Annotated in this window: 202 protein-coding genes, 2 pseudogenes and 1 riboswitch (2 of these 205 cut by a window edge); of the genes and pseudogenes, 74 read left to right on the forward strand and 130 right to left on the reverse strand. The window is 68.6% G+C overall.

The genetic code is table 11. The features are described from left to right. Window positions 1-329, forward strand: partial view of a CPBP family intramembrane glutamic endopeptidase gene (locus tag CGUA_RS07800; RefSeq protein WP_290194407.1) — the 3' portion only. It extends 211 nt beyond the left edge of the window; only the last 329 of its 540 coding nucleotides appear in the window; the start codon falls outside the window, past its left edge; the stop codon is at window positions 327-329. Window positions 330-415: 86 nt separating this feature from the next. Here the strand turns inward: CGUA_RS07800 and rpsO are convergent, their stop codons facing one another. From rpsO to CGUA_RS07815, 3 genes are all read right to left on the reverse strand, one after another. Beyond that, entirely contained in the window at window positions 416-697 is a 282-nt protein-coding gene (gene rpsO, locus CGUA_RS07805) for a 30S ribosomal protein S15 (protein WP_290194409.1), read from the reverse strand. A gap of 97 nt (window positions 698-794) precedes the next feature. Further along, complete coding sequence (locus CGUA_RS07810) at window positions 795-1,787, reverse strand: nucleoside hydrolase (RefSeq protein ID WP_290194412.1); 993 nt, start codon at window positions 1,785-1,787, stop codon at window positions 795-797. A 36-nt stretch (window positions 1,788-1,823) separates the two neighbouring features. Further along, window positions 1,824-2,813: a bifunctional riboflavin kinase/FAD synthetase gene (locus CGUA_RS07815; RefSeq protein ID WP_290194413.1), complete on the reverse strand. Its 990-nt coding sequence runs from the start codon at window positions 2,811-2,813 to the stop codon at window positions 1,824-1,826. 29 nt (window positions 2,814-2,842) lie between these two features. Here CGUA_RS07815 and truB point away from each other — a divergent pair, with 29 nt between their 5' ends. Further along, window positions 2,843-3,739 carry a tRNA pseudouridine(55) synthase TruB gene (truB, locus tag CGUA_RS07820; protein ID WP_290194415.1) on the forward strand — a complete coding sequence of 299 codons (897 nt, stop codon included), beginning with the start codon at window positions 2,843-2,845 and terminating at the stop codon, window positions 3,737-3,739. Here truB and CGUA_RS07825 read toward each other — a convergent pair. From CGUA_RS07825 to rimP, 10 genes are all read right to left on the reverse strand, one after another. After that, entirely contained in the window at window positions 3,736-4,437 is a 702-nt protein-coding gene (locus tag CGUA_RS07825) for a 4'-phosphopantetheinyl transferase family protein (protein WP_290194418.1), read from the reverse strand. The two genes, truB and CGUA_RS07825, sit on opposite strands and share 4 nt — an antisense overlap. After that, complete coding sequence (locus CGUA_RS07830) at window positions 4,434-5,273, reverse strand: metallophosphoesterase family protein (protein ID WP_290194420.1); 840 nt, start codon at window positions 5,271-5,273, stop codon at window positions 4,434-4,436. Before CGUA_RS07830 ends, CGUA_RS07825 begins: the two co-directional genes overlap by 4 nt. 4 nt (window positions 5,274-5,277) lie before the next feature. After that, window positions 5,278-6,636, reverse strand: coding sequence for an MATE family efflux transporter (locus CGUA_RS07835; RefSeq protein ID WP_290194422.1), 1,359 nt, complete (start codon window positions 6,634-6,636; stop codon window positions 5,278-5,280). After that, complete coding sequence (locus CGUA_RS07840) at window positions 6,636-7,631, reverse strand: DHH family phosphoesterase (RefSeq protein ID WP_310169200.1); 996 nt, start codon at window positions 7,629-7,631, stop codon at window positions 6,636-6,638. The genes CGUA_RS07835 and CGUA_RS07840 overlap by 1 nt, the downstream gene beginning before the upstream one ends. Beyond that, complete coding sequence (gene rbfA, locus CGUA_RS07845) at window positions 7,628-8,065, reverse strand: 30S ribosome-binding factor RbfA (RefSeq protein ID WP_290194425.1); 438 nt, start codon at window positions 8,063-8,065, stop codon at window positions 7,628-7,630. The genes CGUA_RS07840 and rbfA overlap by 4 nt, the downstream gene beginning before the upstream one ends. Window positions 8,066-8,110: 45 nt before the next feature. Beyond that, on the reverse strand, window positions 8,111-8,896 hold the full coding sequence (locus CGUA_RS07850) for a metallophosphoesterase family protein (RefSeq protein WP_290194427.1): 786 nt from the start codon (window positions 8,894-8,896) through the stop codon (window positions 8,111-8,113). Window positions 8,897-8,965: 69 nt separating this feature from the next. Continuing rightward, window positions 8,966-11,878, reverse strand: coding sequence for a translation initiation factor IF-2 (gene infB / locus CGUA_RS07855; protein WP_290194429.1), 2,913 nt, complete (start codon window positions 11,876-11,878; stop codon window positions 8,966-8,968). Between the two features lie 104 nt (window positions 11,879-11,982). Further along, the gene (locus CGUA_RS07860; protein ID WP_290194431.1) at window positions 11,983-12,342 is read right to left on the reverse strand and encodes a YlxR family protein; all 360 of its coding nucleotides are present in this window, start codon (window positions 12,340-12,342) and stop codon (window positions 11,983-11,985) included. Window positions 12,343-12,511: 169 nt separating this feature from the next. Continuing rightward, window positions 12,512-13,531, reverse strand: a complete 1,020-nt coding sequence (nusA, locus tag CGUA_RS07865; RefSeq protein ID WP_290194433.1) for a transcription termination factor NusA — start codon at window positions 13,529-13,531, stop codon at window positions 12,512-12,514. After that, window positions 13,528-14,082, reverse strand: a complete 555-nt coding sequence (rimP, locus tag CGUA_RS07870) for a ribosome maturation factor RimP (RefSeq protein WP_290194437.1) — start codon at window positions 14,080-14,082, stop codon at window positions 13,528-13,530. Before rimP ends, nusA begins: the two co-directional genes overlap by 4 nt. Before the next feature lie 38 nt (window positions 14,083-14,120). Between rimP and CGUA_RS07875 the strand changes: the two genes are divergently transcribed. Further along, window positions 14,121-14,933, forward strand: coding sequence for a DUF4439 domain-containing protein (locus tag CGUA_RS07875; protein ID WP_290194459.1), 813 nt, complete (start codon window positions 14,121-14,123; stop codon window positions 14,931-14,933). On the opposite strand, the gene CGUA_RS07880 is transcribed toward CGUA_RS07875, so the two are convergent. Next, window positions 14,922-15,983, reverse strand: a complete 1,062-nt coding sequence (locus CGUA_RS07880) for a tellurite resistance/C4-dicarboxylate transporter family protein (RefSeq protein WP_290194461.1) — start codon at window positions 15,981-15,983, stop codon at window positions 14,922-14,924. The genes CGUA_RS07875 and CGUA_RS07880 overlap by 12 nt on opposite strands. Window positions 15,984-16,128: 145 nt before the next feature. Here CGUA_RS07880 and CGUA_RS07885 point away from each other — a divergent pair, with 145 nt between their 5' ends. Next, window positions 16,129-18,108 carry an MMPL family transporter gene (locus CGUA_RS07885; RefSeq protein ID WP_290194463.1) on the forward strand — a complete coding sequence of 660 codons (1,980 nt, stop codon included), beginning with the start codon at window positions 16,129-16,131 and terminating at the stop codon, window positions 18,106-18,108. On the opposite strand, the gene CGUA_RS07890 is transcribed toward CGUA_RS07885, so the two are convergent. Further along, window positions 18,086-18,688 (reverse strand): GNAT family N-acetyltransferase, encoded by a 603-nt coding sequence (locus CGUA_RS07890; protein ID WP_290194465.1) that lies wholly within the window; start codon window positions 18,686-18,688, stop codon window positions 18,086-18,088. The two genes, CGUA_RS07885 and CGUA_RS07890, sit on opposite strands and share 23 nt — an antisense overlap. Then, window positions 18,681-20,447: a proline--tRNA ligase gene (locus tag CGUA_RS07895; RefSeq protein WP_290194471.1), complete on the reverse strand. Its 1,767-nt coding sequence runs from the start codon at window positions 20,445-20,447 to the stop codon at window positions 18,681-18,683. The genes CGUA_RS07890 and CGUA_RS07895 overlap by 8 nt, the downstream gene beginning before the upstream one ends. Before the next feature lie 31 nt (window positions 20,448-20,478). Between CGUA_RS07895 and yaaA the strand changes: the two genes are divergently transcribed. The 3 genes from yaaA to CGUA_RS07910 all read left to right on the forward strand — a co-directional run bounded on the left by yaaA (window position 20,479) and on the right by CGUA_RS07910 (window position 23,536). Further along, on the forward strand, window positions 20,479-21,201 hold the full coding sequence (yaaA, locus tag CGUA_RS07900) for a peroxide stress protein YaaA (RefSeq protein ID WP_290194474.1): 723 nt from the start codon (window positions 20,479-20,481) through the stop codon (window positions 21,199-21,201). A 378-nt stretch (window positions 21,202-21,579) separates the two neighbouring features. Next, complete coding sequence (locus CGUA_RS07905; protein WP_290194476.1) at window positions 21,580-22,344, forward strand: hypothetical protein; 765 nt, start codon at window positions 21,580-21,582, stop codon at window positions 22,342-22,344. 49 nt (window positions 22,345-22,393) lie between these two features. Then, the gene (locus CGUA_RS07910) at window positions 22,394-23,536 is read left to right on the forward strand and encodes an ATP-binding protein (RefSeq protein WP_290194478.1); all 1,143 of its coding nucleotides are present in this window, start codon (window positions 22,394-22,396) and stop codon (window positions 23,534-23,536) included. A gap of 60 nt (window positions 23,537-23,596) precedes the next feature. On the opposite strand, the gene CGUA_RS07915 is transcribed toward CGUA_RS07910, so the two are convergent. The 4 genes from CGUA_RS07915 to cobA all read right to left on the reverse strand — a co-directional run bounded on the left by CGUA_RS07915 (window position 23,597) and on the right by cobA (window position 27,781). Further along, on the reverse strand, window positions 23,597-24,922 hold the full coding sequence (locus CGUA_RS07915; RefSeq protein WP_290194481.1) for a TRAP transporter large permease: 1,326 nt from the start codon (window positions 24,920-24,922) through the stop codon (window positions 23,597-23,599). Continuing rightward, a complete protein-coding gene (locus CGUA_RS07920; RefSeq protein ID WP_290194483.1) occupies window positions 24,922-25,584 on the reverse strand; it encodes a TRAP transporter small permease in 663 nt (220 codons plus the stop codon). The genes CGUA_RS07915 and CGUA_RS07920 overlap by 1 nt, the downstream gene beginning before the upstream one ends. A 3-nt stretch (window positions 25,585-25,587) precedes the next feature. Beyond that, on the reverse strand, window positions 25,588-26,679 hold the full coding sequence (locus CGUA_RS07925) for a TRAP transporter substrate-binding protein (RefSeq protein ID WP_290194484.1): 1,092 nt from the start codon (window positions 26,677-26,679) through the stop codon (window positions 25,588-25,590). Between the two features lie 346 nt (window positions 26,680-27,025). After that, window positions 27,026-27,781 (reverse strand): uroporphyrinogen-III C-methyltransferase, encoded by a 756-nt coding sequence (gene cobA / locus CGUA_RS07930; protein ID WP_290194486.1) that lies wholly within the window; start codon window positions 27,779-27,781, stop codon window positions 27,026-27,028. Between the two features lie 34 nt (window positions 27,782-27,815). Between cobA and CGUA_RS07935 the strand changes: the two genes are divergently transcribed. Further along, entirely contained in the window at window positions 27,816-29,225 is a 1,410-nt protein-coding gene (locus tag CGUA_RS07935; protein ID WP_290194488.1) for a protein adenylyltransferase SelO, read from the forward strand. An 11-nt stretch (window positions 29,226-29,236) separates the two neighbouring features. Here CGUA_RS07935 and CGUA_RS07940 read toward each other — a convergent pair whose 3' ends face one another. Then, window positions 29,237-30,133 carry a VOC family protein gene (locus CGUA_RS07940; protein WP_290194490.1) on the reverse strand — a complete coding sequence of 299 codons (897 nt, stop codon included), beginning with the start codon at window positions 30,131-30,133 and terminating at the stop codon, window positions 29,237-29,239. 99 nt (window positions 30,134-30,232) lie between these two features. Further along, window positions 30,233-31,729, reverse strand: a complete 1,497-nt coding sequence (mqo, locus tag CGUA_RS07945; RefSeq protein ID WP_290194493.1) for a malate dehydrogenase (quinone) — start codon at window positions 31,727-31,729, stop codon at window positions 30,233-30,235. 318 nt (window positions 31,730-32,047) lie between these two features. On the opposite strand from mqo, the gene CGUA_RS07950 reads away from it, so the two are divergent. From CGUA_RS07950 to CGUA_RS07965, 4 genes are all read left to right on the forward strand, one after another. Continuing rightward, the gene (locus tag CGUA_RS07950; protein ID WP_290194496.1) at window positions 32,048-33,082 is read left to right on the forward strand and encodes an alpha/beta hydrolase; all 1,035 of its coding nucleotides are present in this window, start codon (window positions 32,048-32,050) and stop codon (window positions 33,080-33,082) included. Window positions 33,083-33,185: 103 nt separating this feature from the next. After that, window positions 33,186-34,595 carry a mycothione reductase gene (mtr, locus tag CGUA_RS07955; protein WP_290194498.1) on the forward strand — a complete coding sequence of 470 codons (1,410 nt, stop codon included), beginning with the start codon at window positions 33,186-33,188 and terminating at the stop codon, window positions 34,593-34,595. Between the two features lie 492 nt (window positions 34,596-35,087). Then, window positions 35,088-35,513 carry a hypothetical protein gene (locus CGUA_RS07960; RefSeq protein WP_290194501.1) on the forward strand — a complete coding sequence of 142 codons (426 nt, stop codon included), beginning with the start codon at window positions 35,088-35,090 and terminating at the stop codon, window positions 35,511-35,513. Between the two features lie 48 nt (window positions 35,514-35,561). Beyond that, the gene (locus CGUA_RS07965; protein ID WP_290194503.1) at window positions 35,562-35,954 is read left to right on the forward strand and encodes a hypothetical protein; all 393 of its coding nucleotides are present in this window, start codon (window positions 35,562-35,564) and stop codon (window positions 35,952-35,954) included. Between the two features lie 126 nt (window positions 35,955-36,080). Here the strand turns inward: CGUA_RS07965 and map are convergent, their stop codons facing one another. Next, a complete protein-coding gene (gene map, locus CGUA_RS07970) occupies window positions 36,081-36,959 on the reverse strand; it encodes a type I methionyl aminopeptidase (protein WP_290194505.1) in 879 nt (292 codons plus the stop codon). Between the two features lie 205 nt (window positions 36,960-37,164). On the opposite strand from map, the gene CGUA_RS07975 reads away from it, so the two are divergent. Together CGUA_RS07975 and CGUA_RS07980 are read left to right on the forward strand one after the other, a co-directional pair. Continuing rightward, on the forward strand, window positions 37,165-39,291 hold the full coding sequence (locus CGUA_RS07975) for a LamG-like jellyroll fold domain-containing protein (protein WP_290194507.1): 2,127 nt from the start codon (window positions 37,165-37,167) through the stop codon (window positions 39,289-39,291). Between the two features lie 63 nt (window positions 39,292-39,354). Next, the gene (locus CGUA_RS07980) at window positions 39,355-40,887 is read left to right on the forward strand and encodes a DUF5129 domain-containing protein (protein WP_290194509.1); all 1,533 of its coding nucleotides are present in this window, start codon (window positions 39,355-39,357) and stop codon (window positions 40,885-40,887) included. On the opposite strand, the gene CGUA_RS07985 is transcribed toward CGUA_RS07980, so the two are convergent. The 4 genes from CGUA_RS07985 to dxr form a co-directional block, all read right to left on the reverse strand. Beyond that, on the reverse strand, window positions 40,884-42,749 hold the full coding sequence (locus CGUA_RS07985) for a penicillin-binding transpeptidase domain-containing protein (protein WP_290194511.1): 1,866 nt from the start codon (window positions 42,747-42,749) through the stop codon (window positions 40,884-40,886). The genes CGUA_RS07980 and CGUA_RS07985 overlap by 4 nt on opposite strands. 121 nt (window positions 42,750-42,870) lie before the next feature. Further along, a complete protein-coding gene (ispG, locus tag CGUA_RS07990; RefSeq protein ID WP_290194513.1) occupies window positions 42,871-44,034 on the reverse strand; it encodes a flavodoxin-dependent (E)-4-hydroxy-3-methylbut-2-enyl-diphosphate synthase in 1,164 nt (387 codons plus the stop codon). Between the two features lie 245 nt (window positions 44,035-44,279). Continuing rightward, entirely contained in the window at window positions 44,280-45,479 is a 1,200-nt protein-coding gene (locus CGUA_RS07995) for a M50 family metallopeptidase (protein WP_290194515.1), read from the reverse strand. 39 nt (window positions 45,480-45,518) lie between these two features. Continuing rightward, on the reverse strand, window positions 45,519-46,676 hold the full coding sequence (dxr, locus tag CGUA_RS08000) for a 1-deoxy-D-xylulose-5-phosphate reductoisomerase (protein WP_290198347.1): 1,158 nt from the start codon (window positions 46,674-46,676) through the stop codon (window positions 45,519-45,521). Window positions 46,677-46,917: 241 nt separating this feature from the next. Between dxr and CGUA_RS08005 the strand changes: the two genes are divergently transcribed. Beyond that, on the forward strand, window positions 46,918-47,394 hold the full coding sequence (locus CGUA_RS08005) for a DUF2631 domain-containing protein (protein WP_290194518.1): 477 nt from the start codon (window positions 46,918-46,920) through the stop codon (window positions 47,392-47,394). Between the two features lie 143 nt (window positions 47,395-47,537). On the opposite strand, the gene rlmN is transcribed toward CGUA_RS08005, so the two are convergent. Continuing rightward, a complete protein-coding gene (rlmN, locus tag CGUA_RS08010) occupies window positions 47,538-48,644 on the reverse strand; it encodes a dual-specificity RNA methyltransferase RlmN (RefSeq protein ID WP_290194520.1) in 1,107 nt (368 codons plus the stop codon). A gap of 223 nt (window positions 48,645-48,867) precedes the next feature. On the opposite strand from rlmN, the gene CGUA_RS08015 reads away from it, so the two are divergent. Next, the gene (locus CGUA_RS08015) at window positions 48,868-49,230 is read left to right on the forward strand and encodes a LapA family protein (RefSeq protein ID WP_374725072.1); all 363 of its coding nucleotides are present in this window, start codon (window positions 48,868-48,870) and stop codon (window positions 49,228-49,230) included. A gap of 72 nt (window positions 49,231-49,302) precedes the next feature. Here CGUA_RS08015 and CGUA_RS08020 read toward each other — a convergent pair whose 3' ends face one another. The 5 genes from CGUA_RS08020 to rpsB all read right to left on the reverse strand — a co-directional run bounded on the left by CGUA_RS08020 (window position 49,303) and on the right by rpsB (window position 54,289). After that, window positions 49,303-50,193: a phosphatidate cytidylyltransferase gene (locus tag CGUA_RS08020; protein ID WP_290198349.1), complete on the reverse strand. Its 891-nt coding sequence runs from the start codon at window positions 50,191-50,193 to the stop codon at window positions 49,303-49,305. Window positions 50,194-50,357: 164 nt separating this feature from the next. Further along, a complete protein-coding gene (gene frr, locus CGUA_RS08025; RefSeq protein ID WP_290194522.1) occupies window positions 50,358-50,915 on the reverse strand; it encodes a ribosome recycling factor in 558 nt (185 codons plus the stop codon). A 141-nt stretch (window positions 50,916-51,056) separates the two neighbouring features. Then, on the reverse strand, window positions 51,057-51,755 hold the full coding sequence (gene pyrH, locus CGUA_RS08030) for a UMP kinase (protein WP_290198350.1): 699 nt from the start codon (window positions 51,753-51,755) through the stop codon (window positions 51,057-51,059). A 289-nt stretch (window positions 51,756-52,044) separates the two neighbouring features. Then, window positions 52,045-52,872, reverse strand: a complete 828-nt coding sequence (gene tsf / locus CGUA_RS08035; RefSeq protein WP_290194525.1) for a translation elongation factor Ts — start codon at window positions 52,870-52,872, stop codon at window positions 52,045-52,047. A 568-nt stretch (window positions 52,873-53,440) separates the two neighbouring features. Further along, a complete protein-coding gene (rpsB, locus tag CGUA_RS08040; protein ID WP_290194526.1) occupies window positions 53,441-54,289 on the reverse strand; it encodes a 30S ribosomal protein S2 in 849 nt (282 codons plus the stop codon). 394 nt (window positions 54,290-54,683) lie between these two features. On the opposite strand from rpsB, the gene CGUA_RS08045 reads away from it, so the two are divergent. Further along, window positions 54,684-55,160: a M23 family metallopeptidase gene (locus CGUA_RS08045; RefSeq protein WP_290194528.1), complete on the forward strand. Its 477-nt coding sequence runs from the start codon at window positions 54,684-54,686 to the stop codon at window positions 55,158-55,160. Between the two features lie 20 nt (window positions 55,161-55,180). After that, a complete protein-coding gene (locus CGUA_RS08050) occupies window positions 55,181-55,537 on the forward strand; it encodes a hypothetical protein (protein ID WP_290194530.1) in 357 nt (118 codons plus the stop codon). Here CGUA_RS08050 and CGUA_RS08055 read toward each other — a convergent pair. The 12 genes from CGUA_RS08055 to CGUA_RS08110 form a co-directional block, all read right to left on the reverse strand. Next, window positions 55,500-56,417, reverse strand: coding sequence for a tyrosine recombinase XerC (locus tag CGUA_RS08055; RefSeq protein WP_290194532.1), 918 nt, complete (start codon window positions 56,415-56,417; stop codon window positions 55,500-55,502). The two genes, CGUA_RS08050 and CGUA_RS08055, sit on opposite strands and share 38 nt — an antisense overlap. Before the next feature lie 51 nt (window positions 56,418-56,468). Continuing rightward, window positions 56,469-57,632 carry a DNA-processing protein DprA gene (dprA, locus tag CGUA_RS08060; protein ID WP_290194533.1) on the reverse strand — a complete coding sequence of 388 codons (1,164 nt, stop codon included), beginning with the start codon at window positions 57,630-57,632 and terminating at the stop codon, window positions 56,469-56,471. Next, a complete protein-coding gene (locus CGUA_RS08065) occupies window positions 57,629-59,146 on the reverse strand; it encodes a YifB family Mg chelatase-like AAA ATPase (protein ID WP_290194535.1) in 1,518 nt (505 codons plus the stop codon). The genes dprA and CGUA_RS08065 overlap by 4 nt, the downstream gene beginning before the upstream one ends. Continuing rightward, on the reverse strand, window positions 59,133-59,510 hold the full coding sequence (locus CGUA_RS08070) for a YraN family protein (protein WP_290194537.1): 378 nt from the start codon (window positions 59,508-59,510) through the stop codon (window positions 59,133-59,135). Before CGUA_RS08070 ends, CGUA_RS08065 begins: the two co-directional genes overlap by 14 nt. 157 nt (window positions 59,511-59,667) lie before the next feature. Beyond that, window positions 59,668-60,126, reverse strand: coding sequence for an SRPBCC family protein (locus CGUA_RS08075; RefSeq protein ID WP_290194539.1), 459 nt, complete (start codon window positions 60,124-60,126; stop codon window positions 59,668-59,670). A 37-nt stretch (window positions 60,127-60,163) separates the two neighbouring features. Continuing rightward, window positions 60,164-60,469, reverse strand: a complete 306-nt coding sequence (locus tag CGUA_RS08080) for a DUF2469 domain-containing protein (protein WP_290194541.1) — start codon at window positions 60,467-60,469, stop codon at window positions 60,164-60,166. Then, window positions 60,466-61,134, reverse strand: coding sequence for a ribonuclease HII (locus CGUA_RS08085; RefSeq protein WP_290194543.1), 669 nt, complete (start codon window positions 61,132-61,134; stop codon window positions 60,466-60,468). The genes CGUA_RS08080 and CGUA_RS08085 overlap by 4 nt, the downstream gene beginning before the upstream one ends. After that, complete coding sequence (lepB, locus tag CGUA_RS08090; protein WP_290194544.1) at window positions 61,134-61,907, reverse strand: signal peptidase I; 774 nt, start codon at window positions 61,905-61,907, stop codon at window positions 61,134-61,136. The genes CGUA_RS08085 and lepB (CGUA_RS08090) overlap by 1 nt, the downstream gene beginning before the upstream one ends. Before the next feature lie 17 nt (window positions 61,908-61,924). Beyond that, window positions 61,925-62,674 carry a signal peptidase I gene (gene lepB, locus CGUA_RS08095; protein ID WP_290194546.1) on the reverse strand — a complete coding sequence of 250 codons (750 nt, stop codon included), beginning with the start codon at window positions 62,672-62,674 and terminating at the stop codon, window positions 61,925-61,927. A 92-nt stretch (window positions 62,675-62,766) separates the two neighbouring features. Beyond that, window positions 62,767-64,146, reverse strand: a complete 1,380-nt coding sequence (locus CGUA_RS08100) for a GntP family permease (protein WP_290198351.1) — start codon at window positions 64,144-64,146, stop codon at window positions 62,767-62,769. Window positions 64,147-64,406: 260 nt separating this feature from the next. Continuing rightward, window positions 64,407-64,757 (reverse strand): 50S ribosomal protein L19, encoded by a 351-nt coding sequence (rplS, locus tag CGUA_RS08105; protein WP_290194548.1) that lies wholly within the window; start codon window positions 64,755-64,757, stop codon window positions 64,407-64,409. A 203-nt stretch (window positions 64,758-64,960) separates the two neighbouring features. Continuing rightward, window positions 64,961-66,490, reverse strand: coding sequence for an SDR family oxidoreductase (locus CGUA_RS08110; protein WP_290194549.1), 1,530 nt, complete (start codon window positions 66,488-66,490; stop codon window positions 64,961-64,963). A 170-nt stretch (window positions 66,491-66,660) separates the two neighbouring features. Further along, window positions 66,661-66,773, forward strand: a riboswitch (TPP riboswitch). On the opposite strand from CGUA_RS08110, the gene thiC reads away from it, so the two are divergent. The 7 genes from thiC (at window position 66,771) to CGUA_RS08145 (ending at window position 73,221) form a co-directional block, all read left to right on the forward strand. Beyond that, window positions 66,771-68,552 carry a phosphomethylpyrimidine synthase ThiC gene (gene thiC / locus CGUA_RS08115; protein ID WP_290194550.1) on the forward strand — a complete coding sequence of 594 codons (1,782 nt, stop codon included), beginning with the start codon at window positions 66,771-66,773 and terminating at the stop codon, window positions 68,550-68,552. (Overlaps the previous riboswitch by 3 nt.) 3 nt (window positions 68,553-68,555) lie before the next feature. Continuing rightward, entirely contained in the window at window positions 68,556-69,203 is a 648-nt protein-coding gene (locus tag CGUA_RS08120; protein WP_290194551.1) for a thiamine phosphate synthase, read from the forward strand. Continuing rightward, window positions 69,200-70,300, forward strand: a complete 1,101-nt coding sequence (gene thiO, locus CGUA_RS08125; RefSeq protein ID WP_290194552.1) for a glycine oxidase ThiO — start codon at window positions 69,200-69,202, stop codon at window positions 70,298-70,300. The genes CGUA_RS08120 and thiO overlap by 4 nt, the downstream gene beginning before the upstream one ends. 8 nt (window positions 70,301-70,308) lie before the next feature. Next, on the forward strand, window positions 70,309-70,509 hold the full coding sequence (thiS, locus tag CGUA_RS08130; protein WP_290194554.1) for a sulfur carrier protein ThiS: 201 nt from the start codon (window positions 70,309-70,311) through the stop codon (window positions 70,507-70,509). Continuing rightward, window positions 70,510-71,295: a thiazole synthase gene (locus CGUA_RS08135; RefSeq protein ID WP_290194556.1), complete on the forward strand. Its 786-nt coding sequence runs from the start codon at window positions 70,510-70,512 to the stop codon at window positions 71,293-71,295. Then, window positions 71,295-72,398, forward strand: a complete 1,104-nt coding sequence (locus tag CGUA_RS08140) for a ThiF family adenylyltransferase (RefSeq protein ID WP_290194558.1) — start codon at window positions 71,295-71,297, stop codon at window positions 72,396-72,398. Before CGUA_RS08135 ends, CGUA_RS08140 begins: the two co-directional genes overlap by 1 nt. A gap of 28 nt (window positions 72,399-72,426) precedes the next feature. Continuing rightward, window positions 72,427-73,221 (forward strand): YoaK family protein, encoded by a 795-nt coding sequence (locus CGUA_RS08145; protein ID WP_290194560.1) that lies wholly within the window; start codon window positions 72,427-72,429, stop codon window positions 73,219-73,221. Here the strand turns inward: CGUA_RS08145 and CGUA_RS08150 are convergent. After that, window positions 73,193-73,552 carry a putative quinol monooxygenase gene (locus CGUA_RS08150; protein WP_290194562.1) on the reverse strand — a complete coding sequence of 120 codons (360 nt, stop codon included), beginning with the start codon at window positions 73,550-73,552 and terminating at the stop codon, window positions 73,193-73,195. The two genes, CGUA_RS08145 and CGUA_RS08150, sit on opposite strands and share 29 nt — an antisense overlap. Before the next feature lie 42 nt (window positions 73,553-73,594). Here CGUA_RS08150 and CGUA_RS08155 point away from each other — a divergent pair, with 42 nt between their 5' ends. Beyond that, window positions 73,595-74,002, forward strand: a complete 408-nt coding sequence (locus tag CGUA_RS08155) for a DoxX family membrane protein (RefSeq protein ID WP_290194564.1) — start codon at window positions 73,595-73,597, stop codon at window positions 74,000-74,002. Here the strand turns inward: CGUA_RS08155 and CGUA_RS08160 are convergent. After that, on the reverse strand, window positions 73,977-76,280 hold the full coding sequence (locus tag CGUA_RS08160) for a Tex family protein (protein ID WP_374725036.1): 2,304 nt from the start codon (window positions 76,278-76,280) through the stop codon (window positions 73,977-73,979). The two genes, CGUA_RS08155 and CGUA_RS08160, sit on opposite strands and share 26 nt — an antisense overlap. Before the next feature lie 61 nt (window positions 76,281-76,341). Between CGUA_RS08160 and CGUA_RS08165 the strand changes: the two genes are divergently transcribed. Both CGUA_RS08165 and CGUA_RS08170 read left to right on the forward strand, forming a co-directional pair. Continuing rightward, window positions 76,342-77,946 carry an aspartate:alanine exchanger family transporter gene (locus tag CGUA_RS08165; RefSeq protein WP_290194566.1) on the forward strand — a complete coding sequence of 535 codons (1,605 nt, stop codon included), beginning with the start codon at window positions 76,342-76,344 and terminating at the stop codon, window positions 77,944-77,946. 67 nt (window positions 77,947-78,013) lie between these two features. Next, window positions 78,014-78,541, forward strand: a complete 528-nt coding sequence (locus CGUA_RS08170) for a hypothetical protein (protein ID WP_290194568.1) — start codon at window positions 78,014-78,016, stop codon at window positions 78,539-78,541. On the opposite strand, the gene pepN is transcribed toward CGUA_RS08170, so the two are convergent. From pepN to rimM, 3 genes and pseudogenes are all read right to left on the reverse strand, one after another. Further along, window positions 78,538-80,979 carry an aminopeptidase N gene (gene pepN, locus CGUA_RS08175; protein ID WP_290194571.1) on the reverse strand — a complete coding sequence of 814 codons (2,442 nt, stop codon included), beginning with the start codon at window positions 80,977-80,979 and terminating at the stop codon, window positions 78,538-78,540. The genes CGUA_RS08170 and pepN overlap by 4 nt on opposite strands. A gap of 391 nt (window positions 80,980-81,370) precedes the next feature. Beyond that, window positions 81,371-82,189: pseudogene (gene trmD, locus CGUA_RS08180) on the reverse strand (tRNA (guanosine(37)-N1)-methyltransferase TrmD); the annotation flags it as partial. Further along, entirely contained in the window at window positions 82,189-82,689 is a 501-nt protein-coding gene (rimM, locus tag CGUA_RS08185; protein WP_290194573.1) for a ribosome maturation factor RimM, read from the reverse strand. The pseudogene trmD and the gene rimM, both read right to left, overlap by 1 nt. A 128-nt stretch (window positions 82,690-82,817) precedes the next feature. Here rimM and CGUA_RS08190 point away from each other — a divergent pair, with 128 nt between their 5' ends. Further along, window positions 82,818-83,606, forward strand: a complete 789-nt coding sequence (locus tag CGUA_RS08190; RefSeq protein ID WP_290194575.1) for a class I SAM-dependent methyltransferase — start codon at window positions 82,818-82,820, stop codon at window positions 83,604-83,606. Between the two features lie 107 nt (window positions 83,607-83,713). Further along, the gene (locus CGUA_RS08195) at window positions 83,714-84,052 is read left to right on the forward strand and encodes a cupin domain-containing protein (RefSeq protein WP_290198353.1); all 339 of its coding nucleotides are present in this window, start codon (window positions 83,714-83,716) and stop codon (window positions 84,050-84,052) included. On the opposite strand, the gene CGUA_RS08200 is transcribed toward CGUA_RS08195, so the two are convergent. Beyond that, window positions 84,030-85,175: a TIGR04053 family radical SAM/SPASM domain-containing protein gene (locus CGUA_RS08200; protein ID WP_290194578.1), complete on the reverse strand. Its 1,146-nt coding sequence runs from the start codon at window positions 85,173-85,175 to the stop codon at window positions 84,030-84,032. The two genes, CGUA_RS08195 and CGUA_RS08200, sit on opposite strands and share 23 nt — an antisense overlap. Before the next feature lie 89 nt (window positions 85,176-85,264). After that, entirely contained in the window at window positions 85,265-85,861 is a 597-nt protein-coding gene (locus CGUA_RS08205) for a TetR/AcrR family transcriptional regulator (protein ID WP_290194579.1), read from the reverse strand. Between the two features lie 60 nt (window positions 85,862-85,921). Here CGUA_RS08205 and CGUA_RS08210 point away from each other — a divergent pair, with 60 nt between their 5' ends. From CGUA_RS08210 to CGUA_RS08220, 3 genes are read left to right on the forward strand one after another with little or no spacing between them, the layout of a single operon-like run. Further along, window positions 85,922-86,347, forward strand: a complete 426-nt coding sequence (locus CGUA_RS08210) for a hypothetical protein (protein ID WP_290194581.1) — start codon at window positions 85,922-85,924, stop codon at window positions 86,345-86,347. 33 nt (window positions 86,348-86,380) lie between these two features. Further along, window positions 86,381-87,103, forward strand: coding sequence for a purine-nucleoside phosphorylase (gene deoD, locus CGUA_RS08215; protein ID WP_290194583.1), 723 nt, complete (start codon window positions 86,381-86,383; stop codon window positions 87,101-87,103). Then, on the forward strand, window positions 87,100-87,495 hold the full coding sequence (locus tag CGUA_RS08220) for a cytidine deaminase (protein WP_290194585.1): 396 nt from the start codon (window positions 87,100-87,102) through the stop codon (window positions 87,493-87,495). The genes deoD and CGUA_RS08220 overlap by 4 nt, the downstream gene beginning before the upstream one ends. 63 nt (window positions 87,496-87,558) lie before the next feature. Here CGUA_RS08220 and rpsP read toward each other — a convergent pair whose 3' ends face one another. Continuing rightward, window positions 87,559-88,080, reverse strand: coding sequence for a 30S ribosomal protein S16 (gene rpsP / locus CGUA_RS08225; RefSeq protein ID WP_290194586.1), 522 nt, complete (start codon window positions 88,078-88,080; stop codon window positions 87,559-87,561). A gap of 341 nt (window positions 88,081-88,421) precedes the next feature. On the opposite strand from rpsP, the gene CGUA_RS08230 reads away from it, so the two are divergent. Both CGUA_RS08230 and CGUA_RS08235 read left to right on the forward strand, forming a co-directional pair. Further along, window positions 88,422-90,569: an acyltransferase family protein gene (locus CGUA_RS08230; RefSeq protein WP_290194588.1), complete on the forward strand. Its 2,148-nt coding sequence runs from the start codon at window positions 88,422-88,424 to the stop codon at window positions 90,567-90,569. A gap of 63 nt (window positions 90,570-90,632) precedes the next feature. Further along, the gene (locus CGUA_RS08235; protein WP_290194590.1) at window positions 90,633-92,774 is read left to right on the forward strand and encodes an acyltransferase family protein; all 2,142 of its coding nucleotides are present in this window, start codon (window positions 90,633-90,635) and stop codon (window positions 92,772-92,774) included. Between the two features lie 55 nt (window positions 92,775-92,829). Here the strand turns inward: CGUA_RS08235 and ffh are convergent, their stop codons facing one another. From ffh to CGUA_RS08290, 11 genes are all read right to left on the reverse strand, one after another. Next, complete coding sequence (gene ffh / locus CGUA_RS08240; protein WP_290194592.1) at window positions 92,830-94,449, reverse strand: signal recognition particle protein; 1,620 nt, start codon at window positions 94,447-94,449, stop codon at window positions 92,830-92,832. A gap of 151 nt (window positions 94,450-94,600) precedes the next feature. Next, window positions 94,601-96,067, reverse strand: a complete 1,467-nt coding sequence (locus CGUA_RS08245) for an HNH endonuclease signature motif containing protein (protein WP_290194594.1) — start codon at window positions 96,065-96,067, stop codon at window positions 94,601-94,603. An 87-nt stretch (window positions 96,068-96,154) separates the two neighbouring features. Continuing rightward, window positions 96,155-96,493 (reverse strand): P-II family nitrogen regulator, encoded by a 339-nt coding sequence (locus tag CGUA_RS08250; RefSeq protein WP_290194596.1) that lies wholly within the window; start codon window positions 96,491-96,493, stop codon window positions 96,155-96,157. Continuing rightward, window positions 96,490-97,902, reverse strand: a complete 1,413-nt coding sequence (locus CGUA_RS08255; RefSeq protein WP_290194598.1) for an ammonium transporter — start codon at window positions 97,900-97,902, stop codon at window positions 96,490-96,492. The genes CGUA_RS08250 and CGUA_RS08255 overlap by 4 nt, the downstream gene beginning before the upstream one ends. Before the next feature lie 192 nt (window positions 97,903-98,094). Continuing rightward, window positions 98,095-100,167 carry a signal recognition particle-docking protein FtsY gene (ftsY, locus tag CGUA_RS08260; RefSeq protein ID WP_290194600.1) on the reverse strand — a complete coding sequence of 691 codons (2,073 nt, stop codon included), beginning with the start codon at window positions 100,165-100,167 and terminating at the stop codon, window positions 98,095-98,097. A gap of 76 nt (window positions 100,168-100,243) precedes the next feature. Next, on the reverse strand, window positions 100,244-103,786 hold the full coding sequence (gene smc, locus CGUA_RS08265) for a chromosome segregation protein SMC (protein ID WP_290194603.1): 3,543 nt from the start codon (window positions 103,784-103,786) through the stop codon (window positions 100,244-100,246). Between the two features lie 57 nt (window positions 103,787-103,843). Further along, window positions 103,844-105,733, reverse strand: coding sequence for an alpha/beta hydrolase family protein (locus CGUA_RS08270; RefSeq protein ID WP_290194605.1), 1,890 nt, complete (start codon window positions 105,731-105,733; stop codon window positions 103,844-103,846). Between the two features lie 28 nt (window positions 105,734-105,761). After that, window positions 105,762-106,046 carry an acylphosphatase gene (locus tag CGUA_RS08275; protein ID WP_290194606.1) on the reverse strand — a complete coding sequence of 95 codons (285 nt, stop codon included), beginning with the start codon at window positions 106,044-106,046 and terminating at the stop codon, window positions 105,762-105,764. Window position 106,047: 1 nt separating this feature from the next. Further along, window positions 106,048-106,230: a hypothetical protein gene (locus tag CGUA_RS08280; protein WP_290194608.1), complete on the reverse strand. Its 183-nt coding sequence runs from the start codon at window positions 106,228-106,230 to the stop codon at window positions 106,048-106,050. Window positions 106,231-106,284: 54 nt separating this feature from the next. Then, complete coding sequence (locus CGUA_RS08285; protein ID WP_290194610.1) at window positions 106,285-107,799, reverse strand: alanine/glycine:cation symporter family protein; 1,515 nt, start codon at window positions 107,797-107,799, stop codon at window positions 106,285-106,287. Between the two features lie 156 nt (window positions 107,800-107,955). Beyond that, the gene (locus tag CGUA_RS08290) at window positions 107,956-110,604 is read right to left on the reverse strand and encodes an acyl-CoA dehydrogenase family protein (protein WP_290194612.1); all 2,649 of its coding nucleotides are present in this window, start codon (window positions 110,602-110,604) and stop codon (window positions 107,956-107,958) included. Window positions 110,605-110,679: 75 nt separating this feature from the next. Between CGUA_RS08290 and CGUA_RS08295 the strand changes: the two genes are divergently transcribed. The 3 genes from CGUA_RS08295 to CGUA_RS08305 are packed head-to-tail and all read left to right on the forward strand — an operon-like array spanning window position 110,680 to window position 114,203. Continuing rightward, window positions 110,680-111,927, forward strand: a complete 1,248-nt coding sequence (locus CGUA_RS08295) for an acetyl-CoA C-acetyltransferase (protein ID WP_290194615.1) — start codon at window positions 110,680-110,682, stop codon at window positions 111,925-111,927. Between the two features lie 2 nt (window positions 111,928-111,929). After that, complete coding sequence (locus tag CGUA_RS08300; protein WP_290194617.1) at window positions 111,930-113,318, forward strand: 3-oxoacyl-ACP reductase; 1,389 nt, start codon at window positions 111,930-111,932, stop codon at window positions 113,316-113,318. Window positions 113,319-113,324: 6 nt separating this feature from the next. After that, window positions 113,325-114,203: a MaoC family dehydratase gene (locus tag CGUA_RS08305; RefSeq protein ID WP_290194620.1), complete on the forward strand. Its 879-nt coding sequence runs from the start codon at window positions 113,325-113,327 to the stop codon at window positions 114,201-114,203. Here the strand turns inward: CGUA_RS08305 and mutM are convergent. From mutM to CGUA_RS08325, 4 genes are read right to left on the reverse strand one after another with little or no spacing between them, the layout of a single operon-like run. Beyond that, entirely contained in the window at window positions 114,200-115,051 is an 852-nt protein-coding gene (mutM, locus tag CGUA_RS08310; protein ID WP_290194622.1) for a bifunctional DNA-formamidopyrimidine glycosylase/DNA-(apurinic or apyrimidinic site) lyase, read from the reverse strand. The genes CGUA_RS08305 and mutM overlap by 4 nt on opposite strands. Beyond that, window positions 115,044-115,745 carry a ribonuclease III gene (gene rnc / locus CGUA_RS08315; RefSeq protein ID WP_374725073.1) on the reverse strand — a complete coding sequence of 234 codons (702 nt, stop codon included), beginning with the start codon at window positions 115,743-115,745 and terminating at the stop codon, window positions 115,044-115,046. Before rnc ends, mutM begins: the two co-directional genes overlap by 8 nt. Before the next feature lie 59 nt (window positions 115,746-115,804). After that, window positions 115,805-116,359, reverse strand: coding sequence for a YceD family protein (locus CGUA_RS08320; RefSeq protein ID WP_290194627.1), 555 nt, complete (start codon window positions 116,357-116,359; stop codon window positions 115,805-115,807). Between the two features lie 35 nt (window positions 116,360-116,394). Next, a complete protein-coding gene (locus tag CGUA_RS08325) occupies window positions 116,395-117,153 on the reverse strand; it encodes a DivIVA domain-containing protein (protein ID WP_290198354.1) in 759 nt (252 codons plus the stop codon). Window positions 117,154-117,363: 210 nt separating this feature from the next. Here CGUA_RS08325 and CGUA_RS08330 point away from each other — a divergent pair, with 210 nt between their 5' ends. The 4 genes from CGUA_RS08330 to CGUA_RS08345 are packed head-to-tail and all read left to right on the forward strand — an operon-like array spanning window position 117,364 to window position 121,240. After that, window positions 117,364-118,518 carry a PP2C family protein-serine/threonine phosphatase gene (locus CGUA_RS08330; protein WP_290194629.1) on the forward strand — a complete coding sequence of 385 codons (1,155 nt, stop codon included), beginning with the start codon at window positions 117,364-117,366 and terminating at the stop codon, window positions 118,516-118,518. Next, on the forward strand, window positions 118,515-120,506 hold the full coding sequence (locus tag CGUA_RS08335) for a glycosyltransferase (protein WP_290194630.1): 1,992 nt from the start codon (window positions 118,515-118,517) through the stop codon (window positions 120,504-120,506). The genes CGUA_RS08330 and CGUA_RS08335 overlap by 4 nt, the downstream gene beginning before the upstream one ends. Continuing rightward, on the forward strand, window positions 120,481-120,816 hold the full coding sequence (locus CGUA_RS08340; RefSeq protein WP_290194632.1) for an STAS domain-containing protein: 336 nt from the start codon (window positions 120,481-120,483) through the stop codon (window positions 120,814-120,816). The genes CGUA_RS08335 and CGUA_RS08340 overlap by 26 nt, the downstream gene beginning before the upstream one ends. After that, on the forward strand, window positions 120,806-121,240 hold the full coding sequence (locus tag CGUA_RS08345; protein ID WP_290194634.1) for an ATP-binding protein: 435 nt from the start codon (window positions 120,806-120,808) through the stop codon (window positions 121,238-121,240). The genes CGUA_RS08340 and CGUA_RS08345 overlap by 11 nt, the downstream gene beginning before the upstream one ends. A 256-nt stretch (window positions 121,241-121,496) precedes the next feature. On the opposite strand, the gene CGUA_RS08350 is transcribed toward CGUA_RS08345, so the two are convergent. From CGUA_RS08350 to gdhA, 3 genes are all read right to left on the reverse strand, one after another. Further along, the gene (locus tag CGUA_RS08350) at window positions 121,497-122,552 is read right to left on the reverse strand and encodes a zinc-dependent alcohol dehydrogenase family protein (RefSeq protein ID WP_290194636.1); all 1,056 of its coding nucleotides are present in this window, start codon (window positions 122,550-122,552) and stop codon (window positions 121,497-121,499) included. 402 nt (window positions 122,553-122,954) lie between these two features. Next, a complete protein-coding gene (locus CGUA_RS08355; protein ID WP_290194638.1) occupies window positions 122,955-123,476 on the reverse strand; it encodes a hypothetical protein in 522 nt (173 codons plus the stop codon). Between the two features lie 174 nt (window positions 123,477-123,650). Further along, window positions 123,651-124,997 carry an NADP-specific glutamate dehydrogenase gene (gdhA, locus tag CGUA_RS08360; RefSeq protein ID WP_290194640.1) on the reverse strand — a complete coding sequence of 449 codons (1,347 nt, stop codon included), beginning with the start codon at window positions 124,995-124,997 and terminating at the stop codon, window positions 123,651-123,653. A 329-nt stretch (window positions 124,998-125,326) separates the two neighbouring features. Here gdhA and CGUA_RS08365 point away from each other — a divergent pair, with 329 nt between their 5' ends. Further along, window positions 125,327-126,364, forward strand: a complete 1,038-nt coding sequence (locus CGUA_RS08365; protein WP_290194642.1) for a glycerate kinase — start codon at window positions 125,327-125,329, stop codon at window positions 126,362-126,364. Here CGUA_RS08365 and CGUA_RS08370 read toward each other — a convergent pair. After that, complete coding sequence (locus CGUA_RS08370; RefSeq protein ID WP_290194644.1) at window positions 126,334-126,729, reverse strand: hypothetical protein; 396 nt, start codon at window positions 126,727-126,729, stop codon at window positions 126,334-126,336. The genes CGUA_RS08365 and CGUA_RS08370 overlap by 31 nt on opposite strands. Window positions 126,730-126,781: 52 nt before the next feature. Between CGUA_RS08370 and CGUA_RS08375 the strand changes: the two genes are divergently transcribed. After that, complete coding sequence (locus tag CGUA_RS08375) at window positions 126,782-128,131, forward strand: DUF4921 family protein (RefSeq protein ID WP_290194646.1); 1,350 nt, start codon at window positions 126,782-126,784, stop codon at window positions 128,129-128,131. 138 nt (window positions 128,132-128,269) lie between these two features. Beyond that, window positions 128,270-130,633, forward strand: a pseudogene (locus CGUA_RS08380) (glycogen/starch/alpha-glucan phosphorylase); the annotation flags it as partial. Window positions 130,634-131,404: 771 nt separating this feature from the next. Here CGUA_RS08380 and nadC read toward each other — a convergent pair. The 3 genes from nadC to nadA are packed head-to-tail and all read right to left on the reverse strand — an operon-like array spanning window position 131,405 to window position 134,793. Then, window positions 131,405-132,286 carry a carboxylating nicotinate-nucleotide diphosphorylase gene (nadC, locus tag CGUA_RS08385; RefSeq protein ID WP_290194648.1) on the reverse strand — a complete coding sequence of 294 codons (882 nt, stop codon included), beginning with the start codon at window positions 132,284-132,286 and terminating at the stop codon, window positions 131,405-131,407. Between the two features lies 1 nt (window position 132,287). Continuing rightward, window positions 132,288-133,811 carry an L-aspartate oxidase gene (locus CGUA_RS08390; protein ID WP_290194650.1) on the reverse strand — a complete coding sequence of 508 codons (1,524 nt, stop codon included), beginning with the start codon at window positions 133,809-133,811 and terminating at the stop codon, window positions 132,288-132,290. Beyond that, entirely contained in the window at window positions 133,804-134,793 is a 990-nt protein-coding gene (gene nadA, locus CGUA_RS08395) for a quinolinate synthase NadA (protein WP_290194652.1), read from the reverse strand. The genes CGUA_RS08390 and nadA overlap by 8 nt, the downstream gene beginning before the upstream one ends. A gap of 78 nt (window positions 134,794-134,871) precedes the next feature. Here nadA and CGUA_RS08400 point away from each other — a divergent pair, with 78 nt between their 5' ends. Beyond that, on the forward strand, window positions 134,872-135,579 hold the full coding sequence (locus CGUA_RS08400) for an NUDIX hydrolase (RefSeq protein ID WP_290194654.1): 708 nt from the start codon (window positions 134,872-134,874) through the stop codon (window positions 135,577-135,579). 75 nt (window positions 135,580-135,654) lie between these two features. Here CGUA_RS08400 and pyk read toward each other — a convergent pair whose 3' ends face one another. From pyk to CGUA_RS08415, 3 genes are all read right to left on the reverse strand, one after another. Then, entirely contained in the window at window positions 135,655-137,094 is a 1,440-nt protein-coding gene (pyk, locus tag CGUA_RS08405) for a pyruvate kinase (protein ID WP_290194657.1), read from the reverse strand. A 96-nt stretch (window positions 137,095-137,190) separates the two neighbouring features. Further along, on the reverse strand, window positions 137,191-138,195 hold the full coding sequence (lgt, locus tag CGUA_RS08410) for a prolipoprotein diacylglyceryl transferase (protein WP_374725037.1): 1,005 nt from the start codon (window positions 138,193-138,195) through the stop codon (window positions 137,191-137,193). Between the two features lie 26 nt (window positions 138,196-138,221). Continuing rightward, complete coding sequence (locus CGUA_RS08415) at window positions 138,222-139,034, reverse strand: indole-3-glycerol phosphate synthase TrpC (protein ID WP_290194661.1); 813 nt, start codon at window positions 139,032-139,034, stop codon at window positions 138,222-138,224. 1,478 nt (window positions 139,035-140,512) lie between these two features. Between CGUA_RS08415 and CGUA_RS08420 the strand changes: the two genes are divergently transcribed. Continuing rightward, on the forward strand, window positions 140,513-141,622 hold the full coding sequence (locus CGUA_RS08420) for a hypothetical protein (protein ID WP_290194664.1): 1,110 nt from the start codon (window positions 140,513-140,515) through the stop codon (window positions 141,620-141,622). Here the strand turns inward: CGUA_RS08420 and CGUA_RS08425 are convergent, their stop codons facing one another. From CGUA_RS08425 to priA, 5 genes are all read right to left on the reverse strand, one after another. Beyond that, window positions 141,623-142,258 (reverse strand): TIGR02234 family membrane protein, encoded by a 636-nt coding sequence (locus tag CGUA_RS08425; RefSeq protein WP_290198355.1) that lies wholly within the window; start codon window positions 142,256-142,258, stop codon window positions 141,623-141,625. 62 nt (window positions 142,259-142,320) lie between these two features. After that, window positions 142,321-142,674, reverse strand: a complete 354-nt coding sequence (gene hisI, locus CGUA_RS08430; RefSeq protein ID WP_290194666.1) for a phosphoribosyl-AMP cyclohydrolase — start codon at window positions 142,672-142,674, stop codon at window positions 142,321-142,323. Beyond that, window positions 142,671-143,447, reverse strand: a complete 777-nt coding sequence (gene hisF, locus CGUA_RS08435) for an imidazole glycerol phosphate synthase subunit HisF (protein ID WP_290194668.1) — start codon at window positions 143,445-143,447, stop codon at window positions 142,671-142,673. Before hisF ends, hisI begins: the two co-directional genes overlap by 4 nt. A gap of 10 nt (window positions 143,448-143,457) precedes the next feature. Further along, window positions 143,458-144,249, reverse strand: a complete 792-nt coding sequence (locus tag CGUA_RS08440; protein WP_290198356.1) for an inositol monophosphatase family protein — start codon at window positions 144,247-144,249, stop codon at window positions 143,458-143,460. Window positions 144,250-144,310: 61 nt separating this feature from the next. Beyond that, window positions 144,311-145,048, reverse strand: a complete 738-nt coding sequence (priA, locus tag CGUA_RS08445; RefSeq protein WP_290194670.1) for a bifunctional 1-(5-phosphoribosyl)-5-((5-phosphoribosylamino)methylideneamino)imidazole-4-carboxamide isomerase/phosphoribosylanthranilate isomerase PriA — start codon at window positions 145,046-145,048, stop codon at window positions 144,311-144,313. A 184-nt stretch (window positions 145,049-145,232) separates the two neighbouring features. On the opposite strand from priA, the gene CGUA_RS08450 reads away from it, so the two are divergent. From CGUA_RS08450 to CGUA_RS08475, 6 genes are read left to right on the forward strand one after another with little or no spacing between them, the layout of a single operon-like run. Further along, a complete protein-coding gene (locus tag CGUA_RS08450; protein ID WP_290194672.1) occupies window positions 145,233-146,042 on the forward strand; it encodes an ABC transporter ATP-binding protein in 810 nt (269 codons plus the stop codon). Then, window positions 146,032-146,682 carry an ABC transporter permease gene (locus CGUA_RS08455; protein WP_290194674.1) on the forward strand — a complete coding sequence of 217 codons (651 nt, stop codon included), beginning with the start codon at window positions 146,032-146,034 and terminating at the stop codon, window positions 146,680-146,682. The genes CGUA_RS08450 and CGUA_RS08455 overlap by 11 nt, the downstream gene beginning before the upstream one ends. After that, window positions 146,679-147,362 (forward strand): ABC transporter permease, encoded by a 684-nt coding sequence (locus CGUA_RS08460; protein ID WP_290194676.1) that lies wholly within the window; start codon window positions 146,679-146,681, stop codon window positions 147,360-147,362. The genes CGUA_RS08455 and CGUA_RS08460 overlap by 4 nt, the downstream gene beginning before the upstream one ends. A gap of 50 nt (window positions 147,363-147,412) precedes the next feature. After that, on the forward strand, window positions 147,413-148,342 hold the full coding sequence (locus CGUA_RS08465; protein WP_290194678.1) for an ABC transporter substrate-binding protein: 930 nt from the start codon (window positions 147,413-147,415) through the stop codon (window positions 148,340-148,342). Window positions 148,343-148,347: 5 nt separating this feature from the next. Beyond that, window positions 148,348-148,869 carry a DinB family protein gene (locus tag CGUA_RS08470; RefSeq protein ID WP_290194681.1) on the forward strand — a complete coding sequence of 174 codons (522 nt, stop codon included), beginning with the start codon at window positions 148,348-148,350 and terminating at the stop codon, window positions 148,867-148,869. An 11-nt stretch (window positions 148,870-148,880) separates the two neighbouring features. Next, window positions 148,881-149,270 (forward strand): rhodanese-like domain-containing protein, encoded by a 390-nt coding sequence (locus CGUA_RS08475; protein ID WP_290194683.1) that lies wholly within the window; start codon window positions 148,881-148,883, stop codon window positions 149,268-149,270. Between the two features lie 41 nt (window positions 149,271-149,311). Here the strand turns inward: CGUA_RS08475 and hisH are convergent, their stop codons facing one another. The 5 genes from hisH to hisD all read right to left on the reverse strand — a co-directional run bounded on the left by hisH (window position 149,312) and on the right by hisD (window position 154,605). Beyond that, window positions 149,312-149,956: an imidazole glycerol phosphate synthase subunit HisH gene (gene hisH, locus CGUA_RS08480; RefSeq protein ID WP_290194685.1), complete on the reverse strand. Its 645-nt coding sequence runs from the start codon at window positions 149,954-149,956 to the stop codon at window positions 149,312-149,314. A gap of 42 nt (window positions 149,957-149,998) precedes the next feature. Then, entirely contained in the window at window positions 149,999-151,228 is a 1,230-nt protein-coding gene (locus tag CGUA_RS08485) for an MFS transporter (RefSeq protein ID WP_310169421.1), read from the reverse strand. A 288-nt stretch (window positions 151,229-151,516) separates the two neighbouring features. Then, the gene (gene hisB / locus CGUA_RS08490; RefSeq protein ID WP_290194689.1) at window positions 151,517-152,119 is read right to left on the reverse strand and encodes an imidazoleglycerol-phosphate dehydratase HisB; all 603 of its coding nucleotides are present in this window, start codon (window positions 152,117-152,119) and stop codon (window positions 151,517-151,519) included. Window positions 152,120-152,140: 21 nt separating this feature from the next. Continuing rightward, window positions 152,141-153,274, reverse strand: a complete 1,134-nt coding sequence (locus tag CGUA_RS08495) for a histidinol-phosphate transaminase (RefSeq protein WP_290194692.1) — start codon at window positions 153,272-153,274, stop codon at window positions 152,141-152,143. A gap of 2 nt (window positions 153,275-153,276) precedes the next feature. Further along, window positions 153,277-154,605, reverse strand: coding sequence for a histidinol dehydrogenase (hisD, locus tag CGUA_RS08500; RefSeq protein WP_290194694.1), 1,329 nt, complete (start codon window positions 154,603-154,605; stop codon window positions 153,277-153,279). 157 nt (window positions 154,606-154,762) lie between these two features. Between hisD and CGUA_RS08505 the strand changes: the two genes are divergently transcribed. Further along, window positions 154,763-155,893, forward strand: coding sequence for a YbjN domain-containing protein (locus tag CGUA_RS08505; protein ID WP_290194696.1), 1,131 nt, complete (start codon window positions 154,763-154,765; stop codon window positions 155,891-155,893). Here CGUA_RS08505 and CGUA_RS08510 read toward each other — a convergent pair. The 5 genes from CGUA_RS08510 to CGUA_RS08530 all read right to left on the reverse strand — a co-directional run bounded on the left by CGUA_RS08510 (window position 155,890) and on the right by CGUA_RS08530 (window position 160,145). Further along, window positions 155,890-156,669, reverse strand: a complete 780-nt coding sequence (locus CGUA_RS08510; RefSeq protein ID WP_290194698.1) for a hypothetical protein — start codon at window positions 156,667-156,669, stop codon at window positions 155,890-155,892. The two genes, CGUA_RS08505 and CGUA_RS08510, sit on opposite strands and share 4 nt — an antisense overlap. A gap of 142 nt (window positions 156,670-156,811) precedes the next feature. Beyond that, window positions 156,812-157,051 (reverse strand): hypothetical protein, encoded by a 240-nt coding sequence (locus CGUA_RS08515; protein WP_290194700.1) that lies wholly within the window; start codon window positions 157,049-157,051, stop codon window positions 156,812-156,814. 19 nt (window positions 157,052-157,070) lie between these two features. After that, the gene (locus tag CGUA_RS08520; RefSeq protein WP_290194701.1) at window positions 157,071-158,603 is read right to left on the reverse strand and encodes a molybdopterin-dependent oxidoreductase; all 1,533 of its coding nucleotides are present in this window, start codon (window positions 158,601-158,603) and stop codon (window positions 157,071-157,073) included. Window positions 158,604-158,805: 202 nt separating this feature from the next. Further along, a complete protein-coding gene (locus CGUA_RS08525) occupies window positions 158,806-159,354 on the reverse strand; it encodes a hypothetical protein (protein WP_290194703.1) in 549 nt (182 codons plus the stop codon). A gap of 44 nt (window positions 159,355-159,398) precedes the next feature. Next, window positions 159,399-160,145 carry an Rv0361 family membrane protein gene (locus CGUA_RS08530; protein ID WP_290194706.1) on the reverse strand — a complete coding sequence of 249 codons (747 nt, stop codon included), beginning with the start codon at window positions 160,143-160,145 and terminating at the stop codon, window positions 159,399-159,401. Window positions 160,146-160,361: 216 nt separating this feature from the next. On the opposite strand from CGUA_RS08530, the gene CGUA_RS08535 reads away from it, so the two are divergent. The 8 genes from CGUA_RS08535 (at window position 160,362) to CGUA_RS08570 (ending at window position 171,466) form a co-directional block, all read left to right on the forward strand. Continuing rightward, window positions 160,362-160,940 carry a TetR family transcriptional regulator gene (locus tag CGUA_RS08535; RefSeq protein ID WP_290194708.1) on the forward strand — a complete coding sequence of 193 codons (579 nt, stop codon included), beginning with the start codon at window positions 160,362-160,364 and terminating at the stop codon, window positions 160,938-160,940. Between the two features lie 40 nt (window positions 160,941-160,980). Next, window positions 160,981-163,587 carry a glycogen debranching protein GlgX gene (gene glgX / locus CGUA_RS08540; RefSeq protein WP_290194710.1) on the forward strand — a complete coding sequence of 869 codons (2,607 nt, stop codon included), beginning with the start codon at window positions 160,981-160,983 and terminating at the stop codon, window positions 163,585-163,587. 14 nt (window positions 163,588-163,601) lie between these two features. After that, window positions 163,602-164,990, forward strand: a complete 1,389-nt coding sequence (locus CGUA_RS08545; RefSeq protein ID WP_290194712.1) for an exonuclease domain-containing protein — start codon at window positions 163,602-163,604, stop codon at window positions 164,988-164,990. Window positions 164,991-165,067: 77 nt separating this feature from the next. After that, window positions 165,068-165,553: a hypothetical protein gene (locus tag CGUA_RS08550; RefSeq protein WP_290194714.1), complete on the forward strand. Its 486-nt coding sequence runs from the start codon at window positions 165,068-165,070 to the stop codon at window positions 165,551-165,553. 90 nt (window positions 165,554-165,643) lie between these two features. Continuing rightward, window positions 165,644-168,175, forward strand: a complete 2,532-nt coding sequence (treY, locus tag CGUA_RS08555) for a malto-oligosyltrehalose synthase (RefSeq protein ID WP_290194716.1) — start codon at window positions 165,644-165,646, stop codon at window positions 168,173-168,175. Window positions 168,176-168,212: 37 nt separating this feature from the next. Beyond that, window positions 168,213-169,247, forward strand: coding sequence for a GTP pyrophosphokinase (locus tag CGUA_RS08560; protein WP_290194718.1), 1,035 nt, complete (start codon window positions 168,213-168,215; stop codon window positions 169,245-169,247). A 67-nt stretch (window positions 169,248-169,314) separates the two neighbouring features. Then, complete coding sequence (locus CGUA_RS08565) at window positions 169,315-170,367, forward strand: LLM class flavin-dependent oxidoreductase (protein WP_290194720.1); 1,053 nt, start codon at window positions 169,315-169,317, stop codon at window positions 170,365-170,367. A gap of 34 nt (window positions 170,368-170,401) precedes the next feature. Continuing rightward, the gene (locus CGUA_RS08570) at window positions 170,402-171,466 is read left to right on the forward strand and encodes an LLM class flavin-dependent oxidoreductase (RefSeq protein WP_290194723.1); all 1,065 of its coding nucleotides are present in this window, start codon (window positions 170,402-170,404) and stop codon (window positions 171,464-171,466) included. A gap of 34 nt (window positions 171,467-171,500) precedes the next feature. Here CGUA_RS08570 and CGUA_RS08575 read toward each other — a convergent pair whose 3' ends face one another. From CGUA_RS08575 to CGUA_RS08590, 4 genes are all read right to left on the reverse strand, one after another. Further along, window positions 171,501-172,898 (reverse strand): HNH endonuclease signature motif containing protein, encoded by a 1,398-nt coding sequence (locus CGUA_RS08575; RefSeq protein ID WP_290194725.1) that lies wholly within the window; start codon window positions 172,896-172,898, stop codon window positions 171,501-171,503. 86 nt (window positions 172,899-172,984) lie between these two features. Then, complete coding sequence (locus CGUA_RS08580) at window positions 172,985-173,362, reverse strand: RNA-binding S4 domain-containing protein (RefSeq protein WP_290194727.1); 378 nt, start codon at window positions 173,360-173,362, stop codon at window positions 172,985-172,987. Further along, window positions 173,363-173,599, reverse strand: coding sequence for a hypothetical protein (locus CGUA_RS08585; RefSeq protein WP_290194729.1), 237 nt, complete (start codon window positions 173,597-173,599; stop codon window positions 173,363-173,365). Window positions 173,600-173,620: 21 nt separating this feature from the next. Then, the gene (locus CGUA_RS08590; RefSeq protein WP_290194730.1) at window positions 173,621-174,265 is read right to left on the reverse strand and encodes an IMPACT family protein; all 645 of its coding nucleotides are present in this window, start codon (window positions 174,263-174,265) and stop codon (window positions 173,621-173,623) included. Between the two features lie 50 nt (window positions 174,266-174,315). Between CGUA_RS08590 and treZ the strand changes: the two genes are divergently transcribed. Beyond that, window positions 174,316-176,073 (forward strand): malto-oligosyltrehalose trehalohydrolase, encoded by a 1,758-nt coding sequence (gene treZ, locus CGUA_RS08595; protein ID WP_290194733.1) that lies wholly within the window; start codon window positions 174,316-174,318, stop codon window positions 176,071-176,073. A gap of 6 nt (window positions 176,074-176,079) precedes the next feature. Here treZ and ilvA read toward each other — a convergent pair whose 3' ends face one another. After that, on the reverse strand, window positions 176,080-177,372 hold the full coding sequence (gene ilvA / locus CGUA_RS08600; RefSeq protein WP_290194735.1) for a threonine ammonia-lyase IlvA: 1,293 nt from the start codon (window positions 177,370-177,372) through the stop codon (window positions 176,080-176,082). Window positions 177,373-177,473: 101 nt separating this feature from the next. On the opposite strand from ilvA, the gene CGUA_RS08605 reads away from it, so the two are divergent. The 3 genes from CGUA_RS08605 (at window position 177,474) to CGUA_RS08615 (ending at window position 180,923) form a co-directional block, all read left to right on the forward strand. Further along, window positions 177,474-178,190, forward strand: a complete 717-nt coding sequence (locus CGUA_RS08605; protein ID WP_290194737.1) for a metallophosphoesterase family protein — start codon at window positions 177,474-177,476, stop codon at window positions 178,188-178,190. Between the two features lie 60 nt (window positions 178,191-178,250). Next, window positions 178,251-180,134, forward strand: a complete 1,884-nt coding sequence (locus CGUA_RS08610; protein WP_290194740.1) for a choice-of-anchor I family protein — start codon at window positions 178,251-178,253, stop codon at window positions 180,132-180,134. Between the two features lie 150 nt (window positions 180,135-180,284). After that, window positions 180,285-180,923 (forward strand): hypothetical protein, encoded by a 639-nt coding sequence (locus CGUA_RS08615; protein WP_290194742.1) that lies wholly within the window; start codon window positions 180,285-180,287, stop codon window positions 180,921-180,923. A gap of 71 nt (window positions 180,924-180,994) precedes the next feature. Here CGUA_RS08615 and CGUA_RS08620 read toward each other — a convergent pair whose 3' ends face one another. From CGUA_RS08620 to dnaE, 3 genes are all read right to left on the reverse strand, one after another. Next, entirely contained in the window at window positions 180,995-182,197 is a 1,203-nt protein-coding gene (locus CGUA_RS08620) for a cobalamin-independent methionine synthase II family protein (RefSeq protein WP_290194743.1), read from the reverse strand. A gap of 263 nt (window positions 182,198-182,460) precedes the next feature. Continuing rightward, window positions 182,461-182,970, reverse strand: coding sequence for a GNAT family N-acetyltransferase (locus CGUA_RS08625; RefSeq protein WP_290194745.1), 510 nt, complete (start codon window positions 182,968-182,970; stop codon window positions 182,461-182,463). Continuing rightward, complete coding sequence (gene dnaE / locus CGUA_RS08630) at window positions 182,970-186,533, reverse strand: DNA polymerase III subunit alpha (RefSeq protein ID WP_290194748.1); 3,564 nt, start codon at window positions 186,531-186,533, stop codon at window positions 182,970-182,972. Before dnaE ends, CGUA_RS08625 begins: the two co-directional genes overlap by 1 nt. Before the next feature lie 108 nt (window positions 186,534-186,641). On the opposite strand from dnaE, the gene rarD reads away from it, so the two are divergent. Beyond that, window positions 186,642-187,556: an EamA family transporter RarD gene (rarD, locus tag CGUA_RS08635; protein ID WP_290194749.1), complete on the forward strand. Its 915-nt coding sequence runs from the start codon at window positions 186,642-186,644 to the stop codon at window positions 187,554-187,556. Here the strand turns inward: rarD and CGUA_RS08640 are convergent. The 3 genes from CGUA_RS08640 to lspA are packed head-to-tail and all read right to left on the reverse strand — an operon-like array spanning window position 187,477 to window position 189,738. Continuing rightward, the gene (locus CGUA_RS08640; RefSeq protein WP_290194751.1) at window positions 187,477-188,232 is read right to left on the reverse strand and encodes a hypothetical protein; all 756 of its coding nucleotides are present in this window, start codon (window positions 188,230-188,232) and stop codon (window positions 187,477-187,479) included. The two genes, rarD and CGUA_RS08640, sit on opposite strands and share 80 nt — an antisense overlap. Beyond that, window positions 188,229-189,158 (reverse strand): RluA family pseudouridine synthase, encoded by a 930-nt coding sequence (locus CGUA_RS08645; protein WP_290194753.1) that lies wholly within the window; start codon window positions 189,156-189,158, stop codon window positions 188,229-188,231. Before CGUA_RS08645 ends, CGUA_RS08640 begins: the two co-directional genes overlap by 4 nt. After that, a complete protein-coding gene (gene lspA, locus CGUA_RS08650; protein WP_374725038.1) occupies window positions 189,151-189,738 on the reverse strand; it encodes a signal peptidase II in 588 nt (195 codons plus the stop codon). Before lspA ends, CGUA_RS08645 begins: the two co-directional genes overlap by 8 nt. A 48-nt stretch (window positions 189,739-189,786) precedes the next feature. Here lspA and CGUA_RS08655 point away from each other — a divergent pair, with 48 nt between their 5' ends. Continuing rightward, entirely contained in the window at window positions 189,787-190,815 is a 1,029-nt protein-coding gene (locus CGUA_RS08655; RefSeq protein ID WP_290194755.1) for a hypothetical protein, read from the forward strand. A 93-nt stretch (window positions 190,816-190,908) separates the two neighbouring features. Here CGUA_RS08655 and CGUA_RS08660 read toward each other — a convergent pair whose 3' ends face one another. Continuing rightward, window positions 190,909-191,550: a WKL family lipoprotein gene (locus CGUA_RS08660; RefSeq protein ID WP_290194756.1), complete on the reverse strand. Its 642-nt coding sequence runs from the start codon at window positions 191,548-191,550 to the stop codon at window positions 190,909-190,911. Between the two features lie 195 nt (window positions 191,551-191,745). Between CGUA_RS08660 and CGUA_RS08665 the strand changes: the two genes are divergently transcribed. Further along, a complete protein-coding gene (locus CGUA_RS08665) occupies window positions 191,746-192,675 on the forward strand; it encodes an asparaginase (protein WP_290194758.1) in 930 nt (309 codons plus the stop codon). Here CGUA_RS08665 and CGUA_RS08670 read toward each other — a convergent pair. After that, window positions 192,672-194,075 (reverse strand): DNA polymerase IV, encoded by a 1,404-nt coding sequence (locus CGUA_RS08670; RefSeq protein ID WP_290194760.1) that lies wholly within the window; start codon window positions 194,073-194,075, stop codon window positions 192,672-192,674. The genes CGUA_RS08665 and CGUA_RS08670 overlap by 4 nt on opposite strands. 62 nt (window positions 194,076-194,137) lie before the next feature. Beyond that, a complete protein-coding gene (locus CGUA_RS08675) occupies window positions 194,138-194,998 on the reverse strand; it encodes an EamA family transporter (protein ID WP_290198358.1) in 861 nt (286 codons plus the stop codon). Window positions 194,999-195,041: 43 nt separating this feature from the next. Between CGUA_RS08675 and CGUA_RS08680 the strand changes: the two genes are divergently transcribed. After that, on the forward strand, window positions 195,042-195,410 hold the full coding sequence (locus tag CGUA_RS08680) for a hypothetical protein (protein WP_290194762.1): 369 nt from the start codon (window positions 195,042-195,044) through the stop codon (window positions 195,408-195,410). A gap of 105 nt (window positions 195,411-195,515) precedes the next feature. Here the strand turns inward: CGUA_RS08680 and ileS are convergent, their stop codons facing one another. The 22 genes from ileS to CGUA_RS08790 form a co-directional block, all read right to left on the reverse strand. Next, a complete protein-coding gene (gene ileS / locus CGUA_RS08685; RefSeq protein WP_290194764.1) occupies window positions 195,516-198,716 on the reverse strand; it encodes an isoleucine--tRNA ligase in 3,201 nt (1,066 codons plus the stop codon). A gap of 339 nt (window positions 198,717-199,055) precedes the next feature. Then, the gene (locus CGUA_RS08690; protein WP_290194766.1) at window positions 199,056-200,069 is read right to left on the reverse strand and encodes a DivIVA domain-containing protein; all 1,014 of its coding nucleotides are present in this window, start codon (window positions 200,067-200,069) and stop codon (window positions 199,056-199,058) included. Between the two features lie 243 nt (window positions 200,070-200,312). Further along, entirely contained in the window at window positions 200,313-202,478 is a 2,166-nt protein-coding gene (locus tag CGUA_RS08695; protein ID WP_290194768.1) for a copper-translocating P-type ATPase, read from the reverse strand. 107 nt (window positions 202,479-202,585) lie between these two features. Beyond that, entirely contained in the window at window positions 202,586-202,876 is a 291-nt protein-coding gene (locus tag CGUA_RS08700) for a YggT family protein (RefSeq protein WP_290194771.1), read from the reverse strand. Between the two features lie 141 nt (window positions 202,877-203,017). Beyond that, on the reverse strand, window positions 203,018-203,497 hold the full coding sequence (locus tag CGUA_RS08705) for a cell division protein SepF (protein WP_290194773.1): 480 nt from the start codon (window positions 203,495-203,497) through the stop codon (window positions 203,018-203,020). Window positions 203,498-203,582: 85 nt separating this feature from the next. Beyond that, on the reverse strand, window positions 203,583-204,293 hold the full coding sequence (locus tag CGUA_RS08710; protein ID WP_290194775.1) for a YggS family pyridoxal phosphate-dependent enzyme: 711 nt from the start codon (window positions 204,291-204,293) through the stop codon (window positions 203,583-203,585). A gap of 2 nt (window positions 204,294-204,295) precedes the next feature. Continuing rightward, window positions 204,296-205,039, reverse strand: a complete 744-nt coding sequence (gene pgeF / locus CGUA_RS08715; RefSeq protein ID WP_290194776.1) for a peptidoglycan editing factor PgeF — start codon at window positions 205,037-205,039, stop codon at window positions 204,296-204,298. Window positions 205,040-205,049: 10 nt separating this feature from the next. Beyond that, a complete protein-coding gene (gene ftsZ, locus CGUA_RS08720) occupies window positions 205,050-206,339 on the reverse strand; it encodes a cell division protein FtsZ (protein ID WP_290194778.1) in 1,290 nt (429 codons plus the stop codon). A 196-nt stretch (window positions 206,340-206,535) separates the two neighbouring features. Continuing rightward, the gene (locus CGUA_RS08725; RefSeq protein WP_290194780.1) at window positions 206,536-207,294 is read right to left on the reverse strand and encodes a cell division protein FtsQ/DivIB; all 759 of its coding nucleotides are present in this window, start codon (window positions 207,292-207,294) and stop codon (window positions 206,536-206,538) included. A 9-nt stretch (window positions 207,295-207,303) separates the two neighbouring features. Next, window positions 207,304-208,830, reverse strand: coding sequence for a UDP-N-acetylmuramate--L-alanine ligase (murC, locus tag CGUA_RS08730; protein WP_290194781.1), 1,527 nt, complete (start codon window positions 208,828-208,830; stop codon window positions 207,304-207,306). Between the two features lie 7 nt (window positions 208,831-208,837). After that, a complete protein-coding gene (locus CGUA_RS08735; RefSeq protein ID WP_290194785.1) occupies window positions 208,838-209,968 on the reverse strand; it encodes a UDP-N-acetylglucosamine--N-acetylmuramyl-(pentapeptide) pyrophosphoryl-undecaprenol N-acetylglucosamine transferase in 1,131 nt (376 codons plus the stop codon). Window positions 209,969-209,975: 7 nt separating this feature from the next. After that, complete coding sequence (locus CGUA_RS08740; protein WP_374725039.1) at window positions 209,976-211,628, reverse strand: peptidoglycan glycosyltransferase FtsW; 1,653 nt, start codon at window positions 211,626-211,628, stop codon at window positions 209,976-209,978. Beyond that, window positions 211,612-213,111 (reverse strand): UDP-N-acetylmuramoyl-L-alanine--D-glutamate ligase, encoded by a 1,500-nt coding sequence (gene murD / locus CGUA_RS08745; protein WP_290194787.1) that lies wholly within the window; start codon window positions 213,109-213,111, stop codon window positions 211,612-211,614. Before murD ends, CGUA_RS08740 begins: the two co-directional genes overlap by 17 nt. A gap of 20 nt (window positions 213,112-213,131) precedes the next feature. Then, window positions 213,132-214,238 carry a phospho-N-acetylmuramoyl-pentapeptide-transferase gene (mraY, locus tag CGUA_RS08750; RefSeq protein ID WP_290194789.1) on the reverse strand — a complete coding sequence of 369 codons (1,107 nt, stop codon included), beginning with the start codon at window positions 214,236-214,238 and terminating at the stop codon, window positions 213,132-213,134. A gap of 94 nt (window positions 214,239-214,332) precedes the next feature. Further along, on the reverse strand, window positions 214,333-215,838 hold the full coding sequence (locus tag CGUA_RS08755; RefSeq protein WP_290194791.1) for a UDP-N-acetylmuramoyl-tripeptide--D-alanyl-D-alanine ligase: 1,506 nt from the start codon (window positions 215,836-215,838) through the stop codon (window positions 214,333-214,335). Window positions 215,839-215,840: 2 nt separating this feature from the next. Further along, the gene (locus CGUA_RS08760) at window positions 215,841-217,379 is read right to left on the reverse strand and encodes a UDP-N-acetylmuramoyl-L-alanyl-D-glutamate--2,6-diaminopimelate ligase (protein ID WP_290194794.1); all 1,539 of its coding nucleotides are present in this window, start codon (window positions 217,377-217,379) and stop codon (window positions 215,841-215,843) included. Window positions 217,380-217,407: 28 nt separating this feature from the next. Beyond that, the gene (locus CGUA_RS08765) at window positions 217,408-219,315 is read right to left on the reverse strand and encodes a peptidoglycan D,D-transpeptidase FtsI family protein (protein WP_290198360.1); all 1,908 of its coding nucleotides are present in this window, start codon (window positions 219,313-219,315) and stop codon (window positions 217,408-217,410) included. Window positions 219,316-219,524: 209 nt separating this feature from the next. Beyond that, window positions 219,525-220,397 carry a cell division protein FtsL gene (gene ftsL, locus CGUA_RS08770; RefSeq protein ID WP_290194796.1) on the reverse strand — a complete coding sequence of 291 codons (873 nt, stop codon included), beginning with the start codon at window positions 220,395-220,397 and terminating at the stop codon, window positions 219,525-219,527. Between the two features lie 53 nt (window positions 220,398-220,450). Further along, window positions 220,451-221,497 carry a 16S rRNA (cytosine(1402)-N(4))-methyltransferase RsmH gene (gene rsmH / locus CGUA_RS08775; protein ID WP_290194797.1) on the reverse strand — a complete coding sequence of 349 codons (1,047 nt, stop codon included), beginning with the start codon at window positions 221,495-221,497 and terminating at the stop codon, window positions 220,451-220,453. Window positions 221,498-221,703: 206 nt separating this feature from the next. Continuing rightward, complete coding sequence (gene mraZ, locus CGUA_RS08780) at window positions 221,704-222,138, reverse strand: division/cell wall cluster transcriptional repressor MraZ (protein WP_290194799.1); 435 nt, start codon at window positions 222,136-222,138, stop codon at window positions 221,704-221,706. Window positions 222,139-222,793: 655 nt separating this feature from the next. Next, a complete protein-coding gene (locus CGUA_RS08785) occupies window positions 222,794-223,189 on the reverse strand; it encodes a DUF3040 domain-containing protein (RefSeq protein ID WP_290194802.1) in 396 nt (131 codons plus the stop codon). 191 nt (window positions 223,190-223,380) lie between these two features. Continuing rightward, a complete protein-coding gene (locus CGUA_RS08790; RefSeq protein ID WP_290194803.1) occupies window positions 223,381-223,815 on the reverse strand; it encodes an SAV_6107 family HEPN domain-containing protein in 435 nt (144 codons plus the stop codon). 174 nt (window positions 223,816-223,989) lie between these two features. Here CGUA_RS08790 and CGUA_RS08795 point away from each other — a divergent pair, with 174 nt between their 5' ends. The 3 genes from CGUA_RS08795 (at window position 223,990) to CGUA_RS08805 (ending at window position 227,256) form a co-directional block, all read left to right on the forward strand. Then, on the forward strand, window positions 223,990-224,559 hold the full coding sequence (locus CGUA_RS08795) for a GNAT family N-acetyltransferase (protein WP_290194805.1): 570 nt from the start codon (window positions 223,990-223,992) through the stop codon (window positions 224,557-224,559). Between the two features lie 69 nt (window positions 224,560-224,628). Beyond that, complete coding sequence (locus tag CGUA_RS08800) at window positions 224,629-225,726, forward strand: polyprenyl synthetase family protein (RefSeq protein ID WP_374725040.1); 1,098 nt, start codon at window positions 224,629-224,631, stop codon at window positions 225,724-225,726. Window positions 225,727-225,735: 9 nt separating this feature from the next. Continuing rightward, entirely contained in the window at window positions 225,736-227,256 is a 1,521-nt protein-coding gene (locus CGUA_RS08805; protein ID WP_290194807.1) for an alpha-(1->6)-mannopyranosyltransferase A, read from the forward strand. Here the strand turns inward: CGUA_RS08805 and CGUA_RS08810 are convergent. After that, entirely contained in the window at window positions 227,225-227,602 is a 378-nt protein-coding gene (locus CGUA_RS08810; RefSeq protein WP_290194809.1) for an Rv2175c family DNA-binding protein, read from the reverse strand. The two genes, CGUA_RS08805 and CGUA_RS08810, sit on opposite strands and share 32 nt — an antisense overlap. Window positions 227,603-227,710: 108 nt before the next feature. Between CGUA_RS08810 and pknB the strand changes: the two genes are divergently transcribed. Next, window positions 227,711-229,782, forward strand: the 5' portion of a protein-coding gene (gene pknB, locus CGUA_RS08815; protein ID WP_290194811.1) for a Stk1 family PASTA domain-containing Ser/Thr kinase. The gene runs 100 nt beyond the window's last position; 2,072 of the gene's 2,172 nt are visible here — the first part of the coding sequence; the start codon lies at window positions 227,711-227,713; the stop codon falls past the right edge of the window.

Raw genomic sequence — 229,782 nt, forward strand, 5'->3', positions numbered from 1 at the left:
GCGGAACCAGCTCTCTGACGACGATCCTCATCATGTTGCCCGCCGCAGCCATCTGGGCCGTCGGCGAGGAGCTCTTCTTCCGCGGCTGGCTGCAGGGGCTCCTCCAGCGCCGGCTGAGCGGAACCTGGCCGGTGCTCCTGCAGGCGGCCGCCTATGCGCTGATGTACGCGCTGACCCTGCTGGTGGATCCGGGCATGTGGGTGCTGGTCCCCTACCAGTTCGTCTCCGCGCTGCTCTACGGCGAACTGCGCCGGCGCAGCGGCTCCGTCTGGGTGGCGGTCATAGCGCATGCGGTCGCCATGGTCGTCACCGTCGCCACCCTGCTCTAATCCGCGCAGCTTCAGAATGCGGAAACTCCCGCCGGCCACGTGACGTGGCGGGCGGGAGTGTCCGTGCTGAGTTCAGCGCGCTGAAATTAGCGACGCAGGCCCAGGCGGGCGATCAGGGAGCGGTAGCGCTCGATGTCCTGCTGGGCCAGGTACTTCAGCAGACCGCGACGACGACCGACGAGCAGCAGCAGACCACGACGGGAGTGGTGGTCGTGCTTGTGGGACTTCAGGTGCTCGGTCAGGTTGGTGATGCGGTGGGTCAGCAGAGCGACCTGGGCCTCCGGGGAGCCGGTGTCGTTCTCGTGAACGCCGTACTCGGCCAGGATTTCCTTCTTCTTCTCTGCCGGGAAGCTGTTGGACGTAGACATGTTGTCTCCTCGTAGTTATTTCAGTCCACATGAAGAATCCGCGACACGGGCCGCGTGGAGCGACTGTTGTGGACCACAGTCGCTGAACCTCGGTGAACTATACCCCGGCCGAGGAGCGGGACCCTAATTCCGAGGTGGCGGTCTGCCGGGCCGCGCGGGTCAGGCGCTCCATGAATTCCCCGAGGAAGCGCTCCACGTCGACGGTCAGCGCGACGTGGGCGGTCTTCTCGGGGTCGTTGAGGCGGGTCTCGTCGGCCATGACGCGGCCGCGCAGTTCACCTTCGGTGAGCACCTTGAGATTGGTGTGGAGCAGGCCGACCAGGGAGGGGTCCACGGCGACGCCGACGGCCAGCGGATCGTGCAGGCCGCAGCCACCCAGGTGCGGGGAGTTCGTCTCGTAGGTCTTGATGTAGTAATCGGTGGAGTCGGCCAGGAAATCGCCGCCCACGGTGCCCAGCTCGCGCCAGGTGGCGGTCTCGGCGTAGGTCAGCAGCGTCTGCAGGGTGACGTCCAGGCCGATCATGGTGACGTCCTTGGCGTGGCGGAACAGGAGATCCGTGGCCTCCGGGTCCTGGGAGACGTTGGCCTCGGCGACCGGGGAGACGTTGCCCGGGATGACGAGCGCGCCGCCCATCATGATGATGTGGGCGTTCTCTGCGAAGCCCGGGTCAGCCTCGATGGCGGCGGCGACGGTGGTCGACGGGCCGGTCGGAATGATGAGGAGCTCGTCGCCGTGCTCGCGGACGGACTCGACGAGGAAGTCCACCGCGGACTTCTCCTCCACCCGCCGGGCCGCATCCGGGATTTCGATCTCGCCGACGCCGTTCTGGCCGTGGATGAACGCCGAGACCTCGGTCACCTCGAAGGAATCCTTGGTGGACGCGTGCGTGGGCCCGGCGAAGACGGGGACGTCGGGGCGACCGAACATCTCCAGCACCGCGAGCGCGTTACGCACACCGGTGTCGACGAGGACGTTGCCATAGGTGCCGGTGACGCCGATCAGCTCCAGCTCGGGCGACGCGATCGCGTACACCAGGGCAAGCGTGTCGTCGATTCCGGTGTCGAGGTCGAGGATGACTTTCTTGGCCATGTGTTCTCCTGTGTGTGGGGTATTTCCGGGGACAGCCTAGTAGGTCTGCCGCTGGGGACGCGGGGCGTCGACGAGCACTTCCCGCGTGCGGGTGACGTCCCGGGCCATGTTGTCGAGCAGCTCCTCGACGGAGTTGAACTTGAGCATGTCGCGGATCTTCTCGACGAAGGACACCGTCGCGAGGCGGCCGTAGAGATTGGCGGACCTGTCGATGATGAAGGATTCGACCGAGCGCTCGTTGTCGCCGAAGGTGGGGTTGGTGCCCACGGAGATGGCCGCCGGGTAGGACAGGCCGGGCTCCATGTCACCGGTGATGGGGTCCTCCCCCTGCACCGTGAACCAGCCGGCGTAGACGCCGTCGGCGGGCACGGCCACCGATTCCGGGAAGTACATGTTCGCCGTCGGGTAGCCCAGCTCCGCGCCGCCGCGGCCCGCTCCGTGCTCCACCTCCGCAGTGAGCTGATAGGTGCGGCCGAGCATGTCGTTGGCCTGGTGGATCTCGCCGTCCGCGAGGTGCCGGCGCACGTTCGAGGAGCAGATGCGCTCGGAGCCGTCGTGGAGCAGCTCGACAATGGTCACGCCGACCCCGTGCTTCTGGCCGAGCTCGACCATGGTCTCGGCGGTGCCGGCCGCGTTGTGCCCGAAGGTGAAGTTCTCGCCGACAACGACGTGACGGGCCTTGAGCCTGTCCATGAGCACCTGAACGAAGTACTCCTCCGGAGTCAGTCCCGCCAGTTCGCGGTTGAAGTCGATGACGAGGATTGCGTCCACGCCCAGCTCCGCGCAGAGCAGGGTGCGCTCGCGCATCGTCGTCAGCAGCGTCGGGGTGCGCTCGGGGGCGAAGACGGCGGTCGGGTGCGGGTCGAACGTCATGAGGATGCTCGGCACGTCCAGTTCACCGGCGGTTCCGACGGCGGTGTTGATGAGCCGGCGATGGCCACGATGCACGCCGTCGAAGACGCCGATGGTCACCACGCTGCCCTCGAGCTCCTCGTGGATGTCGTCGAGTCCCTGCCAAATAATCACCCCGCCAGATTACGGCATAAGCTTTGAGCATGACTGATCCCCTCTCCGATTCCGGACTCGTCGTCGTCGATAAGCCGGCGGGCATGACCTCACACGACGTGGTCGCCCGCCTGCGCCGCTACTTCGGGACCCGCAAGGTCGGCCACGCCGGCACGCTCGATCCGATGGCCACCGGAGTGCTCGTGGCCGGCATCAACCGCGGCACGAAGTTCCTCGCCCACCTGGTCGCCGCGACGAAGAGCTACGACGCGACCATCCGCCTCGGCGCCGCGACCACCACCGACGACATGGAGGGCGAAGTCATCTCCACCGCGCCCGTCGGGGCCACCGAGGCCGTGACCGAGGAGGACATCCGCGCGGGCGTCGCCGCCCTGACCGGCGAGATCATGCAGCGCCCCGCCAGCGTCTCCGCCATCAAGATTGACGGCAGGCGCGCCCACGAGCGCGTCCGCGAGGGCGAGGAGGTCGAGATCCCGGCCCGCCCGGTGACGGTGACGCGCTTCGAGATCCACGAGATCCGCCGCGAACCGCTCGAGATCGACGTCAGCGTCGACTGCTCCTCCGGCACCTACATCCGTTCCCTGGCGCGCGACCTGGGCGAGAGCCTCGGCGTCGGCGGGCACCTGACGGCGCTGCGCCGCACCGCCGTGGGCAACTACCTGCTTGCCGACGCCCGCAGCCTCGCGGACCTCGAGAAGGACCCCGCGCTGTCCCTGACGATCGACGAGGCGATGATCCGCTCCTACCCCACCCTTGAGGTCACGGCGGAAGAGTACGAGGCGCTGGCCATGGGCAAGTGGCTGGAACCCCGGGGACTGGCGGACACCCACGCGGCGATCGGCCCCGACGGGCGGGTCGTGGCGCTGGTGGCGGAGAAGGGCACGCGCCTGTCGACGGTCTTCGTCGCCCGCCCGTCCACCCTCTAGGTCTGCCGTCGCCGCTCATCCAGTGCGCGCACGCAGGTGGAGGCGACGAGGTAACCGTCCGTCGCCGCCCACCGGCCGTTGATGAACGGCACCGGCGTCGGGCGCACCAGCAGATAGGAAATGAAGGTGCCGTCGGGGCGGATGTCGATCTCCGCCTGTTCGAAACCGAGCCAGCGCTTGGTCAGCGGGAACCAGGCCTTGTAGGTGGCCTCCTTCGCGCAGAAGAGCAACCGGTCAGGGTACGGCACCCCGGCCGCCTCCAGGCTGGTCATCTGCGCCATCTCCCCCGGTCGGGCGATGGCACCGAGGATGCCCTCGGGCAGCTCCTCCGCCGGTTCCACGTCCACGCCCACCGAGCGGATCGCGCCCTCCGGGGCCACCAGCGCGGCCCGGTAGCCGTCGGTGTGGGTCAAGGAGCCGCAGTACCCCGTCGGCCACAGCGGCATCCCCCGCTCCCCGCGGTAGATCGGGGCCTCGGCGATGTGGGTGGCCGCGCCCAGCTCCTTGAGCGCCTGGTGGGCGCACCAGCGGGCGTCACCGAACTCTGCCTGCCGGTTCGGGACCGCGTGCGAGACCATCGTCCGCTCCAGCGGATGGAGAGCGTTGTAGTTGGTGAGGTCCGGTTCGCCGCTGACGGTGAACATGTACACGAAGCGGGCCTCCACCGGGAACAGGTGGGCCAGGACGTCAGGGGTCATCGCAGCGCCCCAAACCGGATCGTTTCGGTGTTCTCAATCCTCATCACCTCGTAGGGCCACGGGCGTCGTTCCTCCCTTTCGGGCCAGCGCTGCCACTCCCGGGGATAGCCCAGGGAGACCTCGACGTGCGGCACCCCGTCGACGATGAGCTCCGAAGGGGTGTGCAGGTGCCCGTAGATGACCTGCTGCGCGTTGTAGCGGGTCGGCCAGGAGCGGGTGTGCCGGGTGCCGGACCACAGGCCGATCTCGGGATGGAGCAGGCGCAGCGTGGGCTCCTGGACCAGCGGCCAGTGGTTGATGAGAATCGTCGGGCCCGTAATCCTCGATAACCGCTTCACCGAGTAGGCCAACCGGTCCCAACACCAGGCCCGGATGTCGACGAAGGGCGCGATGGCGAATTCGTCGGTCATGACGACCTGGTTCCGGTGCGCCGCGGCGACCGCCTCGTCCACGCTCGTCCCCGGGGTGCGGAAGGAGTAGTCGTAGAGGGTGAACAGCGGGCAGACGGTCACGCCCCCGAACACCGGGAAAGCGTCCTCGGGCGTGGTGACGCCGATGTCGCGGCACCCCTCCACCAGCTGGGTGTACTTGTCCCGGCCCTTGAAACGGTCCCCTGAGCGGGAGAAGAGTTCATGGTTGCCCGGCACCCAGATGACCCGCTGGTAGCGGCGGCGGAGGATGTCGAGCTGGTAGAGCACCGTGTCGGTGCGCTCGGCGACGTCTCCGGCGACGATCAGCCAGTCAGAGGGATCCCGCGGTCGAAGGGAGTTGATGTGCTCCGCGTTCGCCTTCACGGCGGCGTGCAGGTCGGAGACCGCCCACAGGGTGGTGCTCACGGGCTCACTCCTTCCGGTCTTCGCCTGATTCCGGTGCCGAATCAAGGTCCTGGTCGGTGACCGCCCACTTCATGGAACGGAAGCGGTGGACGACGGCCACCAGCCTAATCGTGATGAAGGCCAGCAGCCCGATCCAGATGCCGACAAGCCCGCCATCGAGGGCGTAGGAGAGCCAGATCGCAGGCAGGAAGCCGAGAACCACCGAGGCGATGGAAATGGTGCGCAGGAACGCCGCGTCGCCCGCGCCGAGCAGGACGCCGTCGATGGCGAAGACCACGCCGCCGAGGACGATCATCACCAGCAGCAGCCACCACGGGCCCCGCATCGCGGCCAGAACCGCCTCGTCCGTGGTGAAGATCCGTGGAATGAGGGTTGACCCGATCCCGAAGACAGCGGCCAGGATGAGGGCGAAGATCGTCGAGAAGAGCGTGACCTGACGCCCGAGGCGCCGGGCGACCTTGACGCTGCCCCGGCCCAGCGCCGCACCGGTCAGGGTCTGTGCTGCGATGGCCAGCGAGTCGAGCACCAGCGTGATGAAGTTCCACAGCTGCAGCATGATCTGGTGGGCCGCCAGCGGCGCGGTGCCGAACCGGGCCGCCACCGCCGCGGCCGAGAGGAACGCCACCTGGAAGGACAACGAGCGCAGGATCAGGTCCCGGCCCAGGATGAGCTGACGCCACATGACCTTCGGCTTGGGCGCCCAGCCGCCGGCGTGTTCCCTGGCCAGGCAGACCAGGAAGAGCAGGGCGGTGACGCCCATGCCCAGCACGTTGGCGAGCGCGGAGCCGTTGAGCCCGAAGGCGTTGACCAGCAGGGGCAGGCTGATCCCGCCGGGGATCAGTCCAGCCAGCACGAAGATCAGGGGCCGGCGCGTGTCCTGGACGCCGCGCAGCCAGCCGTTGCCGGCCATGATCACCAGCGTCAGCGGGATGGAGACGGCGTTGACCGACAGCCAGGAGCTGGTGGCCGCGGCGGTGCGCTCCTCCCCCGTCATGAACATCGCGATCTGGTCGCCGAAAAGCCAGATGACGCTGGCCAGCAGTAGCCCGACGGCGAGTCCGATCCAGGTCGCCTGCACGCCTTCCGCCACCGCCTCGGGGCGTCGTCCGGCGCCGAAGAGCCGGGATGACCGGGCGGTGGTCCCGTAGGACAGGAACGTCAGTTGGGTGGTGACTGCGGAGTGCACCGCGGCGCCGGCGGCCAGGGCCGCGAGATCGAAGGCGCCCAGGCTGCGCCCGACCACCGCGGTGTCGAGCATGAGGTAGAGCGGCATGGCCGCCAGCACGCCCAGCGCCGGGAAGGCCAGCGCGAAGATCTGCCGAGCCGACACGCCGCCGCCAGCGGAGGGAGTGGCCTCGGCCATCAGGACTCGCCTGCCTCCCCGCGGATCTCGGCGACGGACTCCAGCAGCTGGTTGACCACGTCCTCGGCCTCCCCGTAGACGGTGTACCCGGCGGCTTCGGCGTGACCGCCGCCGCCAAGGCTCCGGGCCAGGTCAGCGACGTTGATGGCGGTCGAGCGCAACGAAGTGGCCCAGCCGCCGTCGTACTGCTCCTTGAACACCACGCCAACGTCGCAGCCGTCCAGGGAGCGGACGAAGTCGATGAGTCGCTCCACGGCGGCCCCGGAATGGGTGCGGATGTCCTTGTGGGAGGCCATGATCACGGCGACGGTGCGCTCACCGGCGGGCAGCAGCCGGATGTTGGCCAGGGCCCGTCCGATCATCGACAGATCCGCCGGGCTCGTCTTGTCCAGCAACTCCTCGGCGATCTCCCGGATGTCGATGCCGTAGTCCATCAGCTCCGCCGCCAGCGTGTGCATGGCGGGCGATCCCCAGCGGAAGCTGCCGGTGTCGGTCACCAGTCCCGCGTAGAGGGCGTGCGCGATGGACTCGTCCAGCTCGACGCCGAGGTAATGGAACAGCTCACGCAACACCGAGGTGGTCGACTCCCGGACATCGACGAGGTTGTGCGCGCCGTAGCCCGGGTTGGAGACGTGGTGGTCGATGACCAGCAGGCGGTCCCGGTAGGCGGCGACCTCGTCCGTGAGCACGCCGGTACGGTCGATGGAGCCGCAGTCGACGGTGACCACGAGGTCGACGTCCGGGATCTCCTCACCCAGCAGGATTTCCCCGGCTCCGGGGATCGTCAGCAGGTTCGGCGCGACCGGGTAGGGCTGACCGATCATCGGCGTGACCGTCTTACCCAGCTGTCGCATCGCCAGGGTCAGCGCCATGACGGATCCGATGGCGTCGGCGTCGGGGCGCAGGTGCCCGACCACGGCGATGGCATCGGCCGCGGTGAGCATCTCGGCCGCCCTGCGGTAGGCGGCCTCATCGGAGGCGGGGGAAACCGTCACTCCTCGTCACGCTTCTTGTACGGGTCCGTGTCACCGGCGTAGGTGGCGTTCTTCTTCAACTCCGCCAGCTCCTCGTCACGGGCGCGGGCCCTGGCCAGCAGCTCCTCCATGTGGGCGGAGGACTGCGGCATGGTGTCGAGTTCGAAGGAGAGCGTCGGGGTGAAACGCACCCCGAGCTGGTCGCCGACCTGCTTGCGCATCTGGCCGCGGACCCGGGCCAGCGCGTCGGCGGCGGCCTCATAGTCCGGCTCCTCGTCGATGGTCGCTCCGCGGACGGTGTAGTACACCGTGGCGTCGTGCAGATCGCCGGTGACCCGGGTATCGGTGACCGTGACCAGGCCCAGTCGGTAGTCGCTCTTGTCCATCTCCAGAGCGGTTGCGACGATCTGCTGGATGCGTTTGGCCATTCGGCCTGCGCGGGCGTTGTCCGCCATGATCTCATCTCCTCTACGTCGGCCAGCTATTACTTCGGTGACATTCTACCCTGTCCGCATCACGGGGAATGGCCACGGCCTCCCTGCGGGTCGACGTCCGCGCTCGAAGGGGTAGCCCAGCGACACGTCCACATGGGTGACGCCGTCCACCACGGTTTTCTCCGGAATGTGGAGGTGACCGTGGATGACCGTCCGGGCCCGGTACTTGAGCGGCCAGTCCCGGGTGTGTGCCGACCCGCACCACAGGGCGATGTCCTGCTCGTGCAGCCGCTCGGTGGGTTCGCGCACCAGCGGCCAGTGGTTGACCAGGACGGTCTCCCCCGCCACCCTGTCAAGCCGGTCGGCGGTGTAGTCCAACCGCTCGGCGCACCATTGCTCGACGTCGACGTAGGGGGCGATCGCGATCTCGTCGTCCAGCTTCACCTTCGCCCGTGCCACGGCCTGCTTCGCCGTCAGCCCGAGGGGGCGGAAGGTGTAGTCGTAGAGGGTGAACAACGGGCACACCGTCACCCCGCCGAAGACGGGGTACGGGTCCTCCGGCGTGACCACGCCCAGCGCCCGTAGCTCCCCCACCAGCGCGCGGTATCGTGCCTTACCCGCGACCCGCTCGCTGCGCCGGTTGAAGAGCTCGTGATTGCCGGGCACCCAGAGCACCCTGCCAAAGCGCCGGGTCAGGGGCCCGAGGGTGGCCACGACGTCGGGGATCTTCTCCGCGACGTCCCCGGCGACGATGAGCCAGTCCCCCGGATCCGTCGGCGCGAGCTTGTCGACGGCCGTCTGGTTCTCCCGGAAGGAGACGTGCAGGTCGCTGACCGCCCAGAGAGTCTTCATGCATCAATAATGACACGCCCGCCAGCCGGGATGGCTGACGGGCGTGTTCAGGTGAGGGTCCGGACCTGACTAGGTGCGCGGAACCTCCACCATCTCGTAGGCCTCGATCTGGTCGTCGACCTGGAAGTCCTGGAAGGACAGGACCATGCCGCACTCGTAACCGGCGGAGATCTCGTTGACGTCGTTCTTCTCGTGACGCAGCGACTTGACCTCGACGTCGTTGGCGATGACGGAGCCGTCGCGAACGATGCGCACCTTGGTGTTGCGCTTCATCTTGCCGTCGGTGACCATGCAACCGGCGATGTTGCCGATGGCGGAGGCCTTGAAGATCGCACGGATTTCGGCCTTGCCGACCTCGCGCTCCTCGTAGACCGGCTTGAGCATGCCGGTCAGGGCCTGCTCGACCTCTTCGATCGCCTTGTAGATGACCGTGTAGTAACGGATCTCCACGCCCTCCTGGTTGGCTTCCTCGGTGGCCTTGCCCTCAGCGCGGACGTTGAAGGCGATGATGACCGCGTCGGATGCTGCGGCGAGGGAGACGTTGGTCTGGGTGACTGCACCGACGCCGCGGTCGATGATGTTCAGCTCCACCTCGTCGTCGATCTCGATCTCGAGCAGCGAGGACTCCAGCGCCTCGACCGAACCCGCGTTGTCACCCTTGAGGATGATGTTGAGGGTGCTGGTCTCCTTGAGGACGGAATCCAGGTCAGCCAGGGAGACGCGCTTCTTACGGCGGGCCTGCTCGGCGGAACGCTTGCGGGCGTCACGCTGGGCGGCGATCTGACGCGCGACGCGGTCGTCCTCGACCACCAGCAGGTTGTCGCCCGCCCCCGGCACCGCGTTCAGACCCTGCACCTGGACCGGACGGGACGGACCCGCCTCCTCGACGTCCTCGCCCCACTCGTCGACCATGCGGCGGACACGACCGTAGGCGCCGCCGACGACGATGGATTCGCCGACGCGGAGGGTACCGCGCTGGACGATGACCGTCGCGACCGGGCCGCGGCCACGGTCGAGGTGAGCCTCGATGGCCAGGCCCTGGGCGTCCATCTCCGGGTTCGCCTGCAGATCGAGCTCTGCGTCGGCGGTCAGGACGATGGCCTCGAGCAACCCGTCGATGTTGATGTTCTCACGGGCGGAGATGTCGACGAACTGGGTGTCGCCGCCGTACTCCTCCGGGATGATGCCGTACTCGGTGAGCTGGCCGCGGATCTTCTCCGGCTGTGCCTCCGGCTTATCGATCTTGTTGACCGCGACGACGATCGGGATGCCCGCGGCCTTGGCGTGGTTGATCGCCTCGACCGTCTGCGGCATGACGCCGTCATCGGCGGCCACGACCAGCACAGCCAGGTCGGTGGACTGCGCGCCACGGGCACGCATGGCGGTGAATGCCTCGTGACCCGGGGTGTCCAGGAAGGTCAGCGTGCGCAGCTCGCCGTCGACCTCCGACTGGACCTGGTAGGCGCCGATGCCCTGGGTGATGCCGCCTGCCTCGCCCTTGCCGACGTTCGCCTTACGGATGGTGTCCAGCAGGCGGGTCTTGCCGTGGTCGACGTGACCCATGACCGAGACCACCGGCGGACGCTGCTCGAGAGCAGCCTCGCCGCCCTCGTCCTCGCCGAACTGCAGGTCGAAGGACTCGAGCAACTCGCGGTCCTCATCCTCCGGAGAGACGACCTGGACGTTGTAGTTGATTTCGGCGCCGAGCAGCTGCAGGGTCTCCTCAGAGACCGAGGCGGTCGCGGTGACCATCTCGCCCAAGTTGAACAGGGCCTGGACCAGGGCTGCCGGATCCGCACCGATCTTGTCGGCGAAGTCGGCCAGGGACGCGCCCTGGCGCAGGCGGATGGTCTCGCCACGGCCGTCGGGCAGGCGAATGCCGCCGACGACGTTGGGCTGCCGCATCTCCTCGTACTCGTTGCGCTTCTGACGCTTCGACTTACGTCCGCGACGCGGTGCGCCACCCGGACGGCCGAAGGCGCCGGCGGTGCCGCCACGACGGCCGCCGCGGCCGCCGACCGGCCCACCCGTGCCGCCCGGACGACCCGGTGCGCCACCACGGCCACCACGGCCGGAACCGGCTCCGCCGCGGCCACCGGCCGCGCCGGACTTGGCGGGCATCTGGCCCGGGGACGGGTGCGAGGGCATCATGGCCGGGGACGGTCGCTTGCCGCCGCCCTGGCCACCACCCGGACGCGGCGCCGGACGCTCGCCGGAGCCCGGCTTGCCGCCCGCGGCCGGACGGCCCTGGCCCTTGGCGCCCGGGCCACCCTGGCCCGGACGACCCGGCTTGCCGCCGTCCTTGCGGCCGCCGCCCGGACGCGGTGCCGGACGCTCAGCCGTGCCTGCGGAGAACGGGTTGTTGGCGACGCGGGGCTTTCCGCCCGGCTTCGGCATCGGACGCGGCATCGGGCGGGCAGCGCCTGCTGCGTCCCCCGGGGTTGCGGCCGGCTTTGCTGCCGCCGAGTCCTGGGCCGGTGCGGCGGCGCCCGGCTTCGGGGTGGTGCCGCCCGGACGCGGGGTCGGACGGGTGGCCGACTTGGGCGCCGCTGCCGCGGACTCCTGCTGCGTGGCCTCCGGCCGTGCTGCGGCGGCCTTGGCCTGCGGGGCCGCGTCACCCGGGGTGGGTGCTGCCGCGGTCGGCTTCGGTGCAGCCGTGGCCGGCTTCGGAGTGGCTGCCGCCGGCTTCGGCGTGGTCGCCGCCGGCTTCGGGGCGCCCGGCTTGGCGGCGCCCGGCTTGGGTGCGCCCGGCTTGGGTGCGCCCGGCTTGGGTGCGCCCGGCTTCGGGGCGCCGGCCGACTGGCCGGTGTTCGTGTCTGCGGAATCTCCGTAGAACGTGCGCATCTTACGAATCACCGGGGATTCGATGGTCGACGATGCGGTCTTGACAAATTCGCCCTGCTCCTTGAGCGTGGCGAGAAGTTCCTTGCTTGTTACGCCGAGCTCCTTGGCGAGCTCATGAACGCGTAGCTTTCCGGGCACTTTTCTCCTCTGAGTTTAGCTAGAGGACGGTGCGCCGGAAGGCTGCCCGACCTCTAGGTATTGCTGTGGACTTTCATCGCTGATGCTTCATCGCTGTGTGCTCATCAGTGTTCGGTCTTCCTTATAATGTCGGGTCGTTCTGCAAGTTCTGCGAGATACGTGCGTACATGACCTGTCTCCACCGGGGTGGACGTACGGAGAGCGCGCCCGAAGGCCCGACGCTGCTCCGCAAGCTCGAGTGCGGCAATCGTCGGCGTGAGCCAGGCTCCGCGTCCGGGCAGGTTCCGGTCGGGATCCGCGAGGACGCGGCCGGATTCTGGCTGGGCGGGATCCAGGACAACCCGGAGAAGATCCACATCGGGGTGACGCGCTCGCGTCGCGATGCAGGTACGAATGCGGCGGGAACGCGGTGGCACGTCCTGCGCGGGTGCGCTTGACGCGATGATGGCGCTCGACTGGGGCATTCGTCTCCTTCTCGTGTCTGTCCTACGGCTCCGTGATACGGCGATCGGCACATGGGCCGAGAGCCAGTTTACGACAAAGACACCGAAAACTGAACTTTCGGTGTCTCTGAGGTTTGTGAGATTGCGCCCGGGTCGGCGGGGGCGGGGCCGGTTTCCGGGTGTGGCCCGCCTATGCCTGGTCGGAATGAATGTCGATCTTCCAGCCGGTGAGGCGGGCGGCCAGGCGGGCGTTCTGCCCCTCCTTGCCGATGGCCAGCGAGAGCTGGTAGTCCGGCACGGTGACCTTGGCCTCCTGCGCCTCGGCGTCGAGAATCTCGACACGCACGACCTTGGAGGGCGCCAGGGCGTTGCCGACGAAGACCGCCGGGTCCTCGTCGTAGTCGATGATGTCGATCTTCTCGCCGCCGAGCGCGGCCATGATGTTGTTGACGCGCTGTCCCTTCGGCCCGATGCAGGCACCCTTGGCGTTGATGCCCTTGGCGCGCCCGACCACCGCCACCTTGGATCGGTGGCCCGCCTCGCGGGCGATGGCGACGATCTCGACGGCTCCGTCGGCGACCTCGGGAACCTCCAGCTCGAAGATGCCGCGGACCAGCTCCGGGTGCGTGCGCGAGAGGTTGACCTGGACGTTGGCGTTGGACTGGTTGACGTCCACGATGTAGGCCTTGACCCGGTCGCCGTGGACGAGCTTCTCGCCCGGAATCTGCTCGGCAGGCAGGAGGATGCCGTCCTGGGCGTCGAGTTCGGTGCCGAGCTGGACGACGACGATGCCACGCTCGTTGGCCCGGACGTCGCGCTGGACGACGCCGGAGACCACGCGACCCGCATAGCCGGAGTACTCCTCGTAGGTGCGGCCGGCCTCGGCCTCGCGCAGGCGTCGGACGATGGCGTCGCGGACGGTCTTGGCGCCGACACGCGCGAAGTTCGCGGGGGTGTCCTCATACTCGGAGGTGACGGCGCCCTCGTCGTCAAGCTCGGAGACGATGACGGTGACGTCGCCGGTGTCGGCATCGATCTCGACGCGGGTCTTGCTGTGCGGGTCCTCGATCGCGGCCTGCACGCCGTCCTCGCCGAAGCGGTACTCGCGGTAGGCGTACAGCAGCGCGCCCGCGATGGTGGTCATCATGTCCTCGGCGGGGATTCCCTGGGAGGATTCAATGGCCCGGATCGCGTCGATGTCGATATTCACTTGTTGTCCTCTCGCCACTTCGTGGCTTCTGCGTAGCTCAAACCCGACAGCTCTAATTCCGCTGCCGGGGGATTGTTGAACTCAATTTCTACCACTGCGGAGTCCACATCTGAAAGTCGCTTCTCGACGACGTCCTCACCTCCCGGCTTCTTCCTGCCGTGGGCGATGAGGATGACGGAGGTCTCGTCGTCGTTGAGCGCGCCGATGCGCCAGACGTGCGCACCGTCGACCTTGACCAGCCGGTGGCGGTTGCGGCGCCAGTGGCGCGAGGCGGTCAGGGGCAGGTCAACGCCCGGAGTGGAGACTTCCAGGGTGTAGCCGGCGCCGAAGTTGGCGCTGCCGGAGGCCTCGGCGGCGTCGAAAAGCTCGGAAACGTCGGTGGCCACCTCCTCGATCTCATCGAGCGTCGGCCGGGCGTCCGAATCCAGCCGGATCGCGACGACGGACTTCTTTCCGGCGCGGGTGACCTTGATCTCCTCGACGTCGAGCCCGCGGGGGTCGACGGCGGGCGCGATCAGCTGGGCGAGTTCTTCAACAGTCGGGAATGCCATGCCGGACAGCTTATCCCCTGTCGGTACAGTGGCTGACCATGAACCGTGGTCTCCGCCTGCTCGCCGCCGCCGCCCTGGCCTCCACGCTGGCCGGCTGTTCCGTCGTCGACGCTCTGGGTCCCTCGGCGAACAGCCAGGTCCTCACCCTCGGCCAGCTCGCCGAGTCGGACGCCGAGGCCTGGTCAGGCGAGGCCGCGGACCTGCGCGCGCACCACGCCCGGGACCTGTTCGCCGAAGTCGAGCGCCTCTGCGGCACCGACGAGGAGGGCCGGATCCCCGAGTCCTGCGACTACGAGCGAGCCAATCCGGAGGTCACGGCCCACGAGGACGCCGCCGGTTCCCTGGCCGAGTACGTCGACCTCATCCCGGCGGCGCCGGCGGAGTCGCGCGAACTGCTCACCGCGCAGGCCGTCGATCTCGCGGCGCTGGCCGACCAACCCCCCGCGGCTCCGGAGCTGAGCCCGGCGGACGCCGAGCTCGCCAGGGATCTTCTGCGCCGCGAATTCGCCGCCGTCTACGCGCTGGATCTGGCCCAGGCGTACACGGACCCGGCCGACACGGCCGCCCTGGATACGCTCATCGACGCCCACGACACCCGGGTCAGACTTCTGGAAGACGCCCTGGGCCCCACCGGTGACGTGCCGGTCGCCGAGGCCGGTTACGCCGTCCCCGAGACGGAGGCCCCCTCGGATCCGGCCGGTGCACGTTCCTTCGCCGTCGACGTCGAGCACTCCCTGGTGCAGTCGTGGGCGCAGGCGGCCGCCCAGGTCGACGGGGCGTCGCTGGGCTGGTTTCTCGCCCTGGCCGGTGACGCCGCCCGCGCCCTCGAGGATTCTGCCCTAGCGCGGTAGCGCGGGCAGCTGGTTGCGGCGGCCCTTGCTCAGGGACACGACCATCGTGCCCAGCGTCAGCGACCAGGCCAGCACCCCCACCCAGACCCAGGCGCCGCCGACGGTCGCCGTCAGCGGCAGACTGTCCGCCTCCCCGAGCTGGATGCCGGCCACCGCGTACATCCCCAGCGGGAAGACCATGCTCCACTGCGCGGTGCTGTAGTGCAGCGGGATGCGGTGCACGATGTGGCGCCAGTACCCGATCGCCAGCAGCGCCGGGATGAGCGCCGAGGCGAAGGACCACATGATGACCCCGACGCCGGCGATGAGGCCCTGCGTGGCCGTGACCATCGGCGAACTCTCCGGGGGCAGGGACACGATCTGCGAACCGCCGACCACGGTGATCGCCATCGCCCCCATCGTCACCCAGTAGGACTGGTTCATGTCCGCCGGCCCCACCGGCTGGCTGGCGAGGCGGACCACGACGAGGGCGGCGACGACAAAGTAGAGCACCGTTCCGGAGGACCAGCCGAGGACCGCGATCGTCGACAGGCCCCGGGCCCACTCCGGGAACACCGGGGCCAATGTCGTGGCGAGGACGGCGATGGACTGCGCCGCCACCACCCACACGAACCAGGAACCGTCGACGTGCTTCAGCGGCGGGGTCGGCCCGCCGAGAACAGCCAGCCACGGCACGACGTAACCGAGGGCCACCCCGGCCACCACCGAGACGATCAGCAGGATCAACGCGGGGAGTCCGTGACCGTGCTCCGCGAGGGCGACGCCCAGGACGTTGGTGCCGGCGATGAAGGTGAAGGAGCCGAAGGACCGCCCCGGGTTGCGCAGGTCCAGGGCGACCAGGCGGGGCCAGCGCAGCAGCCGTGTCGCGTTGGCCACGACCAGGAGCACATAGGCGACGGCGGCCACGGCCGTCATCGTCCACGAGACCGCGCCCAGGCCGATGTGATGCAGCCCGACAGCGACGATTCCGGTGGCCATGACGAAGCCGTAGGAACCCAGTGGCAGCGCCCTGAGATAGCCGCCCAGTCGTGCCCGCAGCCGTCCAGCCATGTCCTTCTCCCGTTCCTCACCGATTCAGGGGTTTATTCAATCACGGGTCATTGAAAGGTCCCGATCCAGGCGTCGGCCCATCACGCGGAACTGCCCGCGTACTGTGGGAAACCTGTAGAAGCACCTGACCAGAAAGGCAACCGTCATGTCAGTCCGCTCCGCCCACACATCCCGCTGGGTGGCCCTCCTCATCCTGGTCCTCGGGTTCGGCGCGCTATTCGCCGGCGCCGCGACGAAACCGGTGAATCCCACCGCGTCTCTCCCGGACGGGGCCGATTCCAGCCGCGTCGCCGAGATCGTCGACGCCCAGCCGGGTGACAACGGCAACACCGCACTCATCTTCCTCGAGGGCCCGATCAACCCCGCGCAGCTGGCGCCCCTGGGCGAACAGTTCGGCGGCCCCGCCATCCCGAACGAGGACCTCACGGCGGCGCTCATCCCCGTACAGGTCGAGGCCGAGGGGTTGACCGGTAACGCCGAGGCGGTCAACGAGCTGCGCGATCAGGTCGCGGCGGCCGTTCCCGAGGGAGTGACCGGGCGGGTCACCGGCCCCGCCGCCATCCAGGCCGACCTGTCCAACGTGTTCTCCGGAGCGTCCTTCCTGCTCCTGGGCGTCACCGCGGCCATCGTGGCCGTCCTGCTGGTGGTCACCTACCGCTCGCCCATCCTGTGGATCGTGCCACTGCTGGTCATCGGCGTCGCCGACCGGGTCGCGGCCACCGTCGTGACCTGGGTGCTCGCGGCCGTGGGGGCCAGCTGGGACGAGTCCACCCTCGGCATCCTTTCCGTGCTGGTCTTCGGCGCCGGCACCAACTACGCCCTGCTGCTGATCTCCCGCTACCGCGACGAGCTGACCAGACACGAGGACCGCTTTGCCGCCATGGCCGCGGCCTGGGGGCCGACGGCGAAGACCGTGACCTTGTCCGCGGTCACCGTCGCCATCGGCGTCGGCTGCCTGCTTCTCTCGCTGACCCCGTCCACCCGTGGCCTGGGTCTGGCCTCCGCCGTGGGCGTGCTCATCGCCCTCTTCTTCGCGGTGTTCTGCCTACCCGGAATGCTCGTCCTCTTTGGTCGCTGGATCTTCTGGCCCAAGCGGCCGGACTACGGAACCGAGGTCAACCACCGGTTCTGGGACCGCATCGGTGGCCGGGTGCGCCGACGTCCGGGCGTGATCGCCGGCGCCTCCCTGGCGCTGCTGGCGGTCGCCTCGCTCGGCGCCTTGCAGATCTCGACCGGCCTGAGCCAGGCCGAGCAGTTCCTCGACACCCCGGAGTCGATCACCGCCGCCGAGGACCTCGGCCAAGCTTTCCCGAACCAGTCCGCCACCCCGGCCCAGGTCGCCACGACACAGCCTGAGGACGTCACCGCGGTGCTGGAGGAGACCGGGGCCACGGTCACCCCGTCCGGACAACCGGTCGACGGCTGGACGGCGCTCCAGGTCTCCACCGAGGCCGACACCGGGCAGCTGCGGGAGACGCTGACTGGCACTGACGCTCTCGTCGGTGGCCAGGACGCGCAGCTCTACGACACGGAACAGGCCGCCGAACGTGACCGCGGCATCATCTTCCCGCTCGTTCTCGCGCTGATCTTCCTGGCCCTGGTGCTCGTGCTGCGCTCACTGGTCGCCCCGCTCATCATGGTCGCCTCCGTGCTCCTGACGAACCTCGCGGCGCTCGGCCTGGGCTGGTGGATCTCCACCGGTGTCCTGGGTTTCACCACCTTCGACTCCACCACCCCGCTCTACTCCTTCGTGTTCTTGGTGGCGCTGGGCATCGACTACACGATCTTCCTCATCACCCGGGCCCGTGACGACGCCCGCCGGGTCGGCACCAAGGAAGGTGTGCTCACCGCGCTGTCCGCGACCGGCGGCGTCATCACCTCGGCCGGCATCCTGCTGGCCGCGGTGTTCGCCGCCCTGGGTGTGCTGCCGTTGGTGGTCCTCGCCCAGATCGGCATCGTCATCTGCATCGGCGTCCTGCTGGACACCCTGGTCGTGCGCACCCTGCTGGTGCCGTCGATCGTCCAGCTTCTCGGGGAAAAGTTCTGGTGGCCGTCCCGGGTCGACTCGAAGGTCGATCCCCGGACGGCCACCACTGAGGCGGTTACAGGTCGCGCAGACGCGTGATCGGGCCCGCCTCCGGGTCCTCGAGAGCCGCGAGGATCCGGCGGTGCCGCTCGGCCCGCTCCCCGAGCGCCTTCGGCACGTGCACCCCCGGGTTGTCCGGGGCCAGCACCTTCTCGAACCCCAGGTAGGGAAGTTCCGTTGAATCAACCGTGGTGTCGTAGAGCGGCGTGAAACCGAGGTGGAGGTACATCGCCTTGGCCTCCGGCTGCAACGGGCCGGTGGTCAGGTAGGCGTTGCGATAACCGCGGGCCACGATCTCCGACTCGAGCAGCGTGATGATGCGCCTCGACAGCCCCCGGCGCCGGTGCGCGGCCGAGGTCCAGACCCGCTTGATCTCGGCGGTCTCGTCGTCGAGATACATGAAACCGCCGCCGGCGACGATCTCGCCGTCCAACTCGAGCAGGTAGAAGCCGCCGTACGGCGAGGTCATCAGTTCGGCCGGATAGCGCGCGAGCTCCTCGGCCGGATCGATGTCCTCCCGCTCGCCGTAGCGCTCGAGGTAGTCCGCGGAGATGGCGTCGACCAGCACCTTCGCCTCCGGCGAGTCGATGGTGGTGCGGATCAGCCGGGGCTCAGCCACGGACCAGCTCGAGCAGGCGCTCGACGACGCCCTCGTAGGGGACCTCGGAGGTCTCGCCGCCGCGCACGCGCAACTCGACGTTGCCCTCAGCGAAGGCGCGGCCCAGGATGACGGCGAAAGGCATGCCGAGCAGCTCGGCGTCCTTGAACTTCACGCCCGGGGAGACCTTCGGGCGATCATCGAAGAGAACCTCGACGCCGGCGGCGTCGAGGGCGGCGACCAGCTCGTCACCGGCCGACACGGCGGCGGCGTCCTTGTTGGCGACGGCGACGTGGACCTGGTACGGGGCGATCTGCTTCGGCCACACCAGCCCCTTCTCGTCGTGGCGCTGCTCGGCGATCGCGGCCATCAGGCGGGAGACGCCGACGCCGTAGGAACCCATGGTGGGGACCGAGCGCTTGCCGTTCTCGTCGAGGATCTGGACGTCGAAGGCCTCGGTGTACTTGCGGCCCAGCTGGAAGATGTGGCCCAGCTCGATGCCGCGAGCCAGGCTCAGCGTGCCGTGTCCCTCCGGGGCCCGATCACCCTCCTTGATCTCGGCGGCCTCGACGTAGCCGTCGACGGTGAAGTCCCGGCCGTTGACGAGGTTGACGTAGTGGCGCTGGTCCTCGTCGGCGCCGGTGATCCAGGCAGAACCTTCCGCGATGCGCGGATCGGCCAGGACGGGCACACCGTTCCGGTTCAGGCCCTCTGGCCCGATGTAGCCTTTGACCAGGAACGGATGCTTCCTGAAGTCCTCCTCCTCGGCCAGGCGGAAGGTGGCCGGCTCGAGGGCCGCCTCCAGGCGCTTCTCATCGAGCGCGCGGTCGCCCGGGACCAGCACGCCGGTCAGTTCCTCGACCTCGTTGCCCTCCTCGTCCAGGCGGGTGACCACGACGGTCATGCACTTGAGGGTGTCGGCGGCCGTGACGGCGCGGCCCTCGACCTGGATTCCGGCCCCGTTGGCCCACTCGACCAGGGTCTCGATGGTCTCGGAGACCGGGGTCTCGTGCTTGACCGCGGCCGGGGTCGCCGAGTAGTCGACCGGCTCCGGGCGCGGGGTGACCACGGCCTCGACGTTGGCCGCGTACTCACCGTCGGAGGAGCGCACGAAGGTGTCCTCACCCGTCGGGGAGACGGCGAGGAACTCCTCGGAGGCCGATCCACCCATGGCCCCGGAGGTGGCCTGACAGATCACGTAGTCGACGCCGAGGCCGTCAAAGATGCGCTGGTAGGCGGTGCGGTGCTTCGCGTAGGATTCCGCCAGCCCCTCGTCCGACATGTCGAAGGAGTAGGAGTCCTTCATCACGAACTCGCGACCGCGCAGGATCCCCGCGCGCGGACGCGCCTCATCGCGGTACTTGGTCTGGATCTGGTACAGCGTGACCGGGAAGTCCTTGTACGACGCGTACAGATCCTTGACGGTCGCGGTGAACATCTCCTCGTGGGTCGGACCGAGCAGCATGTCGGCGCCCTTGCGGTCCTTGAGACGGAAGAGCTCGTCACCGTACTCGTCCCAGCGACCGGTGGTCTGGTAAGGCTCGCGCGGGAGCAGTCCCGGGAACAGCATCTCCTGGGCGCCGATGGCGTCCATCTCGCTGCGGACGTGGTCCTCGATCTTGCGCAGGGTGCGCAGGCCCAGCGGCAGCCAGGAGTAGATGCCCGGGGCGGCGCGGCGAATGTAGCCGGCGCGGACAAGCAGCTTGTGGGAGGGGACTTCAGCGTCAGCGGGGTCATCGCGCAGCGTGCACAAGAAAAGCTGAGACATGCGGGTGATCATGGGAGGCACTCTACCCGGTAGCCTGTGGCGCATGCTGATTGTCCTGCCTCCTTCCGAAACCAAGGCTCACGGCGGTGACGGTGCCCCAATGGATCCGGCCGCGCTCTCCTTCCCCACCCTCAATCCCATCCGCCGCGAGATCGCCACCGAGCTGGCCGCGCTGCCCGTGGACGAGGCGCTCGGGGTCCTCGGGATCTCCGAGAAACTGCGCCGGGAGGCCGAGTCCAACCAGCGGCTGTTCACCTCCCCGACGATGCCCGCGATCCTGCGCTACACCGGTGTGCTCTACGACGCCCTCGAGCCCGCCACTCTGCCGACCTGGGATCGGTTGGCCATCGGCTCCGCGCTCTTCGGCGTCGTCGGCGCCGGGGACCCGATTCCCCACTACCGCCTCTCCGGCGGCACGAAGCTGGGTGGCCGGACCCTGAAGTCGCGCTTCGGCAGCTCGATCACGGAGGCGCTTGACGACGCCGACGGCGCCGGCCTGGTCCTGGATCTGCGTTCCGGGGCCTACCAGGCGCTGGGCCGGCTCAAGCGCGCCGTCACCGTGCGGGTGGAGACCCCGGACGGCAAGGTGGTCAGCCACTTCAACAAATTCCACAAGGGCCTGCTGGCCCGGCACCTGGCGGACAAGGACGCCGCCTCCGCAGAGGAGGTCGTGGAACTGGCCCGGGCAGCCGGGATGGACATGACCTTGTCCGCTCCGGCACAGCTGACGCTGGTCGTCGAATCAGCGACCTCGTCCACCAACTAAGGTACGCCGCGCGCTGGGGCACCGACGGCAGGCCGGATCCGGGCGCCGGGAAGAGCTTGCTGAACGTGACGGTGCCGCCGCGCATGACGCTGGTCGTGGTGTCCCTGCCGTCGGCGACGAGTTGGTGCCCCGCCTCGGCGCCCTGCCCCACTCGAACCCCACTCGAACCCCGCGGACCCCGTGCTCCCGGCCCCGTCCCGACACCAGGACGGCAAAAGCAACGTCAATTCCGTGCACGGCCCGGCGCGCCGCTTCTGGGCGCTCCTGTTCGGCGCCGTGGCTGCTGCTGGTGATCATCCCGCTGTCGGCCGCGCTGGCGGGGCCCGGCGTCGGGAGAAACGCGGATTTAACCCGGGCACGGTGGTAAATTCAGGGTTCATGCAGCACGTTTCCGACCGGACCCTTCGCCTGGGCTCCCTCGCCATCACGGCGATCACGATCATCCTGCTCGTGCTGACCTACCCCTTCCTTCCGGATCCGCTGCCGGTCCACTACTCCGGCGCCGAGCCCACGGTGGTTCACGACAAGAACCTGTGGACGCCGATCGCCACGCCGATACTGGCGCTGCTGGCCTGGCTGGCGGCGACGCTGCTGTCGCCGAATTCTGCGAAGCGTCTGATCGCGGTGGACACCTCTCAGGCGAGCGAGGGAGTGGCGTTGCCCTACTCCCATTCCCTGGCCACGCGCATCCGGAACCGGATTGACGCCCGTTCGAGGGGCCTGGCCTGGGTCCTGCTCGGTTTCAGCGTCGGCGTCGCCTATGCCTCGCTGTGTGCGGTCGTCCCCGCTTTCACCGCGGGGTCCAGGCTGACGATGTTCGTGCTGGCGGCGACGACTTTCCTCGGCATGCTGGCGATGGTGCGGGTGATGGCGGCGGAGCGGAGGCAAACCCTCGAGGAGGTCCATCCCGATGAGGATGAGTTCGCCCGGGCGGAGGGCCTGGTCGGCAACCAGCAGCTCTACCGGCCGGGCGGGTCCTACGTGAACCCCCGGGATCCGATGCCCATGCTGACTTCGCGTCGGGACCCGATGAGTTTCGACTTCAACTATGCCCATCCGGCGGGTCGGCGCTTCCGGCTGCAGCTGGTCGGCACTTTCGTCCTCATCGCCGCGGCCATCGTCGCGTGGACCATCCCCATGTAATTTATCAATTTATCAAACCGTGTCCGGCCAAGTCGCTACACTCATCGGCATGAGCCCGCGCAACCCCTTCCGTCCGACCTTCGGCGCCTCCCCGCACCATTGGGCGGGCCGCCAGACCATCCTCGACGATTTCCGTGAAGGCATCGCCGACGGACCCGGCGATCCGCACCGTTCGCTGATCATCTCGGGCGCCCGCGGCATCGGCAAGACGGTGTTGCTCACCGAGCTGGAGGACATCGCCGCCGAGGCCGGCTGGATCGTGCTGCGGGCCACCGGCCGGGAGGACACCGTCGACGTGCTCGTCGACTCCACCATCCCGGAGAAGATCCGGCAGCTCGATCCCCCGGCGACGCGTGCCCTGACCGGTGTGGGCGTCACGGGGCTGGGCCGCATCGAGGTGGACCGGATCGCCGAGGACAAGCCGGCCCCGACGCTGACGTCGAGGATGCGCGAACTGCTGTCGCTGTTGCGTGGGGCGGGCGTGCTCATCACCGTCGATGAGGTCCAGGACGCCGACCCGGACGCCCTCTCCGCCCTGGCCAACGGCTACCAGGACCTCGTGCGCGACGACGAGGAGGTCGCCCTGGTCATGGCTGGTCTGAGCCATGGCGTCGGCCAGCTGCTCGACCTGCCCGGCACGACCTTCCTGAGGCGGGCGCGGCGCTATGAGCTCGGTCCGCTGACCGACACCGACGCAGCCGTCACGCTGCGGGAAACCGCCGAGTCGGGTGGTCTGCCCTTCGTGGAGCGGGCCGTACCCGCCGCCGTCGATATCGCGCGCGGCTACCCCTACCTGGTGCAGCTGGTGGGCTACCTCGCGTTCCGGACGGCGGCGCGGGATGGGTCGTCGGCGATCTCCCGCTCCGCCGTTGAGGCGATCCGCGAGGAGGCCGTCGAGACGATGGGAGTCCAGGTCCACCACCCCTCCCTCAAGGGGCTGCCACCCGCGCAGCTGAACTACCTGCAGGCGATGAGCGACCTAGTCTTCGACGTCGGTGACGACGCGGCCGCGGTGTCCACCTCGGAGATCGCTGCGGAGCTGGGCAAGACCCCGAACGCCACCACCGACACCCGGGGCAAGCTGCTCGAGCGCGGGCTCATCGACGCCGCCGGCTGGGGCCGGGTCGCCTTCACGCTCCCCTACATGGCGAATTTTCTGCGCGGGGGCGGGCGCATCAACCGCATCAGCTAGGTGGAAAACGCGGGCGCCACCGCAGGATCCTGCGGTGGCGCCCGGGCGTCGGCCAGCGGGTTAAGCGGCCCCCAGCGGGGTCATCAGTCCCAACTGGGTCGGCAACCAGATCGAGAGCGCCGGCACGAAAGCGACCACCAGCAACGCGACGACCAGCGCGACGAGGTATGGCCAGAGCCTGGCGATCACCGGCTCGATGCGCAGGCCCGCGACCTGGGCGCCGACGAAGAGGACGTTGCCCACCGGCGGCGTGATCACGCCCAGCGAGAGGTTCATGACGACCATCGCGCCGAAGTGGACCGGATCCACGCCGAGCTCGGTGACGATCGGCAGGAAGATCGGCACGAAGATGAGGATGGCCGGGGTCGGATCCATGAAGGTGCCGATGACCAGCAGGATGGCCATGATGATCAGCAGGATGACGATCTTGTTCTCCGAGATGCCCAGCAGACCGGAGGCGATGAGATCGGGGATGCCGGCGAAGGCCATGACCCAGGACAGCGCGGAGGACGCCGCCACCAGCAGCATGACGATCGAGGTCGTGCGCGTGGCCGAAAGGAGAATCGCCGGCAGATCCCGCACCCTGATGTTGCGGTAGGCGAAGCCCAGGACCAGGCAGTAAAGCACCGCGATGGCCGCGGACTCGGTCGGGGTGAACCAGCCGAGCAGGATGCCGCCGATGACGATGAAGATCATCGCGACGCTGGGCACCGCCCGCCACAGCGTGAGCAGGATCAGGCCCAGTGAGGGGTGCTCGACCTCACGGCGGTAATTCTCGCGCCGGGACAGGTACAGCGCCATCAGCAGGACCGCGAGCAGCCACAGCATGCCCGGTCCGACACCGGCCATGAACAGCGCGGCGATCGAGGTCGAGGACACCAGCGAGTAGACGATGAAGGTGTTCGACGGCGGCAGCAGCATGCCAGCGGGCGCGCTGGCGACGTTGACCGCGGCCGAGTAGGCGCGGCCGTAGCCCTCCTCGCGCATGCGCGGGCTCATGATCGTGCCGATCGCGGAGGCCGAGGCCACCGCCGCACCGGAGACCGACCCGAAGAGTCCGTTGGCCACGACGTTGGTCATCGCCAGGTTGGCGGGCATGCGCCCGACCAGGACCTTGGCGGCGTCAATGAGGCGGGTGGCGATGCCGCCGGAATTCATCAGCGCGCCGGCCAGGACGAAGAAGGGGATCGCGAGCAGGGAGAAGGAGTTCGTGCCCGTGAACATGCGCTGGGCGACGGCCTGCATGGCGTTCTCCGGCCCCAGGACGGCCATCGCGGCCAGCAGCGACGGCAGGCCGATGGCGATGGCGATGGGGACGGACGCGGCGATCAGCGCGATGACGCCGACCAGCAGAATCAGTGCCGCAACGGCGGATGGAGTCAGCATTATCGGTCATCCTCCTTCTTCTCGGACGCGCCCGGACCCGAGGGGTCCGCGGGACGCTCGGGATCCTGCTGGGACACGGGGACGGCGCCGTGCCCGGTCACCGCGTGGGCGGCGGCGTGGGCCTCGGCCACGCCCTCGCCCGACGGGAGATCAGTGACCGTGCCCTCGGCGTCCTCGATCTCCGGATAGGGTTCGGTGCGCCCGGTGGCCACGCCGATGATGTCGAGGACGGCGAAGACCGCGATGAAGGCGCCCGCGAGCGGAATGACGGTGTAGACCCAGCCGATGGTGAAGGGCAGGGCGGTGAGGTTCTGGTTCCAGGCGATCTGCGCGGCGAGTACGCCGCCCCAGACCAGGCCCATCAGGGCGAAGACGAGGATCATCAGCTGCACGAAGATCTGCGCCACCCGCTGCCCCATCGGGGAGAGTTGGCGGGCGAGGAAGTCGACGGCGATGTGTCCGCGCTCCCCGAAGAGGAAGGCGGAACCCAGGAAGGAGAGCCAGACGAAGAGAATCTTGGCCAATTCCTCGGACCAGGTGGAGGGTTCGTGGATGACCTGGCGGGAGAAGACCTGCCAGGACACGGTGGCCACCAGCAGTGCGAAAAGCGTGACGGAGACGACCGCCAGCACCGTGTTGAGGGTTGTGCGAAGTGTGCTCATGGCCTACCTCCCCTCCCCGACCGGCTCGACCTCGGCGCGGATGCGCTCGTAGAGGTCGCGCTGCTGATCGCTGACGAGGAACTCGTCGGCGATCGGCTCGAGCGCCGTGCGGAACGCCTCCTGGTCCGGAGTGACGAACTCCGCGCCTGCGGCTTCGCCCTGCTCGATGGCGCGCCGGGTCTCCTCGTCCCAGAGTGCGGTGTGCTCGGTCATCGCGGCGTCCCACTCCTCGTCGAAGACGGCGCGGTCCGCCGGGCTCATCGCCTCGCGCAGGTCGGTACGCATGATCATGTAGTCCAGGCCCACCAGGTGATTGGTGTAGGACCAGAACGGGGCGACCTCGTTGTGCTTCTGCGTGACGTAGGAGACCTCATTGTTCTCCGCCCCGTCGAGGACGCCCGACTGGATGGCGGTGTAGACCTCGCCGTAGGACAGCGGGGTGGCCGAGCCGCCCATGAGCTGGATCATGCGGATGTGCATGTCCGACTCCTGGACGCGGATCTTGCGGCCGTGGAGGTCCTCCGGTGTCAGCACCGGACTTCCGGAGGTGTAGATCGAACGCGAACCCTGGGTGAAACCGCCGATGACGGAGATGTTGTTGCTGGCCGCGAGCGAGTCGAAGAGATCGCCGACGATCTCGTCCTGGCGGATGACGCGCATCTGGTGCTCGACGTCGCTGAAGGTTGTGGGCATGTTGAGGACCTGGAAGTCCTTGTTGAGGTTCTCCAGCTGCGTCCCCGAGACGATGGCCATCTCGATGGCGCCCGAGGAGACGAACTGCAGCACCTCCTGTTGGGAACCCAGCTGTTCGTTCGGGAAGATGTCGATGTCCCAGCGGCCGTCGGTGCGCTCGGAGAAGCGCTCGGCGAAGTTGTCCAGGGCGATGTAGCTGGGGTGCGTCTCGGTCTGGTTGAGGGCGAGCTTGACATAGGTGGTCTGGTCCGGGGCACCGACGGTGTCCAGGTTCAGGCCACCCAGGTTGGCGCACGCGCTCAGGGCCGCGGTGGCGGCGACGGTGACCGTCGCCAGTGCCGCACGCAGCCCCGACGGCCAGCGCGACCTCCCCGCGCGTGCCGTGAGTTGTGGTTGGCTCATCAGCCGGCTCCTTCAGTGGTGTGGCGGAAGACTGCGTCTCCCCCCGGGGGCGCGGGCCCGCGGGGGCGACGTCTGGAGGCCACCCGCCGGCCCGAATGGACCAGGACGGTGGCTCGTGTTATCTGGATTACAATCCCCAAAGATTGTTGGAGATAACGTGTCACAAAATCCGCAATCTTCGTAATCATTTCGGATGACCCCAGCGAAAACCGCAGGCCAGTCGCCCACAATGGGATTATGATACCCCCATTCAGGGTAGGGTAGACCTGTCAAACGGCTGCGAGCCCGCACCCCGGGCGTGGGATACGGGCTCGCGGGCCGGGCCGGCGACGGTGCCTGGCGGTCGTCAGCCGAGCCCCGCCACCTCACCGATGACGTAGACGGCCGGGCTGGCGATCTCGGCGCGCTCCATCTCGTCGGCAAGCGTGGCGACCGTGGCGCGGACCGAGACCTGCCCCGAGAGGGTGCCCTCCTGGATGGCGATGGCCGGTGTCGCGGGGTCGAGCCCGGCGGCGACGAGCGCGGCGGCGATCGCCCGGGCATGACGCACCCCCATGATGACGACTATGGTGCCGCCGACGCGTGCCAGCGCGGACCAGTCGACGAGGCTGCGCTCATCACCCGGCGCGACATGCCCGGAGACGACCGTGAAGGAGTGGACGACCCCTCGGTGGGTCACCGGCACCCCGGCGGCGGCGGGGACCGAAACAGCGCTGGTCACCCCCGGGACCGAGTGGCACTCGACGCCCGCGGCGGCACAGTGCTGGAGCTCCTCGAAACCTCGCCCAAAGACATAGGGATCCCCGCCCTTGAGGCGGACCACGGTCTTCCCGGCGCGGGCGTGCTCGACCAGCAGCCGGTTGGTCTCCTCCTGCGCGACCTGTCGCCCGTAGGGAAGCTTCGCGACGTCGATGATTTCGCGCTCCTTTTCCGGAGCGCCCACCTCGGCCAGGATACGGTCGATCTCCTCCCCCGGTCCGAGGTGGTCGGCGAGGATGACGTCGGCGTCGGCGAGCGCGCGTGCGCCACGCAGGGTGATCAGGTCCCAGGCGCCGGGACCTCCGCCGACCAGGGTGACGGTGCCGGTGGTAGTTCTAGTCATGGTCAATCATCCTAGGGGCCGCTAGCCTGGGAACATGTCTCCTGGATTCACGCTGCACTCGGACTTCGCCACCGCCTTCCCGGAACTGGTCGTCGACTCGCGCGCCGAGCGCCAGCCCGACCCGCAGCTGGTGGTGCTCAACGACCCGTTGGCCGAGGAGCTCGGCCTGGACACCGACTGGCTGCGTACCGCGGAGGGCCTGGCCTTCCTCACCGGCCAGGAAACCGTCCCCGGATCGCGGCCGGTGGCGATGGGCTACGCGGGCCACCAGTTCGGGCAGCTCTCCCCCAGACTCGGCGACGGGCGCGCGCTGCTGCTCGGCGAACTCGAGCTCGCTGACAGCCACCGCCTCGTCGACATCCACCTCAAGGGCTCGGGCCCCACGGTCTTCTCCCGCGGCGGCGACGGGCGTGGCGCACTCGGACCCATGCTGCGCGAATTCCTCATGAGCGAGGCGATGCACGCCCTCGGCGTGCCCACCACCCGCGCGCTCGCGGTCGTCTCCACCGGACGCCGAATCATGCGCGAGGGTGCGGTGCCGGGCGCCCTGCTGGTGCGCGTGGCTTCCTCCCACCTGCGCGTCGGCACGGTGCAGTTCGCCCGCCTCAGCGACCGCAGCGAAGAGCTTGACCTGGTGGCCCGCCTGCTCGACTACGCCCGCGACCGCCACCACCCGCACGTCGCCCGGGGCGACCACGCCGGCTTCTTCCGCGCCGTGAGGGACGCGCAACTGGCCACCGTCGCGCAGTGGATGCGCCTGGGCTTCGTCCACGGCGTGATGAACACCGACAACACCACCCTGTCCGGCGAGACCATCGACTACGGGCCGTGTGCCTTCACCGACGCCTACGACCACCGCGCGTACTACTCCTCCATCGACACCGGCGGGCGCTACGCCTTCGGCAACCAGCCCGGCATCCTCGGCTGGAATCTCGCCCGCCTGGCCGAGGCGATGATCCCGCTGCTCGAGCTCGACCGGGCCCAGGAACTGATGGCGGAGTTCCCCGACCGCTGGGAAGCCGCGCGGCGGACCGAAGCGGCCCGCACGCTCGGCGTCGACGCCGGGGACCCCGTCGTTGCGGGCTTCCTCGACTGGCTGCCGGAGGCCCGGCCCGACATCCAGACCCTCGGACGCGCGCTTGTCGACGCCGCCGACAATGCCCCGGCCGGCCTCGCCGGGCTGGTCGGCGACGCCGCCTGGGCGCAGGAGTGGCACACCCGGGCCGTGGACGTCGAGGCGCTGGCGGCGGTCAACCCCGTCTACATCCCCCGCAACCACCTCGTCGACGCGGCGCTGCGCGACGCCGTCGACGGGGACTTCGGCGCCTACGAGCGCCTCCTCCAGGCCGTGACCAACCCCTTCGAGGCGGGCCCGGTGATGCCGGAGCTCATCGGCCCGGCGCCCGGCGACTTCGGCCCCTTCGTCACCTACTGCGGCACGTAGGTGCTTGGCGTCTAAGCCGCGGGCGGGAAATCCCCGATGACGATCCTCGTCATTCCCATGAACGTCTCGAAGGCTCCGGGGCGGCGCAAAAGCTCGCCGAGGTTGTCGGGCACGATCTGCCAACTGACGCCGAACTCGTCGCGGCACCAGCCGCAGGGCTGCTCCTCGTGGGCGAGCACCGCCCACAGTCGGTCGATCTCCTCCTGTCCGGGGACCTCCACCATGAGGGAGACCCCCTCGGTGAAGGTGAAGTTCTGCTCGACGCCGGAATCCATCGCCGCCAGCCACTCCCCCTGGACGGTGAACTCGGAGAAGATCACCGACTCGGTGGTCACGGGGCCCTGCGGCGCGGGATAGTGGACGCGAGTGCCCAGCCGGGCGTCCCGGAAGAGCCCGACGTAGGTGTCCACCGCCTCCGTGGCCCGGTTCTGGTTCGGACCGCAGAACATGAGGTCCGGGACGATGAATGGGCGGGGCTCGCCGGCGGGGTCGGTGAGCATGAGCTGCCAGCTCACGCCGAACCTGTCCGCCACCCAGCCGTAGTACTCGGAGTGCGGGTAGTCGCCCAGGGGCATCAGGACGTGACCGCCGTCCGTCAGCTTCGCCCACAGTTCGTCGATGAGGCGGCGGGGATTGTCGAATACTCCGGGATCGACGTTGATGAAGAAGCTGATGGAGGGATTCGGCGCGAATTCATCACCGGCGTTGATGAGCATCATGCGGTAGCCGTTGAGGTCGAGCAGCTGGGTCAGGGTCTGGCCGGCCAGGGGCTGTTGGAAGTCGAGGAGTCCCTCGGTGGGATAACGATCGGTCTGGATGATGGAGGAGTCGGGGAAGACGCCGGCGTAGAACTCCGCGGCCTCGTCGGCGGTGCCGTTGCACCAGATACAGGGTGTGACGGTTTGCATAGTGCCTACGCTACGCGGGGCGGACGCACTCCGACAGGGGCCTGCCCGGCAACGCGAAACGCCCCCTGCGCCGTGGGCGGGGGGCGTGCGGGCCGGTGTCTAGCGCTCCAGCTTGAGAGCCTTCTGGGTGTGCTCCCACTGCTCGTCGTAGAGAGCCTCGTCATCAGCCAGGAGACGGCCGTAGGACGGGAACATCTCCTCGATCTTGGGGCCCCACTCGATCATGCGGTGGCCGAAGCAGCGTTCCAGGACCTCCAGCATCGCGGCCGGCGCGATGGAGGCGCCCGGGGAGGCGCCGAGCAGGCCGGCGATGGTGCCCTCGGAGTTGTTGATCAGGGTGGTGCCGAACTCCAGGGTGCCGCCCTTCGGGAAGCCGGCGGGCTTGATGACCTGGACTCGCTGACCGGCGATGACGGTCTCCCAGTCGTCACCCTCAGCGGACGGGACGTACTCGCGCAGGGCGTCGACGCGGGCGTCGAAGTTCTTCAGGACCTCCTCGATCAGGTACTTGGTCAGGCCGAACTCCTTGACGGCCACACCCAGGTAGGAGGGGATGTTGTCCGGACGGATGGACTTGAACAGATCCAGGTAGGAGCCGGACTTGAGGAACTTCGGGGTCCAGCCGCCGTAGGGACCGAAGAGCAGGCCCTTCTGGCCGTCGATGACGCGGGTGTCCAGGTGCGGGACGGACATGGGCGGGGCGCCGACCTTGGCCTTGCCGTAGACCTTGGCGTCGTGCTGCTCGATGAGCTCCGGGTTCTTGGCGCGCAGCCACAGACCGGAGACTGGGAAGCCCGCGAAGCCCTTGACCTGCGGAACGCCCGCGGAACGCAGCAGGTCGAGGGCGTAGCCTCCGGCGCCGACGAAGACGAACTTCGCCCGGACGGTCTGGATGTCGCCGGTGTGGACGTTCTTGGTGCGTACCCGCCAGGCGTTGCCGTCACGGGTGATGTCGATGACGTCGTGGCCGTAGCGGATCTCGGTGCCGGAGGCCTTGGCGCCGGTGACGAACTGATCGGTCAGGGCCCCGAAGTTGATGTCGGTGCCGACCGGGGTCCAGGAGATGGCGACCTTCTCGGAGAAGTCGCGGTCCTTGGCCATCAGCGGCAACTTCTCGGCGAAGACCTGCTCGTCGTCGGTGTACTCCATCTGCGGGAAGAGATGGGACTTGCTCAGCAGCTCGTAGCGGCGACGGATGTAGCCGACCTGATCAAGGCCCTGCCCCAGGGAGACGTGGTCGATCGGGTTGATCCACTCGCGCGGATCGCCCAGGACACCGGTGTCGGTCTGGTGCGCCCAGAACTGACGGGAGATCTGGAACTTCTCGTTGATGCTGAAGGCCTTCGACGGGTTGATGACGTCGTTGGTCTCCGGGGTGTAGTTCAGCTCGCACAGAGCGGAGTGGCCGGTGCCTGCGTTATTCCACGGCGAAGAGGACTCCTGGGCGGGCCCGTCGAGGCGCTCGAACATGATCTGGGTCCAGCTGGGCTCCAGCTCGCGCAGAAGCGCGCCGAGCGTGGCGCTCATGACGCCGGCACCTACCAGCGCGACGTCAACTTCATCCACGAATTTGTCAGGGTTCTGGTGTGGTGCCACTGTTTCTACCTCAATGTCGTCTCAACGGTCGCCAGTTCCGGGCACACCGATGCACACGCGGCCGTGGGTGGCATGACCGCTGTGCCCTTCGATGCCCGGTGTCCTTGCATGTCCACATCCCGCGGGCCGACGACGTCGGCTGCGGGGCACGGACGATGTGTCCTCAGCCTACGCCGACAGCCCCGGGGGGTGACATTTGATCCCGTCGACCGCCAGGAAGATGTGGGAATATTCCCCCCATTCGGGCCATCTGAGACCTATTGGTACGACAAATAGCCCTCTGCGTGAACATTCAGGTCGCCATTAGACTGCTAAACCATGACGACAGACCCCGCAGCCCCCCGACAGCCCGACCCCCTGCCCTGGCGACCGGACATCCTCGGCGCGGGATTCGAGGCCGCCGACCTCCAGCTGGGGCCCGACCTTGACGGCGAGGGGCAGGCCGTGGCCACCCTGGTGCGCTACCGACCCGCCGGCGCTGGTGCCCAGTGGTCGCGCCGGCCCGCGCTGCTGTGGGTCCCCGGCATGACCGACTACTTCTTCCAGGAGCATGTCGCCCGGCACTTCCACGACCAGGGCTTCGCCTTCTACGGTCTTGACCTGCGCAAATGCGGCCGCGCCCGGCAGGAGGGCCAACGCTGGCACTACGCCCCCGACCTGACCCACTACTTCCCCGACCTCACCACGGCCACGCGCATGCTGGGGCGCGAAGGCCACCCCGGCGTCATCCCCATCGCCCACTCCACGGGGGGCCTCATCGTCGCCCTCTGGCTCGACCATCTGCGCCGCAGCGACCCGGAGCTGCACCGCCTGATTCCCGGCGCGATCCTGAACTCCCCGTGGCTCGACATGCAGTATCCCCGGTGGCTGGTGCGGCTGCTCCGCCCTGCCGCCAACCTGCTCGGCCCGCGGTTGCCCGGCGTCCGTCTTCCGGGTGGCAACCTGGGCACCTACGGCTCCTCCATCCATGTCAGCACGCACGGCGAGTGGGATTTCGACACGAGGATGAAGCCGCTCGGCGGCCACCCGAAGTACCTGGCCTGGCTGGCGGCCGTGCTTTCGGGGCACCGGGAGGTGCACACCGGCGGCCTCGACGTGGGGGTCCCGGTGCTGACGCTGTGTTCAGCCAATTCCCACCTGGGCCGCAAGACCTACTCCCCGGCCTTCGACACCGCGGACACCGTCCTGGATGTGGAACAGATCAGACGCTGGGCCCCCAACCTGGGCTCGCAGGTGACGGTCGCCTCCATCGCCGGCGCCCGCCACGACGTCTTCCTCTCCCTGCCCCGCGCCCGCGACGAGGCCTTCAACGTCACCCGGGACTGGCTCACCGCGGTCCTGCCCACCCCCTGAGCAGCCGACGCCGGCCCGTGAGGAATACTTGTCATGTCCCCAATGTTGCCCATGGTGACAGTTGTCCCCCGATTGATCCCCTACAACTAGGAGCACCGCAGCCGTGACCGACCCCCAGCAGGCCCCCGCCGTAGACGCCCACTACGAATACATCATCATCGGTTCCGGTTCCGGCAACTCCATCCCCTCTCCCGAACTCGACGAGGCCTCCATCGCCCTCGTGGAGAAGGGCGTGTTCGGGGGCACCTGCCTCAACGTCGGCTGCATCCCGACCAAGATGTACGTCTACGCCGCCGACCGGGCGCTGGCCGCCCGCGACTCCTCGCACCTGAACATCGAAACCGATTACCGCGGCGCCGACTGGCCGGCCATCGTCGACCGGGTCTTCACCCACCGCATCGATCCCATCGCCGCCGGTGGCGAGGCCTATCGACGTGGCTCCGAGACCCCCAACATCGACGTTTACGACCAGCACGCCACCTTCGTCGGCCCGAAGACGATCAGGACCGGCCAGGGCCCGACGGAGAAGATCATCTCCGGCGACACCATCATCATCGCCACCGGCTCCCGGCCATATATCCCCAGCACCATCGCAAAGTCCGGCGTCCCGTACCGCACCAACGAGGACATCATGCGCCTGGCGAAACAGCCGGAGAGCATCGTCATCGTCGGCGGCGGCTACATCGCCATGGAGTTTGCCCATGTCTTCGAGGCACTCGGCACCAAGGTCACCGTCGTCAACCGATCCCCGCTGATGCGCACCCTCGATCCAGACCTCTCCGTACGTTTCAACGAGCTGGTCAGCGAGCGTTTCGACGCCCGCATCGGCCATCTCGTCACCGGCGCCACCGGCGACGCGAACGGCGTGCGACTCACCCTGGATGACGGCACCGTCGTCGAGGCGGAGACCCTGCTGGTGGCCACCGGCCGTATCCCCAATGGCGACCAGATGAACCTCGAGGCGGCCGGGATCGAGACCCACGGCGACGGCCGAATCCGTGTCGACGAGTACGGCCGCACCAGCGTGGAGGGCGTCTGGGCCCTGGGCGACGTCTCCTCCCCCTACATGCTCAAGCATGTCGCCAACGCGGAGAACCGCGTCGTCCACCACAACATCGCCCACCCGGAGGACCTTCGGCCGCTGCCGCACGAGCATGTCCCCAGCGCCGTGTTCACCCATCCGCAGATCGCCACCGTCGGAATGACCGAGGAGGAGGCCCGCACCGCCGGCCACGACGTGACGGTCAAGGTCCAGAACTACGGCGACGTCGCCTACGGCTGGGCCATGGAGGACACCACCGGGATCGTCAAACTCATCGCGGACAGGGACACCGGCAAGCTGCTCGGCGCCCACTACATGGGTCCGCAGGCCGCCACCCTGATTCAGCAGATGATCACGGTCATGGCGTTCGACCTGGACGTTCGTGATGTGGCGACCAAGCAGTACTGGATTCACCCGGCACTGCCGGAGGTCACGGAGAACGCCCTGCTGGGCCTCGAGTTCAACGACTAGCCCCACCGGATGACGCCCCGGTCCCGGACACCTGTAAAGGTCCGGTACCGGGGCGTCGCCGATCCCGGGTGAGCGCTGCGCAGCCCCGCCGCGCCGCCGGGCTCGTGGGGCGTTACCGGCGGGTGCGCCTGGCCGGGCGCCCGGGCTGGACGACGGGGACGCGCCCCTGGGAAAGCTGGCAAATAAATTTATTCTCTATGCCACTTTCACCGGACAAGGCTGTGCCGCGCACCCAGTCTGCCAGCAAAACCTCAGGTCCTACCGTGGTGCGGGTCAGCGGGGACTCCGTCGACCGGGCCCCTTCCATGCGCCGGATCTAATGCCGCGGGCTGCGGGCCGCCTCTGGGGGCGCTATTATTCGTGGCGACACTGGCCTAGCCCCTATTTTTGGGGGCTGAGTGTCCGCGCAGGTGGCGGAACCCGCCCCCGCCTGCGAACGCACAAGGGCGTTCCCCGAACGCTTAGTCTCGACTAATCACAAAGGACTCTCACATGCGCTCCATCCGAAACTCCGCCATCGCCGGCGCAACCGCCCTGGCCGTCGCCTTCGGTGGCACCACCATCGCCTCCGCCCAGGATCCGACGCTCGACGCCGAGGCCGGCGCTGAGGTGACCCTCAGCGGGGACGCCCCCGCGTCTGGAGACGCTGAACTTGCGGGCGAGGTTGAGGGCCCCCAGGCTGAGGCTCCGGAAGAGGGCTACACCCCGTCCCTGTCCTCCGACATCAACACCGGTTCCTCCCTCGAGGGCGAGGAGCCGGCCAACGGCACCGCCATCTTCGGCTCCTCCAAGGAGGGCTTCGGCGATCAGCCGCGCTGGGCACAGCTGCTCTACGCCGGTTCCATCCTGGGCTCCATCGCCTCGCTCATCGGCCTGGTCGTCGGCCCGATCCACAACTACATCGTCCACGGCCAGTAGTTCCCGGTCCCGTCTCAAGCACCCACAGCTCTGAAAGAAGGATTTCCCATGCGCAACGTCCGCACCGCTACAGTCGCCGCAGCCACCGCCCTCACCGTCGGACTGGCCGGCACCTCCGTGGCCACGGCCCAGGACACCGACGTCGAGACCGGCACCCAGGAGACGACCAGCTCCAACCTCAGCTCCTCCGCCGGCGGCTCCTCCCTCTCCGCCATCGGCCACGACCAGGATGCCTGGCAGTACGACGACGAGGGTAACCCGGTCGTCGAGAATGAGAACCTGGCCTACGGCACCGACATGTTCGGCGAGACCCAGGCCGAGGGCCCGGCATGGGCGGAGAACTGGAAGGACGGCACCATCGTCGCCATCATCGGTTCGATCCTCGGCGCCATCATCGGCGCCGTCAACCTGGGCAAGTACACCGGCCTCCTCCCCCGCTAGAACCGGAGTTCCCGGCGGCGCAGTCACAGCACGTGGCACCGCCGGGTGACACTCTCATCTCTGCCGCCCCGGCCGTCCACGATACGGCCGGGGCGGCAGAGACTTTCCCGCGCCGGGGGGCGTCGACTAGACGATGTTCTCGTCCGGCAGGGTGAGAATTTCCGGGGCGCCGTCCTCGGTGATGACCAGCGTGTGCTCGAACTGCGCGGTGAACTTGCCGTCCAGGTTCTGGACGGTCCAGCCGTCGTCCCAGACGCGGTACGGCAGCTCCCCCAGGTTGATCATCGGCTCGACGGTCAGGGTCATGCCGGGCTCGAGGACGTCGGTGTAGGCGTCGGAGTCGTAGTGCAGGACGACCAGCCCGTTGTGGAAGGTCGGGCCGACGCCGTGACCGGTGAAGTCGCGGACGGTGTTGTAACCGAAGCGTTTCGCGTACGCCTCAATGACGCGGCCGATGACATTGATCCGGCGACCGGCCTTGGCGACCTTGATGCCGCGCATCATCGCCTCGTGGGTGCGTTCGACCAGCAGACGGTGCTCCTCGGAGACGTTTCCCGCCAGGAAGGTCGCGTTGGTGTCGCCGTGGACGCCGTTCTTGAAGGCGGTGACGTCGATGTTGACGATGTCACCGTCCTGGATCACCGTCGAGTCCGGGATGCCATGGCACACGATTTCGTTGAGGGAAATACAGGAGGAACGGGTGTAGCCGCGGTAACCGAGCGTCGAGGGGTAGGCGCCGTGGTCACACATGTACTCGTGGGCGATGCGGTCAATCTCGTCGGTGGTCTTGCCCGGCTCGACCGCCGCCCCGGCCAGCGCCAGCGCATTGGCGGCGATCTTGGAGGCCTCGCGCATCTTCTCGATGGTCTCCGGCGTCTGAATCACCGGCTCGCCGACGTTTTCCCGGACCGAATCCTTCCACACGTATTCCGGCCGCTCGATGTGGTCGGGTACGGCGGGAGCGGGGATCGGGGTGCCAGGGGTAAGCATTGCGCGTTCAGTCATGCCAGCCATGGTAGTCCGAGGGCTGCGGCGCAACTCAACGCCCGGGTTGAGATGAGGGCGTCGCTCCGACGCGATACAGAGTGCTACCAAGGTTTACCCAGAGTTTATCCAGGGTTATCCCTCCGTTCCCCTGCCCCGTTTAGCATCCCGGAAGTTGACTTATTGGTCACATGTTTCATTCGTCTTCACCCTGAAAGTGGCTCCCATGACCTCCTTCCGCCCCTGGCTCACCCTGTCCGTGGCCGCGGCCGCCCTCACCGGCATCATCACGGTCCCCGCGACCGCCCAGACCGCCCCGAGCACGGAGCCGGCCTCCCGTTTCACCGTGGGCGTCCTCCCGGACACGCAGTTCTACTCACGCTACGGCACCGCCGAGACCGGGGACCTGTTCCAGGCCCGTTACGGCTCCGAGCCCTTCCTCGCCCAGACCCGCTGGCTCGCCGCCCACGACGAGTCCCTCAACATGCCTTTCGTCACCCACCTCGGTGACGTCGTCGACCAGCCCGGCATTGACGGGGAGTGGGCCGTCGCCGACGAGGCGATGGCGGTACTCGAGGAGAACGGTCTGAACTACTCGATTCTCCCGGGCAACCACGACAAGGCCGTCACCGAAGCGGGCACGCAGTTCTCCCGTCACTTCCCCGCGTCCCGGGCGGCCGGCAACGAGACCTTCGGGGCGCGTTACGACGCGGAAAACAACGAGTCGGAGTACCACATCTTCGAGGCCGAGGGCCAGGAGTACCTGGTCCTGGCGCTGGCGTGGCGAGCCGACGCCGACGCGCTGACCTGGGCACAGTCCGTCATCGACGCCCACCCGGAGCTGCCGGTCATCCTCACCAGCCACGAGATCCTCGACATCGACGGCAACGGCGACGTCTTCCTGTCCACCGCCTACGGCCAGGACCTGTGGGAGAACTTCATCTCGGCCAACGACCAGATCTTCCTGACCATGGGCGGCCACCACCACGGCGCCGGCCACACGGTGATGAAGAACGACGCGGGCAACGACGTCGTCCTCGTGCTGCAGGACTACCAGATGGCCTACCAGGGCGGCAACGGCCTGCTGGGCCTGCTCGAGTTCGACCTGAGCAACAACACCCTCGGCATGACCGCGCTGTCGCCGTGGGTGGCCGAGAAGCCGGCGGAGACCCTCAACCAGTTCGACGACCTGATTCTTCCGGACGCGCCGGACGACTGGTCCGTCGACCTCAACTTCACCGAGCGATTCTCCGGATTCGCCCCGGACTTCACCGCCGGCGAGGCCGACGATCCGGACTACTCCGAGCTGGCCAAGGCCATCGTGTCCGAAGGCTACGTCGCACCGGTCATCGCCGAGAGCGACCGTCCCTCCGGCACCGCGGATTTCCCGCGGGTCGACGAGACCGTCGCCCACTGGCGCCCGGGCGCCACGAGCGTCGACGGCGTCCAGCTGCTCGACGGTCAGGCCGCCCCGGTCGGTTCGCTCATCCCGGACATCTCCGGCAACGGCAACGACATGACGCGCGCCGAGCTCAACACCCGGGGCGCCTCCGGCTCCCTGGAGAGCGACGTGACCTACTCCTCCGACACCCATGAGCTCTCCTCGGACACGGGCTCGCTGGTGTGGGCCAACCAGGACGGCGACTCCTCCTCCCTCAACTGGTTCGAGACCGCCGCCGACGCGGCCGCCAACACCGAGACCTTCGAGGAGGGCTACACCTTCGAGACCTTCGTCAAAATCGGCGCGGAGTTCGACGGGGACAACAACTGGATGGGTGCGGTCTCCCGCCAGGGCCAGCGCGGCGAGATCGCCGCCGACATGCCGGAGGGTGAGGAGCCGCCGGCCGCGCTCGCCGTCTCCAGCCTCCGCGAACTGCAGTGGACCGCCGTGGCCACGGAAGGCCGGACCACCGGCACCTCCAACTGGTCCCACGAGGTTCCCCGCGACGAATGGCTGCACGTCGCCATCGTCAACGATCCGGCCAGCGACACCGTCGAGATGTTCGTCAACGGCGCGCCGATCCTGCGGGACGTCATCGACGCCGAGGGCCTGGCCACAGCCAACGATCCGTGGCTGATCGGCGCCAACATGTGGGAGGGCGACCCCGCTAACCCGTGGTACGGCTCCATCGGAGAAACCCGCATCGTGCACGGCGCACTGGCCCCCGAGCAGTGGCTGACCGTCCGGGCCGAGACCCCAGCCGACGTCGCCGGGAACGGGCTGTCTGCCGAGGCGGGTTCCTCCGCCGGCACGGGCCTGGTGGCCGTCCTGGCCAGCGCCATCGCCGGTGTCCTCGCCGTCCTCGCCCTCCCCGGGTTCCAGCAGGGCCTCCGGGACTTCCTGAAGTTCTAGGCTCCGGAACCGCTCTTCCCGTTTCCCGCGACCGCGCCCGCGTGCCGACGTAAGATCGCGGTCATGAGCGAGGACACGAAGAACACCGCCCTGACCGAGGACGAGTCCGCCGAGGTCACCAGGTCCGCCCGCCCGCGTCCGGCCAGCATCGTCCTCGCCTCCATCGGGGCGGCCGCCCTGGCCGGGGCCGGCGTCGGCCTCGGCGTCGCAGCCAGCACCCCGGTCCCCCAGCCGGCGGACTACGCCCTCAGCCGGACCGGGGCGCTCGCGCCCTCCGAGCAGCTGCTCGTGGAGGTCCACAACCCGCACGGCGTCCTGAGCCCGGAGGACGAGGCGCGGGTCCTGCGCGACGCCGAGCGGATCGACGCCCCGGCCGTCGTCGAACAGCTGCACTACATCGTGTTCGCCGACAATGACGAGAACGTCAACGACACCGTCGAGAACTACCTTCGCGACAACCGACCCGAGCTCATCGGGGACGACTACTTCGCCGACGGCGTGCTCATCGTCGGCGTCGGCCTCGACCCGCGCCAGTCCTTCGTCTTCGCCGGCAATGACGTCGCCGACGCCCTGCAGCTGTGGTCGGGCCGCCACCTCGATGAGGCGGTCACCGCCATCCAGCCGGGCGTGCGCGACGGCAACATCCCGGGCGGGCTCTTCGCAGGGGCGGACGCCGCCACCGACGTCGACAAGCTCGGTCAGTCCGCCTACGAAAGCGCTCAGGCCTCCCGGGCCGGCGGCATCGTCGGCGGCGGCGTCGGCGCCGCCGCCCTCGCCCTGGCCGGGGTGGGCGGCGCGGGCGCTTATCGACGCCACCGCAGCCGCAGACTCGCCCAGGCCCGGGCGGAGATGGACATCGTCAGCAAGGAATACGGCCAGTTGGCCGGCCGCCTCGACCAGATCGACGTGCGGGCGCACTCCCTGACCAGCCCTTTCGCGAACGCCACCATGCGCAAGCAGTGGGAGGAGGTCCGGGGCCGCTTCCTCGAGATCCATGCGGGCGTCGACAAGTTCGGCGAGCTCCACATGTCCTCCGGCGACAGGGCCTTCCTGGCGAAGTCGCGGGAGATCACCGAGGCGGCGGTCATCACCCGCCAGATCAGCTACGCGGAGGAGAACATCGACACGCTTTTCCGCCTCGAACACGGTGACGACACCGTCCGCCGCAGCGAGCTGCAGGGGCTGCGCGATGACGTCGTCGCCGCGCAGGTCAGCCTCGAGGACACCCGCTCGGGCCTCTACCGCGAACTGGGCGGGCTCCGGGACCGGGCGGATGAGCTGGCCCGGCGAACCGGGGATCGGCGCTTTCTCGGTGAGTTCGTCGTCCTGCTGGCCGACTACCGCACCGCCCTGGCCGAGCTCGGGCGCCAGGAGTTCAGCGACCTCAAGTCGGACAAGACGACCGCGCTGGAGGCTCCGCGGATCTACGACCGCGACTGGCGGCCGGGCTACGGCTACCACGATTTCGTCCCGTTCTGGGTGATGAGTTCCTGGCACGCTACGAACCTGCAGGCTCAGCAGGCCGCCCAGTCCAGCTCCACCAACTCGTCGTTCAGCTCGGGCTTCTCCGGCGCCGGCGGGTCGTCGGGCTTCTAGGGCGTCGAGGGCTCAGACTCCGGCCCGGGCGGCGGGGCCTGCTCCGGCCCGGCCTTGAGCTCGTCGAGACGGTTGAGGAAGCGGTCGGTGGCCAGGACGGAGATCGTCGAGCCGCCACCGTAGACGACCAGCGTGGTGAAGGCGAGGTCGTCGCGGTAGCCGGTGAACCAGGCGTGCGAGCCGTCGTTGACCTCAGCCTCACCGGTCTTGCCGTGGATCTCGCCGACCGCGGTCATCCCCCGGGCGGTGCCGGAGGTGACCACGGCCCGCATCATCTGGCGCACCTGGTCGATCGCCTCCGGGGAGGGGCCCTCGGGGGTCTCGCTGGCGGTCGTTGTCTCCCCCTCGATGAGGTACGGGGTCGGGCGCTGCCCGGCGGCGACGGTGGAGGAGACGATGGTGAATCCGAAGGGGCTGGCCAGGTCGTGGCCCTGACCGTAGCCGGCCTCGGTGCGCTCGAGCGGGGTCTCGCCGACGGGGATGGAACCGGTCATCGTGTCCAGGCCCGGAATGGCGTAGTCGATGCCGAGCCCCATGGCCTTGCCCATCTCCTTGAGCTGGCCAGGCTCCAGGCGCGTGGACATGTCCGCGAAGGTGGTGTTGCAGGACTGGGCGAAGGCGTTCTCGAAGGGGGTGTTTCCCAAGGAGAAGCCCTGGTAGTTGGTGACGACACGGCCGAAGATGTTCTGGGTGCCCGGGCAGCCGACGACGTCGGTGGTGCGCATGCCCTGGAGCTGGACGCCGGCGGCCGCGGTGACGATCTTGAAGATTGAGCCCGGCGGGTACTGCCCCATCAGCGCGAGGTTGCCCTCGGCGTCGGCGGCCCTGGTCTGGGCGACGGCGAGGATCTCGCCGGTGGAGGGGCGCATGGCCACGAGCATGCCCTGCGCGCCCTCGGGCAGGCCGTCCATGGCCTCCTCCGCCGCCAGCTGTGCCGAGCGGTCGAGGGACACGTGAATGGCGGCCGCCGGTTCCGGGGCGGTGTAGGCGACGGTCCCCAGGGCGGCGCGGTCACTGTTGACGATCGCCACCTGCCAGCCGGCGGTGCCGTCCAGCCGGTCCGCGACCAGCGGGGCGACGCGCGCCATGAGATCCGGGGCGAAACCGGGGTCGGTGGTGATCATCGCGGCCTCCTCGTTGAGGATGACCTCCGGGCGTCCCGCCAGCTCCGCCGCCACCCCCGCCGCCTGGCGGGAGTCGATGGTGGTCACCGAGAACCGCCCCGTCGCCCCGGTCAGGGACTCCGCCAGCTGCCGCGCATCGAGCGTCCGGACTGTCTCATCGTCGCGGCGGGCGCGGGCCAGGGCTGCGCTGATGGCGCGGGCGGTGGCGTCGGCGTCGTCCAGCGCGTCCGTGTCGACCAGGAGGCGGTGCACCACCCCGGGCCTCATCAGCTCCGCCCCGTCCGAGGACACGACGGAGGCCTTCTCGGGGATCACGGCGCGCAGCTCCAGATGCTGGTTGGCGCCGAGCTGCGGGTGAACCAACGTCGGCTGCCAGCGCACCGTCCACTCCCCGCCCGTCTGCGTGAGCATCAGCCGGGTGCGGTAGCTCAGCTCCCGGTCGCGCGGCAGGCGCCAGACGACGTCGTAGCTGGCGGTGGCCAGGTTCTCCTCCTGGGTGATCTCCGGCTCGGAAATCTCCAGGGACTCCGCCTGCAGACCTTCCCAGGTCTGATCGATGACCGCCCGGGCGGCGGCGGGATCATCGACGAGCCCGGTCATCGCGTCAGCGTCGCGGGCGGCGAAGGCCGCGAGGAAGCTCTCGGCCACCGGTCCGGCCTGGACCGGCTTGGGGGTGCAGGCGACGACGAGTCCAGCCATCATCATAATGACGGCGAGCAGCGCAGAACCCCGTTTCATGGATAGCAAGGTAGCAGGCTTCGCCGACGCCGCGTCCCTGCCACGCAGGACTCCGGGACCGCCAATGAGGGCAGGCGGCCCCCGTCAATCGGGGACCGCCTGCGTGGCGACGTCGGACCGTCTAGCCGGTGACCTTGATATCCGCCTTGACGCCCTTGACCGGCTGCAGCCCCTCCTCCTCGATGATGCGCTCGGCCTCCTCGAGCAGGGTCTCGACGATCTTGGCTTCCGGGACCGACTTGATGACCTCGCCCTTGACGAAGATCTGGCCCTTGCCGTTGCCGGACGCGACGCCGAGGTCGGCGTCGCGGGCCTCGCCCGGGCCGTTGACGACGCAACCCATGACAGCCACACGCAGGGGGACGTCGAAGCCCTCGAATGCGGCGGTGACCTCGTCGGCCAGCTTGTACACGTCGACCTGGGCGCGGCCGCAGGACGGGCAGGAGACGATCTCGAAACCGCGCTGACGGAGGTTCAGCGCCTGCAGGATCTGGTCGCCGACCTTGATCTCCTCGACCGGGTCGGCGGACAGGGACACTCGGATGGTGTCGCCGATGCCGCGGGAGAGCAGCGCACCGAAGGCGACGGAGGACTTGATCGTGCCGGCGAACTTCGGACCCGCCTCGGTGACGCCGAGGTGCAGCGGATAATCGCACTGCTCCGCCAGCTGCTGGTAGGCCTGGACCATGAGGACCGGGTCGGAGTGCTTGACGGAGATGGCGATGTCGCCGTAGCCGTGCTCCTCAAACAGGCCGGCCTCCCAGAGGGCGGACTCCACCAGCGCCTCCGGGGTGGCCTTGCCGTTGTACTTGGCCAGGATGCGCTGGTCCAGGGAGCCGCCGTTGACGCCGATCCGGATGGGGATGCCCGCGTCCCCGGCCGCCTTGGCGACCTCCTTGACGCGGCCGTCGAACTCCTTGATGTTGCCGGGGTTCACGCGCACGGCGGCACAGCCGGCGTCGATGGCGGAGAAAATGTACTTGGGCTGGAAGTGGATGTCGGCGATGACCGGGATCGGCGACTTGGCCGCGATGGCGGTCAGCGCCTCCGCGTCCACCGGCTTGGGCACGGCCACCCGGACCATGTCGCAGCCGGCGGTGGTCAGCTGGGCGATCTGCTGCAGCGTCGAGTTGATGTCATGCGTCTTGGTGTTGGTCATCGACTGCACCGAGACCTGGTGGTCAGAACCGACGCCGACGTTACCGACCATGAGCTGGCGGGTCTTGCGGCGCGGCGCAATCACCGGCGCGACGTCCGGAAGGCCTAGTCCGATCGGTTCTGCCATGGGAGCTCCTTTGTACGAACGAGTGTCGATGGTCGCCGCCCCCTGCCCCCGGGGCACCGAGGGCGCCGGGGACGGGACAACGTCATTGCCGCCTCATTCTAGTGGGCGGCGGGGGTGGGCGGGCACCGGCGCACGGACCCGTGCCCGCCTGAGGTACCCGCCTACCCTATCACCGAATTAACACGGGTAAAAGACGGTTATTTCGGGACTTTTTGGCCCGCCCCAGGGACCGGAACCTGTCGGCCTCACCCACCGAAAAGTCGGACCGGGTTGACCACGTCAGCGACGAGCACGAGACCGCCGACCGTCATCAGCATGAAGACCATCGTCATCGTCAGGGGCATGAGGCGCTCGTAGTTGGCGGGGCCGCCCGGGGCCAGTCCCCGCAGGCGACGGAAGAAGTCACGGATCCTCTCGTAGATGACCACCGCGATGTGGCCGCCGTCGAGCGGCGGCAGCGGGACCAGGTTGAAGAGGCCGAGGAAGAAGTTGAGGGAAGCGAGCATCATGAAGAAGGCCGGCCACAGCCTGGCCTCGACCAGCTCCCCGCCCACCCGGGAGGCGCCCACGACGCTCATCGGCCCCTCCGGGTCGCGCTCGGCGCCGAAGATGGCCGCGGCCACCGAGGGAATCTTCAGGGGCAGCTCGATCACGCCCCGGGCCGTCGCCCGCAGCAGCTCACCGGTGTAGGCGAAGGTGGCCGGCACCGCCTCCAGCGGACCGAATTTCCGCACCGTGCTGGCGGACTGCAGGCCCACCGAACCCGCCTCCACCGTCTCCCCGGACTCGGTGTAGCGGATGACGGTCTCGAGCTCGACGGCGACCTTGCGCACGTCCCCGTCACGCTCCACGCTCAGCACGACGGTGTCACCGGGCCGGGCCTGGACGCGGTCACGAAGGTCGAGGAAGTCCACCACCGGCTCACCGTCCAGGGCGAGGATGCGATCGCCCGGTCGGACGCCCGCCGCCGCGGCGGGGCCGGCGCCGACGCACTCGGCGAGGGTGCCGTCGGGGTTCTGGTCGGCGCTGCAGACGGTCTCACCGACGACCGGGGTCGTGTCCGGGTCAGGGATACCGCTGGCCACGGCGACGCCGTAGATGATGGACAGGCCGAGGGCGAAGTTGACGATCACGCCCCCCGAGAGCACGAGGATGCGCTGCCAGGCCGGCCTGGTGCGCATCGCGTGCGGGGCCTCCTCCTCGGTCACCTCGTCCAGGGCCGTCATGCCCGCGATCTCGCAGTAGCCGCCGAAGGGAACCGCGGCGACGCCGTACTCGGTGTGTCCCTTCTTTACCGACCAGAGCTTCGGGCCGAAGCCGACGAAGAAGCGACGCACCCGCATCCCGAAGGCCCGGGCGGTGAGCATGTGGCCCGCCTCGTGCAGCGCGATCGTGATGGCGATGCCGAGCGCGAAAAGCAGCACTCCGATCAGGTAAGCGCCCACCGGCACTCCTCCCCAGTTGTTGTCCTAACCCACCCTGCCCTAGCGGGCGAGGCCGTCGATCAGCGTGTTGGCGCGGGCGCGGGCCTCGGTCTCCACCGTCAGGATGTCGTCGACGCTTGAGGGTACACCCGCGAACTCCCCGGCCCCGGACAGGACCTCGGCGACCACGTCGACGATCTGGGGGAAACGGATCCGGCCGGCGAGGAAGGCGGCGGCGGCCTCCTCGTTTGCCGCGTTATAGACCGCGGGTCGCGTCCCCCGGGCGGCGGCCACCTCACGGGCGAGCTGGACGGCGGGGAAAGCGGCGTCGTCGAGCGGCTCAAAGGTCCAGGACATGGACTCGGCGAAGTCCAGCGCGTGCTGGGCCTTCGGGACCCGGTGCGGCCACGCCAGGGCGTGGGCGATCGGCAACTTCATCGACGGCGGGGAGGCCTGGGCGATGGTTCCCCCGTCGACGAAGGTGACCATCGAGTGGATGATCGACTGCGGGTGGACCGTGACGTCGATGAGAGCCGGGGACATGCCGAAGAGCAGACTCGCCTCGATGAGCTCGAGTCCCTTGTTGACCATCGTGGCGGAGTTCAGGGTGTTCATCTGGCCCATCGACCAGGTCGGGTGCTGTGCCGCCTGCGCCGGGGTGACGTCCCACATCTGTTCGCGGGTCCGACCCCGGAAAGGCCCGCCGGAGGCGGTGAGCACCAGCCGGGCGACCTCGTCGGCGGCGCCGGAGCGCAGGCACTGGGCCATCGCGGAGTGCTCGGAATCGACGGGGACGATCTGGCCTGGCGTCGCGCGCGCCATCACCAGGTCGCCGCCCGCGACGAGGGATTCCTTATTGGCCAGCGCCAGGGTGGCGCCCTTGTCGATGGTGGCCAGCGTGGCCGCCAGGCCCAGGGAACCGACCAGCGCGTTGAGGACGGTGTCCGTCTCAGTGGCCTCGACGAGTTCCCGCGCTGCGTCCGGGCCGGAGATGACGAGCCCGCCGAGCGCCGCCGACACCTCGGCCGCGGCCGCGGCACCGGCCACGGCCACCTGGGCCGGGGCCAGCCGGAGTGTCCGGGCCTGCTCGATCACCAGCGCGGGGTCGGAGCCGCCGGCGGCGATGCCGACGACAAGGAAGCGGTCCGGGTTGTCGGCGATGACCTCGAGCGCCTGCGTGCCAATCGACCCGGTGGAACCGAGGATCAGGACGCGCACGGGCGTGGCGGGGGTGGGGGCGGCGGAAGTGTCGGTGGTGTCAGTCACTCCCACATTGTGGCATGCCTGGTAGAGCGACAATGAATCAATCTTCCGGTTGAACCTGAGGGGGTGAGGAGAGTCCGAATCGGACCCCGGAGTATGTAAAGATGAGTAACAACTATCGATGCGACTGCCCTACCGCCCGCTCCGGGCTGGGCCCCTGACCGTGTCGCGAGCGCTAAGTGCTAAGGAGTTTGACGTGGCCACCTCCCACAAGAAGGAACACGAAGTCTACAACGGCGTCTCCACCGCGGACGTCCCGAACGCGGCCTGGGGCTGGAGCGCACTGCCGCGCACCGCCGTCCAGATCGCCGGCTGGGTGTCCGTGCTGATCATGCTCGCGTTCCACTTCGGCAACCACCAGGGTCACGTCGAGACCATCTGGTTGCTGGTGCTGACCGGCCTGCTCGTCATCGGCCTGCTCCTGCACGCCTTCGAGCCGAAGCTGTCCACCGTGCGCACCCTGACCTCCCACAACAAGCCGGTCGGTCACGTCGAGCCGGACTGGGCCTACGACCAGAAGACGCTCTCCGGCGCGTACACCAACCTGACCGACGGCCAGCTGCGTGCCCTGAACATCGACCCGGCCCGCGTCCAGCACCTGCGCATCACCGAGGGCGGCTCCGCCGGCCGTCACTCCCTGCAGACCGGCTCCACCGCGTCCCAGGCCCTCTAAGCCAGGCACTTTGATCTGTCCCGCCGCCCCGTCGGCGGGTCCGCTGTTTTCCGGCTTGTCGACGCCCCGACCCGCCGACAACGCACCGGCGCCGCTCCCCCGTCTCTGGGGAGCGGCGCCTTCCTCATGTGGCTGGCCCGCTGTCAGCCGACGGCGTTCTCCTCGGCCGCCAGCTGGCCGCAGGCGGCCGCGATCTCCTGGCCCTTGGTGTCCCGCACGGTGCAGGTGACTCCTTGGGCGCGGACGCGGCGGACGAACTCGTCCTGACGCTCCTTCGGCGCGGCGTCCCACTGGGAGCCCGGGGTCGGGTTCAGCGGGATGAGGTTGACGTGGACGAGGTGGCCGAGCGCCTGACGCAGCTTGCGGCCGAGCATGTCGGCGCGGAAGTCCTGATCGTTGATGTCGCGGATGAGCGCGTACTCGATGGAGACGCGTCGACCGGTCTTCTCGACGTAGTACTTGGCCGCGTCCAACACCTCCTCGACGGAGAAGCGGGTGTTGATCGGCACGAGCGTGTCACGCAGCTCGTCGTCCGGGGTGTGCAGGGAGATCGCCAGGGTGACCGGAATGCCCTCGTCAGCCAGGAGCCGGATCTGCGGCGCGAGGCCGACCGTGGAAACGGTGACGTTGCGTGCAGAGATTCCGAAGCCGTGCGGGGCCGGACTGGTGATCTGGCGGACGGTCGAGATCATGCGCTTATAGTTGGCCATCGGCTCCCCCATGCCCATGAAGACCACGTTGGACAGGCGTCCGCCCTCCGCATGCATCGTGGCGGCGGCGTGGCGGACCTGCTCGACCATCTCGCCCATGGAGAGGTTGCGGTCCAGGCCGCTCTGCCCGGTGGCGCAGAACGGACAGTTCATGCCGCAGCCGGCCTGGGAGGAGATGCACAGGGTGGCGCGCTCCGGATAACGCATGAGGACGGACTCGAGCAGGGTGCCGTCGTTGAGGCGCCACAGGGCCTTGGTGGTGTGCCCGTCATCGGTGGCGTGCTCCCGGACCGGGTCCATGAGCACGGGGAACATCTTCTCGGCGACCTCGGTGCGCGCGGCGGCGGGGAGATCCGACATCGTCGACGGGTCCGCCTCGTAGCGCTGGTAGTAGTGCTTGGCGATTTGGTTGGCGCGGAACTTGGGCAGGCCCATCTCACCGAGCAGCTCTACGCGCTGGTCCTCGGTGTAGTCGGCGAAGTGCTTCTCCGGCATGCCGTGCTTGGGCGCGGTGAATTGAAGTTTTACTGGTTCAGCCATAACAGGGTTCATCCTCCCACGTGGGGGTGGTCGTTATCGAATCGTTGGGCCTCGTCACGGCCGGAGGTGATGCACGCCTGAGCCTACAACGGCTTAAATGGAGCGCATGAACCGCGACAGTCGCTACCCCGATCAACCCGAACGAGACGGATCTGATTCCTTCGGCACGGAATCCTTCACCGAGGGCTACGAACCGAACGACACTTTCGCCGACGGTGCCCAGATGCCTTTCCCCGGATCCGAGCCCGCCCCGGTCGAGCAGCCGAGCCGGGACCTCGCGCCGCACCCGGCGCCGGTGGAGCCGCCGGTGGAGCCGGCCACCGAAAAAGCGCCCAAGGTCAAGGGGTCCGTGGCGGCTGGCACCTGGGCCGCCCTCATCCTCGGGGCCATCCTCCTGATCCTGCTGCTGGTGTTCATCCTCCAGAACCAGGAGCAGGTGGACATCAACCTCTTCGCCTGGTCCTTCCAGCTGCCCGCGGGAATCGCCTACCTCTTCTCCGCGATCGCCGGGGCGCTGATCATGGCGCTCGTGGGCGGGCTGCGCATGTTCGAGCTGCGCCGCCAGGTCAAAAAGGCGGCCCATTAGCGTCGACAGGCCGAGCAGAGAACGAAGCGGCCCCGCCGATCGGAGGATCCACGGGGCCGCTACCTTCGTGCACTAGGCCATCGGCAAAGCGCCGACGGCGCTGAGCAGGATCCAGGTGACGACGGCGGAGGGCAGCATGCCGTCCAACCTGTCCATGAGGCCACCGTGCCCGGGCAGGATCTGGGACATGTCCTTGATCCCCACTTCGCGCTTGAACTGGGACTCCACCAGGTCACCCATGATCGCACTGACGACCAGCGCCAGGCCCAGGATGACGCCGAGCCACCAGCGGTCGTCGAGGAGGAAGTGGACGGTGAGCGCGCCCACCACGGCACCGCCCACGGCGGAACCCGCCGCCCCCTCCCATGTCTTGGAAGGGCTGATCGCGGGCACCATCGGCCGACGGCCGAAGAGGACCCCGGCCGTGTAACCGCCGGTGTCGGAGGCGATGACACAGGCCATGAACGTGATGATGTAGAGCCCCGGGGCGACGCCGTGGGAATCGAGCCTGGAGATCATCGCCGCGAAGGACCCGAAGACCGGAATCCAGGTCAGGACGAACAGCCCGTAGGCCGAGTCCCGGAGATAGTTCTGCGGAGGCGCGTGCCGGCCGTGATGGAACAGCCGCGAAAACATCAGCACCAGCGCCGAGGCCGCGGCGGCGCCGAGCACGCCGGCCGCGCCGAGTGGCCAGGAAATCCAGACGATCACCTGACCGAGCAGAATCATCCGCCACTTCGGCAGCTGGATTCCCCGCTCCCGCAGGCGGGTGAGAACCTCCCACATCGCGGCGGCCATCGCCACGGCCACGAGCGGGTACCAGGCCCTCGGCCCGATCCACACCGACAGCAGAACCAGCGCGCCGAGGACGACGCTGACCCCGATGGCGACCGGCAGGTTGCGGCCCGGGTTGATCTCCTTGGCGGGCTTGAGATGGCCGCCTATCTTCGTCAGCCTGGTCAGGCGGGTGACGCGGTCCGTGCCCGGATGGGTGTCTGATTGATCCGCCACCGGGGAGTCGCTGTCCGGGCTCAACGGGTCCTCCTTGACATGATTGTCCCGCCGGAGGTTTCTCCGGCGGGGTGGGCGGGGAGCTCAATGGGGTCAGTCCCCCACCGATGAAGGTCCTAGACCTCCATCAGCTCCTTTTCCTTGAGGGCCACGACCTCGTCGACCTTCTTGACGAAGTCATTGGTGACCTTGTCGAGCTCCTCCTCACCGGACTTGCCCTCATCCTCGCCGATCTCGCCGTCCTTGACGGCCTTCTTGATCGTGTCCATGCCCTTTCGCCGGATGTTGCGGATGGCGACCTTGCCCTCCTCCCCCTTGGACTTGGCCAGCTTGACCATGTCCTTACGACGCTCCTCGGTCAGCTGCGGGATGGTCACGCGCAGGACCTGGCCGTCGTTGGTCGGGTTGACGCCGAGGTCCGAGTTGCGGATGGCGTTCTCGATCTCATTCATGGTGGAGGGGTCATAGGGCTTGACCAGCAGCATGCGCGGCTCGGGCGCGGTGATCGACGCCATCTGCGGGATCGGGGTCAGCGAACCGTAGAACTCGGCGACCAGGCCGTTGAACATGTTCGGGTTCGCGCGACCGGTGCGGATGGTCTGCATATCCTCACGGGTGTGCTCAACGGTGGCGGTCATGGACTGCTTGGCGTTGGCGATGGTGTCCTTGATCATCTGTTTCGTCCTTAACTCTTGTGGATGCTCAGTAAGCGGGGTCGGGGCTGGGTCGCACGTGACTCCATCACCCCAGGATACGGCCTCGTCGTCCCGCGCCCGGGTAATGGCGCGAGATCCCGGGACCGGGCGAGCCCCGTGCTAGGAGGCGACCTGGGAGGAGACCAGCGTGCCGATCTGCTCGCCGGCGACGGCGCGGGCGATGTTGCCCTGCTCCAGCAGGTTGAACACCAGGATCGGCATGTCGTTGTCCATGCACAGGCTGAACGCGGTGGCGTCGGCGACCTTGAGGCCCTGCTCGATGACCTCGCGCGGGGTGATCCGGTGGTAGAGCTTCGCGTCGGGGTTCGTGCGGGGATCGGAGTCGTAGACGCCGTCGACGGCCTTGGCCAGGAAGAGGACGTCACAGCCGATCTCGAGGGCACGCTGGGCGGCGGTGGTGTCCGTGGAGAAGTAGGGCATGCCCATGCCTGCGCCGAAGATGACCACGCGGCCCTTCTCCAGGTGCCGGTCGGCACGCAACGGCAGGTAGGGCTCGGCGATCTGGGCCATGTTGATGGAGGTCTGCACGCGACAGTCGACGCCCTTCTGCTGGAGGAAGTCCTGCAGTGCCAGGGAGTTCATGACGGTGCCGAGCATGCCCATGTAGTCGGAACGGGCACGGTCCATGCCACGCTGCTGCAGCTCTGCGCCACGGAAGAAGTTTCCGCCGCCGATGACCACGGCGATCTCGGCGCCGGTGCGGGCGACCTCGGCGATCTGCTCCGCGACATTGTCGACGACGTCCGGGTCGATGCCGACGGTTCCGCCGCCGAACATCTCACCGCCCAGTTTGAGCATCACGCGCTTGTAGCCGCGCTGATTGTTGTCCGTGTTGTCCGTGCCGTGATCCTGGTCAGACGGGATGGTCACCGTGGGGTCTCCTTGGGGGGTCGAAAACGTCGGGCCGTTCCGGCGGGCGCCGACCCCCGGGTTCAGGGGCCGCCACGGTGCCGGGGCGCTGCGAGCGGTCGGGATTCATCGTACCGGTAGGCAGGTCCGAACACACTTATGCCCCGGCGACGCGACCGGCATGAAGCCGGACACACGTCCCGGGGCACTGGGTGTCTACAGCGGGGAGGTGGCGGGCTTAAGCCTGGCCGACCTCGAAGCGCTCGAAGCGGGTGATCTCGATGCCGGCGTCGTCAGCGACCTGCTTGACGGACTTCTTGGAATCGGCGACGGAGGCCTGCTCCAGCAGGACGACGTCCTTGTAGAAGCCGTTGAGACGGCCTTCGACGATCTTCGGGATGGCCTGCTCCGGCTTGCCCTCCTCGCGGGTGATCTGCTCGGCGACGGAGCGCTCCTTCTCGACGGCCTCAGCCGGGACGTCCTCGCGGGTCAGGTACTGAGCCTTGAGGGCGGCGATCTGCAGAGCGACGTTGTGGGCGCCTTCGACGGCTGCGTCACCGGAGCCGGTGTAGGCGACCAGGACGCCGACTGCGGGCGGCAGGTCGGCGGAACGCTGGTGCAGGTAGACCTCGAGGTTCTCGCCCTCGACGGTGACGGCACGGCGCGCCTCGAGCTTCTCGCCGATCTTGGCGGACATCTCGGTCAGGGCCTGCTCGACGGTCTGACCGTCGATGTCGGCGGCCAGGAGCTCCTCGGCGGAGTTGGCCTTGACCGCGGCGGCAGCCTCGGCGACCTTGTTGGCGAACTCGATGAACTCGGCGTTCTTGGCGACGAAGTCGGTCTCGGAGTTGATCTCGACCATGGTGTTGCCGGAGACGGCGACGAGGCCCTCGAGAGCGTTGCGGTCAGCACGCTTGCCGACGTCCTTGGCGCCCTGGACACGCAGAATCTCGACGGCCTTGTCGAAATCGCCGCCAGCCTCGTCGAGGGCCTTCTTGCAATCGAGCATGCCTGCACCAGTGGTATCGCGCAGCTTCTTGACGTCTGCAGCAGTGTAGTTCGCCATTGTTGGGCGTCCTCCTTATATGGGTCCTGGAAGCCTGAGTCCCGGAATAGGAACAGGTATCGGTGGAAAAAGCGTAGCCTACGCCGCGTCTGCTCGCCCGTTTCCGGGCGCGTGCCGACGCACCGGACCGTAAGTCTACGGGATCGTCAGCAGCTCCTCGGGCACCGACCATCCCTTTATACCCTGGCCGTCTCAAAGACGATCGACGGGGTCGAGGACCAGGACGGCCCAGTCCCCCGGCTCCGGCGTCGCGGGGTCTCCCCGGTGGCCGCGGTCAGGTTCGGCCCACGCCGCACACCTCGATCATCCCGGGCGACGGCTCGCCGGCAACGCCCGCTTGGCGACGCCCCGGCCCCACCTTCCCACCGTCGGCTGTCGGCCCACCGGGCCAGGGGCGCCGGGGCCGTCCGGCGACGCCTGCTCGGTCTCTCGTGGGGTCCGCCCCCGGCGGATGGGCCTGTCCCCCGCTGCCGGCCCCACTCAGCGAGTGGGAGGGCGGAAAGGGCCCAGGATCGACGTCACCCCTCACCGCCCAGGGGCGGTGAGGGGTGACGAAGGAGTCCGAGGTTTACTCGGTTGCAGCAGCCTCGACGGACTGAGCGGCCTCAGCGGCGTCGTGAGCCTCGACGTCAGCGGCGGCGACGGCGGCCTGGGCGGCCTCAGCGTCGGCAGCGGCCTTCTCGTCGGTGTCACCGGCCTGCTCGCGGGACTTGGCCAGGGCGCGCTCCTCGCGAGCCTGCTTGCCAGCGATGACGGCCTCGCCGATCACGTGGGTCAGGATCTTGTTGGAGCGGATGGCGTCGTCGTTGCCCGGAATCGGGAAGTTGACGACGTCCGGGTCACAGTTGGTGTCCAGGACAGCGACGACCGGGATGTTCAGCTTGTGAGCCTCGGCGATCGCGATGTGCTCCTTGTTGGTGTCGATGACCCACATGGCGGAGGGGACCTTCGTCATGTCGGAGATGCCACCCAGGGTGCGCTCCAGCTTGACGCGCTCGCGGTCGAGCATGAGGATTTCCTTCTTGCCGCGACCCTTGTAGCCGTCCTCGGCCTCCTCCATGGCGCGCAGCTCATGGAGACGCTTCAGGCGCTTGGAGACGGTCTGGAAGTTCGTCAGCATGCCGCCGAGCCAGCGGTGGTTGACGTACGGCATACCGACGCGGTCTGCCTCTTCCTGGACTGCTTCCTGAGCCTGCTTCTTGGTGCCGACGAAGAGAATGTTGCCACCGTGGGCGACGGTCTCCTTGACGAACTGGTATGCCTCATCGATGTAGGTCAGCGTCTGCTGCAGGTCGATGATGTAGATGCCGTTACGGTCGGTGAAGATGAAGCGCTTCATCTTCGGGTTCCAGCGACGGGTCTGGTGACCGAAGTGGACACCAGCGTCGAGGAGCTCGCGCATGGTTACGACTGCCATGGGATTTCTCCTTGTAGAGATAGTTTCGGTTGACATTGAACGTGCGGGTTTTGTCAGTTCCGCGAGCGGAAATGCTGTTGTCCTGCACCCTGGCGACAAACTGACCACCAACACCCGACATACTTGATTAGCCCCGGTGGAGGGGCTTCCTCGAGTAGTTCAGGACCACGTCGGTGGCGGAACCGGAATCATCCGGCACTTCGCCGCGCGTAGTCAGCGGTTTCCCCGGGCAAACGCCAAGAGAGCACACTGCTGGCCCAGAGCTTATCCTTTCTTCCCCGCCCGGCCAAACGGAGCCCGCCCAGGCTGTGGACGAACGACCACGTCGGCCGGGTTCTCCCCAGGTTCGCGCAACTGGCCAGCGACAGCAACCGGCGTCGGCGAGGCTGGCGGCATGCGAATCCTGCTGCTGGCATCGACCTTCTGCGTCCTCGCGCTCTCGGCCTTCGCCCCCGCCGCGAACGCGTACGTGGACCCGACCTCCGGCGAGGACCGGGCCCGCGCCGTCCTCCGCGCCGCGGACATCCCCGCCCAGAACTGGCTCCCGGGCCACCGCGGCGTCGACCTCGCGCTGGCGGTCGGCGCCGACGTCCTGGCCGCCGCAGACGGCGTCGTCGCCCACGCTGGCCACGTGGCGGGGATGCCCGTGGTCTCGATCGAGCACCCGGACGGCATCCGTACCACCTACCAGCCGGTCCAGCCGCTCGTCGCGGCCGGCGACACCGTCACCGAGGGCCAGGTCATCGGCCGCCTGGGTCTCCACCCCGGCGGCGACGACGGTCTGCACTGGGGCGCCCGGACTGCCCCCGACACCTACCTCAATCCACTCATTCTGCTGGCCAGGCCGACGATTCGATTGAAGCCGCTCTAGAAGTGATTTAGAGTTGTGTTATGCAGACCACACCCCTCCTCCGGCTGGCCTATACGCTCATGGCCGTGGGTTTCGGGGTGATGGGGTGGGCGCTGCTCTCGCGCTCGCTGGGCGCGGGAGTCTCGACGATGCTGATGGCCGCCGGCCCGATCTGCGGGGCCATCAGACTCAATTCGCTCAGTATTCCCGCTTCCAGGCTCTCGTGGCTGGTCTCATGCCTGGCAGGCTTCTCCGCCGCCGCCTTTTACGCTCTGGTCGGCCAGTGGGTCAACGCCGTGGCCTTCGGGTTGATGGCCGTCGGTTTCGGGGTGGTGGGGCTGTCCATCCCCAGCCCCTCTGTCAGGCCCGCGGATGAGCCTGCTGAAAGACGTGCCTGAGCCTCTCCGCGGACACGTGCGTGTAGACCTGGGTGGTCGACAAGCTGGCGTGGCCCAGCATTTCCTGGACGATTCGCAGGTCAGCCCCGCCCTCGAGCAGGTGCGTCGCCGCCGAGTGCCGCAGGCTGTGCGGGCTCAGCTCCCCCGCCCCGCTTTCGGAGGCGGCAGCCTCCACCACGCGGCGGACCTGGCGCTGATCAATCCTCCCGCCCCGGGCCCCGAGGAAGAGCGCCTCGTCGGCGGTGCGCGCACTGACCAGCTCCCGCCGCCCCCGGCCCAGCCACGCCTCGATGGCGTCGGCGGCAGGCTCACCGAAAGGCACGGTCCGCTGTTTGTTGCCCTTGCCGGTAACGCGGGCCACGCAGCGCACCAGATCCACGTCCCCGACGTCAAGGCCGACAAGCTCCCCGACGCGCATGCCGGTGGCGTAGAGCAGCTCCAGCATCGCCGCGTCGCGCAGCCCTTCGGGAGTGTGCTGGTCCGGCGCGGCGATTAGGTCCGCCGCCCCCTCCCGCGAGGCCACCGCAGGCAGGTGGCGATGACGCTTGGGGGTGGCCAGTCGTGCCGCGACGTCCGTTCGGAGGTGTCCCTGGCGCACCGCCCAGGCGGAGAAGGTTCTCGCGGCCGAAGTCTTGCGTGCCAGTGTTGCGCGGGCCTGGCCCTTCTCCACCGCGATCGACAACCAGGAACGAAGCCGGTTCAGCGTGAACTGTTCGAAACTGGGGACGTACTCGGCCAGGCTGAGCAGGTCGCCACGGTATGCCTTGACGGTGGCTTCGGAGCGTCCGAGGACCAGTCGCTGGTACTCAGCGAAGTCCTCGACGGCCTCTGCGACCTGGCCCGTCGGCCGCGGGTCCTGTTCGGTTGGGCGTGCACTCATGTTTTCCCAGTGTAGCGCCGCGCCCGGCGTTCCCGTCCCGGTCCATCCGGGTCAGTCCGCGGCGCGGCGCCAGGTAGTCCCCTCTCTGCGGACGAGAGACTTGCGCTCCAGTTCGACCAGCAGGTGGACGGTCAGCGCGATCGTCAGTCCGGCGTCGACGGCGATCGCATTGGCGTCGCGGGCGGCGCTGACGGTCAGTGCGTCGTAGACGCGCAGTTCGTTCCTCGACAGGGCCTGCACGACGCTGGGCCCGAAGGCCATCTCATACTGCCCGTCCGGGTCGACGCTGCCGACAGTTTCCAGCAACGACCTCACGTCGTCGGCGGTGGCCACCAGCTCCGCCCGGCCCTCCCGGATTCGGGTGTGACACCCCACGTTGTCGTTGGTCGTGACCGGCCCGGGCACCGCCATGGCCACCTTCCCCAGGCCCTCCGCCCAGGACATCGTGTTGAGCGCACCGGAGCGCCAGGGCGCCTGGGTGCACACCGTTCCCCGGGTCAGGGCCGCGACCAGCCGGTTGCGGGTGAGGAAGCGGTGACGTTGCGGGGTCGTACCGGGCGGGTACTCGCTGATCATCGCGGACCCGGAACGCACGATTCGCCCGAACAGATCCGTGTGGGCCGCCGGGTAGTCGCGGTCGAGGCCGCAGGCGGCCACTGCGATGGTTTTCCCCGGGACCGCGAGGGCCGTCTCGTGGGCGATGGCGTCCACACCCTTGGCCCCGCCGGAGACGATGGTCCACTGGTGCGCGGCCAGCCCGGCGACGATGAGGCGGGTGGCCTCACGCCCGTAGGCGGTGGCCGTGCGGGTTCCCACCACTGCCACGGCCTGGGCCAGTAACGGTTGCAGCGGGGCACCCCGGACCCACAGGGCGTGGGGCGGGACGGCGTCGGCCTGGTGGGAGCGCAGGTGGGGGCTCAGTCCGCTGGCGGCGAAGCCGAAGGCCAGGTCCAGCTGCTCGGTCGGCCATTCCTCGTCTTCGGGCGTGAGGAGCCGCACGCCGGCGGCGTGGGCGAGTTCCAGGTCCTCCGCCGCCCGGTTCCAGGCGTGGCGGGCCTCGGTTGCGGGACCGAGTTCGCCGAGCCAGGACGTCCGTGTGCGGACGCCGTGGGCGATCTCCTCGGCGTCACGTCCGGATGCGAGCAGCGCCTGCAGCGGGCGAGAGGGCCCCTCGACGACCCGGTTGAGGTAGGCCCAGGCGTGGCGGGCGATCATGCCGTCACCTCCGCCCCGGCACGCAGTTCCAGGGCCCGCGCGACGTGATCGATGTCGGGCCGGCCGGCGGCGTCGAGGTCGCAGATGGTCCAGGCCAGCCGCAGCGTCTTGTCGACGCCGCGTTGGCTGATCGCCCCGTCCGCGAGGTAGGCGGAGATCAGCGCCATCCCCGCCTCGTCGGCAGGTGCGTGACGGCGCAGGTGCGCCCCGGCCACGTCGCCGTTGACCAGCGCCCGGAGGTGGTGGCGTCCCCAGCGGTGCTGGGCCCGCTCGCGGGCCGCCCCGACACGGGCGGCGATGGTGGCGCTGGGCTCCTCCCCCTCCGCGTTGACCACCGCCCCCGCCAGTCCGAGGTGGACGGTCATGTCCAGGCGGTCCCGCAGCGGGCCCGAGAGGTTGGCGAGGTAGCCCGCCCGCTGCGCCGACGTGCAGGTGCAGGAGGTGGGCTTCTCCGCGCCGCACAGGCAGGGGTTGGCGGCCAGAATCAGCTGGAAGCGGGCCGGGAAAGTGACCTCCCGGCGCGCCCTGATGATGCGGACCCGGCCGTGCTCCAGGGGCGTGCGGAGTCCGTCGAGGACGCGGGCCGGTATCTCGCTGGCTTCGTCGAGGAAGAGGATGCCGTGGTGGGCGAGGCTGACGGCGCCGGGGCGCGGGTGCCCCGCCCCGCCGCCGAGCAGGGCTGCCCTGGTCACCGAGTGGTGGGGCGCGACGAAGGGGGCGTGGCGGACGGCGGCGTCCACCATGCCGGCGACGGAATGGACGGCGGTGGCCTCAATGGACTGGGTCTGGGTCAGGGGCGGAAGGATTGACGGGAGCCGTTCGGCGATCATGGACTTGCCCGAGCCGGGTGGTCCGATCATGAGCAGGTGGTGTCCTCCCGCGGCCGCGATCTCGGCGGCCCGGCGGGCGCCCGGCTGGCCGGCGATGTCGGCGAAGTCGGCGGCCGGTGGCCGCTGCGCCGCCGTGCCGGAGCGCCCGGCGCGGGGCAGCTCCCCCTCGCCGACGGCCCAGCACCAGACCTCGGCCAGCGACTGCGCCAGCAGGACGTCGTGTCCGGCCAGCAGCGCCGCCTCCGCGGCGTTGCCGGCGGGGATGACCACGGTCCGCACAGCGTTGCCGCGGTCCCGGGCGGCGAGCAGCGCCGGGAGCACCCCGGACACGGGTCTGACGCTGCCGTCCAGGCCGAGTTCGCCGAGGACGAGCGCGTCGGCAAGCCGACGGGCGGCGAAGGGGTCCCGGGCGGCGAGCACCGAGAGGGCGATGGGCAAGTCAAAGTGGGAGCCGGCCTTGGGCAGGTCGGCTGGCGACAGGGAGACGACGATCTTGGTCTTGGGCCACTCCAGCGTGCTGTTGGCGACGGCGGTGCGGATTCGGTCGCGCGATTCACGCACGGCGGCGTCACCGAGCCCGACGACGTACATCCCGGGCAGCCCGGGGCCGATGTTGGCCTCGACGGTGACCGGGCGGGCGGTGACTCCATCGAGCGCGGTGGTCAGGGTGCTAGCGAGCGCCACTGTCGACTCCCTCGTAGAGGGTCACATCGAACTCGTCCCCGGTCGTGCGGGAGACGACGAGTTCTGCGACGTCGAAACGGCACGCCTGCCAGTGCCGACCGCCCAGCCAGCGGGCGGCCGTGCGGCGCATACGGGCGAACTTCCGACCGCTGACGGCCTCCGCTCCCCCGAACCCCCGGCCAGAGCGGGTCTTGACCTCGACGAAGACGACTTCACCGCCCGGCGACCGGAGGACGAGGTCGAGCTCCCCCACGTCGTAGCGGACATTGCGGTCGAGCAGGACGTATCCCTGACTGATGTAGTGGGCGGCGGCGGCGTCCTCGCCCCGTCGCCCCAGTTCCGAGTTGGTGGTGCTGGTTGCCATGAACTCCCCCGAGTCTCTGTGCTGGTCTGTGTCCGCAGCATGGCACGGGACCGGGACACCGGAGGAACGGCACGACCGGGCCTGTGGACAACGCCACCGCCGGACGAACCTGTCCACAGGCCAGCCCGGCGGTGCGCGCGCAATCTCCCCCAGACGTCTACGATTCGGTGGCCCTCCGTAGCCCGCGGCGACCGGCCGCCATGACCACCGCATGCGCCCACCGTGCCAGCAGCCGGAACCTCCCGATCAGGCGACGCCTGGTCACCACGCACCACATGATGTCGACCCGGGTTCCGCTGCCGTGGGCAGCGGTGAGGACGCTGCCGACGCCGCGCAGGTCACCGTCCACCGTGAATCGGGCGCTGTGGCGCGGAGTCTCGCTCAGAAGGGTGAGCACGAGATTGAGCCGATACCCCAGTGGGCTGCGGACCTCGAGCCAGGCGGTGCCGTCCCGTCGGAGGCTGCGCGTCATCCCGTGCCACCACTGCGACCATGAGGAGATCTCGGCGAGCACTTCCCAGACCCGGTCCTCCGCAGCCGGAATCCACCAGGTCGAATCGAGGTGGAACACGGTCGATTCGCCCGGGCGGGACAGGATGTGCTCGTGCGCGGTCACGCCACCAGCATACGAGTCCGTCCGACGTCTGCAGCCGCTACTTGGGCGGGAGAATGTCCGGCTTGTCCAGTTCCTCGATGTTGACGTCCTTGTAGGTGATGACGCGGGCGTAGCGCACGAAGCGGGCGGAACGGTACATGTCCCAGACCCAGGCGTCGGACATGCGGACCTCGTAGTAGACGTCCGGGCCCTGGGTGTGCGGGATAAGTTCGACGGCGTTGGCCAGGTAGAAACGTCGTTCGGTCTCCACCACGTAGGAGAACTGGCTGACGACGTCCCGGTACTCGCGGTACAGGGACAGCTCCACCTCAGCTTCGTAGTTGTCGAGCTCTTCTGCGCTCACGTGCCTGCCTCCTCGGGGTTTAACGACTGGTCTGCCAGGTATTCTGCGTGGGCCCTGGCAACGTTGGCATAAGTGTATCGGTGGACGGGGCTGGCCCCGTGGTGGCGCACCGCATCCAGGTGGGTCTTCGTGGAATAGCCCTTGTGCCCGGCGAAGCCGTAGTTGGGGTGGGCGTCGGCAAGCTCGCCCATGAGTCGGTCACGGGTGACTTTCGCGATGACGCTGGCTGCGGCGATGCAGCGGGCGGTCTGGTCGCCGCCCAGCATGCCGATGTGCGGGACGGTCAGCCCCGGCACGTGCCAGGCGTCGGTGAGGACGTAACCGGGGGCGGGGTCGAGGAGGGCGACGGCCCGGCGCATGCCGTCGATGTTGGCGGTCTGGATTCCGCGCTCATCGATGGCCCGGTTGTCGATGGAGACGACGGACCAGGCCACCGCGTACTTCGTGACCAGGGGGTAGAGCTTCTCACGCAGCGTCGGGGTGAGCTTCTTGGAGTCGGTGAGTCGATCGAGTTCGGCGATGGTGCGGTCCGGCATCACGCACGCGGCGATCGTGATCGGCCCGGCGCAGGCCCCGCGTCCGGCCTCGTCGACGCCGGCGACCGGCCCCAGCCCAGCCCTGGACAGCGCGACCTCCCAGGTGCGCAATTGTTTCAACCGGCGCATCAGGACTGCTGGGGCTGGATGTCCGGGTCGTCGACGCCGCCGACGCGGCTGAAGGGCAGGACGATCCAGCGGACTTTGCCGCGGATGTTCTCCTCGGGAATGGCGCCCTGATGCGGGTCTCCGACGTGGTAGCGCGAGTCCATGGAGTTGGTGCGGTTGTCGCCCATCAGCCAGTAGGAGTTCGCCGGGACGGTGATCGGGCCGAAGTAGTCGCCGCCGCAGGCCTCGGAGCCGGTGGCCGGGTTGATCTGGTATTCCGCCGGCGCCAGCGTGTAGGACTGGTCGATCGGCGCCCCGTCGACCATGACGGCCGGATCGTCCTCCTGGCAGGACACGGTCTGACCGCCGGTGGCGATGACGCGTTTGACCAGGTTGTTCTCGTCAGGTGCGACGATGCCGAAGTAGGACCCTAGGTTCTGCATCGTGCGCACCGCGACATTCTCGGAGCGGTTCGAGGTGTAGGCCGTGTTCCAGGACTCGGTGCCCTCGTAGACCACCACGTCACCCGGTTCCGGGTCGGAGAAGCGGTAGGACACCTTCTCCACGAAGATCCGGTCTCCGGTGCAGCCCTCGCAGCCGTGCAGCGTCGGCTCCATCGATCCGGAGGGGATGACGTAGAGACGGCCGATCAGCGCGTAGAAAACCGCCAGCAGGACGAACGCCCAGAGAACGGAGTAGAGGTAGTCGCGGTACCAGGGCCGCCCGGTCTCCCCCGTCCGGCGTCGTCGGTCGCGGGGACCCCGGCGCGGGTTCTGGAAGGCTGAGGTAGTCACGGGAGGAAACCTTAGCCCTAGGCGGCCTGCTGGGGCTGAATCGCCGGGTCGGCCACGGCGCCGATACGGCTGAAGGGGAAGACGATCCACTGGACCTTCCCGCGGACGTTCTCCTCCGGGATCGCGCCGTTGTAGGGGTCGTTGGTGTGGTAGCGAGAGTCCAGGGAGTTGGTGCGGTTGTCGCCCATCATGAAGTAGGTGCCCTCGGGGACCTCGACCGGCCCGAAGTACATGCCGCCGCAGGCCTCGGAGCCGACCGCCGGGTCCACCGGGTACTCGGCCGGCTGCAGGGTGTAGGAGTGGTCGGTGGGCTGTCCGTCGACCATCACGGCCGGGTCGCCCGCCTGGCAGGACACGGTCTGACCCCCTTCAGCGATGATGCGCTTGACCAGGATGTTTTCGTCGGGGGCGACGAAGCCGACGAACTCACCGACCTCCTGCAGACCGTAAATGACGGGGTTGTCGGAGCGGTTCGCGCTCCAGCCCGCGTTCCAGGAGTCGGTGCCGGCGAAGACGATGACGTCACCCGGTTCGGGGTCGGAGGCGTAGTAGCTGATCTTCTCAGCGACGATGCGGTCGCCGGTGCAGCCCGCGCAACCGTGCAGCGTCGGCTCCATCGAGGCTGAGGGAATGACGTACATGCGGCCGACGAACGTGGAGACCAGGCCGAGAACCACCAGGGTGGCGAGAAAAACGACGATCGTCTCCAGCCAGGCGGGCATGACGCCGGTCTTCTCGGTGGCCGCTTCTCCGTGTTCGTGTGTCATGGAGATGCAGCCTAGTCGGCCCCCGGGCGTAACCGGGGCAGCCCCTCAGGAAACCGGGTCCGGCGGACGCTGCCCCGGGCGTCGTCGGCGCGTCAGAAGATGAGGAAGAGCGCGGCCGCCAGAACGAAGGCCATGAGCGATTCGAAAGTCTGCTGCACCGTCCACGTGCGCAGCGTGGTTTTGACGTCCATGCCAAAGAGCCGGCCGACCAGCCAGAAGCCGGAGTCGTTGACGTGGGAGGCGATGACGGAGCCGGCGGCGCAGGCGATGGTGATGGCGACGATCTGCATGTCGGAGTAGCCGCCGGCGAGCACGGCCGGGGCCATGAGGCCGGCGGCGGTGGTCAGCGCGACAGTGGCGGAGCCCTGGGCGACGCGCAGGATGGCGGCAACCAGGTAGACGGCGAGGATGACCGGAATGCCGATGCCGTTGAGGACGTCGGCCAGCGCGTCACCGATTCCGGAGGAGCGCAGGACCCCGCCGTACATGCCGCCGGCGCCGGTGATGAAGACGACCGAGGCGATCGGGCCGAGCGCGGAGTCGAGGAGCTTCTCCAGGGCGGTGCCGGTGGTGCCGCGACGGGTTCCCAGGACGGGGATGGCGACCAGGACGGAGATCAGCAGAGCGACGCCGGACTTGCCAAGCATGGTGAAGGCCTCCGCCCACATTTCCTCCCCGGTGACCAGGCCCGCTTTGGTGGCGAAGTCGACGCCGGTGTTGAGGAAGATGAGCAGCATCGGCAGCAGGAGCATGGCGATGACCGTGCCGACCTTCGGCGGATTCTTGATCTCCTCGGTTTCCCGGCCGAAGATCGCACCGGCGACGGTGGTGAAGGGATACCTCCTGGCGACGAACTTGCCCCAGAGGTAGCCGGTCACGTAGAAGGTCGGCAGGGCGATGAGAATGCCGGCGATGATGAGCAGGCCCAGGTTGGTGCCGAAGAAGGTGGAGGCGGCGACCGGCCCCGGGTGCGGCGGAACGAAGACGTGCATGACGGAGAAGGCGACCGCGGTGGGCAGGGCGTAGAGCAGGATGGGGCCGTGGAGACGCCGGGCCACGGCGAAGATGATCGGCAGCATGACGACCAGGCCCGCGTCGAAGAACATCGGGAAGCCCAGGAAGAGCGCGGCGACGCCGAGGGCCAGGGGCGCTCTCTTCTCGCCGAAACGCCTGATCATGGTGTCGGCCAGCACCTGGGCGCCGCCGGAGTGCTCGATGAGTTTGCCCAGCATGGCGCCGAGACCGACCAGAATGCCCACGTCACCCAGGGTGGCGCGGAAGCCCTGCATGGAGACGTCGTACACGGCCCCCAGGGGGATGCCGGTGGCGATCGCGGTCAGGATGGATACCAGTACCAGCGTGATGAAGGCATGAAGCTTGAACTTGATGATGAGGATGAGAATCAGCGCGATTCCCGCCGCGGCGATGCCGAGGAGGGGGCCCGCGCCGAGCGTCTGCTCCCAGGTTTCCATGAGGTCCATGTGCTCTCCAGTGGCTCGGGTCCCGCCGGCGCCGCCCCTCGGGGGATGCGGGACGACACAGGACGGGGCCGGATGTGGTTATTACCACCTCAACGTAACACCAGCCCCATCCCCCGGAGAGCTTTTCGGCGAAAACCGACCCGTAGAAACCGGGCCGGGCCGGAAACGGTGAAACCCGCCGTCGACAGGCATGACACCTGGCGACGGCGGGTGACCGCTCACCCGGGGACCGGTGGCCCCCGGGGCGAGAACTAGCGGCGCTCCTTGATGCGGGCTGCCTTGCCGCGCAGCTCGCGCATGTAGTACAGCTTGGCGCGACGAACGTCGCCACGACGGACGACGTCGATCTTGGCCAGGTTCGGGGAGTGAACCGGGAAGGTGCGCTCGACGCCGATACCGAAGGAGACCTTACGGACGGTGAAGGTCTCGCGGATGCCGGAGCCCTGACGACGGACGACGAAGCCCTTGAAGAGCTGGGTACGCTCGGTGGCGCCCTCGATGACCTTGACGTGAACGTCGAGGGTGTCACCCGGACGGAAATCCGGGATGTCGTCGCGGACCTGCGACTGATCGATCTTCTCGATGAGTTTGTTCTGGCTCATGATGATTCCTTTGTGCATTCGGGACAGAGGACCCTGGCGGCATTTCCGTGGCTCACGCCTGGCGCTCAACCGGTTCGTATCCGTGTACTGTGATGCATCCTGACCAGAGCGAATCTGGGCAGTCAACCGCGCAATTCTCCCACACTCTCCCGGACGGGGCCAAATCCCCCGTCAGGGATGATCGAACAACCACCGGTCCGGGGTCACGACCTGCGCGCCTCCCGTCGCGCCCGCGCCGCCCGGAGGATGTTGTCGCGCATCACGGGGAAGATGAGCGCGTGAAACGGCAGCAGCGCGATCCAGTAGGCCCGCCCCAGCAGTCCGTTGGGGACGTCGACCGCCGTCTGCGTGTACCGGGACGTACCCGTTTCCTCGCCCTCGACGACGTCGAAGACTAGCCAGGCGGTGCCGCCGACGTTCATCTCGGCGCGGAGGATCAGGCGGTTCGGCGGCTCGATCGCCTCGACCCGCCACCAGTCGAGCCGGTCCCCGACCGCCAGCCGGCGCGCGTCCCGCCGCCCGCCCAGCCCGGGACCGCCCAGGAGCTTGTCGATGACTCCGCGCACCGTCCACAGCAGCGGGACGGAATACCAGCCGCTGTCCCCGCCGATGCCCTCCACCACCGCGAACACGTCCTCCACGGGGGCGTCGATCTCCCCGGAGCGCTCGTCGGTGAACACCGTCCGGCCCGCCCATTCCGGGTCCGTCGGCAACGACTGCTCCGGGATCACCGAGCCGCCCCACGCGCCCCGCCAGTTGGTGGGGATGACGTCGTCGCGCTGCCGGTCCAGCGCGCGGCGCACGGCCGTCGGATAGTCGGCCAGCCCGCCGGGCGGGTCGGGGATGATCTCGGCGACCCGGTGGTCGGCGGTGACCGCGTCCTCCGCCATCGACTGCGCCAGGGGGATGGCCAGTTTCACGGGAACCGGCGTGACCAGGCCGATCCACAGCCCCGAGGCCGCATTGGCGAAGCGGGGCAGGCGCAGGCCGACGATGCGCCGCTCGAGTCCCAGCTCCCTCCCGTACAGGGTGAGCAGCTCCTTGAACTGGTAGACGTGTCCGCCCCCGATGTCCACGGCGTCGTTGACCGGCGACGGCAGATCCGCGGCGGCCACCAGGTAGTAGAGCACGTCCCGGACACTGATCGGTTCGATGTCGTTGTCGATCCAGTTCGGGGCCGTCATGACGGGCAGCCGGTCGGTCAGGTGCCGGATGATCTCGAAGGACGCCGAGCCCGACCCGATGATCACCCCGGCACGAAACACCAGCGTCGGGACCTCCCCGGCCAGCAGACGCCGCGCCACCCGCTCCCGGGAGCGCATGTGCTTGCTCAGCTCCGCCGGCTCGCGGTCCGGGTGCAGCCCGGAGAGGTAGACCAGCTGCCCCACCCCGGCCGCCGCCGCGGCGGTGGCGACGTTGTCGGCCACGAACGCCTCGGTGCGCTCGAAATCGACGACGCCGGCCCCCATCGAGTGGACGAGGTAGTAGGCCACGTCGACGTCGGCCATGAGCGCGGCCAGGTCCTCCGGTCGGGTCAGGTCCGCCTCCACCGCCTCCACGCTGTCGAACCAGTCGAACCGGCGCATCGATTCCAGTCGACGAGACGTGGCACGCACCGTGAACCCGGCGTTGAGCAGCTCCGGAATGAGCCGGCCGCCGACGTATCCGGTGGCGCCGGTGACCAGGACCCGCCGGGCGGGATGATGGGCGCGGTATCCGGTGGTGGAATTCATCACACCAGGCTACGCCCGCGGACGGGCTGGCGCGAGGAGCCCGGAGGAGCGGCCCGGGGCCAGCGCCGCGCTCACCCGAATAGGGTCACGCCCCCGCTCATCCGTCCCCCGCTGTGCCATAGTGGTGCCACGTCGTCCGCCAGACACTGCGGCGACGTCCAAGTGAATACCTGAACCCCCACGGGCGCCCGAGGCACGGGCTGAGATCGCGTTGACGCCGAACGCGAGCACCGTTTGAACCTGTCCGGTTAGCACCGGCGAAGGAAGAGAGGAACGGTCCATGACCGTCACGTCCGCACGCACGCACGTTGAGACAGAGATCCACCCGAAGCACTCCTACGCACCGATCAAGCAGGACGGCCTCGAGGTCCCGGAGACCCGCATCGAGCTCGACGACTCCCCCACCGGCCCCAACGAGCCCTTCCACGTCTACCGCACCCGCGGCCCCGAGTGCGACGAGACCGTCGGACTGCCACGCCTGCGCAGTGAGTGGATCGCCGACCGCGGCGACGTCGAGGAGTACGTCGGCCGCGAACGCGACCTGGCCGACGACGGCCGCTCCGCCTCCCGCCGCGGCGCCGCCAGCGAGGAGTGGCAGGGCGAGGCCCAGGAGCCGTTGCGCGCCCGCGAAGGAAAGACCGTCACCCAGATGCACTACGCCCGCCGGGGCGTCATCACCCGCGAGATGGAGTACGTCGCCCTGCGCGAGCACGTCTCCCCGGAATTCGTCCGCGGCGAGGTCGCCCGCGGCCGCGCCATCATCCCCGCGAACGTCAACCACCCCGAGTCCGAGCCGATGATCATCGGCCGCAAGTTCCTCACCAAGATCAACGCAAACATCGGCAACTCCGCAGTCACCTCCTCGATCCGCGAAGAGGTCGCCAAGCTGCGCTGGGCCACCCGCTGGGGCGCCGACACCGTCATGGATCTCTCCACCGGAGACGACATCCACACCACCCGCGAGTGGATCATCCGCAACTCCGCCGTCCCGATCGGCACTGTCCCGATCTACCAGGCGCTGGAGAAGGTGGGCGGCGTCGCCCAGGATCTGACCTGGGAGATCTTCCGCGACACCGTCATCGAGCAGGCCGAGCAGGGCGTCGGCTACATGACCGTCCACGCCGGCGTGCGCCTCCCGTTCATCCCGCTGACCACCGAGCGGGTCACGGGCATCGTCTCCCGCGGCGGCTCCATCATGGCCGGCTGGTGCCTCGCCCACCACAAAGAGTCCTTCCTCTACGAGAACTTCGACGAGCTGTGCGAGATCTTCGCCCGCTACGACGTCGCCTTCTCCCTCGGCGACGGGCTGCGCCCGGGCTCGCTTGCCGACGCCAACGACGCCGCCCAGTTCGCCGAGCTCAAGACCATCGGCGAGCTGACCCGCCGCGCCTGGGAGTACGACGTCCAGGTCATGGTCGAGGGTCCCGGCCACGTCCCGCTGGACAAGATCCAGGTCAACAACGAGCTCGAGCGCGACTGGTGCGGCGACGCCCCGTTCTACACCCTCGGCCCGCTGGTCACCGACATCGCGCCAGGTTACGACCACATCACCTCCGCCATCGGCGCGGCCACCATCGCCATGGGCGGCACCGCGATGCTGTGCTACGTCACGCCGAAGGAGCACCTCGGCCTGCCCAACCGCGACGACGTCAAGACCGGCGTCATCACCTACAAGCTGGCCGCGCACGCGGCGGACGTGGCCAAGGGGCACCCGGGCGCGCGCGACTGGGACGACGCGATGAGCAAGGCGCGCTTCGAGTTCCGCTGGAACGACCAGTTCGCCCTGTCCCTGGACCCGGACACCGCCCGCGAGTACCACGACGAGACCCTGCCCGCCGAGCCAGCGAAGACCGCCCACTTCTGCTCCATGTGCGGACCAAAGTTCTGTTCCATGCGCATCTCCCAGGACATCCGCGACGAGTTCGGCGCCCGGCTCGGCATGCCGGGAATCGGTGCGCCGCTGGATCCGGACGTGGCCGCCGCCGCCGAGAGCGGGATGGCCGCCAAAGCCGCCGAGTTCCGCGAGCAGGGCTCCCGAATCTACCGGGACCAGGAGGCCTGACCCGTGCAAGAACTCGATCTCCGCTGCTACCTCGTCACCGGCTCCCCGCCGGAGCGCGTCGTCGTCGACGTCGCCGCCGCCGCCGCCCGCGGCGGTGCCGGTGTGGTGCAGGTGCGCAGCAAACCCATCAGCGCGCGAGCTCTCACCGCGCTGACCCAGGCCGTGGCCCGGGCCGTGGCCGTGGCCAACCCCACCACCAGGGTGCTCGTCGACGACCGCGCCGACGTGGCGGCGCTGCTCATGCGGCGCGGGGAGAACGTCCACGGCGTGCACGTCGGCCAGGACGATCTCGACGTGCGCGACGTACGCCGACTCCTGGGACCCGAGGCGATCATCGGGTTGACCACCGGGACCATGGAACTGGTCCGGGCCGTCGAACCGGTCAGCGACGTGATCGACTACGTCGGCTGCGGCCCCTTCCGGGCGACGCCCACGAAGGAGTCCGGCCGCGCGCCCCTCGGGCTGGCCGCCTATCCGGAGCTGGTGGCCGCCTGCCCGGTGCCGATGGTGGCCATCGGCGACGTCACCGTCGACGACGCCGCCGATCTGGCCGCGACCGGCGTCGCCGGCGCCGCCATCGTCCGCGGGCTGATGAACGCCGCGGATCCGGAGGGGTACGCCCGCCGGGTGGTCACGGAGTTCACGCGATGAGGGTCACCGTCATCGGCGCCGGCGTCATCGGCCTGGCCACCGCCTTCGAGCTCATGGAACGAGGCGACCAGGTCCGCCTCCTCGACCCGGATCCGGCCGGCGGGTCGAGCCACCACGCCGGCGGCATGCTCGCGCCCTCCGCGGAAGTCCAGTACCGACAGGAGCCGCTCTTTCCGCTCATGGTCGACTCGGCCCGCGCCTACCCCGCGCTGCTTCAACGCCTGGCCGCCCGCACGGATCTGCCCACCGGCTACCGCACCGAGGGCACTCTCGTCGTTGCCCACGACCGCGCCGACGCGGAGCACCTCGCCGAGCTCATGGCCTACCAGCACGTCCAGGGCATGGCGGTCGAGCGGCTCAGCGTGCGCGAGGCCCGGGGGATGGAGCCTGCGCTGGCCCCGCGCCTGGCCGGGGCGGTCTCGATTCCAGGCGACCACCAGGTCAATCCCCGTCTGCTGTGCGCCGCACTGCTCGACGCGCTGAGCTCCGGCGGCGCCGAGATCGTCCGGGACGCCGTGACGCGCATCGAGGGGGCCCGGGTCATCGGCGCCCGGGGCTCCTACGACGCCGACCAGGTGGTCCTGGCCGCCGGCCTCGGCGCCGCGCGGATCGACGGCTGGTACCGGGGTGAGAACCCGCTCCGGCTGCGCCCGGTCTACGGCGACATCCTGCGCCTCGGCGTTCCGGAGTACCTGCGCCCGCTTGTGGGCCGGGTCATCCGCGGCTTCGTCGAGGACCGCCCCGTCTACCTCATCCCCCGCAGCGACGGCACGATCGCGCTGGGCGCCACCTCGCGGGAGGACGACCGCCCGCAGCCGCGCCTGGGCGGCGCCTACGACCTCATCCGCGACGCGGTGGCGCTCGTGCCGGGCGTCGAGGAGACCACGCTGCTCGAAATCACCGCCGGCGCGCGGCCCGGGACCCCGGATGACCTGCCCTACCTGGGCCGGGTCAGTGAGGGACTCGTGGTCTCGACCGGCTACTTCCGCCACGGCATCCTGCTGGCGGCCCTCGGCGCGCGCGACGGCGCCCGCCTCGTCCACGGCGAGGACCCGGGCACCGACCTCTCCGCCGCCGCCCCACTCCGACACCAGTAAAGGAAGACATGCGCTACATCTACAACGGCCAGCCCCGCGACGCGGAGGCCGGCCCCACCGTCGCCGAACTCGTCGACGCCGAGGTCGGCTCCCGCTCCGGCGTGGCCGTCGCCATCGACGGCGAGGTCGTCCCCGCCAGCACCTGGGAGTCCACCGTCGTCGACGAGGGCGCCACCGTCGATCTTCTCACCGCGGTCCAGGGGGGATAGATGCTCACCATCGCCGACAAGACCTTCGACTCCCACCTGGTCATGGGCACCGGCGGCGCGACCAGCCACGACATTCTCGAAGAAGCGCTGGTGGCCTCCGGAACCGGGCTGACCACCGTCGCCATGCGTCGTCACGCCGGCCGGACCGGCTCGACCGGCGAATCCGTCTTCGACCTGCTGCGCCGCCTGGACATCGACCCGCTGCCCAACACCGCCGGCTGCCGCACCGCCCGCGACGCGGTCATCACCGCGCGGCTCGCGCGCGAGGCGCTCGACACCGACTGGATCAAGGTCGAGGTCATCGCCGACGAGCGCACCCTGCTGCCCGACGTCGTCGAGCTCGTCGACGCCTGCGAGCTGCTCGTCGCCGAAGGCTTCACCGTGCTGGCCTACACCTCCGACGACCCGGTCGCCGCCACCCGTCTCGAGGACGCGGGCGTGGCTGCGGTCATGCCGCTCGGTTCCCCGATCGGCACCGGCCTGGGCGTACTCAACCCCCACAACATCGAGCTGATCTGCTCCCGCGCCCGCGTCCCGATCCTCCTTGACGCCGGCGTGGGCACCGCCTCCGACGCGACCCTGGCCATGGAGCTCGGCTGCGACGGGGTCCTCCTGGCCAGCGCCATCAATCGTTCCCAGGACCCGGTCGCCATGGCACGGGCGATGCGGCACGCCGTCGAGGCCGGGCGTCTGGCGCGGGGCGCCGGCCGGATTCCGAAGCGCGAGCACGCGCTCGCCTCCTCCTCTTTCCAGGGCCTGGCCAGCTGGGCCGACGAGGTGCTGTAGTGGACCGCACCGAGCTGCGCAGAATCGCCCGCCAACTCAACCTCCCCGGTTTCGGCATCGGCCAGGCGCGGCGGCTCAACCAGGCGCGCGTGCTCGTCGTCGGGGCCGGTGGACTGGGCTGCCCCGCGCTGCAGACGCTGGTGGCCAGCGGACTGGGCCGGGTCCGTCTCTACGACGACGACACCGTCAGCCTCAGCAACATCCACCGCCAGATCCTCTTCGGCGTCGATGACGTCGGCCGTCCCAAGGTGGCGGCGGCCGCCGAGCGGCTGCGCGCGCTCCAGCCGGGTCTGGAGATCGAGGCCGTCCGGGAACGGCTGACCCCGGCCACCATCCTGGCGGCGCTCGAGGGCGTCGACGTCATCCTCGACGGCTCCGACACCTTCGCCACCAAGTACCTCGTCGCCGACGCCGCCGAGATCACCGGCGTACCGCTGGTCTGGGGCACGGTCCTGCGCTACTCCGGGCAGTTCGCGGTCTGGCACTCCGGACCGGGCGCGCCGGAGGACTCCCCCGGCCTGCGCGACCTCTTCCCGGTCCAACCCGCCGCCGACTCGGTCCCCGACTGCGCCACGGCCGGCGTGCTCGGCGTGACCACCTCGGTGCTGGCGTCGCTGATGGCGACCGAGACGATCAAGCTGATCACCGGGCTGGGCGAGGTCGTCCCTGGCACGGTGTTCAGCTATGAGGCGCTGCGGGCGTCGTTAAGCAGCCTGCGCGTGCGCCGGGACCCGGGCCGCGCAGCGGTCAGGCGGCTGCGGGATTTTTATGGCTACGGCGCCTGCGCCGCGGCGGACCGGCCGGGCCCCCACCCCGAGGCCACCCGGTTGCTCGGCCTCATCGCCGGGGGCTCGCTGCGCGCCCTCGACGTCCGGGAGGTCCACGAGAAGCTCATCGCGGATCTGCCCACCGGCGCGGATCTGCATCTGCCGGCCTCGGAGCTGACGGCCGAATCCCTGGCCGAGGTACTCGAGGGCGTGCCGGGACCGGTTGTGGTCTACTGCGCCTCGGGCCGGCGCAGCGCCCGCGTCGTCGAGAAGTGGGGCGGCCGGGAGGTGGACCTGCTCAGCCTGCCCGGCGGCGTCAACGGCCTCACCCCGTGAGGCGGGCCGTGCGATACGCTGAGTCTTCATGAGACAGGCATTCGATACGCTGGTGCGCCGGATCGCCACGGCCGCCGGCCCGGAGCGCACTGATCGCAACAACCGGTGGCTCGCCGCGGGGCTGACCTTCACCGCCGGCATGGTCAACTCCGTCGGCTTCCTGGCCGTGTCCGTCTACACCTCGCACATGACCGGGCTGGTGTCGATGGCCGCCGACGAGATCGTCCTCGGCGGCTACTACTTCGCCTTCCTCGCCGCGCTCGGCGTCTTCTCCTTCATCGCCGGCGCCATGGCCTGCGCCATCCTCTTCAACTGGGGCCGCCGCAACAGGCACATCTCCAAGTTCGCCCTCATCCTGTGGGTGGAGGCGCTGGCGATTCTGCTGGTCGGCCTGCTCGCCGACCGCTCCCAGGAGGCGGGGCTGCCGTGGCTGATCGTCATGGTGCTGGCCTGGATCATGGGCCTGCAGAACGGCCTGATCACCAAGGTCACCGAGGCGCAGATCCGCACCACCCACGTCACCGGCATGGTCACCGACATCGGCATCGAACTGGGTAAATGGCTCTACCGCAACCCGGCCGGCGACCCGGACCCGGTCCTGCCCCACCTCCCCCGGCTCAAACTGCACGCCACCCTGGTCAGCATGTTCTTCCTCGGCGGCGTCTTCGGCGCGCTGCTGGGGACGTGGATCGGTTTCTACACCGTGCTCCCGGCGGCGGGCATCCTGCTGCTTCTCGCCTTCTACCCGGTGTACGTGGACTTCCGCTACGGGAAGTTCCGGCCGGGCAAGGTGCTCAGGCGCGCCAGGTCCGGAACACGGTGAGATAGGGCCTGGCCGTGGAGTCCGCCAACTGTGCGACCAGCTCGGGCGGCAGCTCCCCCAGCAGTTCCCCGTGCACGTCGGAGGCGGTGTCGACCAGCGCCCGGTTGAGTTCCTCCCCGATGCTGTCCTGATGAGCCAGCGCCGCCGCCACGTCGACGAACTCCTCGACGACCACGGCGCTGCCCCGGTCCGGCGCCATGAACACGTCGTAGCGGGTGGTGCCGGGCTCGTCGTTGAGGACGATCTCCCGTGCCTGACGGGAGAGTTCCTCGAAGCGACCGGCCTGGCCCGGACGGAACGTGAAGTGGACGATTCCCGTGATCTGGGTCATACTTGCCAGCGTAGCCCGCAGAGTCCGGACCCGGGAGGGACCTTGAGAATCTACCGCGCCGTCATCCGGGTCCTGGTCGGCGTGACATTCGTCCTCGGCGGCGTCCACCTCATTCTGGGCCAGACCAGCCCGGGGGCCTACGCCGCCTTCGCCGACACCACGCTGCTCCCCTGGCTCGCCGACCTGTGGCGCGGCTTCGGCATGGACAACATCGGGTGGCTGACGATCTCCCTCGCGGGGTACGAGATCGCCTGCGGCTTGGGTCTCGCGTTTCGCCCCACGCTGCGCCCCGCCGCCTGGGGAATCCTCGCGTTCCTCGTCTTCATCACCGTCGTCGGCTACGGCTACCCGACGGCCTCCCCGCTGGAGGACGTCCTCAAGAACCGGCTGGCCACGGCCGTCTTGGCCCTGCTGGTTCTGCCGCTCACTTTCCGAAGCCCGCGCGCGTGAGGGCGTCGGCCATCGACCCTGCCGAGTTGGGGCCGCCGCGTTTCTGCGCCGAGCCGGCGCGCTTCGTGGGCGCGCCGCCCCGCTTCGGCTGGGCGCCGCGCCTGGCCCGCTTCTCGGCGCCCGGCTCATCGTCCAGCCGCAGCGACAGCCCGATGCGCTGGCGCTCGACGTCGACCTCCATGACCTTGACCTTGACCACCTGGCCGGAGCGGACCACCTCGCGGGGGTCGCTGACGAACTTCTCGCTCATTGCGGAAACGTGGACGAGGCCGTCCTGGTGGACGCCGAGGTCGACGAAGGCGCCGAAGGCCGCGACGTTGGTGACGGTGCCCTCGAGGATCATGCCCGGCGTGAGGTGGGAGACCTTCTCCACGCCCTCCCGGAAGGTGGCGGTCCGGAACTCCGGGCGCGGATCCCGGCCGGGCTTGTCCAGCTCGGCGATGATGTCAGTGACCGTCGGGACGCCGAAACGCTCGTCGGCGAAGTCGGCCGGGTTCAGCGACGACAGCACGCGGGTGTTGCCGATGAGCTCCGCGACGCCCAGGCCGGTGGCCTGCGAGATCTTCTCGACCACCGGGTAGGACTCCGGGTGGACGGCGGAGGCGTCCAGCGGGTTCTCGCCGCGGTTGATGCGCAGGAAGCCGGCGCACTGCTGGTAGGCCTTCGGTCCCAGGCGAGGGACCTTGCCCAGCTGCCTGCGGCTGGTGAAGAGACCGTGCTCGTCGCGGTAGTCGACGATGTTGCGGGCCAGCGTGGGGGTGACGCCGGCGACGCGCTCCAGCAGCGGCGCCGAGGCGGTGTTGACGTTGACGCCGACGGCGTTGACCGCGTCCTCGACCACCCCGTCAAGCGTGCGGGCCAGCGCGGTCTGGTTGACGTCGTGCTGGTACTGGCCGACGCCGATGGACTTCGGGTCGATCTTGACCAGCTCGGCGAGCGGATCCTGCAGGCGACGGGCGATGGACACGGCCCCGCGCAGGGAGACGTCCATCGAGGGGAACTCGGCGGCGGCGATCGCGGAGGCGGAGTACACCGACGCCCCCGACTCGGAGACGGTCACCGGGTGCGGCTTCTTTCCGCCGGCCTGCCCGATCAGCGCCGAGATGTCCTCGGCCAGCTTCACCGTCTCTCGCGAGGCGGTCCCGTTGCCGACGGCGATCAGATCCACCGAGTGGGTCGCCACCAGGCCGGCGAGTTCCTGCAGGGCCGGCTGCCAGGCGTTCTGCGGCTGGTGCGGGTAGACGATCGCGGTGTCGAGGACTTTGCCGGTGGCGTCGACGACGGCGCATTTGACGCCGTTGCGGTAGCCGGGGTCCAGGCCGAGGGTGGCGCGCTGCCCGGCCGGGGCGGCCAGCAGCACGTCACGCAGGTTCGTGGCGAAGATCTCCAGCGCCCCCTCCTCCGCCCTCTCCTTCAGGCGCATGCGTACGTCCAGGCCCGAGGAGATGACCAGCTTGGTGCGCCAGCCGAAGTGCACGGCGTCGGCGGCCCACCGGCTGCGCGCGGTGGGCAGGTCGAAGCGGGCGGCGATCATGTTTTCGTAGAGTTCGTCCTCGCCGGGGTCGAGGGTGAGCTGGAGCACGCCCTCCTTCTCCCCGCGCAGGAGCGCGAGGATCCGGTGCGACGGCAGCGTCGTGAAGGGCTCCGAGAACTCGAAGTAGTCCTTGTACTTGGCTCCCTCGGCCTCCTTGCCCGCCACGACGCCGGCGGTCATCGTTCCCTGGGCGTACATCTTCTCGCGTACGTCGCCGACGAGGTCGGCGTCGACGGCGAAACGGTCGATGAGGATGGCGCGCGCACCGTCGAGTACGGCCTTGGTCTCGGCGAAGCCCTCGGTGAGAAAGCCCTCGGCCAGGGAGGCGGGATCGGCGTCGGGGGCGTCGAGGAGCTTGTCGACGAGCGGCTCCAGCCCGGCCTCGCGGGCGATGTCAGCCCTGGTTCGGCGGCGCTTCTTGTACGGGAGGTAGAGGTCCTCGAGGCGGGCCTTGGTGTCGGCGACGAGGATCTCGGCTCTGAGTTCCTCGGTGAGTTTGCCCTGCTCCTCGATCGCGGCGAGGACGGCGTCCCTGCGCTCCGCGAGTTCGGTGAGGTAGGTGTGACGTTCCTCCACCGTGCGCAGCTGGGTGTCGTCCAGCCCGCCCGTCGCCTCCTTGCGGTACCGGGCGATGAAGGGGACGGTGTTTCCCTCTGCGAGCAGGGCCAACGCGGCTTCTACCTGCGCGGGGCGCACGCCCTGTCCGAGTTCCTCAGCGATGATCGTGGCGTTCGACGAAATCATTCGTTCGACTGTAGTCCACGCCCGAGGTAGGTAGCATCACTGTGCAGGAGGTTCGGGTGACGTGACGGAATTTTTCAGGTATCTGGCGGAGCAGCCCATTTTGCTCGTTTTTCTCCTCATCGGCGCGGGCATGGCCCTGGGCGGAGTCCGGATTCGGGGGGTCAGCCTCGGCGCCGCGGCGGTGCTCTTTCTCGGCATCGCCACCGCGGCGGCCGCCTCCTCGGTCGGGGTGGAGACCGCGGTGCCGCCGCTGATCGGGACGATGGGCCTGGTGGTCTTCGCCTTCGGCATCGGGAACAACTCCGGCGTCACGTTCTTCCAGTCCCTGAAGACCGCGACGGCGCCGGTGGCGGCGATGGTCGGCGTCTTCCTCCTGGCCGCGCTCCTCGCGTGGGGCCTGGGCACCCTCGTCCTCGGCCTCGACGTCGCCACCGTCGCCGGCACCTTCGCCGGCGCGGTGACCAACACCCCGGCCCTGGCGGCGGCTTCCGAGGCTTCCGGGGACGCGCAGTCCGCGACCGTCGGGTACGCGGTGGCCTACCTCTTCGGCGTCATCGGCATGATGATCGTCGCGGTCCTCGTGCTTCGCGACGCCGGCAACGACGACGACACCGCTTCCCCGGTGGTGCGCATGCACATGGAGATTTCCCGGGCGGGCGGCGTCAGCGTCGCCGAGATCATCGCCACCGGCCGGGACCAGGTGCAGATCACGCGGCTGCGGCGGGCGGACGCCGAGGAGATCGTCATCCCTGACCGTTTCGACATCCTCCACCCCGGCGACGTGGTCACCGTCGTGGGCGCCCCGGAATTCCTCGACTCGCTCATGCCCGGGATCGGGCGGGAGACCTCCCAGGTCCTTGATGAGAGCCGCCACGACCTCGACTTCCGGCGGATCACCATTTCCCGGCACGACCTGGCCGGCCGCACCGTCGCCGACCTCAACGAGGAGCTCGCCGAGCGTTGGGGGGCCCGCGTCTCCCGGGTGCGCCGCGCCGACCAGGATCAGCTCGCGATTCCCGGCTACATCCTCGAGCTCGGCGACCGCGTCCGCGTCGTCGCCCCCTCGGCGCAGCTGCCGAAGATATCGAAGTTCCTCGGCGACTCCTCCACCGGGCTCACCGACATCAACCCCATCGCCCTGGGCCTAGGCCTGGCGCTCGGGATCGGGTTGGGCCACATCGTCGTCCCCATCCCGGGTGGCGGCACCTTTTCCCTCGGCGCCGCTGCGGGGGTGCTCATCGTCGCGCTGGTGATGGGCCGCATCGGCCGCATCGGCCGCCTGGTGACCACGCTGCCTCACTCGGCGAACACCGTGCTGGCGGAGCTGGGGCTCCTGCTCTTTCTCGCCCAGGCCGGCACCAACGCGGGCGGCCAGATCATCACGGCCTTCACCGGTGGCTCCTGGTGGAAGATTCTGCTGCTGGGCGTCATCATCACCACCGTCACCGGCACCGGCATCGCCCTCCTCATGCGCCGCGTCATGAAGATCGGCGCGACCACGACCGCAGGCATCCTCGGCGGGGCGCAGACCCAGCCGGCGGTCCTGGCCTTCGTCAACAACCGCACCTCCGCGGATCCGCGCGTCGCGCTCGGCTACGCCATGGTCTACCCTGCCGCCATGATCGCGAAGATTCTCGTGGCTCACGTTCTCGCATCACTGGGTTAGAAACCCCGCGGGACCCGCTCCCGGCCTTCTAGACTGGCGGACAACGTCAACCCGGGAGGTCGCTGTCATGAAAATCGTCCTGGTGCTGGCCGCGGCGGCGGCGCTGGCCGGCTGCGCCCCCGGGCTCTCCGGGCCCCCCGGGCGCCCGGAGAGCGTCCCGGAGGCGAGCACCGAGACCCGCACCGTGGCGCAGACCCCCGCGCCCGCGAGCACCACGGTGTCGCCCACGCCGCCTCCGGCGGGCACGTCGGCGTCGGCAGGCAGCGGCCCGGCCCCGCTCCCCTATGACACACAGCCCGGGGAGACGGTCAGCATCCGCGGGGAGGCGGCCAGGGTCTGCGTCACCGGCGATGGTTTCGCGCTCAACGTCGTGGCGGCCGGAATGAACACGAGCTGCGAATTCAGCATTGAAATCCTCGACGCCCTGACCCGGGGACTGAACCCCACCTACGACAACGTCCGGGAGCACCTGCCGAGGACGGTCACGGCGCACAGCCCGGTGACCGGGCAGGCCTACGAGATGACGTGCCGCCAGGACGACGGCATCCTGGTCACGTGCACCGGTGGCCTCGGCGCGAAGATCTGGATGTACTAGTTTCGCGCCCGCACCCGGCGGCGGCGACGCCAGCCGTCCTGGCATTCCAGCAGCACCCGGCGCAGAGCGCCCGGGAGTTCGCGGGCCAGGAGTGCGTCGGTGCGCACGTCCACGACCTCGGAATCAGCGCCGGTGTCGCTGACCGGGTCCGGGTAGAAGCCGCGCACGAGACGGTTGGCGATCTCGATGGGGTGTTCGGCCCAGATCCTCCCCACGTCGTCGAAGTAGCGGTCGGTGAGACCCGCCCGCAATCTCCGGGATCCCGGTGCCAGCCAGGCGCCGATCAGCGCGTCGACCTCGGCGTTCGCCCACCGGCCCGGCTCGGTGGCCAGCTCATAGACCGCGCGCTTGGTGGCCTCGTCGGGCCTGGCCCAGATAGCGCGCAGGTGCTGGGTGTGGCCGTTCATGGTGTCGTCGGCGGCGAGCTCCTCGTCCAGTTCGGCCCGGGAGGCCTCTCCCCGGGCGGAGAGCGCGGCCAGCACGGACCAGCGGATTTCGTTGTCGACAGTGAGTCCGTCCAGGGCTCCGCCCAGAAGCGCGCGCAGGTGCGCCGTCGCCCCGGGCGCCGTCGAACCGGCCAGCGCGCCGATGGTGACGCGCGCGACGGCGAGCTGGGCGTCGCTGCCGGGGGCGCATCGGTTGAGCAGCGTCCAGAGCCGCTCGGACATCCGCGTCGGCAGCTGCTCGTCGCGGGTGTAGTCGCGGGCCGCGACCAGGGCCGCGTCGAGGACGCGGGCGATCATCGAGGGGTTCGGTTCGGCGGTGGCGTGGGCCAGCGCGGCCTCGACGTAGTCGGCGACCGGCAGCTCCCCGTCCCGGGTGAGGTTCCACAGGCTGGTCCAGGCGACGGCGCGGGCGAGGTCGTCGTCGAGCGTCGAGAGGTTGGCCAGCGCCCAGCTCAGGGACTGCCCGTCGAAGCCGGTCAGTGCGTAGGTGTGGTCGGTGTCGTTGAGGAGGACGAAGTCTGTGCCCTCGGGCAGGGACAGCTCGACGGAGGGGCCGGCGAGGCGGACGTCGAGGCGCTCCAGCAGCGTGCCGTCGCGGTAGGCGCCGACGTCGAGGCGGTGCGGCCGCCGTCCCTCCCGGGTGATCGTCAGCCTCGACCCGGTCCGGGCCGGGATCAGCCGGTCCGGGCCGGACGTGCGCAGCCAGGCGTCGGCCCAGGCGCTCAGGTCCGAAGAGGTGTGGGCGGACAGGGAGTCGAGGAGGTCGGCGAAGCTCGCCGAGGAAAACTCGTGGGCGCGGAAGAACTCGCGCGAGCCCGCGTAGAATTCCTCGCGCCCGATGAAGTGCACCAGCTGTTTGAGTACCGCCGCGCCCTTGGCGTAGGTGATGCCGTCGAAGTTCTGCCGGGCGGCGTCGACGTCGGGAATCTGGGCGGCGATGGGGTGCGTGGTCGGCAGCTGGTCCTGGGTGTACGCCCAGTTCTTGCGGGCGCCGGCGAAGTTGGCCCACGCCTCGTGGTAGTCGGTGGCGGTCACGGAGGCGTCGGCGCCCATGAACTCGGCGAAGGACTCCTTGAGCCAGAGGTCGTCCCACCAGCGCGGGGTGACCAGGTCGCCGAACCACATGTGGCACATCTCGTGGAGGATCGTGTTGGCACGGGCCGCGTGCTGGGCTCGGGTGGCGCGCGAGCGAAAGAGGTATTTCTCGGTGAAGGTCACCAGACCCGGGTTCTCCATGGCGCCGAGGTTGTATTCGGGAACGAGCACGGAGTCGTACTTGCCCCAGGGGTAGGGGTAGTCGTAGTTCTCGTGGAAGAACTCGAGTCCCTGCTTCGTGACCTCCAGGAACTCCTCGTCGAGGTACTGCGCCATCGAGGCGCGCGACCAGACGGCCAGCTCCACGTCACGCCATCGGTCGCGGCAGGCGACGTACTCGCCGGCCGCGAAGGCGGTGAGGTAGGTCGACAGCGGCGGGGTCTCGGCGAAGACGCCCGGGGCGGTTTCCCCGCCGTTGGACAGGGCGACCCACCCGTCCGGGACGCTCATCCGCGCCCTGAAACGGGCCTTGAGGTCCGGCTGGTCGAAGCAGGGGTAGACCCGGCGCGCGTCGGAGGGCTCGAAGTGGGAGTAGAGGTAGGTGCGCCCGTCCTCCGGGTCGGTGAAGCGGTGTAGCCCCTGCCCGGTGCGCGAGTAACGCGAGTGGCCGCGGACCTCCACGGTGAACCGCTTGTCGACGGGAACGTCCACCCACAGCCGGGAGCCGTCGAAACGCGATTCGACCGCCGTGCCGTCCACCAGCACCGCCTCGACGCTCTCCCCCAGGTAATCCAGGAAGAGCCGCGGTTCGGTGCTGCTCAGGGTGATCGCGACGGTCACCGGGTAGGTGGCGGCCTCGGTGGGCGCGCCGGTGACGTCGAGGTGCACCTCGTAGCTCTCGAGCGTGATGGTGGCGCTGCGGTGGCGGGCGTCGGCAAGCGTGAGTGCGTAGGTCATGCCCCCAGGCTAGCGGCTAGGGGTTCGGGTGCTGCCAGGCGCAGACGGCGGTCACGCCGCCCTCGGCGTGCCCGTCGTAGGAGGAGCCGTACCAGTAGGTCTTCTCCGGGAAGGCGGCGAGCACCGCCTTGGTGATCTCCCGGTGCGGCAGCGCCGAGCGGCCGTTGACGATGACGCGGTAGACCGGATCCAGCGCCGCGCCGTCGTTCTCGGACTGGTACTGGGTGACGAGCACGTTGTCGGGCTCGCAGGTCAGGTCAACGGTCTCGGCGAGGATCTCGCTGACGTCGAAGCCCTTCCGGCGGGCCTTCTTCGGGAGTTTCTTCGCGATCTGTCCCCACTCCGCGGTGCTGAGCAGCACGTTGATCTCGGTGTGGACGTCGCGCTCGTTGAGCAGGCGCAGGTCGGTGTCGGAGAGTTCGACGGTCTCCAGCAGCTCCGGGCGGACGGCCTTCGTCTTCTTCAGCGACTGCTCGCGCCGCCACAGGTCAATGGCCTGGTGGTTGCCGCCGGTGAGCACCTCCGGAACCTCGAGGCCGCGCCAGACGCGCGGCTTGGTGTAGCTGGGTCCCTCGAGCAACCCGTCGGAGAAGGAGTCCTCCTGGTGGCTGGCCTGGTTGCCGAGCACGCCCGGGATGAGCCGGACCACCGCCTCGGCGATGACGAGCACCGCCACCTCCCCGCCGATGAGCACGTAGTCGCCGATGGAGACCTCACGCACGCGGTAGCGGTTGGCGGCGTCCTCGATGACGCGCTGGTCGATGCCCTCGTAACGCCCGCAGGCGAAGACGATGTGCTCCTCGGTCGACCACGCCCGCGCGTCGGCCTGGGTGAAGGGTCTGCCGGTCGGCGTCGGCACCAGCAGCAGGGGCAGCTCGGCGTCCTCCCGCTCCCCGTAGGCCTGCTTCTCGACGCCCGCGACGTCGTCGTGGCGGGGCTTGTCGACGTGCGGGGACGCGCTGCTCAGCTCGCCCGCCACGCGCCCGGCCGCCACGTCGTCGAGCGCCGGGCCCCACACCTCGGGCTTCATGACCATGCCGGGTCCGCCGCCGAAGGGGGTGTCGTCGACGGAGCGGTGCCGGTCGGTGGCCCAGTCGCGCAGGTCGTGGACCCCGACGGAGAGGATGCCCTCCTCGATGGCCTTGCCCAGCAGGGCGTGGCGCAGGGGTTCAAGGTACTCGGGGAAGATGGTGACGACGTCGAGGCGCATCAGAGTTCCAGCAGTCCTTCCGGCGGGGTGACGGTGAGGGTCCCGGCCGCCAGGTCGACCTCGGGGACGATGTCGTGGACGAAGGGGATCATGGCCTCCTTGCCGCCGGCCAGGCGCACCTCCAACGTGGTGCGTGGGCCGACGTGCATGACGCCGGTGACCTCGCCGATGTCCTCGCCCTCGCGGAGGACGCGCAGGCCCTCGAGCTGGTGGTCGTAGAAGCCGTCGTCCTCCTCGTCCTCGAGGGGCTCGGCGAAGAAGCGCATGCCACGCAGGGTGTCGGCCTCGGTACGGTCGGCGATCTCCTCGAAGGTCAGCAGCAGGCGACCCTTGTGAGGGCGCGCGCTGGCGATGGTGAGGTCGCGCTCGCGGTTCGCCTGGCGCCCGTGCAGCACCTCACCCAGCGCGAAGCGCAGCTCCGGTTCGTCGGTGGTGACATCGACGGAGACTTCCCCGCGGATGCCGTGCGACTTGATCACTCGGCCGATCATCAGTTCCATGGTCCCTGATTCTAGCCGGGGCGGACGGGGGAATTTTGTATCACCTGGGCACACCCCCTGTACAGCGCTTTCGGAGTGCCCTAGACTCGCCCCCATTAATTAAGGCTTGCCTAACCTAAGGATGTTCCATGAGCGCTGTACTGCCCGGCCACGACCGCCCCGTCGACAAGCTCGGGGGCCACTGGATCCTCGCGCGCGTGGGCAAGAAGGTCCTGCGCCCCGGCGGCCGCGAAACCACCGACTACCTGCTGGCGCACTCCCCCATCGCCGGACACGACGTCATCGAGTTCGCACCCGGCCTGGGTGTGACCGCCGCCGCCCTGCTCGAGCGCGGGCCCGCAAGCTACGTCGGCGTCGACGCCGACCCGCACGCCGCCGCCCAGCTGCAGTCCCGCATCCCCGCCACCGCCCGCACCGTCGTCGCCGACTGCGCCGCCACCGGGCTGCCCGCTGCCAGCGCCGACGTCGTCATCGGCGAGGCGATGCTGACGATGCAGACCGACCGCAACAAACTGGCCATCATGCGCGAGGCTCACCGCCTCCTGCGCCCCGGCGGCGTCTACGCCATCCACGAAATGGGGCTGGCCCCCGAGGCCATCCCCGAGGCGGTGAAGGTCGACATCCGCAAGGCTCTGGCCCGCTCCATCCGGGTCAACTCCCGCCCCCTCACCCTGGGCGAGTGGGCACGGCTCGCCGACGAGGCCGGCTTCGACGTCGTCTCCGTCCACGACACCTCGATGGGACTGCTGGATCCCACGCGCATGCTCGCCGACGAAGGCGTGCTCGGCACAGTCCGTATCATCATCAACATCGCCCGCCAGCCGGACGTGCGCCGCCGCGTGCTCGACATGCGCCGGGTCTTCCTCGCCAACAGGGATCACCTGCGCGGCGTCGGCCTCATCCTGCGCAAGCGCTGACACTGCTGAAGGAGTAGGACATGAAGGAACCTCTGAACACCCCCGGGGACATCCCCGTCAACCGACCGGACACCTTCGGCGAATCCGCCCTCAAGGACTCGGACCAGATGACGGTGCTGGCCGTGCCCGACATGACCCCGGCCCCGGATCCCGCCCGCAGCCGCCCCTCCGTCATCCGCCTGCTGCAGGGCGACGGAGCCAACGTCATCTCCTTCGGCTTCGCCCCCGGCCAGGATCTGCCCGACCACAAGGCCGCCCACCCCATAACGGTGCAGTGCCTGTCCGGCGCCCTGGACTTCACCTGCGGCGGCGAGACCGTGCGGATGGCGCCGGGCACCGTCATTCACCTGCGCGAGCACGTCGTGCACGCCGTGACCTGCCCGGCCGACGCACCCGGGGACGCGGTGCTGCTGCTGACGATGCTCACGGGCGAGCGGCACCAGTAGCGACCCCCTCCGGAACCCACGCGCAGGTCTCGTCCGAGGCCAGCGGGTCGCCGGTCAGCGCGTAGGCCGTCGAGCGCGAGCCGCCGCAGACCTCGGCGAACTCGCAGACGGAGCACTTCCCGCTCCACTGCGAGGGATCCCGCAGGGACCTGAACACCTCGGAGTCCGAGTAGATCTCGCGGACGTCGGCGTCCTTGACGTTTCCGCACTTCAGCGGCAGGAAACCGTTCGGGTAGACGTCACCGACGTGGTCGATGAACACGAAGCCGGAGCCGGCGTTGATGGCCATCGGCGGGCGCGGGCGGCGCGGCGCGGTGTTGGGGCCGAGCAGCTCGGCCGTGCGCCGGGTGAGGTAGGAGTAGAGCTCCCCACCCTCATAGACTATCCCCCGTGACTTCTGAAGGACGACGCGGCGGAACATCGGCGCCTCGGTCGTCTTGATGGCGATGCGGTCGGCGACGTCGGCCAGCCACCACATGACGTCCTCCTTCTCCTGCGGACCCAGGCCCTTGAGGCCGGCGCCGCGGCCGGTGGGCACCAGCAGGAACACGCTCCACAGCTTCGCCCCCATCGCGATGACGTGCTGCAGCAGTTCCGGGGCCTCGCGCACGGTCTCGTCGGTGATGGTGGAGTTGATCTGGAGGCGGTAGCCGGCCTCGTTGACCCACTCGGCGACCTCCATGGTGGCGTCGTAGGTGCCGCCGAAGCCGCGGAAACGGTCGTGGGTGGCCGCGCTGGCCCCGTCCAGGGACAGGGAGAGGGCGGAGCCGCCGGCCTCGCGCAGCGAGGCCAGCCGCTCGCGGGTCAGGCGCGGGGTGACCGAGGGCGAGAGCGAGACGTTGAGTCCCAGGGCGGTTCCGTAGGCGGTCAGCTCCTCCAGGTCACCGCGCTCAAAAGGGTCGCCGCCGGTGAGTACGACCAGCGGGTGGGGCCTCGGATAGCCGGCCAGCTGCTCGAGCAGCCGCTTGCCCTGCTCCGTGTCGAGCTGCCCGGGGGCGGGCTCGTGCTGGGCGTCGGCGCGGCAGTGGGCGCAGACCAGCTGGCAGGCGCGGGTGACCTCCCAAATGGCGATGAAGGGCTTCTCGCCGAGGTCGTGGCGGACCTGACGTACGGGGCTGGTCATCTGCGACTCCTTTTGACAGCGATTAGTCCGTAGAAAATACTACGCGGCCATCCGCCGAAAGTTGGATGCTTGCCCGGAGTCGACGATCCTCACCCCCGCCGGACACCGTCGGCCGGGCCCCTGCGGGAGCCGACGAAATTCAGCGTGGCGTCGATGAGCTCGCGCCGCTCCTCCTCCGGCAGGGCGGCCAGCGGACCCGAGGTCAGGAGCGTCGCCAGGCCATGAACGGTGGCCCAGAGTGCGACGGCGACGGTGGCCACGTCCTCCCCCAGGCCGGCCTCGGCCACCAGCGTGCGCAGCACGCCGAAGCCGCCGCCCCCCGGACGCTCCGGATCGAAGTCGGGCGTGGCGAGCATCGCCCGGAACAGGCCGGGCTCGGCGGTGGCGAAGTCGACGTAGGCCCGCCCGGAGGCCGCGAGCCGCGCCCCCGGATCGGAGAGGCCGCCGATCGCGGCGCGCATGGCATCGGCGAGCCGCTCCGCGGCCACCGCGGCGACCTCGGATCTCAGCTCGTCCTGCCCCACAAAGTGCCGGTAGGCCGCCGACGGGGAGACACCGACGTGCCGAGCGACGCCGCGCAGCGAGAATCCCTCCGGCCCGTGCTCGGCCGCCAGGTCGACGGCGGCCTGAATAAGTTCAGCCCGCAGGTTTCCGTGATGATACTTCCGGATGTTGACGGTGTTCACATCGCCACCGTAGCATGAGGCATGTAAACACTGTTCACATCGGTGCCCCAGGAGGACACGATGCTCACCCTCTCCCGCGCCGGTCGCCTCGCCGCCGGCATCCTCACCCTCTCGCTGCTCACCATCGAATTCGGGGGCGGCTATGTCCTGTCCCTGACCACCGGAAACATCCCCGCCACCGACTTCCAGACCACCTTCGCCCGCGCCGGGCACGGACACGCCGGCATCCTCGTCACCCTCAGCCTGGGCACAATCCTGCTCACCGACGCCGCCCGCCTGACCGGCGGCATCGCCCACCTGACCCGCTGGGGAGTTCCCCTCGCCGCCGTCCTCATGCCCGCCGGCTTCTTCCTCTCCTCCATCGGTGCCGACCGAACCGAGCCCAACGCCCTCTACCCCCTCATCCCCGCCGGCGCGGGCGTGCTGGCCATCAGCCTGGCAACACTGGGCGTTGCCCTGATCCGCAGCGCCGCCCGCAGGCAATAGACTCGGGGATCCCCGACAGACAAGGACCCCGCCATGCCGGCCACCACCGCATCCACGCCCCACATCAGCCCGAACGGAGCCCCGATCGCGGAGACGGTCCTGCTGCCCGGTGATCCGCTGCGCGCGAAGTTCATCGCCGAGCACTACCTCGAGGACGTCGTCCAGTTCAACGGCGTGCGCAACATGCTCGGCTACACCGGCACCTACCGCGGCACCGAGGTCTCCGTCATGGGCTCCGGCATGGGCATCCCCTCGGTCAGCCTCTACGCCTACGAACTCATCCACACCTTCGGCGCGAAGAAACTCGTCCGCGTCGGCTCCTGCGGCTCCATGCGCGAGGACATCGGCCTCTACGAGATCGTCGTCGCCCAGGCCGCGTGCACCGACTCCAATTTCCTGGCGCAGTACGACATCCCCGGCACCTTCGCCCCGATCGCCTCCTGGCGCCTGCTTCAGGCGCTGGTCGACGACGCCGACGCCCGCGGCGTGCGCACCCACGTCGGCAACATCCTCTCGACGGACGCCTTCCACAACGTCGACCGCATGGCCGTCGACCGGTGGGCCCGCATGGGCGTGCTCGGCGCGGAGATGGAGTCCGCCGGACTCTACGCCGTGGCCGCCCACGCCGGCGTTGAGGCGCTGGGCCTGTTCACCGTCTCCGACAACATCATCACCGGGGAACAGACCACGCCCGCGGAACGCGAGAGCGCCTTCACCCGGATGATCGAGCTCGCCCTGCCCCTGGCGGCGCTGTGAGGACCCCCGCCGCCCTGCTTGCCGATGCCGGCACCGCCGCCGCGAACTCCTACAGTCCCTATTCGGGCTTCGCGGTCGGGGCCGCCGTGCTCACCGCCGCCGGGGAGGTGGTGACCGGATGCAACGTCGAGAACGCCGCCTACGGCGAATCGATCTGCGCCGAGCGCAACGCCGTGACGACGATGGTCGCCCGGGGCTGGCGCGAGATCGAGGCTGTGGCCATCGTCGGGCTCCGGGCCGCGCCCTGCTGGCCCTGCGGGGCCTGTCGGCAGGTGCTGCGCGAGTTCGGGTGCCGAAGGGTCATCGTCGAAAGCGCGGACGGTCAACCCCTTTCACTGGACTTTGAGGCGCTGCTGCCGCATTCCTTCGGCCCGGATGCCCTGGGAAACTAGCCCGGAAACGCCGAAACGTGGCGTCGACAAGCAGTCGACACCACGTTTCAGGAAGCGGGAGTTCTACTCCTGGGACTCGCCCTCAGCCTCGGCCGGAGCCTCCTCCTCGGAAGCCTTCTCGGCCTCTGCGGCGGCAGCTGCCTCAGCGGCGGCGGCAGCCTCGGCCTCGGCAGCAGCCTTAGCCTCTGCCTCCTCCTTGGCCTTCTGCTTCTGCTCAGCGATCTTCTCGATGGACGGGCCGTCGTTGGCCTCGGCCAGAGCCGCGTTGAACAGGTCGAGCTTGGACGGCTTCTCCTCGGCCACCTTCAGGGTGCCCTCGGCGCCGGCCTCGCCCTTGTACTTCTGCCAGTCACCGGTGACCTTCAGCAGGGCCTGAACCGGCTCGGTCGGCTGGGCGCCGACACCCAGCCAGTACTGGGCGCGCTCGGAATCGATCTTGATGACCGACGGCTCTTCCTTCGGGTGGTAGATGCCGATGTTCTCGATGGCCTTGCCGTTGCGGCGGGTACGGGAGTCGGCGATGACGACGCGGTACTGGGCGTTGCGGATCTTACCGATTCGCTGAAGCTTGATCTTGACAGCCATGATGGCTCCTTTGTGGTCACTGGGCAGTACAGACACCCGCCACCTTGACTGGCGGGCCGGTTCAACCCCTGATTTGAACTCTGCATGTGACTGACCGGGCGAGGCCACTGGGTGGATCGACACCGGCGCTGATGCAGCATATGAATTTCGGGTGCGACCGCCGTGCGCGGGCACGACGGACAACCTGAACAACTATAACGGCCCACCTCGGCCCGAAAGAAATCGCCTGCCTCCCATGCAACCTTTCCCCGCCCCACTGCGTACACTGACGGCGATTCAGGAACCCATGCCCGGCCCGCACCTCCCCCGTGCGCCGGGCCGTTGAGCACAGAAAGAGCAGTATGACGACGGCAGCCCCAACGACGGCGACCACCGGACGGCACGCGCTCACAGGCACGCCCAACCCGTACCGCGAGGACCTGGACGGACTCCGCGGCATCGCCATCGCGCTCGTTGTCCTCTTCCACATCTTCGTGGGCCGGGTCTCCGGCGGCGTCGACATCTTCCTACTGCTCTCGGGCTACTTCTTCCTCGGCTCCCAGCTGCGCTACGCCTCCCGCGGCAACGCCTCGCTCAACCCCTGGTGGCCGATCTGGCGCACCCTGCGCCGGCTCGTGCCGACAATGACCGTGGTCATCGGCCTGGTCTTCCTGGCGGGCAAGACGATCCTCCCGCAGTGGGACGCCCCGCACCTGACCCAGCAGGTGTCGACCTCCATGCTCTACTTCCTCAACTGGGAGCTCTACCAGCAGGGCGCGGACTACAACGTCGCCTCCGACGGGGTCAGCCCCCTGCAGCACCTCTGGTCCATGGCCGTGCAGGGCCAGTTCTACCTGGGTGCCATCGCCTTCTCGCTCGGGTTGGCCTACCTCTTCCGCGGCAGGCGCCACCTGGTGCAGCGCGTCGCGGGCCCCATCCTCGTCGCCCTGACCCTGGTCTCCTTCGCGTACGCGACCTGGGAGCAGTTCCACAACCAGCCGTTGAACTACTACTCCACCTTCTCCCGCAGCTGGGAGCTCACGCTCGGCGCCGCGCTCGCGGTCTATGGCGGCCGCGTCGTCTTCGCCCCGCTCATGCGCGAGATCATGACGGCTCTCGGCCTGCTCATGGTGGTCACCACCGGCATGCTCTTCGACGGCGCCACCCTTTTCCCCGGCCCGGCCGCCCTCTTCCCCATCGGCGGCGCGGTGCTCATCATCCTCGGCGGCACCGGGGGCAGCTCGGTGGGCGCCGTGCTGGCCTCCCGCCCGCTGCTGTGGCTGGGGCGCGTGGCCTACCCCTTCTACGTCTGGCACTGGCCGCTGCTCATCGCCGCCACCATCTGGTCCGGGCAGCCACGCCCGTCACTGATCGTCGGCGTCGTCGTCTTCCTCGTCTCCCTCGCCCTGGCCCACCTCACCCACCGCTACGTCGAGGAGCCGCTGCGCCAGCACTGGAAGCGCCCGACGCGTGATCAGACCCCGGTGAGCAACGCGCTGGCGGGGCTGCGTTCCTCCCCGGTCGCGCGGGCCAGGGCGGTCGCGGGCGCGCTCGTCGCCGTCGCCGCCCTGGTGCTGGCCTCCGCGTTCCCGGTCATGCTGTACAAGCGTGACCAGGCGATCTACGAGTACCTCGACCCGGCGATCTATCCGGGCGCAGCCGCGCTGGCCGGGGCGCCGGTGCCGGCGGCGGAACCGAAACAGGACCCTTTCGTCGTCCCGCAGATCTTCCCCCTGGCCGGCCGCGACGGCTGCCTGACGTTCACGTACCACGACACCGACGAGTTCGTCACCACCTCCTGGGGCCGGCCCCTGGGCGATCCCTGCGTCTACGGCGACGCCACCGCCGACACCACCGTCTACCTCGTCGGCGGTTCCCACGCCGAGCAGTGGTCGACGGCGCTCGATATCATCGGCCAGCGCCAGGGGTTCAAGCTCGTTCCGCTGCTGCGTCAGGGCTGCCCGACCTACCTCAGCGAGCCCGACTTCGCCGGCGCCACCGCCGACTGCCTCGAGTGGAACCGGAACATGGTCGACCGCCTCGTTCAGGCCGACCCCGACCTCGTCATCTCCACCACCACCCGCCCGCAGGGCGAGACCGGCCGCGGCCCGGACGTCGTGCCGGACACCTACCCCGAATTCTGGGACATCCTCGCCGCCCACGACATCCCCTTCGCCGGCCTGCGCGACAACCCCTGGGGCTTCAACGCCGAGGACGGCGTCATGGACCGCACCCAGTGCTTCGCCGACCTCGGCGACGAGGCGCTCTGCGGCGCCCCGCGCGAGCTCATCTACGCCCCGGTCAACCCCGCCGACGAGCTTCTCGACGCTCGCGAGAACATGTGGTCCATCGACACCGCCGACTGGTTCTGCACCCCGGACTTCTGCCCCGCCGTCGTCGGCAACATCTACGTCTACCGCGACGCCGACCACGTCTCCGAGGCCTACCTGCGCACCCTGGTCGAGCCGCTGGAAAAGGCCCTCATCCCGGTCCTTGCGCAGCTGCGCTGACGGTATTTGTACACTTGCCACGGTAAGTGATCATCTCTATTCCCCCAGAAAGCGCGGGCGGTCGTGACCAGCAGTTCCCCCGTCGCCCGGAGCAGCACCTACCGCCCCGATCTCGACGGCCTGCGGGGCGTGGCTATCGCTCTCGTCGTCATCTACCACGTGTTCGTGGGCCGGGTCTCCGGCGGCGTCGACATCTTCCTGCTGCTCTCGGGTTACTTCTTCCTCGGCTCCCAACTGCGCTACGCCGGGCGCCGCCATGCCTCCCTCAACCCCTGGTGGCCGATCTGGCGCACCCTGCGCCGCCTCGTGCCGGCGCTGGCGGTGGTGATGTTCGCGACTCTGCCGCTGCTCTACCTCTTCGCACCACAGATGCTGACCCGGGAACTCGGCGGCCAAGTCACCGCGGCGCTGCTCTACCACCTCAACTGGGAACTCATCGGCCAGGAGGCCGACTACGCCGCCGCCTCGGCCGACACCTCCCCCCTCCAGCACCTGTGGTCGATGTCCGTGCAGGGCCAGTTCTACCTCGGGGCCATCGTCTTCGCGCTGGCCTTCGCCTGGCTGGTCAAGCGTCGATCCTGGACCGCCGAGGATGTCCGTACCGTCGCCGGGCCCCTGCTGGCTGTGGCGACCCTCGCCTCTTTCCTGTGGGCCGCGCGCCACGGCTGGATCGGCACCCAGGGCAGCTACTACTCCACCTTCGCCCGCAGCTGGGAACTCACCCTCGGCGCGCTCCTGGCGCTGTACCTGCCCCTGCTGAAGGTGCCGGAACGCATCGCCGGACCGTTGCCGGGCATCGGCCTGGTGATCGTGGCGCTCACCGGCCTGCTCATCCCGACCTCGCTGGCCTTCCCCGGCCCGGCCGCACTACTCCCGCTCGGCGGAGCCGTCCTGGTCATCCTCGGCGGCGGGCGGGGTCGGGTCGCGCGAATGCTCGCCTCCCGCCCGGCGATCTGGCTCGGCGACATCGCCTACTCCCTCTACCTGTGGCACTGGCCGCTGCTCATCATCGGCACCGCGGCCGTCGGCGCGACCTCCCCGCCCTGGTGGCTGGGCACGGCTGTCGTGGCGGTGTCGCTGCTGCTCGCCGACCTCACCCACCGCCTCGTGGAGGCGCCACTGCGTCAGCGGACCAGGCGACCCACCCGCGAGGACCGACCGCTCGCCGCCGCCCGGGCGTCACTGCGCCGACCCGCCGGGGCGCTGCGGGCGGGCGGCGGCCTCCTCGTCGCCGGGCTGGCCGCCGCCCTGCTCGCCTTCCCGCCCGCGTGGTCCGACTACCTCGACCAGCTCGGTGAGCGCGACATGGACCCGCGCCTCTATCCCGGCGCCCGCGTCCTCGCCGGCGCCCCCGCCTTCGACGCCCCGCCCAGCCCCGATCCGGCCGTCATCGCCGGCATCTACCCGCAGCCCGGCCACGACTCCTGCATGGTGTTCACCCCCGAGGCACCCGATCACTACGCCACCACGGACCGCTGGGGCGGCCCCTGCATCTACGGCGATCCGGACGCGCAACGCACCGTCGTCATCGCGGGCGGCTCCCACGCCGAGCCGTGGACCGAACCCCTCGACGCGCTGGGCAGGCAGCACGGGTTCCAGGTCATCCCCTTCCTGCGCCAGGAATGCCCCATCGTCCTCGGCGACGCCCCCGAGGTCAGCCGGGCCTGCGCCGAGTGGTCCGCGGGCGCCGTGCGCCTGATGGTCTCGATGGCCCCGGACGTCGTCGTCTCCACCTCGACCCGGCCCGTCGGCCCCGGCGGTGTGGGTCCCGACGTGGCGCCGGCCGGCTACCGCCACTTCTGGGAGGCGCTTGACGACGCCGGCATCCCCTTCATCGGGCTGCGCGACAACCCCTGGACGACCACCCCTGCCGGGGAAGTCGACGATCCGAACTACTGCATGCTCCGCGTCCGCGACGGCGGCGCGGGCTGCACCTCCTCGACGGACCCGGTGTCGGCGTGTTCCCTGCCGCGCACGGCCGTCTACGCGGAGGAGGACCCGGCGGCGGCAGTCCTCGCCGACCATCGCCTCGCCCAGGCGGTCGACACCGCCGACTGGTTCTGCACCGCCGACGCCTGTCCCCCGGTCATCGGCAACATCCCGGTCATGCGCGACCAGAACCACATCTCCAACGCCTACGCGCTCTCCGCCGCCGACCTGCTCTGGCCCCACCTGGAACGCGCCTTTAACCTGCCCCGCCCATAGACGAAGGGACGGGCGCCTCCCACACGGAAGACGCCCGTCCCTGGCGCGGCCCAGGCTAGAAGCCCTTGCCCTTGCCCATGCGTTTCATCGCCTCGTTGAAGTCGAGGTTGTTGAGGTCGATGTCGCCGAGACCGCCGGGCAGCTGCGGATTGCCGCCGGGCACGCCGCCCTGCTGCTCCATCTGCTTCTGCATCTGCTGCAGCTGGGCCATGTTCGGCATCCCCGGCATGCCGCCGCCCGTGGACTTGGCGCGGATCTGCTTCTTCTTCCCGCCCTTGCCCTTGCGGGTGGTGCGCTGCTTCTTGGTCGCGGACCGGTTCATCCCGCCGCCCGGCATGCCCATCTGGCTGGCCATCTTGCCCATCATCTTCTTCGCTTCGAAGAAGCGCTCGACGAGCTGGTTGACGTCGGCGACCTGGACGCCGGAGCCTGCGGCGATGCGCTTGCGGCGGGAGGCGTTGAGGATCTTCGGATCCTCCCGCTCTGCCGGGGTCATGCCGCGGATGATGGCCTGGATGCGGTCGAGCTGCTTCTCGTCGATCATCTCGGCCATCTGGTTCATCTGCTTGCCGCCCGGCAGCATCTTCATCAGGTTGCCGAGCGGGCCCATCTTGCGGACCATGAGCAGCTGGTCGAGGAAGTCCTCGAGGGTCATCTCCCCGGTGCCGATCTTACGGGCGGCGTCGACGGCCTTCTCCTGGTCCATGACGGACTCGGCCTGCTCGATCAGCGAGAGCACGTCGCCCATGCCGAGGATGCGGCTGGCCATCCGTTCCGGGTGGAAGACGTCGAAGTCCTCGAGCTTCTCACCTGTGGAAGCGAAGAGGATCGGCTTGCCGGTGACCTCACGGATGGACAGCGCGGCGCCACCGCGGGCGTCACCGTCGAGCTTGGTGAGGACCACGCCGGTGAAGTCGACGCCGTCGGCGAAGGCCTGCGCGGTGGTGACGGCGTCCTGGCCGATCATCGCGTCAATGACGAAGATGACCTCGTCCGGCTGGACCGCCTCGCGGATGTTGCGGGCCTGGGTCATCAGTGTCTCGTCGATACCGAGGCGGCCCGCAGTGTCGATGATGACGATGTCGTGCTGCTGACGCTTGGCTTCCTCGACACCGGCCTGGGCGACGGCGACCGGATCACCGTGGGAGGTGCCCATCTCGTGCTCGTGGGAGTCGATGGAGGTGCCCGGGTCGGGGGCGAAGGTGGGCACGCCGGCGCGCTCACCGACGATCTGGAGCTGCTGCACCGCGCCCGGACGCTGGAGGTCACAGGCCACCAGCATTGGAGTGTGCCCCTGCTTGCTGAAGTGCTTGGCCAGCTTGCCGGCGAGGGTGGTCTTACCCGCGCCCTGGAGACCGGCGAGCATGATGACGGTCGGCGGGGTCTTCGCCAGCTGGACGCGCCGGGTCTCGCCGCCGAGGATCTCGACGAGTTCCTCGTTGACGATCTTGACGACCTGCTGGGCAGGGTTCAGCGCCGCCGACACCTCGGCTCCGGTCGCGCGCTCCTTGATGCGCTTGATGAACCCGCGGACGACGGGCAGCGAGACGTCAGCCTCCAGCAGCGCGAGGCGAATCTCGCGGGCGGTGGTGTTGATGTCGTCCTCGGTCAGTTTGCCCTTGCCGCGCAGGCCAGTGAGCGCGGATTGCAGGCGATCGGACAGAGACTCAAACACGTCGGGCACTCCCCTTTGTTGAAGGCGGCAGAGGGATATCTGGAACTTCCCCAGCCTAGCGCGTGCGTTGGGGGTAAGGCCTAATCACCTCCGGGATTGCCGGGCGGGACGGAAATGGCTCCCCCGCCCCGGTGCACCGGGGCGAGCTGGCTCAGACCGCGAACAGGGCCTCCGACTCAGAATCCGGGGGCGCGTGCCGACGCCGGATCCGTGCCGAAGCGGATTTGCCCGCCGCCACCGAATTATTGAGGCGTATTTTTGACGACCCGGCGTCGCGGTGCCCCACCCGCCCACTGGCGGGGTCGCGCTCCGCATGCCCCATCCCTCGTGACCCGTCCCGTTTGTCGTTGTTGTCGCGGTGATGCATCCGGCACAATAACGTCAGGTTCTCGATATCGGTACGACCCGACAGCAGCCACGCAATGATGTGGTGAATCTGGCACTCGTCCACCGGGCGATCACACCCCGGATGGGAACAGGTCAACTCCGTGACCAGCAGTGCAATCCGCTGCTCCAGGTTGGCCGTGCGTTTGCCCCGCCCCAGCGTCAGCAACGCGCCGCGCTCGTCATGAACGGTCATCCAGTCGCAGGAGGCCTCCCCCAGGACCAGCATGTCCAGGGGCGAGAGGTAGACGCCCGTGTTGGTCGGGAAGCGGGTGTCCAGCCCCATCTCCTCCAGCTCGGGCTGCGTCACCGACACCACCACCGACCCGATCCCGCCCCGATTCGGTTCCTTGTCCGCGCTGTGGCCACGGACGATCTCGTGCAGCTTGTCCGCCCGACGCTGGCCCAGGGAACGTTTGTCCCTCTCCTCCGCGCCGTCGGATTCCCCGTCGGACCAGGTGGTGGACTGGTTGTAGGACAACGCGGCCCTCAACGCCGCGGCCTGGGCCGCTGGCAGGTACCCGGAGAGCCTCACCCCGCCGTCGGCGTCCTGTTGACCGAAGGAGATGTAGCGTTTCTTCCACGCCGCCAGCCGGTCCCGGGTCCCATCGGGTTTGCGGGCCCGGGCGTTAGCCTCACGGACCCGATCGCGTACCCAGGCGCGCAGGTCCTCGGCACCGCGCCAGCCGGCCTGTTTCAGGGCCCGCTCGCGCAGGGCGTTGGCCCCGGGGTCCGCGTGCTCGGACAGGTGGTCCAGCTCGGCCTCGATCACGCGGCGTTTCTCCGCGGAGGCCTCCGCCGCCGCCTGGCGGGCACGTTGCTGAGCGGCCTCCTCCTCGGCCGCCCGTCGGCGTTGCTCCGACTCCCTGGCCCGGCGCTGCTCATCGCTTTCGGTGGCCGGCGGCGCTTCCGGGGAGGGTTCCGGGACCGGGTCGTAGAGGGCCGCGCCCTGGCGCAGCCGGTTGTAGGCCTCGGCCCGGGAGAGGCCGAGTTTCTCGCGCAAGTACTGGGTGGTGCTGGTGGAGCCGACCATGCGGCCGGCCTCGTGCAGGTTGGCCAGCCAGGCGAAGGAGGCGTCGATGGCGGCCTTGTGGTTCATGGCGGCCTCCAGCGCCTCGAACGAAGGATGGACAGCGGCGAAGGCGACGGACTCAGGGCTGGCCATGAGGGTGGCCAGGCCCTGCAGCCCGGTGGTGACCTGGGTGATCAGGTCATTGATTCGCGATTCGTTCATGTGTTCGATGTTAGCCGGGCCGGCAGCAGGGTCAAGCCCGGCGGAGCAAATGACCACTAGAGTGCGCAAGCCCGGCCCGGCCGGGGGTCAGATCGCCTCGTCGCCGGTCTCGCCGGTGCGGACCCGGACCACGCGCTCCAGGTCGGTGACCCAGAGCTTGCCGTCACCCACCCCGCCCGTGCGGGCCGCGGCGATGACCGCGGCGCAGATCGCGTCGACGTCACCGTCGGTACTGAGGACCTCGATCTTGACCTTGTCGACGAATTCGGTGGCGACCTCGGCACCGCGGTACACCTCGGTGCGGCCGCGCTGGCGCCCGTATCCGAGAACCTCGGTGGCGGTCATGCCGGTGATTCCCAACCGGTGCAGGTTGGCGTGAATTTCACCGAGCGCGAAGGGTTTGACCACTGCGGTAATGAGTTTCATCGTTGCTCCATCTTGGGGATTGCGGTGGGAAGTGGCGTCGACAAGCGGACCTCACCCTCGGGTTCGGTGACCGGCAGCGAACGCGGGATGACGTGCCGGGTGACTGGGCCGGCCAGGTCGTAGGCGCCTTCCCGGTGAACGTGCAGGTCGATGCCCTCGGATTCCGCGAGCTTGCCGACGCGCCAGCCCATCGTCCGGCCCAGGACCAGCGCAATCAATGCGGTGATCACACCGGAGAAGACCATGGCCACGAGTGCGATGACGGTCTGGATGACGAGCAGCCTGAGCCCGTCGAGGCCGCCCCCGGTGAGGAGGCCGGTGTCGGCGGCCACCAGCGCCAGACCGACGGTGCCCCACAGGCCGGCGACCAGGTGGACGCCGACGACGTCGAGGGAGTCGTCGAAACCGAAGCGGTACTTCAGCCCCGCCCCCCAGGCGGCGAGGACTCCCCCGCAGAAACCGAGGAAGATCGCGCCGAGCGGGCTGACGGCGCCGGCCGCCGGGGTGATCGCCACCAGACCGGCGATGATGCCGGAGGCCCCACCCAGGGAAGTCGCACCACCGTGCCGCAGGCGTTCGTAGAGCAGCCACCCGAGCATCGCGGCCGCGGCCGAAACCAGGGTGTTGAGCCAGGCCAGCCCGGCGAGGCCGTCGGCGGCGAAGGCGGAGCCGCCGTTGAAACCGAACCAGCCGAACAGCAGCAGACCGGCGCCGAGCATGACGGCGGGCAGGTTGGAAGGCTTGGCGATGCCCGTGGGGAAGGCCCGACGCCGCCCGACCATCAGGGCGAGCACCAGCGCGGCGGTCGCCGCGGAGATGTGGACGACTGTGCCGCCGGCGAAGTCGATGGGAACAATCGTCGCCTCGCCGTCGGTGACGCCGAACATCCAGGAGGAGATGGAGAATTCGGCGTGGCTGAGAATTCCCCCGCCCCACACCATGTGGGCCAGCGGGAAGTAGACGAGCGTGACCCACACGCCCGAGAAGACCAGCCAGGTGTTGAACTTCACACGCTCGGCCAGGGCGCCGGAGATGATCGCGGTGGAGATGATCGCGAAGGTCATCTGGAAGGCGACGTCGATGACGTTGGCGTAACCAGACGCGCCCTCGATGTAGCGACCGTCGGCGTCGACAAGCGAGTTCCGGAGACCGAAGAATTCGAAGGGGTTGGAGAAGATGCCCGCGACGGACTGCGAGCCGTAGGACATCGACCAACCCCAGAGGACGTAGACGACCGAGACGACGCCGAGGGCGCCGAAGGACATCAGCATCATGTTGAGGGTCGCTTTGCGGGAGGTCATACCTCCATAGAACAGCGCGAGCGCCGGCGTCATCAGGAGCACCAGGGCCGCGGATATGAGGAGCCACGCGGCGTTGCCGGAGGCGGCCATCGTTGCATCAGGGGACATTCGGGCCTCCACTTCAGGATGGAACCTATAGTTCGACAGGTTTGCCGATGCGAGAAACACTACTCTTCCTTTTCCTGTTTCGATAGGTCGATAGGTAGAAAGTTTCCTGTGTGTCCTCTGCTGCTTTGGCCTCCTCGGAAAATGACGGTGCCGCCACCCCGCCGAAGCGGGAATGGCGGCACCGTCACCGGCCTAGCCGAGCAGCGCGTCGACGAACCCCTCCACCTCGAACGGGGCCAGGTGATCGGCGCCCTCGCCCAGGCCAACAAGCTTGACCGGGACGCCGAGCTCTTCCTGAACCTGGAAGACAATGCCGCCCTTGGCGGTGCCGTCCAGCTTGGTCAGGACGACACCGGTGATGTCGACGACGTCCCGGAACACGCGAGCCTGGGTCAGTCCGTTCTGACCGACCGTGGCGTCCAGGACCAGCAGCACCTCGTCCACCGTGGACTTCTTCTCCACCACGCGCTTGACCTTGCCCAGCTGATCCATCAGACCGGTGGCGGTGTGCAGGCGGCCAGCGGTGTCGACGATGACCACGTCGGCCTGCTCCTCGACGCCTCGAGCGACCGCGTCGAAGGCGACGGAGGCCGGGTCGGCGCCCTCCTTGCCCCGCACAGTCGTCGCCCCGACGCGGCGACCCCAGGTCTCGAGCTGATCCGCGGCGGCCGCACGGAAGGTGTCCGCCGCACCGAGAACGACCTTGGACCCCATCGCCACCAGCACGCGAGCCAGCTTGCCAGTGGTAGTGGTCTTTCCGGTGCCATTGACGCCGACGACGAGAATCACGGCGGGCTTGCCGTTGTGGGGCAGTGCCTTGATCGAGCGGTCCAGTTCCGGCCGACCGGCTTCGATGAGTGTCTCCCGCAGCATCGCCCGCGCCTCCGCCTCCGAGGACACGCCCCGCTCCGCGATCTTGTCGCGCAGACTGTCGGTGACCTTCATCGTCAGCTCGGCGCCGAGGTCCGCCATGATCAGCGTGTCCTCGATCTCCTCCCAGGCGTCCTCGTCGAGATCGCCCGCAGTTAGGATACCCAGCAGCCCCTGGCCGATGGCGCTCTGGGAGCGGGAGAGCTTCCCGCGCAGACGGCCCATACGGCCGGAGACCGGCTCGATCTCATCCAGCGGCGCGGTCGGCTCCGGCGACGGCACCGGCCCATCGGCCGGAACCTCGGTTTGCTCGCGCGCCTCCTCGACAACGTCGGCGGTTACTGCGGCAATGCCTGCGGCCTCCTCGGCTTCGGCGACGACCTCGAGGTCCTCCGGCTCGGTAGCTTCCGCCAGCTTCTCTGCCTCGATCGGAGCCTCCTCGGCGAGCTCCTCGAAGATCGGGTCCTCCTGGGCAGACTCCCCCTCATTGACCGACCCAGCGATCTCGTGGGCCTGCTCGGAAACCTCGATCTCCGCGTCCTCACTTGGACGCGGCTCCCCCGTCTCATCACCCTTGCCGGAAGCCGCCACCGCACCAGCCACTGCCGCTGCACCCGCACCGCCAGCCACCGCCGCGCCCGCACCGCTGAGACGATCGCTTTCCGACGCCTCTTCGGCCGACTCGTCCTCGACCCGCTCCGGGGTGGTCTCCTCCACCACCTTGACGTTGCCGGTCACCGGAATCTCGTCCTCAGCTTTGTCGGCTGCGGCTTCCTCAGCTGCGTTTGCCTTCTTCTCCGCAGCAGCCTTGTCCGCCGCCGCCTTCTGCGCCGCCGCCTTATCAGCGGCCGCCTTGTCGGCAGCAGCCTTGTCCGCCGCTGCCTTGTCGGCCGCTGCCTTGTCCGCAGCCGCCTTGTCGGCAGCAGCCTTCTGCGCCGCCGCCTTCTGCGCCGCCGCCTTGTCCGCCGCCGCCTTGTCCGCCGCCGCCTTCTGCGCCGCCGCCTTGTCCGCCGCCGCCTTATGCGCGGCAGCCTTGTCGGCAGCCGCCTTATCCGCCGCCGCCTTATGCGCGGCAGCCTTGTCGGCAGCAGCCTTGTCCTCAACCGGCGTCACTGCCGCCGCACGCGGCGTCTCCTGCTCGATCGGCTTATCGACGCGAACCGGTTCCTGCTCCTTGGACTCATCCGCGGAGGCGGCCGGGGCGAAGTTGAATCCGCCGACGGCCTGGTAGTTGCCGGACTTCTCCTGCTGGGTGAGCTCCTTCGGCTCCTCCTTCTTCTCGAAGGAGACCGTCTTCGATTCCTTGCGCTTCTTGCCCGCAACGACGATGACGATCCCCAGAAGGATGAGGATGACGACGATCGCGAGAATGATCCAGATAAGAGTTGAGGTCATGGGCACTAGTCTGCCATTAACCTGGGGAAGTCTCATCCTCAATCCCAGCTCACCGGCAGGCCTACACCGTCATCGGTTAACCCGTGTCACCCTTTTGCGGCTGGTGAAGGTCGATCGCGTCCACCGCCACGGTGACCGGCCGCTCCGACTGGTCGGTCCCGGTGGACAACGGTGCGTCCCCGGCGCGGCTCATGCGCTGGGAAATGACTCGGGTGACGCCGTCGCCGCGCATGGTCACGCCGTAGAGCACGTTGGCGATGTCCATCGTCGGTTTCTGGTGGGTGATGACGATGAGCTGGGAATCGTGACGCATTTCCTCGAACAGGGCGATGAGTCGGCGGAGGTTGACGTCGTCAAGCGCGGCCTCGACCTCGTCCATGATGTAGAACGGGCTCGGTCGGGCGCGGAAGATGGCCACGAGCATCGCCAGGGCCGTCAGGGACTTCTCGCCGCCGGACAGCAGGGAGAGGCGCTTGACCTTCTTGCCGGGCGGGCGTGCCTCGACCTCGATGCCGGTGGCGAGCATGTCGTCGGGATCGGTGAGGATCAGTCGGCCCTCGCCACCCGGGAAAAGGGTGTCGAAGACCTTGGGGAATTCGCGTTCGACGTCGAGCCAGGCGTCGGTGAACAGCTGCAGGATCTGCTTATCGACATCCTCGATCACACCCGTGAGGTCGGCGCGTGCCTGGATGACGTCGTCGAGCTGGGTCGACAGGAAGGAGTAGCGTTCCTCGAGCGCCTTGAACTCCTCCAGCGCCAGGGGGTTGACCTTGCCCAGGGAGCGCAGGTCCTTCTCTGCCTGCCTGAGGTCGGCCTCCACGGTGGCTCGGTCGAATCCCGGGCCCGGGCTGTAACCCTCGAGCAGGTCGGCGATGGGGACCCCGAGCTGTTCGACGATCTTCGCCTCAGCCTCGTCGATGCGCACCTGCGCCTGAGAGCGGGCGATCTCGGAAGCGTGGGCGTTGTCGGTCAGTCGGCCCAGCTGCTGGCGGGTGGCGTTTACGCGGTCCTTCGCCTGCGCCAACTGCGAGGCGATCTGCGTCTTTCGGGCGGTGACCTCGTCGCGTTCGGCGGTGGCGCGCTCGAGGGCGTCCGCGACCCGCGCGGCCATGTCCCGCGCGTGTTTCTCGACGTTCGAGGCCAGCTCCCCCGCCAGCCGACGGCGCAGCATGGCCTGCTCGTGACGGTTCTTGGCCTCCCGCTCGTGGGCGGCTTGACGACGCAGCCCGTCCCCCCGGCCCGCCGACTGTGCCGCCCGGTCCGTGGCTTGGCGCATGGCGAGAGTGGCCTCCATCTCCATGGCCCGGATCTGGGTGAGCGCTTCGGCGGTGGCGTCGCGTTCCTCTGTCGAGACCTCGTCGGCGGAACCCTCGTCCTCGACGCGGGAGAGCCGGTCGCGGATCTCGGCGAGCTCGTCGCGCAGTGCCGCCGCACGGCCCTCCGCCTGGGTGGCGCGCTCGGCGGCTCGGACGTGCTCGTTCCTGTTGGCTTCGTGCTGCTTCTGCAGACGCTGATGTTCGCGGCGGAGGTTCTCGACCGCGGAGTCGTGCTCGCGCAACCGTGAGGTCGCCGACGCAGAGGCGACCCGGGCGTCCTCGGCGGCCTGCTTGGCGCCCTCCAGGGTGCCGGAGAGTTCGCTGAGTTCGGCCGCCGCCGATTCGAGCTGCTCCCGCGCCTCCTCGATCTGCGCGCTGACTTCAACCGACGTGGTGGCGCCCGTACCGACCTCCACCCAGCCCTCACCGACGACGAGGCCGGCACGGGTGACGGCGCGAACCCGGGGATCGGCGGAGACCGCCGCGCGGGCGTGGGCGAAGTCCTCCGCGACGACAACGTCGGCGAGCAGTCGGGTCACGGGGAGAGCGACGCTGCCATCGACGCTGACGTGGTCGAGTAGCCAGCTCACCCCGGCGGGCAGGTCGGCGTCGAGGCGCCAGTCAGAACCGCCGCCGGAGGCGTCGACGAGGACCGTGCGGGCGGCGTCGGCCAGCGACTCGACGACGCCGGGGGCCACCGCGCCGGCCACGGCCTCGGCGTGGCCGCCGAGGGCCGCCGCCAGGGCGCCCTCCCAGCCGTCACGGGCACGGACCAGGCCAGCCAGCGGGATCCAGGACTCCCCCAGCTCCACGCTCGCCGTGGGCGCGGATTCACCGAGGGTGTCGATCCGGGCCTGCAGCGAGTACACCGCCCGTTCGCGCTCCCGCTGCTGCTCCCTCAACTGATCCAGGCGCTTCTCGGCGGCGGAGGCTTCGGTGACGGCGCGGACGTGCGCCTCGTCCAGCGGGGCGCGCTCCTTCTCCCGGGCGGCGATCGCCTCGGCCACCTCGCGGGCCTGGCGCTCGGCGTCGCGGGTGCGCTCCAGCGTCTCCCGCAGGCCCTCGGACAGCCGGTGGATCTCCTCCTCAGCGCCGGTGATCCGCGCGCTCAACGACTCCTGTTGGGCCAGCAGGCGGACCACGCCTTCGCGGCGGTCGGCGATGGCGCGCACCTGCGCCATGTGCTCCGCCTCCGCCGCATCGAAGGCCGTTCGGCGGTCAATGACCTCCTCCCGGATGGTCTCCAGCCGCTCGGCGGCCTCCTCGGCGAGCATGAGCAGTTCCTCGTGTTCCTCGTCCGCCAGCTGCGCTCGTCGTTCGAGTTCCTCAGGATCGGGGCCGGTGTAGGCGGTCGCCTCCCCGACGTTTGCGGCGCGTTCGGCTGCGATGCGGGTGGTGGCGGAGACGCGTTCAGCCAGCGTCGAGAGGCGGAACCACAGCTGCTGCGCAGCCTCGGCCTGCGGCGCGGTCTCCTCGAGCAGGGTCTCGAGCTCCTGCTGGACTTGCGCGTGTTCCTCCAGTTGCGCGGTGATCTCGGCGACCTGGTCGGCGAGGAGGTCGGCGGCGCGGGCAGCGTCGGCCAGCGTCCTGCGCAGTCGCGTGACCTCATCACCGGCCAGGGCCATGCGACTCTCGCGCAGCGTGGCCTGGACCGTGGCCGCGCGCCTGGCGGCCTCCGCCTGCCGGGCCAGGGGCTTGAGCTGCTTGCCCAGCTCATCGGTGAGATCTTGGAGGCGGTCGAGGTTGGCCTGCATGCCGATGAGCTTGCGCTGCGCCTTTTCCTTGCGGCGGCGGTGCTTGAGCACGCCGGCGGCCTCCTCGATGTAGGCGCGGCGCTCCTCCGGGCGGGAGTCGAGGATCTCGCCGAGTTTGTTCTGCCCGACGATGATGTGCATTTCGCGGCCGATGCCGGAGTCGCTGAGCAGCTCCTGAATGTCCATCAGGCGGGCCTTGGCGCCGTTGATCTCGTACTCGCTGGCGCCGTCGCGGAACATGCGGCGGGTGACGGACACCTCGCGGTACTCGATGGGCAGCTTGCCGTCGCGGTTGTCGATGGTCAGCGTCACCTCGGCGCGACCCAGCGGCTTGCGGTCGCCGCCGCCGGCGAAGATGACGTCCTCCATCTTGCCGCCGCGCAGATTCTTCGCACCCTGATCCCCCATCACCCAGCGCAGCGCGTCGACGATGTTCGACTTGCCGGAGCCGTTGGGGCCGACCACGGCGCAGATGCCGGGCTCGAATTTCAGGGTCGTCGCAGACGCGAAGGACTTGAATCCCCGCAGGGTCAGCGACTTCAGATGCACGCTCGGCAGTTTAGCGCCTCGCCCGACGACACCCGAAGCCCGACAGACCCCTGCGGGCTAGTCAGCCGCGCGTGTTCGACGGCGCGTCAGGGTCCGTCGCCACAGGGCGCTCTGCGCCGCCTCGGCGGCGGTCTCCGGCGCCGTCTCCCAGGGGATCAGTCCGTGGTCGAGCATGTAGTCGAGCGCCGCCCTCACGGATTGGAGCTTCTTACCCAGCCCCAGAAGGTACGGCGAGCCGGGATCCGAGAACTCCTCGACGCGCTGGATTTCCCGGGTCAGGCGGCGCTCCATCTCCGTCAGCTGGAGCCAGACCGTCGGTTCCTGGTCGAGACGGTGCTCCTCACGGAGCATGACGACCGCCAGCTGCGACTTGACCAGCGCCTCGACGGACTCGGGTGTCGTCGAGGCGCTCATGACGCCGACGGCCACGCTTCCCGCTCCCACCGAGACCAGGCTGCCGGCGGTGACCAGCCCGCCGATCATGCCGCCCGGGCCGAAGGCGGCGAGGGCGCTGGTGATCATCGCGGCGCCGGACACTCCCGCGGCCGGCGCGAAGGCCAGACCGCCCGTGGCCAGGCCCAGCACCATGACGCCACCGCCGATGGCGCCCCACTTCAGCCAGTTGCGTCGGCTGCTTCCCGGCAGCGCCCTGCCCGCCCGTTCCAGGGAATCGAAGACCCCGGCGCCGAAGCGGGGCCCGAGGTTCAGCTCCTGGGTGAGATCCTCCATGGCTTCGCGCCGCACGTCGTCGTCGACGTCGATCTCGAAGGGGTCGAGAAGGTTGTAACCGGCCAGCTGGACGAGCAGCAGCGCGGCGTCGTCCGCCTCGATGGGCGGCACGGGCAGGGGCGCCGGCACTGGGTGAGCGGTGTCGCTGAGGTCGACGTCCAGTCGGGCCACCATTTCCGGCAGTCCGGTCCTCTGCTTGGCCGCCTGATCCTTGAGCAGGTCGATCGTCGTCGCCTGGACCTGCCGGAGGGCGCCGAAATAGCGTTTCCTCTCGTCTTCCTCGAGTTTGTTGCCGATCAGGTGCGCGTAACGCAGCCCGAGCAGCGCGACGACCTGGTGAAATTCGGGGGCGACCTCCACCGCGCTGCTCGCCTTGACCACCTGTGTCGACTGGGAGCCGAACAACCCGAACCCGATCGACACCGCCACGGCAGGGCTGCCGAGGTACGCCGCGGAGGAATGCGCGGCAGCGGGCCGGGCCAGGGTCTCCACCCGCAGGTCCAGCAGCCAAGGGAAGACGGAAGAGACCCCGCGCATCGAGGTCACCGGGTCGCTGGCGCTCCAGAAGTTCACCCACCACCCCAGGTTCGCTGGGGGCTGGCGCAGGCTCTTGCGCAGATCCGACACATCGAACCGGGTGCTGGCCAACGGACTGCCAAAGGTCACCAGCCCGGCGACGTGCAGCGCCGGCGGCAGCCTGAGCAGCAGGTCGGCCGCGATGACGGAGCCGAGGCTGTGCGCCACGATGACGATGCGTCCGGACTCGGGCAGCGCTTCGAGGATCTCGGAGAGGACGCGGGCACGGACTCCGGTGTCGTTGAGGTAGGTCCTGGCTTCCTGGAAATAGGGCGTCGCCAGCGCCACGTTGTCCGCCAGGGTGGCCCACAGCGCCGCCTTCCCCGCAGTGTGCCGTCCGGCCAGCTGTTCGAGGGCGGCGGTGCGGTACTTGAATTCCCGTCGCGCCTGCCGGGCTTCGGCCTTGGCCAGTTTCGGCACGGTCCGGGCGGGCAGTTCGGCCCCCTCGCCGTCGCTCTCTCCCCGCAGGAGGCTGCCGTAGCGGGGCGCCAGCACCCGGATGCCCGTCAGATCCGGGTAGCCGACCTGAGGCAGCGCCTCATTGAGGGTGTCGGTCCACGCCTTCTCATGGTCGGGGGTGTTGATGCCGTGGAGGTACAGCAGGTAGGGCGCGTCGGCCATGAGGTTCCCATCGATCGTCAATGCCGTTGCCCTCCCATGCTAGTGCGCGTCAGAGGCGCCGGAACCCGGCCTCCCCGCGGGCGTCGCCGTACTCGACGGCCACCTCGGACACGCGTCCCGGCCGCCGGGTACCGGTGGGTTCCTCCCCGAGAAGCCGGAGCAGCTTCTCGACGCCCGCCCGTTCCCCCTCCGCGACCACTTCGACGCGCCCGTCGGGAAGGTTTTTCGCGTGCCCGCTCAGGCCGAGCGGTTCGGCGACGCGGCCGACCCAGGCGCGGAAACCCACGCCCTGGACCCGGCCACTGACTAATGCGGTGGCTCGAATGCTGCTCATGTCAGAAAGAATAGGGGCTGACCGTCTGCGTCTGCAGGTACGGCCCGCCCGGGTAGTGCTGGTGTGTGCGCCGCGGCTTGATCCGGCGCACGAGCTTCTCCACGCCGAGGTCAACGGCGTCGAGGACGAACACGAAGAGGGTGCCGAGGGCGATGAGACCGAGGGCTGTCCAGACGAGGTTCATGGTCACCGATCTTTCTCGAGGGTGGTGCCCATCCTACCCGCCGACGCGACCTTGTCAGCGGGTGATCTCGTCGGCGCTGTCTTCCGCCGGCACGTGGTGGAAGGTGGCGTCGCGAAGCACGCGCACGCGTTCGACGGCGTCGGCGGTGAGGGCGTCCGAGCCGTCCCAGACCTCGACGTTCTCGATCTCCGGGAGCATGTCCCGGTGGAACACCGGGTCGTAGCCCAGCCGTTTCTGCTGCGCGTAGTTGCGCAGGAGTTTGATGGCGACCCCACCGAGCGGGATGACGGCGACGAGGTTGATCATGACCATGACGCCGGCGAAGGTGTCCCCGAGGTTCCAGACCAGTGTGAGCGAGCCGATGGCGCCGCCGAACACGAACACGACGACGAGAACGCGGAATGCGGTCAGCCAGCCCGTCGAGCCGGTCAGGTACTGGATGTTGGTCTGGGCCAGGTAGTAGTTGCCGATGATCGAGCTCAAGGCCAGGAAGAAAAGGATGAAGGTGATGAAGTGGGTTCCCCACGCTCCGACGGAGTCGGATAACGCGGTCTGGGTCAGCGAGGCGCCGGCGATCTCCTCGCCGTAGATCGGCTGCGGGCCGAGCAGGACGATGAAGGCGGTGATGCTGCAGACCAGCCAGGTGTCGAAGAAGACGCCGAGGGTCTGCACCAGCCCCTGTTTGACCGGGTGCGACACGGTGGCGGTCGCGGCCGCGTTCGGCGCGGAACCCTCGCCGGCCTCGTTGGAGAACAGGCCCCGGCGCATGCCGTGCATGAAGGCGGCTCCGACGGTGGCGCCGGCGACCTCGCGCAGGCCGAGCGCGTGGGTGAAGATGTCGGAGATCATGCGGGGGACCTCGCCGAGGTTGAGCACGACGACGATGACACCGACGATGATGTAGGCGCCGGCCATGAACGGGACGATGATCTGGGTGACGCTGGCGATGCGCTGGAGCCCGCCGAAGATGATGCCGGCGGTGATCACCGCGAGGATGACGCCGACGCCGGCCTTGAACTCGAGGGAGTCCGCGTTGAGGGAGGTCCCGACGGACTCGACGATGGAGTTGGTCTGGATGGCGTTGTAGACCAGGCCGTAGGTGACCGAAATGGCGAGCGCGAAGACGACCGCCAGCTTCCGCCAGCCCAGACCGCGGGTCATGTAGTAGGCCGGGCCGCCGCGGTAGGCGTCGCTGCCCTCACTCTCCCTGGTCTTCCACAGCTGGGCGAGCGTGGACTCGATGAACGCCGTCGCCCCGCCGAGCAGCGCGATCATCCACATCCAGAACACCGCGCCCGGGCCGCCGATGGAGATGGCCAGCGCCACGCCGGCGACGTTGCCGGTGCCCACCCGGGAGGCCGCGGAGATGGAGAAGGCCTTGAAGGCGGAGATGTGGTCTCCGCCGGCAGGCTTTTCCGACACGGCGTGGAACATGTCGGGAATGTAGCGCAGCTGGACGACCACCGTTCGGACCCCGAAGTAGACGCCCGCCCCGATGAGGAGGAACGGGATGATCTTCCAGAGCCAGTCGTTGAGACCGTCGGCCAGAAATGTTTCGAATGCCTGCATGGCAGAAAAACTACACGGGTTTGAATCTGAGCGTCTGTCAGGTGGCGGGTGCGGACCCTGAGCGCAACCACACCTGGGGATGATTTCCCTCAGGCCGGACACAGTAAGGCGGCCGCTTCCGGGTGGGAAGCGGCCGCGCGACCGGTGGCCCCGGGCCTATGCCGGGCGCCGGACCAGCGCCGAGTTCAGGAAGCTCTCGTTGACCCCGAGGCCCTCAAGAATGGCGGGCAGGTCGTCGACGAGCTCCGCGGAGAGCTTCTCGACGGCGAGGCTGACGTCGTGGGAACGGCTGCCGTCGATGACGGCGCGCTCGAGGTACCACACAGCGTGCTTCTCGATGGTCGCCAGCGCGTAGAGGTCACAGAGTTTGATCAGCAGCTCACGCGCCGGGCCCTCCTCGATGGCGCTGATGCCTTCGATGAACGCTTCGAGCACGGTGCGCTCCATGTGCGCGTCGGCGGCGTGAACCATGTGGATCTGGCATCCGTTGAGCCCGTCGAACTGTTCCTCCTTCTCCAGTTTCAGCACGTCACGCATCCGCATGCCGAGAGACTCGCTGATGCGCCGCTCCCGGTACTCGAGCATTTCGACGTGCCAACCGCGGGCGCGAAGCTTGGCCGCGCCACGCTTGGCGGAAGCGATGGAGACCAGCCGGTCGATGGTGGCCTTGCCCGTGGTGCGCTCCAGAATACGGTTGCCGACCAACGCCGAGGACTTGCGCGCCGCGTCGAGCAGGTTGAGGTTGCTCCAGTTCGCCTTGAACTGAGCCAGCAGGGAGCGCGCCACCAGCAGCTGAAGCACGGTGTTGTCGCCCTCGAAAGTGGCGAAGACGTCGGCGTCCTGGCGCAGCGTGGTCAGGCCGTTCTCCGCCATGTAGCCATAGCCGCCGCAGGCTTCCCGACACACCTGGAGGGTGTCGTTGGCCCACCTGGTCTGGAGCACCTTCATGCCGGCGGCCCGGGTCTCCAGCTCCCTGACCATGTCACCCTCGGCCTCAGCGGAATCCTGGGCGGCGATTCTCGCCTGGTATTGCGTGATCAGTTCATTCTGGGCGAAGCCGAAGGCGTAGGCACGGGCGATCTCCGGGATGAGCTTCTTCTGGTGGGTCTGGTACTCGATGATGGTGACCGGTTCGTTGGTCGGCTTCTTGAACTGCTCCCGGTTCATGGCGTGGCGAACCGCGATGACCAGGCCGCGGCGGGCGGCTGAGGCGGCCGCTCCGCCGACGGAGATGCGGCCGCGCACCAGGGTGCTGAGCATCGTGGAGAAGCGCTCGCCGCGGCGTTCGATGGGCGAGGAGTAGACGCCCTCTTCGCTGACGTCGCCGTAGCGGTTGAGCAGGTGGGTGCGCGGTACGCGGACGTGATCGAAGGCCATCATGCCGTTGTCGACGCCGAGCAGGCCCCCCTTGAGCCCGTGATCGCGCAGGGTCACGCCCGGCAGCGGACTGCCCTGCCCGTCCCGAATGGGGACGATGATGCAGTGGACGCCGTGGTTCTCACCGTCGACGATGAGCTGGCCGAAGACGGCCGCCATCTCGCCGTGCTGGGCGGCGTTGCCGATGTAGGCCTTGGTCGCGCTCTCATTCGGCGTGTGGACCTCGAATTCCTTCGACTCCGGCAGGTAGGTGATGGTGGTTTCGAGGCTCTGCACGTCGGAGCCGCGGCCCAGCTCGGTCATCCCGTAGCAGCCGAGCAGCTCCATGCTCATCACCGCCGGCAGCCAGGCGGCCCGCTGTTCCTCGTTACCGAGGTTGAGGATGGCGCCGCCGAAGAGACCGCTCTGCACGCCGGCCTTGATCGTCAGCGAGAGGTCACCCGTGGCGAGCACCTCGAAGGCGGCGACGGAGTGCGCCTGGTCGTGGGTGCCGCCCAGCTCCACCGGCATGCCCACCCGGTTGTACCCGCTCGGCCCCAGCTCCCTGAGGCTGGCGAGGGTCCACTCGCGGGCCTCGGCCATCGACTGGTCGTGCGGGCGGACGACGACCTCGGGGGGCAGCGCCTGACGCAGACGCTCCTTGAACTCGTGGAAATTGCCGTCGAGGGCGGCGCGCAGCTGGGCGCCGAGCGGCGAAACGGCGGATGTCGGGGTGGTGATTGTGCTGGTCATGGGATTCTCCTTTGCCTGGCCGGTGACCAGTGGCGGGTGGGTGCTGTGCTCGCTCATGCTGTGCTGGCTCATGCTGTGCTCGAGACCGGGTCTGAACAGGTTGTGCAGCTGTACGACGACGTCGTCCTTGGGGGCCGCGCGACCGGTGGCGACCCAGTGGTCGGCCGCGGCCCAGATCGCGCCGACCATGGCCTGGGCCCAGATGTCCGACTGCTCCCCCAGCCCGCGGCGGGCCAGGTGCTCGGATAGCTCGGAACCGATCCGGGCGGTGAGCCCCACCAGCGGTTCGGAGAATTCCGTGGCGGCGGTGCCCGGCTGCCCCGGCCCGGAGGTGACGAACTCATAGATCTCCGGATCCTGCTCCACCAGGGTGAGGTAGGAGTCGGCTAATTCGTTCATGAGCGCCAGGAGCGGAACGTCGTTGAGGTTCCCGAGGGGGATGTGGCTGTAAATGAACTCCACGGTGCGGTCCACCACCGCCGACCACAGGCCCGCCCGGTCCCGGAAGTGCCGGTAATACACGGTTTTGGACGTGCCCGCCGCCTCGGCGATCTCCTCCATGCCGACATTCGGGCCTTTGACCCGGATGGCGCGCAGGGCAGCCGCGGACAGTTCCTCCCTCCGGGTACGCCGGTGTTCATCCCAGCGCCGGGAGCGGCCGTCCTTGACCTCGTTGGCGGCGTCAACCTTGTTCATGCAACTGACGGTATCAGAAACTTCGGGTATCGTGTAGTCTAGGTCACAAACCCTTACCTTAAGAGAGGCCCGTCAATGACCCAGACCCTCCGCACCGCCGTCGTCGTGGGCGGCAACCGCACCCCCTTCGCCCGCTCAGGTACCGCCTACGCGGACGCCTCCACCAAGGAACTGCTCACCGCCGCCCTCACCGGTCTGGTCGCGCGCTTCGGGCTGGGCGGCGAAAAGATCGACGAGGTCGCCGCCGGCGCCGTGCTCAAACACCCCCGGGACTTCAACCTCACCCGGGAGGCGGTGCTGGACACCGGCCTCGATCCCCACACTCCGGCGGTGGACCTGCAGCAGGCCTGCGCCACCAGCCTCGAGACCTTCATCTACACCGCCAACAAGATCCGCCTCGGCCAGGCCGACGTCGCCATCGCCGGTGGCGTCGACTCCACCTCCGACGCCCCGATCGCCGTTTCCGACGGCCTGCGCAAGGCCCTGATCCGCGCCTCCCGGGCGAAGTCGATGAAGGACCGCCTCGCCGCCTTCGCCTCGGTCCGTCCGAAGGATTTCGCCCCCTCCTCCCCCTCCGTCGCGGAACCGCGCACGGGCCTGAGCATGGGTGAGTCGCAGGCCAGGACCTCCGCGGCCTACGGCATTTCCCGCCAGGCGCAGGACGCGCTGGCCGCCCGCAGCCACGCGAACCTCACCCGCGCCTGGGAGGAGGGCTTCTTCGATGACCTGGTCACCCCCTTCCAGGGGCTGACACGCGACAATGTGCTGCGCCCGGACACCAACCTCGAGAAGCTGGCCAAACTCAAGCCGGTCTTCGGCGACACCATGACCGCCGGCAACTCCACGGCGATGACCGACGGCGCCGCCGCCGTCCTGCTCGCCGACGAGGACACCGCCCGGGCACGCAACTGGACGCCGCTGGCGAAATTCGTCGACGCCCAGGTCGCCGCCGTAGACCACGTCAACGGCCCGGAGAAGACCGACGGCCTGCTCCTGGCCCCGACCCGCGCCATCCCGGTCATCCTCGAACGTAACGGCCTCACCGCCGAGGACATCGACCTGTTCGAGATCCACGAGGCGTTCGCCTCGACCGTCCTGACCACCCTCGAGGCCCTGAAGAACCAGGGCGTCACCATCCCCGACGACAAACTCAACGTCGACGGCTCCTCGCTGGCCGCCGGCCACCCCTTCGCCGCCACCGGCGCCCGGATCATCGCCAGCCTGTCCAAGCGGCTGCATGAACGCGGCCCGGGCACCCGCGGCCTGATTTCGGTGTGCGCCGCCGGCGGGCAGGGCGTCGTCGTCATCCTGGAGGCACTCTGATCATGTCCATTCTCGAGAACATCCTGACCTCCGGCCCCGGCCGTCTCGTCACCAAGCAGTTCGGTCTCAAGGATCCGCCGAAGCTGCGCCGAGGCACGACCATGCCCGCCGGAGACATCCTCGTCCACGCCACCGGCTCCTCCACCCTCGCCACCGACACCCTTACCCTGCTGGGCCTGTCCTCCGGCACCCCGCTTCTCGACGTCCCCGAGGCCCGCACCCGGGACGAGAAGGGCGAGGAGCAGCCGCCCCGGTACAGCGAACGCCCCGGCGCGTTGATCATCGACGCCGCCGACCTCAGCCGGCTCGATGACCTGGAGAAGGTCCGCCAGGTCCTGCGTCCGGCAATGAAGGGCCTGGAGGATTCCGGCCGCGTCATCTTCCTGGGTCCCCGCCCCGGGGACGCGGGCGATCACGAGGCACGGGCCACCGCGGAGGCGCTCGAGGGCGTGATGCGCACCGTCGGCAAGGAACTGCGCGGCGGTTCCACCGCCAACCTCATCCGCGTCACCCCCGGCACCCAGGCCGCCGACCTCACCTCGACCTTCTCCTTCCTGCTGGAAGGCCGCTCGGCTTTCGTCGCCGGCCAGGCATGGGAGGTCGGCACCTCCACCTTCGAGCCCCCGGTGACGGCGCAGCGCTTCACCGACCGCATCGTCGTGGTCACGGGCGCAGCACGCGGCATCGGCGCCGCCATCGCCCGCACCTTCGCTGCCACGGGCGCCACCGTCGTGGTCGTCGACGTGCCGGCCGCCGGCGACGGCCTCGCCGAGGTCGCCGTCGAGATCGGCGGTTCGGCGCTGCAGCTCGACATCACCGATCCCACGGCCGCGGAAAAGATCGCCGCGCATGTCTCCGCCACCTACGGGCACGAGGCCGAGCTCTACGCCCTCATCCACAATGCCGGCATCACCCGGGACAAGCTGACCGCCAACCTGGACGAAAAGCGCTGGGCCCAGGTCATCGACGTCAACCTCAAGGCAGAGATGGCCATCAACCAGACGCTGCTCAGCCGGGACCTGCCGGGCGGCTTCGGCCGGGAGGGAAGAATCGTCGGCATCGCGTCGACAAGCGGCATCGCCGGGCAGAAGGGGCAGGCCAACTACGCGGCCAGCAAGGCCGGCGTCGTGGGCTACACGGATTCGCTGGCCGCCGAGCTGGCGGGCACCGGAATCACCGCCAATGCGGTCGCCCCAGGCTTCATCGAGACCGAGATGACCGCCGCCATTCCGTACATCAACCGCGAGATCTACCGCCGCGTCAACTCCCTCGAGCAGGGCGGCCGGCCGGTCGATGTCGCTGAAACCATCGCATACCTGTGCTCCCCCGCCTCGGCGGGCGTCAACGGGCAGACCGTCCGGGTGTGCGGACAGAACCTCGTGGGAAGGTAGGACATCATGCTCAGGGAGCTGCAGAAGAAGCCCAACCCGGGAAAGCTGCTCTTCACGGCCTTGCGGCCCACCGCGAGCCGGAAACCGGCCTCCACCGGGGCGATGGTCGGCGACGTCCGTCTCCGGGAGTACACCCAGAACAAGGAGAAGCTGCGGGCGTACCAGCAGGTCTGCGGGTTCACTCCCGCAGATACCGTGCCCGCGACCTGGCTGCACGTCCAGTCATTTCCGCTCCAGACCGAGCTGATGAGCGGGCGGGACTGGCCCTTCCCCGCCCTGGGCACGGTGCATCTGGCCAACCAGATGAAGATGATTCGCCCGGTCTCGGTGGACGAGACCCTCGACATTGAGGTCCGCGCCAGCCACCTCAACCCCCACGAGAAGGGCACGACTTTTCACCTGCTCGGGTTCATCCGGGTGGCCGGGGAGCTGGTGTGGACCAACCACTCCGTCTACCTGGTGCCCGGCTACCGGGTGCCGGGCGCGAACGTGCCGGTGGACCGCCAGGAGCTCCCGGAGGTCGAACCCGGGGAGACCTGGGAGCTGCCGGCGGATCTGGGGCGGCGCTACGCGAAGGCGTCAGGCGACTACAACCCCATCCACCTGCACCCGGCCTCGGCGAAGCTGTTCGGGTTCCGGACGACGATCGTGCACGGCATGTGGACCCACGCCCGCGCCCTGGCCGCGATGGAGGCGCACCTCCCCGAGGCCTACGAGGCCCGGGTCCAGTTCGTCAAACCCATTGAGCTGCCGGGCACGGTGAGGTTCGCGACCGACGGCGAGCGCTACGGCGTGACCGGGGAGGACGGGAAGGTCCGCATCGCAGGCGCTGTCGTGCCCATCCAGACCACCCTGATGGGACGGCCGCTGACGAACACGTTCTAGGTGGTCTGGCAGACCGGACAATAGTGCGTGGAGCGGTTCTGGAAGGCGACCCGGCGAATCGGCCCGCCGCAGCGCGGGCACGGTTCGTCCTCTCGCCCGTAGACGTTGAGGTCACGGGAGAAGTAACCCGAGGCGCCGTTGACGTTGACGTAGAGCGCATCGAAGCTTGTTCCGCCGGCTGCCAGCGCCCGAGTCATCACTTCCTGGGCGGCCTCGAGCAGCCCCACCGCGTCGCGCTGGCGCAGGCTCTTCGCCCGCCGTTCGGGTTTGATCCCCGCTGCCCACAGGGACTCATCCGCGTAGATGTTGCCCACCCCGGAAACAATCTCTTGGTTGAGCAGCACGCTCTTGATCGGTGAATTGGCCTGGCGCATGCGCCGGGCGGTGGCGGCGACGTCGAACTCCGGCTCCAGCGGATCGACGGCGACGTGCGCCACGGGCTCGGGCACGCGGGTCCCGGCGCGCCCGTCGACAAGCCACGTGTGCAGCCAGCGCCCGAAGGTGCGCTGGTCCACGAAGGCCAGCTCCAGCGGTGAACCGTCAGCCGCGGTGAGGTCCGCGCGGATACGCAGATGCCGGGAGGTGCAGGTGTCGGGCGCACCGACGAGCATCTGGCCGCTCATGCCCAGATGGACGTAGAGCGCCTCCTCCCCCGGCAGGTCCAGCCACAGGTACTTGCCGCGTCGGCGCACGCCCGTGATGGTGGCGCCGGTCAGCAGATCTGCCAGGGGGACGTCCTGGCCACGGTTGGCCCGGGGGTGCAGGACGGCGACGTCGTCTATGCGGGCGCCGAGGACATGCGCCTCGAGACCCCGGCGGACGATCTCAACCTCGGGAAGTTCAGGCACGCCCGGTCACCAGCTCCGGGTATTCGCGCAGCAGCTCAAGGGCGTGGAACGCGGCCTGCTGCTCCGCGATCTTCTTGTTGCCACCGGTGCCGTTACCGAGCACGGCACCGGCGACGATGACCTCGGTGGTGAAGAGCAGGTCATGGTCCGGGCCGACGGAGGTCGACCGGTACTCCGCCATCGGGGCCTTGAGCTCCGCCAGACGTTCCTGCAGGTTCGTCTTCGAGTCGATGGTCCTGCCGGTGACCACGGCGTTGTCGATCTTCGCCCCGAAGAGGCGCAGGACGACGTCGCGGGTGGTCTCGAAACCGTGCTGGCGGTAGATGGCGCCCAGGATGGCCTCGGTGGTGTCGGCGAGGATGGACTCCTTGCCCCGCCCGCCGGTGGCGAGCTCACCTTTACCCAGGAGCACGTACTCCCCCAGCCCAATGTCGCGGGCGATGTCGGCGCAGCCGTAGCGGGAGACGATGGAGGCGCGCATCTTCGAGATGTCCGACTCCGGGCGGTCCGGGTACTGCTTGTACAGCTGCTCCGCGACGGACAGGCCCAGCACGGCGTCGCCGAGGAACTCGAGGCGCTCGTTGTTGGGCAGGCCGCCGTTCTCGTTGGCGAAGGAGCGGTGCGTCAGCGCCAGCCGCAGGTGCTTGTCGTCGAGGTCGACGCCGAGGCGTTCCAGCAGCGGCCCGTGGTCCATGACGTGGTAGGCCTGCTCCAGCGCCTCCACCCCGGTGACGCGCCGTTTGCGGGAACGGCTCACAGGAACTTCTCCAGGCCCGACCAGCGGGGATCGAGCCGCGGATCCTCTCCCTCGACGATGTTGCCGTCGGCGTCGACGACCCCGTCCGGCTTCGGGACGTCGGTGTCCTCGTCAGGACAGCCGCCTTCACAGGTGGGGTTGAAGGGCAGTGACAGGCCAGCCTCGTCGATGACGGTCTGTTCGATGTCGATCTCGTCGCGCTCGATGAGCGGGACGGAGTCCCCGCCACCGTCGTCCTCATCCTCGTCACCGGTGACGAAGTCGGGGTCGACGGCGAACATCTGGCTGATGTGCAGCGTCGCCTCCGGGTGCAGGGGGCGCAGACACCGGACGCACTCACCGGTCAGCGTCGCGGTGATGTCGGCGTCCACGAGGATGCCACCGCCGAGCGGGGTCAACGTTGCCTCGACGACGACGTCCGCCCCCTGGGCGATGGCGATCATTTCCGGACCGATGCGCGAGGGCGAGGGCCCGGCCTGGCGGCGCTGCTCGGGCATGGTGGACCCGCCGTGAATGAGGTCTGCGACGGGAAACACAAAGGGATTATTCATAACGCTCCACAGCTTACAGTCGCTGGCAAATCACGTTACTGATCGCTGCGCGGACGCCGACGCGACACCCGCGGCCGGTCGTAACCGGGGTCGTAGCCCTCGGCGGGCAGGGACCGGGGCGCCGGGGCCTGGCCGCCACCGCCGACCCCGGCTCCGCGGCGCAGCGCGGCCCGGTCGGAGGAGACGGTGCGCAGGATACCGGTCAGGGACTCCTCAAAATCGGCGAGCTTGCCGTCGACGAACTCGTCGGCCTCGGTGCGCAGGCGGTCGGACTCTGCGTGCGCGGAGTCGACGATACGGTGGGCCTCCTCGTTGGCGCGACGAACGACCTCGGACTCCTCGACCAGCCGCTGCTGCTCGGCATGCCCCTCGGCGACACTGCGCTCATAGGAGGCGTTGCCGTCGGCGACGAGGCGATCCGCCTCGGCGCGGGCGGCGCCGATCGTGCGGTCCGCCTCGTCTTCGGCGTGCGCGACGGTGGCGGTGGCACGCTGCTGCGCGTCATCGAGGATGTCCCGTGCCTCGTCGCTGGCGCGGGTGACATGCTCCTGTGCCTCACGCTCCGCGTCGTCGATGATGGCGCGGGCGCGCTCCTCGGCGCCGATCAGAATCTCGTCCTGACGATCCAACACGTCCTGGGCATCGTCGATCTCCTCCGGCAGTGCGTTGCGGAGATCATCCAGCAGCGCCAGCATGTCATTGCGGGGAACCATGCAGTTGGAGGTCATGGGCACGCCATAGGCCTGCTCAACCGTCTGGACAAGTTCATCAAGTGCTTCGAATACTCGGTACATCGGCATGACTTCAGGTTACCTTTCCCGGCCACCGCGGTGCGCCCCGATGTCCGCCCCGGCCACCGTCACGATCACCCAGCCCGCCCGGCCAATCGCTGCCCGGGGGGAACCGTACCCACCCCACGCCTTCGACCCTCCTGTGAAAAGCGATAGCATTGACACGTAAGTACAGTATATTCACAGTATTTTTTGATGAGGGGACGGCCGCAGGTGGACGAGCAGAAGCGACAAGCCGCGTTGGACGCGCTGCACATCCTGGACACACCGGCCGATGAACGCCTGGATCGCGTCACCAGGTTGGCGAAAGAGCTGCTCGACGTTCCCATCGTCGCCCTCAATTTCATCGACCACGACAGGCAGTGGACCAAGTCCCAGATCGGACTCGGCCCCGTCAAGGACGTGCGCAGGGACGATTCCATCTGTCAGCACACCGTTGCCAGCAATTCCCTCTTCATGATCGAGGACACTCACGCCTCCCCGGATTTCGCGGCCCATCCCGCCGTGACCGGTCCTCCCTACGTTCGCTTCTACGCCGGACACCCGGTGCACGCCCCGGGCGGACAACCCGTCGGGGCACTGTGCGCGATCGACACCCGCCCCCGCCAATTCAGCGACCACCAGCTCGATCTTCTGCGCGACCTGGCCCTGTGGATGGAAACCGAGCTGGGCCGGGAATGCCTCACCGAAGAAGTCGACGCCGCACGGCTGCTGTCCATGTCCCATGAATGCCCGCAGATCCCCGGTTACACCATCGCGGCCGATTCCACCGCGCACGTCAGCCTGTCAGGGGATTTCTACGACCTGACGGGCTTGCCCGGGTCGCTGCGGGTGACGCTTGCCGACGCCATGGGCTCGGGAATCGGGGCGGCCCTTGTCGCCGCCGGAGTCAGGGCTTCCCTCCGGACCGAACCGGAGCGCCCCCTCATCCAGGCGATGACTGACGCCGATCGCATCCTGCACGAGGATTTCGCCGAGAAGGACATGTTCGTCACCGCCGTCCACGCCAACGTCGAGCTGGCCACGGGGAAGATCGAGCTGGTCGACGCCGGCCACGGCCTGGCTTTCGTCATCGGCGCCGACACCTCCTGGCGCCCGCTGCGCTCCGTCAACCTGCCCCTGGGCATGAACTCCGCCGTGGCCGGTGACTACAAACTGGTCACCGACTCCCTGGCCCCCGGCGAGCACCTCGTCTGCTGCAGCGACGGACTCCTCGACGTCCTCGACCCCGCAGATCCTTTCGGCCACGTGGAACGTGTCATCCGGGAACTCGGGCCCGAGCAGGCGATCGCCAGGGTGGCGGATCTGGCGCTCGACGCCCGCGCCACCGACGACATCACCGCCATCGTCATCCGGAGGGACGCATGACGCGCCGACACATACTGATCCGCATCCTTGCCGTCCTCTCGGTCATCCTGGGCGTCAACTACATCGTGTGGCGCTGGCTGGCCTCGATCAACTGGGAGGCCTGGTGGATAGCGGTGCCGCTGGTCATTGCCGAAACCTACAGCCTGGTGGACACCTTCCTCTTTTCGACCACCATGTGGCGCGCACGGCAGCGCCCCGCGCCGGCCTCACCTCCGCAGGGCACGGTCGACGTCTTCATCACCACCTACAACGAACCCCTCGACCTCGTGATGACGACGGCCCGGGCGGCCAAACGGATAACCTACCCCCACAACACCTGGGTACTCGATGACGGAGCCCGGCCCGAGATGGAACAGGCGGCCAGGGACGCCGGGATCGGATACCTCACCAGGTCAGAAGACTGGACGGGGAAACCCCGCCACGCCAAGGCCGGGAACCTCAACAACGCCCTCTTCCAGACCGAGGGAGAGTTCCTGCTCATTCTCGACGCCGACCAGATTCCCGATCCGCTCATACTGGACCGCACCCTCGGCTATTTCGCCGACGATCCGGCAGTCGCCCTCGTCCAGACGCCCCAGTACTTCTCCAACGTCACCGAGTCCGATCCGCTGGGCAGTCAGGCGCCCCTGTTCTACGGCCCGATCCAGCAGGGCAAGGACGGCTGGAACGCGGCCTTCTTCTGCGGCTCCAATGCGGTCCTGCGTCGGGAAGCGCTCATGCAGATGGGCATCGTCGGGTACGTCAAAGAGATCGAGGACTCCACCCGCACGGCCCTCATCGCGTCGGAACGGCTCATCCGGAAGGAGGCACGCCGGGCCACCGATCCGTTTCTGCGCCAGGAGCTCACCGAGCTCCGGACGGAAATCACCCGGGCACGGGAGAAGCTCACCGCCGGCGAACCCGTGGGCGAGATCACCTTCGCACTGCGGGAGAGCATCGACCGCGCATCCCAGCGGCTCCTGAGCAGGGACTTCGCGACCATTCAGGAAGACCTGGAGGTCATCGATAACCTACCCGTGGAGCTGGACCGGGAGCTGGTGGTGCCGGTCGTCAGCGAGACAGGGCTCGACCAGCTCACCAGCGCGGAACTGTCCCCGCTGGGAGCCGTCGAAACAGTCGGCGCGCTTCTCGACGTGTTGACGATCGACCGCGGTGGAGAGGCGCAGCCGATCCAGCCCATCGCCACCATCTCCGTGACCGAGGACATGGCGACCGCCATGCAGCTGCACTCCATGGGCTGGCACAGCGTCTACCACCACGAAATCCTCGCCCACGGCCTCGCCCCGGAGGATCTGCGGACCATGCTCACGCAGCGGCTCCGCTGGGCGCAGGGCACCATGCAGGTGATGCTGAGGGATAACCCACTGCTCAAGAAGGGCCTGTCCGCCGGTCAACGCCTGATGTACTTCGCCACGATGTGGAGCTATCTCTCCGGGTTCACGGCGCTGGTTTATCTGGCTGCCCCCGTGATCTACCTGCTCTTCGGCGTCATGCCGGTGACGGCGTGGAGCCTGGACTTCTTCCTTCGGTTCCTGCCCTACTTCCTGGTCAATCAGGCCCTCTTCCTGGTGGTGGCGAAAGGAACGCGGACCTGGCGTGGGCAGCAGTACTCACTCGCCCTGTTCCCCGTATGGATCGCGGCCTGCTGGACCGCCGCCCGGAACGTCTGGTTCGGGCGACCGCTGAACTTCGCCGTGACGAAGAAGGACGGGCGGGACGAGCGCGGCATACCGTGGCGCCAGATCTGGCCGCAGTTGAGCGCGATCGCCGTCCTCGGGGTGGCCGTGGTCATCGGTCTCGTCCGCGTGGCGGTGGGCACCGCCGACGGCACCGGCACTCTCGTCAACACCGCCTGGGTAATCTACGACCTCGTGGTTCTCAGCGTCATCATCGAGGCCGCGCGGTACCGGGGACCGTCTCCCGCCCCGGCCGAACCATCGACCATTCGCCCGGAAGGACACAATGAATACTCTGACAACAGCAATTAACGGCACCGTCGCCGTCGTGAAAATCACGGGCCGATTGACCGCATCCGGCTCCTCCCAGCTGCGCGCCACGGTCAACGACCTGATTTCCGAGGACGCCAACCGGATCGTCGTCGACCTCAGCAGCACTGATTTTGTGGACTCCTCCGGGCTGGGCGCGCTGATCGGCGGACTGAAGAACGCGCGGGTGGCGGGAGGCGATCTCCGGATCGCCGCCGTGCCCGACAACGTGCAGGCCGTGCTGAAACTGACTAATCTCGACCGGGTACTTCGCAGCCATGCCACAGTCGAGGAAGCTTTCAGTGACCACTGACAAGGACCAGTCAAACGACCAGGACGGCGAAAAGATCCTGGAAGGCCCCGCCCGACTCTCGTTCGTTGATCAGGTGCTGGACGCGGTGCAACAACTGGGTGAATCCTCCGCCCTCGGTCTCAACCTGGACCGCACCATGTTTACGCTGGCGGTGAGCGAGATCATCACCAACATTGTCGAACACAGCACCGGGGAGGTCTCGATGTCCGTCAGGCTGACCTCCGGCCCCGGTGAACTCCGGGCCATCATTCAGGATTCAGCCACCCCCGCACTGATCGACTGGGACCATATCGAGCTCCCCGATGTGGACGCCGAATCAGGCCGCGGGCTGGCGCTGGCCCACGCGGTTCTGGACGGTCTCCACCATGATTCCCACCCGGACGGCAACACGTGGACCCTGTGGCGCAAAGTGCAGGACGCGTAGCCGGCCCAGTCACATCCACCGTGCCACCGGTGACGTCGACGGATCCCACGCTCCCTCCCCGCCCGGGTCCGGGCCCCGGGTCAGGCGTACATCCACGGGAGGTTGCGTGCGGTCGGGCAGGCCTGGAGCGCTGGACCCGGGCAGTTTTCCCAGGCGAGGTGGCGGTGCGACGGGTCGGCGTGGGGACGCCTCCCCTGCCCTCAGGAAACGAGAGCTGCCTCAACTCCTCGGCGCCGGTCGGGAGGAGCTGACCCACTCAGGTGGTGAGCAGAACCTTCAACGCCTTGGTCTCCGCCGCTCGGCTGAAAACGTCGTAGGCCTCGATGATCTCCTCGAGACGGAAGGTGTGCGACACGAAGGGGGTGGCGTCGAGCTTTTTGGAGGCGACCATTTTCAGCAGGATGTCGGTGGTGTTCGTGTTGACCAGACCCATTGTCAAGGCGATATTGGAGATCCAGAGGCTGTCCAGCGGCAGTTCCACACCGGTGCCGTGCACACCGACGTTGGCCACGGTGCCGGCGGGGCGGACGATCTCCAGGCACATGGTGAAGGTCTGCGGGATACCGACGGCCTCGATGGCCACATCCACCCCGAGACCGTCGGTAAGCGCAAGGACCTGGTCCTTCCAGTCTTCCTCCGATGAGACCACCCCATCGGTGGCGCCGAACTTCTTTGCCTCGGCAACGCGGTTGGCGTCGATGTCCACGGCGATGATGCGCGAGGGGCCGTAGAGCTGGGCCGTGAGCATGGCGGCCAGACCTACCGGGCCCGCACCGATGACGGCGACGACATCACCGGGCTTGACGCGACCGTACTGCACGCCGATCTCGTGCCCGGTCGGCAGGATGTCGGAAAGCAGCACCCCCTCAGCGTCGCTGACGCCCTCGGGGAGCTTGTGCACGGAGGTTTCAGCGAAGGGAACCCGGACGTATTCCGCCTGGGTACCGTCGATGAGGTGACCGAAGATCCAGCCGATGCCGGGTGCGCCCTCCTCTGCGCGGCAGTGGGAGTAGACGCCCCGTTTGCAGTAGTCGCAGCGCCCACAGGCGCTCACACAGGAGAGGATGACCCGGTCGCCGACCTTCAACGTGGTCACGGCGTCACCGACCTGGGTGATGGTGCCAACACCCTCATGGCCGAGGATGCGGCCTTCGGTGACCGCGGGAACATCGCCTTTGAGAATGTGGAGGTCGGTGCCGCAGATCGTGGTCGTATTGATCTTCACGATGACGTCCGTGGGTTTCTGGAGGACGGGATCGGGCACCTCCTCCCAGGATTTCTGGCCGGGTCCGTGATACACGAGAGCCTTCATGGGGGTCTCCTCAGTCGTGGTTCAGAGTTTCAGATGGCGCGATGCGGGTTGGTTGGAGGGAGTCGGAATTCCGGAACCTTCTGTGACCGGAATCACTCAATGGGTCACGTATCTGAGCCTAGTACCCGCTCAGGCTCTCCATGCCAGTTTCCTGGAGACAATTCCACGGGCGCGATTGGGCCCGCTTTGTTGGCCGAGGTCCGGGCGTTGCCGGTCAAGGCGTCCTCTTGCAAGGTGCCCTTTCGGTGCGTGAACCGGAAGCGGCGGGAGGGGTCGGGGAGACAGCCGACCACAGTGTCACTCTCCCGGCGGGAGGACCAGGTGGTTGGAGCGACGGCTTGGTCCGGGGCAGTCCACTGCCGGCCGACCCGCCTCCCTTGAAGTGGACCCAGCGGCGCCTGGTCAGGTTGATGTAAGGGAGAAGCGCTCACCCTCGATGATGATCTCCGTGGTCTCCCGGGGCACCACCCACGGCTGATACAGCGACGCGGTGTCGCCCGGTTGGACGTTCTTGGTCCAAAACACATCGCCGTCGGTGGCCTCCCGGCAGGCCAGGGCCAGCGGCGCCGTCACCACGTCCCCGCTCTCCGGGTCGAGGTAGGCCAGCTGGTCCAGGAGCACCCCGTCGGGGTTGGCGGCGGAATGGGCTTCCAGCGTGGCGGTGATCTCCAGGTACGTCTCACCCTCCCGTGCCGCCCCGACCCCGTGGGACGTGTCCGCCCACGGACCGAACCCGTCGCGGCACTGGTCCGTCAATCGCACTGTGTGCACCGTGAGGGTGCCGAGGCAGGGCGAGGTTTCCCAGCAGTCGGCGGCGTAGGCCCGGTCCGCAACCCCGGGCACCGGGTGGTCGCAGGCCGACAGCCCCACCGCCGCACAGAGGATCAGGTGGGCCGTCGGCAGGCTTCGGGCAGGGGTTCGCATAGCCGGGAGACTATCCGGCGCCGGTCTCTTACGCAGCGGAGGCCAGTGCGCACGGGAGACGCCTCTCCGTCGCCGCGGCAGGGCGGCCGGAGCCGGTTCCCGGCGCGGTGCCGGGATCGAAAAAGCACCCGCGTGCCCGTCTTTGCCGGGCACTCGGGTGCAGTGGGGCCGGGCCTAGATGATGCCCTGCGCCAGCATGGCGTCGGCGACCTTCTTGAAGCCGGCGATGTTGGCGCCGACGACGTAGTCGCCGTCATGGTCGTACTCGGCGGCGGTGTCGGCGGTGCGACGGAAGATGTTGCTCATGATCTCGTTGAGTCGGCTATCGGTGTAGTCGAAGGTCCACGAGTCACGGGAGGCGTTCTGCTGCATTTCCAGTGCCGAGGTGGCCACACCGCCGGCGTTGGAGGCCTTGCCCGGGGCGAAGTGGATGCCGTGGCTGCGGAAGACCTCGATGGCCTCCGGGGTGGACGGCATGTTGGCGCCTTCGGCGACGTACCGGACGCCGTTGCCGGCCAGCGTCTGCGCATGCTCGCCGTTGAGCTCGTTCTGGGTGGCGCACGGCAGGGCGACGTCGGCCTTCAGGGACCAGATGGAGCCGTCCGCGTGGAAGGTGGCGCCGGTGGCGGCGGAGACATAGTCGGCGACGCGGGCGCGGCGGACCTCCTTGACCTCCCTGAGCAGCTGGACGTCGACGCCGTTCGGGGTCTCGACCCAGCCGGAGGAGTCGGAGAAGCCGACGACGGTGGCGCCGAGTTCCTGTGCCTTCTGGATGGCGTAGATGGCGACGTTGCCGGAACCGGAGACGATGACCTTGGCGCCGGAGAGGGAGTCACCGTGCTCCTTCATCATTTCCTCGACGAAGTAGACCACGCCGTAGCCGGTGGCCTCGGTGCGGACCAGGGAGCCGCCCCAGGTCAGGCCCTTGCCCGTGAGGACTCCGGACTCGTGACGGTTGTTGAGGCGACGGTACTGGCCGAAGAGGTAGCCGATCTCGCGACCGCCGACGCCGATGTCGCCGGCCGGGACGTCGACCTGCTCGCCGATGTGGCGGTTCAGCTCGGTCATGAAGGACTGGCAGAAGCGCATGATCTCGCCCTCGGAGCGGCCCTTCGGGTTGAAGTCGGAGCCGCCCTTGCCGCCGCCGATGGGCAGACCGGTCAGGGAGTTCTTGAAGATCTGCTCGAAGCCGAGGAACTTGATGATGCCCAGGTTCACCGACTGGTGGAAGCGCAGGCCGCCCTTGTACGGGCCGAGCGCGGAGTTGAACTGGACGCGGAAGCCACGTGCGACGTGGACGTTGTTGTTGTCCGAGACCCAGGGGACGCGGAAGATGATCTGACGCTCCGGCTCACACAGACGCTGGATGAGGCCGTAGTCGTTGTAGTGCGGGTCCTTCTCGAGAACGATCTTGAGGGACTCCAGCACCTCGGCGACCGCCTGGTGGAACTCCGGCTCGCCAGCGTTGCGCTTGAGCAGCTTGTTGTAATACTCGTTGACCTGCTCGTCGATCTTGGTCACTGCGTGTCCTTCCGTGGTGGTGCCCCATCCCCACCTCTGGCGCTGGGGAACCGGGCCGACATTTCTAACGGGGGATAGTTTTCTCTCTTCCGCGTCACTATGCAAGTACAGGTTAACCGGCGCCACATCGTCTGCGCTGCGCCTCCGGCTTCCGCCCGCGTCCCGCGTTCCCCTGACCGGGTATTTCTGCTCAGGTATAGGTATTGCGCCCTGCCCTAAAGATTTTTCCGGCGGTCCGATAACGTTACGGAGAATCACCCCCACGGGGACCCGGGTCCACCGTGCACCGACCACTCCACAGCTCCACACAGAAAGGGCGGCCCATCACCATGACCGACCAGAATTCGACCCACTCCCCCGTCTTCGCCCCGCGCCACGCCGGCGTGGTCCGCGTCCTCGTCTCCCCCGGCGCGGTCGGCCCGTTCAGCTCCGACGAGGCCGCCCAGGCCCTGGGAGAGGGCGTCGGCGAGATCATCCGCAACGCGGACATCGTGCTGGCTCCGCTATCCGAGGGCGGTGCCGGCACCTCGGAGCTGTTCACCGGCGAACGCGTCACCCTGCCGACGACCGACGCGCTCGGCTCCCTCACGGAGGCGACCTACACCTACGACCGGGACACCGCCACCGCCTACATCGATCTCGCGGCTGCGGCCGGCTTCCCCGACGCCGACCGGGCCGCCGAGACCGGTGACACTTACGGGGTGGGCGTGCTCGTTGCCGACGCCCAGACCCGCGGAGCGGAGCGCGTCGTCCTCGCCCTCGGCGACGCCGTAACCCTTGACGGCGGCACCGGGATCCTCGTGGCCCTGGCCGCCAACCCCGTCAACGCCGACGGGCATCCGGTGCCCAAGGGCGGCGCGTTTCTGGGACAGATCGCGGATCTGGAGACGGCCAAGCTCAATATTCCCGCGGCCGGGATGGAATGGATCCTGCTCGCCGACACCGCGGCGGCCGTCGACGCCTCCCACCCGGGTCTGGCCTCCCTGGCCCGAGTGGCGGGCGTCGATCCGGATCAGCCGGGCTGGGGCGCGGGTGGCGGCGTAGCCGTCGGGCTGGCCTGGGTCTCCTCCCTCATCTACGGGACCGCAGATCGGGTGCGAGTGCTGCCCGGTGTCGATGTGGTGGCTCAGTCGCTGGCGGTGGGCGCCCACGCGACGGAGGCCGATTTCGTCGTCTCCGCCGGGGCCGCCGGGCCGGCCGTAATCCGCCTGGCCCCCGAGGCCACCGTCGGTATCGCCGGGGAGTCCGTCGAGGGCGCCGCGGTGCAGGCCAGGCTGGCGGAGGAGATCGTCTCCCTGGCGCAGCTGCGCGAGGCCGGGGCGCAGCTGGCCGCCGACTACCTGCGGATTTCCACGGTCCAGGGGTAGGCCGAGGGGGTCTCGTAGGCGGTTTCCCGTTCCAGGGCGACCGGATCTGCCGGCAGGTCAGCCTCCGGGGTGAGGATGCGTGACAGGGCCATCGCCAGCTGGTTGTAGGAGACGTGCTCGCCGGACGCCTCAATGAGGTAACGGTGTACGGAGCCGCCCTCCATCTCCACGCCGTGGTCCCTGCGGTAGACCTCGCCCAGCTGCTCGACGACCTGCTCGTCGACGCTGACGTCGGCCTCGTGGGTCACGGATCCCTCCGCGAGGCGCCCCTTCTTGACCAGGATGTTGATGGCGTTGGTAAAGACGTCGCTGAGCTGGCGGGCGGGTTCAGCGGGGATGAGGACATCGAACTGAATGATCGGCATGCCATCCACTCTAAGCCCTCGTCGTTGACCGCAGTCGCCTACCCTGGGGCGTATGGCACTTTTCGGATCGGGGCTCATTCCGCCCCTGACCACCATGTCCGACGGCACGCTCAAGCAGGTGAGCCCCTTTTCCGGGACCGAGGTATGGACCGTTCCCGGTCGCGGCAACCGTCCGTTGTTCAGGCCGGCGCTCAACCCCGTGCCCTTGGGTGAGCACGCGCACACGCAGACCTGCGCGTTCTGCTCCGGCCGCCCGCTGGACACCCCGCCGGAGAAGTCCCGCATCGTTCCGGACCCGAGCCAGCCGGACGGCTGGCGCATCGACTACGGACTGCTGCCGCGTGAGCAGGAGTCGACCCAGAACTCCTACGCCTTCCGCCGCGTCCCCAATCTCTTCGAGATCGTCCCCTTCCGCTACTGGGAGGAGAACTACGGCTACATGGTCGACGACGAGACCCGGGAGCGCAAGCGCCGCTACCTCGCCGACGAGACCGGACGGGCGCACGTCGACTCCATCGTCGAGACCCGCCTGCGCGCCTCGGGGCAGGAACCCGAGGAGGTCAGTGAGTCAGAGAAGGCCAAACTGGCCACGGCCTACTTCGCCGGTGGGCATGACATCATCATCGGGCGACGCCACTACCTCGACCAGGCCACCCACGACAACCAGATCCTCTCCTCGGGCCTGCTCAGCCCCGACGAGCACTACGCGATGACCCGTCTGACGGTCGATTCCATCCGTGACCTTTACGAACGCAACCGCTACGCGCCCTATGTCGTGGCCTTCCAGAACTGGCTGGCACCCGCGGGCGCTTCCTTCGAACACCTGCACAAGCAGCTGGTCGCCATCGACGAACGCGGGGTCCAGTCGGAACTGGAGATCGAGCGGCTGCGTCGCAACCCGAACATGTACAACGAGTGGGCGGTCGACTACTCCGGCTACCACAACCTGATCATCGCCGAGAACGAGCACGCGGTGATGCTTGCCGGGGTGGGTCACCGCTACCCGACCATCGGTATCTACTCGAAGTCCGCGCAGCCCTACCCGTGGCTGCTGTCGATCGAGGAGCTGCGCTCGATGAGCGACCTCATGCACGCCGCCCACGCCGCCACCGGCCCGGAGGTACCGGCCAACGAGGAATGGCACTACCAGCCGATCGACCTGGACATGCCCATGCCCTGGCGCGTCAACCTCAAGTGGCGGGTGTCCAACCTCGCCGGGTTCGAGGGCGTCACGAAGATCTACATCAACACGCTCTCCCCGACCGACGTCCGCGACCGCGTCGTCTCCGCGCTCTATCAGCTGCGTGACGCGGGCCAGGTCTCCGCCGGCATCCGCATCGCCATGGAGTGCACCACCGAACGGAACATGCTGCGCTACAACCCGCTGCTCAAAGACCGGTAATTATTCGCGCTGCCTGCGGGGACGTTCCTGACTATGCTGGTGCGGGCATGTGCTTGACGACGCCGAGGGTGGCTGTCCGCCCTCGGCAGTCGCCTGTTCTATGACTGCTATCACTTGATCGGCTCAGGAAGGTTATCCATGGCACTTAACTACTCTCAGAAGGTCGACGGGCACGTTCGCGCGGCCGCCGGGACGGTCTCCGAAAGCGCCACCAACCGCAAGTTCTGGTTCGGACTGTCGCGCTCCGTCATCGACGAGATCGCCGAGAACTGGCACAAGACCCGCCACACCTACGCCGCCGCCCGCCAGCAGCACTATTTCTCGGCCGAGTTTCTCATGGGCCGGGCCCTGCTGAACAACCTCACCAACCTGGGCAGGGTGGAGGAGGCTTCCGCGGCGGCCGCCGATCTGGGTCACAACCTCGTCGACGTCCTCGAGGCCGAGAACGACGCCGCCCTGGGCAACGGCGGCCTCGGCCGTCTCGCCGCCTGCTTCCTGGATTCCGCCGTCACCCAGAACCTCCCGGTCACCGGCTACGGCCTGCTCTACCGCTACGGCCTGTTCCGTCAGGAGTTCCAGAACGGCTTCCAGGTCGAGCACCCGGATCCCTGGCGCGAGGACGGCAACCCCTTCACCATCCGCCGCAACCGTCAGCGGCTGCGCGTCAACTTCGACGACATGATCGTCCAGGCCATCCCCTATGACATGCCCATCACCGGCTACGGCACCGACAACGTCGGCACCCTACGCCTGTGGAAGGCCGAGCCGCTGGAGGAGTTCGACTACGACGCCTTCAACTCCCAGCGCTTCACCGAGGCCATCATCGAGCGGGAGCGCGTCAACGACATCTGCCGTGTCCTCTATCCCAACGACACCTCCTACGAGGGCAAGAAGCTGCGGGTGCGCCAGCAGTACTTCTTCACCTCCGCCTCCCTGCAGCAGATGGTCAACAACTACGTGACCCACCACGGCGAGGATCTCAGCGACTTCGCCAAGTACAACTCCATCCAGCTCAACGACACCCACCCGGTGCTCGCCATCCCGGAGCTGATGCGCCTGCTCATGGACGAGCACGGCATGGGCTGGGAGCAGGCGTGGGAGATCGTCACCGAAACCTTCGCCTACACCAACCACACCGTCCTCACCGAGGCACTCGAGACCTGGGAGATCTCCATCTTCCAGTCGATGTTCTGGCGCATCTGGGAGATCATTGCCGAGATCGACCGCCGCTTCCGACTGGACATGGCCGGGCGTGGCCTCGAGCAGCAGGTCATCAACCGGATGGCCCCGGTCGCCAACGGGTCCGTCCACATGGCCTGGATCGCCTGCTACGCCTCCTTTTCCATCAACGGGGTGGCCGCCATCCATTCCGAGATCATCAAGCGCGACACGCTCAGGGACTGGTCCGCGCTCTGGCCGGAGAAGTTCAACAACAAGACCAATGGTGTGACCCCGCGTCGCTGGCTGCGCATGATCAACCCGGGCCTGTCCGACCTGCTCACCCGCCTGGTCGGGTCCGATGGCTGGGTGACCGATCTCGACGGGCTCAAGGAGCTGCGCCCCTACGAAAACGACGAGAAGGTTCTGCGCGAGCTCATCGACATCAAGCGGGCGAACAAGGTGAAGTTCGCCGAGTGGATCCGGGAGCGCCAGGGAGTCGAGGTCGACCCGGACTCCATCTTCGACACCCAGATCAAGCGTCTGCACGAGTACAAGCGCCAGCTGCTCAACGCGCTGTACATCCTGGATCTCTACTTCCGAATCAAGGACGGCGAGCGGGACGTGCCGAAGCGCACTTTCGTCTTCGGTGCGAAGGCCGCGCCGGGCTATGTCCGTGCCAAGGCCGTCATCAAGCTCATCAACACCATCGGTGACCTGGTCAACAACGATCCGGACACCCGGGACATCATCCGCGTGGTGTTCATCGAGAACTACAACGTCTCCCCGGCCGAGAAGATCATCCCCGCCACCGACGTCTCCGAGCAGATCTCGCTCGCCGGCAAGGAGGCCTCCGGCACCGGCAACATGAAGTTCATGATGAACGGCGCACTGACGCTGGGCACCATGGACGGCGCCAACGTCGAGATCGTCGACGCCGTCGGTGAGGACAACGCCTACATCTTCGGCGTGCGCGTCGAGGGTCTGGACGAGGCCTTCGCGGAGTACTCCCCGCACCAGGTCTACGAATCGGTGCCGGGACTCAAGCGCGTCCTCGACGCCTTCGACGACGGCACCCTCGATGACCACGGCACCGGCATGTTCCATGACCTGAAGAACTCGATTCTCCACGGTTACGGTGTCCACGCCAACGACGTCTACTACGTCCTCGGTGACTTCGCCGACTACCGCGAGACCCGTGACCGCATGGCCCGCGACTACTTCGAGGACCCGATGAACTGGGCGAGGATGTGCTGGGTCAACATCTGCGAGTCCGGCCGCTTCTCCTCCGACCGCACGATCAACGATTACGCGACCGAGACCTGGAAGCTCGAGCCCGCCCCGATCAGCGCGACAGCCGCCCCGCTCAGGGAGAGGGTCGTTGCCGCGGTGAAGAAGGTGGCTCCAGCGAAGCAGAGCACGGCCAAGAAGACCACGGCCAAGAAGACGACCGCGAAAAAGAGCACGGCCAAGAAAACGACGGCCAAGAAGAGCACATCAGAGACGGCCCCCACCGAGAAGGCCGCGGCTAAGAAGAGCGCGGCCAAGAAGACCACGGCCAAGAAGACGACCGCGAAAAAGAGCACCGGCGGCAAGAAGTAGCCACCCGGTCAAGAGATGACGCCGGCCCCGCGTTCACCGGGGGCCGGCGTCGTGGTCTGTCGGGGAGTGCCCGGCAGTTCCAGGTCTGCGATGCGCTGCGCCGCTACCCCTCTGCAGCCATGCGTGGTGGCGGAGTCCTGCGGGGTGGGTAATCCCGAATTGCCCCACAACTTATTCGACGGAAAGATCGATCGCCCCTGCCAGCCACCACAGGCACACCCCAGGAGAGCTGAATCCGACTCTTGCCGGCGGCATTCGAGGCGTCATGTGTGACGGCCTAGGTTGGCGTCGGCATGCTCCCCTGATCCACGTTACTGTGCAACCGATGGGCTTCTTCTCGCGTTTTCTCCAGGGGTTTGTCTCGACGCTCGTGGTTCTCGCCTTGGTGGGCGTGGTTTTACTCCTGCTGGGAGTAGTTTCTCGGCCAGACATCCCGTGGGCGGTTTTCCTCGGAACAACGATCTCACTCCTGGCCGGAGCCGCCCGCGCAACGATCACCCGACGCTGGAACACCTAGACCAGGTCGAAACCTAGGTCGAGTACCGTCGTCGAGTGCGTCAGCGCTCCCACAGCGATGAAGTCGACGCCCGTGGCGCCGTAGGCGGCGGCGTTGGCCAGGACGATGCCGCCGCTGGCCTCGGTGCGCACTCCCGCCGGGCGGGCGATCTTCACTGCCTCGGCGGCGGTGGCCGGGTCCATGTTGTCGAGCAGGACCAGCTCCGCGCCGACGCTCACCGCCTCCTTGACCTGCTCCAGGGTGTCGCACTCGACCTCGACCGGCAGGTCCGGGAAGGTCTCCCGGATGGCGGTGAAGGCCGCGGTCAGCGAACCGGTGGCTGCGATGTGGTTGTCCTTGATCAGGGCGGCGTCGCCCAGCCCCATGCGGTGGTTCTGCCCGCCGCCGCAGCGCACGGCGTATTTCTGCAGCACCCGCAGGCCCGGCACGGTCTTGCGGGTGTCCCGCACGACGGCATCCGTGCCCTGAAGCGCGACCATCCAGTCATGCGTCGCGGTGGCGACCCCGGACAGCTGGGAGACGTAGTTGAGCGCGGTGCGCTCGGCGGTGAGCAAAGTACGCACCGGACCCGTCACCCGCAGCACCACGTCACCCGGCTTGACGACGCTGCCATCACCCAGCAGGACCTCCGTCTCCAGCTCCACCCCGTCGCGTTCACCCATGATCTCCAGCGCAAGGGCCGCGACGGGTACGCCGGCGAGGCATCCGAGCTGACGGGAAACGATCTCGGCGGTGCCGGTGGCCTCGCCGCCGATGGTCGCGATGGTCGTCGCGTCCGGGCCCCAGGCGAGATCCTCGTCAAGGGTGGCGGCGACGTGGCGGTACACGTCCTCATAGTCCAGGCCGGCCTCGCGCAGGGCGGCGGTGCTGTCAGTCATGTCAGACTCCAATGTGGTTGTAGATGGGCAGGTCCGGGCGGGCGTCGTCGGTGCGGCGGTGACAGCCCAAGGAGTTGTCGCGGGCGCGGGCGGCCAGGGCGATCGCCCGTCCGGCGACGGCCATGTTGGTCGCGTCCAGCGAGTCCCCGGTGAACTCCGTGGCGGCAGGCAGCGCGTCCAGGGCGGCGACGGCCTCGGCGAGGCCGGCGGCGGTGCGGACCACCCCGACGTGCCTGTCCATCGTCGCACGAATGATCGCCCCTCCGCCGACCAGACTGGCCGGAGTGCGCGCGAGCGCCTCGCCCCGGACGGTCCGCTGCCCGGCCAGTCGCAGACCGCAGCGGTGGCCCGCAACCAGGGCCTCGGTCAGCGAGTTCGACGCCAGCCGATTGGCGCCCTGGACCCCGGTGCCGGCCACTTCCCCGACGGCGCTCAGGCCGGGTACCGAGGTGCGCCCGTCGAGGTCGGCGGCCACGCCGCCGCAGTGGTAATGCGCGCCGGGGCGCACCGGGATGGGCTCAAGGGCGGCGTCGATGCCGCGTTCGAGGAGCATGGCGTTGATGGTCGGGAAGCGTTCCCCGAAACCGGCCACCCCGCGGGCGTCGAGGTAGGCGTGCTCGGCGCCGGTGCGGCGCAGGTGGGCGGAGATTTCGGCGGCCACGACGTCGCGGGGCGCCAGATCGGCCAGCGGGTGCCGGCCGGCCAGGAGACGTGCCCCGTCATCGCCGATGAGCACGGCCCCCTCCCCGCGCACCGCCTCGGAGACGAGGACGTCCTTGCCGCCGGTACGGGGCACGGCCAGCACCGTCGGGTGAAACTGGACGAACTCCACGTCCCGGACCTCGGCGCCGGCACGCAGGGCCATGGCCAGTCCGTCGGCGGTGGCGACCGGGGGGTTGGAGGTCAGCGACCACATCGCCCCGATGCCCCCTGCGGCGAGGACCACCTCGTCGGCGAGGATGACACCGATGCGGCCCTGACGCAGGACCCGGGCACCGCAGACGGCTCCATCGGCGTCGGTGAGCAGGTCGACCGCCCGGGTCCCGCTGTGCACCTCGACGCCGGCGCGGGCCGCGGCGCCCAGCAGCGCCTGCTGCACGGTGTGGCCGGAGTGGTCGGCGGCGTGCACGATGCGGCGGTGGGAATGCCCGCCCTCCAGGTGGAGATCCCCGTCGAAGTCGGCCCCGTAGGCCACCAGACGCGCGATCGCCGCCGGGGACTCCTCGACCAGCGTCCAAATCCGGTGTGGGTCGCCGTGGCCGCCGCCGGCCGTCAGGGTGTCGGCGGCGTGCGACTCCAGGCAGTCCCGGGGATCGGTCACCGCGGCCAGGCCACCCTGGGCCCAGTCCGTCGCGCCGTCGGAGGGATCGGTGCGGGACAGGACGGTGACCTGACGGGCGGGGGCTGCGTCGGCAAGCGCCAGTGCGGTGGACAGACCCGCGGCGCCGGAGCCGACGATGAGCACCCCGGTGCGCTCGGTGAAGCGCGCCGGGGGCGTGACCAGTTCGGTACGCGTCCTACTCACCGCCGCCGGGGTTGCCGATGGCGACCATGCGCTCGACGGCGCCGCGGGCGGCCGCGGCGATCTTCTCGTCGACGAAGATCTCGTCGGTCTGGTTCCGGAGGCAGGCCAGCAGCTTCTCGGCGGTGATCATCTGCATGTACGGGCAGGCGGCCTTCGGGTTGACCGGCATGAACTCGGTGGCCGGGTTCGCTTTGCGCAGCTGGTGCAGCATGCCGATCTCGGTGGCGACCAGCACCTTCTCGCTCGTGGACTTCCTGGCGGCCTCGAGCATCCCGCCGGTGGAGAGGATGTGGGTGTTCTCCTGCGGCAGCTCGCCGGACTCGGCCATCCACAGCGCGCTGGTGGTGCAGCCGCATTCGGGGTGGACATAGAGCTCGGCGCCCGGGTTGGCCGTGACGGTGTCGACGAGGTTGGTCGGCGAAATATCCGCGTGGACGTGACACTCGCCCGCCCAGACGTGGATGTTCTCGCGGCCGGTGCGCCGGCGCACGTGCGCACCGAGGAATTGATCCGGCAGGAAGAGGATTTCCTGGTCCGGGTCGATGGAGTTGACGACGTCCACCGCGTTCGAGGAGGTGCAGCACACGTCCGTCAGGGCCTTGACCTCGGCGGTGGTGTTGACGTAGCTGACGACGACGGCGTCGGGGTGCTCCGCCTTCCACGCGCGCAGCTGGTCGGCGTCGATGGTGTCGGCCAGGGAGCAGCCCGCGTTCGCGTCCGGAATGAAGACCCGCCTGTCCGGGGAGAGAATCTTCGCGGTCTCGGCCATGAAGTGCACGCCGCAGAAGATGACTTCATCGGCGTCGGTCTCCGCGGCGATGCGCGACAACCCCAGGGAGTCCCCTACGTAATCGGCGATGTCCTGGATTTCCGGAAGCTGATAATTGTGCGCCAGGATGACGGCGTTGCGCTCGCGCGCAAGTTCGCGGACCTGCTGTGCCCAATCGGCGTCGAGGCCGGTGGGGACGGTTCGAGTGGTCATGGCAGTTGCTCCTAGGTACGGCCGGCAGGAGTTTTCGACTATGAGTCGTAAACTTCGGCTCAGGCTAGCATGTCAGTCATGTCTCAAAAAACCGGCCCCCTGCGAGACTCCCACGGCACCGCCAAGTACCGCCACGAGATCATCGCCGTCGTACTCCGGGTCGACCCCTCCGACGGGCTGTCCGTCCTGGTCACCCGCCGCACCCGGGCCCCTTTCCGGGGCAGGTGGGGGCTGCCCTCCGGCGCACTGGAGACCGAAGAGCTGCTCGACGATTCCCTGCGCCGTCACCTCGCCGACCGCACCGGGCTGCGCCACCTCAACCACCTGGAGCAGCTCGAGACCAGGGGCGCCCCCGACCGCGATCCCGCCGACCGCACCATCGCCACCGCCTACCTCGGCCTGGTCGCCGGCCTGCCCGAGCTCGACCCCGGCGCCGTCTGGCTTCCGGTGGCCGACGTCACCGGCGAGGCCATGGCCTTCGACCATGCGGAGCTGGTCTCCGTCGCAGCGGAGCGCCTGCGCGCGAAGCTGTCCTACACCAACATCGGCTTCGCTCTCGTCGACGAGGAATTCACCATCTCTCAGCTGCGCGACACCTACGCCACCGTCCTCGGTTACCGGGTCAACGCCACCAACCTGCGCCGCATCCTGGAACGTCGCCGCCAGCTGGAGCCCACCGGCACGACCGCCCCCTCCGGCACCGGCGGGGGCCGGCCCGCGGCCCTCTTCCGCTTCTCGACGCGCGCCCTGCAGGTCACCGATCCCTCAGCGGTGCTGCGCCCCTGACCCCGGCAGGCGAAACGCCCCTTCCTTCCCCGACCAGATCGGGGAAGGAAGGGGCGTCAGGCTGCGGGAGCGATCCTACTCCTCGCCTTCCGGCATGGGGGCGCGCAGCGGCTCACCCAGGCGGTGAACATGGATCATGTTGGTGTTGCCGGAGATTCCTGGCGGGGTGCCGGCGACGACGACGACCATGTCGCCCTCGTTGTAGTCGTCCTGGGCCAGGAGCTGGCGGTCGACCTCCTGCATCATGTCGTCGGTCGAGTGGACCTTGTTGCACAGGAAGGTCTCGGTGCCCCAGGTCAGGGCCAGCTGGGAGCGCACGGCCGGGTTCGGGGTGAACACCAGCAGCGGCAGCTTGGAGTGCAGACGGGACACGCGCTTGGCGGTGTCGCCGGAGGTGGTGAATGAGACCAGCGCGCGGGCATTGAGACGCTCCGCGATGTCACGCGCGGAGTAGGCGATGACGCCGCGGCGGGTGCGCGGGATGTGGTTGAGCTCCGGGACGGTGCCGCCGGTCTCGGCGACCTTGACGATGCGCGACATGGTGCGGACGGTCTCGTGGGGGTACTTGCCCACGGAGACCTCGCCGGACAGCATGACCGCGTCGGCGCCATCGAGCACGGCGTTGGCGACGTCGGAGGTCTCCGCCCGGGTCGGGGTGGAGTTCTCGATCATCGAGTCGAGCATCTGGGTGGCGACGATGGCCGGCTTCGCGTTCTCGCGGGCGATCTGGATGGCGCGCTTCTGCACCAGCGGGACCTGCTCCAGCGGGATCTCGACGCCGAGGTCACCACGGGCGACCATGATGCCGTCAAAGGCGAGGATGACCGACTCGAGGGCGTCGACGGCCTCCGGCTTCTCGATCTTGGCGATGACCGGCACGCGACGGCCAACCTCGTCCATGATCTCGTGCACCAGGTCAATGTCGGAGGGGGAACGCACGAAGGACAGCGCAACGATGTCGACGCCGAGCTTCAGCGCGTACCGCAGATCCTCCTTGTCCTTGTCGGACAGGGCCGGGGCGGAAATGTTCATTCCCGGCAGGGAGACGCCCTTGTTGTTCGAGACTGGGCCACCCTCGGTGACCTCACACACGACGTCGTTGCCGTCGACCTCGATGCACTTGAGGCCGACCTTGCCGTCGTCGACGAGGAGACGGTCGCCGGGCTTCGCGTCCTCCGCGAGGCCCTTGTAAGTGGTCGACACGCGGTCGTGGGTGCCCTCGACGTCCTCAGTGGTGATGCGGACGATCTCACCGGTGGCCCAGTAGGCCGAGCCCTCCGTGAATCGACCGAGGCGAATCTTCGGGCCCTGCAGGTCAGCGAGAATGCCGACGGCCTGGCCGGTCTCGTCGGTGGCTTCACGGACCCACTTATAGTTCTGCTCGTGATCGGCGTGGTCGCCATGCGAGAAATTCATGCGGGCGACGTTCATGCCCGCCTCAACGAGCTCGCGGATGCCTTCCTGGCTGGCGACAGCGGGGCCGAGCGTACAAACGATCTTCGTTCTTCTGTTCACGTGGACCACCTTACTACGTAAAGGTATTATCTTGCTTGTTTATTGGGGAGCTGGCCCCAATCTACGCGGTTTCGGCGTCGTTCGCCGTCCATGTTTTTAGCCCTCACCCTTCCGGTCGGGTCCTTTCCGGACTCCGGAACTTCCGCTTGTTTCCGCTCCGCGGGGCAACTCCCCTTCTTCACCGGTCGCCCGGGCGTTGTCCCACTTCTCGCGGGGCAGCACCTCCCCGGACTCGTCGCGCGGCCGCGGATCCACCTCTTCTGGCGTCTCGCGCCCCTTCCGAAGGCTGAAAAAGACGATGACGGAGACGATGAAGACGATGACGGAGACCCAGGTGTTGACGCGCTGGCCAAGGATCATCGTCGCATCATCCGCCCGCATCAACTCGACCCAGAAACGGCCCAGGGTGTAACCCGCGACATACAGCACGAACACCCGGCCGTGACCGAGGCGGAACCGGCGCTCCGCCCACAGCAGGAAGACGAAGACGAGGAGGTTCCAGATCAGCTCGTAGAGAAAAGTCGGGTGCACCGTCGCGATGACCTCACCCGTGGAGGTGCCATTGAGCGGCGAAAACTGGCCGTTCTCATCCACGCGGTAATAGATTTCCAGCGCCCACGGGACGTCGGTCTCTCTGCCGTAGATCTCCTGGTTGAACCAGTTACCCAGACGGCCGATCGCCTGCGCCAGAATCACGCCCGGCGCAACGGCGTCCGCGAACGGGCCGAGCGGAACACCCTTCCACCGGAACAGGCCCCACACGGCCAGCGCCCCCAAAGCGATGGCACCCCAGATGCCCAGACCACCAGCGGTGATGTTGAACGCCGCCCAGGGATTGCACCCCTCACAGAAGTACTTGTCCGCGTCCGTGATGACGTGGTACAGGCGCCCGCCGATGATTCCGGCCGGGATGGCGACGATGGCCGCGTCCCAGACCATGTCGGGGTCTCCCCCACGGGACGTGTAACGGCGCATGGTCAGCCAGATCGCCACCAGCATGCCGGCGATGATGCACAGGGCATAAGCGCGAAGCGGGATGGGGCCAAGGTGCCACACGCCCTGCGGTGGGGACGGGATATTCGCCAGAATCATCGTATTCACCCCATCAGTGTGCCAAAGCCCCGTGGTTATCGCGAGGGACAGGCCGGGTGCTGGCCGGTGGCCACCAACCGCTGCGCCGCCTGTCTCGGATTCTCCGCGGAGAGGATCGACTCACCGATCAACACCGCATCCGCGCCGTGCCCCGCGTAACCGAGCAGATCCTTCGGCACCCGGACACCGCCGACCGCGATCCGGATGATTTCGGCAGGCAAGCCCGGGACGATGGCCGCGAAGTTCTCCCGGTTCAGCTCATCGGACGTGATCGACCACGCGTTGACCCCGACGACTCTCACCCCGGCCCTCAGCGCCCGATCGGCCTCCTCCGGAGTACGAACCTCGGCCACCGCCGTCATTCCCAGCGACTCGGTCCTATCCACCAGCGCCTCGAAACGCGCCTGTTCCAACAGCTCCACCTGCAGAGGTACGACGTCGGAGCCGTAGACGCGGGCCTCATGGACCTGATACGGGTCCACGATGATGTCGCGCATCATCATGGGAACCTCCACCGCCTCCCGGGCCTGGCACATGTCCTCGAGCGACCCCAGGAACCTGCGGTGCTCAGTCTGACACGCGATGAGGTGCGCCCCGACCTCCTGAAACCCCGCCGCCGCATCCGCAATCGAGTCGATCGCGAATTCGGTGCCCGAATGCGGCAGGCGCCGCTTGATTTCCACGATCACGGAACACCCGGGCCGCATCAGCGCCTCGATGGCGTTGCGGGTGGGAGCGGTGTCTCGGGACATCGCCTTGATCTCCCGGAACGGGATGCGAGCTTCACGCGCGGCAACATCCTCGAGGATGCCTGCGACAATCTCGTTCACTGCCAGTGCCTTACCCACGTCACCCCTCCCGTCGGTGCGTTGAGATGTAAGCCATACGTTAGTACCGGCCGTCACACCCGAAGAAATCCTTCGAGGTCACCGGTACCCCCTCACTTCGGGCCGAGCCTCTGCTCACTTCAGTGGGCAAAACCCTCCTACGGCAAGCGGGACGGCCGGGGCTGTGCGAGAGTGAGGGACGTCTCGTTAATAGATGTTCTCGGGGGTGAACAAGAAATGAGACCTCTCCACACGGTGCTCGGCTCGATTCTGCTAGCAGCGACTACTACGGCCTGCGCTCCGACGGTCGCGGAACAGGCAGTTCCCACAGCGGCGCCAAACACGACCGCACCCGCCGAGGTGCCGCCAGGGTTCTACTTCGACGGGGAATTCGTGACCCTCGGGGACTTCGACCCGGAAGGTCCCGTCGACCTGATCAACATGTGCGATCACCTTCCTGACGAAGTACTGCACAAGGCGGGGATGAAGCGGGTCGAGGGGCTTGAAACCTCTCACGGACCATACGGCATCACCTGCGTCCTTCAGCCTTCGGACGAAACCTTTGAATACGGGGAGTTTGAAATTATGACCGATGCTGTCCCAGTAAGTCGCTTTCTGCAATCTGGCTACATATTAGACTCCGTGCCAGAATCCACCACACCTGGCGCGTTTACCCATGTGTTTAGTTCGGATGGGTTTGGAAGCGAATGCTGGGCGTCAGTATCTACTGATGCGGGACGAGTCGGGGTAGGATTCTCCTCCTTTTCTCCCATCAGTACCCAAGCAGAGTTCTGCGAAATTGCTCTTCGAGGCCTAGACAGCCTCTACACACAACTCCGGGGGGTTTGAAAACCATGTTTTCGCTGGATATTTCTTCAATTGATTCTGCTCGACGGTCTGTATCCCTAATCAGCAATAGTGTAAAACTGCGTATGCGCGAGGCTGAAGCCTCTTCATTGAATGGTAGTTTCTCGACAGCAGCCGGACTGAACTCCACTGGTCTTTCTAATGGCTTGGCCTTACACGGAACCCCAGCTTCAGCAAATATTATCCTTCGATTACTAGGGAAAACCCTCTCAGGAACCGCCTCCAATCTCCAGGCCCTCTCCGACGGTGCATCCACGACTGACATCACTTACGCGCAAGGCTTCGACACCGTAGACGAAGGTGGCACCGGAGCGGTCGACTCCCCCTTCCTCGCCGAAGGATTCAGCGGAGTCGAGTCATCACCCTTGTACAAACAGTTGCCCCTGATTCCAGTGCCGCCGAGCCTCATGGGGCTGGAAGCTCAGATGGTGGCGACTTCCATCGGTCAGGCGGCCGATGCGAACCATACCTGGGGCAAGATTATTTCCGGGCTGAGTGAGGCGACCGCCGATATCTTCAAGGTGGCGAACACAGTTCAGGCCGCTGGTTACGGTGTCGCCATCGATGAAGCAGTCGACAGTATTCGCAGCACAGGAAACACATCCGCCACGTTCACCTCGAATGCCTCCGCGATGCGGGGACACGTCGATGCGCTGTGGAACGCCAAGATCGCCATGCACAACTACGTTCGCCAGGCGATCGACATTGTCGCGGCATCGGGCACGCTCTCCCCCGCTCACGCCGCCCAGATGGATCTGGCACTCCGGACGGCCTACGTCCCCTTCGCCAACACGGCGCTCGCTCCCGCGCAGCCAATCCCGGTCACGCTAACCTCCGCGAATGCTCCGTCCCCGGGGTCCATCGTCGAAGCCGGGCGTAATGCGGTGAGTGTGGCGTCGACGGTAGCTAACGTCATCGACAACGTTCAGTGGCCCAACTCCGCGCGCCAGGAACTCATTTCCCACGTTGCGCAGCATCCCGGCGAGTTCAGCACGGCGGAGCAGGCCGCTGAGCTCATCGACGTCCTGCACCCCTATTCAGGAAGCGACATTGACCCGGGCCAACTAGCCACCGGCGCGGCGTCGACGGGTCCGCTGAACCCGGTGAGCCCACTGAATGGTTCCGTTCCCGCGGGCACCGCCACCCCAGGCATGGCCCAGTCCGGCGGTCTTGCCCCCGGTGTCTTCGGCGGGGCTGCCGCGGCTTCCCCCGGGGGAGGCGCCTCAACTGCCGGCCCCGCCATGAGCCCTCACTCCGGTTCCGTACCTCTTGCCTCAGGGGTGGTGGGACCGGGTGCCGGGCGATCCGCGGGCGGATCCCACGATCGCCCCGCCCGTCCCGGGGTCATCGGGTCCTCGAGCCGCGGCACCGGTTCCGGCGTACCGGGTTCCCATGCTGGCGGTTCCGGTTCCGGTCTTCGCGGCGGCATGCCCACCGCGGGGGCGACAAAGGTCGCGGCACCAGATTCCGCCGGCCAGAACTCCGCGCACCACGGTGCGCGCTCGGCGCCGGGCGCGGGTGCGGGGCCTGGCCTCAGCGGTCGCCCGGGAATCATGATGGGCGGCCCGATGGGCGGCGCCGGCGGTCGCGCCGGACGAGCCTCCGAAACCACCGGCGCCAAGGCGGTGACCAGCCAGGTCGAGCGGGAGGGCAACCTCCGTGACCTGCTCGGGGATCGACCGGCGGTGGTTCCGGGAGTCATCGGCTCCTGGGTGTTTGAGCAGCCGGACAACCGCCGCTGACTAGTTTCGGCCCGGGTCCAGGTCGGTCGGGTCGATGTCGGCGTCGAGGGCGTCCCACAGGACGCGACCCGAGTCCGGGGTCGCGCGCAGGTCTTCCGCCAGCTTTTCCTCGCGCTGCGCCTTCCGCTCGTACTTGTTTAGCTTGGCTCCGTCACTGCCCGGCTTCATCGCCAGCAGGACACCGCCGACGAGGGCGATGGCGCTTCCGAGCATCGCCACCAGTGGTCCTGCCGTGGAGACGGTGATGTTGGTGATCTCCGCCCAGGAGGAAATGGAGACCGGGTTGCTGGCCTGCTGACTGGCGGCCCCGGAGGTGAGCAGTTGATGGGCACGCTGCGGGTCGGCGCCGTTGCTCAGCAGCATCAGCGGCGTCCATGACGCGCCGACCGCGGCCAGGGCCGAAATGGCCCCGACAACACGACGGCCCACCTTGCGCAGGGCGAAGGCCGCGACGGACGCGACCAGAAGCAGCAGCGCGATCGCGGTGGCCTCGGTGGACCAGGCGGCGCCACTCAAATCGATGGTCGAGGCGCCGGCCTTGTCGTCGAAGGCCTCCACGGTCAGCCACGTCATGCGGGAGGCGAACCAGAGCAGGAGCGCGCCGAGCATCAGGAGCAGACCGGCGATGAAGGACATCTTCCGGTCGCTCACGGGAGCGGCGGCGACGGGAGCGGAGGAGTTCTCGGAAGCGGGGGTACTCACAGAAGGGTGTCCGAATCGAAGCAGGTGCGGGTGCCGAGGTGGCAGGCGGCGCCCGTCTGGTTCACGGTCATGAGGATGGTGTCGCCGTCGCAGTCGAGCCTGACGCCGGTGACTTCCTGGGTGTGGCCGGAGGTTTCGCCCTTGATCCAGTACTGGTCGCGGGAGCGGGAGTAGTAGGTGCCCTTGCGGGTGGCCAGGGAGTGGGCCAGCGCATGGGTGTCCATCCACGCCATCATGAGGACTTCGCCGGTTCCCTCGGCCTGGACGATGGCGGGGATGAGCCCGGCGTCGTTAAGCTTCAGGCGCCCGGCGATGGACTCGTCGAGTTCGTAGGACCGGATGTCGCTCATCGGCGGACCTCGTAACCTGCCTCATCCAGGGCGTCCTTGACTTCGCCGACGGTGACCTCGCCGAAGTGGAAGATGGTGGCGGCCAGGACTGCGTCGGCGCCGGCGGCGACGGCCGGCGGGAAGTGCTCGGCCTTGCCTGCCCCGCCGGAGGCGATGATCGGGACAGTGACGGCGGCGCGAACCTTCTCGATCAGCTCAATGTCGAAGCCGTCCTTGGTGCCGTCCCCGTCCATGGAGTTGAGCAGGATCTCGCCGACGCCGAGCTCCTCGCCGCGGCGCGCCCATTCAACGGCGTCAATGCCCGCCGAACGGGTGCCGCCGTGGGTGGTCACCTCGAAGCCGGAGGGCTGTGGCTCGCCCCCCTCCGGGACGCGGCGGGCGTCGACGGAGAGGACGATGCACTGGGCGCCGAACTGCTGCGAGAGCTCGCGCAGCAGCTCCGGGCGGCTGATGGCGGCGGTGTTGACGGAGACCTTGTCGGCGCCGGCGCGCAGCAGCTCGTTGACGTCCTCGACGCTGCGCACGCCGCCGCCGACGGTCAGCGGGATGAAGATCTGCTCGGCGGTGCGGCGGACGACGTCGAGCATGGTGCCGCGGCCGTGCTTGGAGGCGGTCACGTCGAGGAAGGTCAGCTCGTCGGCGCCCTCGGCGCCGTAGCGTTGCGCGAGTTCCACCGGGTCGCCGGCGTCGCGGAGGTTTTCAAAGTTGACGCCCTTGACCACACGGCCATTGTCGACATCCAGGCAGGGAATGACACGGATCGCTACCGACATGACTACTCCTTTAGTTCCGGCCCTGGTCTTTCTTGGCCAGGATCTTGTTCATCGTACTCATGATCTCCCGGTGCGCCGCTTCCGTACCGGCCACGACGCCGGTGGATTTGGGCACCCAGGGATCACCCGCGATGTCGGTGACCACGCCGCCGGCCTCCCGCACGAGCAGGACGCCCGCGGAGTTGTCCCACATGTAGGGGGAAAAACTCACGGCTCCGTCAAAGGTGCCCTGGGCGGTCAGGGCCAGGTCCACGCCGACGGAACCGGTGATACGCGGGCGCAGGGCCGATTCGGAGAGGCGGGCCAGCACCTCCAGCCGCATGGACGTCGGGAAGCGGGAGCTGTACTGCGCGCCGACGGAGGAATAGCCGACCTGAGCCACCAGCGGGCTGCGGTTGCGGATCGGGTCGGCCCGCCGTCCGTTGACGGTGACCCCCCTGCCCTTCACCGCGGTGAGGCGGCGCGAGAGCATCGGGATGGAGGTGACGGCGACGACGGGTTCGTCGTCGAGCACGAGGCTGACGAGAATCGCGGACAGCGGGTTGCCGGCTGCGTAGTTGGAGGTGCCGTCGATGGGATCGACGATCCAGGTGGCCTCCGGCTGGTAGACGCCGCCGGCCTCCTCCCCGAAGACCGGGATGTCCGTCGCCTGGGTGAGCATGCGGCGCACCGTGGACTCGATCTCCACGTCGATCTCGGTGGCGAAGTCGCCGGGGAACTTCAGGGAGGCGGGATCCGAACCGAGGCCGGCGATGAACATCGCCTCGGCCTCTTCGACCACGCGGACCGCGTGGGCCAGCATGTCATCCAGGTTGCGCACGGGCAAGCTCCGTTCTCTGTCTGCGAGGTCCACTCGGCCGCGGTCAGCGGTCGGCGACCGCCGCGAGCGCGTCGACAAGCGTGAAGCGCTTCTCGTAGAGCGCCTTGCCGATGATGACGGAATCGATGTCCTCGTCGGCGTATTCGGCGATGGCCAGCACGTCCTCGATGGAGGAGATGCCGCCGGAGGCGGTGACCATAGCGTCGGTGGCGGCCGAGACCTCGCGCAGCAGGTCTATGTTAGGGCCGGCCAGGGTGCCGTCCTTGGACACGTCGGTGACGACGAAGCGCTGGCAGCCGGCGGAATCGAGGCGCTCGAGCACCTCCCACAGGTCACCACCGTCCGAGGTCCAGCCGTTGCCCTTGGTGCGCCACTCCCCGTCCTCGAAGCGCACGGCGATGTCGACGGCGACCTGGTCGCCGTACTTGCCCAGCACCTCGGCTATCCACTCCGGCTTCTGCAGCGCGGCGGTGCCGATGTTGACGCGCTTGGCGCCGGTCGCCAGGGCACGCTCAAGGGACTCGTCGTCGCGGATGCCGCCGGTCAACTCCACGTTGATGTCGAGCCTGCCGGTGATCTCCGCCATGAGCTCGTGGTTGGAGCCGCGGCCGAAGGCGGCGTCGAGGTCGACGAAGTGGAGCCAGGTCGCGCCCTGGGCCTGCCAATCGAGGGCGGCGTCGAGCGGGGCGCCGTAATTCTTTTCCGTACCGGCTTCGCCCTGATCAAGGCGGACAGCCTGGCCATCGACGACATCTACGGCAGGCAGGAGAGTGAAAGTCATGGCACACATCCTAGCGTGCACCTACCCGCGCCCAGGCAAAGCGCCGGACCTTTGGGGAGGTTCCCGGCCCACGCGCGCCCACCCCCCGTTGTCGCCGCCGACCATTCTTCATTAACCTGGGCGCGACCTGCGTTCCACCCCTAGTTTCTCGCAGCCGACCCGCCCCTGACGGAGGAGGACTCCGATGATCGAGTTCCGCGACGCCACCGTGCGCTACCCCGGAACCGACGGCCCCGCGGTCGACCGGTTCTCCCACGCCTTCCCGTCCCGGCGCCTGACCGCCCTGGTCGGCACCTCGGGCTGCGGTAAGACGACCCTGTTGCGGATGATCAACCGCATGGTCGCCCCCACCTCGGGAACGGTGCTCGTCGACGGCGCCGACGTCGCGACCCGCAACCCCGTCGAGCTGCGTCGCTCCATCGGCTACGTCATCCAGGGTTCGGGCCTGCTGCCGCACCGCACGGTCGAGCAGAACATCCTGACGGTGCCGCGGCTGCGCCGTCAACGCACCGGCGCCCGGGGGCTCGGCGAGCTCATGGAGATGGTCGGCCTCTCCCCGGACCTGCGCCGCCGCTACCCCGGCGAACTCTCCGGCGGCCAGGCCCAGCGCGTCGGCGTCGCCCGTGCGCTGGCCCACGATCCGAACATCCTGCTCATGGACGAGCCCTTCGGCGCCGTCGATCCCCTCATCCGCCGCGACCTCCAGGAGAACCTCCTCCAGCTGCAGGAGGAGCTGCACAAGACCATCGTCCTGGTCACCCACGACATGAACGAGGCCTTCCGCCTCGCCGACGAAATCGTCCTGCTTTCCGGCGACGCCCACATCGAGCAGGTCGGCTCCGCCGAGGAACTGCTGATGAACCCGACCAGCGAGCACGTGCGCCGCTTCGTCGGCGACGACGCCCGCTCGCTCAGCGTGGATCCCGGCACCGGCATTGTCCGCGACGCCCACGGCCACGTCATCGGCACGGCAGGAGCGGCCCGTGAACGTTGAGTGGCTGCTCGCCAACGTGGATCAGATCGGCCGGCTCGCCCTCACCCACGCCAACCTCTCCTGGCCCGCCGTCCTGGCTTCGACCCTGATCGCGCTGCCCATCGGGTGGGTGGCCCACCGTTACGCCTGGGGCCGCGACGCGCTGGTGGGGTTGGCCTCCGTCCTGTACGCCATCCCCTCGCTGGTGCTGTTCATCCTGATGCCGCTGGTCCTGGGCACCTCCATCATCTCCCCGCTCAACGTTCTCGTCGCCCTGACCATTTACGGCGTGGCCCTGCAGGTGCGCACCGTCGCCGACGGTTTTGACGCGGTCGACGCCACCCAGCGCAACACCGCCACCGCCCTGGGCTACACGTCCCTGCGCCGCGTGCTCGGGGTGGAACTGCCGCTGGCGGCGCCCGTGATCGTCGGCGGGATCCGGGTGGTCTCCGCGTCCACGATCTCGCTGGTCTCGGTCGGTGCACTCATCGGCGTGCAATCGCTCGGCTCGCTGTTCACCAACGGGTTCCTGCGCTCCTTCCCCACCGAAATCCTGGCCGGCATCATCGGCACGGTCATCCTCGCGCTGCTTTTCGACGCCCTCATCGTCGCCGCGGCCTGGCTGCTGCTGCCCTGGACCCGGGCCCGGAGGACGCGATGAACTTCCTTCTCGAGGCCGTGCGCCATCTCCTCGACCCCGCGAACACGGCCGTGCTCACCCAGCGCGTCGGCGAGCATCTTCTCTACTCTTTCCTGGCGTTGGCCATCGCCATGGCCGTCGGCCTGCCGCTCGGGCTGTGGCTGGGCCACCGCCGCACGGGCTCTTCCGCCATCCTCGCTTTCTCCGGGGCGTTGCGTGCCATGCCGACGCTCGGTCTGCTGACCTTCCTCACCGTCCAGCTCTCCTTCGGGATCCGGCTGCCTCTCATTCCCGCGATCATTGTGCTGGTCATCCTCGCGATACCCCCGGTGCTGGCCAACTCCTTCTCCGGCATCGCCGCGATACCCGCCACCATCGTCGACTCCGCCCGCGCCGTGGGTCACACGGAGTTTCAAATCCTGAGCCGGGTCGAGCTGCCGCTGGCCGGCGCCACCATCGTCGGCGGCGTACGTTCGGGGATGGTGCAGGTGATGGCCTCCGCGACGGTCGCCTCCTACATCGGTCTCGGCGGGCTGGGCCGGCTCATCCTCGACGGTCTCGCCGTGCAGGACTACGCCCGCATGGTCGCCGGGGCGTTGGTGATCATCGCCCTGACCCTGCTCATCGACGCCGCCCTCGCCGTCGTCCAGCGCGCGGTCCGGCCGGCCGGAGTGCGGGGGCGAAGCCCGCGCCGTCGCTGAGCGGAATTACCTATCCTTGGGGCAATCAAGCCGAGAAGAAAGTGACCACCATGAAGAAGATCGTTCTGGCCGCCGCGCTGGCCTCCTCCGTCGTCCTCGCCGCCTGCTCCACCTCCGATCCGACCGGTTCCGAAGCCGACGGCGGGGAGGGCGGCGACGGCGGGGCCATCGTCATCGGCACCGCCAACTTCCCGGAGTCCGACATCATCGGCAACATCTACGCCGAGGCGCTGAAGGAGGCCGGCTTCGACGTCGAGGTGAACTCCGGCATCGGCTCCCGCGAGGTCTACACCGGCGCCCTGGAGGAGGGCTCCGTGGACGTGTTCCCGGAGTACGTCGGCTCGCTGGGCGCCTTCTATGACGCCGACATCCCCGAAGGCGCGGACTCCGCGGCCGTGGCCGGCGCCACCGCCGAGGCCCTCCCCGAGGGGCTGGCACTCGGCGAGCTCGCCCCGGGCCAGAACTCCGACTCCTTCCATGTGTTGCCGGCCACGGCCGAGGAGTACGGCCTCACCACCCTGGGCGACCTGCAGAAGATGGACACCATCCGCTGGGCGGCGAACCCGGAGATCGAGCAGCGCCCGTTCAACGCCGAGGGGCTCGAGCGCGTCTACGGCGTCAGCGCCGACAAGATCGAGTACAACTTCATCTCCGACAGCGGCGGGCCACTGTCGGTGACCGCCCTGCGTGACGGCGTCGTCGACGTCGCCAGCGTCTATTCGACCTCCCCCTCCTACGATTCCGAGGGCAACATCGTCGAGACCGTCGCGCTGGCGGACCCGGAAGGTCTCATCCTCCCGGAGAACATCGTTCCGGTCTACCGCGTCGACGCCCTGCCGCAGGAGGCCGTCGACGTCCTCAACGAGGTCAACGCGGAGCTGACCACCGAGCAGCTGGTGGCCTTCAATGACCGCAACCTCGGTGAGGAGAAGGCCTCCCCGGTGGCGATCGCCCAGGACTTCGTGGCGGAGCGTTCCTAGCCGCCATGGACTCCACCGACGTCATCCGGGATCTCGCCTCCCGCCCCGTCACGGCGGTGCGGGCGCTGCCCACGCTGACCCCGGCACAGCTCAACGCGCACCCGGGCGGCCACCCGAACTCCATCGCGTGGCTGTTGTGGCACTCGGGTCGCGAGGTGGACGTCCAGCTCGCGGACTTGACCGGCTGGGAGCAGGCCTGGACCCGGTCCGGATTCCGGGACCGTTTCGGCCTGCCCTACCTGGGCGACGGTTTCGGCCTGGGCCACTCGCCGGCCGAGGCCGCCTCGGTCGTCGTCGAAGACCAGCCGCTGCTCGGCGAGTACCTCGAAACCGTGCTCGGGGAGGTCGTGACCTACTGGGCCGAGCAGTCCCCCGCCCAGCTCGACGAAACCGTCGCCGAGTACGACGGGCTGCCGGTCTCCCGCGGCATCCGGCTGATCTCCCTCATCGACGACGTGCAGCAGCACGTCGGCGCCGCCTACCACGTGGCGGGCATGCTGCTGGACAGGCCGGTGGGGCCGGCCTGATGCAGGGATCCATGTCCCACCTGGAGCGGGCCCGCGCCCGTCTGAGGCGGCTGTCCCCGGTACAGGCGTACGAGCTGCAGGAGGCCGGCAGGGCGAGGCTTGTCGACGTCCGCATGCCCGACCACCGCCGCGCCCAGGGTGAGCTGCCCGGGGCGATCGTCATCGACCTGACCATCCTGCCCTGGCGGCTGGATCCCACCTTCGCCTGGCGCATCCCCGAGGCCGTCGACTGGTCGCACCCGTGGGTGCTGGTGTGCCGCCACGGCTACTCCTCCTCGCTGGCGGCGGCCGCCCTGCAGGAGATGGGGCTGCACAACGCCACCGACGTGGTCGGCGGTTTCGAGGCGTGGGCCGCGGCGGGCCTGCCCGTTCACACCGGCCCCGCCGACGTCCGCGACTAGATGGCGGGGGCGGCGAGGAGGCGGGGTAGGCCGTGGGGAACCTAGAAGCTCTTCAGCCAGTTCTCTAGCAGGTGGGCGCCGGCGTCGCCGGACTTCTCGGGGTGGAACTGGGTCGCCCACAGAGGTTCGTTCTCGACGGCGGCGACGAAGCGGTCACCGCCGTGCGACGCCCAGGTCACCTTCGGTGGCCGGGTCCGGCCGTCGGTGACGAGACTCCATTCCCGCGCCGCGTAGGAGTGGACGAAGTAGAAGCGGGTGGCCTCGTCGAACCCGGCGAACATCTCCGACCCCTCAGGCGTCTCGACCGTGTTCCAGCCCATGTGCGGCAGGATGTCCGCCTGCAGGCGCTCGACGCTGCCCGGCCACTCCCCGCAGCCCTGCGTGACGATGCCGTGTTCGTTGCCGGTCTCAAAGAGAACCTGCATACCGACGCAGATGCCCAGCACCGGACGGCCGCCGGCGAGGCGCTGGCCGATCACGCGGGGTCCCTCGACCGCCCGCAGGCCCTTCATGCAGGCTGCGTAGGCGCCGACGCCCGGCACGACCAGCCCGTCCATCTCGACGGCAACCTTCGGATCGGAGGTGACGGTGACGTTCGCCCCCACGTGCTCGAGCGCACGCTGGGCGGAACGGAGGTTGCCGGAACCGTAGTCCAGCAGGGCGACAGACTTAGCCGAAGTGGTCATGCGCACAAGAATAACGCCCACTCCCCCGTCGACCACTATCGTCTAGTCAGCGCGTTTTTCCGCCGGCCGCCCGGTGCGCCGGACGGCCTGGCGCAGTCGGGTCGAGAGGTTGTCGTACTCGGTGACGCGATACAGGCCGAGCCAGCGGTCGAGCAGGCTCGCGACGATGCCGAACGCGATGACCGCGGCCGCCGCGCCGAAACCGGACGCGTAGGCGGCGACCCCGACGATGGCACCGAACGCGACCGAGCCGACGCCGGTGCCCGAATCGTAGAAGATGTTCCACACCGCCGAGGCCTCCGAGACCTTCGAGCGCGGCAGCCGGTGGAACATCGTCAGCAGGGCCTCGTTCTGGACCGCGCCGAAGCCGCCGCCGAACATGAGCGCCGCCGGCACCAGCAGCCACACGGACCACCCGTAGTACAGGATGGCCGCCATCAGGGCCATGCCCAGCAGCGCCAGCAGCTGGAACGGAATGATCAGGCGCCCCGGCTCACCGGAGCGGTCGGCGGCCAGACCGACGAGATAGCGGAAGACCATGGCGGCCCCGCCCGTCACCGAGAGGACCAGTCCGCCGATAACGGCACCGGTGACGGGGTCGGCCTCCCGAATCGCCGTCGGCAGGAAGGAGGAGACCAGACCGTAGCCCATGGAGATCGTCATCAGCGACAGCGCCGGGACCAACACCAGCTTCCACATGGCCACCCGGCGATGCTCGCCCGCGTCCGCGGAGGAGGCCGACACCGGTGCGGCCTTGATCGCGGGGATCCGCAGGCACATGACGGCGGCGACCAGCGCGACGACCGCAGCCGTGAGGTAGACGGGCTCGTAGCCGAAGGCGTCGGCGACGGCCAGGCCGATGGGCAGGGCGATCATCTGCGAGAGACCGATGAACACGCCCAGGGTGCCGGTCCCCTTGCCCAACAGCTTCAGCGGGAGCAGCTCGGCGATCAGGGCGGACTCGGCCACGGTGATCGCGCCGAACCCGATGCCGCGCAGCGCGCTGAACAGGAGGACGATCCAGGCCTCGGTACCCAGCAGGTGCCCCAGGGCCGGGACGCCGAGCATGAAGGCGGCCAGGACCATCACCGGGCGGTAGCCGACGACCCGCAGGAGCCACGGCGTGCTGATCTGGGTGATCACCGTCGCTGCCATGAAGGCGCCGGTGGTGGCGCCGGCCAGTGCCGCCGTGCCGCCGGAGTCGATGACGGCCATCGGCACCACTGGCAGCAGCAGCGACCAGGCGCCGAAAGCGGCGGCGACGGCGACCATCGTCGCCAGAAAGCCGGGTGCCTTCCAGATGCTGTCGATGGTGCCGCCACGCTGTGCGGGAGCCGGGGTCGGTCTAGTCAAATCATTCTGACTGGCCTCGGCGTTGCTCACTAACCCACTACTCCTAACAAGACAAGTACGGCACCGACCACGGCCACTCCGGCGAGAACCATCATGACCAGTGTCGCTGCCTTGGAACCGTTCTGGTATGCCGAGATTACGCCCCCGACCAGGAGACCGGCAACCAGGAACAGGCCCATGACCATCCAGTAGGAGCCGTCCATGGGGTTAGAGCGCTCCCTTGGTGGAGGGAACACCGCTCACCCGCGGATCTGCCTCCGTGGCCTCGCGCAGCGCCCGGGCGACAGCCTTGTACTCGGCCTCGGTGATGTGGTGCGGGTCGCGACCGTAGTGCACGTTGATGTGCAGGGTGATGCGGGAGTTGTAGGCCAGGGTCTCAAAGAAGTGGCGGTTGATGACGGTGGCGTAGTGGCCGCCGATGACCTGCCAGTCCATGTTCTCCGGCTCGCCGTTCATGACGAAGTAGGGGCGGTTCGAGATGTCCAGGACGGCCTCGACGAGGGTCTCGTCCATCGGCAACTGGCGCTGGCCGAAGCGGCGGATGCCCTTCTTGTCGCCGAAGGCGTCGAGAAGCGCCTCGCCCAGGACGATGGCGGTGTCCTCGACGGTATGGTGCGCGTCGATCTCGGTGTCGCCCTGGGCCTTGACCGTCAGGTCGAAGGCGCCGTGGGTGCCGAAGGCGTTGAGCATGTGGTCGAAGAACGGCAGGCCGGTGTCGACGTCGACCTGTCCGGTGCCGTCGAGGTTGATCTCGACCTGGATGTCCGACTCGCTGGTGGTGCGGGTGGACCGTCCGATGCGATCACTCATGAAGGAGCAGCTCCTGATTGTCTAGAGGTTGAGGGCCTTGACTTCCGCCGCCGCGGCGAGGAAGGCGTCGTTTTCGACGGGCAGACCGATGGTGGTGCGCAGGTGGCCGGCGACGCCGACGTCACGGATGAGCACGTCGCGCTCGAGGAAAGCCTCCCACGCGGCGTGCTGGTCCCGGAAATCCCCGAAAAAGATGAAGTTGGACTCGCTGGGCACCCGGCTGTAGCCAAGCTCGTCGAGGCGGGCGGCGACGCGTTCGCGCTCCTCGGAGAGCTTCTGCACCGTGGCCAGGGTGTCCTCGCTGTGGCGCAGGGCGACGATGGCCGCCGCCTGGCTGAGCATGGACAGGTGGTACGGCAGACGCACCAGCATGACGGCCTCGATGAAGGCGGGGGCCGCGACGAAGTAGCCCAGCCGTCCGCCCGCGAAGTCGAAGGCCTTGCTCATCGTTCGGGAGACGACCAGCTTGGCAGGGTATTTCTCCAGCAGGGTCACGGCCGAGGGGGACGGGGAAAACTCCGCGTAGGCCTCGTCGACGATGACGATGCCCTCGGTCGCGGCGATGATCTTCTCGATGTCCGCCAGCGAGGTGACGTCGCCGGTCGGGTTGTTCGGGGTGGTCACGAAAATGACGTCCGGGGCGTGCTCGGCGATGGCCGCCAACGCGGCGTCCGTGTCGATGCGGAAATCCGCCCCGCGCGGGCAGTTGATGAACTCCGTCTGCGTGCCGGCCGACAGGATCGGGTGCATCGAGTAGGAGGGCTGGAAGCCGAGCGCCGTGCGGCCCGGGCCGCCGAATGCCTGGAGCAGCTGCTGCAGCACCTCGTTGGAGCCGTTGGCCGCCCACAGGTTGTCCCTGGTCACCGTGACGCCGGTCTGGCGGGTCACATAGTCGGCCAGCGCCTCGCGCAGCTCGACGCTGTCGCGCTCCGGGTAGCGGTTGAGCTCGGGGGCGAGCTTGGCGACGGTCGCCACGAGATCATCGATCAGCTCCTGCGAGGGAGAGTACGGGTTCTCGTTGGTGTTGAGCTGGTTGGCGACCTCCAGCTGGGGGGCGCCGTAGGCGGACTTGCCGCGCAGCTCCTCGCGCAGCGGGAGGCTGTCCAGAGAGGTTCCGACCGCTGCGGTGCCGTCTGCGAACTCGGGGGTCGTCACTATCAGTTGTCCTTCTCGGTGGGCAGTGATTCGAAACGGGCGCGGATGGCCTCGCCGTGGGCCGGGAGGGCCTCGGCGTCGGCCAGCGCGATGACGTGCGGGGCGATCTCCTTGAGGGCGACCTCGTCGTACTCGATCAGGTTAACTTCCCGCAGGAAGGTGTGCGTCGACAGCCCCGAGCTGAAGGCCGCGGTGCCGGAGGTCGGCAGAACGTGGTTCGAGCCGGCGGCGTAGTCGCCCAGCGGGACCGGCGAGTAGTTGCCCACGAAGATGGCGCCGGCGTGACGGATGCGCTCGGCGACCTCGCGGGCGCTCCGGGTGTGGATCTCGAGGTGCTCCGCGGCGTAGGCGTCGGCGACGGCGATGCCAGCCTCCATGTCGTCGACCAGGACGATGCCGGACTGCTGACCGGTCAGCGCCTCCTTGACGCGCTCGGCGTTGAGGGTGACGGTGTAGCGCTCGTCGATCTCCCTGTCCACGGCGCGGGCGAATTCCTCGCTGTCGGTGATGAGCACGGAGGCGGCGAGCTGGTCGTGCTCCGCCTGGGAGATGAGGTCGTAGGCGACCATGACGGCGTCGGCGGTGTCGTCGGCGAGCACGGCGATCTCGGAGGGGCCCGCCTCGGCGTCGATCCCCACGACACCGTTGACCAGGCGCTTGGCGGCGGTGACGAAGATGTTGCCCGGGCCGGTGATGATGTCGACCGGCTCCAGGTCTTCCGCGTCGTCGCCGTAGGCCATCAGCGCGACGGCCTGGGCGCCGCCGACCGCCCAGACCTCCTCGACGCCGAGCAGGTGGCAGGCGGCCAGAATCGTCGGATGCGGCTGGCCGGCGAACTCCGCCTGCGGCGGGGTCGCCACCAGGAGGCTGCCGACGCCGGCCTCCTGCGCCGGGATGACGTTCATCAGGACGCTGGAGGGGTACACGGCCTGGCCGCCCGGGACGTAGAGACCGACGCGGTCGATCGGGATGTGCACCTCGGTGACCGTCGCCCCCTGCCCCAGCGTGGTGGTGTGCGGGGTCGGCTTCTGCTCCGCGTGGACCTTGCGGATGCGGGCGATCGACTCCCTCAGCGCGTCAATGACCTCCGCGTCGAGCGTGTCGACCGCGGCGGCGATGACCTCCCGAGGGACGCGCACGGCCTCCGGACGGACGTGATCGAACTTCTCGCCGTAATCGAGGGCCGCGGCGGCGCCGCCCTCACGGACCGCCTCCACGATGGGGGCGACGGTGGGGATGACGGCGTTGACGTCAGTGCCACCGCGGGGCAGAACGCGCCGCAACTCCGACTTCGAGGGAGCGTGACCGCGCAGATCAATGGTGGTGAGCATGCTGACTGTGCCTCCGGATACGTACCGACGGATAAAAGGACTAGACCCCATTCTATCGCCCCCGCCCGGTGGGCCACATCTCGGTGTCCTGCCGGCGGATCCGCGGCGTGCCCCTACACTCGGAACAGAAGCTTCACCCTGGAGGAGGTCACCGGCAATGGGACGACGTTCAAGCACCACGCCGTCGGGCGACGATCCGAGCCGTCCGGTCACGCTCCCCCGCGTCGCCGTCGCACTCAGCGCCCTCGGCCTGCACTGCCTCTACGGGGAGGACCGGCTGGTCGTCCCCTGGAACGACCACATCCTCGTCGTCCGCCGGCTGATGCCCACCCGCCCCTCGGAGCCGGCGACGCTGAGGTTCGACATGGTGCTGCGCCAGCGCCTGGAGATGGCGGACATGCCGAAGGTCGCCGAGGTCCTCAACGCCTGGAACCAGGAACGCCTGGACCCCACCGTGACGATGGCGCTGCAGGGCGACGTCCTGAACACCCACGTGCAGTTCCGGGCCCATTCCGCCGTCATCATCGACCTGGGGCTGAGCGACGAACAGCTGGCCACCGCCGTGGAGCTGGGCGTGGACACCAGCGTGCTGCTCACCAGGGAGATGATCAGCCAATTCCCGCAGCTGGCGACCGAGGACAGCCAGGTGGCCACGGAAATACGCAACCGCCAGGACCACGACGCGGTACGTGGCGTGCTGGACGGGCTGCCGCGACCCGACGAAGGCCTCCCCGCCCCCATCAGCGCCGAGGAGGCGGCGTCCCGGGCCGCCCACCCCTCGGGACAGTCCCGGGCCCGGACGGCGGCGGCCACGCGCCAGGAGTTCCTGGAGGCTGGGGTCGGCGCGTCGCCGAGGGAGGTCGTCGTCGAGCATGTCCAGGCGTCGCTGACGGCGGCCGGCATCGAGAAGCAGCAGGTCGTGGACGACCTGGTGCTCGCCTGGATCAACGGGGTGCTCTTCGCGTTCTACCTCGACAACGGGCCGAGCCTGCTCATCCGCGCCTTCTGGGAGGTGGAGGCGGACCCGAACGCGGACCGCTTCCGGCTTTTCCTGGTGTGCAACGACTTCAACGCCAAGTCGAGCCTGGTCAAGTCCTTCACCCAGAAGGACCGGGACGGACTGCAGGTGCGGATGGAATTCACCGTCAACCTCTCCGCCGGACAGAATGCGGCGCAGCTCAAGCACCTGGTCACGGTGGGGATGGGTCAGGTCATGGCCGCGGTGGACGTGATCAGCACGGAGGCCTCCGGGGAGACCGCCGTCGAGTGGCCGGGCCAGGACGGCTAGCCGCAGACCTTCCAGGTTCCGCCTTCGTTGGCGAAAGTGAGGGTCTGATCGCCGGCCTGCCCGTCCGTCGTGGAGTTGACCTGGGCGGTGGCCTGGTCACCGTCGACGTTGATGCTCCGGATGCTGTTGAGTGTCGGCGCCGGCGGCGCCGGCTGGTTGACCAGCTGCTCGCGCACGACCGGGCCGACGTTCGGATCCTCCATGAGCGCGAAGACGTCCATACCCTGCATTTCCGGAAGCTCCTGCGCCATCATCGCCTTGGCCTCCTGCTGGGAGGCCTGCAGTGCGGGGGCGCAGGTGGAGCGCTGGGTGTGGTCCCAGAGGGTTGCCATGTTCGCGTAGTGGGCGCTGTCGAACTGGTTGCGCACCGCTGACTCCACCTCGGCGGCCGCGGCCGGGTCACCGGTGGTTCCCTCGGCTCGGACATCCGGCGCGGTGTCACTGAGTGCGACGGAGGTGCCGGATGGGGCGCTCTTCGCGCCCGGAGCCGGCTTCTCCCCTGCCGGCGACTTGTCCTTGGTGCCGGCCGCCTCTTCGTCACCGGCCGTTTCCTTGTCGTCGGCCGCAGACGCCTCCGACTCCGCCGACGACTCCGAAGACGCGGCAGTCTCGGACTTCTCCGACGCCGGGGCCGCCGTGGTGCTCGTGACGGTGGACCCGTCAGCGGTGGTGTCCCCCTCGCTGTCCGCACTGGCGCCGCAGGCCACCAGGCTCAGCGACAGCGGGGCGCCGACCAGCAGGGCGACGAGAGACTTCTTGGTTCGGTTAACAGACAACACCGGCGGAACTCCTGATTGTTCAAGCGATTGAGTCCGGCCAGCATAACAAGGAACGAAGCGGTGCGCTGCTCGTTCGGCGGCAAATTGGGTACCCCGGAAATCGTGGCGACACCCCCGGGAGGGTGCCGGCCGGGCGGGACTACCTGCCGATGCGGAAGTCGCCGACCCTGGCGAGCACGTCATTCAGCGCATCGACGTCGGGGGTGACGGTGTCCTTGTGCTTGATGATCACCCGGGCCTGCTCCTCGGTGATCTCGAAGGTCGCCTGACCCAACCCCTGCTCCGCGAAGACGTCGTACAGCGCCTGGAGCGCCTTCTTGACGTCGGCGTCGGTGGCGACGCCGGTGACTGGGTAGGTGGTGGAGGTGATGTGAGCCATGTCGGTCAATGTAGCACCCTTAAATACGACCGTTGAACGCCTGCAGGGCCGAGTCCTCGCGGGTTCCGCCACGCCCGTCGCCGTAATCCGCGTAATCGTGGATCCAGGCGATCCGGGAGACCCATTTGACCGCCTTGTAGCCGTGGTTGGATTCGACCCGCAGCCGGGCCGGGGCTCCGAGGTGATTGTCAATGGGCGCGCCGTTGCGTTCGTAGGCGAGAATCGAATCGTCCTCCTCGGCGGTGGCCGCGTCGATGACCGCGTAGAAGGGCTCGCGCGGGCGGTTGTCGTACATCTTCTGCGCCAGCCCGTAGGACTCGATCATGAGGAAGTTGGCGCCCTCCGGGCGCTCCCCGAGCAACGGCATGAGGTCGCGCAGGCGCACCCCCGTCCACCGGGACGTGGCCGACCAGCCCTGCATGCAGGTGTGGGTGGCGATGTAGGAGGTCTGCGCCAGCGTCCTGATCTGCTCGAGGGTGACGACCCTGGAGCGTTGGTTGATGTCGTCACCGAGGGTGATCTCGTAGTCCTCATAGTCGTTGTCGCGCTGCTGGACCCAGTACGCGGACTCATCCTCCGTGGGAGGCAGGCCGTTGGTCCAGTGGAACTCGGAGATGTCGGCGTCGGTGAAAGAGTTCTGCCTAGCGCTGCGCGGGCGCATCCAGTTGAGGAAGATCTTGCGGCCGATCTCGGAGATACCGGCGGTGACGCGCTGCGCGCGGGCGCGGTCGGCCAGGGACCAGTAGGACAGGCCAATCCAGAAGAGGATCACCACAACGACGGTGGCGACGATGGTGGTGAAGGCCTGCGCGACGTACGCCGGGTCATACTCCGCGCCAAAGGCCATGTGCATCCAGTTGTGCGGGCCATGGACGAAGAAGACCAGACCGACGTGAACGACGATGAAAGCGCTCATCAGAACCATGCCGATGAAGTGCAACGAACGGGCACCCTGGTGGCCGCCCCAGAGTTTGACGTACCACGTGTAGCGGGAACGCACGGCCGGGGACATGGCGACGCCGGTCAGCATCATGAACGGGGCGAGAATGAAAATGACGAAAGTGTAGGCGAGCATCTGCAGCGCGTCGTAGGGCGAGAAATGCTCGATGGACGGGACATCCAGAGAAAGGTAGATCAGGGCCGACTCCCACGCCTGCGGGAAAACGTCCCAGGAGGTGGGGATGATGCGGCGCCACAGCCCGGTGGCGAAAAGGAGGGTGACGTAGACGATGCCGTTGAGCACCCAGAGCATGACCGACACCCCGTGCCAGTGACGGCCCAAGCCGATGTTCTCGCGACCGGGCAGGGACCAGATCGGTGAGACGGACTTCTCGTCCATCAGCGAGGTGTAGACGCCCTCCTCCTTGGGCAGCTTGCGCTGGGTGAAACGCAGCCATTCCGTGCCCGGGGCACAGTCATTGCGCCACCACAACCGAGGCAGAGAGGACAGCATCTCCACGCCGGAACGCAGGAGCATACCGATGAGAATGAAGTTGATCAGGTGCGATGCTCGCAACCAGAGGGGAAAGTCGGGGTTTGCCACGAGGTCCATGGGGGAGATCCTTTTCTCACGCGAACTCAGGAGTTTTCTCTTGAGCCGCTTGAACGACTACCCATCAACTGCCGCAGCGGCTCGCATTCCCTATTATTACTGCTATTTCCGTACTTATTACTGCAATAGGACAGAAGACACAGCTCCCGCCTCCACAGTTACCCCATTCAGTGGTGCCCCGCACGATATGGCGAGACGCGCCTCACCCCTCCTGGCGAACGCTCAGCGCCAGACACAGCCAGTAGGACAACGCCGCCAGGAAAGGGGACGCCAGCCACGCGATCCCGGGGTTGAATCTGGGCATCAGCATGACCTCCTCGCCGGGAGCGAGATCATCGGGATTGACCACCGTCGAGTGCAGGGCCGTTCCCACCAGGTCCCCCACCGCCAGGAAGGAGCCCGCCCCCGCGAGCACGACAACCAGCAGCCACAGCAGCATGCGCAGCCCCCGGGCCCCGGGGTTCAGCACGTAGGCGAACACGCCGAAAATCGCTCCCACCACTGCGGTGGTCAGCGCAAAGGTGATGAACGAGGAGAACTCGGCGCTGCTGGTGGGATCCAGCGAGACCGCCCCCTCCTCCAGATGCGTGCCGCGGATTGGCGGACGCAGCGCACCCCAGATAGCGCCGAGCGCGGAGTAGACCAGCAGGGAGACGGCAAGCAACCCCGCACCGGTGCCGACGCCCCGGGGGACGGGGCCGGAGCGGCGGTACGGGGTTGCGGACGTCGAACTGGTGGCGGTGCCTGTCATGAGCACTCAGGCTACACGGCACGCCCGCAGCGGCCGGAGGGTGACTAGACGGCGGAGGAGCAGAACTTCCAGCGACCGTCCTCACGCAGGAAACGCATGACGGACGTGTCAGTCTGGCCACCGGACGTGACAGTGACGTCTGCGGAGGCCCTGTCGCCGGCGACACTGAGATTCTCGACCGCGTCGACGCTCGGCTGCGCCTGCTGGAACTGCGGGATCTGGTCGAGCGGCATGTCAGGAACGCCCTGGGTGTTGTGATTCGGATCCAGGTCCGACTGGGCCAGGACGGCCTCGCAGGTGTTGTTCGGCACGTACTGCACCAGACTGTTGAGCGTGGACTGCTCGTAAATGCCGCGGACCAGGCCGTTGATGGCGTCCGCGTCCTCCTGACTGGCCGGAACGCCGCCAGCGACAGGTTCCTGGACCACCCCCTCGAGCTGCTCACCCTCCTCGAAGGGGTTGGCGAGGGTCTGCTGTGCCCCGGCGTTGGCGCCCTGCGCGTTCGGGACGGTCGGCACTACGGTGCCCTTCCCCGACTTCGGGGTCGCAGAGGCCAGGGCCTCCTCATCTTCGGTCCCGTTGTCGCCGTCTTCGGGCCCGGCGGCGGATTCCTCCGGAGCCGCTTCGGGTGCCGACGTGCTGGTCACGGCGCTTGCCGAACCGGCTGCGGCGGTGGAGCTGGAGTCGGAGTCAGCCTCGTTGGACCCGCAGGCGACAAGCATCAGCGGGGCGGCGATCGCCAGGGCAGCGAACACCTTCTGGGCGGTCGGCATCGTCGAAACGATCGTCACGAAAAATCTCCTAGCATTCTGTCGACTCTCATTCAGCGCACGTCACGGACAGCGTCGGCGTCAATTGGACCGGTCAGTGGCAATGCAGAGTCACCTTAGCAACGAATCTGCGCGCCCAACCTCCTGCCACATCATAGTTCCCTGTGAGTGCCGATCCATTTTCCGGCGTCACGGGCGACGACGGCGGCGAGGGATGGCTGGGCTAGGCTGAGCGTCGTGCAATTAAGTGTGGACTCCATCGTCGTGGCAGCCATGGACATTCTCGACCGCTACGGGCTCGCCGACATGACCATGCGTCGGGTCGCCTCCACCCTCGAGGTCGCTCCGGGGGCCCTGTACTGGCACATCAAGAACAAGCAGGAACTCATCTCGGCGATCGCCGAACGCATCCTCGACTCCGCCGACCAGGCCGACTTCGACGGCGCACCCGCCGTGGACGCCGACCACCCGGCAGTGACGATCGCCCGCTCGTGCGCGGCGCTGCGCCAGGCACTGCTGTCCCACCGCGACGGAGCGGAACTGGTGATGGCGGCGATGACCCAGCCCGATTCCACCCTCCGCCCCCGAATTGTGGACGCCTTCACGGAGGAACTGGTGGGAATCGGGCTCGACGCCGCCACCGCCCACGCCGGCGCGCAGGCACTCCTCCACCAGGTCTTCGGCGCGACGACCTTCGAGCAGGCGGCCCTGCAGAACCGGGAGCTGTTGTCGGGCGACGGTGCGTCGACAAGCGGCGCAGAGACCTCCGACCCCGGGGTGAGGCTCCTGCTGGACGCGTTGACGTGGCGAGACTGACTACCACCAATGACTGAGAGCCCCGCTAGACTCTGGTCCCATGACGACAGCTAACGAGTACACCGGTCAAGTCTGGCCGGGCGAGTCCTACCCCCTCGGATCCACGTATGACGGCGCAGGCACCAACTTCGCCCTCTTCTCCAACGTGGCGGAGAAAGTGGAACTCTGCCTGATCGACGAGGCCGGCAACGAGCAGCGCGTCAACATGGTGGAGGTCGACGCTTACGTCTGGCACTGCTACCTCCCCGCCATCCAGCCGGGACAACGCTACGGCTACCGCGTCCACGGCCCCTACGACCCGGGCGCCGGCAAGCGCTGCGACCCGAACAAGCTGCTGGTCGACCCGTACGCCCGCGCCTACGACGGGGAATTCGACGGTCACGCCTCCCTCTTCTCCTACGACATCCACGCCGAGCACCCGGGCACCGGACGCAACGAGGACGACAGCCTCGGCCACACGATGACCTCGGTGGTCATCAACCCCTTCTTCGACTGGGCCGACGACCGCGCGCCGAAAATCCCCTACAACGAGACCGTCATCTACGAAACCCACGTCAAGGGCACGACGATGACGCACCCCGACGTCCCCGAGGAGATGCGCGGCACCTACGCCGGCATGGCGCACCCCTCGGTCATCGAGTACTTCAAGGATCTCGGAGTCACCGCGATCGAGCTCATGCCGGTGCACCAGTTCCTCCAGGACGACCGTCTGCGCGATCTCGGACTGCGCAACTACTGGGGATACAACACCTTCGGATTCTTCGCGCCGCACAAGGACTACGCCGCCAATCAGCAGCCGGGCGGCGCCGTCGCCGAGTTCAAGTCCATGGTCCGTACCTACCACGAGGCCGGTATGGAGGTCATCCTCGATGTGGTCTACAACCACACCGCCGAGGGCAACCACCTGGGCCCGACCATCTGTTTCCGGGGCATCGACAACGAGGCCTACTACCGGCTCGTCGACGGCGATCCCTTCCACTACATGGACTACACGGGCACCGGCAACTCCCTCAACGTCCGCGATCCGCACTCGCTGCAGCTGATCCTCGACTCGCTGCGGTACTGGATCACCGAAATGCACGTCGACGGTTTCCGCTTCGACCTGGCGTCCACCCTGGCCCGCGAATTCAACGACGTGGACCGGCTCTCGACCTTCTTCGATCTGGTCCAGCAGGATCCGGTCGTCTCGCAGACCAAGCTCATCGCGGAGCCCTGGGACGTCGGCGAGGGCGGCTACCAGGTCGGCAACTTCCCGCCGCTGTGGACCGAGTGGAACGGTAAGTACCGCGACACCGTCCGCGACTTCTGGCGCGGCGAGCCCGCCACCCTCGGAGAGTTCGCCTCCCGCCTCACCGGCTCCTCGGACCTCTACGCCAACAACGACCGCCGCCCGACTGCGTCGATCAACTTCGTCACCGCCCATGACGGCTTCACCCTCAACGATCTGGTCAGCTACAACGAGAAGCACAACATGGCCAACGGGGAAGACAACCGCGACGGCGAATCCCACAACCGCTCCTGGAACCACGGCGTCGAGGGCCCCACCGACGACGAAGACATTCTCCGGCTCCGCGGCCGCCAGCGCCGCAACTTCCTCACCACTCTCCTGCTCTCCCTGGGCACCCCGATGCTCAGCCACGGCGACGAGATGGGTCGCACCCAGAACGGCAACAACAACGTTTATTGCCAGGACAATGAGCTGGCCTGGATCAACTGGCAGCAGCTGGAGACCAACAAGGATCTCCACGAGTTCACCCGCCGCCTCATCAACATCCGTCAGTCCCACCCGGTGTTCCGCCGCCGCCGCTTCCTCTCCGGCGGCCCGCTGGGTTCCGACGTCCGCGACCGTGACATCGCCTGGCTGTCCCCGGACGGCACGATGATGACCCAGGACGACTGGGACTTCTACTTCGGCAAGTCGATGATGGTCTACTTCAACGGCGACGCCATCACCGAAAACGACATGCGCGGCCAGGAGATCGTCGACGACTCCTTCCTCATGATGTTCAACGCACACTACGAGGAGATCGAGTTCACGCTGCCGCCGCGCTACCTCGGCACCAAGTGGCAGCTGCTCATCGACACCACCGAAGCCATCGGCTACCCCGCCGACGCCGCCATCATCGACGCCGCCGGCAAGCTGATCGTCCCGGCCCGCTCCACGATGGTCCTCAAGCAGGTCGAGAAGCCCGACTTCGAGCACTACGAAGAGGAAAAGGAGCAGCGTCTCGCCGGCCACGCACTGCATGACGGTGCTGAGCCGGTCAAGGCCGCCGCCGCCGACGCCGACGTCGATTCGCAGGCGGCCGAAGTCGAAGCCCCGGCGACCGTCCATCAGGACCTCGGTCACCACCTCGGGGGAGACGCCCGGAACACCGCGCCGCTCGCGGAGGAGGAACCCGGGACTGACGGCGAATCCGAACCCGAGACTGCCCCGGAGACTGCACCGGAACCGGAGGCCACCCCGGAGTCGGAACCGAAGGCCGCGTCGGCGGCGGCACGAGGAACTGCCGCTGCCGCCGAGGAGGACCCTGACGCGGGTGAGACCACCAGTGACATCGGTACGACCGGCGGCGCAGCCGGCGACCCCAAGACGACCGGTACGACCGGCACTACCGACGAGACCGGCGCCAAAAAGAAGAAGTAAGGAGCGGGAACCCTGTGATCGACGCCCACGGCACCACTTTGACGGTGGACAATGACGCCGTCCGCATCAACTACTCCGGGCTGGCCGCCGCTCTGCGCGGCCACGACGTCGACGGCGACGACATCACGTCCGGTTCCCGGCGTGACATCGCGATCTCAGAGATCACCGACGTCCAGGTCCACGCCCCGACCGCCTTTGACCTGGGTTGGGTACGCCTGCTCGGCCCGGACGTCACGGTGTACTTCTCCCCCAACCAGGAGGTCCAGGCGCAGCGGTTCGCCGATCACGTGACCGCCGCGCGCACGGGTGCGGCTCCCGCAGAGGCGGGCGTCGTCGGACTCAACGCCGTCGCGATGTCGATCGCCACGGCCAACCCCGACTGGGGTTCGGTGTGCCGCATCGAGCTGACCCGGCTCATCGACGGCGTCGCCGAGGAAAGGCGGACCTACCTGGTCCAGCCCCCCGTCGGCGTCGACGAGTTCGAGCCTGACACGGTCAGCTGGTACGGCGTCACGGCAGCCGATGTCGAGGGCCGGCCCCGGGTCGGCGAGGTGCTGCCCGAGGTCCTCGACTTCATCGGGGACCTGCCTCTGGTCGCGCACAACGCCTACTTCCAGGCTTCCGCGCTGCGCAGGGCCGCCCTCGCCTCCGGTGTCGAGCTCCCGGAGATCTCTTTCGGTTGCACCCTGGCGCTCGTCCGCGCCGCGCAACCGGAGCTGCCCGACCACGGGTTGGCCGCCGTCGCCAAGCACTACGGCGTCGAGGGCGAGCTTGACGACGCGGGCCGCACCGCCGGAATCCTCGTTGCGCTCGCCGAGCGTGGTCCGCTGATGGAGCAGTTCCACGCGGCCGGTTTCACGCTGGGACAGGTCAGCTCCGACCCGGTCATCCCGGTGCTGCTGGACCGCTCCGGCGCGGGCCGCGCGCTGCAGGCGGCCGGCGAGACCTCCGCGGGCGAGGGCGGAGCGGGCACGGACTTCCGCGACGCCGCCACCGCGGAGCCACCGGTCGTCACCGAGGAGCAGGTCGCCGAGGAGAGCGGCCAGTCCTCGCGTCGCCGAGGCCCCGCCCCGTGGCAGTCGGTGGCAACCCCGGACGAGATTCCGGAGCCCAACGCCGCCGCCGACCCCGACAACCCGCTCTTCGGGCAGCACGTCACCCTGACCGGTGACTTTGAGCCCTTCGACAAGGGCCAGATCTGGGCCGGCATCGCCGAACGCGGCGGCGAGGTGGGCAAGAACGTCACCAAGAAGACGACGATTCTCGTCGTGGGCACCTGGGCGACGAAAACCTCCAAGGAGAAGAAGGCGGAAGAATACCAGGCCAAGGGGCAGGAAATTCAGATCTGGCCGGGCGAGAAGCTGCTGGGTCTGCTAGAACTCGACGAGGAACCTCCCTTCTGACGGGAACCCCGTGGCTTCCGCCGCAGTCTAAGAAGGTGTCGTCTCCTTGAACTTCCCCGACCGGAGGTAGCCGCCCCATGACTGCGCCCGTCGCATCACCGCCACTGCTGCTCGCCCTGTACCCCGCCGCCGACGTCCCTCGCGACGTCGCTCAGGTGTCCTTGTCCCGCGACTTCTGCGCGGTCATCGTGGCCGGGACCCAGCCGCTGAGCTGCACGAGTCTGGGCAGGTCGGGGCTGAGCGAGCATGCCGCCTGGAACGGGGCGGCGCATAATCTGCTGGCGCTGGCCTCCTCCGCGGACGGCCTGCGTTTCTTCACCCGCCCCGCCGCCGGCGGCCTCGAGGTCGCGGTCGACGGTTCGGCGGCCTCCGGCTGGCTCGCCCACCCGAAAACGTTCACCGTCATGATGCGCCATGTGGCGGGGCTGCTGGGTTGTCCAGCCCCGCTGTTCGCGCTGCGTGACGGCGGCCGGGTGGTGGCCTATACATCCAGGGCAGCGATCGGCCCCGGTGGCCGGGTTCTCGCCTGGCGGGAGGGCTTCCCGGTCGTGGCGGCGACCTGAGACTCAGGTTTTTCCTAGACTGTTGGTACGACCTCGTGGCCGAGCCACGTGCACAGATCAAGCTAACGACCCTGGGAGTTCTGGTTCATCATGCGCCGTCCGATCACCGCAACCTACCGCCTGCAGCTGCGTGGCCCGCAGGCCGACGAGATGGAACGTGCCTTCACGTTCCAGGACGCCGCCGATCTGGTCCCTTACCTGCAGAAGCTCGGAGTGAGCCACCTGTACCTCTCCCCGATCTTCACCGCGCAGCCGGAGTCCAACCACGGTTACGACGTCATTGACCCGACCGAAATCAACCCCGAACTCGGCGGCATGGAGGGACTTCGCACCCTCGCCGAGGTCGCCCGGGAAGCGGGGCTGGGGCTGATCATCGACATCGTCCCCAACCACCTCTCGGTCGCCGTGCCGAAACGCAACAAGTGGTGGTGGGACGTCCTCAAGAACGGGCGGGACTCCGAGTTCGAGACCTATTTCGACATCGACTGGCACGAGGACAACGGGGCCGACGGCAAGCTCGGTCTCCCGGTCTTCGGCAGCCCCGACGACGAGGACAAGCTGGCGCTCGAGCACGACGAGGACCTGGACGAGATCGTCCTGGCCTATTACGAGCACAAATACCCGATCCGCCCCGGCACGTGCGAGGGCCTCGAGGACGACCCCGTCGAGGTATACGGAAAACAGTGCTACAAACTCATGTACTGGCGCGCCGGCGTCATCAGCTACCGCCGCTTCTTCTCCGTCAACGAACTGGCAGGCATCCGCCAGGAGGATCCGCTCGTCTTCGAGCACACCCACCGCATCCTGCGCACGCTCATCGCCGAGGATCTCATCGACGGCGTCCGCGTCGACCACCCGGACGGTCTCTCCGATCCCTTCGAGTACCTCAACCGCCTGCGCAACGTGATCGGTCCGGACCGCTGGCTCATCGCAGAGAAGATCCTGGCCGAGACCGAGCCGCTCGACCCGCGACTGGCTGTGGACGGAACCACCGGTTACGACGCGCTGCGTGAGTTCGACGGCATCTTCATCAACCGCGACGCGGAGGACTCCATGTCCATCCTCGCGCTCCAGCAGTCCGGGTCCACCTGGGACGAGGAGAGTTTCGTCGCCACCGAGCAGCAGCTCAAGCGGGAGGTCGCCGCAGCGGAGCTGGCCGCCGAGATCCGCCGGCTGGTCCGTGCCATCCGGCGCGACAACTTCTCCACCGCCGGCCATTCCGTCAGCGACGAGGACCTGACCGGCACCATCATCGAGCTGGTCGCGGCCACCCCGGTCTACCGCGCCGACTACCTCTCCCTGTCGCGGGTGACCGCCACCAACGTCGCAGAGATGGCCCGCCGCTTCCCCTCCCGCCGCGACGCCCTCGACCTCATTTCCGCCGCCCTGCTCGTCGGCGGGGAGGCCAAGATCCGCTTCGCCCAGGTCTGCGGCGCCGTCATGGCCAAGGGTGTGGAGGACACCACCTTCTACCGCGCCTGCCGACTCATCGCGCTACAGGAGGTCGGTGGCGCCCCGGGCCGTTTCGGCCTCTCCCCCGCGGAGTTCCACCTCAACCAGCAGGAGCGCGCGAACCTGTGGCCGCGTTCCCAGACCACGCTGTCGACCCACGACACCAAGCGCTCCGAGGACGTCCGCGCCCGCATCATCGAACTGACCGAGCACCCCAACGCCTTCGGCGAGATCGTCCGCCGCGTCACCGCCCAGGTGCCCGCGCCCGACGCCGCCGCCGGTCATTTCCTCCTCCAGAACCTCATCGGCGTCTGGCCGGTCGACGGCGAGTTCAGTGAGAGCCTCAAACAACGGGTCCGCGCGTACGCCGTCAAGGCCATGCGTGAGGCCGCGGTGCGCACCAGCTGGTTCGATCCGGATCAGCAGTTCGAGGACGCCATCACCGACTGGCTTGACGCGCTGGCCGACGGGCCGCTGACCACCGAGATCACCCGTTTCCTGCAACCCGTCCACCGCGGCGCGGTGCTCATTTCCCTCGGCCGCAAGATGCTGCAGATCATCGGCCCGGGCATCCCGGACGTCTACCAGGGTCAGGAGTTCTTCGACGATTCCCTGGTCGACCCGGACAACCGCCGCTTCGTCGATTACACGGCCCGCTCCCAGACGCTGGAGCTGCTCACGCAGGGCTACGACTGGTGCCGGGCCGCGGAAACCGCCCGCGACGGGCTCCCGGAGGGCCACCAGGACCAGGCCCGCACCCTGAACTCCTGGTACCCGCACATCTTCGCCCAGCCGGACCTGGCGAAGCTTCACGTCCTCCACGAGGCTCTCAAGGTGCGCCGGGAGTTCCCGGACATCTTCGGCGACGGTGACTACCAGGCCGTCTTCGCGGAGGGGCCCGCCGACGGGCAGCTCGTCGGCATGGCCCGCGGCTACGCCAACGCCCCGTCCACGGATGAGCTGTCGGTCGTCGCCCTGGCCACCCGTCGGCCGTGGAAGCTGGCCAAGCATGACGGCTGGCGTGAAACCACCCTGACCCTGCCCAAGGGTGAGTGGACCGACCGGCTGACCGGCCGCAGCTTCTCCGGCACTATCCTGGTGTCCGAGGTCCTCGACATCTTCCCGACCGCCCTGCTGGTCGCGGATCGCATCGAGGGAATCCCTCACTAGCCCCACAAGCGAAGTCGGAGTGACTACATTGGTCCGGGTGTCAAAAACGATCAGCCTCCTCGGTTCGCGCTACCACGAGTGGGTCCGCGAGCATCCGGCGGCCGCCGAGCAGTTCACCGCCGCCATCGAGGACCTGCTCAACGACGCCGGCATCACCTTCGACTCCGTGACCGCCCGGGTCAAGACCTGGCCCTCGCTCAAGGCCAAGGCCCGCAAGCGCCGGGAGGACGGGAGCCTGTCCTACCCCGAGCCGTGGACCGACATCCACGATCTGGTGGGGGTGCGCGTGACGGTATTCCACTCCACGGAAATTCCCGTCGCGCTGGCGGCGCTGGGGGAAGCTTTCACGGTGCTGCGCAGCGTCGACAAGGCGGCTGAGACCCGCATCGCCGGCGGCTTCGGCTACGGCTCGCACCACCTCGTGGTGCAGGTGGTCGAGGACGACGAGGATCTCGCCGAGTACGCCGGCATGAGCTTCGAAATCCAGGTGCGCACGGTCCTGCAGCACGCCTGGGCGGAATTCGAGCACGACGTCCGCTACAAGCGCGGTGACGGACCCCTGGATCCGCAGGTGGATCGCGCCTTTACTCTGGCCGCGGGACTCATTGAGCTGGCGGACCAGCAGTTCGATCAGATCGCCGCGCTCAAGCAGCACAAGTCGGAGGCGGAGGCCGACGACGTGCCCATTTCGACGGAAACGCTGCCGGGCATCCTGGCGATGCTCATCGGCACCCGCTTCCCCCGGTCGCGTTCGGAGACCTACCGCTGGCTCGACGAATTGCTGGAGCTCGAGGGCATCACCACGGTGGGCCAGCTCGGGGAGCTGCTCAACGACGCCGACATCGAGACCGTCATGGCGGCGATACGCTACCGCTTCAACCCGGGCCAGGTTCGTCTCATCGATGATCTGCTGCTCTACAACTTCGGCGAGACCCACATCGAGCGCACCGGGGCCACCGGCACCCGGTCGGAGCAACGCCCGCGTCGTCTGCGCGCACGCCTGAAGCTCCTGCGGGCGTTTGACGCCGAGGCGGGGCGGAAGGAACCGCCGACCCGATCGGCGGGGGAATAAGCCGACTTCCCCTCCGGTTGATTGTTGACGTAACCTCAAAGTAGCAATCATCCAGAGAGTGAGCGTCATGGCCAACCCAGACACCGTCCAATTCGGTCTCGACACCTTCGGCGACGTCCAGGTCGACGCCGAGGGCGCGCCGCTCACCCACGCCCAGACTCTCCGCAACATCGTCGACGAGGCCGTTCTCGCCGACGAACTGGGCATCGACTTCTTCGGCGTCGGCGAACACCACCGCGCCGACTACGCGGTCCCCGCCCCGGACGTCCTGCTGGCGGGCATTGCCACCCGCACCCGTCGGATCAGGCTCGCCCCGTCCGTCGTCGTCCTCGGCTCCGACGACCCTGTCCGCGTATTCGAGCGCTACTCCACCGTCAACGCGCTCTCCGACGGCCGCGCGGAGCTCTCGGTCGGGCGCGGCTCCTTCACGGAATCCTTCCCCCTCTTCGGGTACGACTTCACCGACTACGAGGAACTCTTCGACGAGAAACTCACACTGCTGCGCCAGCTTCTCGACGCCGACCGCGCCGGCGCACCCGTCACCTGGGAGGGCACGCGGCGGCCGCCCATCGACAGCCTCCGCGTCTTCCCGCCGACCGAGACGCCGATGCCGGCGTGGGTCGCGATCGGCGGCACCCCGAAGTCCGCGCTCCGCGCCGCCGAGCAGGGCTTCAACCTGGAGATCGCCGTCATCACCGGCAACCCGATGTACTACAAGACCTTCGCCGGGCTGTATCACAAGGCTAACGAGCAGCTCGGACACCCGCGCGGCCTGGTCAGCGTGCACTCCCCCGGCCTCATCGCCGAGACCGACGCCGAAGCCCGCGCCCGGCTCTTCGAACCGTGGAAGGAGCAGCAGCGGCTGGTCGGCGCCGACCGTGGCTGGCCGGCCCCCACCCGGGGCACCTTCAACGTCGAGCTCGGCCACGGTTCACTGTTCGCCGGCTCCCCGGAGACGGTGGCCAGGAAGATCGCGGCCACCGTCACCAACCTCAACCTCGACCGTTTTGTCCTCAAGTATTCGAACGGGCCCAGCCCCCACGAGCACGCGATGGACACCATCCGCCTCTACGGTGAGCGGGTCATCCCGATGGTCCGCGACATCCTCACGACAACCTGAAACTCACGACAACCTGAAAAGAGACAACACCACCATGAACGCGATCGACCCCAACGCCATTGAATTCGGCCTCGACACCTTCGGCGACGTCCAGTCCGACCTGGACGGCAACCTCCTGCCCCATGCTCAGGTCATCCGCAACGTCGTCGAGGAGGCTGTACTCGCCGACGAGGTCGGCATCGACGTCTTCGGCATCGGCGAACACCACCGTGAGGACTACGCCGTCCCGGCCCCGGAGATGCTGCTGTCCAACATCGCTGCCCGCACCCAGAACATCAGGCTGACCACCTCCGTCATCGTGCTTTCCTCCAACGATCCGGTCCGCCTCTACGAGCAGTTCTCCACTCTCCAGGCGTTGTCCGACGGCCGCGCGGAGATGACCCTCGGCCGTGGCTCCTTCACCGAGTCCTTCCCGCTGTTCGGCTTCTCCATGCGCGACTACGAGACGCTCTTCGAGGAGAAGCTGGACCTGACCCGCAGGATTCTCGACGCCGACGCCGCCGGCGAGACCGTCACCTGGTCGGGCACCACCCGAGCTTCCCTGGAGAACCAAGGCATCTGGCCGCCGGCCGAAACCCCGATCCCGACCTGGGTCGCCGTCGGCGGGTCGCCGGAGTCCGTCATCCGCGCCGCCCGCCAGCGCATGCCGCTCATGCTCGCCATCATCGGCGGCGCTCCGGCTCGCTTCCGCCCCTACGTCGACCTCTTCCACCAGGCCAACGAGCAGATCGGCAACGAGAAGCTGCCGGTGGGCGCCCACTTCTACGGCTTCGTGGCGGAAACCGACGAGGAGGCCCAGGAGAAGATGTACCCCTACTGGGAGCGCGTCCAGACCCTCGTCGGCCGCGACCGCGGCTGGCCGGCCCCGACGCCGGACCAGTTCTACCGCGAGATTCACCACGGCGCCATGCATCTGGGTTCGGTGGAGACGGTCGCGCAGAAGACCGCCAACTCGATTCAGGCCCTGGGGCTGGATCGCTTCGTGTTCAAGTACTCCAACGGCCCGATTCCGCACGAGTACTCAATGGACGCCATCCGCCTGATCGGCGAGCAGGTCATTCCGCGCGTGCGCGAGATCCTCACCGAGCGCGCCAAGTAGCGCCTGCCGGCCCGAGTGTGCTGCGCGAGGTGTCCTAGGCCCTCAGCTTCGCCGAGGCGGCCCTGCTGGCGGCCACGCTCTCGTTGAGTCTCACCGTTTTCGACCCGGCGGCCCGGTGCCCCACGCGGCCGGTCCCCGGGTCCCGTTCCGCGTGGCCCATATTTCCTGAGCCGTCCCGTCTGTCGTTGTTGTTCTTGTGGTGTCGCCAGCACAGCAGGGTGAGGTTCTCGATGTCGGTGCGCCCCGACAGCAGCCAGGCGATGATGTGGTGGACCTGGCATTCGTCGATGCATCGGTCGCAGCCGGGGTGGGAGCAGACCAGTTCCTTGACCAGCAGGGCGATGCGCTGTTCCAGGGTCGCGGTGCGTTGGCCGCGCCCCACCCAGAGGCGGTGCGTGCGGTCGTCCTCGATGGTGACCCAGTCGAACTTGGCCTGCCCCAGACTGAGCAGGTCGATCGGTGAGAGTTCGACTCCGGCGCTGGTCTGGAACCGGGAGTCCTCGTCCATGTTCTCCAGCTCCGAGAGCGTCAGGGAGACCACGACGCTGCCGGCGCCGCGTCGGTGGGAGCGCTCGCCGACGTGATGGCGGATGACGTCCATGATGGTGTCGTAGCGCTTCTGCGCCATGGAGCGCTTGTCCCTCGCGTCCGGTTCCGCGTCGTCGCCCTGTTCCCGTTCGAGGGAGGTGGCCTTCAGCAGGGCCGCGTCCGCCGGAGTCAGGAGCATGGTCGCCACGACCATGCCGTCGGCGCGCTGGTGGTGGATGTTGAGCTCGCGCTTCTTGAACACCGCCAGCGGGTCCTTTCGGCCGTCCGGCTTGCGGGCGGCCCGGTTCGCGGTGAGCACGGCCTGCCGGACCCACGCCCGCAGGTCCTCGACGGAACGTTTCTCGGCCTCCGCCAGGGCCTGCGCCCGGAGTTCGTTGGCGCCGGGCACCGCGTGCTCGAAGAGGCGACGCAGCTCGGCTTCGATGACGCGGCGCTTCTCGGCCGACGCCCGGCGTCGACGGGCCTCACGCTGGGCCTTCTCCTCCGCGGCCGTCCGGCGACGGGCCTCCGCTTCCCGGGCTTCCCGCTCGGCGGGAGATTCGGAGGGCGACGGGGGCTCCGGCTCGGGCTCCGGCACCGGGTCGAACAGGGCCCGCCCCTGACGCAGCCGGTTGAGGGCTTCCGGCCGGGACAGGCCGAGCTGCGTCACCAGGTATTCGAGGGCGTCGGTGGCTCCGACGAGGCGCCCGGCGCCGTTGAGTTCCGCGAGCCAGGCGAAGGAGGCGTCGACGGCGGCCTTGGCGGCCAGCCCTTTCTCCAGGGCCTCGAAGGAGGCGCGGTGGGCGTGGAAGTCGACGGACGCCGGGTCGGCCATGATGGCCGCCAGCCCGGCAAGGCCGTGGGTGACCTGGGTGACCAGGACGTCAATCCGGGTATCGCTCATGTGTTCGAGGATAGCCGGATCGGCGACGGCCTCAAGCACTTGCTCACTACGGTGTGCGTTTAATTCACCCGCGGCCGCATAAGCGGCTAATGGCCCCGGAACCGCTCCAGGTCTCTGCGATCCTTCTTGGTCGGACGCCCGGCGCCCCGGTCGCGGACGGGGATCGACGCCTGCACCTCCTTCGGCGGAGGCGGCGGCGAGTGGTCGGCGTAGCAGGTCCGGGCCACCGGCGCCCCGACCCGCTTGCGCACCGTGGCGAGCACCTCGAGGTCGTACTCCCGGTGGTCCTTCCACACGCGCACCCGGTCCCCCGGAACGACCTGGGCGGCAGGCTTGACGGCGGCGCCGTTGAGCTTGACGTGCCCGGCGCGCACGGCCTCGGCGGCGTCGCCGCGGGTCTTGAACAGTCTGACCGCCCACACCCACACGTCGATGCGGACGGGGTTGCCGTCCGGCCGAGTCATCTAGTAGTTGTCCTTGTGGTTGATGATGTTCTGCACTTTGCGGTAGTAGTGGACGCCGCCGACCACGGCGACCACGAGGCCGAGGATGAGCCACATCAGGCCGCCGCCGGAGATGAGCGTCATGAGGACGCCGCCACCGACGCCGGCGGCAACGGAGATGACGCCGTTGCGGGTGTACTGGCGGACGGCGGTCTTGCGCTGCTCGATCGGGTTATGGGGGCGGTTCTGCATCGTCATGCGGTCAATCCTAACGTGAAATCAGTGTTCGACCCACGCGGTGCCCGCCCTCGCGGGTGAGACGGCCCCCTGGGTCAGGGACGCGAGCAGATCCTCGAGTTCGGCCCGCCCCCCGGGGGCCACCGCGAGCGTGTACCGGGCCTGGGCCTCGTAGGCCACGTCGGCCACGGTCACGCCATGGGAGCGAAGCTCGGCCTCGAGCCGACCGGCCGAGGCGTGGTCGAAGGCCACCGTGTACAGCTCCCGCCGCGAACGCGTCACCCGGCGCACCAGTGGCAGGGCGTTGCCGACGGAATCCGAGTACGCGCTGACCAGCCCACCGGCACCGAGCTTGATGCCGCCGTAGTAGCGGGTGACCACCGCGGCGATGTTGAGCATGCCCGAGCCCTTGAGCTGGTCGAGCATCGGCTTCCCCGCGGTGCCGGAGGGTTCACCGTCGTCGGAGGAGCGCTCCACGAGGTTCGCCCCCTCGACGACGTGGAGATACGCCGAGCAGTTGTGCGTGGCGTCCGGGTAGTCAGACTTGATCCCGTTGATGAACTCGCGCGCCTGGTCACTGTCCATCACCCGGGAAATGTGGGTGATGAACCTGGAGTGCTTGATGTCCCACTCGTAGGTGAAGATCTCGCCGTCGGCGGGCAGCTGGAAGGAGGTCTGCTGTGTCATTGGACGTGCCAGTCTAGCGTGGCCTGGGGGTTTTCCTTAGCCTGGGACGCATGACTCTTGAGAACAATGCGCAGTACGCCGTCTGGGCGCCCGTCCCGGACGAGGTCCAGCTGGTCGTCGAGGTGGACGGCGAGGAAAGGTCCTTCGGGATGCAGCCGGCCGAGGGCGGTTGGTGGGTCTGCCGCGACGGGGACGCCCCACGCACCCCGGGAACCCGCTACGGGTTCCGGGTCCGCACGGGCCGCAGCTGGTCCACGTCCCTGCCCGATCCCCGCACGACCTCCCAGCCGGACGGCGTCCACGGCCTCTCCGAACTCTCCGCCACCGACTTCGACTGGACCGACGAGAACTACCGGGGCATCGCCCTCAAGGACATGATCATCTACGAACTCCACGTCGGCACCTTCACCCCGGAGGGCACGTTCGACGGGGTGATCGCCAAACTCGACCACCTCAGGGACCTCGGCGTCAACGCCATCGAGCTGATGCCGGTCCAGCCTTTCGGCGGCGGGCGCAACTGGGGCTACGACGGGGTGGACTGGTTCGCGGTGCACGCGTCGTACGGCGGCCGCGAGGGCCTCAAGAGGCTTGTCGACGCCGCGCACAACGCCGGCGTCGCCGTCATCCTCGACGTCGTCTACAACCACTTCGGCCCCGACGGAAACTACAACGGCATGTTCGGCCCCTACACCTCCGGCGGCAACACCGGCTGGGGCGAACTGGTGAACTTCTCCAACGCGGACTCCGACGAGGTCCGCGCCTACGTCCTCGACGCGGTCGACCAGTGGCTCGACGAGTTCCACGTCGACGGCCTGCGCCTGGACGCGGTCCACTCCTTCGACGACCGCGGCGCCTACTCCATCATGGAGCAGATGCAGCAGGTCGCCGACGAGGTCGCCGCCCTGGACGGGCGCCCGCGCAGCCTGATCGCCGAGTCCGACCTCAACAATCCCCGCCTGCTCACCGGCACCGAATTCGGCGGCTACGGCCTGGCCGGCCAGTGGGTGGACGACATCCACCACGCGCTGCACACGGTGGTCTCCGGCGAGCGTTTCGCCTACTACAGGGACTTCGGCAGCGTGGAGACGCTGGTCGAATCCCTGCGGGACGGCTGGTTCTTCACCGGCACGTTCTCCTCCCACCGTGGTCGCACCCACGGCCGCGCCATCGATCCGGGGAAGGTCTCGGCCGCCCAGCTGGTCACCTACACCACGACGCACGACCAGACCGGCAACCGCGCCTCCGGTGACCGCCCCTCCATGAACCTCTCACCCGAGCAGCAGGTCCTCAAGGCCGCGGTCATCTACGCCTCCCCGTACACCCCGATGCTGTTCATGGGCGAGGAGTTCGGCGCGCGGACCCCGTTCCCCTTCTTCTGCTCCCACACCGACCCGCACCTCAACAAGGCCACCCGGGAGGGCCGCCTGAAGGAGTTCGCGGCGCTGGGCTGGAACGAGGAGGACGTCCCGGACCCCTCCGATCCGGCGACCTTCGAGTCGGCGAAGCTGGACTGGACCTTCGACGGCACTCAGGAACGCATTCTCGACGCCTACCGGACGCTGCTGCGGATGCGCCGGGAGCTGGAGCTGCCCTACCCGGATCTGGCGACCTTCGAGGTGACCGGCGGCGCGAACTGGCTCAGCTACATCGCCGGCGCCCACGGCGAGTACCGCCTGGTCGCGAACCTCTCCGACACGGAGGTCACGGTTCCCTTCGGTGGCGGGCTGCTCTACTCCTTCACCGAGCCGGAGGTCGGCGCGACGCAGACCCGCCTCGGCCCCTGGGGCTTCGCCCTCCTGGCCAACTGACGGCGGCTAGTTGGTGACCAGGTACTCGTACTCCGGGGTGCCCGGCTCCAGGTGGCGGCAGTCGATGCGGGAGGCGTTCATCCTCCCGATCAGCGCGTCAAAATCGGAGGCACGCCCCAGCTCGAGGCCGACCAGCGCGGCGCCGGTCTCGCGGTTGTTGCGCTTGAGGTAGTCGAAGAGGGTGATGTCGTCGTCCGGGCCGAGGATGTCGGTGAGGAAGGACAGCAGCTGGCCCGGCTCCTGGGGGAAGTTGACCAGGAAGTAGTGCTTCAGGCCGCGGTAGACCAGCGAGCGCTCCATGATCTCGGCGTAGCGCAGCACGTCATTGTTGCCGCCGGAGATGATGCACACGACGACCTCGCCCGGGGTGATGCTGACCTCGCGCAGGCCCGCCACCGACAGTGCCCCGGCCGGCTCGGCGATGATGCCCTCGGACTGGTACAGGTCCAGCATCTCGGTGGCGACGGCGCCCTCGTCGGCGGCGACCAGGTGCAGGCGGCCCTGGTTGGCCTCGGCGATCCGGTAGTTCAGGTCGCCGGTGCGGGCGACCGACGCCCCGTCGACGAAGGTGTCGACGCTGCCCAGGGTGATCGGGCCGCCGTTGTCCAGGGCGGCCGCCAGCGACTTGGCGCCGGCCGGTTCCACCCCGATGACGGCGGTGCGCGGGGCCATGTCGGCGACGTAGCTGAGGACTCCGCCGAGCAGTCCGCCGCCGCCGACGGGGACGAAGACGCTGTCCATGCTCTTGCCCAGCGAGGTCAGCTGGGAGACGATCTCGGCGGCGACGGTGCCCTGACCGATCACGGTGTCGCGGGCGTCGAAAGGCTCGATCAGCGTCGCGCCCCGCTCGGCGGCGTCGGCACGCGCGGCCGCGGAAGCCTCGTCGAAGGTGGCGCCGACCAGCACGACCTCGACGTTCGGCCCACCGTGCACGGCGATGCGGTCACGCTTCTGTTTGGGGGTCTTGTTGGGCACGAAGATCTTGCCCTGGATGCCCATGGTGCGGCAGGCGTAGGCCACGCCCTGCGCATGGTTGCCCGCGGAGGCGGCCACGACGCCGGCGGCCTTCTCCTCCTCGGTGAGATTCGAGATGGCGTAGTACGCCCCGCGGATCTTGTAGGAGCGCACGTCCTGCAGGTCCTCACGCTTGAGGTAGACCTCGGCGCCGGTCTCCTCCGACAGGCGCGGGCAGTACTGCAGCGGGGTCGGGGCAATCACCGAGGAAATTCGAGCCTGCGCCATCTGAATGTCGGACGCGCGCACGGGAACGAAGGTGTGGGGTGATTGCTGTGTCGTCATGTGCGTCGATGATACTCCTGCGGACCCGGTATCCGTGCCGATGGGCCGGGTAGCCCGTATCCTCGACGGTAACGCTTCTCCCGCGAAAGGGAACCTGCCGCATGAGTGTCCGCCTCGCCGTCACCTCCGACCTTCATCTCGGCGCCGCCAACTCTCCGGGGCTGCCGTGGCTCGTCGGCACCGCGCGTCGCCACGCCGAGGACGGCGCCCGGGCCCTGGTGATCGCGGGCGATCTGGTCCACCGCGACGTCGAGGTCGGCGGCGTCGTCGCCCCGCTGGTCGACGCCCTGAGCGCCATCGCCGAACGCCTGCCCGTCCTGTTCATCTACGGCAACCACGACGCGGCGATCGGGCTGGCCGACGCCATGCCCCCGATCGACGGCGCGGTCGCGGTCGACTCCGTCACTCCTGTCGAGGTCCGGCTGCCGGGCGTTCCGTTGCTCTTCCACTGCGCCAGCGTGGCCTCCGATCCCGATCGGCGGGGCATCGCGGAGGCCTTCCCGGTCGCGCCACGCCCGAACGGACGCGTCGGGGTGTTCCACACGAGCCTGCACGGCGGTTTCCACCCCGTGCCGTGCCTGCCCGCCAGCGTCGATCAGCTCGCGTCCCGTAATTATGAGGCCTGGATTCTGGGGCACATCCACCACGCCCGCGTGGTCACTGAGCAGCCCCCCATCTTCTGGCCCGGCCAGGGTGACATGCGCGATCTGCGCGTGAGGCCGCTGCCCGCAGCATCAGTCACGGGTTCACCGGGGATTCATCAAACTTCAACCTTTCGGACCTCAGGTCGTGGCCGGAACGTAACTTCTCAACGGTAGCTGTTATAGAAGTGCCAGTTTTCTGGCAAAACTATGACAGCCCTCGTTTTGGAGACTTACGTGACCATTCGTCGTTCCGCCACCGCCATCGCCGCCGCGGCCGCCACCTCCCTGGCCATCCTGGCCGTCCCGGCCACCGCCGCCATCGTCGATGAGCCCTCCTCGCACGTCGGTTCCGGCGCCCTCACCCTGGAGGCGGTCGGCTCCTACGATTCCGGGGTCTTCGACGCCTCCGCCGCCGAGATCGTCTCCTTCCACCCGGAATCCGCGTCTATCCTCACGGTCAACGCGCACTCGGGCCAGGTCGACGTCATTGACGCCTCCGACGTCACCGATCTGACGCTGAAGTCCTCCGTCGAGGTCGCCGGCCACGTCATCAACTCCGTCGCCGTCCGCGCCGACGGCCTGGTCATCGCCACCGCCGAGCCCGCCGACGACAAGACCGCCCCGGGCAAGGTCGTCTTCTTCGACGCCAACGACCCGGAGGGCGGCATCCTCCACGAGGTGACGGTCGGTTCCCTTCCCGACATGGTCACCTTCAACGAGGACGGCACCTACGCGCTGGTCGCCAACGAGGGCGAACCCGCCGAAGACTACTCCGTCGATCCGGAGGGCTCCGTCTCCGTCATCACCGTCCCGGCCAACATCGAGAGGATCACCGAGGCGACCGGCCGCACCGCCGGCTTTGAGGCGTGGAACGGCGTCTCCCGCGAGGAACTCTTCGCCGACGACAACATCCGGGTCTACGGCCCGGAAGGCTCCAACGCGCAGAACTTCGAGCCGGAGTACATCACCGTCGACGGTGACACCGCCTACGTCGCCCTCCAGGAAAACAACGCCGTCGCCGTCGTCGACGTCCCGACCGCCACCGTCACCGACATCTGGGGACTGGGCACCATCGACCGCGGGATCCACCCGTTCGACCCCTCGGACCGGGACGGCGAGTTCAACCCGCGCACCTACGAGGGGGTCAAGGCCTTCCCCCTGCCCGACGCCATCGATTCCTACACCGTCGGCGGTGTGACCTACATCGTGACCGCCAACGAGGGCGACGCCCGTGACTGGGAGGGCTACTCCGAGGAGCTCCGCTTCAAGGACGTCGGCGATCCGGAGGAGACCGACATCGTCCTGAGCGAGAGCATCGACGCCGCCCTGCAGGACGACGCCGAACTCGGCCGCATGAACATCACCACGGCCAACGGCGTCACGGACGGCGTCCTCGAGGAGATCTACACCTACGGCGGGCGCGGTTTCTCCATCTACAACGCCGAGAGCGGCGAGCTCGTCTACTACTCCGGCGACGACTTCGAGAAGCACACCCACGCCGCCAACCCGGAGTTCTTCAACTCCAACCACTCGGAATCCAACTTCGAGGGCCGCTCCGACGACAAGGGCCCGGAGCCGGAGTCCGTCGTCCTGGCCGAGCTCAACGGCAGGACCTACGCCTTCATCGCCAACGAGCGCGTCGGCGGCGTCATGGTCTACGACGTCACCGACCCGGCCGCGCCGGTGTACTCCTCCTACCTGAACAACCGCGACTTCAGCGTCGACATGGAGTCCTTCCTCGACGAGGAGGGCAACCTCACCGCCGAGGGCCAGGCAGCCCTGCCGACGGCCGGCGACCTCGGTCCGGAGGGCCAGCACTACATCGCCCCACAGGACTCCCCGAACGGTCGCCCGCTGCTGGTCGTCGGCAACGAGGTCTCCGGCACGACCACCGTGTTCGAGATCAAGGGCACCGACGCCGACCTGGAGGCGCTGTCCGCCCGGTCCTCCTCCACCGGCGCCGCCGACCTGGGTTCCTCCACCGGCGCCGCGACCGGCGCCCTCGCCCTCGTCATCGGCCTGATCGCGGCGGTCGGCGGCGTCGTCGCCACCACTCCGGGCCTGCTGAACCTGCTCCCGGCCGACGTCCGCGGCCAGCTCGAGGCGCGTCTGCGCTAGTCCGTGTCCCCCTGCCGCCTTTCCCGCGGTCGTGCCGAACGTGGGAGGGTGATAAGTTCAATGAAGATTTGGCCTCAGTGAGAGCTCCAAGCACTGGGGCCTTCCCTATTCCTCCCCTCCAGTCTCCGAAATCTTCCCGAGGAGTTCCCTGTGAACCGTCGCCTCCCCATCGCCCTCGCCACCGCGGCCGCCACCATGATCACCATGACCGTCCCCGCTGTCGCCGACGAAGCCCCGTCGTCCGGCCCCGATACGACCGACGCCCCCGCTGCGGCCGCCGGGGACGTCACCGTGGAGCAGGAGCCCGACTCCTCCGCCCCGCTGTCCAGCGGTTCCTCCGGGTCCGCGGGGACGACTGAGGCCACCGACCAGGGGACCCTCCCAGGCCTCGACGAGCAGGGCCGCTGCCCGAACGGCGAGCTCCCCGCGTACCCGGCGGCGGACCCGGACGAGAAGGTCAAGGAGGACACCTTCCTCGGCCCCTACGCTCTCTTCGAGGAGCTGACCGGCTCCTCCATCCCGGGCGCGGCCACCGACACCCCGACGGGCGCGGACGAGTTCGGCTGCACCGAGGAGCAGCAGATGAACCCTGCCGACTACCCGGAGTGGATGCACTCCTCCCTCTTCCCCTCGGAGGAGGTCAAGATGGTCATGGCCGTCATTGAGGCCATGCTCATCGTCGGCATGACCGCGACCCAGGTCGGCGCCGTCGCGGTCCAGTTTGTTCCGGGCGCGCGCGAGGAGTTCCGGAGCTTCCTGACCTCCCTCGGCGTCAACGTCGACGCCTAGTCCGGGGCCGGAACAAGAAACTGCCCGCCCGCCGAGAAATCGGCGGGCGGGCAGCGTCGTCAAGCGGCGGTCTAGAACAGCTCGTCAGAGGCGATGCGCGCGCCCTCGACCAGCGCCTCCAGCTTGGCCCAGGCGATCTGCTGGTGCAGACGGCCACCGAGGCCACAGTCGGAGGAGGCGATGACGTTCTCCGGGCCGACCTGCTCGGCGAACTTGATGATGCGGTCGGCGATCAGACGCGGGTGCTCGATGGCGTTGGTGGAGTGCGAGATCAGACCCGGGTAGAGCTTGTAGCCCTGCGGCAGCTCGCGGTTGCGCCAGACACGCCACTCGTGCGCGTGACGCGGGCTGGAACCCTCGAAGGACACGCCACCGACCTTGGCCTCCATGATGACGTCGATGATGTCTTCGAAGGGGACGTCGGTGGAGTGCGGGCCGTGCCAGGAACCCCAGCAGATGTGGAGACGGGTCTGCTCGGCCGGCAGGCCCTCGAGCGCGGAGTTGATGGCGTCGATGCGAATCTTCAGCCAGTCCTGGAAATCGGCGACGGACGGCTCCGGGTTGATCTGGTCCCAGGCCTCGGCCAGATCCGGGGCGTCGAGCTGGACGGTGAAGCCGGCGTCGGTGATGGCCTTGTACTCGTGGTGCATGGCGTCGGCGCAGGCCTGGACCAGCTCGGTCTCGGTGTCGTAGTACTCGTTCTTCAGGCGGGCCGCGGAACCCGGGGACAGCGCCGCGACGAAGGCGTCCTTGGCGCCGGCCTTGTCCATGGCCGCGCGCAGCAGCTTGACGTCGGCGGCGACCTCCTCCTGGCCGACGTAGGTGACCGGGCCGGTGAACTTCGGGTTGCCGACCTTGGCGCGGCCGGCGAAGATTCCAGACTCCGGGTCGTTGTAGGCGTCGGCGAAGATCTGACGGTCACGGCGGTCGGCGAAGGAGGTCAACTGGATGTTGCCCGGGGTGGAACGCACGACGTCCTGGGCCGCCCAGCGGTCCTCGTCGGTCATGGTGAGGCCGCCGAGGCGGGAGAAGGAGTAGTTCCACCAGGCGCCGTAGTCGATGGCGCCGGAAGTGATGTGCCCGTACTCGCCCTCGTTGACGATGTCGACGCCCATGTCGACCTGACGCTGGACGACCTTGTCGATGGAGTCCTGCAGGATCTCGAAGAACTTGTCCTCGGCGATGGTGCCCTCGGCACGCTGCTGGTTGGCGTCCAGCAGTTCCGGGGTGCGCGGCAGGGAGCCGACGTGGGTGGTCAGGATCTTGTTGCTCAAAGTACTTACTCCTTCAATCGGTGACGGGCTCAAGTGTAGTGGTGTGCCCCGGGGGCGGTGGCATGTGTCCGCGCTGTCCAGACTGAGCGGTACAGAACCGGCGCAGCGGCGTCGACGCATGACGATGCCCCGTCCTGGAATGACAACGGCGAACCGTCAGCCAGGCCGGGGCTCCGGAAATGCATACGACTGTTATTGGAAACCTACCGACGAACCGGTAAACCGCCGGGAATTTTATTCAGCGACGTCGCTTCCGCGCACGATTACCCGGTGTCCGGGAAGCGGCGCACCATCGCGATGTACGGACTGTCGGCCTCCCGGCCGTGAAACTCGAAGCCGCGCCTCTCGTAGAGCCCCTTCGCCGCGCCGTTGTCCTCGTGGACGCACAGGCTCAGCCCCGGCGCGCCGAGCTCCTTCGCCAGGGCCGCGACCCGCTCGAGGAGCTGCCCGCCCAGTCCACGTCTGGCGTAACGCTTCTCGACGGCGATGGCCAGCTCCGGGATCTCCGGGGACACGTAGCCGGCGCCGTGGAGATCCTCGGTCCCCCAGATCAACCAGGACGCGCCCGCCGGGATACCCAGGTGATCGGAGACGAGCACTCCCCCGCGTTCGGGCGTCCACGCGTCCAGGTAGAAACGGTTGGCGTCGAGGAACTGCTCGGGGTCCGGATCGACGGTCTCGTCGCCGAAGACGTCGGCCAGGTAGTTGAGCCGCTTGATGTAGGTCAGGTCCGCCGGCTCCGTCTCGCGGAAGCTGAACTGCACGTCAGACATCAGCCCAGAATCCCCGGCCCCATCGTCGCCTTGAGATCGCCCATGAGGTTGCCGGACTTCTCCACCCGCAGATGCTCGCCGAGCACCATCATCTGGGAGTTGTCCCCGTTGACGAGCGTCAGGTAGACGTCGGAGTCACCGGCGTTGGAGACGAGCACGTCCTTGAGCTTGCGGATGTTCTCCAGGGTGCACTGCTCCGTGCGCATCGTCAGGCGCAGCGGCAGACCAGCGCCGCCACCCGGGCCGAGGTCGGGGATACGGATGTCGTCGCAGAACAGCGACATACGGTCGTCGCGGATGGAGACGTGCACCCTGGCCAGGATGATGTTGTCTTCCACGATCTGCGGCGCCACCAGGGAATAGACCTTGTTGAAGGCGAGGATTTCCACGGACGCGCCGTTGTGGTCCTCGATGGTGACGATGGCCCAGGGCGATCCGTCCTTCTTGGAGAAACGGCGGTCGACCGCAGAGATGATGCCGCCGATGACCATCTCCTGCTTGTTGTACACCTCACCGCCGAGGATCTGGGTCAGCGGCATGTTCGTCTGCTGGGCCAGGGCCTCCTCGAAACCGTCCAGCGGGTGGCCGGAGACGTAGAGTCCGAGCATTTCGCGTTCAAGGGTCAGCTCGTGCTTGCGGTCCCACTCCTGATCCGGGATCTCGAGGGCGAAGGGACTCGGGCCGTCGCCCTCCTCGGTGCCGCCGAGGGCGGCGAAGAGGTCGAACTGCCCCTTGTCCGCGGCCTTCTTGGTGGTTAGCACCGAGTCGACGGCGTCTTCGGAGATGAGCATGAGGCCCTTGCGCGGGTGGCCGAGAGAGTCGAAGGCGCCGGCCTTGATCAGCGATTCGGTGATGCGCTTGTTGCAGGGCAGCAGGTCGATCTTGTCCAGGTAGTCGCCGAAACTGGTGAACTTGCCCTTGGACTTGCGCGTCTCGACGATGGACTCGACGACCTCGCCGCCGACGTTGCGGATGGCGCCCATGCCGTAGCGGATGTCCTCGCCGACGGCCATGAAATCCTCCTCGGACTCGTTGACGTCCGGCGGCAGCACCTGAATGCCCAGGTGGCGGCAGTCGGCGAGGTAGATCGCCGACTTGTCCTTCTTGTCGCCGACGGAGGTCAGCAGCGCGGCCATGTACTCCGGGGCGTAGTTCGCCTTGAGGTAGGCGGTCCAGTAGGACACCAGACCGTAGCCGGCGGCGTGGGACTTGTTGAAGGCGTAGGACGCGAAGGGCTCGATGGTGCCCCACAGCGAGTCGACCGCGGCCTTGGAGTAGCCGTTGGCGAACATGCCGCCGGAGAACTTCTCGTACTCCTGGGCCAGGACCTCGGGCTTCTTCTTGCCCATGGCCTTGCGGAAGCCGTCCGCCTCACCGGCGGTGTAGTTCGCCAGCTTGCGCGAGATCTCCATGATCTGCTCCTGGTACACGATCAGACCGTAGGTCTCGCCGAGGATGTCCTTGAGCGGTTCCTCCAGCTCCGGGTGAATCGGCGTGATCGCCTGGCGGCCGTTCTTGCGGTCCGCGTAGTTCCAGTGCGCGTTGACGCCCATCGGTCCGGGCCGGTACAGCGCCAGGGACGCGACGATGTCGTTGAAGCCGGTCGGCTTCATTCGCTTGAGCAGCTCCTGCATGCCGCCGCCGTCGAGCTGGAAGACGCCGAGCGTGTCACCGCGGCCGAGCAGCTCATACACCGCCGGGTCATCGGTGTCCATGGTCTCCAGGTCGATGTCCTCGCCACGGTTTTTCCTGATGTTCTCCAGGGCGTCACCGATGACGGTGAGGTTGCGAAGGCCCAGGAAGTCCATCTTCAGCAGCCCGATGGATTCGCAGGCCGGGTAGTCCCAGCCGGTGATGATCGCGCCGTCCGCCGGTCGTTTCCACATGGGGATGTGTTCCATGAGCGGGACCGAGGCCATGACGACGGCACAGGCGTGGACGCCGGCCTGGCGGACCACGCCCTCCAGGCCGCGGGCGGTCTCGTAGATCTTCGCCACATCCGGATCGGTCTCGATCATCGAGCGGATCTCGGCGGCCTCGGCGTAGCGCTCGTGCTCCGGATCGGTGATGCCGGACAGCGGGATGTCCTTGGCCATGATGGCCGGCGGCAGGGCGGCGTTGATGCGGTCGGCCATCTGGAAGCCGGGCTGGCCGTAGTTCACCTTGGCCGCGTCCTTGATCGCCTGCTTGGTCTTGACGGTGCCAAAGGTGATCACCTGGGCGATCTTGTCCTCGCCCCAGCGCTCGGCGGCGTAGGTGATCATCTCGCCGCGACGGCGGTCATCGAAGTCGATGTCGATATCCGGGGCCGAGGGGCGCTCCGGGTTGAGGAATCGCTCGAAGAGCAGGCCGTGCTCCATAGGGTCGATGTTGGTGATGGTCAGGGCGTAGGCGACGAGCGCGCCGGCGGCGGAACCACGGCCCGGTCCGACACGGATGCCGATGGAGCGGGCGTGGTTGATGATCTCGGCGACGATGAGGAAGTAGGACGGGTAGCCCTTCATGTCGATGACGTCGATCTCGTAGTTGGCGCGCTCGATGTAGTCCTGCGGCACCTCCTTGCCGTCGAAGCGGGCTTCGAGGCCACGCATGACCTCCTTGCGCAGCCACGTCGTCGGGGTCTCGCCCTCCGGCACGTCGGCGACGGGCATCCGGTCGAGCGGGTGCTCCTCCCACATCTCGTCGTAGGGCTGCACGCGCTCGGCGATCCAGAGGGTGTTGTCGCAGGCGTCCGGGACGGTGTCGTCGAAGATGTCGCGCATCTGCTCCGCCGTCTTGATGTAGTAGCCGGAACCGTCGAACTTGAAGCGGTCCTGGTCCAGCAGGGTCTTGCCCGTCTGGACGCAGAGCATCGCCTCGTGCGCCGCCGCCTGGGACTCCAGGACGTAATGGCAGTCGTTCGTGGCCAGCGCGGGCATGTCCAGCGCCTTGCCGATCTCCAGGAGCTCATTGCGCACCCGCCGCTCAATGGACAGCCCGTGATCCATTAGCTCCAGGAAGTAGTTCTCGCGGCCGTAGATGTCCTGCCAGGTGGCGGCGGCCTCGAGCGCGTCGTTGTACTGGCCCAGACGCAGCCTGGTCTGGACGTCGCCGGAGGGGCAGCCGGTGGTGGCGATGATGCCGTCGGCGTGCTCGGCGATGAGCTCCATGTCCATCCGCGGCCACTTGCCCAACTGACCTTCGTAGGAGGCGAGGGAGGACAGCTTGAACAGGTTGCGCAGGCCGGTGACGTTCTCGGCGAGCATGGTCTGGTGCAGGTAGGCGCCGGAGGCGGAGACGTCGTCGGACTTCTGATCCGGGGTGCCCCACAGGACACGCTTCTTGTTGAAGCGCGACTCCGGGGAGATGTAGGCCTCGATGCCGATGATCGGCTTGATGCCGGCGGAGGTCATCTTGCGGTAGAAGGCGTTTGACCCGTACATGTTTCCATGGTCGGTCATCCCGACGGCGGGCATGGCCTGCCGGGACACCTCCTCGGCGAGCAGATCCACCTTCGCCATGCCGTCAAGCATGGAATATTCGGTGTGATTGTGCAGGTGTACGAACGACGACTTCTTGCCCATGGTGGCCCATCCTATCCCGCGGGCGGGGTGAATCCTAAGGCCGTGATCGGACCCGGGCGCGGACGTTCGCGTCCCCGCCGTCACAGCCACCGGCTACTGTTGTCCCCCATGACCGCCGCCGTCCTGTCCTACCTGCTGTGGGGGTTCTTCCCCGCTTTCTTTCCGCTCCTGCTTCCGGCGGGTCCGCTGGAGATTCTCGCCCACCGCATCGTCTGGACCGCCGTGTTCATGGCCGTGCTGCTCATTTTCACCGGGGGCTGGCGGCAGCTGGTGCGGGCCGGGTGGCGGGAATGGGGACGCCTGGCGCTGGCCGGGGTGCTGATCTCGGCGAACTGGGGGATCTACGTGCTCGCGGTGAACACCAACCACGTGGCTGACGCGGCCCTGGCCTACTTCATCAACCCGCTGCTCAGCGTCGTGCTCGGGATGGTGTTCTTCAGCGAGAAGCTGCGCCGTCCCCAGCTGATCGCCGTGCTCATCGCAACCGTCGGTGTGCTGCAGCTGACCTTTCTCAGCGGGCAGGCCCCGATTCACGCGCTGGGCATGGCCGTCACTTTCGGCTTCTACGGCCTGCTGAAGAAGAAGGTCACGGTCACGGCGACAGCCTCGGTGGCGGCCGAGACGCTCGTCGTCGCCCCCTTCGCGCTGGCCTACCTGGTCTGGTTGCAGGGCACCGGTGACGCCACCTTCGGCACGGTCTCCGGCGGCCACACGGCGCTGATGGTGCTCTCGGGCGTGGTGACCGCGGCGCCGCTGCTGCTCTACGGAACGGGCGTCCAGAAGCTGCCGCTGGCCACGATCGGCATGCTGCAGTACATCACCCCGACCATGCAGATGCTGTGGGCGTTGTTCGTGACCCAGGAGCAGTTCTCCACCGCCCGCTGGATCGGATTCATCATCATCTGGGCCGCCGTCGCGGTCTACCTCGGCGACCTGATCCGCCTCAGCGGGCGGAGGCGGGCTGGCGAACCGGCGGAACCGCCACGGCCATCTGGTCAATCCCGGGAACCTCGACGGGGCTGACGCCGAACCAGCCCCAGGCGGCGTCCGGCGGCAGCGTCTCGACCGTCGCGACGCGCTCCGCGTGGGCGAGGGCGCGCAGCGTCTCGCCGTCGTCCCGGGCCACGACTGCGGTGAGCTGGTAGGGCACCGGAACGTCGCCGATGCCGGAGAGCTGTCGCGCGATCATCCCCAACTGCGCGGTGTACACGTCCGCCCGCGTGGCACCCGCCACCGGTTCGGGCAGCGGGTACGGGGCCGCCATCCCCACCACCATGGCGTTGACCCGGTCCAGGTGCTCGGTCTCGACACCAGCCTCGGCCGCCTCGAGGGGGCGTGCGAAGGTGATGAGCGCATAGACGTCCTCGTCCGCGGGGGCTCCGGCCAGGGACTCCGCGGCCCGCTGCTGGTACTGGAGGTAGCTCTCGCCGGAGTCCTGGCCGAGCATGTCCCCGTTGCGTCCCGGGGCCGGGCTCCACGCCAGGGCCTCCACCAGGGCATAGACCACCACGCCGAGGGCCGCCAGGACGGCCAGTGAACCGAGCACGAGGCGCCGGCGGGTGCCGGGGCCGAAAGGCTGCTCGCGGCTCGGGGTCTGCGGGCGTCGGGAAGCCTGCCCCTCCGGATCCAGGGAGTAGGGTTCGGCGTCGTGGGTGGCCTCGAAGTCCCGGCCGGAGGTGGTCCCGAAGCGGTCGCTCATGACCGGATCACCTCGAGGGCGTGGCTGAGGTCGTCGGGGTAGGGCGCCTCGATCTCCATCCAGTCGCCGGTGGCGGGATGGGTGAAGCCCAGGCGCACGGCGTGCAGCCACTGGCGGATGAGGCCCAGGCGCTTGGCGAGGTTCGGGTCGGAGCCGTACATCGGGTCGCCGACGCAGGGATGCCCGATGGATGCCATATGGACGCGGATTTGGTGGGTCCGCCCGGTCTCGAGGTGAATCTCGAGGAGGCTGGCCTCACGGAACGCCTCGACGACCTCGTAGTGGGTGATGGCGTGCTTGCCGTCGGCCGTGACCGCGAACTTCCAGCCCGCCGAGGGGTGGCGGCCGATGGCGGCGTCGATGGTCCCGGTCAGCGGATCCGGCAGCCCCTGGACGAGCGCGTGGTAGGTCTTCTCCACCGTGCGTTCCTTGAAGGCGCGCTTGAGCACCGAATAACCGCGCTCACTGGCCGCGACCACCATGACCCCGGAGGTGCCGACGTCGAGGCGCTGCACGATGCCCTTGCGTTCCGGCGGCCCGGAGGTGGAGATGCGGAAACCGGCGGCGGCCAGCCCCCCGAGGACGGTCGGTCCCTCCCAGCCGACGGTCGGGTGCGCCGCGACGCCCACCGGCTTGTTCACCGCGATGATGTCCCGGTCCGAGTAGAGGATGTCCATGCCTTCGACATGCTCGGCGACCGGCTCGAGCGGCTCCTCCGGCGCCGGCAGGAGCACCTCGAGCATCGTGCCCGCGGTGAGCCGGTCCGATTTCATCGAGGGCACGGCGTCGATGGTCACGTCCCCCTCGGCAATGAGGTCGGCGGCCACGGTGCGGGAAAGGCCGAACAGGCGCGCGACGGCGGCGTCGACGCGCATTCCTTCGAGTCCTTCCGGAACCGGCAGGGTCCGGGTTTCGCGATTAGTCATTCTCCTCACTTCCACGTTCAGTTGTCTCGGGCGATCGGGTCCGCGATTCGCGCCTGTCCTCCAGCAGCATCGCGATGAAGAACACGACCACGCCCACCGAGATGGACGCGTCCGCCAGGTTGAAGATGGCGAAATTCCCGACCGAGATGTAGTCGACGACGTGGCCGAACCAGAAACCCGGTTCGCGCAGCAGCCGGTCGATCAGGTTGCCGAGCGCTCCCCCGCCAATCATCGCCAGGCCCACGGCCACGCCGCGGTCGCGGATGAACGGGGAGGCGACCAGGACGCCGAGGGAGAAGACGAGCTGGATGGTGGTGAACAGCCAGGTGGAGTCCTCCCCCATGCCGAAGGCGGCGCCCGGGTTGAAGATCAGGTAGAAGCGGAACCAGTCACCGATGACCGGGTAAGCGGTCCCCAGCTCCAGGTTGTCCAGCACCCACTGCTTGATCAGCTGGTCCGCCGCGGCGACGGCGGCCATGATCGCCAGGATCAGTCCGACGTTGCGCATCGACGCCGGTGGCCGCTCCGGGCGGGTGGGGATTTCGGTGGACTTCGTCGACGGGGTACTCACCAGGACCATTATTGCCGGTGACGGCCACAATAACCACACAAGGTAGCGTGGTGTGTTGTGATCCCGACCCAGCCCGCCTCCCGCCGCCGCCGTGTCGCCGGCCGGACCCGCCGCCCGATCGGCCTCGCCGCCGCCACCCTCGCCCTCGCCGCCGGACTGGTCGCCTGCTCCGGCGACGACGACTTCAGCGAGTTCAACGACACCCTCGACGCCGCGATTCCGCTGCCGCTGGACGCCCCACGTGTCAGGGTCGACACGCTTGGCGACGTCAGCGACGGCGGCACGGTGCTCGCCTTCCGCGACGTCACCGACGGCCCCGACGCTCCCCAGGAGGCCCGGGTCACCGTCTCCGACGGCTTCAACCAGAGCGTCCAGCGCGCCGACGCCGTCGATCCGGCCGCCCCGGCCGGCGGTGACGTCGTCTCCCTGACGCTGCCCGTCACCGCGGTCTCCTCCGCGGCCGAGGCCCCGGAGGAGGACGAGCGGCCGGCGACCCGCCGGGTCGATCTGCGCCTCGGCGTCGCCGAGTCCACCGACCTCACGCTGCTGGAGGATCTGCGCTCCGCCGAGGGCTTCCGCCTGGGCTGGCGAGCCGACGATTCCGGCCAGATCTCCACCGTGGAGCTCACCGCCCCGACCGGCGCGAGCGACGAGGGCCGCGCCTACGTCGAGTCCGCGCTGACGACGCTGACCTCGCTGCCGGTCGTCTTCCCCGCTGAGTCGGTCGGCGTCGGCGCAACGTGGTCGGTCGATTCCCGCGTCACCGGCGACGCCACCCTGCTGCAGACCACCACCTACACGGTCACCGGCATCGAGGGAGACCTGGTCGACCTCGACGTGGAGGTCACCCAGCGGCCCTCCATGGGCGCTATCCCCATCGAGGGCGTGCCCGGCGCGGAGGCCGCGCAGGGCCAGGAGCTGCGGGTGATCAGCTCCGAGACCACCTCAACGGGGGCAATCACCGTGGACCTCACCCGTCCGCTGCCCGTCGACGGGCGCATCGCCTACACCACCCGCGTCGTCTACGGCGGGGAGGGGGAGGCCGGCATCGTGCAGGACACGACCACCGGCGTCGAGTTCGAGTAGGCCCCGCCCCGTCAGCCGTCGCTCCGCAGAGCAGAACGTCGCCCCCGACCTGAGCAGGCCGGGGGCGACGTTCTGGTTCGGGGCACCGGGAGACTATTGCGCCGGCGCCTCCGCCGGGGCCTCGCCTTCGGCGGGGGCTTCCGCGGGCGCGTCAGCCGGGGCCTCTGCCGGGGTCTCGCCTTCCGCCGGGGCCGGGGCGGCGGTCTCCTCGAGGCACATCGCCGGCACCTGCTCCGGGGCGACGGTGTTGTTGATGAGGATGCAGGCCCAGGACTGGGAGATCTTCCAGGTCTCGCCCTCGTAGATGAACTCCACGTTCTCCGCCATCTGCGGTTCCTGATCCGGCAGGGTGAAGGTGACCGTGGAGAGCACGGACTCTGGGGTGTAACCCGGGTAGACCGGATCGACGACCTGGAAGTTGGCCCCGGACTCCTGCTGCGCGTAGGTCATGGTGTCGAAGAGCGCCGGATCGACGGTCTCGCCGCCCTGGACGGTCTTGACGCGCTCCTCCATCGGGGCGTTGGGGTCGGCCGCGGTCTGCAGCACCTCGTTGAGCTGGGCGGCGGTCGGCGCCTCGCCGTAGACGGGGACGGCCTCGCTGGACTCGGTCACGGTGTCCGTGGCGGTCTCGGCGCTGGTGGCAGCGTCCTCACCGTCGGTGGAGCAGGCTGCCAGGCTGAGGCTGGCGGCTGCGGCCGCGATCAGTGCAGTCAGCTTGGTCGTCATGGTCGGCATGTGGAGGGACTCCTTAGATCTTTTCGACTTGCCTGTCCGGGCCCCGGGCGTGACCGGGACCCGTGCGTGTGTCGTACGGTTCTGCCGGTCGATACTACACCTCCGGACATGCTCCTCCGAACCACCGCCACCAGCGTTTTCGCCCCGCTCCCCGCCCTACTCCGGCCGGGGAGGGACGTGTGGCACCCTGGGGGCATGACCACCCGCATCCGCATCCTCACCACCGGCGGCACCATCGCCTGCACGCAGAACCCGGCCACCGGGGCGCTGGAACCGACCCTCAGCGTCGAAGACCTCATCGGTGCGGCGGGGCTGCTCTCCCCGGCCAAGGGCTACGAGATCAGCGGACTCGACCTCCTCCGGCTCGACTCCTCCTCGATCACCCTGGCAGATCTGGATCTGCTCGTCGCCGCCGTCCGCTCCGAGATCAAGGACGGCGCGGACGGCGTCGTCCTCACGCACGGCACCGACTCACTCGAGGACACGGCGCTGGCCCTGGATCTGGTGCACGATTCCGAGGTGCCGGTGGTGGTGACCGGGGCCATGCTGCCCTTCGACGCCACCGGCTACGACGGCATCATCAACCTGCGCGGCGCCGTCCAGGCCGCCGCCGACCCGGCCAACCGCGGCCGCGGGGCGCTCATTTCCTTCGCCTCCCGGTTGCTGTCGGCCCGCGGCGCGCTCAAGGCGCACACCTCGGATCCGGCGGCCTTCCACACCCGCTCCCCGCTCACCGGCCCGCGCCCGGCGCCGGTCCGGCACCGGAGTCTGGGCCGGCTCAACGTGCCGATCATCGCTGCCTGGCCCGGCGCGCCCGGCGACGCCGTGGACGCGGCCGTGAAGGCCAGGGTCGACGGGATCGTCGTCGAGGCGCTCGGCGCGGGCAACGTGAGCGTGGGGATGGGCGAGGCCGTGGCCCGCGCGCTCACGCGCAAGATCCCGGTGGTCATCGCGACCCGGGTCCCCTACGGTCCGGTGTCGCTGGCCTACGGCGGCGCCGGCGGCGGTTCGACGCTCGGGGATCTCGGCGCGCTCTCCGCCGGCGTCCTCGGCCCCGGCCAGGCCCGCATCACTCTGGCCACCGCGCTGGCCGCGCGCGTCGACCCGGCCACGCTCTTCGTCTAGTCCTCCCGCGCCCGCCGGGCGAACCAGTCCTCCCAGGCCAGGGAGTCCAGCGGATCCGCCGCCACCAGCTGCTCATCGTCGACGGCGAAGGTCCTGGTCGGCCCGGGGCCGGTCGCACGGGTCTCGAAACGCACGGAGACCACCCCGTGCCCGGTCCCCTGCACCCAGCCGTGCCCGTACTCGGGGTGGTGGACGTCCTGCGTCGCGGCGAACCGGGGTCCGCCCGCGACGGGCACCTCCTCCTGCTCGACGACGACCTCGGCGACGTCCCCGTGATCGGACACGCCCGTCTCATAATCCCCGTCTGTCGACGCCGCCTTCCGCGCGATCTGGCGATCCAGCTCCGGGAAGAGCACGTGCTGGCGTCCCTCCTCCAGCCCGGACAAGCTCACGCCGACCAGGCGGACAGGCCCGACCTCATCCGGGTAGCGCACCAGCCGGAAGGCGGTGGCACTCAGGGTCTCGACGTCGTCGGTGGCGTAGGGCAGCGTCGCGGAACGCGACTCGATGTGGAAGTCGGCCATGCGCAGCTTCACGGTGACGGTCCGGGCGCCGCGCCCGTCGGCGAGCAGGCGGCGGTGCGCCCCCTCGGCGGCGCGGGTCAGCGCCCGGTCGACCTCGGCCCGCGTCGTCAGGTCCCGGGCGTAGGTGTGCTCCGCGGAGATCTGCTTGGCGATCGCCCGGGGGGCGACCTCCCTGTCGTCGACGCCGCGCGCCAGCCGCCACAGGTTGAGGCCCGTCGTCGAGCCCAGCGAGATCTCGACCTCCCGCTCACTCAACGCCGCCAGCTGACCGATGGTCTCCACGCCCATGGCGGTGAGCTTGGCCTCAGTGACAGGCCCGACGCCCCACAGCTTCGCGACGTCCATCGGATGCAGATCCCGCTCCAGGTGCTCCGGCTCGAAGACGAAGGTGCCGTCCGGCTTCGCCTCGTCCGAGCCGATCTTCGCGTACTGCTTGCCCGGTCCGGCCCCGATGGAACTGGGCAGGCCGGTGATCCCGCGGATCTCGGCGCGCAGCTCCTCCGCCCACGCGCGGACCTCCGCCACCCCGGCCCCGGCCAGCTCCGGCGGCTCCATGAACCCCTCGTCGACCGAGAGCTGCTCGACGACGTCGACCTTCGAGGAGATGACCTCGAACACACGCTTCGACGCCGCCGAGTACACCGACTTCCGGGGGCTGACCGTCACCGCCCTGGGCCCGACCAGGCGCAGCGCCTGGAACATCGGCATCGCCGAATGTGCCCCGTACGCACGGGCCTCATAGGAGCAGCCCGCCACCACCCCTCGTCCGCCGACGCCGCCGACGAGCACCGGGCGTCCCCGCAGCGTGGGCCGGGTCAGCTGCTCCACGGACGCGAAGAACGCATCCATGTCGATGTGCAGGACCCAGCGATTCATACCTGCCCAGTGTAGGAGGCGGCCGCAGCGGCTCCGGCAGCGGACCCTGCGCACCGCGGGGGTCACGGCCGCTTGAGGACCACCGCGGTCACCACGAGGGCTACGCCGATCATCTCCGGGAGCGTGAGGAACTGCCGTAGCGCGATCGCGCCGACCACCGCCGCGACCACCGGGAGGATGGCCTGGAGCACGGCGAAGTAGCCCGGCCCGGCCCAGCGCATGACGACCTGATCCAGCGAGTAGGGCACCACCGAGGAGAAGAAGCCCAGCCCCAGCGCCAGCACCGCCATGATCAGCAGGTTCGCGTCCGTGTCCGGGGCGCGGAACTGGTGGAGGGCCACGAAAGGCAGGGCGGCCAGGGAGGCCCAGGTGAAGCCGACGGCCATGGAGGTGCCGGAGCTGCCGGCGTCGCCGGCGATTCGGGTGCCGGTGAGAATGTAGCCCGCCCACATCGCGCCGGCGAGCAGCGCGAAGACGATGCCGACCGCGCTGGTCGACCAGCTGGCCCCGGAGATGACGACCACTCCGGTCGCCGCCAGCGCCAGCGCCGTCCAGTCGCGGCGGCTGCGCGACCCCCAGGCCGCCACGGCGATCGGCCCGAGGAACTCGATCGCGACGGCCGTGCCCAGCGGCAGGTGGTTGATGGAGACGTAGAACGTCATGTTCATCGCCATCGTGAAGAGTCCGTAGACGGCGGCGTCCCGGCCGCTGATACCGAGGAAGTCACGGATCCGGGGCCGGTGGATGAGCAGCAGAATCAGGGCGCCGGCGGCGATGCGCAGCCACGCGACCACGGCGGGCGGATGGGTCGCGAAGAGTCCGACGGCGATGGCCGCGCCCGCGTACATCGAGACGCCGGAGACGACCGCGAGGGCCGGCGCCCCGAGCCTGGTCCGCGTCGATTCATCCAGGGAGTTGTTCATCACCCATGGCAATCTACCCGGTGTTCGCTAGTCTGGGTCGACCATGGCCTACGACCTCTTTCTCATTGACCCTGCCCAGGTCCCCTCGGATCCCGACGCCTGGCTCAACAACGCCCTCCACCGCGCCGCCGGATCCCGGCCCGTCCCGGAGAAACTGCGGCGCGCGCACGAGGACCTGCGCGGTCGCCTCGACGCCGCCTGGCACCTGGACCACGACCACCTGGGCATCACCCTGGCCTGGGCGGATCTGAACGACAGCCTCGAGACGATCCGGGGTGTGGCCGCCGACCTCGGCCTCGGCGTGTACGACTACTCCGGTGGTGGCACGGTGAGTTTCCCGACCACCTCGGTCCTGCAGCGGGCGTTCACCGATGGGGCGAGCGGGCGGGAGTGCCGCACCCGCGGGGTGTGAGCGAGGGCGCGTGGCGAAAGGCCCCCTCCCGAAAGGCTGGCCCACCGCCTGATTTCGTAGACATGGGCCGGGGCTTTCGGGACGGGGCCTTTCGGGTTGAGGGAGCTAGCTGTTCTTGCGCACCGTCGCGCGCACGCCCTTGACGACGTCGTGTGCGTCGGCAAGCTCGTCGGTGGTGACGGTGAAGGAGGTGGAGAGGGTCTCGGTGGCCATGTGCTCGGCGTGGCGGTTGGCCCACTCCTCCTTCTCGGCCGGGACGGACAGCACGGTGGTGATGCGGTCGGAGACCTCGAAGTCCTCCTTCTTGCGTGCGTCCTGCAGCCCGCGGATGACGTCGGCGGCCCAGCCCTCGGCCTCAAGTTCCTCGGTGACCTCGGTGTCGAGCACGACGAGCCCGCCCAGGCCGTCGATGGCGGCGGTGGACTCCGGGTTCTCGGCGACGAGGCGCTCGGAGAACTCCTCCTCGGTCAGGGTGATGCCGCCGGCGACGACCTGGTCGCCGGTGCGGGTGTAGTCGCCGGACTTCACGGCCTTGATGACGGTCTGGACGTCACGGCCCAGGCGCGGGCCCGCGACCTTGGCGTTGACGACGACCTCGAAGGTGCCGACGGAGTCGACGTCGTCGGTCAGGGTGACGTTCTTGACGTTGACCTCGTCGCGGATGACGTCGGCGAACGGGGCGAGCCTGCTCGACTCCTCCAGCGCGACGGTCAGCCCCGGCAGCGGCAGACGGTTGCGCAGCTTGTTGGACTTGCGCACCGAGGACGCGGCCGAGCACACGCCGCGGACGGCGTCCATGGTGGCGACCAGATCGGCGTCGGCGGGCAAGTCGGCCGCGACCGGGTAGTCGCTCAGGTGGACGGAACGTCCCCCGGTCAGACCGCGCCAGATGACCTCCGAGACGAAGGGCAGCAGCGGGGCGACGGTGCGGGTGAGCACCTCGAGCACGGTGTGGAGGGTGTTGAAGGCCTCCGGGTGCGCCTCCTGGCCCGCCCAGAAGCGGTCGCGGGAACGACGCACGTACCAGTTGGTCAGGACGTCGGCGAAGAGGCGGACCTCCTCGGTGGCGCTGGCGATGTCGCTGGCGTCGAGCGCCTGACCGACGTTGGCCACCAGGTCATGCAGCTTGGCCAGGATGTAGCGGTCGAGCACGTCGGTGGAGTCGACGGACCAGGTCGCCTCCTCGGAGGCGTAGAGCTGCAGGAAGGTGTAGGCGTTCCAGATCGGCAGGATGGCCTGGCGGACGCCGTCGCGGATGCCCTGCTCGGTGACGATGAGGTTGCCGCCGTGCAGGATCGGCGAGGCCATGAGGAACCAGCGCATCGCGTCGGAGCCGTCCCGGTCGAAGACCTCGTTGACGTCCGGGTAGTTGCCCTTGGACTTGGACATCTTCAGGCCGTCGTCGCCGAGGACGATGCCGTGGGCGACGACGCGCTTAAAGGCCGGGCGGTCGAACAGCGCCACCGACAGGACGTGCAGCAGGTAGAACCAGCCACGGGTCTGGCCGATGTACTCGACGATGAAGTCCGAGGGGTGGTTCTCCTCGAAGAACTCCTTGTTCTCGAAGGGATAGTGGAACTGCGCGAAGGGCATGGAGCCGGAGTCGAACCAGACGTCGAGGACGTCCGGCACACGGCGCATGATGGACTGCCCGGTCGGGTCATCCGGGTTCGGGCGGGTCAGGTCGTCGATGTACGGGCGGTGCAGCGAATCCGGACGCACGCCGAAGTCGGCTTCGAGCTCATCGAGGGAGCCGTAGACGTCGGTGCGCGGGTACTCCGGGTTGTCGGACTCCCAGACCGGGATAGGCGATCCCCAGTAGCGGGAGCGGGAGATGTTCCAGTCGCGGGCGTTCTCCAGCCATTTGCCGAACTGGCCGTCCCGGACGTGCTCCGGAAGCCACTCGATCTCCTCGCGGTTGAGCTCGACCATGCGGTCCCGGATGGCCACGACGTCGACGAACCAGGACGGCAGCGCCATGTAGATCAGCGGAGTGCCCGAACGCCAGGAGTGCGGGTAGGAGTGGTCGATGGTCTGGTGCCGCAGCACCCGGCCGGCGGCCTTGAGGTCGCGGATGATGTCGGTGTTGGCGTCGAAGACCAGCTGGCCCTGGTACGGCGGGACGAGCTCGGTGAATTTGCCGTCCATGTCCACCGGGATGACCAGCGGAATCTCGTAACGGCTGGTGGTGGCCATATCGTCTTCACCGAAGGCCGGGGCCTGGTGGACGATGCCGGTGCCGTCCTCGGTGGTGACATAGTCGGCCAGCAGGAACTGGAAGGAGTTCTCGTTGTCGGCGAAGAAGTCGAAGACCGGGGTGTAGGTCAGCCCCTCGAGGTCACTGCCCGGGAGGGTGAGCAGAATCTCGCGCTCCTCACCCAGCTCCTTGGCGTAGGAGCCGACCAGCGGCTCGGCAAGCATGACGGTGGTGCCGGCGAACTCGGCCACGGAGGAGTCCGCGCCGATCCTGACGACGACGTAGTTGACTTCCGGGTGGACGGCCAGCGCCAGGTTGGACGGCAGCGTCCACGGGGTGGTCGTCCACGCCAGGGCCGCGGTCTCGGCGAGGACGGGGTTCGCCTCGAGCGTCGCCGCGCCGGCGGTGCCCGGGCGGGCGCCGGTGATCGGCAGGGTGACGGTCAGCGTCGGGTCCTGGCGCATCTTGTAGGAATCGTCGAGGCGGGTCTCCTGGTTGGACAGCGGAGTGTGCTCGGCCCAGGAGTACGGCAGGACGCGGAAGCCCTTGTAGATCAGGCCCTTGTCATAGAGCTGCTTGAAGGCCCAGATGACGGACTCCATGTAGGACAGGTCCATCGTCTTGTAGCCGTTGTCGAAGTCGACCCAGCGGGCCTGACGGGTGACGTACTCCTTCCACTCCTCCGTGTAGCGGAGCACGGAGGTGGCGCAATACTCGTTGAACTTGGCCAGGCCCATGTCCTCGATCTGGCCCTTGTCGGTGATGCCGAGCTGCTTCTCCGCCTCCAGCTCGGCCGGCAGTCCGTGGGTGTCCCAGCCGAAGACGCGGGGCACGTGGTAGCCGCGCATGGTGCGGAAACGGGGGACGATGTCCTTGACGTAGCCGGTCAGCAGGTGGCCGTAGTGCGGCAGACCGTTGGCGAAGGGCGGCCCGTCATAGAAGACGTACTCCTCGCAGCCCTCCCGGTTCTCGAGCGAGGCCTGGAAGGTTCCGTCCTTGTCCCAGTAGGCGAGGACGTTCTCCTCCATCTCCGGGAAGCGGTTGGATCCGCCCGTCATGTCGATCTTCGGGTAGGCGCTGCCGACCTTGTTTTGGTTCGCGTCCGTCATCATGTCCTTCACTTACACAGGTAGCTGGGGCTTGCGGGGACGCTTGCGCGCGGTACCACCCCGCTTGGGCATGTTGATGCATGCCCCACTTCGTTTCTGTGGTGAAGGTATGTCACGGTCCCACCCGTCCGGTTCTACTGGGCCCGCGGCCGTTCTTCCGGAAGCTCCCCGGTGATGGCCGGATCAGCGCTTATCGGCAACCACTATACCCCCACCCCGGGTGCTCCCGTCCACCCGGGGCAGGCGCTCGCCGACACCGGGCGCCGCCCTCCCCCACCGACGACAGACTCCCCGGACCCGGGTAAACGGGTGCGGGGAGTCGGTGGGGCGGCGGGAAGACTAGTTGGTGCCCTCCGGGCCCGGCGCGGCGTTCGGTGCCGCGCTGCCGCGGGAGTCCAGGTCCTCGATCTGGGACTGCAGGACGCTGCGCAGACGGGTGCGGTATTCCTTCTCGAAGGTGCGCAGCTCGGCGATGCGGGTCTCGAGGGCGGTCTGCTGCTTCTTCACCGTGGTCATGATCTCGGTGTGCTTGCGCTCGGCGTCGGCCTGCAGGGCCGCGGCCTTTTCCTCGGCCTGCTTGATCTGCGCCTCGGCGCGGGCGTTGGCCTCGTTGACCGTCTGCTCGGCCTGCTGCTTGGCGTTGTTGACCAGCTTCTCCGCCTCGGCGCGGGCCTCGGCCGTGGTCTTGTCGGCCTCCTGACGTGCGCTGTTGAGCTGTGCCTTGGAGCGGTTGTCGGCGTCGGTCAGCTGCTTCTCGGCGGAGGTGCGGGCCTCGTCCAGCATGGACTTGGACTCGGCCTGGGCCTCGGAGGTCAGTCGGTCGGCCATCTCCTGGGCCAGGCCCAGAACCTTGGCTGCCTGCATGTGGGTGTCCGGGTTGGCCAGGCCGGCGGCACCGGCGCTGGCGCCCGCGCCAACTGCGGCGGCCGCCGGAGCTGCGGCGGACTTCTGGGAGGCGTCGCGCTTGGCGGCCTCGGCGTCCCGGCGTGCCTGCTCGGCCTCGGTCTTGGCCTTCTGCGCCTCGTTCTTCGCGGCCTTGGCCTCGGACTCGGCCTTGTCGGCGGCCTTGCGGGCGTCGCCCAGCTTCGCCTCGTACTCGTTGCGGAGCTCGGCCTCGATGGAGGAGCGCAGCTTCTTCTCGTCGACGTCGGAGCCACCGGTGGTGGCGGCCTCGGCGGCTGCAGGTGCGGCACCGGAACCGGAGCGAAGCTTCTCGTTCTCGTCGATCAGCTGGGCCAGGGTGTCCTCAACGAGGTCCAGGAACTGGTCGACCTCGTCCTCGTTGTAGCCCCGCTTGCCGATCGGCGGCTTACTAAAAGCGACATTGTGCACGTCAGCAGGAGTCAGCGGCATTGGCATTCCCTTCGGTTTGATGACCCACCGTGACCGGCAGGCGCGAGAGGCGGTAACGGGCCCCTCACATTGCGTTTCTCTTAATGGTAAAGGATTGTCCCGGCCAGTGTAGCCGTCACACTCTCATTATTGCAGGCGCAATATTTGCCAATCTTAACGTTAGACGGGCTTTTCGCTGGGTTCTGGCTCGCGGCACGCCACGATTGCTCTGGGGAGTCCCGCTTTCGCCACCCTCGCCCGGGGTCATCTCAAGGAAATACGGGCATGATCAGACTCCGGCACCTCCCCGGTCTCGGGGGCAACCTCCGCCGGGTCGAGGTTGAGCGAGCGCAGGGTCATGGCGTTGACGGCGACGATGATCGTCGACAGGGACATGAGGATGGCGCCCACCGCCGGCGGCAGCACGAACCCGATCGGTGCGAGCACACCGGCAGCCAGCGGGACGGCCACGATGTTGTAGCCGGCCGCCCACACCAGGTTCTGGACCATCTTGCGGTAGCTGCGCTCCGAGAGCAGGATCATCGAGACCACCCCGCGCGGATCGTTGCCGGCCAGGATGACGTCGGCGGACTCCATCGCCACGTCCGTGCCGGCCCCGATGGCGATGCCCACGTCGGCGCGCGCCAGCGCCGGGGCGTCGTTGACTCCGTCACCGACCATCGCCACCGTCAGGCCACGCCCCTGCAGTTCGATGACCGCCTTATCCTTGTCCTCCGGCAGCACCTCGGCGAATACCTCGTCGATGCCGAGCTGCGCCGCGACCGCGTCGGCCACCTGCCGGGCGTCGCCGGTGATCATGGCGACCCGGACGCCGCGCTCGTGCAGCGCCGTCACCGCGTCACGCGACTCCGAACGAATCTCGTCCTCGACGGCGACAGCTCCGATCACCCGCCCGTCCCGGACGACGTAGATGACGCCGGCGCCGCGCTCAATCCAGGCCCGCGTGGCGTCGTCAAGCCCGGGCTCAAGGGTGGGGCCCAGCTCCGCGAGCATGGTCGGCCCGCCCACGGTGACCTCGGCGCCGTCGACCGTGGCGCGCACCCCCCTGCCGGCGGCGGCCCGGAAGTTGTCGGCGTGCGGGACGCCGGGTCCGGCCGCGGCGACGATGGCGCGGGCGACCGGGTGCTCGCTGTCCATCTCGGCGGCGGCCGCCAGGCGGAGCATCTCCTGCTTGTCGACGCCCGCGGCGGCCGCCGCGTCGGTGACCGCGTGGGTGCCCTGGGTCAGCGTTCCGGTCTTGTCGAAGAGGACGACGTCAACCTCGCGCATCTTCTCCAGGGCCAACCGGTTGCGGATGAGCAGGCCGTTCGCGGCGGCCAGCTCCGTGGAGTTGGAGATGACCAGGGGAATCGCCAGGCCCAGTGCGTGGGGGCAGGCGATGATCAGGACGGTGACGGTGCGGGTGATCGCGTCGTCGGGCGAGCCGACGCTGAGCCAGACGACGGCGGTGAGCACGGCGACGGCGAGCGCGAACCAGAACAGCCAGCCAGCGGCGCGGTCGGCCAGCGCCTGCGCCCGGGAGGAGGAGGACTGCGCCTCGGCGACCATCTTGTGGATGCCCGCGAGCGCCGTGTCCTCTCCCGTCTTCTCCACGCGCACACGCACCGAGCTGTCGGTGGCGACGGTGCCCGCGACGACCGCTCCGTCCACGGCGCGCTCCACCGGGCGGGACTCACCGGTGATCATCGACTCGTCGAACAGCGCCTCGCCCTCGACGATGACGCCGTCGGCGGGCACGCGGGAGCCGGACCGCACCAGGACGACGTCCCCCGGCGCCAACTCGGCGATCGGAACCGTGCGGATCTCGCCGTCCACCACTTTCTCCGCCTCTTCCGGCAGCAGCTCCGCCAGCGCGTCCAGCGCCGAGGACGCCGCCCCCAGTGCACGCATCTCCAGCCAGTGGCCGAGGAGCATGATCACCACCAGCAGGGCCAGCTCCCACCAGAAATCGAGCATGAGCCCACCGACGTTGAGGGAGGTCGCCATCGACGCAACGTAGGCGACGGTGATGGCCATCGCGATGAGCAGCATCATGCCCGGCTGCCGCCTGGTCACCTCCCCCACCGCACCGGACAGGAAGGGCCAGCCCGCCCAGAAATAGATGATCGAGCCGAGGACCGGTGCGATCCAGGCGGAGCCGGGGAACTCGACGAGGCGGTAGCCCAGCAACTCCGCGAACATCGGACTGAAGTAGACGACCGGAACCGCCAGGATCAACGACACCCAGAAACGGTCGCGGAACATCGCGACGTGACCGCCGTGGCTGCCGTGGGAGTCATGGGAGTCGTGACCGCCGTGGGCGGAATGAGCGGCATGATCTTTCCCGCCGGGCCGGGCAGGCCGGGTCTGACTGTCGGACGGGGCCGTGTGGGTGGGACCATGATGATGCGGGTGCTCGTGGGTGCTCATTATTCATCCTCTCCTTAACCCCGACCCTATACCCCATAGGGGTATACAGCAAGGAAAAAGAAGGCGGTCTTCCCGCCCGGGAAGACCGCCTCCTTCGCGCCCGCGACTCAGACGAAGACCAGCAGAACGACCTGTCCGAGGATGAAGAGGATGAAGAAGAGAACGAGCACGCTCATGTCGATGCCCACACCGCCGGCACGCAGCGGCGGAATGACTCGACGCAGCGCCTTGACCGGCGGGTCCGTGACCTGGAAGACGGGCTCCGCAACCATGGCGAACCACCGCGGCGGCTGGAACTGACGCGAGAACGAATGGATCATTTCAATGATCAGACGCGCGATCAGCAGCAGCGTGTAAACACGCACAATGATGTAGAGGATGATGCCAATGAGACTCACGGTGGGCCATCCTAATCGACTCGGGGCGAAAGCGGGAACGCCCCCGCCGGAGACGGGGACGAGAGTGCGCCTTCCCCGGTGTCCAGCGACCCGCGGAGGGGTGGCGGATCGCTGTCGTGCAGCCCCGAGAAGGTGCCGAGGCTAGCGCAGGTGCGCGGCGACCTGGAGTTCGGAGAGGGTGATGTCGGCGCCCTGCGGGACGACGGCGAAGACCAGACGGTCGCCGTCGATACCCTTGGACAGGTTGAACATCTGGCCGTGGGCCGCGAAGCACAGGCCGGCGGAGAAGTCGATGAAGCGCTTCGCGTCGCCCTTGGACACGTGCGTCAGCTCGAAGATCACGGCGTCACCGTCACGGAAGGGCTCACCGATCTCACGGGCGTCCTCGTAGGACTGCGGGGCGGCGGTGACCACGGCCGGGCTGTAGGAACGCGGACGGGCCGGCTCGCGAGTCACCGGGGCGGGCGGGGCGGCCGCGTAGCGGTCCTCGTCCGGGTACCGCGGCTTGTAGGCCGCCGCCCCGTCGTCGGAGTAGCGACGGTCGTCGTAATAGGCCTCGTCGGTGGTCTCGTCAGCCGGAGTCAGACCGAAGAATTCCTGGGCTCCCTTAAAAAAGGACATGGTGTTCTCCCCCTCGTGGGTCGTGTGATTCGTTTGGCGAAATTATAGGGCTGACCTGGCAATTATACTCCAGGTGCATCGTAGTTCAACCTACTGGCCGAGCACCGAGGATTGCCGTTCCGACACGCACCAAATCGGAGCCTGCGGCAATTGCCTCCTCCAGATCGCCGGACATGCCGGCGGACAGCCGCATGGGGCGGCCGACGCGCTCCCCCAGCCGGTCCGCCCGGGATCGGACCCGGGAGAACACCTCGCCGGCGTCGGCGCCCAGCGGCGGCACGACCATGAGGCCGGCCAGCTCCAGGTGCTCCAGCCCCATGACGTGCTCCGCCAGGGCGTCGAGGTCCGCCTCCGTGACGCCCCCGCGGGCGGTGTCGCCGTCGGCGGAAACCTGGAGATAGACGGGCAGGGGGGTCTTCTCCGCCGGACGGTCCCCCCGCTCGAGGGCGAGGGCGACGCCGCGTTCGAGGGCGTCGGCGAGCCTGATCGAGTCCAGCGACTGCACCGCGCCGGCCCAGCGGGCGACGGAATTCGCCTTCTTCGTCTGGACCTGGCCGATCATGTGGATGGTGGCGGCGGGGAACTCGGCCTGCTTGCCGCGCGCCTCCTGCTCGCGGTTCTCCCCGACCTCGCCGTAGCCGAGCTCGGCCAGCAGGCGCAGGTCCTCGACGGGGTGGAACTTGGTCACCGGCATCAGCTGGACGCTGCCCTGCCGGCGTCCCGCGGCGCGCTCGGCTGCATGGATCCGCTCCTGAACCTTCGCCAGGTTCTCGCGGAGCTGGTCGATACGCTCCACTGTCACTTCACTACTTTCGGGTTGAGCCAGATGAGACTTGCCTGCCGGCCGGTCACGCCGTCCCGGCGATACGAGAAGAAGTCCTCGTCGGTGACCGTCGAGCGCGGGTCGGACTCGATGGCGGTGACGCCCAGTTCCATGAGCTGACGGACGAGGCCGGCGCGCACGTCGACGCCGGAGGTGCCCTTCGTCGTCGTGGTGCGCGAGCCCGGGAGATGCTTCTCGACGTCCGCGGCCATCTCGTCCGGGACCTCGTAGTCCCGGCCGGCGGCCGCCGCGCCCATCACCGCCTGGATATTCGACGGGGTGGCGCCCAGCTCGACCATCTTTTCCACCGCGTGACGCGCGATGCCGTTGCGGGCGCCCATGCGGCCGGCGTGGATGGCCGCGACCACCCCGGCAGCGTAGTCGGCCAGCAGCAACGGCACGCAGTCCGCGGTGAGTACCGCCAACGCGAGTCCGGGCGTGGTCGTGACCAGTGCGTCGGTCGCCTCGACGGGATCCGGGCTGGGGCCGTCGACGACGGTGACGGTGTTGGTGTGCAGCTGCTCCATCCACACCACGTCCGCCGGGTCGAGGCCGATCGATTCCGCGAGCCGACGACGGTTAGCGGCCACCGCCTCGGGGTCGTCGCCGACGTGGTCGCCGAGATTGAAGGAGTCGTAGGGAGACGACGACACCCCGCCGGCACGGGTGGTGAACACCATGCGGACGGGGCGGCTGTCTGGTTGCGCAGTCGTGGACATGCGTTAAAGATTAACGCATGAAGGACGGGACATCGAGGTCGTCGTCGCCGCCGAAATCATCGTTGCGGCGGTCACGGCGCGGAGCGTCGTTGTAGCCCGAGTCGCCGTTGGTGAACAGTCCGCCGCGCGAGTCGCGGGCCGGACGCTCGCGCTCGACCGGACGGGCGGCGGGGCGCTCCCCCTCGTAGCGGCGGCGCGGGGCGCGCTCCTCCTCGCGGGCGTTGTCGAACAGCGTGCCGCGGCTGGTGGCGTTGGTCTCCGGCGCCGGGGTCGGGGAACCCGCGGCGCTCGCCCGCTCGGCGGCGTGGTCGGCCTGGTTGCCCGGCACGTCGCTGGAGCCGTCCACCTTGTTAGCCTCGGCGTCGAAGCCGGTGGCGATGATGGTCACGCGGACCTCGTCACCCAGGTTGTCGTCGATGATCGCACCCCAGATGATGTTGGCGTCGTCGTCGGCCTTCTCCTCGACCATGAGGTTGGCGGCGTTGACCTCGTGCAGGCCCAGGTCGGATCCGCCGGCGATGGACAGGACGACGCCCTTGGCGCCCTCCATGGTCGACTCCAGCAGCGGAGAGTTGATGGCCTGGACGGTGGCGTCCATGACGCGGTTGTCGCCCCGTGCCGAGCCGACGCCCATGAGCGCGGAACCGGCGTCGGTCATGACCGCGCGGACGTCCGCGAAGTCAGTGTTGATGATGCCGGGGATGGTGATGATGTTGGTGATGCCCTGGACGCCGTTGTGCAGGACCTCATCGGCGGCACGGAAAGCCTCCATCATGGACAGGTCCTGGTCCCCGAGCTGCAGCAGACGGTCGTTCGGGATGACGATGACCGTGTCGCAGACCTCCTTGAGGCGCTCGATGCCCTCCATGGCCTGCCGGGTGCGGCGCTTGCCCTCGAAGGAGAAGGGACGGGTGACCACGCCGATGGTCAGCGCACCCATCTTCTTGGCGATCCCGGCGACCACCGGCGCGGCGCCCGTGCCGGTGCCGCCGCCCTCACCTGCCGTGACGAACACCATGTCGGAACCCTGCAGGATCTCCTCGATCTCCTGCTTGTGGTCGTCGGCGGAGGTGCGGCCGACCTCCGGGTTGGCGCCGGCGCCGAGGCCACGGGTGGCCTCACGGCCGATGTCGAGCTTGACGTCGGCGTCGGAGAACATCAGGGCCTGGGAGTCGGTGTTGATCGCAACGAACTCGACGCCCTTGAGTCCCTCCTCGATCATGCGGTTGACGGCGTTAACGCCGCCGCCACCGACTCCGACAACCTTGATGACGGCGAGGTAGTTGTTCGGGGAGGTCATGGGGATATGTCTCGCCTTTCCTTCTGGAGAGCATTGGGGAAGTAAATAAAGCTTAAGGACCGGGGTCAACGACAGGGGCCGGTGACGGTATGTGGTCCATCTTGTCTAACACAGGCAACGATAGCCGGGAGATTCCTCGGCGTGTCTGTACCCTCAACCTTTACTTTAGGGTTGCAACCTGCGGTTTTACCCTCGCCTACCTTACCGTGACCAGTGCTGGGTTGGAGATGTTCCACTCCCCTCCCTCACGCTGGACGACGGTTTCGAGGGCCAGGGCCTTGTTCTCGTTGTCCACGGACTCGCCCCAGAACACCCGACGCCCGTCGCTGAGCAGCAGGGTGTAGGTGTACTGGTCGTCCGCCGCCACCGATTCGACCCGGGTGCGCAGCTCATCGCTGAGGCTGGCGGCGACGTCCACCGCCCCCGCCAGCACCGCTTCGTCGTCGGTGGCGGACCCGGTGACGTGGACGGCCCCCGGGGGAGGCTCGGCCTGGATGAAGGGGGTGCCGGTGGCGTCGATGAGGGTGACCCCTTCCGGTGACTCGATCCAGGCGACGGCGGTGCGCTCGACGACGTCGACGACCAGCGTCGACGGCAGCGCACGGTGGACCGTCGCCCGCTCGATCCAGGGATCCGAGACGACCCCGGACGCGGCGGCCACCGTGTCGACCCGCAGGAGGTTCTCCCCTTCAGGCACCTGGGTGGCGGCACGAATGTCCTCGGTGGCGACCTGGCCGTTGCCGGTCACCTCGATCTGCTTCACCGCGAACACCGGCACGGTGTAGACCACGACCGCGCCGATCACGGCGAGAACGAGGGCGAGAACGATCCCGAGAATCACGCCCCTCCGGCTGCGCCGGGGCGTCTCGGCCGCGCCGCGGGATTCCGGGGGCGCCCCGGCGCTGGCCCGGGTCACCGAGCCGCCGGTGTCATGGGCGTTGGCTGGAGTCGACATGGGGCCGTTCTACTGCTCCGGCCCGGCCAGGACGCTGAGGATCTCCTCAGCCAGCAGGGTGACGGTGCCGGCGCCCATGGTCAGTACCAGGTCACCGCCGCGCACCAGGCTGCGGACGGTCTCCGGCGCAGCGGAGAAGTCGGGCTCGAAGGCGACCTCGGTCGACTCCGGGTCGATCTTGTCGGCGATGATCCGGGAGTCGACGCCCTCCACCGGCTGCTCGCGGGCGCCGTAGATGTCGAGGACCACCACGGCGTCGGCAAGCGACAGCGCCTGCGCGAACTCCCCGGCGAACTCGATGGTGCGCGAATACAGGTGCGGCTGGAAACATGCGACGACGCGGGCGCCGGCCCCCTCGGCCTCGACCGTCTGGCGAGCCGCGGTGAGGACTGCGGTGACCTCGGTCGGGTGATGTGCGTAGTCGTCGTAGACGCGGGTGCCCCGGTAGTCACCTGTCTCGACGGTGCCGCGGTACTCGAAACGGCGACGGACGCCGGAGAACTCGGCGAGGCCCCGGGCCAGGTCCGCGGGCCCGCCGTTGGTGAGGACACCGGTCAGGAGTGCGGCGGCGGAGTTGAGCACCATGTGCTCACCCGGGATCACCAGGTTGTACTCCCCCGACGGTGGGGTGTTGACCGGCTTGCCATTGGCGTCGATGTGGAGGCGGACGGAGACGTGGGAGCCGCTCTCATGCGGGGTGTGGCCGACGACCTCGATGCCGACCGGAATCTTCGGGTGCGCGGCCAGCGCCTCGGTGGTGCCGTAGCCCAGCACGCTGACGCCGGCGACGAGCGCGCGCTCGCCGAGGGCCGCGGCGTGGGCGTCGTTGACGCAGACCACGAGGAAACCGGTCGGGGTGACGCGGCGGGCGAAGTCGTCGAAGACCTGGAAATAGGCTTCCCGGGTCTTGAAGTAGTCGAGGTGGTCCGGCTCGATGTTGGTCACCACCGCGACGTCGGGGCTGTAGCGCAGCAGGGAGGCGTCCGACTCGTCGGCCTCGGCCACGAAGGCGTGGCCGGTGCCGTGGTGGGCGTTGGTGCCGGCCTTGTTGAGCTGGCCGCCGATGGCGAAGGAGGGATCCAGGCCCGCGGTCTGCATCGCGGCGACGGTCATCGACGTCGTCGACGTCTTGCCGTGGGTGCCGGCGATCAGAACCTGCTGGTATCCCTCGAGCAGCTCGGCGAGCAGGTCGGAACGGCGAATCACCGGAACATTGTTCTCGGCCGCGGCGACCAGTTCCGGGTTGTCCTCCGGGATCGCGGCGAAGGAGGTGACCACCACGGTGGGCAGCTGTCCCGTCAGCCTGAGGTTTTCGGCGGCGTGGCCGACGGCCACCTTCGCGCCGGCGGCCTCCAACACTCGGACCGGTCGGGAGTCCTTGACATCGGAGCCGGAGACGACGCTGCCCCGGTCCAGCAGAATCTTGGCGACGCCGGACATGCCCGCCCCGCCGATGCCGATGAGGTGAACGCGGGACAGGTCGACGCTGCCGACCGGGGGGACGTCAGTGATCCCGGCGTTGTCGTTGGTGCTCATGTGCGCTCTACTCCTTGGTGGTCGTGGTGTGGGGGGTCGTCGTGTTGTCGGTCATCGTGTCGTTCTCGATGTCGGCGACGATGCGGGCCGCCAGGTCCTCGGCGACGGTGCCGGCGGAGGTGCCCGCGAATGCTTTCCGCATCTGCGCTGCCGCTCCCCCGTCCCCGAGAATATCGCGGACGGTCTCGACGATGAGGTCTGCGGTGAGTTCCTCGTCGCGGATCCGGCGGGCGGCGCTGGCCGCCACGACCTCGTCGGCGTTGCGCGCCTGCTCGCCGTTGCCGTGGGGCAGCGGCACGTACAGCGCGGGCAGCCGGGCGGCGGTGACCTCGGCGACGGTCATCGCCCCGGCGCGGCAGATGGCCATGTCGGCGACCGCCAGGGCGGCGGCCATGTCCTCTATGTAGGGGACGCCGACGTAGTGCTCCAGCTCAGCGGGAGCCTCGTTCTTCTTGCCGTAGGCGTGGAGGATCTGGAACCCCTCGGCGACGAGGCGTTCGCGGGCGGCGACGATCGCGTCGTTGATGCTCTGGGCGCCCTGGGAGCCGCCGGTGACCAGGATGGTCGGACGGTCTGGCGCCAGGTTCCAGATGTTGCGGGCGCGGGTGGCGTGCTGCCCGTCCGGGTCCTCGCCCAGGCCCGGGCGCACCGGGATGCCCACGACCTCGCCCGGCATGCCGGAACCGGCCACGGCGTTGAAACCGACGCCGCCGAGCCTGACGCCCAGCTTGTTGGACACTCCGGCCAGCGCGTTGGACTCGACGACGTAGAACGGCAGACCGAGGGTCCTCGCCGCGAGGTAGGCCGGCGCGGAGACGTAGCCGCCGGTGCCGACGACCGCGTCGGCCGCGGTCTGCTTGAGGACCCTGCGGGCCTGTCCGACCGACTTCACCAACCGGAAGGGCAGTTTGAGCAGATCGAGGCTGATCCTGCGGGGCACCGGCACCGGGGTGATCAGGTGCAGCTGGAACCCCCGGGCCGGGACCAGCGACGTCTCCAGACCGCGGGTCGTGCCGAAGGCTTCGACGCGGGCGCCGTGGTTGCTCACCAGTGCTTCACCGATGGCGAGGGCCGGTTCAACATGGCCAGCGGTTCCCCCACCGGCCAGGATGACTGTGGGGTGTGTGGACCTGCTCATGTCAGCGTCAGCGCCTCCTTGATTTGACGGAGCGTTCCCCTCGTCCCCTGCGGGACGGGGCGGCGCCGCGTCGCGGATATTCGTCGGCTTCGACGCTACCAGCGCGTCCGGACACGCCCTGCGCCCGCTTGCCGACGCGGGCGTCACCGCGGGCTTCCCCGCCGCCGGAGCCGACGTCGCGCCCGGCGGTGACCGGCCGTCCGTAGCGGCCTGCGGCGGCGGCCTCCCTGCCACCCCGGCCCTTGCCCCGCTCGCCGGAGCCGACCGTCTCCGCCTGCTCCACTGTGTCCCGGTCCCGCTCCCGGTCCCGGTCCGTGCGTCGGCCGGAACGGCTCAGGCGCCGGGTCTCGTCCCCCTCCATCCCCGGCTCCTGGATGAGCAGGAGGCGGTCGGTGATCGGCCGGCCGTAGTTCTGCATGAAGCTGACCGCCTCGGGCTCGTGGCGGGCGACGGAGGCGAGCAGGCCCATCGAGGTCAGCGTGATCACCGTCGACGTGCCGCCGGCGGAAATCATCGGCAGCTGGATGCCGGTGACGGGCAGCAGGCCGACGACGTAACCGATGTTGATGAACGCCTGGGACACGACGCCGGCGGTCAGGGTCGCCGCCAACAGCGACTGGAATCGGTTCTGCGCCCGCGTGGCGGTGCGCAGCCCGATCGCGCCGAGCGCGGCGAACCCGAGGATGACCAGGCCGCCGCCCCAGAGCCCGAGCTCCTCGCCGATGATCGCGAAGATGAAGTCGTTCTTCGCCTCCGGAAGGTAGAACCACTTGGCGCGGGACTGGCCCAGGCCGACGCCGAGGACGGAGCCGTCGGCGAGCGAAAGGAAACCCTGGTGCGACTGGTAAGCGGCGCCCCGGGTGTCCTCGAAGTTGCCGAGCAGGGTGTCGAAGTAGGTGTGGAAGCGTTGGGAGCGGTAGCCGCCGGCGGCGATGACCGCGACGACGCCGACCACGCCCGCCACCGCGAGGCCGAGGAAGGCCTTCATGTTCACGCCCGCGAAGAACAGGGTGAAGATCATGACCGCGCCGAAGGACAGCGCCATCCCCAGATCCCCCTGCAGCGCGATGAGCAGGAACCAGGCGCCGGCGACGACGCCGAATACCGTCGCCTGCCGGACGCGGTTGGGATCGCGCTCGTCGCGGGGACGCGAGAGGTACCAGGCGCCGAAGATGGCGATGGTGACCTTGGCGATCTCGGAAGGCTGGAGCTGAATCGGGCCCAGGGGCAGCCAGGACTGGGAGCCGACCTCGGCCTTGCCCGTTCCCAACGGGGTGAGCACGAGGATGAGGAGCGCCGTGGTGCCCCACATCAGGACCGGGGCGAGCCGGCGGACCCAGCCGAGCGGGAACTTCAGGGCGGCCCAGAAACCGACCAGGCCGAGGCCGACCATCATCGCGTGGCGGGTGGCCTCCGCCCACACGCTCGAGCTCTCCCGGATGGACCATGTCATCGACGAGGAGAAGACCATGATCACGCCGAGGCCGGTGAGCAGGAGCACCAGCAGGCAGATCATGAAGTAGTCGAACAGGGGGTTGGTCGCCATCTGGCGGTTGAGGTCGGCGATTCTGCTCCGCAGGCCCGGGCGCGCGGACTGCCCGGCGGGGGCCTTCTCGCGCGCGGGTTTCCGGTTGTGCGGGCGTTTACTCGTGGTGGTCACGGCTTTCCTCCTGGAATGGAGTCGGGGTGCCCGTCGCGGGATCGCTGCGTTTCAGGCGATCCTCCCGGCGTGCTGCGGCAGTGAACAGGTCGCCGCGCTGGCCCATTCCGGTGTACATGTCCAGGGACGCCGCGGCCGGCGCCAGCAGGACGACCTTCGCCGGCGGCTCCAGCCGCGCCGCCCAGCAGACGAGTTCGTCCATCGCCCCGGCAGGGTCGGTGGAGTCGGTCATGAATACCTCGGCTTCGGGTGCGCCGCGGGTGACTGCTTCAGCAATCCTCGCACGGTCAACCCCGAGAAGGCCGACGGCGCGCAGGCGCTCGGCGTTCTCGGCCACGACCTCGTCCACGGAGGCGCCCTTGAGCTGGCCGCCGGCGAGCCAGACGACCTCGCCCGGCCCGTAGCCCGCGAGCGCGGCGTGGGCGGCGTGCGGGTTGGTCGCCTTGGAGTTGTCCACCCATACGGTGCCGCGCGGCCCGGTGTGGACGGTCTCGCCGCGGTGGCCGGCGACCGAGAACGCGTCGAGCGCCCGGGCGATCGTGGCCGGCGCCACACCCTGGGTGCGGGCGATGGCGGTGGCCGCGAGGGCGTCGGCGAGCCCGGCGGGGCCGGCGGGCTGAATTCCCCGGGTGGCGCGGATGTCGATCATGTCGCCGTCGAGGTTGTCGATGATCTGCTCGCCGATGACGCCGACCTGTCCGACGGCGGGTTCGCCGAGGGTGAAACCGTAGGCGTCGGGGCGGACCTGCCTCATGTGCCGGCGCACGATCGGATCGTCCACGCCGGCCACCGCCACCACCCCGGTCAAGACCTTGGCCTTGTCCGATGCGTAGTTGTCGAGGGAGCCGTGCCAGTCGAGGTGGTCTTCGGCGATGTTGAGCAGCACCCCGGCGTCCGGGGTCAGCTCGGTGGACCAGTGCAGCTGGAAGCTGGAGAGTTCGGCGACGAGGACGTCGACGCGCGGCCGGGTAGCGGTCAGCGCGTCGGCGACGGCCAGGCCGATGTTTCCGCAGGCGCGGGCGTGCTGGCCCAGCACACTCGCGTGGGCCTCCATGATGTCGGCGAGCATGCCGGTGGTGGTCGTCTTGCCGTTGGTGCCGGTGACCACCAGCCAGGTCCGGGGCGGGCCGAACAGTCCTGCCCGGTCCAGCCGGTAGGCCAGCTCAACGTCACCGATCACCTCGATCTCGTGCTGCTCGGCGAGGCGGAGGACCGGGGTGTCCGGGCGCCAGCCCGGGGACGTGACGACCACGCTGACGCGGTGCTCGAGATTCTCGAGCAGTTCCATCGCCTCGGCGGTGGTGCAGGACTCGGCGCCGGTGGCCTCCGCCACCCGGGCGCCGGCCTCGACGTTGTCGTCGACGACCAGGACCTCGACGCCGAGGCCGGTGAGCAGTCGAGCGGTGCCCAGCCCGGAGACGCCGGCGCCGGTGACCATGGCGATGCCGGTTCCGACGACGTCGATCACGCTCGGCCGGGACATGCCGGATCCTGTGACAGCCATCAGACCGCGACCCCCGTGGAGCCGAGCCATTCGGCGTAGAAGATCGCCACCCCGAGCAGTGCAGACAGACCGGCGATGATCCAGAAGCGGACGACGACCGTGGTCTCCGGCCAGCCGCCCTTCTCGAAGTGGTGGTGGAACGGGGCCATACGGAAGACGCGCTTGCCGGTGGCCTTGAAGAAGGCGACCTGAATGGCGACGGAGGCGACCTCGATGACGAAAAGCGCGCCGATGATGACCATCAGCAGTTCGGTGCGCGAGGCGACGGACAGGCCGGCGACCAGGCCGCCGAGGGCGAGGGAACCGGTGTCGCCCATGAAGATCTTGGCCGGGGCGGCGTTCCACCACAGGAAACCGACGCAGGCGCCGAGGCCGGCGGCGGCCAGCACAGCCAGGTCGAGCGGGTCGCGGACCTGGTAGCAGCCGGCGATGACGTCGGTCTCGCAGGAATTGCGGAACTGCCAGAAAGTCACCAGGGTGTATGCGCCCATGACCATCGCGGTGGTGCCGGCCGCCAGACCGTCGAGCCCGTCGGTGAGGTTGACCGCGTTGGACCAGGCTGCGGTGAGGATGAAGATGAACACCAGGAAGACCAGGACGCCGAGGATGCCGCCGCCCAGGCCAATGTCGATGATCTCGATGTCGCGGATGAAGGACAGGTTGGTCGAGCCCGGCGTCAGCCCCTTCTCATCGGGGAACTGCAGGATGAGCAGGCCGAAGATGACCGCGATGACCAGCTGGAGAATCAGTTTCGCCCCGGAGGTCAGGCCGAGGCTGCGGCCCTTGAACAGCTTGATGAAGTCGTCGGCGAAACCGACGCCGCCGAGCGCCAGGGTCAGCCCGAGGACGAGCAGGCCGGAGGCGGTCGGCCCCCCGCTGCCGGTGATGAGCCGGAAGATGATCACGATGAGGTAGGCGACGGTGATGCCGGCGAGGATGGCGATGCCGCCCATCGTCGGGGTGCCGCGCTTGCGCAGATGCGACTGCGGTCCGTCCTCGCGGATCTCCTGGCCCAGTCCCTCCGCCGAGAACCAGCGGATCAGGAGCGGGGTCAGGAAGACGGCGACCAGGAAAGCAACGCCTCCCGCGATGATGATCTCAGTCACTGGTATCTACTTCTCTCTAATTCTTATCCCGCCGGGACTGGGGCGCCGACGAGAGAGCTGCTGTTCGTTGTTGTCTGTACGGGTGGGTGGAGGGTCAGCGGGAGCCGCGGCCGAGAAGCTTCTCGGCGACCTCCCACAGCCGCGCCGAGTTGGACGCCTTGACCAGGACGACGTCGCCGCCCCCGGCCGTTCCCCCGACGTAGGTCTCCTGGTCGGTGTTGGGGCTGGCGAGAATGGCTTCGACGGCCGCGGTCGCCTCGTCGTTGTTCTCGGCGACCGTTGTAGTTATACCCCGGCGGGCCGCCTCCTCGGTCATGGCCCGGCAGTTCGGCGAGGCGCCGACGGTGACAAGATAACCCACGTTGAAGCGTGCCAGCTCCTCACCGAGTGTGACGTGTTCCGCGCGTCCGTCCTCGCCGAGCTCGCCCATCTCGCCGAGCACGGCGATGGAGCGCACGCCCGGCCGGGAGGAGGCGGTGTAGGCCAGCGCCGCGACGCCGGCGCGCATCGACTCGGGGTTGGCGTTGTAGGAGTCGTTGATGACGGTGACGCCGTCGGGACGGGTGTTGACGTCCATGCGGTGGGCGCTGGCGGCGTAGTGGTTGTTGAGCGCTTCGGCGACCTGGGCCGCGCTCATGCCGGACTCGACGCCCACGGCGGCGGCGGCCAGCGCGTTGGAGACCTGGTGGGCGCCGAAGACCTGCAGTCGCACCTTGACCGGGTCCTGGCCCCGGGCGTGGAGGGTGAAGGAGGCCCGGGCGACGTCGTCGAGCATGATGCCGGTCGCCTGGTAGTCGGCGGTCGGCGCCGGCGGCTGGGCCGAGGAGATCGTCACGACGCGGGCCGTGGTGCGCGGAGCCATGCCCAGGACGAAAGGATCATCGGCGTTGAGGATTGCGACGCCCCCCTCGGCGGCGCTCGGCAGTGCCTCGATGAGCTCGCCCTTGGCCTGGGCGATGTTCTCCCGGGAGCCGAACTCACCCAGGTGGGCGGTGCCGACGTTGAGTACCACGCCGATGCGCGGGCGGGCGATCTGGGCCAGGTGGCGGATGTGCCCGATGCCGCGGGCGCTCATCTCGGCGATGAGGAAGTCGGTGTCTTCATCGCAGCGCAGCACGGTGTACGGGTGCCCGATTTCATTGTTGAAGGAACCCGGGGGCGCGACGGTGGAACCGGCCTTGCCGACCACCGCCGCCGCCAGGTCCTTGGTGGAGGTCTTGCCGGCCGAGCCGGTGATCCCGACGATCGTCAGTCCGTGTTCCTCGGTCAGCTGCTTGGCGACGGCCGCCGCAAGGTCACTCATCGCCGTCACCACGGCCTCCGACGCCGCCTGTGGGGTGTTGTCGGCGGGCGTGACGACGATGGCCGGTACACCCACCGGGTGCGCGGCCAGCACCGCCGCCGCGCCCCGGTCGATGGCGCCGGCTGCGAAGTCGTGCCCGTCGACGCGTTCGCCGGGCAGGGCGACGAAAAGCCCGCCGGCGGTGACCTTGCGGGAATCGAACTCGACGAAGCCGGTGACCTTGGCGGCCGGGTCGGCGCCGTCGGTGAGCTCACCGCCGACGATGTCGGCGATCTGGGCCAGTGTGTAGTCGATCATGCTTACTGGTTCTCCTTTGCAGCGCGCTCGGCGAGTGCGCGTCGGACTTCTTCCCGGTCGTCGAAGTGCAGGACCTCGGAGCCGACGATCTGGCCGACCTCGTGCCCCTTGCCGGTGACGATGACCGCGTCACCGGCCCGTGCCCACTCGACCAGCGCGTCGATGGCGCGGGCGCGCGGGCCGATCTCCCGGATCTCGGCGCCGGAGCCGACGCCCTGCGCACCGGCGACGATAGCCGCACGGATGGGCGCCGGCTCCTCGGAGCGAGGATTGTCGTCGGTGACGATCACCAGGTCGGCGCGCCGGGCGGCCTCCTGCCCCATGAGCGGGCGCTTGGATGAGTCGCGGTCGCCGCCGGCGCCGACGACGATGCCGACGCGGCCCGCGGTCTGGGCGCGCAGCGTATCCAGGACTGCGGCGACGGCGGCCGGCTTGTGGGCGTAGTCGACCACGGCCATGAAGCTCTGGCCCTCGTCGATGCGTTCCATGCGCCCCGGCACGGCCACCCCGGCCAGTCCCTCGGCGAACTTGCCGACGTCCACGCCGGCGGTGGCGGCCATGGCCACGGCCAGCGCCGTGTTCGCGATGTTGAAGCTGCCCGGCAGCGGCAGGTGGACGGCGATGGTCTCCCCGTCATGGGCGATGGCCAGGTCCTGGGCGCCGGTCGCGTCCTGGGCGGTGCGGGTGGCCGAGTAGTCCAGGCCCGCCTGTCCCCTGGTGCCCACCCGGACGACGTCCTCGCCGGCCAGCCCCGCCATCTTCTCGCCCCACTCGTCGTCGACGCAGACGACGGCCCGGGTCGCGGCCAGCCCTGAATCAGGGCGGAAGAAGCGGGCCTTGGCCTCGAAGTACTCCTCCATCGTCGGGTGGAAGTCCAGGTGGTCCTGGCTGAGGTTGGTGAAGCCGGCCACGTCGAACTCGACCCCGGCGACCCGGCCCAGCTCCAGGGCGTGGGAGGAGACCTCCATGACCACGTGGGTCACGCCCTCGGCGCGCATGGTGGCGAAAAGCTTCTGCAGCGTCGGAGCCTCCGGGGTGGTCAGCTTCGTCTCCACGACGCGGCCGTTGATGCGGGTTCCGGTCGTGCCGATGATGCCGGTCCGGAGCCCGGCGTGCATGAGCCCGGTCTCCAGGAGGTAGGTCGTCGTGGTCTTGCCCGAGGTGCCGGTCACGCCGAGCACCGTGAGTTCTCGGGTCGGGTGCCCGTAGATCTCGGCCGAGAGCCGCCCGAGGACGGCGCGGACGTCCTGGACGACCAGCACCGGGCGTCGCTCGTCCGTCCGGGTGATGATGGCGAGCCCGTCCTCGTCCGTGAGAATCGCCCCGGCCGGGGAATCGAAGGCGTAGGAGGCGCCGTGTACCCGGGTGCCGGGCAGCGCCGCGAACAGCGCGCCGGCGGGAAGGGTCTGGGAGTCGAGGCCGATCTCGGTGACGGCGGTGGCCAGCGCGGAGGCGGACTCGCCGACGACGCGGGCGTCGGCAAGCCTGGCCAGCTCGCCCAGGGTCGGTGCGGAGTGGTTCTCGGTGCCGGTGACTGCCATGGTGCTTCCTTCTTGTCTCGGATGGGGGCTAGTGCTGCAGGATGATGGGGTCCGCGGGCGGTGACGGCGGGATGTTGTCCCGGGCCAGGAGCCAGGCGGCGACGTCCTGGAAGATCGGTGCCGCGGACTGCCCGCCGGCGCCGCCCTGCTGCACGCCCCGCTCCGGATCGTCGATCATGACGGCCACGACGAAGCGCGGGTCATCGGCCGGGGCGATGCCGGCGAAGGTGATCCAGTAGTCGGAGTTCGAGTAGGCGCCGGTGTCCGGGTCAACCTGCTGTGCGGTGCCGGTCTTGCCGGCCAGCTGGTACCCCTCGATGCCGAAGGCGCCGGCGGTGCCGGATTGGTTGCCGCCCTGCGGGTCGGACTGCATCGTGGAGCGGAACATCTCGACGGTGGCCTGCGCCGCCTCCGGGCTGACCACCTGGGTCCGCTCGGGGCCGTCGTCGGCGGACTCGTCGTCATCGGCGCCGCGGACGTCGGAGACGATGCGCGGTTCGATCCGCTCGCCGTCATTGGCGATCGCCTGGTACACGCTCGCCATCTGCAGGGTCGTCCAGCTCATGCCCTGGCCGATCGGCAGGTTGGCGAAGGTGCCGCCCGACCACTGCTCCAGCGCGGGCAGCAGACCGGCGGATTCACTCGGCAGTTCCACCCCGGTGGTCTGGCCCAGACCGAAGTCCTCGAGGTAACGGTTGAAGTTCTCCTCTCCCAGCTGCTGGGCCAGCATCAGGGTGCCGACGTTGGAGGACTTACCGAAGATGCCGGCCGTGGTGTACGGCACCACCCCGTGATCCCAGGCGTCCTTGACGGTCACGCCGGCCATGTCGATGCTGCCCGGAACCTGGTGGACCGCGTCCGGGGTGGTGACGCCCTCGTTGAGCGCCGCGGCGGCGGTGATGATCTTGGCCACGGAGCCGGGCTCGTAGGGGTGGCTGATGGCGGGGTTCTCGAAGTCCTTGCCCTCGGCGAGCTGTTTCTCGATGTCGCCGTTCGGGTCGATGGTGTCGGTGTTGGCCATCGCGAGGATCTCAGCGGTCTCCACGTCGAGGACGACCGCCTCCACCGACTTCGCTCCGGAGTTGGCCTTCGACTGCTCCAGCAGCTGCTGGAGGTAGGTCTGCAGATCCAGGTCGAGGGTCAGCCGCACGTCCGAGCCGTCGACCGCCGGTACCTCGTCCCGCAGGGTGCCCGGGATAACCTGACCCGTGACCGCGACGTCCTCGGTGGAACGGCCGTTGACGCCGGTCAGCAGGTTGTCGCCGTAGGCCTCGAAACCGAACTGCCCCTGGCCGTCCATGGACACCTTGCCCAAGACGTTCTCCGCGATCGCGCCGTTCGGGTACTGGCGGATGTCCTGGTGGTCGGCGGCCACGCCGTGGTACTCCTGGGCCACCTCCACGGCGACGTCCGGATCCACGTTGCGCACCAGCACCTGGTAGGAGGAGTCCGAGCGCAGCTTGTCCAGGATCTCCTCGGAGTCGACGTCATCGGCCGAGGTGCCGGCGGACTCCACCATCTTCGGGATGTTCTCAGCCATGTCCTCCAGGATCGCTGACACGCGGTCATTGAGCTCCGCGTTCATCTGCTCCGGGGTCAGCTGGGCCGGCGCCGGCTCATCGGCGGCCTCGGCGGCGGTCGCCCTCTCCTGGTAGTCGATCGCCAAAGCCATCTCCTGCTGCTGGCGGAGTTCCTCGCGGAGGATGTTCGGCGAGACCGTCAGGCTGCGTGCCTGCATGGTGTAGGCCAGCGGCTGGTTGTCGCGGTCCACGACAGCGCCGCGGCGGGCGGGCTCGACGTAGACACGGGCGCGCTGCTGCTGCGCCTGCGCCGCCAGCTCAGGACCCCAGACGACCTGGACCCAGGCCAGACGGCCGACGACGATCAGCGCCACCGCCACCAGGAAGACGACGACGACCATCAGCCGCTTCTTCATGGTCTGCTTTTCGGTGGCGGCGATCCCGGCCGCGGTCGCCCTGACCTGCTCCCGACGGCCAGGTTGGCGCTTCGGGGAGGGGGACCGCGGCGCGCCACGACGGGTCGTCGACTGACCCGGCGCCGGCTGGCGTCCCGGCCGGTCTGGTCGACGCACACCTGCGCCGGTATGCCGTGTCTGTCGGGTCACTTCCCTGTCTCACCTATTCATCAGTTGGTTGCTGCTACCTCGGGGGCTGGGGCCGGGGCGTTGGACGCCGGGGCCTGTTGCGCGGGTGGCGCCTGCGCCTCGGCGGCGGCCGGTGCCGGTGCCGCCGGTGCGGGGGCCGGACCCGGAGCCGCCCCGGGGGCGTACGGCGCCACCGCCGGCGCCGGCGCGTTGGGCGCTACCGGCGCGGGTGCGGCCTGAGGCCGTGGCAGGGACTCCCCCGCCGGGACGGCCTCGAGATTGTCGGTGAGTTCATCGGTCTTGGTGGGATCGCTCGACGCCTGGCCTGGGCGGACCGGGGCGCCGTTCACGTCAATGATAGGGCTCGCCGCCGGATCCGCCGGGCGTTGCTCGACGGCGTCGCCGGAATCCTCCACCGCCAGGATGCCGGGCTGATCGGGCACGACCATGCCCAACTCACCGGCGCGTCGCGCCAGCTCGGCCGTCGAGCTGACGTTCGCCAGGTCGCGGTTGAGGGTCTCGAGCTGGTTCGACAGCTGTGACTCCTGGGCGACCAGCCCCTGGACCCGGAACGTCTGCTGGGTGGAGACGCCCGACAGCCACATGGCGATGGCGATGCCGATGGAGAACATCGTCACCGCCAACAGCGAGATACGGGCGAGCTTGTTGACGCTCTTGATCGGGGCGGTGCGCCGACCGCGGACGGACACGACCTGTTTGGAGCCGAGGCGGTTGCGGCGGCCGGCGCGGCCCGGGGCCGGCACGGTGCGCTCGGGTGCGGAGGTGCGGCGGGGGCGCTCCGGGGCGGCGACGCGCGCGCTGGCGGACCGGCCGTGGGCGCGGGCCGCCTCCCGGTCGAGAACGGTGGTGGCGCCGGTCGGGGTTCCGGTGGTGAAGTCTCGGCTGGTTCCCATGGTGCGCCGCGCCTTTCTGTCCTGTGCTGAGGGTGTGCTTCCGGTTCTCAGGGTCATGCCTGGCTCGCTTCCACGGTGGTGTCGTCCGGAAGGACCCGCTCAATGGCCCGGACCCGCACCGGCGCGGCCCGGGGATTCTCCTCGATTTCCCGCTCGTTGGCCTTTTCCGCGCCGCGGGTGACCACGGCGAAGCGGGCGGCCGTGCCGGGCAGGTCCATCGGCAGGCCCGGCGGGGTCTTCGAGGCGGTCAAGTCGGCGAAGGCTGACTTGACGATCCTGTCCTCCAGGCTCTGGTAGCTCATGAAGACGGCCCGTCCGCCGACGGCCAGCAGACCGGTGACGGCCGGGATGACCTTCTCGACCGCCTCAAGTTCCTTGTTGACCTCCACGCGCAGCGCCTGGAAGGTGCGCTTGGCCGGGTGACCGCCGGTACGACGGGTGGCCGCCGGAATGACCGCGTAGAGCAGTTCAACGAGGCGGGCGGAAGTGGTGAAGGGCTCCTTCTCCCGCTCACGGAGCACGGCGGAGGCGATCTTGCCGGCGAAGCGTTCGTCGCCGTATTTCTTGAGGATGCGCGCCAGGTCGCCGTGGGAGTAGGTGTTGAGGATGTCCGCCGCCGTCAGGCCGTCCTCCGGGTTCATCCGCATGTCAAGCGGGGCATCCGTGCGGTAGGCGAAGCCGCGCTCGACCTGGTCCAGCTGCATGGAGGAGACGCCGAGGTCGAAGAACCCTCCGGCCAGCCCGTGCGTACGGGCCAGGTCGAAGGCCGGGCCACGTCCCTCGCCGACGGCATCGGCCACCGCGTCGAAGCGGGCCGCGACGGGAGCGAAGCGCTCACCGAAGCGGGCGAGGCGCTCGAAGGCGTCCGTGAGCGCGTTCGGATCGCGGTCGATGCCGATGACGGAGACGGAGGGGAAACGCTCCAGGAAGTACTCGGTGTGGCCGCCGGCGCCGAGGGTGCCGTCGACGATGACCGCCGAACCTGTCGCGGCGGTGAGCTTGTCGACGCCCGGGGCCAGCAGATCTCCCATGCGATCGCGCATGACGGGGACATGGCCGTGGTTAGCGGCGATATCGTAGCGATGCTCGTTGGTGTCCATGTGCCGCCCGCCCCCTCGTGGTTGTCCGACTTGGCCTGTCATTCACTTGTTCCCGGTGAGTTGGCCCTGCGGCAATCCCTTCTGCCCGATGCGCCGGGGTGCGCATAGGGCCCTGCCCGGGGCGACTTATCTGATGTCGGGGAAGTACACCAGAGCAGTCAAGCCCCGGACAGAGTCCTAGCACGCACTCCGTCGTGGACCAGCCGCTAGAGCAGGCCCGCCAGGATGTCATCCGCGTCTCCCGCCGAATAGGCGGATTCCGTGGTTTCCTGGTACTCGGCCCAGGAAGCGGCATCCCAGATTTCGAGGAAATCCACCGAACCGATGACCACACACTCCTTCGTCAGCCCCGCATACTCGCGGTGAGCGGCAGACAGCGTAATGCGACCGTTGCCGTCGGGACGTTGCTCGTCGGCGCTGGCCGCCAGGTTGCGGATGAACGCACGAGCCTGAGGGTTGGTGCGGGAGACCTGCGCGGCCTTGCGGGCACGCTGGACAAACTCCTCCCGAGGGTAGACCGCTAAAGAGTGGTCCTGCCCTTTTGTCACCATGAGCCCTCCGGCCAGTTCATCCCTGAACTTCGCTGGAAGTGTCAGTCGACCCTTGTCGTCGAGCTTCGGGGTGTAGGTGCCGAGGAACACGGGGTCCCTCCTTACCTTTCCTACGCTCGCCTGGGCTCGTCTGTTCGGTGTCTTTATCTCTTTGTTCTGTTGTCAGTAGTCCACTCCGGCAGAGCCGCGGGGAGCCTACACAGTCCCCGATGTTCTTCCATCCTGTACCACTGCGCCCCACTTTAACCCACTTTGTCCCACTTGCACCACTCCAATGGACCGCAATTATCTCGTGTCACTCAGTTGACGCAGGTCACTGGCGCGAAACTGCGGCGACACGCGTGGGGCACCCGCCCCGAAGTCTCCCCACATCCGCCCCCTTACCCCCATCAGAACCTTCAGCCACACATCGCCGGGACCCAATCCCCTCCCCCTCGAGGAGGTTAAAGAAGAGGTTTAACCTGGTAATTTGCTGCGCAACCACCCGCGAATCTGTTCAGATTCTGGGATTTGTGGGTGAAAGTGGGGCGCCCTGGTGGGGCAAAGTGGGCGCACGCGCATTCCGGACGCCTGCCGCACCCGAGCCGGGCGCCAGGCTCCGTCAGAAGACCAGCCGGGGCGGCCCGTAAGGTTCAGTCACCCCGGGCCCGGCCCGCCTGAGACGGCATGGAAAAGCACCGGACCCCGCACGATGGGGCGTGCGGGGTCCGGGTGCGCGAAGAGTCAGCCAGGGAGGGGGCAGGGACTACTGCTGCCCCTCCTCAAAGCGACGGCGGAAATTGTCCTCGATACGGGAGGAGCGGTTGCCCTCCTGCGACTGCGGCTGCCGCCCACCCAGGCGAAGACCGCCCGCGGAGACCCCGGACCGGGGCGTGCGCAGCATCCAGATGCCCGCCCCGAACATCACCAGAAATCCGATCACGCTGAGGGCGATGAACCAGAAGCTGACCTGCGCGAGCGCAACGCCCGCGATCAGCAGAAGAAGGCCGACGACTCCGATGGCGATGCCGCGCAGAGTGAAACCGCCTCCTCCGAGGGCGGGACCGTCGTGACCGACCGAGGATCCGAACTTGGGATCGTCTGCCAGCAGCGAACGCTCAATCTCGCGCAGTGCCTGCTGTTCCTGCTCCGAAAGCGACACGTTATCCTCCAGAATCTCGTGGGCTGTGGTGGGGACGTCCGACCTGTCGCGTGATGTATGGGCGATGATTTTCCGTCTCTTTACTACTCAACGACCAGCCTATCCGCTTTGTTCCCGCTTAGGCCAATGCTTTTCTCACCAGGCTTTCCGCCTTCTCCGCACCCGTGCCGGAGCGGCCGCGGACATCCGTATCAGGCGGCGGTCTGGTGCCAGCCGGCCTCCGTCTCCGCCGAGAGGAGGAAATCCTCGGCCAGCCGAAGGAACTCGGCGACGAACCCCGCATCCGGATCCGGGTCGATTCCGGAAATGATGCGCGAACGTGCCGTGGAGTAGTTCGCGAACTGGGCCGCCCGGACGCTACCGTCATCATCGACGAGGGCGAGCTTGTCCCAGGCGCTGGCCGGCAGACGCCTGCGCTTGGCGATTTTCGCGGAAGCCGCTATCCGGGCGCCGGCGGTGCGCAGGGCCGCCTGGTAGGCGGATTCCAACGCCAGCCCGGTGTCGCCGGAAGTCAGGTGGCCGCGGGCCGTGTCAAGCAGAGCCCGGGCGCTGAAGAGAAAGCGGTCGCGCTTGGCCTGTCCTGCCGCTCCTCGAGTGGTGGCGGAGATGATCTCGATGTCGGCCATGGCGTCCTCCCCCTTATCTCGTCTGCCCGGCGGCACTGCTTGTTCCAATGCCTGTCAAGCTACGCCCCAGGGGCGACACCACATGCACCCAATTCGAACGTATATTCGAGAACATCGCTCGGAGAGTGCCCCCGGCCCGTGCACCTGCCCCGCGAGCGTGGTTCGATGAAAGACGTGAACGTCAGCATTCGCCGCCTCTCCCCCAGTGAGTTCGCTCTCCTCGCCCCGCGCCTGGTCGACATCTACATCAGCGCCATGGGCTACGACCCGGCCGTTCATGGACAGCGGTTGCGGGCCTGGCGCCACGACCTGATTCGCCCCGGTTTCACGGGCATCATCGCCACCACTCCCAACGAGGTGATCGGCGTCGCCTACGGTTTCCTGGGCACCCGCGAGACCTGGTGGGATCGACAGGTCCGCCGGGGAGTCTCAGTGGCGAGCTCCACTAATGAGGCCGACGAGCTGATGCGGGATTATTTCGAGGTCGCCGAGATCCACGTCTCTCCCGCCGCCCAGGGCATGGGCATCGGCAGGAAGCTGCTGACGGAACTGTTGTGGAACATCCCGGCGCGCACTGCGCTCCTGTCCACCCCGGAGGTCGACAATGAGGCCAACAACGCCTTCGGCCTCTACCGCTCCATGGGTTTCACCGACGTCCTGCGCCATTTCTACTTCGACGGCGACGACCGCCGCTTCGCCGTGCTCGGCCGCCCTCTCCCCCTGGAATTCCCGACCGCCGGGTGAGGGGGCGCGTCGGCTCGCTGGGTAGGCTGGTGCTCGATCTCAATCGCCGACCCAAGGAGACGTTGACCTGTGAGCATCCCCGATGCCTCCACCCTGGCCCTGGACGCGGTCCCCGAGGCGGTCCACGCCGTGCTCCAGGAGTTTTTCACGCAGCGCCGTGACTCCGTGGCAGCTATCGGTGAGCCGGTCACAGAAGCCGTCGGCCACCTCGAATCCTTCGTGTTGGGCGGCGGCAAGCGCATCCGCCCGGTCTACGCCTGGGCCGGCTTCATCGGAGCCGGCGGCCTGGCGGGCACCGAGGATCCCCAGGCGGTGCTGCGGGCGGTGTCCTCCCTGGAGTTCATCCAGGCCTGCGCACTCGTCCACGACGACATCATCGACTCCTCCGACACCCGTCGCGGCAATCCCACGGTCCACCGCGCCGTAGAGGCCCGGCACGGACGCCAGGGCTGGCTGGGCGATTCCTCCCACTTCGGCGAGTCGGTGGCCGTCCTGGTCGGGGATCTCGCCCTGATCTGGGCGGAGGATACGCTGCAGGACGCCGGGCTGTCCGCGGCGGCACTCTCCCGCACCCGCGAACCGTGGCGGGGCATGCGCACCGAGGTCATCGGTGGCCAGCTCCTCGACATCTACCTGGAGTCCTCGGGCAACGAGAACGTCGCCCAGGCGAACGCCGTCAACCGCTACAAGACGGCGGCCTACACCATCGAGCGCCCGCTGCACCTGGGCGCCGCCATCGCCGGCGCCGACGAGCACCTCATCCAGGCGTTCCGGGGCTACGGCCGCGACATCGGCGTCGCCTTCCAGCTGCGCGACGACATGCTCGATCTTTTCGGTGACGAGGCCGCCACGGGCAAGGCCCTCGGCGGCGATCTCGTGGAGGGCAAGCGCACTGTTCTCCTGGCCGAGGCCCTCACCCGGGCGGACAAAGACAACCCGAAGGCCGCCGAGAAGCTGCGGGCGGGCGTCGGGGCCGTCCAGTCGCCCGAGGAGATAAGGGAACTGATCGAGCTCATCGCCGCCACCGGTGCACCGGAGGCCGTCGAAGAGCAGATCTCGCGGCTGACCCGCTCCGGGCTCGCCCACCTGGACGCGGCGGGCGTCGACGCCGACGTCACCTCCACGCTGCGTGATCTCGCCGTCCGTGCGACCGCACGACGGGCGTAGGTGCAGGCAGTGGTCGACGAGTTCTTCGCCCGCCTGCCACGCCCCCTGTGGCTGGGGCTGACCGGCACGATCCTCATCTCGCTGGGCTCTTTCGGGGCCGGCGCCACCCGTAACCGCGGTGGCGCCCTGGAGGCGCTGAACCTGGAGTTTCTCGCGTGGGGCCACGGCGGCGGACTGTCCTCCACGGTCCTGTGGGTCGGCATCGTGCTGCTGCTCCTGGGCTGGGTGGGCCTGGGCAGGGATACGGTGGTCGACCGGGCCCCCGCGGATCCGCTGCGCTCGGTGCTCAGGCATACGCTCGTGTGGTTGATCCCGCTGCTCGCCGCGGCGCCCATCCTTTCGCGCGACGTGTACTCCTACCTCATGCAGGGGGCGATGACCCGCGACGGTTTCGACGCCTACAGCGAGGGCGCGGCCGTCAACCCCGGGCCGTTCCTGCTCGAGGTCTCCCACGACTGGCGCAACACCACCACTCCTTATGGACCCCTCCACCTGTGGCTGGGCGAGGGGGTGACGACGCTGGTCGGCGACAACGTCGCGACGGGCATCATCGCCTACAAGGTCGTCTCCGTCCTCGGCTACCTGGCGATCGCGTGGGCGGTTCCGCGCATCGCCGAGCGCCTGGGGCGGGATCCCGTGCTGGCGACCTGGCTGGGCGTGACCAACCCGGTGATGATGCTGCACCTGGTCGGCGGCATGCACAACGAGTCGATCATGGTCGGCCTCGTGTGCCTGGGCCTGGTGGCCTGCCTCGACCGCCGCTTCATCCTGGGCACGGTGCTCATCGCGGTCGCTGTGGCCCTCAAAGCCACCGCCGCGATCGCGCTGCCGTTCGTCGTCTGGATGGCGATGAACCACTACGCGGGAAAGGCGGCACCCCTCGGGCGCCGAGTTCTCGCTTTCCTCGTGTCCGGCGTCGTCGGGGTGGCCCTGACCCTGGGAACCGTGGGGCTGATCACCTGGGTATCCGGCTCCTCCTGGGGCTGGCTGGCGGAAATCTCCGGAAACTCGAAGGTCATCAACCCGCTGGCCGGGCCGACGCTGGCCACCGAGACCGTCCTGCCGTTCATCCAGCTGTTTGTCCCGGATTTCGACTACAACGTCGTACTCGGACTGACCCGGACGATCGGCTCGGTGCTCATGCTCGCCGGCCTGGTCGTGACATGGTGGCTGTTCCGCCAGGACGACCGCCGCGCCATCCAGGGCATCGTCGTCGCCTACATGGTCGCGTTCGTCTTCAACTCGGTGACCCTGCCCTGGTACTACGCCTCGGTGATCGCGCTGGTCGGCACGTTCCACACCAACCGGACACTGACCCAGTGGGCGACGGGCGCCTCGTTGTTCCTGGCGATGGCTTTCGCCGGCTCCGGCAACCACCAGCTCTACAACACCAACTGGGTTATCGGCACGGCGGCCGCCGCGTGGGTGTTCACTGCCTGGCTCTTCCCCCTGCGCAACCCCGGCATCGTCTCACCCGGGGTGGGTCAGCCGACGAAGGTTACAGCGCCATCGACTGTGCGCGACGAATGACCTCGCGCGCGCCGTGGCCGTGCAGGGCGTCGATCGGACGGCCGGGCAGCGTCTCATCCGGCGTGAAGAGGTAGAGGAGGATCTCCTCGTCGGTGTAGCCGCCGTCGGCGAGCACCGTGATCGCCCCGGCGACGAATTTCGAGGGGGAATCGAGATCACGCACCAGCGCGGCGGGGATCAGGCGGGACGCGCCCTGCTTGACGGCAACCAGCTTGTGCAGGTTGAGGTAGTCGCCGATCTTGGTGCGGGGCACACTGAACTGCTCCCCCACCTCGGCAAGCGTCATCAGGTGCTCGTCGGCGAGCAGGTCGTTGAGGGTCTGGATGGTGTTGGCGTTCTCACTCACGAACTCCAGTTTAAGGGGTCGACCCCCGGATCGGGCCACCCGTCCGCCCGTGGCGGCTCCCCGTGTTCGATTCCACCCGTGACCGACGTATCAGCCATACTGGTGCGCATGACTCAGCTGGCTGTAGGAGACGTACTGGAAGGCCGCTACCGTGTCGATCACCCGATCGCCCGGGGCGGGATGTCCACCGTGTACCGCTGCGTCGACCTTCGGCTCGGGCGCACCGTCGCCGCCAAGGTGATGGACTCCCGCTTCGTCGGGGATCCGGCCTCCCGCGACCGTTTCCGCCGGGAAGCCAGGGCGATGGGTCTGCTGCCCAACCATCCCAACCTGGTCAACGTCTACGACTTCTCCGCCGAGGACGACGAGATCGTCTACCTGATCATGGAGCTGGTCACCGGCGGCACGCTGCGGGAACTGCTCGCCGAGCGTGGCCCCATGCCCCCGCACGCGGCCGCCAGCGTCATGCGCGCCGTGCTCACCGGCCTGTCCGTCGCCCACGGCAAACGCATGGTCCACCGCGACGTCAAGCCGGACAACATCCTGATCAACGGTGATCACCGGGTCAAAATCGCCGACTTCGGGCTGGTGCGCGCGGCGTCCGGCGGGACCGCGACGTCCGACAGCATCATCGGCACCGTCGCCTACCTCTCCCCCGAGCAGGTCAGCGGCGAGGACATCACGCCGGCCTCTGACGTGTACTCGGCGGGCATCGTCCTGTTCGAGCTTCTCACCGGACGTACGCCCTTCAGCGGGGAGAACGACTACGCGCACGCTTTCGCGCGCCTGAACCAGGACGTGCCCGCCCCCAGTTCCCTTATCGAGGGTGTGCCGGATCTTTTCGACGAGCTGGTCGCCACCGCAACGATGCGTGATCCCGCCGAGCGGTTCACCGACGCCGGCGATTTTCTGGCCGCGCTCGACGACGTCGCCGCGGATCTCTCGTTGCCCCCCTTCACCGTGCCCATCCCCCGCAACTCGGCCGCCCACCGCGCCGCGGCCGTCCCCACGGACACCACCGGCATCATCACCCGGACCCACCCGGGGTTGACGCCCGCCACGGAGGTCATCCCCGCGCGGGGTGACACCCGGGTCGTCGAGTCCCCGCCACCTGTGGCCGTCCCGGCGCCGGAGCCCGCCCCCCGGGATGATCTCCCCGAGCCCCGCCCGCAGCAGGAGATGGAGTCCCCGAAGCCGGTGAGCAACCGCTCCCCCTGGCGCATGATCGTCTGGACGGTACTCGTCCTCCTCGTCACGGCCGCGGTCGCCGTGGGTGCCTGGTGGTTCGGATCCGGGCGCTACGGCGAGGTGCCGCAGGTGCTGGGCATGGACCGGACCGCCGCGGTCGCCGCGGTCAGCGAGGCCGGTTTCGAGCCCACCACCCGCATCATCTTCCACGACGAGGTCCCCGCCGATGAGACCGTGGGGACCGAGCCGCCGGAGGGCGGCAGGGCGCTGCCGGGTGAGCCGGTCGTCATCCTCATCTCCCAGGGCCGGCCGACGGTCCCGGAAATTCCGGCGGGGATGGGTGTGGAGGACTATCGGGCGCTGGCCGACGAGCGGACCCTCAACATCGAGACGGGTGAATCCGTCTGGTCGGATTCGGTGCCCTCGGGCACGGTCGCGCAAACCTCCCCGGCCCCGGGCACCCAGGTCGCGATCGGCTCGACGATCACGGTCGCACTGTCCAAGGGGCCCCAGCCCGCGACGGTCCCCGACGTCGAGGGTCAGCCCCTCGACCTCGCCCGTCGCCAGCTCGAGGAGGCCGGGCTGAACGTCGGCGAGGTCAGCGAACGCTACGACGACGTCATCTTCGGCGGCAACGTCGTCGCCGTCAACCCCGGCCCCGGAACGCATCTGGAACGCGGGGACCGCGTCGACCTCGTCGTCTCCACCGCCTTCCGCCTGCCCGACCTGTCCGGCATGAAGCTCGCGGAAGCCAAGGACCTGCTCGCCGACGCCGACGTCTCCGTCAAGACCGCCACCGACGGCAAAGCCACCGGCGCCGCCTTCGACACGGTGCTGAAGGTCTCCCCGGAGCCGGGCACCCTGCTCAACCCTGAGTCGAAACCGGAGGTCACGCTCACCCTGCCGGGCCTGATAGCCACCCCCGACGTGGTCGGCATGAGCGTCAAAGACGCCCGCGAGGCGCTCGCCGACGCCGGCCTGCGCGACCGCGG

The sequence above is a fragment of the Corynebacterium guangdongense genome, assembly GCF_030408915.1.
Classification (GTDB): Bacteria; Actinomycetota; Actinomycetes; order Mycobacteriales; family Mycobacteriaceae; genus Corynebacterium; species Corynebacterium guangdongense.

What these genes read in the sequence shown, in the direction of transcription:
- rpsO (WP_290194409.1), bottom strand. Translation starts at nt 697, where the DNA reads ATGTCTACGTCCAACAGCTTCCCGGCAGAGAAGAAGAAGGAAATCCTG.
- CGUA_RS07810 (WP_290194412.1), bottom strand. Translation starts at nt 1,787, where the DNA reads ATGGCCAAGAAAGTCATCCTCGACCTCGACACCGGAATCGACGACACG.
- truB (WP_290194415.1), top strand. Translation starts at nt 2,843, where the DNA reads ATGACTGATCCCCTCTCCGATTCCGGACTCGTCGTCGTCGATAAGCCG.
- CGUA_RS07825 (WP_290194418.1), bottom strand. Translation starts at nt 4,437, where the DNA reads ATGACCCCTGACGTCCTGGCCCACCTGTTCCCGGTGGAGGCCCGCTTC.
- CGUA_RS07835 (WP_290194422.1), bottom strand. Translation starts at nt 6,636, where the DNA reads ATGGCCGAGGCCACTCCCTCCGCTGGCGGCGGCGTGTCGGCTCGGCAG.
- rbfA (WP_290194425.1), bottom strand. Translation starts at nt 8,065, where the DNA reads ATGGCGGACAACGCCCGCGCAGGCCGAATGGCCAAACGCATCCAGCAG.
- CGUA_RS07850 (WP_290194427.1), bottom strand. Translation starts at nt 8,896, where the DNA reads ATGAAGACTCTCTGGGCGGTCAGCGACCTGCACGTCTCCTTCCGGGAG.
- CGUA_RS07860 (WP_290194431.1), bottom strand. Translation starts at nt 12,342, where the DNA reads ATGCCCCAGTCGAGCGCCATCATCGCGTCAAGCGCACCCGCGCAGGAC.
- rimP (WP_290194437.1), bottom strand. Translation starts at nt 14,082, where the DNA reads ATGGCATTCCCGACTGTTGAAGAACTCGCCCAGCTGATCGCGCCCGCC.
- CGUA_RS07875 (WP_290194459.1), top strand. Translation starts at nt 14,121, where the DNA reads ATGAACCGTGGTCTCCGCCTGCTCGCCGCCGCCGCCCTGGCCTCCACG.
- CGUA_RS07880 (WP_290194461.1), bottom strand. Translation starts at nt 15,983, where the DNA reads ATGGCTGGACGGCTGCGGGCACGACTGGGCGGCTATCTCAGGGCGCTG.
- CGUA_RS07885 (WP_290194463.1), top strand. Translation starts at nt 16,129, where the DNA reads ATGTCAGTCCGCTCCGCCCACACATCCCGCTGGGTGGCCCTCCTCATC.
- CGUA_RS07895 (WP_290194471.1), bottom strand. Translation starts at nt 20,447, where the DNA reads ATGATCACCCGCATGTCTCAGCTTTTCTTGTGCACGCTGCGCGATGAC.
- yaaA (WP_290194474.1), top strand. Translation starts at nt 20,479, where the DNA reads ATGCTGATTGTCCTGCCTCCTTCCGAAACCAAGGCTCACGGCGGTGAC.
- CGUA_RS07905 (WP_290194476.1), top strand. Translation starts at nt 21,580, where the DNA reads ATGCAGCACGTTTCCGACCGGACCCTTCGCCTGGGCTCCCTCGCCATC.
- CGUA_RS07910 (WP_290194478.1), top strand. Translation starts at nt 22,394, where the DNA reads ATGAGCCCGCGCAACCCCTTCCGTCCGACCTTCGGCGCCTCCCCGCAC.
- CGUA_RS07915 (WP_290194481.1), bottom strand. Translation starts at nt 24,922, where the DNA reads ATGCTGACTCCATCCGCCGTTGCGGCACTGATTCTGCTGGTCGGCGTC.
- CGUA_RS07920 (WP_290194483.1), bottom strand. Translation starts at nt 25,584, where the DNA reads ATGAGCACACTTCGCACAACCCTCAACACGGTGCTGGCGGTCGTCTCC.
- CGUA_RS07925 (WP_290194484.1), bottom strand. Translation starts at nt 26,679, where the DNA reads ATGAGCCAACCACAACTCACGGCACGCGCGGGGAGGTCGCGCTGGCCG.
- cobA (WP_290194486.1), bottom strand. Translation starts at nt 27,781, where the DNA reads ATGACTAGAACTACCACCGGCACCGTCACCCTGGTCGGCGGAGGTCCC.
- CGUA_RS07935 (WP_290194488.1), top strand. Translation starts at nt 27,816, where the DNA reads ATGTCTCCTGGATTCACGCTGCACTCGGACTTCGCCACCGCCTTCCCG.
- CGUA_RS07940 (WP_290194490.1), bottom strand. Translation starts at nt 30,133, where the DNA reads ATGCAAACCGTCACACCCTGTATCTGGTGCAACGGCACCGCCGACGAG.
- CGUA_RS07950 (WP_290194496.1), top strand. Translation starts at nt 32,048, where the DNA reads ATGACGACAGACCCCGCAGCCCCCCGACAGCCCGACCCCCTGCCCTGG.
- CGUA_RS07960 (WP_290194501.1), top strand. Translation starts at nt 35,088, where the DNA reads ATGCGCTCCATCCGAAACTCCGCCATCGCCGGCGCAACCGCCCTGGCC.
- CGUA_RS07965 (WP_290194503.1), top strand. Translation starts at nt 35,562, where the DNA reads ATGCGCAACGTCCGCACCGCTACAGTCGCCGCAGCCACCGCCCTCACC.
- map (WP_290194505.1), bottom strand. Translation starts at nt 36,959, where the DNA reads ATGACTGAACGCGCAATGCTTACCCCTGGCACCCCGATCCCCGCTCCC.
- CGUA_RS07975 (WP_290194507.1), top strand. Translation starts at nt 37,165, where the DNA reads ATGACCTCCTTCCGCCCCTGGCTCACCCTGTCCGTGGCCGCGGCCGCC.
- CGUA_RS07980 (WP_290194509.1), top strand. Translation starts at nt 39,355, where the DNA reads ATGAGCGAGGACACGAAGAACACCGCCCTGACCGAGGACGAGTCCGCC.
- CGUA_RS07985 (WP_290194511.1), bottom strand. Translation starts at nt 42,749, where the DNA reads ATGAAACGGGGTTCTGCGCTGCTCGCCGTCATTATGATGATGGCTGGA.
- ispG (WP_290194513.1), bottom strand. Translation starts at nt 44,034, where the DNA reads ATGGCAGAACCGATCGGACTAGGCCTTCCGGACGTCGCGCCGGTGATT.
- rlmN (WP_290194520.1), bottom strand. Translation starts at nt 48,644, where the DNA reads ATGGCTGAACCAGTAAAACTTCAATTCACCGCGCCCAAGCACGGCATG.
- CGUA_RS08015 (WP_374725072.1), top strand. Translation starts at nt 48,868, where the DNA reads ATGCCTTTCCCCGGATCCGAGCCCGCCCCGGTCGAGCAGCCGAGCCGG.
- frr (WP_290194522.1), bottom strand. Translation starts at nt 50,915, where the DNA reads ATGATCAAGGACACCATCGCCAACGCCAAGCAGTCCATGACCGCCACC.
- pyrH (WP_290198350.1), bottom strand. Translation starts at nt 51,755, where the DNA reads ATGCTCAAACTGGGCGGTGAGATGTTCGGCGGCGGAACCGTCGGCATC.
- tsf (WP_290194525.1), bottom strand. Translation starts at nt 52,872, where the DNA reads ATGGCGAACTACACTGCTGCAGACGTCAAGAAGCTGCGCGATACCACT.
- rpsB (WP_290194526.1), bottom strand. Translation starts at nt 54,289, where the DNA reads ATGGCAGTCGTAACCATGCGCGAGCTCCTCGACGCTGGTGTCCACTTC.
- CGUA_RS08045 (WP_290194528.1), top strand. Translation starts at nt 54,684, where the DNA reads ATGCGAATCCTGCTGCTGGCATCGACCTTCTGCGTCCTCGCGCTCTCG.
- CGUA_RS08050 (WP_290194530.1), top strand. Translation starts at nt 55,181, where the DNA reads ATGCAGACCACACCCCTCCTCCGGCTGGCCTATACGCTCATGGCCGTG.
- CGUA_RS08055 (WP_290194532.1), bottom strand. Translation starts at nt 56,417, where the DNA reads ATGAGTGCACGCCCAACCGAACAGGACCCGCGGCCGACGGGCCAGGTC.
- dprA (WP_290194533.1), bottom strand. Translation starts at nt 57,632, where the DNA reads ATGATCGCCCGCCACGCCTGGGCCTACCTCAACCGGGTCGTCGAGGGG.
- CGUA_RS08070 (WP_290194537.1), bottom strand. Translation starts at nt 59,510, where the DNA reads ATGGCAACCAGCACCACCAACTCGGAACTGGGGCGACGGGGCGAGGAC.
- CGUA_RS08085 (WP_290194543.1), bottom strand. Translation starts at nt 61,134, where the DNA reads ATGCGCCGGTTGAAACAATTGCGCACCTGGGAGGTCGCGCTGTCCAGG.
- lepB (WP_290194546.1), bottom strand. Translation starts at nt 62,674, where the DNA reads ATGACACACGAACACGGAGAAGCGGCCACCGAGAAGACCGGCGTCATG.
- CGUA_RS08100 (WP_290198351.1), bottom strand. Translation starts at nt 64,146, where the DNA reads ATGGAAACCTGGGAGCAGACGCTCGGCGCGGGCCCCCTCCTCGGCATC.
- rplS (WP_290194548.1), bottom strand. Translation starts at nt 64,757, where the DNA reads ATGAGCCAGAACAAACTCATCGAGAAGATCGATCAGTCGCAGGTCCGC.
- CGUA_RS08110 (WP_290194549.1), bottom strand. Translation starts at nt 66,490, where the DNA reads ATGAATTCCACCACCGGATACCGCGCCCATCATCCCGCCCGGCGGGTC.
- thiC (WP_290194550.1), top strand. Translation starts at nt 66,771, where the DNA reads ATGACCGTCACGTCCGCACGCACGCACGTTGAGACAGAGATCCACCCG.
- thiO (WP_290194552.1), top strand. Translation starts at nt 69,200, where the DNA reads ATGAGGGTCACCGTCATCGGCGCCGGCGTCATCGGCCTGGCCACCGCC.
- thiS (WP_290194554.1), top strand. Translation starts at nt 70,309, where the DNA reads ATGCGCTACATCTACAACGGCCAGCCCCGCGACGCGGAGGCCGGCCCC.
- CGUA_RS08135 (WP_290194556.1), top strand. Translation starts at nt 70,510, where the DNA reads ATGCTCACCATCGCCGACAAGACCTTCGACTCCCACCTGGTCATGGGC.
- CGUA_RS08145 (WP_290194560.1), top strand. Translation starts at nt 72,427, where the DNA reads ATGAGACAGGCATTCGATACGCTGGTGCGCCGGATCGCCACGGCCGCC.
- CGUA_RS08150 (WP_290194562.1), bottom strand. Translation starts at nt 73,552, where the DNA reads ATGACCCAGATCACGGGAATCGTCCACTTCACGTTCCGTCCGGGCCAG.
- CGUA_RS08160 (WP_374725036.1), bottom strand. Translation starts at nt 76,280, where the DNA reads ATGATTTCGTCGAACGCCACGATCATCGCTGAGGAACTCGGACAGGGC.
- CGUA_RS08170 (WP_290194568.1), top strand. Translation starts at nt 78,014, where the DNA reads ATGAAAATCGTCCTGGTGCTGGCCGCGGCGGCGGCGCTGGCCGGCTGC.
- pepN (WP_290194571.1), bottom strand. Translation starts at nt 80,979, where the DNA reads ATGACCTACGCACTCACGCTTGCCGACGCCCGCCACCGCAGCGCCACC.
- rimM (WP_290194573.1), bottom strand. Translation starts at nt 82,689, where the DNA reads ATGGAACTGATGATCGGCCGAGTGATCAAGTCGCACGGCATCCGCGGG.
- CGUA_RS08190 (WP_290194575.1), top strand. Translation starts at nt 82,818, where the DNA reads ATGAGCGCTGTACTGCCCGGCCACGACCGCCCCGTCGACAAGCTCGGG.
- CGUA_RS08195 (WP_290198353.1), top strand. Translation starts at nt 83,714, where the DNA reads ATGACGGTGCTGGCCGTGCCCGACATGACCCCGGCCCCGGATCCCGCC.
- CGUA_RS08200 (WP_290194578.1), bottom strand. Translation starts at nt 85,175, where the DNA reads ATGACCAGCCCCGTACGTCAGGTCCGCCACGACCTCGGCGAGAAGCCC.
- CGUA_RS08210 (WP_290194581.1), top strand. Translation starts at nt 85,922, where the DNA reads ATGCTCACCCTCTCCCGCGCCGGTCGCCTCGCCGCCGGCATCCTCACC.
- deoD (WP_290194583.1), top strand. Translation starts at nt 86,381, where the DNA reads ATGCCGGCCACCACCGCATCCACGCCCCACATCAGCCCGAACGGAGCC.
- rpsP (WP_290194586.1), bottom strand. Translation starts at nt 88,080, where the DNA reads ATGGCTGTCAAGATCAAGCTTCAGCGAATCGGTAAGATCCGCAACGCC.
- CGUA_RS08230 (WP_290194588.1), top strand. Translation starts at nt 88,422, where the DNA reads ATGACGACGGCAGCCCCAACGACGGCGACCACCGGACGGCACGCGCTC.
- CGUA_RS08245 (WP_290194594.1), bottom strand. Translation starts at nt 96,067, where the DNA reads ATGAACGAATCGCGAATCAATGACCTGATCACCCAGGTCACCACCGGG.
- CGUA_RS08250 (WP_290194596.1), bottom strand. Translation starts at nt 96,493, where the DNA reads ATGAAACTCATTACCGCAGTGGTCAAACCCTTCGCGCTCGGTGAAATT.
- CGUA_RS08255 (WP_290194598.1), bottom strand. Translation starts at nt 97,902, where the DNA reads ATGTCCCCTGATGCAACGATGGCCGCCTCCGGCAACGCCGCGTGGCTC.
- ftsY (WP_290194600.1), bottom strand. Translation starts at nt 100,167, where the DNA reads ATGACCTCAACTCTTATCTGGATCATTCTCGCGATCGTCGTCATCCTC.
- CGUA_RS08275 (WP_290194606.1), bottom strand. Translation starts at nt 106,046, where the DNA reads ATGAGCAGCATTCGAGCCACCGCATTAGTCAGTGGCCGGGTCCAGGGC.
- CGUA_RS08280 (WP_290194608.1), bottom strand. Translation starts at nt 106,230, where the DNA reads ATGAACCTCGTCTGGACAGCCCTCGGTCTCATCGCCCTCGGCACCCTC.
- CGUA_RS08285 (WP_290194610.1), bottom strand. Translation starts at nt 107,799, where the DNA reads ATGCAGGCATTCGAAACATTTCTGGCCGACGGTCTCAACGACTGGCTC.
- CGUA_RS08290 (WP_290194612.1), bottom strand. Translation starts at nt 110,604, where the DNA reads ATGAACAAGGTTGACGCCGCCAACGAGGTCAAGGACGGCCGCTCCCGG.
- CGUA_RS08295 (WP_290194615.1), top strand. Translation starts at nt 110,680, where the DNA reads ATGACCCAGACCCTCCGCACCGCCGTCGTCGTGGGCGGCAACCGCACC.
- CGUA_RS08300 (WP_290194617.1), top strand. Translation starts at nt 111,930, where the DNA reads ATGTCCATTCTCGAGAACATCCTGACCTCCGGCCCCGGCCGTCTCGTC.
- CGUA_RS08305 (WP_290194620.1), top strand. Translation starts at nt 113,325, where the DNA reads ATGCTCAGGGAGCTGCAGAAGAAGCCCAACCCGGGAAAGCTGCTCTTC.
- rnc (WP_374725073.1), bottom strand. Translation starts at nt 115,745, where the DNA reads ATGGACCACGGGCCGCTGCTGGAACGCCTCGGCGTCGACCTCGACGAC.
- CGUA_RS08320 (WP_290194627.1), bottom strand. Translation starts at nt 116,359, where the DNA reads ATGAATAATCCCTTTGTGTTTCCCGTCGCAGACCTCATTCACGGCGGG.
- CGUA_RS08325 (WP_290198354.1), bottom strand. Translation starts at nt 117,153, where the DNA reads ATGTACCGAGTATTCGAAGCACTTGATGAACTTGTCCAGACGGTTGAG.
- CGUA_RS08335 (WP_290194630.1), top strand. Translation starts at nt 118,515, where the DNA reads ATGACGCGCCGACACATACTGATCCGCATCCTTGCCGTCCTCTCGGTC.
- CGUA_RS08340 (WP_290194632.1), top strand. Translation starts at nt 120,481, where the DNA reads ATGAATACTCTGACAACAGCAATTAACGGCACCGTCGCCGTCGTGAAA.
- CGUA_RS08350 (WP_290194636.1), bottom strand. Translation starts at nt 122,552, where the DNA reads ATGAAGGCTCTCGTGTATCACGGACCCGGCCAGAAATCCTGGGAGGAG.
- CGUA_RS08355 (WP_290194638.1), bottom strand. Translation starts at nt 123,476, where the DNA reads ATGCGAACCCCTGCCCGAAGCCTGCCGACGGCCCACCTGATCCTCTGT.
- CGUA_RS08365 (WP_290194642.1), top strand. Translation starts at nt 125,327, where the DNA reads ATGACCGACCAGAATTCGACCCACTCCCCCGTCTTCGCCCCGCGCCAC.
- CGUA_RS08370 (WP_290194644.1), bottom strand. Translation starts at nt 126,729, where the DNA reads ATGCCGATCATTCAGTTCGATGTCCTCATCCCCGCTGAACCCGCCCGC.
- CGUA_RS08375 (WP_290194646.1), top strand. Translation starts at nt 126,782, where the DNA reads ATGGCACTTTTCGGATCGGGGCTCATTCCGCCCCTGACCACCATGTCC.
- nadC (WP_290194648.1), bottom strand. Translation starts at nt 132,286, where the DNA reads ATGACTGACAGCACCGCCGCCCTGCGCGAGGCCGGCCTGGACTATGAG.
- nadA (WP_290194652.1), bottom strand. Translation starts at nt 134,793, where the DNA reads ATGACCACTCGAACCGTCCCCACCGGCCTCGACGCCGATTGGGCACAG.
- CGUA_RS08400 (WP_290194654.1), top strand. Translation starts at nt 134,872, where the DNA reads ATGTCTCAAAAAACCGGCCCCCTGCGAGACTCCCACGGCACCGCCAAG.
- CGUA_RS08420 (WP_290194664.1), top strand. Translation starts at nt 140,513, where the DNA reads ATGCGGGGACACGTCGATGCGCTGTGGAACGCCAAGATCGCCATGCAC.
- CGUA_RS08425 (WP_290198355.1), bottom strand. Translation starts at nt 142,258, where the DNA reads ATGTCCTTCATCGCCGGTCTGCTCCTGATGCTCGGCGCGCTCCTGCTC.
- hisI (WP_290194666.1), bottom strand. Translation starts at nt 142,674, where the DNA reads ATGAGCGACATCCGGTCCTACGAACTCGACGAGTCCATCGCCGGGCGC.
- hisF (WP_290194668.1), bottom strand. Translation starts at nt 143,447, where the DNA reads ATGTCGGTAGCGATCCGTGTCATTCCCTGCCTGGATGTCGACAATGGC.
- CGUA_RS08440 (WP_290198356.1), bottom strand. Translation starts at nt 144,249, where the DNA reads ATGCTGGCCCACGCGGTCCGCGTGGTCGAAGAGGCCGAGGCGATGTTC.
- priA (WP_290194670.1), bottom strand. Translation starts at nt 145,048, where the DNA reads ATGACTTTCACTCTCCTGCCTGCCGTAGATGTCGTCGATGGCCAGGCT.
- CGUA_RS08450 (WP_290194672.1), top strand. Translation starts at nt 145,233, where the DNA reads ATGATCGAGTTCCGCGACGCCACCGTGCGCTACCCCGGAACCGACGGC.
- CGUA_RS08460 (WP_290194676.1), top strand. Translation starts at nt 146,679, where the DNA reads ATGAACTTCCTTCTCGAGGCCGTGCGCCATCTCCTCGACCCCGCGAAC.
- CGUA_RS08465 (WP_290194678.1), top strand. Translation starts at nt 147,413, where the DNA reads ATGAAGAAGATCGTTCTGGCCGCCGCGCTGGCCTCCTCCGTCGTCCTC.
- CGUA_RS08470 (WP_290194681.1), top strand. Translation starts at nt 148,348, where the DNA reads ATGGACTCCACCGACGTCATCCGGGATCTCGCCTCCCGCCCCGTCACG.
- CGUA_RS08475 (WP_290194683.1), top strand. Translation starts at nt 148,881, where the DNA reads ATGTCCCACCTGGAGCGGGCCCGCGCCCGTCTGAGGCGGCTGTCCCCG.
- hisH (WP_290194685.1), bottom strand. Translation starts at nt 149,956, where the DNA reads ATGACCACTTCGGCTAAGTCTGTCGCCCTGCTGGACTACGGTTCCGGC.
- CGUA_RS08485 (WP_310169421.1), bottom strand. Translation starts at nt 151,228, where the DNA reads ATGGTCGCCGTCGCCGCCGCTTTCGGCGCCTGGTCGCTGCTGCTGCCA.
- hisB (WP_290194689.1), bottom strand. Translation starts at nt 152,119, where the DNA reads ATGAGTGATCGCATCGGACGGTCCACCCGCACCACCAGCGAGTCGGAC.
- hisD (WP_290194694.1), bottom strand. Translation starts at nt 154,605, where the DNA reads ATGCTCACCACCATTGATCTGCGCGGTCACGCTCCCTCGAAGTCGGAG.
- CGUA_RS08505 (WP_290194696.1), top strand. Translation starts at nt 154,763, where the DNA reads ATGGGACGACGTTCAAGCACCACGCCGTCGGGCGACGATCCGAGCCGT.
- CGUA_RS08515 (WP_290194700.1), bottom strand. Translation starts at nt 157,051, where the DNA reads ATGGCTCACATCACCTCCACCACCTACCCAGTCACCGGCGTCGCCACC.
- CGUA_RS08520 (WP_290194701.1), bottom strand. Translation starts at nt 158,603, where the DNA reads ATGGACCTCGTGGCAAACCCCGACTTTCCCCTCTGGTTGCGAGCATCG.
- CGUA_RS08525 (WP_290194703.1), bottom strand. Translation starts at nt 159,354, where the DNA reads ATGACAGGCACCGCCACCAGTTCGACGTCCGCAACCCCGTACCGCCGC.
- glgX (WP_290194710.1), top strand. Translation starts at nt 160,981, where the DNA reads ATGACGACAGCTAACGAGTACACCGGTCAAGTCTGGCCGGGCGAGTCC.
- CGUA_RS08550 (WP_290194714.1), top strand. Translation starts at nt 165,068, where the DNA reads ATGACTGCGCCCGTCGCATCACCGCCACTGCTGCTCGCCCTGTACCCC.
- treY (WP_290194716.1), top strand. Translation starts at nt 165,644, where the DNA reads ATGCGCCGTCCGATCACCGCAACCTACCGCCTGCAGCTGCGTGGCCCG.
- CGUA_RS08565 (WP_290194720.1), top strand. Translation starts at nt 169,315, where the DNA reads ATGGCCAACCCAGACACCGTCCAATTCGGTCTCGACACCTTCGGCGAC.
- CGUA_RS08570 (WP_290194723.1), top strand. Translation starts at nt 170,402, where the DNA reads ATGAACGCGATCGACCCCAACGCCATTGAATTCGGCCTCGACACCTTC.
- CGUA_RS08575 (WP_290194725.1), bottom strand. Translation starts at nt 172,898, where the DNA reads ATGAGCGATACCCGGATTGACGTCCTGGTCACCCAGGTCACCCACGGC.
- CGUA_RS08580 (WP_290194727.1), bottom strand. Translation starts at nt 173,362, where the DNA reads ATGACTCGGCCGGACGGCAACCCCGTCCGCATCGACGTGTGGGTGTGG.
- CGUA_RS08585 (WP_290194729.1), bottom strand. Translation starts at nt 173,599, where the DNA reads ATGACGATGCAGAACCGCCCCCATAACCCGATCGAGCAGCGCAAGACC.
- CGUA_RS08590 (WP_290194730.1), bottom strand. Translation starts at nt 174,265, where the DNA reads ATGACACAGCAGACCTCCTTCCAGCTGCCCGCCGACGGCGAGATCTTC.
- treZ (WP_290194733.1), top strand. Translation starts at nt 174,316, where the DNA reads ATGACTCTTGAGAACAATGCGCAGTACGCCGTCTGGGCGCCCGTCCCG.
- ilvA (WP_290194735.1), bottom strand. Translation starts at nt 177,372, where the DNA reads ATGACGACACAGCAATCACCCCACACCTTCGTTCCCGTGCGCGCGTCC.
- CGUA_RS08605 (WP_290194737.1), top strand. Translation starts at nt 177,474, where the DNA reads ATGAGTGTCCGCCTCGCCGTCACCTCCGACCTTCATCTCGGCGCCGCC.
- CGUA_RS08625 (WP_290194745.1), bottom strand. Translation starts at nt 182,970, where the DNA reads ATGTCTGACGTGCAGTTCAGCTTCCGCGAGACGGAGCCGGCGGACCTG.
- dnaE (WP_290194748.1), bottom strand. Translation starts at nt 186,533, where the DNA reads ATGGGCAAGAAGTCGTCGTTCGTACACCTGCACAATCACACCGAATAT.
- rarD (WP_290194749.1), top strand. Translation starts at nt 186,642, where the DNA reads ATGACCGCCGCCGTCCTGTCCTACCTGCTGTGGGGGTTCTTCCCCGCT.
- CGUA_RS08640 (WP_290194751.1), bottom strand. Translation starts at nt 188,232, where the DNA reads ATGAGCGACCGCTTCGGGACCACCTCCGGCCGGGACTTCGAGGCCACC.
- CGUA_RS08645 (WP_290194753.1), bottom strand. Translation starts at nt 189,158, where the DNA reads ATGACTAATCGCGAAACCCGGACCCTGCCGGTTCCGGAAGGACTCGAA.
- lspA (WP_374725038.1), bottom strand. Translation starts at nt 189,738, where the DNA reads ATGGTCCTGGTGAGTACCCCGTCGACGAAGTCCACCGAAATCCCCACC.
- CGUA_RS08660 (WP_290194756.1), bottom strand. Translation starts at nt 191,550, where the DNA reads ATGCCGACCATGACGACCAAGCTGACTGCACTGATCGCGGCCGCAGCC.
- CGUA_RS08665 (WP_290194758.1), top strand. Translation starts at nt 191,746, where the DNA reads ATGACCACCCGCATCCGCATCCTCACCACCGGCGGCACCATCGCCTGC.
- CGUA_RS08670 (WP_290194760.1), bottom strand. Translation starts at nt 194,075, where the DNA reads ATGAATCGCTGGGTCCTGCACATCGACATGGATGCGTTCTTCGCGTCC.
- CGUA_RS08675 (WP_290198358.1), bottom strand. Translation starts at nt 194,998, where the DNA reads ATGAACAACTCCCTGGATGAATCGACGCGGACCAGGCTCGGGGCGCCG.
- CGUA_RS08680 (WP_290194762.1), top strand. Translation starts at nt 195,042, where the DNA reads ATGGCCTACGACCTCTTTCTCATTGACCCTGCCCAGGTCCCCTCGGAT.
- ileS (WP_290194764.1), bottom strand. Translation starts at nt 198,716, where the DNA reads ATGACGGACGCGAACCAAAACAAGGTCGGCAGCGCCTACCCGAAGATC.
- CGUA_RS08690 (WP_290194766.1), bottom strand. Translation starts at nt 200,069, where the DNA reads ATGCCGCTGACTCCTGCTGACGTGCACAATGTCGCTTTTAGTAAGCCG.
- CGUA_RS08695 (WP_290194768.1), bottom strand. Translation starts at nt 202,478, where the DNA reads ATGAGCACCCACGAGCACCCGCATCATCATGGTCCCACCCACACGGCC.
- CGUA_RS08705 (WP_290194773.1), bottom strand. Translation starts at nt 203,497, where the DNA reads ATGTCCTTTTTTAAGGGAGCCCAGGAATTCTTCGGTCTGACTCCGGCT.
- pgeF (WP_290194776.1), bottom strand. Translation starts at nt 205,039, where the DNA reads ATGTCCACGACTGCGCAACCAGACAGCCGCCCCGTCCGCATGGTGTTC.
- ftsZ (WP_290194778.1), bottom strand. Translation starts at nt 206,339, where the DNA reads ATGACCTCCCCGAACAACTACCTCGCCGTCATCAAGGTTGTCGGAGTC.
- CGUA_RS08725 (WP_290194780.1), bottom strand. Translation starts at nt 207,294, where the DNA reads ATGTCGACTCCAGCCAACGCCCATGACACCGGCGGCTCGGTGACCCGG.
- murC (WP_290194781.1), bottom strand. Translation starts at nt 208,830, where the DNA reads ATGAGCACCAACGACAACGCCGGGATCACTGACGTCCCCCCGGTCGGC.
- CGUA_RS08735 (WP_290194785.1), bottom strand. Translation starts at nt 209,968, where the DNA reads ATGAGCAGGTCCACACACCCCACAGTCATCCTGGCCGGTGGGGGAACC.
- murD (WP_290194787.1), bottom strand. Translation starts at nt 213,111, where the DNA reads ATGTCCCGGCCGAGCGTGATCGACGTCGTCGGAACCGGCATCGCCATG.
- CGUA_RS08755 (WP_290194791.1), bottom strand. Translation starts at nt 215,838, where the DNA reads ATGATCGACTACACACTGGCCCAGATCGCCGACATCGTCGGCGGTGAG.
- CGUA_RS08760 (WP_290194794.1), bottom strand. Translation starts at nt 217,379, where the DNA reads ATGGCAGTCACCGGCACCGAGAACCACTCCGCACCGACCCTGGGCGAG.
- CGUA_RS08765 (WP_290198360.1), bottom strand. Translation starts at nt 219,315, where the DNA reads ATGAAGAAGCGGCTGATGGTCGTCGTCGTCTTCCTGGTGGCGGTGGCG.
- ftsL (WP_290194796.1), bottom strand. Translation starts at nt 220,397, where the DNA reads ATGGGAACCAGCCGAGACTTCACCACCGGAACCCCGACCGGCGCCACC.
- rsmH (WP_290194797.1), bottom strand. Translation starts at nt 221,497, where the DNA reads ATGGACACCAACGAGCATCGCTACGATATCGCCGCTAACCACGGCCAT.
- CGUA_RS08790 (WP_290194803.1), bottom strand. Translation starts at nt 223,815, where the DNA reads ATGGCCGACATCGAGATCATCTCCGCCACCACTCGAGGAGCGGCAGGA.